Here is a 230,686-nt window from a genome sequence, read left to right as displayed (position 1 = left end):
GCGAGCCAGACGGAGTTGAACCTGGTCGCCGTCGGGTATTCGCTGGGTCTGGCCGCGTCGGTGCTGTACCTGGGGGCGCTCGGGGACCGCTACGGCCGCAAGCAGTTGCTCGTGCTCGGTGTCGCCCTGTCGATACCCACGTGTCTGCTGGCGGCCTTCGCGCCGAACATCGAGGTGCTGTTCGCGGCCCGGCTGGCCGGCGGTCTCGCCGCGGGACTGGCATATCCCACCACTCTGGCGCTGATCACCGCGTTGTGGTCGGGAGCCTCACGGACCCGCGCGATCGCGTTGTGGTCGGCGACCGGCGGGGCGGTCGCCGCGCTCGGACCGCTGTTGTCCGGTCTGCTCCTCGAGTACTTCTACTGGGGCTCGGCCTTCCTGATCACCCTGCCGCTCGCCGCCCTCGCCCTCGTGGCGGCCGCAGTGCTGATCCCCGCGCACGTCAACGAGACCACCGGTCCCGTCGACCATGTCGGCGGAGTCCTGTCGGTGCTGTTCGTGGCGGCGCTCGTGATGACGGTCAACCTCGCACCCGAGAGCGGCCGCGCCACGGCAGCCCTGGTCTGCGCGGCCGTCACCGCCGTCGCGGGCGCGGTGTTCGTGTGGCGGCAACGGCGGGTGCCCGAGCCGCTGTTCGACCTGAAGGTGGCCGCGCGGCCGACGTTCTGGGTGGCTGCGGTGGCAGGCATCATCGTGTTCGGAACCCTGATGGGCGCGATGTTCGTCGGGCAGCAGTTTCTGCAGAACGTGCTCGGTTACTCCACGCTCGCCGCCGGGTCGACGATCCTCCCCGCCGCCGCGTGCATGCTCGTCGTGGCTCCGTACTCGGCCCGCCTGGTCGAGAGCCGGGGTGCCCGCACCACATTGCTGCTCGGCTACGCGTTCATCCTCCTCGGGCTCACCGTCGCACTGACGATGTGGGACGAGACCTCCAGCTACTGGCAGATCGCCCTCGCGTACGCCTTCGTCGGGGCCGGGGTGGGTTTCGCCGGCACGCCCGCCTCGCGCTCGCTCACCGGCTCGGTGCCGGTGACCCGCGCCGGGATGGCGTCCGCGACGGCCGACCTGCAGCGGGACCTGGGCGGGGCCGTGATGCAGTCGGTCCTCGGGGCGTTGCTCACCGCCGGGTACGTGGCGTCGATCTCGGCGGCCGTCGCATCGTCGCCGGACGCGGACGAGATCAGCGACCAGACCCAGGCTGCGCTGACCAAGTCGTTCGCGAGTGCCGCCGATCTCGCGGAGCGGTACCCGCAGTACGCCGACGCCATCATGGCCGCGGCGCGCGCGGCATTCCTCGCCGGGGACACGAAGGCATATGCCGCCGCCCTTCTCGTCGTCGCCGCCGGAGCCGTCCTGGTGTTCTTCGCATTCCCGAAACGCGACGCCGAACGGCGGCTGCTCGCGTCGTACCGCGCTCGAGACGAACGCGCCGAGCCGGCGGTGGACGAACGCGCCGAGCCGGACGGCCGGTCGGAGGCCGCGCCCGGCGACGTGGACCGTTAGCGCGGTTCGCCGCCGCGGTGCCGGGTCAGCGCGGTTCGCTGCTGCCGTGCAGGGCGCCGACTCCGGCGACGATCACCAGCGCGATGCCTGCCGCCGCGGCGGGCTGGACCCATTGGCCGAGCACCAGCGCACCCGCCAGTGCCGCCGCCGCCGGTTCGAGGGCGATGAGGATCGCGAACACGTTTCTCGGCAGATCGCGCAGCGCCCGCATCTCCAGGCTGTAGGGGATCACGGAGGACAGCAGGGCCACCACCGCCCCGGCGCCGAGAATCGCAGGATCGGCCAGGCCGGCGCCGGCGGTTCCGAGACCGAAGGGCAGGACGAGCACCGCCGCGACGGTGGTGGCGACGGTCAGGCCCGCCGCGCCGGAGACGGTGGCGGCCACGTGCGAGCCCGCGACGATGTACCAGGCCCAGCCGGCCGCGGCGAGCAGCGCGAATCCGACCCCGGCCGGGTCGAGCGCGTCGCCGTCCCCACCGAGGCCGCGCGCCCCGAGGAGGGCCACCCCGGCCAGCGCGAGGGCCACCCACAGCGCGTCCCGCGGGCGGCGGGAGAGCACCGCGGCGAGGGTGAGCGGTCCGAGGAACTCGATCGTGACCGCTGCCGCGAGCGGGAGCCGGGCGATCGCCACGTAGAAGAAGCCGTTCATCGCGGCCAGGCTCACCCCGAGGGCGGCCGCGCCGCGCCACTGCGCCCGGCCCCAGTGCCGCACCGACGGCCGTACCGCCGCCCACAGGATCACCGCGGCGAGCGTCAGCCGCAGCGTGACCGTGCCGAGGGCGCCGACGTCGTCGAACAGGGTGCTGGCGAAGGCCGCACCGAACTGCAGGGAGAGCACCGAGCCGAGCACGGCCGCGACGGGCACGGTCCGGCTGCCGCCTCGTGGCGCCCGTGCCGTGCTGCTCATGCGTCCTCCGGAAGTCCCGGGATCCGTCGTCCCGCGTGTGACGAATGTTGCCGCACGGCAGCACGATCGGCAGCAGCGGCGACGCCGCGCAAAAAAACAATCACGAGAGCTTGCTTTTCCGTGCCGCGAGTGTGACTCTGGTCGCATGACGGAGCTGCAACCGCTTCTCGACGATCTGCGTGCCGAGGGCGAGGACCTCGATGCCCTCGTCGCCGACCTCCCGGACGAGCGCTGGGCGACTATGACGCCCGCCGAGGGCTGGACCATCGCCCACCAGGTCGGGCATCTGCTGTGGACCGATCGGGCCGCCCTCACCGCCGTCGAAGACCCGGAGGCGTTCGTCGCCGGGCTCGGCGAGATCACCGACCCGGACCGCTTCGTCGACGACGGGGCGCGGGAGCAGGCCCGCCGGCCGCCGGCCGAACTGCTCGCCGACTGGCGCGCGGCGCGACGCGCCCTCGCCGACGCCCTCGCGGCCGTTCCGGCCGGGACCAGGATCGTCTGGTACGGCCCGCCCATGAGCGCGGCTTCGATGGCCACGGCGCGGCTGATGGAGACCTGGGCGCACGGCGCCGACGTGGCCGACGCGCTGGGCGTCCCCCGGACCCCCACCCACCGGCTGCGCCACATTGCCCATCTCGGTGTCCGCACCCGCGACTTCGCGTTCACCGTGCACGGGCGCACCCCGCCGGCCGAGCCGTTCCGCGTCTGCCTCACCGCTCCCGACGGGCGGGAGTGGACGTGGGGTCCCGAGAGCGCCGCCCAGACCGTCACCGGATCCGCCGTCGACTTCTGCCGCCTGGTGACCCAGCGGGTCCACCGCACCGACACCGACCTCGTCGCCACCGGACCGGACGCGGATGCATGGCTCGAGCTCGCGCAGGCGTTCGCCGGTCCGCCCGGCGCCGGGCGCACCCCGGACGGAGCGACCGCGTGAACGCGCAGCCGGCGGGCCGTGCGGTGCGCATCGGGAACTGTTCCGGCTTCTACGGCGACCGGCTCGCAGCTATGCGGGAGATGCTCGAGGGCGGCGAACTCGACTACCTGACCGGCGACTATCTCGCCGAGCTGACCATGCTCATCCTCGGCCGGGATCGGATGAAGGACCCGGAACTCGGCTACGCCAAGACGTTCCTGCGGCAACTCGAGGACTGTCTCGGGCTCGCCGTCGACAAGGGCGTGAAGATCGTCGCCAATGCGGGGGGACTCAACCCCGCCGGGCTGGCGACGGCCGTGCGCGACCTCGCCGGCCGGCTCGGACTCGACGTCGCCGTCGCCCACGTCGAGGGCGACGATCTCATCGCCCGGGCCGCCGAACTCGGGCTGGCCGCCGATCCGCCGCCCCTGACCGCCAACGCCTACCTCGGCGCCTGGGGCATCGCCGAATGCCTGACCGCCGGCGCCGACCTCGTCGTCACCGGCCGGGTCACCGACGCGTCGGTGATCGTCGGTCCCGCGGCAGCCCACTTCGGTTGGGCCCGGGATGATTTCGACGCTCTCGCGGGCGCGGTGGCAGCCGGGCACGTGATCGAGTGCGGCGCCCAGGCCACCGGCGGCAACTACGCCTTCTTCACCGAGATCGCCGATCTCGACCGGCCGGGCTTCCCGATCGCCGAGATCGAGGCCGACGGAAGTTCCACGATCACCAAGCACCCGGGCACCGGCGGCGCCGTCACCGTCGGCACCGTGACCGCCCAGCTGCTGTACGAGGTGACCGGGGGCCGCTACGCCGGCCCCGACGTCACCACCCGCCTCGACACCGTCCGGCTCACCCCGGACGGCCCGGACCGGGTCCGCATCAGCGGCGTCCGCGGTGAGGCGCCGCCACCCACGCTCAAGGTCTCCCTCAACGCCCTCGCCGGCTTCCGGAACGAAGCGGTGTTCGTCCTCACCGGTCTGGACATCGAGGCCAAGGCCGCCCTGGTGCGGCGGCAGGTGGAGGCGAGCCTGACCACCCGGCCCGCCGAGCTCGAATGGACACTCGCCCGCACCGACCATCCGGACGCCGACACCGAGGAGGCGGCCAGCGCCCTGCTGCGCTGCACCGTCCGCGACCGCGACCCGAAGGTCGTCGGCCGCGCCTTCTCGTCGGTCGCCGTCGAGTACGCGCTGGCCAGCTACCCGGGCTTCGCGCTGACCGCCCCGCCCGGCAACGGACAACCGTACGCGGTGTTCACCCCCGGCTACGTCGGCGCCGCCGAGGTGCCGCACACCGCGGTGCTGCCCGACGGCAACCGGGTCCCGATTCCGTGCGTCACCCCGACGCGTGCACTCGAACCCGTCGGCGAACCCGAGCTCCCCGAGCCGCTACCGCCCGGGCCCGCACGACACGCACCGCTCGGACTCGTCGCCGGCGCCCGCAGCGGCGACAAGGGCGGCGACGCGAACGTGGGGGTGTGGGTGCGCACCGACGACCAGTGGCGGTGGCTGGTGCACACCCTCACCGTCGACACGTTGAAAACCCTCCTGCCCGAATCGAAGAACCTGACCGTGACACGTCACGTGCTGCCGAACCTGCGGGCGGTGAACTTCGTGATCGAGGGCATCCTCGGCCGCGGCGTCGCCTCGCAGGCCCGCTTCGACCCGCAGGCGAAGGGTCTCGGCGAGTGGCTGCGCAGCCGATACCTCTACATCCCCGAGGTCCTCCTGGAGGGCGGCGGGACAGCGAACCCCGAGAGGAAGTACACCGAGTGAGCATCTGGGACACCCCCGAACGCCGCGAGCTGCGCTCGACGGTCCACTCCTTCGTCCGGCGCGAGATCCTGCCGCATCTCGCCGCGTGGGAGCGCGACGGTGAACTGCCCCGCGAACTGCACAAGAAGGCCGCCGCTCTCGGGCTGCTCGGCGCCGGATTCCCCGAGGCCGTCGGCGGTTCCGGGGGCGACGCGGCGGACACCCTCACCGTGTGCGAGGCCTTCCACGAGGCCGGCGCCTCCGGCGGCGCCTTCGCCTCCCTGTTCACCTGCGGCATCGCCCTGCCACACCTCGTCGCCGCCGGCGACGAAGCGCAGATCGGCAAGTGGGTTGCCCCGACCCTCGCGGGTGAGCTCGTCGGCTCCCTCGCGATCACCGAACCCGGCGGCGGCTCCGACGTCGGGCACCTGACCACCACCGCCGTCCGCGACGGCGATCACTACATCGTCGACGGCGCCAAGACCTACATCACCTCCGGCTGCCGCGCCGATTTCGTCGTCACCGCTGTGCGCACCGGCGGCCCCGGTGCCGCCGGTGTCTCGCTGCTCGTGATCGAAAAGGGCACACCGGGTTTCACCGTCTCGCGCAAGCTGGACAAGATGGGCTGGCGTGCCTCCGACACTGCGGAACTGTCGTTCGCCGGTGTGCGCGTGCCGGTCTCGAATCTCGTCGGAGCCGAGAACAGCGGCTTCGCGCAGATCGCGCAGGCGTTCGTCGCCGAGCGGATCGCCCTCGCCGCCCAGGCCTACTCGAGCGCGCAGCGGTGCCTGGATCTGACCGTGTCCTGGTGCCGGGACCGCGAGACGTTCGGCCGGCCCCTGATCTCCCGGCAGTCGGTACAGCGCACCCTCGCCGAGATGGCACGGCGCATCGACGTCGCGCGGGTGTACGGCCGGCGGGTCGTCGAGCGATCCCTCGTCGGTGACGGCGACCTCGTCGCCGAGGTGTGCTTCGCCAAGAACACCGCCGTCGAGGCCGGGGAGTGGGTCGCACACCAGGCCGTGCAGCTCTTCGGCGGCCTCGGCTACATGGCCGAGTCCGAGGTCGAACGACAGTACCGCGACATGCGCATCCTCGGCATCGGCGGCGGCACCACCGAGATCCTCACCGAACTTGCCGCGAAACGATTGGGGTACACCGCGTGAGCATCCTGCAGACGACCGTCGACCCGTCCTCGGCGGAGTACGCCGCCGCGGCCGAGGCGATGGCCGCCCAGCTGGCAGAGCTCGAAGCCGAACACGCCAAGGCCCTCGCCGGCGGCGGGGAGAAGTACGTCCGACGGCACCACGAACGCGGCAAGCTGCTGCCACGCGAACGGATCGAACTGCTCCTCGACCCCGATTCGCCGTTCCTCGAGCTGTCCCCGCTCGCCGCCTGGGGCACCGAGTTCCCGGTCGGCGGCAGCACCGTCACCGGAATCGGCGTCGTCGAGGGCGTCGAATGCCTGATCGTCGCCAACGACCCCACCGTCCGCGGCGGCACGAGCAACCCGTGGACGCTGCGAAAGGGATTCCGCGCCAACGACATCGCGATGCAGAACCGGCTGCCGGTCATCTCCCTCGTCGAGTCGGGCGGCGCCGACCTCCCCACCCAGAAGGAGGTGTTCATCCCCGGCGGGCGCATGTTCCGCGACCTGACACAGCTGTCCGCCGCCGGGATCCCGACCATTGCCCTGGTGTTCGGCAATTCCACCGCGGGTGGCGCCTACATCCCGGGCATGTCGGACCACGTGGTGATGATCGAGAAGCGGTCGAAGGTGTTCCTCGCCGGGCCGCCCCTGGTGAAGATGGCCACGGGCGAGGAATCCGACGACGAATCCCTCGGCGGCGCGGAAATGCACGCCCGCACCTCCGGCCTGGCCGACTACTACGCGGTCGACGAACCCGACGCGATCCGGATCGGCCGGGGCATCGTCCGTCGTCTGAACTGGCGCAAGCAGGGCCCCGAACCCCACCCGGAGGTACGCGAGCCCCGCCACGATCCCGAGGAACTGCTCGGCATCGTGCCCGCCGACCTCAAGGTGCCGTTCGACCCGCGCGAGGTGATCGCCCGCATCGTCGACGACTCCGACTTCGACGAGTTCAAGCCGCTGTACGGGTCGTCGCTCGTCACCGGCTGGGCCCGTCTGCACGGCTACCCGGTGGGAATCCTCGCCAACGCCCGCGGCGTGCTGTTCAGCGAGGAATCCCAGAAGGCCACCCAGTTCATCCAGCTCGCCAACCGTGCGAACACGCCACTGCTGTTCCTGCACAACACCACCGGCTACATGGTCGGCCGCGAGTACGAGGAACGCGGCATGATCAAGCACGGTTCGATGATGATCAACGCCGTCTCCAATTCGACGGTGCCGCACATCTCGATCCTGCTCGGCGCCTCCTACGGGGCCGGCCACTACGGGATGTGCGGCCGCGCCTTCGACCCGCGGTTCCTGTTCGCCTGGCCCAGCGCCAAGTCCGCGGTGATGGGCGGCGCACAGCTCGCGGGCGTCATCTCCATCGTCGGACGGGCCGCTGCCGAGGCGCGCGGTCAGGCGTTCGACGAGGCCGCCGACGAGGCGATGCGCGCGGCGATCGAGAACCAGATCGAGGCGGAGTCGCTGCCGATGTTCCTGTCCGGCCGGCTCTACGACGACGGGGTCATCGACCCGCGCGACACCCGCACCGTGGTGGGGATGTGCCTGTCGGCCATCGCCAACGCGCCGATCGAGGGCACCGACAGCTTCGGTGTCTTCCGGATGTGAGGCAGCAGTGAACCGTTCCGACACCGTCACCACCGTGCTCGTCGCCAATCGCGGCGAGATCGCCCGCCGGGTGTTCGCCTCCTGCCGGCGGGCCGGCCTCGGCACCGTCGCCGTGTTCTCCGACGCGGACGCCGACAGCCCGCACGTCACCGAGGCCGACGTCGCGGTGCACCTGCCCGGCACTGCCCCCGCCGACACGTACCTCCGCGGCGAGGCGATCATCGCGGCTGCCCGCACGGCGGGGGCCGACGCGATCCACCCGGGGTACGGGTTTCTCTCGGAGAACGCCGAATTCGCGAGGGCGGTCCTCGACGCGGGACTGACCTGGATCGGGCCGGACCCGGACTCCATCGCCCGGATGGGTTCGAAGGTCGAGGCCAAGAAGATCATGGCCGACGCCGGCGTGCCGGTGCTGGCCGAGCTGGACCCGGCCGCGTTGACCGAGGCCGACCTGCCCGTGCTGATCAAGGCCTCCGCCGGGGGCGGCGGCCGCGGCATGCGGGTCGTCCGCGACCTGGCCGAACTGTCCGACCAGCTCGCCGCGGCCCGACGTGAGGCACAGTCCGCATTCGGCGACCCGACGGTGTTCTGCGAGCGCTACCTCGAAACGGGGCGGCACATCGAAGTGCAGGTCCTCGCGGACCGGCACGGGACCGTGTGGGCGGTGGGGGAGCGCGAATGCTCGATCCAGCGGCGGCATCAGAAGGTGGTCGAGGAGGCCCCGTCGCCGCTCGTCGACGCCACCCCCGGCATGCGGGAGCGGCTGTTCGAGGCGGCCCGGCGCGCCGCGCACGCCATCGACTACGAGGGCGCCGGGACGGTCGAGTTCCTCGCGACCGGGGCGAGCGAAGCGACGGGAAATGTCGCCGGGGCGAGCGAAGCGACGGGAAATGTCGCCGGGGCGAGCGAAGCGACGGGAAATGTCGCCGGGGCGAGCGAAGCGACGGGAAATGTCGCCGGGGCGAGCGAAGCGACGGGAAATGTCGCCGGGGCGAGCGAAGCGACGGGAAATGTCGCCGGGGCGAGCGAAGCGACGGGAAATGTCGCCGGGGCGAGCGAAGCGACGGGAAATGTCACTGCCGGAGGTGAGTTCTTCTTCCTCGAGATGAACACCCGGCTGCAGGTCGAGCACCCGGTCACCGAGTGCACCACCGGGCTCGACCTCGTCGACCTGCAGCTCCAGATCGCTGCCGGCGGCCGTCTCGATCCCGAACCCCCTCCGGCGAGCGGACATTCGATCGAGGTGCGGCTCTACGCGGAGGACCCCGCCGAGGACTGGCGGCCGCAGTCCGGCACGGTGCACCGCCTCGCCCTGCCCGGTCGCGTCTCCGAGTTCGAGGTGCTGCCCGGGCCCGGGCTGCGTCTGGACGCCGGCGTCGAGGACGGCTCGGTGGTGGGCGTGCACTACGACCCGATGCTCGCCAAGGTGATCGCCTACGCCCCGACCCGGGACCGCGCGGCCCGCATGCTCGCGACGTCGCTCACCCGTGCCGAGGTGCACGGCCTGCGCACCAACCGGGACCTGCTCGTGAACGTGCTCCGGCATCCCGAGTTCCTGGCCGGCAACACCGACACCGCCTTCTTCGACACACACGGGCTCGCCACGCTCGCCGCACCCCTCGCCGACGCCGCCGCCGAGTCGCTGTCCGCGCTCGCCGCGGCCCTGGCCGACGCCGCCGCTCGTCGTGCGACGGCGACGGTCGGCCGCGGCCTGCCGAGCGGCTGGCGCAACCTGCCGTCGCAGCCACAGGTCAAGCGGTACGACGGCGACCACGGTGAACACGAGGTGCGGTACCGGCTCACCCGGCACGGCCTGGTCGCCGACGGCCATCCGGGCATCGTCCTCGTCGCACACACCGAGCGCCGGGTGGTGCTCGCGATCGACGGCGCGCAGCGGCAGTTCCACGTCGCGCGCTACGGCGACACGGTGCACGTGGACTCCTCGCTCGGTCCGGTGCGGTTGCGAGCGATCCCGCGGTTCGTCGAACCCTCGGCCCATGTCGCCGCGGGGTCGCTGCTCGCGCCGATGCCCGGGTCGGTGATCCGGATCGGGGCAACGGTCGGCGACGCGGTCGACGCGGGGCAACCGGTCCTGTGGCTCGAGGCGATGAAGATGGAACACATCGTCAAGGCCCCCGCCGCGGGCGTGCTCACCGAACTGCCCGTGGCCGTCGGCACCCAGGTCGAACTGGGCGCCGTGCTGGCCGTCGTCACCCCCACCGAGTCCACCGACACCCAGGAGAAGTGATGAGCGTCATCGAAACCGACGAGCAGAAGCAGCTGCGGGCTGCGGTCGCGGGCCTGGCCAAGCGCTACAACTACACCGACTACGTGCTGCCGAAGGCCCGCAAGGGCGAACCGCTGACCGAGCTGTGGCGGGAGGCCGCCGGGCTCGGATTCCTGGGCGTGAACCTGCCGGAGGAATTCGGCGGCGGCGGGGCCGGCATCTACGAACTCGCCCTGGTGCAGGAGGAACTCGCCGCGCAGGGCTGCGGGCTGCTGCTGGTGGTCGTCTCGCCCGCCATCTGCGGCACCATCATCGCCAAGTTCGGCACCGACGAGCAGAAGCAGCGCTGGCTGCCCGGGCTCGCCGACGGCTCGAAGATCATGGCGTTCGGCATCACCGAGCCCGATGCCGGGTCCAATTCGCACCAGATCACCACCGTCGCGCGCCGCGACGGCGAGGACTGGATCCTCCACGGCAGCAAGATCTACATCTCCGGCGTGGACCAGGCCGACGCGGTGCTCGTCGTCGCCCGCACCGAGGACGCGAAGAGCGGGAAGCTGCGGCCGGCGCTGTTCATCGTCCCGACCGATGCCGAGAACTTCGTCAAGACGCCGATGGAGATGGACATCGTCGAGCCGGACCATCAGTTCACCCTGTTCCTCGACGACGTGCGACTGCCGGCGGACGCGCTGGTGGGGGAGCCGGACGCGGCGCTGATGCAGTTGTTCGCGGGCCTGAATCCGGAGCGGATCCTCGGCGCGGCGATGGCCGTCGGGATGGGCCGCTACGCCCTGGACGCCGCGGTGCGGTACGCCAACGAACGCACCGTGTGGAAGTCGCCGATCGGGGCTCACCAGGGCATCGCCCACCCGCTCGCCCAGTGCAAGATCGAGCTCGAGCTGGCGAAGCTGATGATGCAGAAGGCGGCGGTGCTGTACGACAGCGGCGACGACTTCGGTGCTGCCGAGGCCGCGAACATGGCCAAGTACGCCGCGGCCGAGGCCAGCATCAAGTCGCTCGACCAGGCGATCCAGACCCACGGCGGGGGCGGGCTCACCCGGGAGTACGGGCTGGCCGCGATGCTCGGCGCGGCGCGCATCGCACGGGTGGCGCCGGTGAGCCGGGAGATGATCCTCAACTTCGTGTCCCAGCATTCGCTGGGTCTGCCCCGGTCGTACTGAGGGGAGCGCCGGTGTCCGAGACGTTCGTCCGGTACGAGGTGAGCGAGGGATTCGCCACCCTCACTCTCGACTCGCCGCACAACCGCAATGCGATCTCCGCCAGGCTCGTCGCGCAGCTCCGGCAGGGACTTGCCGACGCGGCCGCCGACGACGGGGTCCGCGCCGTCGTGCTCACCCACGAGGGCGGCACCTTCTGCGCCGGGGCCGACCTGAGCGAGGCGAGCACCGCGGAGGGCGGCGTCGCCGCGGCGGCCGCCGCCCGGACCCGGGAGATGACGGCGGTGCTGCGTTCGATCCTGGAGCTGCCCAAACCGGTGATCGGGCGGATCGACGGGCACGTGCGCGCCGGCGGCATGGGGTTGGTCGGCGCGTGCGATCTCGCCGTCGCCGGGCCCCGGTCGACGTTCGCGCTGACCGAGGCCCGGCTGGGCCTGGCCGCGTCGATCATCTCGCTGACGGTGCTGCCGCGGCTCACCTCCCGCGCCGCGAGCCGCTACTTCCTCACCGGGGAGCGGTTCGGGCCGGAGGTCGCGGCGGCGATCGGCCTGGTCACCGTGGAGACCGACGATCCGCGGGCCGCGGTGGCGGAGATCCTCGCCCAGCTGCGGGAGTGTTCCCCGCAGGGGCTGGGCGAATCCAAGCGGCTGACCACGATGCGGATGCTCGCCGACTTCGATCGGTACGGCGACGCGCTGGCGGAGCAGTCGGCGCGGCTGTTCGGCTCGCCGGAGGCGGTCGAGGGGATGACCGCGTTCCTGCAGAAGCGGCCGCCGGCGTGGAGCCGTCCGTGAGGGACGGTCCGCCGCCCCGGCCGGGACGTGCCCGAGACCTGCCGGGCGCGCGCGTGCGGGCGGTCGTCGGCGGCACCCGTCCCGGGCACCTCACGTGGACGGTCACCCTCCGCGAGCCGGCGCGCCGGTCTGCCTAATCTGATCGCCATGAGCAGCCCGTCCCCGGACACCCGCCGTCGCGGCGAGCAGGAACGCAGCCGCGCCACCCGCAAGCGGATCCTCGACGCGGCGGTGGCCGTGCTGGTCGAGCACGGCTACTCCAACGCCACCACGGTGCGCATCCAGCAGGCTGCCGGCGTGTCCCGCGGACGGCTGCTGCACCACTACCCGTCGCGGGACGCCCTGCTCGTCGCCGCCGTGCACCACCTCGCCGCCCAGGGCGTCCAGGGCCTCGACGGCGACCATCCCTGGCCCGCCGACCCGGTCGAACGTATCGCCGTCGCGGTCGATCGGATGTGGTGGAACTTCCGGCAGCCGTACTTCTGGGCCTCGATGGAGCTGTGGCTCGCCGCGCGCGGTCACGAGGAACTCCGGGCCGAGCTGCTGCCGCTCGAACGAATCCTGGGCCGGATGATCAAGGAGCAGACGACCGCGAACTTCGGTCCGGAGATCGCCAACCGCCCCCGGTTCGTCGAGGTGCGCGACCTGATCTATCAGGCGATGCGCGGGGCGGCCCTCGGGTACGCCATCGACCCGCGCGACCCGCTGACCGAACCCCAGCTGGCGGTGTGGCGCCGCCAGATGGAACGGGTCCTGGTGGACGACGAACCCGGGGATTCCGCCGCCGGGGGTGCGCTGCGATGACCCGCCAGCCCAAACAGGATCGGAGCCGGGCCACACGCCGCCGGCTGCTCGAGGCGAGCATCGACTGCCTCGCGGAGCTGGGATGGGGCGCGACCACCGTGGGCGTCGTCGCCGAACGGGCGGGAGTCTCCCGCGGCGCCGCGCAGCACCACTTCCCGACCCGGGAGGACCTGATCACCGCGGCGCTCGAGTTCATGTTCGACAGCCGCATGGACCTCGCCCGCCGCGAGCCCGTCGACATGCCCGTCGGCGCGGCCCGCACCGAGGCGGTGGTGCGCCGGCTCGTCGACTACTACACCGGCAGCCTGTTCAAGGCGGCGCTGCAGGTGTGGACGGCCGCGGCGGCCGATCCGGAACTGCGGGCCCGCATCGTCCCCCTGGAGGAACGCTTCGGCCGCGTCGCCCACCGGGTCGCCGTCGAGCAGCTCGGCGTGGACGAGGTCGACCCGACGGTGCACCGCATGGTGCAGGCGACCCTCGACCTCGCGCGCGGGCTCGGCCTCGCCGACGTCCTCACCGACGACTCGCGGCGTCGGGCCGAGATCGTGCGGCACTGGGCCGCGCAGCTGGACACGGTGCTCGACGCGGCCCGGCAGCGTTCGGCGGCGCAGCACCCGGCCGGTTAGGTTGGTGTCATGCCTCCCAAGCTGGCCACGGTCGCGGTCCTCGGGCTCGCCGGTGCCGTCGTCGCCGGATGTGGTTCGGATGCGGCCGAGGCCCCGGCGCCGGGCGCGGCGCCCACGCCGCAGGTGACCGAGCCGGGCCCGTTCTTCGGTGCGTGCGGGTCGGTCACCGACGACGAGGTGGCCCGGGCCTTCGGGCTGGGGTCGTTCGCACAGGTCACCCGCAACTCGGTGGGGTGCGAATGGGAGCTGGTCGGGGCGGGCGGCCCGAGCGTGACGTTCTCCTGGTACCGCGGCAGTCCGATCGGCCGCGAACGGGCCGGCTCCGATCTGATCGGCCGGCCCGCGATCGACGTGGAGATCGACGGCAGACCCGGCTTCCAGGGCTCGGCGCAGAACGACGTCGGGCAGACCGTGCTGTGCGAGATCGGCGTGCAGTTCGGCGGTGACTTCGTGCACTGGTCCGTGACGTACGGACCCTTCACCCCGGCCGCGGACGCGTGCGTGGTGGCCCGCGACCTGGCCGAGCTCAGCGCGGAAAGGGCACAGGAGTGACGCGGACGAAGCGGGCAGCGGCGCTGCCGGTGGCGCTGGCCCTGGTTGCGGCGCTCGCCGGGTGCGGCAGCACGATCGAGGGGCAGGCGGTGCCGCAGGGGGCCGGATCGGGTGGTGCCTCCGCCGAGTTCACCCGCCTGCTCACCGAATGCGACGCCGTCACCGACGAGCAGATCGCGGAGGCGGTCGGCGTGGAGGCGATCGAGCGAGGCTTCTTCGGGGCGATCTGCCGGTGGGACACCGCGGGCTCGGCGAAGGTCACCTTCAACTGGTTCGAGACCGGTTCCCTGGACACCGAGCGGGGGACGGCGCAACGGCTGGGATACACGGTGGAGAACACGACCGTGGAGGGTCGGCGGGCGGTGCTGATGCGCCCGCCCGACGACCCGGCGTCCTGCGGGATCTCGGCGGGAGCGTCCACGACGGGGATCTTCGGCTGGTGGGTGCAGTACGCCCCCGGCTCGCAGTCCCCGGATCCGTGTGCGGCGGCCGTCACGCTGGCCCGACTGACCCTCGACCTCAGCAGTTGAGCGGCGGCGGACCCCCGCGGCTCGCTTTGACCTTGCGCCGCGCCGCCGGGTATCGTTGTGGGTCGTGTCCGGCATGCCCGGGCCGATCTGTGTGCCTATGCGAGGTAGTGCCGTGCGCGCGGTCTGTGGAATCTCCGCAGGAGCGAGCCCCCGGCTGCCTGTGTGGGGGTACGCGACACGCCCGACCTCGTGTGCACACGAGGGGTGGGTGCGGGGCAGCAGCTCTCTTGCCCCAACCGATGGATCCCTAATTTCAGAACAGCCAAGGTTGCTCGTGCGAGCAGTCTTCAGACAACGAGAAAGCCGGTAGATGCCAACCATCAATCAGCTGGTCCGCAAGGGCCGCCGCGACAAGGCCGCCAAGGTCAAGACCGCGGCCCTCAAGGGCAGCCCGCAGCGTCGCGGCGTGTGCACTCGCGTGTACACCACCACCCCGAAGAAGCCGAACTCGGCGCTCCGGAAGGTCGCCCGCGTGCGTCTGACCAGCTCCGTCGAGGTCACCGCCTACATCCCGGGTGAGGGTCACAACCTGCAGGAGCACTCGATGGTGCTCGTGCGCGGTGGTCGTGTGAAGGACCTCCCCGGTGTCCGCTACAAGATCATCCGCGGTTCTCTCGACACCCAGGGTGTCAAGAACCGCAAGCAGGCGCGCAGCCGCTACGGCGCGAAGAAGGAGAAGGGCTGATGCCACGTAAGGGTCCCGCTCCGAAGCGTCCCCTGATCGCCGACCCGGTCTACGGGTCGCCGCTGGTCACCCAGCTGGTCAACAAGATCCTGCTGGACGGCAAGAAGTCCACCGCCGAGCGCATCGTCTACGAGGCACTCGAGCGGGCGCGCGAGAAGACCGGCACCGATCCGGTCGTCACCCTCAAGCGCGCGCTGGACAACGTCAAGCCCGCTCTCGAGGTGCGCAGCCGCCGTGTCGGTGGCGCCACCTACCAGGTGCCGGTCGAGGTTCGTCCCGGCCGGTCGACCACCCTCGCGCTGCGGTGGCTGGTCACCTTCTCGCGTCAGCGTCGTGAGAAGACGATGGTCGAGCGTCTCGCGAACGAGCTCCTCGACGCCAGCAACGGCCTGGGTGCGTCCGTGAAGCGTCGCGAGGACACCCACAAGATGGCCGAGGCCAACAAGGCGTTCGCGCACTACCGCTGGTGAGTCGCCGCCGGCCGGGAGGATCCGGTGCTACCGACATCCTCCCGGCCGGCCGCTCGCACAACTGTGTCGGTCCCTCAAGGCCGGCTGAACATCCGAGAACACTGGTCCGCACCCTAGGACCGACACGAGCTACGAGCGGGGTTACCTGTGGCACAGGAAGTGCTGACCGACCTGAACAAGGTCCGCAACATCGGCATCATGGCGCACATCGATGCCGGCAAGACCACGACGACCGAGCGCATCCTCTTCTACACCGGTGTGAACTACAAGATCGGTGAGACCCACGACGGTGCGTCGACCACCGACTGGATGGAGCAGGAGAAGGAACGCGGCATCACCATCACCTCCGCCGCGGTGACCTGCTTCTGGAACAAGAACCAGATCAACATCATCGACACCCCCGGCCACGTCGACTTCACGGTCGAGGTCGAGCGGTCGCTGCGCGTCCTCGACGGCGCGGTCGCCGTGTTCGACGGCAAGGAGGGCGTCGAGCCGCAGTCCGAGCAGGTCTGGCGGCAGGCTGCCAAGTACGACGTTCCGCGCATCTGCTTCGTCAACAAGATGGACAAGATGGGCGCGGACTTCTACTTCACGGTCCAGACCATCATCGACCGCCTCGGCGCCAAGCCGCTCGTGCTGCAGCTGCCGATCGGTGCCGAGGACGCGTTCGACGGCGTCGTCGACCTGGTCGAGATGAAGGCCTACACGTGGCGTGGCACCGTCGAGATCGGTGCCGAGCCGACCGTCGAGGAGATCCCTGCGGACCTGGCCGACAAGGCCGCCGAGTACCGCGAGAAGCTGCTCGAGACCGTCGCCGAGAGCGACGAAGAGCTCATGGAGAAGTACTTCGGTGGCGAGGAACTGACCGTCGCCGAGATCAAGGGCGCCATCCGGAAGCTGACCGTCGCCTCCGAGCTGTACCCGGTGCTGTGCGGGTCCGCGTTCAAGAACAAGGGCATCCAGCCCATGCTCGACGCGGTCATCGACTACCTGCCGAACCCGCTCGACATCGGCGAGGTCGAGGGCCACAAGCTCGGTGACGAGGAGGAGGCCCTCACCCGCAAGCCGAGCAAGGACGAGCCCTTCTCCGCGCTGGCGTTCAAGATCGCCGCGCACCCGTTCTTCGGCAAGCTGACCTTCGTGCGCGTGTACTCCGGTCGCATCGAGCCGGGCGCCCAGGTGCTCAACGCCACCAAGGGCAAGAAGGAGCGCATCGGCAAGCTCTTCCAGATGCACGCCAACAAGGAGAACCCGGTCGACGAGGCGGTGGCCGGCCACATCTACGCGATGATCGGCCTCAAGGACACCACGACCGGCGACACCCTGTGCGCGCAGGACGCCCCGATCGTGCTCGAGTCCATGACCTTCCCGGATCCGGTCATCCAGGTCTCCATCGAGCCGAAGACCAAGTCCGACCAGGAGAAGCTGGGCACCGCGATCCAGAAGCTGGCCGAGGAGGATCCCACCTTCTCCGTCGAGCTGGACGAGGAGACCGGCCAGACCGTCATCGGCGGCATGGGCGAGCTCCACCTCGACATCCTCGTCGACCGGATGCGTCGCGAGTTCAAGGTCGAGGCCAACGTCGGCAAGCCGCAGGTGGCGTACCGCGAGACCATCACCAAGCGGGTCGAGAAGCTCGAGTTCACGCACAAGAAGCAGACCGGTGGTTCCGGCCAGTTCGCGAAGGTCATCATCGCCCTCGAGCCGTTCGTGGGCGAGGACGGCGCGACCTACGAGTTCGAGAACAAGGTCACCGGTGGCCGCGTGCCGCGCGAGTACATCCCCTCGGTGGACGCCGGCGCGCAGGACGCCATGCAGTACGGCGTGCTCGCCGGGTATCCGCTGGTGAACGTCAAGGTCACCCTGCTCGACGGCGCCTACCACGACGTGGACTCGTCGGAAATGGCGTTCAAGATCGCCGGTTCGCAGGCCCTGAAGGAGGCTGCGCGCAAGGCTGCGCCGGTCATCCTCGAGCCGCTCATGGCTGTCGAGGTCACCACCCCCGAGGACTACATGGGTGAAGTGATCGGCGACCTCAACTCCCGCCGTGGCCAGATCCAGGCCATGGAGGAACGCAGTGGTGCCCGTGTCGTGAAGGCGCTGGTTCCGCTCTCGGAGATGTTCGGTTACATCGGGGACCTGCGGTCGAAGACCCAGGGTCGCGCGAACTTCTCCATGGTGTTCGATTCCTACGCTGAGGTTCCGTCGAACGTCTCGAAGGAAATCATCGCCAAGGCGACCGGCGAGTAACCTCGGTTGCAGAACCGGTCGGCTGCACGACCAAGTAAGTAACAAAACCGCACTGCTGCATACTGCAAGCAACAACAGTCCAGGAGGACCCTCAAGTGGCGAAGGCGAAGTTCGAGCGGACCAAGCCGCACGTGAACATCGGCACCATCGGTCACGTCGACCACGGCAAGACCACCACCACGGCTGCCATCACCAAGGTGCTCGCCGACAAGTACCCGGACCTGAACGAGAGCTTCGCGTTCGACCAGATCGACAAGGCTCCGGAGGAGAAGGCTCGTGGTATCACGATCAACATCTCCCACGTCGAGTACCAGACCGAGAAGCGCCACTACGCGCACGTCGACGCCCCGGGTCACGCCGACTACATCAAGAACATGATCACCGGTGCGGCTCAGATGGACGGCGCGATCCTGGTCGTGGCCGCCACCGACGGCCCGATGCCGCAGACTCGCGAGCACGTGCTGCTCGCCCGTCAGGTCGGTGTGCCCTACATCCTGGTCGCCCTGAACAAGGCCGACATGGTCGACGACGAGGAGATCCTCGAGCTCGTCGAGATGGAGGTCCGCGAGCTGCTGGCCGCCCAGGAGTTCGACGAGAACGCCCCGGTCATCCCGATCTCGGCGCTCAAGGCGCTCGAGGGCGACGAGAAGTGGGTCAAGTCCATCGAGGACCTGATGGACGCCGTCGACGAGTCCATCCCGGACCCGGTCCGTGAGACCGACAAGCCGTTCCTCATGCCCGTCGAGGACGTCTTCACCATCACCGGTCGTGGCACGGTCGTCACCGGCCGCATCGAGCGCGGTGTCATCAACGTGAACGAGGAGGTCGAGATCGTCGGTATCCGCCCGACCTCGACCAAGACCACGGTCACCGGCATCGAGATGTTCCGCAAGCTGCTCGACCAGGGCCAGGCCGGCGACAACGTCGGTCTGCTGGTCCGCGGCATCAAGCGCGAGGACGTCGAGCGCGGCCAGGTCGTCGTGAAGCCGGGCACCACCACTCCGCACACGGAGTTCGAGGGCCAGGCGTACATCCTCAACAAGGAGGAGGGCGGCCGCCACACGCCGTTCTTCAACAACTACCGTCCGCAGTTCTACTTCCGTACCACGGACGTGACGGGCGTTGTGACCCTTCCCGAGGGCACCGAGATGGTCATGCCGGGCGACAACACCGAGATGTCGGTCGTCCTGATCCAGCCGGTCGCCATGGACGAGGGCCTGCGCTTCGCGATCCGCGAGGGTGGCCGCACCGTCGGCGCCGGTCGCGTCACGAAGATCATCAAGTAGGCACCGCCTACGCGATCATCAAGTAGGCACCGCCTACGCGATCATCAAGTAGGCACCGCCTACGCGATCATCAAGTGAGCTAGTTCTCGCTGACGTCGGACGGCGTCCATCCCTCGGGGTGGGCGCCGTTCGGCGTTTCCGGGATCGAGCGGAAGTATCGCCGAGTCCGACGAGGTGAGCGGCACATTCGCTCGGCTCGGTGGGCGGCCCGGGAGACGACCGACCGGGCTACGCGGCCGGTTCGGGGTGAGCCGGATCCAGGTGCAGCAGGACCTGCGTCGCCACCCGGGCCCCGCCCAGGGCGCGGGCGGCCCGCTCGGCGGTTTCCTCGGCACGGGCGGTGAAGTCGGCGACGTCGATGTTCGGGTCCGCGTACACCGTGATCGACAGGGTCGGCAAGTGGCGTTCGACGACGGCCCGGCTGCGGGTGGCCCGCACACCGGGCAGGGCCGCCAGTTCGCCGGCGACACCGTCGGCCACCGGTCCGAGTTCCACGGCCAGAGTGGCCTCGGTGACCTCGTCGTACAGCTGCACCCGCGACGTCCGGCGCCGGGAGAAGTTGACCGCCAGGAGCACGATCCCGATCGTCACGCCCACGGCCACGGCGGTCCACAGCGCCCCCTCCCACCAGGACTGGTCGGGGACGTCGATGATGCGGGGGCGGTCCAGGCGGGCCAGCCATTCGCGGGCGAAACGCACCTGCCAGACCCAGGCCAGGGCGAACGCCCCGGCGCCGAGCAGCGCGGCGCCCACGGCGAACGTGAGCAAGCGGTTGACCAGGACGGTGCGCAGCTTCATCGTGCCGTCCTCGGTCGGTGCACCTGCACCACGAGCGTGATCGGCTCGGCGAGCAGTGCCAGGTTCGGGGCCACCGCGCCCCGGACCGCGGCGACCAGATCGGCGGTCGACTCCTCACCCGACCCCACGATGCTGACCAGCGCGCGACGGCGATCGACGACGGTGCGGGCCGTGTGCACTCCGGGCAGTGTCGACGCGTGGGCGCTGCACATCCGGGCCAGGTCGGTTCGGCGCATCCACACCGTGGGGACCGGTCCGGAGACCTGCAGCGGCACGTGCGTGCGGCGACGCGGCTTGACGGCCACCACCACGAGCACGACCCCCAGCAGGACCAGGGTCGCGGCGACGGGTGCGATCCAGCTCTGCCAGTGCAGCCGGCCGAACCACTCGAAGGAGTTGCGCAGCCACGGTGCGCCCGCGTACGTGCCGCGGACGATGAGCAGTTCCCGGGCCGCGGCGAACGCGAGCGCGAGTGCCCCCACGGCGATGAGCGCGGCCGCCGGCGCCGCGGCCGGGTGGGCGAGGGGCGGCAACGGCGCGACGACCGGGACCGGAGCCCGGTACTCGGTCCGGGCGACGATGTCGGCCTCGGTGTACTCGACCGGCACCGACGGTTCGTTGCGCTCGGCCGGCTCCGCGACGGACGTCGCGGCGACGAGGACGTTGAGTTCGTGCACCGGCAGACCGGTCAGCTCGTGGAGTTGACGGTCGACGGCGTCGTGCACCCGCCGGGTGAGGGCGGCGGCGTCGTAGGGCCATTCGGCCGCGATGTACAGGTTGACCGCGACGGCGCCGCCGCCGGTGGTGACGTCGGCGCGGGGCAGGTCCCGCCCGGTGAACAGGCTGAGTCCGCCGCGCTGGCGGGTCACCCCGGGCACCTGGAGTGCGGCGGCCGCGGCGATCCGCTCGACGGCGCGGTCCTTGATCACCAGCTGTCCGCGGTGCCCGACGGGGTCGACCGTCTCGGGGGCGACGGCGTCGGCGCCGGCCCGGGACGGCAGGGTCTCCGGCTCGGTGGGCGTGGAGTCAGCCACGGCCCCGGCTCCGCAGCAGGGCGCCCAGGTCGAGGAGGCCGTCCCGGTGGGCGCCGATCACCATGCCGACGGCGCCGAGCAGGATGCCGAACAGCAGACCGCTGAAGCCGCCGAGGATGCCGGCGAGGGCGAGGAGCAGGCCCGCCAGGAGTCCGACGGCGGTGTTGCTGACAGGGGTGTGGTTCATGGGGTCACCTCACTGGTCGGGTGCTCACCGTCGGGCGACGGGATCCGCAGGTCTTCGATGGTCACGTCGACGGGGACGCCGACCAGCGGCCCGAGCCGGTCCCGGACCGCGGCCGCGACGGCGTACAGGTCGGCCGGGTACTCGACGACGATGTGGACCGCGCACGTGTCCGCACCGAGGCGGATCCCGGTGACACGCCGGCCCGGCAGATATGTCGCGACCTCGCCGAAGGCTCCGCCGTGCAGGTCGGCGACGCCGGGCACCTCGAGGGCGGCGGCCGCGGCCAGTTCTGCGGGCTCGGCGGGAGTGGTCACTGGACGCGGGGTTTCAGGTCGTCGGCGACGCCCGTGGCCTCGTCGAACAGCACGACGTCGAAGACGGTGATGTTGACTTCGGTGACCTCGAGGCCGGTCATCCGTTCGACGGCGGCGATCACGTTGTGGCGGATCGCGACCGCGAGTTCGTGCAGGGCCACGCCGTATTCGGCGACGATGCCGATGTCGATCGCGGCCTGTTTCTCCCCGACCTCCACGGCGACGCCCTGGCCGTGGTTGATCCGCGCGCCGGGGATGCGGTCCCGCAGCGCCCCGACCACTCGTGCGGTGCCGGCGCCGACGTCGTAGACACCGCTGATCTCGCGGGTCGCGATTCCGGCGATCTTCGCCACGACCGCGTCGGCGATGATGGTGCGCCCCTGGGTGTCGACCGGCCCCGGAGCGATTCCGCTGCCGAACTGCACGCGGCTGATGCCTGCGCCGCTGTCGCTGGTCATGGGGGCTCCTCGTCGGCCTGCCGGATGAAGTTCTGTCCCTTCCGACTCTAGTAACTCCCGGCGGGTACGGGGTGCGCGGCTCGCGCGAAGGACGCCCTGTCCGGGAATCCCCGGATTTGGTAAAACAGTTGCACGGATTGTGGTGGCGTGGGTCACTGCCGGAGGAGAGGGCGCAGCGGGTGGGTGTGACGGGAGTACAGCGGATCGTCGTGGTCGGGGCCGGACTGGCGGGGGTGCGCGCCGCCGAGGAACTGCGTCGCGGCGAATTCGACGGGGAGCTCGTCCTGATCGGCGACGAACCGCACCTGCCCTACGACCGGCCGCCGCTGTCGAAGGAGGTCGTCCGGGGCGGCACCGACGACACCACGCTGCGGCCCCGGGAGTTCTTCGACGAACAGCGCATCGAGCTGCGGCTGGGCGTGCGGGCGCGGGAGCTCGACCCCGCGACCCGCACCTTCGCCCTGTCCGACGGGCAGAGCGTCGGCTTCGACGAGCTGATCATCGCCACCGGACTGCGGCCGAGGCCGCTGCCCGGCACGGACGGGCTCGCCGGAGTGCACGTGCTGCGGTCGTTGGACGACAGCCGGGCCCTGCGCGCGGGGATCGTCCCGGGCGGGCGGGCGCTGATCGTCGGCGCGGGGTTCATCGGGTGCGAGGTCGCGGCGAGCCTGCGGGGGCGGGGCATGGACGTGGTGCTGGTCGAGCCGCAGGCCACCCCGCTCGCGTCCGTGCTCGGCGAGCGGGTGGGCGCGCTGGTCGCCCGGCTGCACACCGAGGAGGGCGTCGAGGTCCGCACGGGCGTCGGGGTGCGGGAAGTACGCGGCGACGGCCGGGTCACCGGGGCAGTCCTCGGTGACGGCACCGAACTCGACGTGGACGTGGTCGTCGTCGGTATCGGCTCGGTGCCGGTCACCGACTGGCTCGACGGTTCGGGCGTGCGCGTGGACGACGGGGTGGTGTGCGACGGCGTGGGCCGCACGTCCGTCCCGCACGTGTGGGCGGTCGGCGACGTCGCGGCATGGGAGGTCTCGGACGGCCGCCGCGCGCGGCTCGAGCACTGGACGAACGCCGGTGAGCAGGCGAAGGTGCTCGCCGGCGCTCTGCTCGGCTCCGGTGTCGATCCGGTCGCGCAGGTGCCGTACTTCTGGAGCGATCAGTACGACGTGAAGATCCAGGCGCTCGGAGCGATCCGGGCCGACGACACCGTGCACGTGGTGCGCGACGACGGCCGCAAGTTCCTCGCCTACTACGAACGCGACGGCCGTCTCACGGGGGTGGTCGGCGCGGGACTGCCCGGGCAGGTGATGAAGATGCGCGGGAAGATCGCCGCGGGCGCACCGATCACGGAGATCCTCGCGCCCACGTCGTAGCCGCCGCGTCGGCGAACGCTAGATTCGTAGGGTGATCGTTGCGCTCATCGACTCGGGTCTCGGCCTGCTGCCGACGTCTGCCTGGCTGCGCCGATTGCGTCCCGAGCTGGACCTGATGCTGTCGATGGACCCGGACGGCGCCCCGTGGGGCCCGAAGCCCGGGGACTGGGTGATCGACCGGGTCGTGCGCACCGCGGAGCGGGCCGTGACCCGGGGTGCCGAGGTGGTCGTCCTGCCGTGCAACACGGCCTCGGTGACCGCGCTCGAGCATGTGCGCGAGGCCCTCGGCGACGAGATCCCGGTGATCGGAACCGTGCCGGCGATCAAGCCGGCCGCCGCGGCGTGCGAGTCGGTGGCGATCTGGGCCACCGCCGCGACCACCGCCAGCCGATACCAGGCCGACCTCGTCGCCCGGTTCGCCGGCGACCGCACGGTGGTGGGGGTGGCCTGTCACGGGCTCGCCGACGCCATCGACCGCGGCGACACCACCGCCGCGGCCACGGCCATCGCGGCGGCGGCGCAGCGCACCCCGCCCGACGTGGGTGGTGTCGTCCTCGGCTGTACCCACTACCCCCTCGTCGCCGACGTCATCGCCGCGCACCTACCGCCCGGGGTACGGCTGTTCGACAGCGCCGAAGCGGTGGCGGCGCAGACGCTGCGGCGCATCGACGCCCTCGGCCGGCCGTGGGCGGGCAGCGGGCGGGTCGAGGTGTTCCTGAGCGGCAGGCCCGGCGAGCTGCCCCCCGGCGCCCTCGGCTACCCGGCGGGCCGGCGGCTCGTCGACGGCATCGGCGACCCGACCGCGGGGCTGCCCGGCGACGAGGCTCCACGCGCCGAGACGCGCTGACCGGCCGTCCCGCTCAGCCCATCCCGGTCATGCCCGCGGCGACGAGGCGCGCGACGCCCCAGAGCTCGTCGGGGGAGGTGCCGTCGAGACCGAACAGCCGGTCGACCGTGGCAGCGGAGAACATGGCCGACACCCACGTCGTCGCGCAGGCCCGCAGGGTGCCCGGTTGTATCGGGCCGGGCACGCTGGCCTGCAGGACCCGCATGGTGGCCTCCTGGAGGGAGGTCCGCAGCCGGCGCAGCGGGACGCGCAGTCCGGGGTGGCTCTCGGCCTCACGCCAGATCACCCGGAGCAGCGAGGAGTGGTGGGTACGCAGGTCGAGGGCGGCGTCGAGGTTGACGAGACTGGCCGCCGGGTCGCCGGGGGAGACGAGGCCGGTGACGTCCTGGATCGGTTCGGCGGGCAGCCGCTCGGCAACGAGTGTCTCGAGGATCGACTCCTTGGTGGGGAAGTAGTAGAAGATCAGTCCCTTGGGTACATCCGCGGCGACGGCGATCGCCGTCGTCGAGGTGGCGTCGAAGCCGTGGGCGGCGAAGAGGGTTTCGGCGGCGTCGAGGATGTGCACGCGCGCGGCGTTGTCCCGCCGGGCGCGACGGCGCGGCGGTTTCGAGCCCGGGGTGCTCATGGCGTTCACCTCCGGGGGCACGGGCGGGAATGTGACGGCGCCAGGGGCGTGGGCGGACGGCCGGCATGCCGGCCGTCCGCGGGGTGTGTGACGCGGGGTGTGTGATCAGTGGTGCGTGGCCAGTCCGCCGTGTCCGTGCATCCGGGCGTTCATCGCGGGCAGCGCTGCTACCGCGACGACCACGGTGAGCACGCCCACCACCCAGGCCGTCCAGGATGCACCGCTGTACTCGGTGTAGCCCATGACCCAGGGGGACAGGAACAACAGCACGCCGAGCACACCCATCGCGTAGTCGATCGCTGCCATCGTGGGCCGGACGATCTGCGCGAGTCCGGTCAGCGCGATCAGCACGCCGAGAACGACGAGGGTCCACGTCGTCGTGGTGTCGGTGGTGACCCACAGGGGGGACAGGGCGGTGAAGACGCCCAGGATCACGGCCACGTAGTCCTGTAGCCGGCTGTCGGAGAACATGTCGAGCCTCCTCGTGCGTATCGGGTCCTGCCTTCGGTATAGACCTGATCGACCGGTCGGTCAACGGCCGGGACGTTGCACTGCGATAACACTCGAGCGCAGGTGAGAGGCGGTTTTTACCGGGAAGTGACCGGGCGGGGAATGATCGCCGAGGGCGGCATGTTCCACTAGTTCGTTGCCTTGGTCAACGAACTGTCGACCGTTCCCACGAGTTCCGAGGAGGTCCGATGCCGGAGTCGACGCCGGGTCGCTCCCTGCCACGCCGTCACGGTTTCCTGGCGGTCGGCACGGCCAGCTTCCTGCTCACCGCGTCGTCGTCCGCTCCCTCCCCGCTCTACCCGCTGTACCAGCAGCAGTGGGGCTTCTCGCCGGGGATGCTGACCGCCGTCTTCGCCGTGTACGCCCTGGCCCTGCTCGCCACCCTGCTGACGATCGGCTCGATCTCCGATCACGTCGGCCGCCGGCCCGTGCTGATCGGGGCGCTGCTGCTGCTCGTGGTGAGCATGGGCGTGTTCGTCCTCGCCGACGACGTGGGCTGGCTCGTCCTGGCCCGGGTGCTGCAAGGCCTCGCGGTCGGGGCCGCCACCGGCGCCGTGAGCGCCGCCGTGATCGACCTGCAACCGAGCCCCCGGCTCGGATCCTTCGTCAACAGTGTCGCGCCGTCGCTCGGGCTCGCCCTCGGTGCGGCCGGGGCGGGGCTGCTCGTGCAGTTCGCGCCCTTTCCCACCGTGCTGGTCTACGTCCTCGTCGTCGTGATCGCGCTGTCGCTGGCCGTCGTGCTCGTCTTCGTCCCCGACCGGGTGCCCGCGCCGGGCTTCGCGTCCCGCGGGGCCGCGCTGCGCAGCCTGCTGCCGAGCGCGTCCGTGCCGGCCGGGGTGCGGGGCCCGTACCTGGTGATCCTGCCGGGCCTGCTGTCGGCGTGGTCGCTCGGCGGGCTCTACATGTCCCTCGGGCCGTCGATCGTGGGTACGGTCTTCGGGATCGGCAACCGCCTCGTCGCCGGTCTGGCGATCTGCACGCTCTTCGCCTCCGGTTCGGTGGCGGCGACGATGCTGCGCGGCTTCGATCCGCGGCGCGTCGTCGTCGCGGGGACCGTGATCCTGGCCGCCGGCGTGGGCGTCGTCGTGACCGCCGTGCTCGGCGGGTGGGCCGTCGCCTACTTCGCCGGTACCGCCGTCGCGGGCTTCGGCTGGGGCGCGGCGTTCCTGGGAGCGATGAACGTCATCGGCGCCCTTGCGGCGCCACACGAGCGCGGGCGCCTGTTCGCCACCACGTTCGTCGTCTGCTACCTCGCGTTCTCCGTGCCGGCGGTGATCGCGGGCCTCGCGGCCGGCGTGTACGGGCTCACCGCGACGACGCTGGGCTACGGCGGCGCCGTGATCGTGCTCGCGCTCGGCGCCGGGGCGGGTGTGGCGCTGCGCGGCCCACGAAAGCCGGGCGTCCACCGGGTGGAGACGCCGGTCCTCGTCCGCTGAGACGAGGACCGGCGACGTCTCAGAAGACGATCTTGACGGTGTCCGTCACCGGGCGGGCCTGGCAGCCGAGGACGTAGCCTGCCTCGATGTCCTCGGGGTCGAGGATCTCGCAGTGCTCCATCTCGACCTTGCCGTCGAGGACGGTGCACGCACACGAGCCGCACTCGCCTTCCTGGCAGGAGTAGGGCACGTCGAGTCCCTTGGAGAGCATGATGTCGACGAGGGTCTGCGAGCGCGGCCACGGAATCGTGTGGGTTTCCCCGTCCAGCTCGACCTCCACCGTCGCGGCGTCGGCCGCCTCCTCGTCGCTCACCTCGAGGGGCGTGTGGTCGGCGAACGGGTCTCCCGCGAGGGAGTTGAACACCTCCGCGTGCACCTGCGTGCGCGGCATGCCCGCGATCTGCAGCGCCCGGTGCACGGCATCCATGAACGGGCCGGGGCCGCACATGAACGCCTCGTGGCTGCTGAACGGAGCCGCCAGGGTGGCGAGCTGCTCGGCGGACGGCAGGCCCTGCACGGACTCGAGCCAGTGCACGACGGTCAGGCGGGTCGGGTACTTCTCGGCCAGGGCGCGCAGCTCCTCGGCGAAGATGACCGACGCCTCGTCGCGGTTGGCGTAGACCAGCACGACCTTCCCGGAGCCCTGGGTCAGGGCCGACTTGAGGATCGAGACGACCGGGGTGATGCCGCTGCCCGCGCCGAACAGCAGGAAGTCGTGGTCGAGCGACTTCGGGGTGAAGACGCCCGACGGCGGCAGGACCTCGATGCGGTCGCCGGCGGAGATCCGGTCGCACAGCCAGTTGGACCCGTAGCCGTCGACGGTCCGCTTGACCGTGACCTTGGGGGCGTCGTCGGTGTACGGGGAGCTGGCCAGCGAGTAGCAGCGGGCCACGGAGCCGGTCTGCTCGCTCGGAATGCGCAGGGTCAGGAACTGTCCGGGCTTGTACGCGAACTTGTCCTGGAGCTCGGCCGGCACGTCGAAGACGATCGAGCGCGAGTCCGGCGTCTCCTCGATGACTGCGGAGACGGTCAGGATCGCGGATCGCGAGCCGTGCGGCACCTCGACTGTCGTCATGGCCAGGTCGGTCCTTCCGTGGTGCGGGTGAAGCAATCTAGAACGCGTTCTAGTTCCAGGTTATCAGCAACACGACGCTACCGGGACGGGGCGCGTCGGCCTGCGGTCGGCTCCCGATCAGCGGGAACGGACCCCTGCCCGATCGGGCAGGCCGCCCCGCTCGACCGGACGGCTTCGGTGCCGCGACCGGACGGTTCGGGCCCGAAGGCCTTTCCGTGGGCGTGATCGAGACCGAAGGTGGAGAAGCGAAGAGACGCCGGTCACACCGGACGCCGCATTCGAACCACCACTTCCGGCCGACACATCAGGAGAGACGCGATGGCCATCGAACTCAACCAGATCTGGGACTTCCCCATCAAGGAGTTCCACCCCTTCCCGCGGGCACTGATGGGTGTCGGTGCCCACGACATCATCGGTGTCGAGGCGAAGAACCTGGGCTTCAAGCGCACCCTGCTGATGACGACCGGTCTGCGCGGTTCGGGCATCATCGAAGAGCTGATCGGCAAGATCGAGTACCAGGGTGTCGAGGTCGTCCTGTACGACAAGGTCGAGTCCAACCCCAAGGACTACAACGTCATGGAGGCCGCCGCCCTCTACCAGCAGGAGAAGTGCGACTCCATCATCTCCGTCGGCGGCGGCTCGAGCCACGACGCCGCCAAGGGCGCCCGCGTCGTCATCGCCCACGACGGCCGCAACATCAACGAGTTCGAGGGCTTCGCCAAGTCCACCAACAAGGAGAACCCGCCGCACATCGCCGTCTCCACCACCGCCGGCACCGGCTCGGAGACCTCCTGGGCCTACGTCATCACCGACACCTCCGACATGGACCACCCGCACAAGTGGGTCGGCTTCGACGAAGCCACGATCGTCACCCTCGCCATCGACGACCCGCTGCTGTACTACACCTGCCCGCAGCACTTCACCGCGTACTGCGGCTTCGACGTCCTCGCCCACGGTTCCGAGCCGTACGTCTCGCGGCTGGACTTCGCCCCGTCGCTCGGCAACGCCCTGTACTCGATCGAGCTCGTCGCCAAGCACCTGCGTGAGGCCACCTTCGAGCCGCGCAACCTCAAGGCACGCGAGGGCATGATGAACGCCCAGTACATCGCCGCGCAGGCCTTCAACTCGGGCGGCCTGGGCATCGTCCACTCCATCTCGCACGCCACGTCGGCCTTCTTCGACAGCCACCACGGCCTCAACAACGCGATCGCGCTGCCCCGTGTCTGGGAGTACAACCTCCCGTCGCGCTACGAGCACTACGCCCGCATCGCCACCGCGATGGGTGTCGACACCCGCAACATGACCACCGTCCAGGCCGCGGACGCCGCGGTCGAGGCCGCCATCCGGCTCGCCAAGGACGTCGGCATCCCCGACAACTTCGGCCAGGTGCGCGTCGACTCGTACGAGAAGAACCGGATGAACACCGGCAAGTACGCCGGCCGCGGCGACGTCATCAAGGGTGACGAGAAGACCGTGCGCGCCATCTCCGAGCACATCCAGGGCGACTGGTGCACGCCGGGCAACCCGCGCGAGGTGACGGTCGAGTCGATGATCCCCGTCGTCGACCACTGCATCAACCGGTCCTACTGACCCACCGCCCGACCGATCCGTGTCCGGGGCGGGGCCACCCGCCCCGGACACACCCACCTCGAGTGCCGACGACACAGGAGCACCGATGACCAGCTTCACCAGCGGACCGGAACTCGCCGACGCGCTGCGCCGCCACGACTACATCGCCGACGACGAGTTCGCGGTCGTCGTCCACCTCGCCACCGCGCTCGAGCGGCCGCTGCTGCTCGAGGGCCCGGCCGGCGTCGGCAAGACCGAACTGGCCAAGGCGCTCGCCGCCGTCGGCGGACGCAAGCTGGTACGGCTGCAGTGCTACGAGGGTCTCGACGACAGCCGGGCGCTGTACGAGTGGGACTACGCCAAGCAACTGCTGCACGTGCAGATGCTGCGGGACCGCATCGGCGAACAGCTCGCCGCCTACCCCGACGTCGCCGACGCGTCCCGCTTCCTCGCCGCGCAGGACTTCGGCCTGTACTCCGAGACGTTCCTGGCCGTGCGTCCCCTGCTCGAGGCGATCCTGTCTCCGGAGCCGGTGGTGCTCCTCGTCGACGAGGTGGACCGCACCGAGGAATCCATGGAGGCGTTGCTGCTCGAGGTCCTCGCCGAGCGGCAGGTCACCATTCCCGAGGTGGGTACCTTCACGGCCCGGTCCGCGCCGTGGGTGATCCTGACCTCCAACGACACCCGCGAACTCTCGCCCGCCCTCAAGCGCCGCTGCCTGCACTACCACGTCGGCTACCCCACCCCCGAGCGCGAACGCGAGATCGTCACCGCCCGGGCCCCCGAGGTCGACACCGTGACCGCCGGCGAGGTCGTGGACCTGGCCCGCACCCTGCGGGAGCTGCCGTTGCGCAAGAGCCCGTCCATCTCGGAGGTCATCGACGCCGCGCGCGCCGCGACCGTGCTGCGGCGCGGCGGCGGCGACCACACCTCCCTCCGGCAGATCCGGGACATCCTGCTCGCCGCGCTGCTCAAGTACACCGGCGACGCCGACCTGGTCCGCGCCCGGCTCGGCGGTGACGCCCCACCCCCCGCACCGACGACCACCGCACCGACGACCACCGCACCGACGACCGCCGAACCTGCGGGGGAGCGACCCGAGCGGGCCACGGTCGCCTCCCGGCCGGCCAACACCACCACCGCGGTGTTCCGCGGGCGCGGCGGCGGCGGTGTCGGCATCGGCGCGCGGCGGTGACCCGATGCCGGTGACACCGCTCGCGACGACGCCCGTGACACCGCTCGCGGCGATGCACCCCTCGTACCCTCTCGACGTGGTGGCCGCCGTCTTCGGCCGCCTGCTGCGGCGGCACGGGGTGTCCGCCTCGCCCGCCGAGACCATCGAGGTCCGCCGCGTGCTCGGGCTCGTCGGTGCCCGCGACCGCGACGTGCTGCGAGCCTGCCTGCGCGCGGTGTGCGCGAAGTACCCGCACGAGCAGGTCGGTTTCGACCGCGCCTTCGACGCGCTGTTCGCCGCGGCGGACGCGGCCGGCGTGACGGACGGGAAGTCCTCGCCGCGAGCGCAATTCGCCGAGTCCCTGCCGACCGCGCTCGAGCTCGACGACGATCCGCAGGTCGCGCGCTACGCCGAGTACAACGAGCGTGCCGCGGAGGTCGGCGACCACTTCGACACCCCGGAGGCGGACAAGGGCTTCAATCCCCACAAGGACGACGACGACGTCTCGATGACCTCGTCCGACGCGGCACTGTCGGTCGACACGGGCGCCGACTCGGGCCGGCGCGGGGTCACCTACACCGTCGACGTGGATCGGGCCGGGACCGCAGCGGTCGGCGAGCTGGCCGCGAACCCGGGTGCCGCCGTCGTCGGGTCGCTGTCGTGGGACGATCCCGAATCCATCCTCGCGTGGCTCGACGCCTACGACCCGCGCCGCGTCTACGGCGACGACCACGCAGACGAACCCCTCAGCGCGGCACAACTGAACCGGCTCGTCGAGGCCGTCGAGGCGTTCGTCGCGGCGCTGTCGCAGGCCGGGCTCGGTGGTCCGCTGCCGGACGGTGAGCCCGATGCCCCCGACACCGCCGGAGACGTCGCGTCCCGGGCCGAGATCGAGCTGGCGTGCCACGAGGTGCTGCGCCGCATGCGCGGCCCGGCGCGGCCGGTGCCGCGCGAGCTGACCCGCGGCCGGCTCGACATGCGTCGCACGGCGCGTGCCGGGATGCGCACCGAGGGGGTGCCGTTCCACCTGATCGTGCGTGCCCCGCGTCCCGACCGGGTCCGGTTGCTGATCCTCGCCGACGTGTCCCTGTCGGTGCGCCCGATCACCGCGTTCACCCTGCGCCTGGCGCAGGCCATGCACGGCCGGGCCCACCGCTGCCGCGTCCTGGCGTTCGTCGACCGGCCCGTCGATGTGACGCGGGAACTGCTGGCCGCCACGGGCGACGGCGCCCTCGCGGCCGTGCTGGCGCATCCCGGCCTCGACCTCGAGGCGAGCAGTGACTACGGCCGGGTGCTCGACGAACTGCTCACCGAGCACGCGGGCATCGTCGACTCGCGCACCAGTGTGCTCGTCGTCGGCGACGGGCGCTGCAACGGCCTGCCCGCCCGCGTCGACCGGCTCGCCGACCTGCGTCGTCGCGTGCACCGGCTCGCCTGGATCACCCCGGAGCCCCAGCGCTACTGGGCGCAGGCGACGTGCGCGATGCCCGAGTACGCCGAGGAGTGCGATCGCGTCGTCGTCGCCCGGGACGCCGCCCAGCTGCTGTCGCGGGCGGCGGAACTCGGGCACGCACTGCGTTGAGCGTGTGCACCCGTCCGGCTCCGGCGGGGCAACGGCCGGTGGTTACTATGGACCGGTAAATACCCCCCGGGGTGTGTGTGCGCCGTCCGCCCACGCCACCGCCGGCGGGCCGGCCGCCGTACGGGAGAGTGCTCCGGCACACGGGCATCCCGGGCGCAGTTGAGGAAGACGACGATGCAGTTCGCGAAGAAGCACTATTCGATCCGTGAGGCCTACTGGATCTTCTACCGGGGCGTTCGATCGATGAAGCACCTGATCGGCGCCAGGAAGCGCGCCGAGTTGAGCCCCGAGTTCGTCGAACGGATCATGCTGGCGGTGACCGAGGTGAACGGCTGCGGCGCCTGCTCCTACGCCCACACGAAGATCGCTCTCGGGGCCGGAATGAGCAGCGCCGAGATCCGGAACATCCTGGCCGGGGTCCTCGACGACGTTCCCGACTCCGAGGTCGCTGCGGTTCTTTTCGCCCAGCACTATGCCGACACCCGGGGCAACCCCACGGCCGAGGCGTGGGATCGCCTCGTGGACGTGTACGGGAAGTCCGCCGCCGAGGGGATCCTCGGAGCGATACGGGCCATCATGGTCGGCAACGTCCACGGAATCGCGTGGACCGCGCTGCGCGGCCGGTTGAACGGGAGCCCGGATCCGCGCAGCAGCGTGGCGTACGAGGTCGCCATGTTGCTGATCGTCCTGGCGTTCTTGCCGATGTCCGTCGTGCACGCTTCGATCTCCGGCGTGCGCGGTGCGCCGCTCGTGGAGTTCGACAGGTGGGCCGGCGACCGGGTCAGGGGTCGCGCTTCGTGAGCCGGACCCGGTCGGGGCGGAAGTGCTCGAGGGCCTCGTCGTAATTTGCGCGTGCGAGCCGTTCCGACGTCCATCCCTGCGAGATCCACCGGTCCACGCCGAGCGGGTACCGGATCTCGACCCGGTGGGTGCCGCGGATCGCCGTGCGGCCCTCCGCGTCTTCCCGCGCCCGGACGTATGCGGCGAACTCACTGCCCAGCACCAAGGTGCGGTTGGGGCGTTCGATGACCGGATCCCCGACCCGCCGGTCGGAGTGGAGCGCCCGGTACGCCGAGTCGAGCGCCGCGGCCCCGTTGTCGTGGACGTGCCACGTGACGCCGTCCACCTCGTGCCACCACACGATCCATCGGTCGTCGATGATGCTCTCCCAGGGTCGTTTCCGCCGGTGCGCAGCCTGCTTCCTGCGTATCCGGTCCACCCCTGCGACGTGCATCCTATATGTCCCGTTTTCGGGGAGGCCGCGGTGGTGGCATTCACTTCGTATTCACCCCGCGGCCGGCTCGCGGAGGCCCGGCCACACTCGGACCTACCTACCCGATCGGGCAGGTATCGCCCCTGCCGTTCGGTCCGGTGCCGACCCGTCGTGGAGGGGCTAGGCTCGGAAGCCACGTAAGCTGGATCACAGCAGTCGGGATCGTCAGGAGTGTGCAGTGGCCGTCGCATCGGAGCACACCGCGACGACGCTGGCCAAGTTCCACGCCCCGGAGATCGTGTTCGGGATCGGATCGCTGGTCGAAGCGGCGCACGCGGCGGTTCGGCTCGGCGCGGTCCGGCCCCTCCTGGTCACCGACCCGGGGCTGATCGAGGCCGGCTGGGTCGACGAGCTGCGCGGTCATCTCGTCGAGCAGGGCCTCACGCCGATCGTGTGGGGTGATCTCACCCCCAACCCCAAGGACCACGAGGTCACCGCCGGACACGAGACGTACCGCGTCCACGGCTGCGACGTGCTCGTCGCGCTCGGTGGCGGCTCGGTGATCGACGCCGCCAAGGGCATCGCGGTGCTCGCCGCCAACGGCGGCAGCATCCTCGACTACGAGGGTGTGGACCGGGCGGCCGCTCCGATCCCACCGATGGTGGTGGTGCCGTCGACGTCGGGGACGGGCGCCGACGTCTCCCAGTTCTGCGTCGTCACCGACACCGTCCGAGGCACCAAGATCACCATCATCGGTCGTTCACTCGTCCCGGACCTGACCGTGATCGACCCGCGGCTGCTGACCACCATGCCGGACGAACTGAACGCCGCGACCGGGCTGGACGCCCTGACCCACGGCGTGGAGGCGTTCGTCTCCCGCGCCCACAACCCGCTCACCGACCACCACGCCCTGCGTGCCGTCGGTCTCGTCACCGACACGCTGGTACGCACGATCGAAGACCCCCGGGAGATGGCGGCCCGATCGATCATGGCGCAGGCCAGCCTCGAGGCCGGCCTGGCGTTCACCAACGCGATCCTCGGTGCCGCGCACGCGATGAGCCACCAGGTCGGGGGTCTGCTCGACCTGCCGCACGGCGTCATCAACGGAGTGCTCCTCCCGCACGTCATCCGGTTCAACGCAGCCTCCGATCCCGAGCCGTTCGTCGCGATCGCCCGGGCGCTCGGGCTCGACGAGCACCGCGGTCCGGCCGTGGAGGCCGCACTCGCCGTCGCGGACCGGGTCGAACGGCTCGCCCGCGAGGTCGGGGTGCCGCGCGGACTGCGGGAACTCGGGGTGCAGGCGACCGACCTCGAACGTCTGGCCGCGGGCGCGCTGCGCGACGCGTGCATGTCCACCAACCCCCGCGAAGCGACGCACGAGCAGATGGTCGCGCTGTTCCGGGCGGCGTTGTGACCGCTCCCGACCTGTCGCGACTGACCGGACTGCGTTCCGGCAAACCCACGTTCTATCCCCAGTACCGCGGAGCCGCCGAACGTCTCGAGCGGGTTGTTCACGCGCTCGAGCTGATCTCGCGTGCCCTGGTACGCACCGTCGAGGGCCCCGAGACCCTGATCTGCGCCGTGGCGGAGGCCGCGCGTGCCCACCTGAGCGCCCGCTGGGTGGTCTTCGCCCTGACCGACAGGACCCTGCCCGACGCAGGGCCGCGCCGGCTGGTCCTCGGACCCGATGCCACCCCGTTCCTCGTCGACAACGTCGAAGGCCCACCCCTGCCCGACGACGTGGTGCGCTGCCTCGAGGACATCCGATCCGGCTCGATCGGCCGGGACGCCACCGTCGACACCCATCGGGCCTTCGTCCCCATCGTCCTCGACGGCGGGGTGGCGGGTGCGATCGCCGCGTGGACACCCGAACACCGCACCATCGACGGCACCGACCACGCCGTGCTGTCGATCCTCGCCAGCCAGACCGCCGTGGCCCTGCAGAATTCCGCGCTCTACCAGCGGGGCCAGCTGCTGCTCGGGCGGGCCGAGCAGGCCTACCAGGAGGCGAATCGCGCGGCGGCAGACCTGCAGGCCCGCAACGCCGAACTCGAGGCGACGTTGCGCCAGCTGGAATTGACCCAACGGCAACTCGGTGCTGCGCATCGGCACCAGGCGCTCGACGAGGAACGTCACCGCATCGCGCGGGAGCTGCACGACAGCGTCACCCAGGCCGTGCTGTCGGCCGGCATGCAGATCGAGGTGTGCCGCAGCGACATTCCCGACGCCGAGCGCGGCGAGCGTCTCGACCTGGCCAAGGAGCTCACCCGGCGCGCGGTCGAGCAGCTGCGCTCGGCGATCTACGCGCTCAACCACCCGTCCGACTCGGATCGCACGTCGCTGCCGGAGATGCTCGAACAGCTGTGCAGCGCGCACACGCCGGGCGAACTCGACATCACCGTCCGGGTGGGCGGCCCGCCGGTCGAATTGCCGGGCGAAGCCGAACATTCGCTGCTGCGCATCGCAGGGGAGGCGCTGTTCAACGCCGCGGTGCACGCCAACGCCCGGCGCGTGGTGCTGCGGCTGACCTACCGGCCGGACTCGGTGCTGTTGTCGGTCGCCGACGACGGGGACGGCGACCCGGCGCGGATGCGGCTGATGCTGCGCCTCGCCGCGGACAACGACTGGGACGGCCGCCATCGCGGGCTGGCGAACATGCAGGCCCGCGCGCACGAGCTCGGTGGCACTCTCGAGGTGCGTCGCGCCCGCCTCGGCGGGGTCCGGGTGGCGGTGCGCATCCCGGTGCCCGAACCGGCGGTCGACGCGGAGCGGGACGCCGACGAGACGACCGGAACCAGCGGGAACAGTGCGGCGCCGGCACCCGCGGCGCGGACAGGAGATCAGCGATGAACGTGGCAACCCCGGCCGGGACGGTGAATCGCACGGTCCGCATCGTCCTCGTCGACGACCACGCGATCCTGCGCCAGGGGCTGCGCTCGATACTCGAGCGGGAGCCGGACCTCGAGGTGGTCGGCGAGGCCTCGCACGAGGCCGAGGCGCTCACCCTCGTGGGCCGGGTCCGGCCCGACATCGTCCTGATGGACCTGAAGCTCTCCGCCGGGTCGGACTACGAGGGGCTGACGTTGTGCGGGCAGCTGTCGGCGGCCCACCCGGGGCTGGGTCTGCTGGTGCTCACCACGTTCCTCGACGAGCAGCTGGTCGTGCGTGCCGTGCACGCCGGGGCACGCGGGTACGTCGTGAAGGACGTCGACACGACCGAGCTGGTGCGTGCGATCCGCGCGGTGTCGCGCGGCGAGAGTGCCTTCGACTCGCGCAGCGCCGCGGCGGTGGTGCGTTCCCTCAACGGGCAGACCACGCCGCAGGAACAACTCACCGAGCGCGAACTCGAGGTGCTGCGGCTGCTCGCTGCGGGCCTGTCCAATTCCAAGATCGGTGAGCGCCTTTTCATCTCGGGCACCACGGTGAAGTTCCACGTGAGCAACATCATGCGCAAACTGAGCGTGAGCCGCCGCGCCGAGGCCGTGTACGCCGCCAGCAAGCGCGGCCTGATCTGACGCGCAGTGCGGTGACAGGCCAGACTCAGCAGGTTCCGGTGACCGGTGCTCCGTCGAACCGCTCGCCCAGGAACTCGAACGCGTCCGGCAGACCGAGCACCGCCGCCGACATGTGGTCGGGACTGGGGGTCTCGACGCGGCGCACCGGCGCGCCCGCGGCGCAGTAGCGGTCGAGCGTCGCGTCGATGGAGTCCACCGGGACGAGTGCGTCGGTGGGGCTGTGCCATTCGAACACGGGCACCGTCGGCACGCCCGGGTACAGCTCGAGGCTGTTCTCCTCCGCGACGGCGACCGCGTCGGCATCGTCGGCCAGGTGGGCATTGGTGCTCACCTGCCGCAGGCTGCCACCGGCACCGCGCGCGAGGATGTCGTTGGTGCAGGCGTCGGCCAGGGCGTCGCGCATCGCCACACCCGCAGGGGTCAGGTCGGCGCTGATCCGCATCCGTTCGGGGTACTCGCGTTCGAGACCCAGCGCGGCCGCGAACGCCAGACCGAAGGCGGGGTGCGGGTTCTCGCCGAGCGCCTCGGCCATCTTGCGGATGTTCATCGGCACCCCGCCCATCGCCGCACCCACCAGTTTCAGGTCGGGGGCGTAGGTCGGAGCCAGTGCCGCGGCCCACCCGGTGGCCATCCCGCCGCCGGAGTACCCCGCCAGCGCGACCGGGCTGTGGGCGAGCTGCAGCTCGGGTACCTGCTGCACCGCGCGGATGCCGTCGAGGGTGATCTGCCCGCCGAGGCGAGCCGCGCCGTAGGCGCTGTTCGGTCCGAGATGGTCCGGGATCGCGACCGTCCAGCCCCGCCGGAGCACCACGTTGAGGGCCGGAGCCTCCCGGACGGCGAGATCCGGGTCGCTCGTCCACAGCGTCTGCGACGGCGCGCAGTGCGTGCCGAGGGCGTTGATGACGTGCTGGAACGACAGCAGCGGACCGTCCGGAGCCTTGCCGACGGGGGCGAGGACCGTCGTCACCGCAGGGATCGGGTGGCCGGTCGAATCCGTCGACCGGAACCGCACCTGCCACGCCTCGACGTCGAGGATGCCGGGTGGTGCGGGCACGCGCCGCACCTCGAGCGCATCGCCGGCCGGTGCGTGGGTGATGTCGGCGGCCGCGCGGTAGAACGGATCGGCCGGCGGCACCGGATAGACGGGTGCGGCACCCGCGGTTCCGGTTCCGGCGACGATGGCGCACACCGCCGCCGCGCCGACCGACGCATTGCGGATTCCCCGACCGAACCGTGCGGCCACGTCCCCCACCTCTCCAGCGCACCGACCGGTGCCGTTCCTCGAAAATCAGCGATCCCGGCGAAGCCTAAACGACCGATTTGCGAGGGTTCACCCGACCCCGTGCGCTGTGCGGATCGTCGCCACACGGACCCCCGAATGGGCGTAGCCTCGGCAGCATGTCGACGGCGATCTCCGTGGAACAGCTCGTCAAGTCGTTCGGAACCACTCGGGCTCTCGACGGTCTCGACCTCGAGCTCCGCCGAGGCGAGGTGCACGGATTCCTCGGCCCGAACGGATCCGGCAAGTCCACCACGATCCGCATTCTGCTCGGGCTGCTGCGTGCGGATTCCGGCCGGGTCGAACTGCTCGGGGGCGACCCGTGGCGCAACGCGGTGGACCTGCACCGGCGGCTCGCGTACGTACCCGGCGAGGTCAACCTGTGGCCCAACCTCACCGGCGGGGAGGCGATCGACCTGCTCGCCGGCCTGCGCGGCGGCATCGACGAACGCCGCCGTGCCGAACTGCTCGAACGCTTCGAGCTCGATCCCACCAAGAAGGCCCGCACGTACTCCAAGGGCAACCGGCAGAAGGTCGCGATCGTCGCCGCGCTCGCCTCGGATGTGGAGTTGTTCCTGTTCGACGAGCCCACCTCGGGTCTGGACCCGCTCAAGGACGAGGTGTTCCGGGACTGCGTCCGCGAGGCCGTCGCCGACGGGTGCTCGGTGCTGCTGTCGAGCCACGTCCTCGCCGAGGTCGAGGCGCTGTGCGACCGGGTGACCATCATCCGGCAGGGCCGCACCGTCGAATCCGGCACGCTGACCGAACTGCGACACCTGACCCGCACGTCGGTGGTCGCCGACACCGTGCGCCCGGTGGCCGGGCTCGAAGCGGTCCCCGGGGTGCACGACCTGCAGGTCGACGGCCTGCGGGTGCGCTGCGAGGTCGACACGGCCCGGATGGACGCGGTGCTGCGCGAGCTGCTCGACTTCGGCATCACGTCGCTCACCAGTACCCCACCCACCCTCGAGGAACTGTTCCTGCGGCACTACGGGGACGACCTGCCCGGCGAGCACATCCACGTCCCCGGCGAGCACCTCGCACACGGCCGCCCGGCCGTCGGCGACGGGGACGGCGCATGAGTGCCGCATTCGTCGGCACCGGCCGGCTGGTGCGTCTGGCGGCCCGCCGCGACCGCGTGCAGCTGCCGGTGTGGCTGGTGACGATCACGATCGTGTACGCGATCTCGGTGTCGAGCTTGAAGGGGCTCTATCCGACCGAGGAGGACCTGCACCTCATCGCCGTCAGCTCCGCCGTGTCGCCGGTGGTGCTGGCCACCAACGGCCTGGTCTCCGGGGACAGCCTCGGCGCGGTCGTCGCGGCGCAGACCCTGCTGTTCCTGGCCCTGGGGGCGGGTCTGATGAGCACGATGGCCGTGGTCCGGCACACCCGGCAGAACGAGGAGACCGGCCGCGCGGAGCTCGTCGGCGCCAGTGTGGTCGGTCGGCGTGCCCTGCTCACGGCGGCCCTGATCGTGGCCACAGCGGCGAATGTCGCGCTCGCGCTGCTGCTCGCGATCGTCTCCCTGGGTTTCGGACTGCCGCTGTCCGGATCCGTCGCACTCGGGGCGGCGACGGCGGCGGCCGGGATCGCGTTCGCGGCCGTCGCGGCGGTGAGCGCGCAGGTCGTCGAGGGGGCCCGGGCCGCGAACGGACTGGCCGGTGCCGCGCTGGGGTTCGCATTCCTGCTCCGCGCCGTCGGTGACAGCGCCGGCACCGTCGATCCCGACGGGGTCAGCGTCACGAGCATGTGGCTGTCGTGGCTCTCGCCGATCGGGTGGGCGCAGCAGATCCGGCCGTTCGACGAGGACGCCTGGTGGATCCTGGTGTTGTTCGTGATGTTCACCGTCGCGGCGACGTGGTCCGCGTACGAGCTGACCGGACGGCGCGACCACGGTGCCGGGCTGGTGCAACCGCGCCCGGGACCGGACCGCGCGGCGGCATGGCTGCCCACCGCGTGGGGCTTCGCGTGGCGGGTGCAGCGCACGACCTTGATGTGGTGGGCGTTCGGCATCGTCGTTCTCGCCGCGACGTACGGCAGCGTCGCGAACGAGATGGACAACTTCCTCGACGAGGGCGGCGCCGTCGCCGACATGATGAAGCAGCTCGGCGGCGGGGCGCAGGCCCTCACCGACGCGTACTTCGCGATGATCTTCCTGATGATGGCGTTGTTCACCAGCGGGTACGCGGTGCAGGCCGTGCTGCGGACGCACAGCGAGGAGACATCCGGGCGGGTCGAGCCGCTGCTGTCGACGGCCCTGGGCCGGGTGCCGTGGATGCTCGCCCACATCGGCATGGTGACGATCGGGGTGATCGTGCTGCAGGTCGTCACGGGCGTCACGCTGGCGGTCTCGTACGGTCTGACGGTCGGCGACGTCACCGGATCGCTCGGCAACCTGCTGCCGGCGTCGTTGGCGTTCGTCCCGGCCGTTCTCCTGGTGGGGGCGATGGCGGTGCTGTGCGTGGGCGTGGTGCCGCGGCGCGCCTCGAGCGTCGCATGGGGTGTCTTCGCCGTGTGGTTGCTCCTCGGGCAGCTCGGCGTCCTGCTGGACCTGCCGCAGGCGGTGCTGGACCTGTCGCCGTTCGTCCACGTACCCCCGGTGCCGGCCGCGGAGATGCGGGTGCTGCCGTTGCTGGTCCTGCTGGGTCTCGCGGTGCTCACGGCGACGGCGGGGGTCGGCGCGCTGCGCCGTCGCGATCTCGTCGTCCAGTGACCCGCCCCGTGTGCGCGGCCGAATGTCACATCGCGTCGATGTGACCGACGCGATGTGACATTCGGTCACAAGGCGTTCGGTCACAAGGCGTTCGGCCACAAAGCGTTCGGCCACCGCGCCGTTCGGTCACCGCGCGTCGAGCACGAGCCAGCCGCCGTGGTGTTCGAAGGCCTCGAAGGCGCGGCCGGTCGATTCGCCGAGGGTGTGCAGGGCCGGCAGGTCGAACGTGCGTACGTGGCCGTGGCAGGCCGTGGCCTCGTCCTCGAACGGCACGGCGATCACCACGCGTTCCCGGGCGATCCGCAGCGCCTCGGCGACGACCGCCGCGCCGGTGGCCGCGTCGACGTGCTCGAGCAGGTGGATCGCGGTGACGGTATCGGCGCTGTCGTCGGGCACGGGCACGTGGGCCGCGTCGCACACGAGGGTGTCCACCGCGAGGCCGAGGCGGGGCGCGACCGCGTCGAGCAGGGTCATGGTGCCGGGCAGGATGTCGGTGGCGGTCACGGCGACCCCGGCGCGGGCCAGGCGCAGGGGGAGGAACCCGAAGCACGAGCCGAGATCGAGGACGCGGCCACGGACGAGTTCGGCGGCCTTGTCGTGGATCGGGGCGAACTCGGCCGTGCCGTCGAGCAGTTCGGTCAGCGAGTTGCGGTAGTAGGTGACCCACGAATCGAGGGCGCCCGGCACGGTGGAGCGCACCAGCCCGACCATCGTCAGCTCGAACTCCTCCCGGCCGAGGTCGCTGCCGGCGATCGAGGCGGTGACGTCGGCGACCAGGCGTTCGCTGAGGTCCTCCGGTCCGAGGGAATGCGTGACGTGCAGTCGTCCCGCGTCGCGCCGCAGCGAGATCGGGCCCGCAGGTACCCGTTCCACCGTGACGTGGGCGTGCGACCACCGGCCGGTCGGGCAGGGGGCGAGAGAGTCGAGCACAGTCATTGCAGCGCAGCCTTTTTCGATGAGGTGGGGACGTCGGGGCCGGTGATGGACGGCGCGGCCGCGTCGAGGCCACTGTAGAGGGCGCGCATGCCGGCCGACAAGAGATCGGGCAGGGCGAGGGAGTCGTCGGCGAGCCACTGCTCGTACGCCGCCATCGCGACGCCGAGGACGAGATAGCCCACGGTGCGCGGGTAGTGGTCCTCCGTGGCACCTCCGATGCGGTGCGCGACGTACTCCGCGATCACGCGGCGCCAGCCCTCGTACATCACCACCGAGTACGCCTGCAGCGCCGGGACCCGCAGGATCAGGCCCATGCGGTCGCGGTGCAACGTCGCCTCCGAGGCGGGAAAGGTGTTGAAGTCCAGCAGTGCCGAGGTCAGTGCCTCGGCGAGGGGCACCTCGGGCGGCAGGGCGTCGAGATGGGCGCGCATCTGCTCGAGGTGGGCGTCGAAGTCGCCCCAGGGCACGGCGTTCTTGGAGGGGAAGTACCGGAAGAAGGTGCGCCGGGCGATTCCCGCGGTCTCCGCGATCTGGTCGACGCTGGTCTCGTCGAACCCCTGGGTGCGGAACAGTTCGATGCCGATCGCACTGAGGCCCTCCCTCGAGGTGGAGGGGCGACGACCTATCCGAGCGGACGGTTTCCGGCGGCTACGCATGGTGTGAGCCTTCCATGGGTGACATTCTGCACTCGATGCCATTACAGTGGTGAACCGAGTCACAGCGCAACAGGCCTGTGACGACCGACTCCGACCGTGGAGTCCCCATCCGAGGAGGAATGCATGTCCGATCGTGACAACAGCGTCGTCGAGTCCGACCTGATCGAGGAGTCCCTCGTGGAAGAGGTCTCCATCGACGGCATGTGCGGCGTGTACTGATCGTGCCCGCCGACGCCGCCGCCACCGTGATCGACTCGACCGAGGACGACTCGGCAGGGTTCGATCCGGACACGACGTGGAGGCTGCACCCGCAGGTAGCGCTTCGCCCCGAGCCGTTCGGGGCGTTGCTCTACCACTTCGGGACCCGCAAGCTCTCGTTCCTGAAGAACACCACGATCGTCCGGGTCGTCGAAACCCTCGATCAGCATCCGTCCGTACGGGCCGCGCTCGCTGCCCACGGAATCGACGAGCCCGCGCAGCGTCCGTACCTGCGTGCGCTGGCCACGCTGGCCGACTCCCACATGATCGTGCCGGCCTAGACCCTGCCCGCACACCTCCCGCCCGCCACCGACGAGGACGCAGCCCATGACCTCAGTGCTCGAATCCGCCGCAGTACGAGACGCTTCCGCCCCACCGAAGGTCGGCCGCCTGGTCGACCAGTTCGAGAAGGGCCTCGACGCCCCCATCTGCCTGACGTGGGAGCTGACCTACGCCTGCAACCTGTCGTGCGTGCACTGCCTGTCCTCGTCCGGTCGGCGGGACCCGCGTGAGCTGACCACCGAACAGTGCAAGGCCATCATCGACGAGCTGCAGCGCATGCAGGTGTTCTACGTCAACATCGGCGGCGGCGAGCCGACCGTGCGCTCGGACTTCTGGGAGCTCGTCGACTACGCCACCGAACACCAGGTGGGCGTGAAGTTCTCCACCAACGGCGTCAAGATCGACAAGAAGGTCGCCGCGCGGCTGGCGGCCTCGGACTACGTCGACGTGCAGATCTCGCTCGACGGCGCCACCGCCGAGGTCAACGACGCCGTGCGCGGCCCCGGTTCGTTCGCGATGGCCGTACGGGCACTCGAGAATCTCGCCGAGGCGGGCTTCCGCGACGCGAAGATCTCCGTCGTCGTCACCCGCCACAACGTCGACCAGCTCGACGAGTTCAAGGCCCTGGCCGACAGGTACGGCGCCACCCTGCGCATCACCCGGCTGCGCCCGTCGGGCCGCGCCGTGGACGTGTGGGACGACCTGCACCCCACCCACGAGCAGCAACGCCAGCTCTACAACTGGCTCGTCGCCCACGGCGAGGGCGTGCTCACCGGCGACTCGTTCTTCCACCTGTCCGCGTTCGGCGGGGCCGACGGTGCCGGCGCGCTGCCGGGGCTGAACCTGTGCGGCGCGGGCCGGGTGGTGTGCCTGATCGACCCGGTCGGCGACGTCTATGCCTGCCCGTTCGCGATCCACGACAAGTTCCTCGCCGGAAACATCCTGTCCGACGGCGGATTCCAGCAGGTATGGCAGCATTCGGAACTGTTCACCGAGCTGCGCTCCCCGCAGACCGGCGGTGCGTGCAGCAAGTGCACGTTCTACGATTCGTGCCGCGGCGGCTGCATGGCCGCCAAGTTCTTCACCGGTCTGCCGATGGACGGACCGGACCCCGAATGTGTCCAGGGCTACGGCGAATCCGCGCTCAGCGCCGACCGCACCGTGCCCAAGTCCAGTGTCGACCATTCCCGCACCGGCGAGCGCCGCACCCCGCGCGCCCCCGTCCCCCTGAAGCTGATGGTGCGCCCGCCGTCGCGGGCGTGCGACGAGAACCCGCTCGCCGGAATGCAGTAGCCGGCGCCTTCCCCGCAGTACGAGAGGCAGATCCCCCATGGGCAACGACTGGTTCGAAACCGTTGCGGTCGCGCAGCAACGCGCGAAGAAGAAGCTCCCCAAGTCCGTCTACGGGGCCCTCGTGGCCGGCTCCGAGAAGGGCATCACCGTCGAGGACAACACGGCCGCGTTCGCCGAGCTCGGCTTCGCCCCGCACGTCGCGGGCCTGTCCGACAAGCGCGAGATGGGCACCCACGTCATGGGGCAGGACGTCGGCATGCCCGTGCTGATCTCCCCGACCGGAGTGCAGGCGGTGCACCCCGACGGCGAGGTCGCCGTCGCCCGTGCCGCCGCGGCCCGCGGCGTCGCGATGGGTCTGAGCTCGTTCGCGAGCAAGTCCATCGAAGAGGTCTCCGCCGCCAACGACAAGACCTTCTTCCAGATGTACTGGGTGGGCAGCCGGGACGTGCTCGTCCAGCGGATGGAGCGCGCCCGGGCGGCCGGCGCCAAGGGCCTGATCATGACCCTGGACTGGTCGTTCTCCAACGGCCGGGACTGGGGCAGCCCCGCGATCCCGGAGAAGATGGACCTCAAGGCGATGTTCCGGTTCGCACCCGAGGGCATCCTGCGGCCGAGCTGGCTGCTCGACTGGGCCAAGACCGGCAAGGTGCCGGACCTGACCACGCCGAACCTGACGCCGCCCGGTGGCAGCGCGCCGACGTTCTTCGGCGCCTACGGTGAATGGATGGGCACCCCGTTGCCCACGTGGGAGGACGTCGCGTGGCTGCGCGAGCAGTGGGGCGACGCGCCGTTCATGCTCAAGGGCGTGATGCGGGTCGACGACGCCAAGCGCGCAGTCGACGCCGGCGTCACCGCGATCTCGGTGTCCAACCACGGCGGCAACAACCTCGACGGCACCCCGGCCCCGATCCGCGCGCTCCCGGCGATCGCCGACGCGGTCGGCAAGGACGTGGAGGTGCTGCTCGACGGCGGCATCCGGCGCGGTAGCGACGTCGTCAAGGCCCTCGCGCTCGGCGCCAAGGCCGTCCTGATCGGCCGCGCGTACCTGTGGGGCCTCGCCGCCAACGGGCAGGCGGGCGTGGAGAACGTCCTCGACATCCTCGCCGGGGGCATCGGCTCGGCGCTCATCGGACTCGGCAAGACGTCGATCCACGAGCTGACCCCCGACGACATCGTCGTCCCACCGAACTTCCGGCGCGACCTCGGAATCTGAGCGGTCCCCTCTGCCGATGGGCACTCTCACCGAACCGATCACCCTGGCCGGCCGCGACGCGCCGGCCAGGGTGCTCTTCGGACCGCACGAAACCAACCTCGGTGTGGGGAGGGCCTTTTCGCCTGAACACGTGGCGTACTACGAGCGCCGCGCCCGCGGCGGAGCCGGGTTGCTCGTCACCGAGGTCGCCTCCGTGCACCCGCACGACCAGCCGTACGAGCGGGCACCCCTGGCCGCGGAGGGCGGCCCCGGATGGGCGTCGATCGTCGCCGCGTGCCGGCCCCACGGCACCCTCGTGCTGGCCGGGCTCGGCCATGCCGGTCTGCAGGGGTCGAGTGCGTGGACGCAGGCTCCGCTGTGGGCACCGTCGCGGGTGGCCGATCCGGCCGGGCGCGAACTGCCGATGGAGGTCGGCGACGACGAGATCGGGGAGCTGGTCGAGGGGTTCGCCGCCGCCGCCGCCGTCGCGGTCGCGGCAGACGTCGACGGAATCGAGCTGGACGCGGGGCCGACCTCGCTGCTGCGCCAGTTCCTCTCGGGACTGACCAACCGGCGCACCGACCGCTACGGTGCCGACCGGTCGTTGCTGCTGCGACAGGTGATCGCGGCCGTGCGCGCCGAACTCGGTCCCGGCCGGATCCTGGCGCTGCGCCTGAGCTGCGACGAGGAGGCGCCCTGGGCCGGCATCACACCGGAGCAGGCCGCCGGTCACGCGTCCGTGCTCGCCCCGCACCTGGATCTGCTCACCGTCGTGCGCGGCGGACTCTACGCCCCCGGCGTGTACCGGCCCGACGCCCACACCCCGGCCGGGTTCAACACCGGGCTGTGCCGCGCCGTCCGCGATGCCGTGGCCGGCGCCGTGCCCGTCGTCCTGCAGGGCAGCATCGTCGAGCCCGTCGCCGCACAGCGCGCCCTCGACGACGAAGTGTGCGACCTGGTGGAGATGACCCGCGCGCAGATCGCCGATCCGGACCTCGTCGCCGCCGTGCGCGACGGGCACACCCCCCGGCCGTGCGTGCGATGCAATCAGGCCTGCCTGGTGCGCGACTTCCGCAATCCCCGGGTCGGCTGCATCGGCAACGCGGAGGCCGGGCACGAGACCCGCACTCCGCAGCCCCCGGCGGCCGTGACGCGCGATGTCCTCGTCGTCGGTGGGGGGCCTGCCGGGCTCGAGGCCGCCCGCGTGCTGGCCGAACGCGGTCACCGGGTCCGTCTCGTCGAACGCGCCGGGCGCGTGGGCGGGATGCTGCGCACCGCGGCGGTGGGCACGGGACGCGACACGCTCTCCGCACTCGTCGACTGGCTCGAGGTCCGCTGCCGCGCGCTCGGCGTGCGGATCGACACCCGCAGCGCCGTCGCCGCCGCGGACCTCGACGCGGCCGCCGCCCAGGGGACGGTCGTCGTGCTCGCGACCGGCAGCCGCGACCGGCCCCCCGAGTACCCGGCGGAGGACGGGCACGTCGTGACCGCCGCGGGGCTGCTCGCCGGCGGCCCGATCCCCGTGCGGCCGGTGGTGGTGTGGGATCCGGTCGGCGGGCCCGTCGCCGTGGGCATCGCGGAACAACTCGCCGCCCAGGGGTACGACGTCTCGTATGCGACGACGGACCCGATCGCCGGTGCCCGGCTCGCGCCGACGGGCGACCTGGTCGCGGCCAACGCCCGGCTCCAGCGAGCGGGAGTCACCCGGCATCTGGGGGTCACCGTGCGCCGGGTCGGCGCCGACGCCGTCGAACTCGAGCACCGGCTGACCGGGCAGCGCACCGACGTCGCGGGCGCGCTGCTCGTCGACTGCGCCCCGGGTCTGCCGGAGGACAGCCTCTACCGCACCGGGCTCGTGCGGATCGGGGACTGCCTCGCGCCGCGCAGTGTCCACCACGCGGTACGCGAGGGCCACGCACTCGGATCCGAACTGTAACCTGTTCCAAAACGCTGGGATCGGAAGGATCGGCACATGGGCGAGTTCGACGGCAGGGTCGTGTTCATCACGGGTATCGCGCGCGGCCAGGGCCGCAACCACGCGATCCGGTTCGCGCGGGAGGGCGCCTCGATCATCGGCGTCGACATCGCCGGACCCGTCTCGGCGTACAACACGTACGCGCCGGTCACCGAAGCCGACTTCCACGAAACCGTCCAGCTCGTCGAGGCCGAAGGCGCGAAGATCCACGCCCGCATCGCCGACGTCCGCGACAGCGCCACCCTGCAGGCCGTCGTCGACGAGGGCGTCGCCCAGTTCGGCCGTCTCGACGTCGTCGTCGCCAACGCGGGCATCTGCAACTGGAACCGCTTCTGGGAGATGCCCGACGAGCAGTTCGAGGAACTGATCGACATCAACCTCACCGGCGTCTTCAAGACCCTCAAGGCCGCCACGCCCGCCATGATCGAGGCCGGCAACGGCGGGTCGATCGTCGTCGTCAGCTCCGTCGCGGGTCTGAAGGCCATGCCCGGCCAGGCCAACTATGCCGCTGCGAAGTTCGGCCTCGTCGGCCTGACCCAGACCGCCGCCAAGGAGCTCGGTGAGTACCGCATCCGGGTCAACTCCATCCACCCCTACGGCGTGAACACGCCGATGGGCACCGACCAGGGTGCGCTGAAGATGTTCGAGAAGTACCCGCACTGGTTGCCGAGCTTCGCGCCGATCCTCACCGAGAAGCCGATCGCCGACGTCGACGACATCGCCGAGGCCGTGCTGTTCCTCGCGAGCGACCGGGCCAGGACGATCACCGGCAGCCAGATGGCCCTCGACCAGGGGAACTCGAAGGTGTGAGCGAGCCCCGCTCCGCCCGACCGTACCCGCGGCTGGCCGCCCCGCTGCGGCTCGGCCCGGTCACGCTGCGCAACCGGGTGGTGTTCTCCGCGCACCTGACCAACTTCGCCGTCGACGGCCTGCCGACCGCACAGCACGCCGCCTACTACGCCGCGCGGGCCCGCGGCGGGGCCGGTCTGATCGTCTCCGAGGAACACACCGTGCATCCGACGGACCGGCCCTACGAGAAGCTCATCCGCGGCTACGACCCCGCCGTGGTGCCCGGCTACCGGCGCATCACCGAGGCCGTGCACGGCCACGGGGGGCGAATCCTCGCGCAGCTCAACCACAACGGCGCCCAGGGCTCCGGCATGTACACCGGCCTGCCGCTGTGGGCCCCGAGCGCCGTGCCCGACCCGCTGTTCCGGGAGGTGCCCAAGGCCGTCGAGGAGCACGAGATCCGCGAGCTCGTCGACGGGTATGCCCGCGTCGCCGCACACTGCCGTGCCGGCGGGTTCGACGGTGTCGAACTGCAGTGCTCGCAGGCGTCGATCGTGCGGCAGTTCCTGTCGCCCGGCACCAACCGCCGCACCGACCGGTACGGCGGCCCGCTCCGGAACCGGGCACGGTTCCTGCTCGAGGTCGTCGCGGCGCTGCGCGCGGCCGTCGGGCCCGGCCTGGTCGTGGGGGTCCGGCTCAGCGGGCACGACGGCACCGACGGCGGGATCACCCTCGACGACGCAGTCGCGCTCGCCGCCCTGGTCGAGGACAGCGGGCACGTCGACTACGTCAACACCTCGATCGGCGTGGCCACCGAGACGCTGCACCTGATCGAGGCGTCCATGGCGACGCCGCACGGCTACGCGCTCTTCGTGCCCGACGCGATCCGGCGGCGGGTGCGCCTGCCGGTGGTCGGCGTCGGTCGCTTCACGACCCCGGCGCAGGCCGAGGCGGCGCTCGCCGCCGGGCGCTGCGACCTCGTCGGCGTCGTGCGCGGCCAGATCGCCGATCCCGACTTCGCCGCCGAAGCCCTCGCCGGCGACGACGAGGCGGTGCGCCCGTGCCTGGCCTGCAACCAGGAGTGCATCGGGCGGGTCGGCCTCGGGCGGTGGATCGGCTGCGTGGCCAACCCTCGCGCCGGACGCGAGGCGCAGCCGCTGCCCGATCCTCGCCGGCCCGGCCGGCGGATCCTCGTCGTCGGTGGCGGCCCGGCCGGGCTGCGCGCCGCCGCGACCGCCGCGCAGCGCGGGCACCGGGTCACCCTCTGTGAGAGCGCGGATGTGCTGGGCGGGCAGATCCGCACGGCCGCAACCGCGCCGGGCCGCGGCGAGCTCGGCGGTCTGGTCCGCAGTCTCGAGATCGAGTGCCGGCGCGCGGGCGTGGAGATCCGCACCGGCGTGCACGTCGACGCCGCGGTCGTGCGCGACGCGCATCCCGACGCGGTCGTCGTCGCGACCGGTGCGCGACCGCGGCGCCCGGACTGGGCCGGCGACACCGACCTCGTCGTCGACGTCCGCGACGTCCTCGACGACCGGGTGTCACCGCACGGCGACGTCCTCGTCGTCGACGACCTGGGCTTCCACCACGCGACGTCCGTGGCGGAGTTGCTCGCCGGCCGCGGCGCCGCGGTCACCGTCTGCACGGCCGGGATGATCGTCGGCCAGGACCTCGGGCTGACCCTCGACATGGAGGGCTGGACCCGCCGGGCGTACACCCTCGGCATCGAACAGCTGACCGACACGCTCGTCACCGCCGTCGCCGAACGCGACGGCAGGCTCGACGTGGCGCTGCGGCACCACCCGACCGCCGTCGCGCACCAGCGCACGGTCGACCGGGTGGTGGTGGCCACCCATCAGGATCCGGTGGACGAACTCTGGACAGCCTTGCGCGACAGCGCCTTCCACGTCGTGCGGATCGGTGATGCGCTCACCCCGCGGCGCGCGGACGCCGCGATCCTCGAGGGCGAGCGCGCCGCGATCCACTTCTAGCCGTGCGCGTTTCCGGTAGCCACCGCTACCGGAAACGCGCACGGGCCGCGCAGCGGCCTATCGGCTCGCGCGCTTGGTGGCCTCGGCCCAGGACTCGACCGCCGCGTACCCGTCGCCCACGCCCTGGGTGAACGCGACCAGGGCCCCGTACATCCGGGTGCCTTCCACGGCGAGTTCCGTCTTCGCCACCCAGTCCGCGGCACGGGCCATCACGTGGGCGGAGATGTCGGCACCGTCCTGGGTGCCGCGGGAGGCGTGCAGGAACGACTCGTCGGCGATCTGGAAGGTCTGCACCACGGCGCGCCAGTAGTACTCCGCGTCCATCGCCGCGCGGACCTCGTAGTAGTCCGTGGCGTTCTGCCGCGCCACCGCCTCCTGCAGCGTCGTCGCCGCTCCGGAGATGCTGCGCAGCGGCACGTACACGGGATCGTCGGACGCCCCCCGTGTGGTTCGTCTACTCGTCACCGGCACGATGCTTTCAGACAATGGCACCCCCTCGATGGTCCACAAGATCATCGCACGCGCAAGTGCCGGCGCGGGTCAGCAGGTGAGCGCATCGCCCGGGCACGCCGGCGCGTGCCGCTGCGGATCGAACGGTTCGAACCACGCGTCGACGGTCGCGAACAGGGCGCGCTGGGGAATCCGGAAATCGCCGAGCCGCTCCTGTTCGGGCAGCGGCCCGTCGTCGCCGAGGTCGACGCCGCCCACCGTCGCGGCGACGGTGCGGACGGACCACAACCGGCGCGGTGCGGCACGGAACCACTGTCCGTTCGGTACGTCCCCGGTGAGGCGGATCCGGCCGGCGCCCAGGACCGGCCCGGCGAGGCGCGCCACCGCGGCCAGGACCGCGGGGTGGTGCCGTATGCGGTCGGGTAGGAGCCGACCGGTCAGGGTCGCCAGGGCGGTGGACGGCGACGAGGTCACCTCTACGTCCCAGACGACGTCGTCGCCGGCCGTGATGTGCAGCCGGGACGGGCCGGTCCATGCGGCGGCGACGTCGGTGCGCACCGTCCGGTTGAGGGCGGCGCCGAGGTAGCGGGGGCATCCGTGCTCCGGCGCGGCATCGCTGTAGACGGTCCACCGGCCGTGCGGGTCGCGATGCCAGACCGAGGTGAAGGCCGGGCCCACCGATCCGGCGGTGAACCGGCGCAGTGCCAGACAGTGCCCACTGGCGAACGGTGCACCGATCACCGCGTATCCGGTGAACCGTTCCCCGGCGACCCCGGCCAGGACGCGGGGCTCCTCGGCGGCTGCTTGCGGCGTGGTCTTCATGTCGTCCTCCTGCGGTGTTTCGGTTGTTCCGATCGTGCGCCGTGTCGTGTCCGGAAGGCATGGGGCCGATGCCTCATCTTTTGCCCGGGCGGGCCCCCGATTCCCGCGGCGGAGGACAATGGAGCCGTGCAGCGCAGGAGCGGGTCGTCTCCGGCGCCGCGGGACGGGCCGCGGCGCGCCGAGTTGCTCGCAGCGCTGTCCCTGGCGATCGACCTGGGCCTGGGGCAGCCCATGGAGCACATGCTGCGCTCCGCCGTACTGGCCGGACGGATCGCCGAGCGCATGGGGCTGGACGCCCGGCAGCAGGCCGTCGTCTACTACGCGAACCTCGTCGCCTGGATCGGATGCCACGCCGACTCGCACGAACTGGCGCAGGTGTTCGGCGACGACATCGCACTCCGCGCCGACACCTACGGGGTCGACATGACGGGGTTGCCGTTCCTGCGGATGCTGACGGGTCACGTCGGGCGCGGGCTCGACGGCCCGCGTCGCGGACTCGAGGTCGCCGCGTTCCTGCTGACCGCCCGCCGTCGCATGGCCGAACTGATCGGTTCGCACTGCGCGTCGGCGGGAGCGCTGTCCGACCGGGTGGGCCTCGACCGGCAGGTGGGTGCGGCCCTGGCCTATGCGTTCGAACGATGGGACGGGGCCGGGCTACCCGCGGGGGTACGCGGCGACGACATCCCGCTCGAGATGCACATCGTGCACCTGGCGGAGGTCTGCGAGGTCCATCTGCGAACCGGCGGGCCGTGGCGGGCCGTCGAGGTCGCCCGAGCGCGCAGCGGGACCCAGTTCTGTCCGCGGGTGGCACGGGTGTTCCGGGAGGGTGCGGACGAGTTCACCCACGATCTGCTCGAACGGGACGCATGGGCGGCGGCACTGGATCGGGCACCCGACCGTGAGTGCGTCCTCGCCGACGGCGAACTCGACGCGCTGCTGCGCGCGACGGCGGACTTTGTCGACCTGAAAGTCCCTTTCCTGCTGGGCCATTCGCGGTCCGTCGCCGAACTCGCGGCGGCGGCGGGTCGCCTGCGCGGCCTGCTGGAGACGGACACCGCGGTGCTCTACCGGGCCGGTCTCGTCCACGGTCTCGGGCGAATGGGGGTGTCCAACCGGATCTGGGAGAAGCCCGGTCCGCTCACCGCCACCGAATGGGAGCGGGTCCGGCTGTATCCGTACCTGACCGGGCGGATCCTCAGCCGTGTCACCGGCATGGAGGACGTCGTCGCCGTCGCGACCACGCACCGCGAACGCCTCGACGGCTCCGGATATCCCAACGGCGTCCGCGGCCGCGACCTGAGTGTCGCCGATCGGCTGCTCGCCGCGGCGGAGACGTACCAGCGCTTCGGGGAACCCCGGCCGCATCGTGATGCGCTCACCCCCGATCACGCGGCGGAGCGCCTGCGGCGAGAGGCCCGCGGCGGCCGGGCACCGGCAGGTGCGACGCGCGCCCTGGCCGGCCGGACTGACCGCCCGGGAGGTGGCGGTGTTGCGGCTCGTCGCCCGGGGCCGCTCCAACCGGCAGATCGCCGCAGAGTTGTGCATCGCGGAGAAGACGGCGCGCAACCACGTCGAGCGCGTCTACGTCAAGCTCGGGGTGGACAACCGCACGCGGGCCGGCCTGGCCGCCGTCGACCTCGGGCTGGCGTGGTGAACCACGGGCGGACGACGGCCACGAACGGTGCACGGCCGGGTGTCGCGGTGCTCCCGCCCGGCCGGGTTCAGCGGCTCGGGTCGGTCCTGGCGCCGCCCCTCCGCTCCACGAGACTGTTGACGAGTCCGGCGGCGGTCGCGGCGTCGTCGACCACGACCAGGGTGCGCGCGCCGTCGCGCCGGTGCAGCACCAGGGCAGGGCCACCGCGCAGGACGAACCCCCGTGCACCGCGCAGCGGGCCGAACACTGCCATGCGGTATCCGTAGCCACCGAAGTGCCGCAGCGGTGCCACGTCGGTGACGGAGGCGGAGGCGATGTCACCGAGCCGAGTGTGCAGGTGCGGCCACCCGAACATTCCCGCGACGGTGACCCCGCGGGCGTCGACGGTGACGCGGATCGAGCAGGTCGCAGCCACCAGCACCGCGAGCAGCACGGCCAGGCCCAGCAGGATCCACAGCCGGGTCAGCACGCCCATCGCGGCGACGAGGCCGATCGCCGCGACCAGCGCGCTCGTCGTGACGTTGCCGGTGGCCACCGAGCGGGTCCACACCACGAGTTCGTCTGTGCCGACCGGAATTCGTGGTGCCTCCGCGGCCGGGGGAGTGGCGGGTCCCCGCGACCACCGTGGTATCGCCGCGGCGGCGGCCCCGAGGGCGAGGCCGACGCCGAGTGCGGCGAGGAGCGACGTCCCCGGCGGTGCGGCTGCGGTGGCGTCGGCGAGACCCCGTTGCGAGCCGGTCGCCAGCACGATCAGGGTGGTCACGAACGCGACGGTGCCGGTGACGGTCGCGGCGACCGCGCGGGTGAGGGCGGGGTCGGCGGCGGCAGCCCGGGCGAGACCGAAACCGAGGGCGGCGAACAGCGCACCGAATCCCAGCACCAGCGCGATGGTTGCGGGGAGTCCGGCGAATCCGTCCGCGGTGCCGTCGAGGTTCCAGTGCGTCGCGATCGGATCCGGCAGTTGCGCACGCCAGTTCCGGAGCACGAGCGCGCCGGCGGCGGCGACCCCCAGCGGGGCGACCGTGGAACCGAGGAGGATACGGCCGGCGGGGCGCCCGCCGGTGCCGGGATCGTCTGTCATCTGTACTCCGCTCTGATCAGGTCGACGAGGCCGTCGGCGCTCAGCCCGACGCGCTTGGCGTGCGCGACGACCTCAGCGACGGCGGAATGAACGGCGGCATAGCCGGTTTCGGCGCGATCGGTGACGACCGCACCGCGTCCGCGACGCAGCTCCACCAGGCCTTCGTCGCGCAGCTGCTGATAGCCCCGCAGCACGGTGTGGACGTTGAGGCCGAGCGAGGCGGCCAGGTCGCGTGCACCGGGGAGGCGCTCGCCCGCCCGGACCTCGCCGCGGGCCACCGCGCCGCGCACGGCCGCAGCCAGCTGCACGAACAGCGGGTCCGGCGAGTTCGGATCCAGTCTGATGAGCACGACACCAGCATATTGTTCTATTTGAGATAGAACAAGTCGGCTATTTGCAGCGGCTGGTGCGTCCGGTCGCTGCCGAGCCGGGCGGGGGACTCAGTCGCGGGCCTGCCATCCGCGATGGAGCATGTCGAGTGCCTCGTGCAGCAGCGCGTCCCTGTCGGCGGGGACCGAGGCCGGGATCTGGTGCAGTGCGGCCAACCGGGCGATGCCGTAGACGGTGCCCCACGCGGCCGCGCACCGTCGCAGAACGTCGGCTTCGTCGATGCCTGCGGGTTGGCAGGCCGCGACGGTGTCGTGCAGCAGCTCCCAGTAGTCGGCCGCGGCCTGCTGCAGGCGTGGGTGGTCGGCCTTGTCGACCGTGGGCCCGTAGGCCAGGTCGTGCACGTGCGGGTTGTCCCGCACGAAGCGCACGTAGGCGCCGGCGAGGGCGTGGAGCCGGTGCAGGGGGTCGGGGCCTGCGGCTTCGACGGCGGCGGCGGCCGTCGCCGCGGCCCGCCGGAGTCCGGTCCCGGCCACCGCCGCGAGGAACCGGCGCTTGGTGCCGAAGTGCACGTAGGGCGCCTGGTGGCTCACGTCCAGTTGTTGTGCCACCCGGCGCAGGCTGAGCCGTTCCGCGGGCTCCTCGCGCAACTGCTCGAGTGCGGTCTGGAGCAGGCGTTCGTCGAGGCTCGGGCTCGTCCGCCCGGCTCCCGGGCCCCCATTGACACTGTCAACCATGCGGAGGACCATAGCACTTGACAATGTCAACCGGGAACCGGAGGCGGTGAGGGCGATGACCCGGAAGATCTCGACCGGAGTGGGCTCGCTGGCCGTGCGAGTGCGGGGCCAGGGTCCGACCGCCGTGCTGTGGCACAGCCTGTTCGTCGACGAAAGATCCTGGGGCCGAGTCGAAGACGAGCTGGCAACCGAACGGCGGGTCGTGTCCGTCACCGGCCCGGGGCACGGGGCGAGCGATGATCCCGGCCGGCGCTACACCCTCGCCGAATGCGCCGCGGCGGCCGGAACGATCCTCGACGAACTCGGCGTCGACGAACCCGTCGACTGGATCGGCAACGCCTGGGGCGGCCACATCGGCATCGTCTTCGCGACCGACGCGGCGCCGCGCTGCCGGACGCTGGTGACGCTGGGGACGCCCGTCCAGGCGCTGAACCGGACGGAGCGCGCACGCACGGTATTCCTCCTCGCCGCCCACCGGATGCTCGGCCCCGTCGGCTTCATCCGCTCGGGGGTGACGAACGTATTGCTCTCCGCCGCAACGAGGAAACGCGATCCGGAGGCGGTCGCCCTCGTCGGGGACTGCCTCGTCCGCGCCGACCGGGCGGCACTGCGCAACGCGGTCGTCTCCATCTCGCTGCACCGCCCCGATCTGACCGACCGTCTGCCCGGGCTGTCCGTGCCGACCCTCTTCGTCACCGGCAGCGACCACAAGGGGTGGACGCCGGAGCAGGCGCGCGCGGCGAGCCGCCTGGTGCCGCAGGGCTCGTGCGCCGTCGTGGACGGCGCCGCGTACCTCGTCCCGCTCGAGGCGCCCGCCGAGACGACGGATCTGGTGCGGCGATTCTGGTCGGCGTCGGTGCCGGAGTACCCGTGACGGCGTTCGACGCCGTTCACAGTCCGCGTCGCATCACCGCCCGCGGCCACCGATCCAGACCGCGGGCGGCCTCCTCACGACGGATCCGGCGCAGGCCCGGACCGAGGTCGTCGTCGCGCACGAACTCGAAGCCGAGCCGCCGGTAGTAGGGCCCGTTCCAGGGGACGTCGACGAAGGTGGTCAGCGTCAGCGCGGGCAGCGCCCGAACGCGTGCCCAGGTCGCGAGGTGATCGATCAGGACCCGGCCGAGCCCGCGGCGCGCGTGCTCGGGATGCACCGACACCTGCGCGACGTGGGCGGTGCCGTCGACGATCTCGGCGAGTAGGTAGGCCACCGGGCGGTCGTCACCGTCGGTACCCACCCACACGCGCCCGGCGGTCACGTACTCGCGCAGCTCCGCGAGCGTGGGCGGCGCGTCGTCGGCGACGGCGTCCATGCCGAGCTCGGTGAACGCCCGTCCGGCCGCACGTTCGATGTCCTGCAGCAGCGGCAGGTCCGCCGCGGTGGCCGGGCGGATGCGGTGCGCGGCGTCCTGCGGCGGCAGGTCCTTGGCGAAGTACAGCGACGAGTCCGAACAGGCGTACTCACCGAACCGCTCGGCCAGCGGAACGTACCCGGCCGCCGCGTACATCGCGAGCGCCTCGGGCTGCTCGGTGCCGGTCTCGAGCACCATGCGGCGCCGGCCCGCCTCGGCGGCGGTGCGCTCGAGCTCGGCCAGGATCCGCCGCGCCACGCCTCGTCGGCGCAGACCCGCGCGCACGTACATGCGCTTGATCTCGGCGTCGCCGTCGCGCAGTCCGGGGTGCGCCGAGTTCCGCGCCCGCCATCCGCCGATGCCGGCCGGGACGTCGTCCAGCGACGCGAGCAGGAAGATGCCGTGGGGTGGATCGAACTCCTGCGGGTGCAGCAGCGTGTGGTCGGGACCGCCGTACCGGCGGACGTATTCGAGTTGCACCTCGTCGACGAGCGAGTGCACCGCGGCGTCGTCGAGGGAACGCGGTTCGATGTGCACGCCCGCAGGCTAGCGCGCGGAATACTGGGAGCATGAGTACCGTCGCCGACGGAGTGGACTTCGTGGCCGCTCCGTGGCTCTACCCCGGACCCGCCGCGCCGGGGACGGGCCTGCTCACCCGCGACGGCTACCACCGCGCACGTGCTCGCGCCGACTTCGGTGCGAGCACCCTGCGGCTCGCCGGTACCAGCCGGACCGTCGACGGCGCGCTCCGGGCGGCCGGCGTCGACGGCGTCCGGGACCGGCGTCTCGTCGTCGCCGTGGGGTCCAACGCCTGTCCCGCGGTGGTGGCGCGCAAGTTGACGGCCGGGCACGTCGACCCCACCGTGCCGTTCCTGCGCGCGACGGTGACGGGCATGGCGGTCGGGCACAGCGCCCACGTCAGCGTGGCCGGTTACGTCGCGGCGACCGCGTTCCGCCGGCCGGGGGCCCGCACCGCGGTGTTCGCGTCGCTGCTGGACCGGGACCAGCTCGCGTGCCTCGACGCGACGGAGCCGAACTACACGCGCCGCGCCGTGACCGCGGACGAGTGCATTCTCGCGATCGACGGGGGAGCGCGGCCGGTGGGCTTCGACGTGTACGTCTCGAAGTGGGGCACCCTCGCGCCGCCCGGTGGGTCGCCGATACCGCTGCAGACCCAGGAGGCGCTGTTCGGCACACTGCTGCGCGAGTGCGCCGGCTTCGCGGCACTCGTGGGCCGCCGACCGCACGAATATCGGTCCGTGATGACGGAACTCGCCGGAGCGGCAGACCTGCGCGCCGCCCTGCGACGGTCGTTCGCCGCGTCGGGCTGGGCCTCCCGCAGCGGCTTCGGCGACTGATCCGGGTGCCGAAAGACGGGTGCGGCCGCTCGGCCGATGCGGCGACGACACCCCGAATCGATCCCGGTCACGACCGGCCCGTCTCCTCCAGACGACGGCGCAGGTGCGCGCGTTCGGGTTCGGTTCCGGCCAGCTCGAGTGCCCGCCGGTAGGCGACGGCGGCCTCGTCGTCGCGGCCGAGCCGGCGCAGCAGCTCCCCGCGGGCCGTGAGATACGGGTGGTAGCCGCGCAGCCGGGGCTCGTCCGCGAGGGCGTCGAGCAGCACCAGACCGGCCTCCGGACCGTCCCGCATCGCCACCGCCGCGGCGCGGTTGACCGCGACGACCGGCGAGGGCGCCAGGGTGGTCAGGACGTCGTAGAGCGCGACGATCTGCGGCCAGTCGGTGGAGGCGACGTCGGCGGCCTCGTCGTGCAGCGCGGCGATCGCGGCCTGCACGCCGTACGGGCCCGGCGGGCCACCGGTCAGCGCCACGGGCACGAGAGCGGTGCCCTCGGCGACGAGAGCGCCGTCCCAGCGTGCACGGTCCTGGTCCGCGAGCAGAACCACCGCGCCCTCCGGCCCGGTCCGGGCGTCGCGGCGCGCGTGGGTCAGCAGCATCAGGGCGAGCAGCCCGGTCACCTCCCGCTCACCGGGCAGCAACCGGTGCAGGATCCGGGCCAGCCGGAGAGCCTCGTCGGCGAGGTCCGGACGCTGCAGGTCCGGCCCGGAACTCGCGGCGTATCCCTCGGTGAAGATCGAGTACAGCACCTGCAGTACACCCGGCAACCGCTCCGGCAGTTCGTCCCGCTCGGGCATCCGGAACGGAATGCGGGCCTGCCGGATCTTCTTCTTCGCCCGCACGATCCGCTGCGCCATCGTCGCGGTGGGGACCAGGAAGGCCCGCGCCACCTCGGGCGTCCCGAGCCCGGCCAGGCACCGCAGGGTCAGCGCCACCCGGTCCTCGGTCGCCAGCGCCGGGTGAGCGCAGGTGAAGTACAGCTGCAGGCGCTCGTCGGGCACGTCGCTGCCGGCCACGGGGGTGGGAGAGTGGTCCGCCCGATCCGAATCCACCTGCAGGACGGCCAGCCGGGCGGCGTAGGCCTGATCCCGCCGGAGCCGGTCGACGGCCTTGCGCCGCGCCGTCGTCAGCAACCAGGCCCCCGGCTTGACCGGCACGCCCCGGACGGGCCAGTGCACCAGCGCCGCTTCGATCGCCTCGCCGGCCACGTCCTCGGCCAGGTCGAGGTCGCCGAAGCGGTGCACGAGGGCGGCGAGCAACCGCCCCCGCTCCTCCCGGAACACCGCTTCGACGGCTGCGTCGACCCGCGCGCCGGCGCCCGGCCCGTCCGTCGCGGTCACTGCCCGAAGTCGGCGATCGGCCGCACCACCACGGATCCACCGCCGCGCGCTCCGGGGCAGCGGGCCGCCCAGTCCAGCGCGACGTCGAGGTCGGGCACGTCGACGACGTAGAAGCCGCCGAGAACCTCGCGCGTCTCGGCGAACGGCCCGTCCGTGGTGACGGATCGCGCCCCGTCGGGACCGACCCGCACGGTCGTGGCGGTGGTCAGGTCGGCGAGCGATTCCGAGGCGACGACGACTCCCGCCTCCTGGATCTCCTTGTCGAAGACCATCCACTCCTCGACGGTGCACTGGTCGCCGGCCTCGGCCGATGCGGCGTTGATCAGCATCATGTACTTCATATCGAGCCCTTCTCGTAGGGTGGGTGTCCTGCCCGGCAGGGTTGCCGTACGACATGACGACGAACGGAACCGGGTCGGATCGACAGGAGCCGCCGGTTCGTTCCGGACTACGGCCGCGCCGGGTGTCGCGCGGAGGCATGCAGCCGGGGTGAGGAGGCATTCATGAGCGTGCCGCGACGGCTCGCCGCCCTCGTCTCGATCGCCGCGACGGTGCTCGGGCTCACCGCGCTGGTGGCCTCCGCGACGGACGTGGCGAGCAACGCCGTGATCGCCTGGGCGTCGCTCGGCCCGTACCTGCTGCTCGGGACGGTGGCGGGTGCGGTCGTTGCCGCCCTCGCCCGGCGCCCGGTTCTGCTGGCCTCGGCGCTCGCGGTCGTCGCCGCCGGAGCCTGGACCCTGGGACCGTTGTACGTACCGGGTGTCCGGGACGACCGGCCGGCCTCGACTTCCGGTCCCACGATCCACGTGATGCAGGCCAATCTGATGGTCGGGCAGGCCGACCCGGATGCGCTGGTCCGGACGGTGCGCGAGCGGCGGGTCGACGTCCTGACCGTGCAGGAACTGACCGAGGACGCGGTGGCCGCGCTGCGGGTCGCGGGACTCGACGACCTGCTTCCGCACCGCTTCCTGGCCCCGACGCCGACCGGCGGTGCGGGCGCCGGGATCTACAGCCGGTTCCCCGTCTCGGCCGGCCGCACGCTCGACGGGTTCGGGCCGACGAACCTGGCCGCGACCCTGGACACCGGCCCCGGGCGGCCGCTGATCCTGTACGCCGTGCATCCCGCGCCCCCGTACCTGACACCGGCTCCGGCGTGGGCGGCCGAGCTCGAACGCCTGGACGAGGAACTCGAGTCGGTGACCGGCCCGGCCCCGGTCGTGGTCAGCGGGGACTTCAACGCGACGTACTCGCACACCCGCTTCCGCGACCTCCTCGACTCCGGGTACGTGCACGCCGCGGACCGGGTCGGCGGCGGGCTCGTGCCGACGTATCCGGCGGACCGCCGCTATCCGGCCGTCGTCGGGATCGATCACATCCTCACCCGGGGCGCCACGGCGATCTCCCTCGACCGGATCGAGCTCCCCGGCTCCGATCATCACGGCCTCGTCGCCGTCGTCCGGCTCCCGCCGCCGGCCGGGGACGAGAGTTCCGGCGACGGCGAATAGCAATCTCACCGCACGACCCGCAGCCGGATGTCCGTCGCCACGGGGCCCTGGGTGGTGCCGAGACGTTCCAGCGCGAGCGGGTCGCCGACGAACGTCACCCCCGGAACCGGCTCGGCCGGCGGGCGGTGGGTGAGCACGAACTGCGGTCCGCTCCAGCCGCCACCGAACGCCTCGCCCTCGGTGGGTGTGCCCTTGTGCGGGTCGTCGCCGCGGAAGGTGCGGTTGCCGACGAGGAGCGCACCGATCTCGCCGACGAGTTCGTCGATCGCCGGATCCGGCCCCAGGTACGGCACCAGCCACGACATGTCGTCGCCGGGGCCGGCGATGAATCCGTCGATCGACATCGTGGCCGAGTACAGCAGCTTGCTCATGGCTCACCTTCCGCTCGCGGCGTCTCGATTCTGTCCGTACCGACCGCCGAACGGGCGAGAACTCGTCGCGGCACCGTGCTCCGCGTCCACGGGGACCGTCGCGCCGGCCGGACGAACGCGCTGCTCAGCGCGTCCACCGGCAGCGGGTGCCGGCTCGGGTCGAGCATGCACTCGCCACTGCCGACGGCGACCCGAAGGGCACACCCCTACCATCGGACCGGTGACCCGCGACCTCGCCACCGCCTACTGGCCCGACATCGAACCGGGCCGCGCGACGGTCGCGGTTCCCGTCGGCGCGCTCGAACAGCACGGGCCGCATCTTCCGCTCGACACCGACACCCGGATCGCCCGGGCGCTGACGGCAGCCCTGCCGGGTGTGCTCGTCGCGCCGGCCCTCGAGTACGGGGCCAGCGGCGAGCACGAGGGCTTCCCCGGCACCGTCTCGCTCGGCGCCGACGCGATGGAGACCGTCTTCGTCGAATACGGACGTTCGGTGTGCCGGTGGGCCGCGCGCCTGCTGTTCGTCAACTGGCACGGCGGCAACGTGCCCGCACTGACCAGAGCGGTGTCCCGGCTCCGGTACGAGGGCCGCGACGCGGCGTGGCTGCCGTTCGCCGTGCCCGGCGGCGACGCCCATGCCGGCGTCACCGAAACCAGCCTGCTGCTGCATCTGGATCCGCACGTGGTGGACACCGCCCGCGCCGAGAAGGGAAACACCGGCACCCTCGCCGACCTGATGCCACGAATGCGCACGGGCGGTATCGTCGCCGTGTCCGCGAACGGCGTGCTGGGGGATCCGACGCCCGCGAGCGCAGCGCAGGGGGCACGATGGTTCGCCGACATCGTCGATCGAGCGGCGGCACAGACGACCCGGTGGGAGCCGGATGCGAAAGGAAGACTCCGTTGACGAGCACGGCCCGACTGCCCGACGGATTCGGCGTCCGTATCGATCCGCGGGTGCGCGCCTACTCCGACGGTCGCGTGCTCATCGGCGGTTCACCCACGCGCATGCTCAAGCTCGCCCCCGCGGCCGCGGCGATGATCGGTGACGGCTACGTGAAGGTCGTCGACTCGCAGACCGCCGTCGTGGCGCGACGCCTGCTCGACTCCGGCGTCGGAAACCCCCGTCCCACCGCGTTGCCCGCCACCTCCGACGTCACCGTCGTGATTCCCGTGAAGAACAACCCGGCCGGGCTCGAGCGCCTGCTGGCCGCCGTCGAGGGCCTGACGGTGATCGTCGTCGACGACGGCTCGGACGTTCCGTTGTCCGCCCCGGCCAGGGACTCGCTCCGGGTGCTGCGGCACGAGCGGTCCCGCGGCCCGGCCGCGGCCCGCAACACCGGCCTGCGCGCCGCCACGACGCCGTTCGTCGCCTTCCTCGACTCGGACGTGGTGCCGCGCAAGGGCTGGCTCGAGGTGATGCTCGGGCACTTCTCCGACCCGGCGGTGGCGCTCGTCGCGCCGCGCGTCGTCGCGCTCGAACCCGACAGGGGCGCCCTGGGACGCTACGAACACGCGCGCTCGTCGCTCGATCTCGGCCGCCGCGAGGCCGCCGTCAAGTCCGGCAGCCCGGTCGCGTACGTGCCGAGCGCCGCGATCATCGTCCGTCGCGACGTGCTCACCGCGACCGGCGGATTCGACGAGACCATGCACGTCGCCGAGGACGTCGACCTGTGCTGGCGGCTGCAGGAGGCCGGCTGGCGGCTGCGCTACGAACCCGTCGCGCACGTGGCGCACGATCACCGCGTGGGGTTCCGGAAGTGGTTCACCCGCAAGGCCTTCTACGGCACCGGTGCGGCACCGCTCGCGAGCCGCCACCGCGGTTCGGTACCGACGATGTCGATGTCCGGGTCGATGCTGTTCGCGTGCGTGGCCGCCGCGAGCCGCACCCGCCTCGGGGCGGTCGGCGCGGTCGCGTCGCTGTCGGTGACGATGCTCCGGCTGCGCCGGATGTTCGCCGAACTCGACCAGCCGACCCGGATCGCGGCGGTGCTCACCGCGCAGAGCTTCGCCGGCGGACTGTGGCAGGTCGCCTCCGCGCTGTGCCGGCACTACTGGCCGATCACGTTCGTCGCCGCCGTGGTCTCGCCGAGAGTGCGTCGCGCGGTCCTCGGCTTCGCCGTCGCCGAGGGGCTGTGGGACTGGTACGGCCACCGCGAGGACGGCGGCCTCGACCCCCTGCGCTACGTGTTCTACAAGCGTCTCGACGACATCGCCTACGGCGCCGGACTGTGGTGGGGTGCGGTCGTCGCCCGGGATGCGGCGGCGCTCGCGCCCCGCATCCAGGGTTGAGCGGGGTAGTCGCGCCCGTGGCCGCGCCGGCGCACGCCGACGTCGTCGTCGTGGGGGGTGGCAGTTGCGGCTGCGTGCTGGCCGCCCGGCTCAGCGAGGATCCCGACCGGACGGTCCTGCTGCTCGAGGCCGGCCCCGGCTACCGCTCCATCGCGGACACCCCGTCCGCGGTGCTCGACGCGACCGTCCTGCCGGTCGGTCCGGACAGCCCGTGGACCTGCGCCTACCCGGTCCGGCTGACCCGACGTCGCCCGTCCGTCGTCGCCCGCGGCCGGCTGCTGGGCGGCTCCGGCGCGGTCAACGGGGCGTACTTCGTGCGGGCCCGCCCGGACGACTTCGAGGCCTGGCCGCCGTCCTGGTCGTTCGATCGGGTGCTGCCGCATTTCCGCGCCACCGAGACCGATGCCGACGCCGGGACGGGTGTGCACCGTCGCTGGCACGGGACGTCCGGTCCCGTGCCCGTCGCCCGTACGCCGTGGGAGCGGCTGCACCCGGTCGGTGCCGCATTCCACGACGCGGCCCTCGCCGCCGGACATCGCCGGATCGCCGACCTCAACGCGCCCGGACCGGACGGGGTGGGCCCCGTCCCGCTCAACATCCGCGACGGGATGCGCGTCGGTCCGGCCCACGCGTACCTGCTGCCCGCACTGACCCGGCCGAACCTGACCGTGCGCACGGGAACCCGCGTGCGCCGGGTCGTGCTCTCGGGGTCGCGCGCGGTCGGCGTCGAGACCGAGGACGGCGAGACCGTCGGCGCCGGCCACGTCGTGCTCGCCGCCGGTGCGATCGGCTCCCCGCAGCTGCTCATGCTCTCCGGCATCGGCGCCGGCGCCGAGCTGACCCGCCTGGGCGTCACCCCGCGGATCGAGCTCCCCGGGGTCGGGACGGGCTTCACCGACCACCCGGAGATCGCCGTCCCCTACCGGTACCGCGCCCCGCAACCCGGACCGGCCCCGGTCCTGCAGGTCGTCCTGCACACCGGCAATCTCGAGATGCGCCCCTACACCGCACCGTTCGCCGCGTCCGTCCCCGGAAGCGGCGTCGCGGACCCCGTTCTGGGTGTGGTGCTCACCCGTCCCCGCAGCCGCGGCACGATCCGCCTCGACCCGGCCGATCCGACGCGGCCGCCGCTGCTGGACTACCGCTACCTCGAGGACCCGGGCGACCGTGCCGACCTGCGCGACGGGGTCGCGCGCGCCGCGCATCTGCTCGCGGCGATGCCGGACGTCGTGGACCGGACCGGGGTCGATCCCGACGCGTTCGACCCCGGCGACGCCTGGCTCGAACAACACCTCGGGACGTCGCTGCACCTGTCCGGGAGCTGCCGGATGGGCACCGACGAGGCGGCGGTCGTCGACGACCGGTGCCGGGTGCACGCCACCGAGGGACTGAGCGTCGTGGACACGTCCGTGTTCCCGCAGGTGCCCGGCCGCGGCCCGCACGCGACGGCGGTGATGCTGGCGGAGCGGGTGGGCACGGGGGCGGGCTTGTGACTCGGGTTACAGTTGTCCGGAGGAGGAACCGGCAGATGAGCAGCACCGCATGACCGACGAACGATCCGGCTCGGCCAACCCGTGGGTGGCGCTGCGGCCCGGTGACGATCCGTCGCAGCTGGCGCAACGGGTGTCGTCGGCGCACAGTTCGTTCCTCGACGCGGCCGACACGTCGGTCGTGCCGGCCTCCGTGCGGTCGGTGGTCCGCGAATCCTGGCTGCGCAGCCGCCGCAACGGGATCAGTCCCGACGCCGTCGAACAGCCGAGCCTGCTCACCGGCCTGGACCTCGAGCGGTACCGGGCCGGGCATCCGATGGCGCTGATCCGTCCCGTCGTGCGCAAGCTGCTGGTGGAGGACGCCGCCGACAGCGGGCTGCTCGTCGCGATCAGCGACGAACAGGGCCGGTTGCTGTGGGTCGAAGGCGACCATGCGGCCCGGGACCGGGCGCTGTCGATGAGCTTCGTCGAGGGCGCCGACTGGAGTGAGGAGCGGGTGGGCACCAACGCGCCCGGCACCGCTCTCGCCGTCGACCACTCGGTCCAGATCGTCGCCGCCGAGCACTTCAACCGCACCGTGCACGAGTGGAGTTGCTCGGCCGCGCCGGTGCACGACCCGAGCACCGGCCGGATCCTCGGCGCCATCGACATCACCGGCGGTCTGCGCGTCGCCGCGCCGGAGGTGCTGCAACTCGTGCGGGCCACGGTCGCCGCCGCCGAGTCGGAACTGCGGCTGCACCTGCTCAGCTCGCCGCGGCTGTTGTCGTCCGCTCGCACGAGCCTCGACACGTTCGGTTCCGGACGGCCCACGTTGCACCGCGACGGCGAGCGGATCCCGCTGTCGCAGCGGCACGCCGAGATCCTGCTGCTGCTCGCCGAGCATCCCGAGGGTCTGAGCTCGGACCGGCTTGCGGTGCTGCTCGACGAGTCCGAGCTCGACTCCGTCACCATTCGTGCCGAGATGTCGCGGCTGCGAAAGGTTTTCGGATCCGAGGGGCTCGGTTCTCGCCCGTACCGGCTCCTCGGCGAACTCGTCACCGACGTCGCGGAGGTCCGCGGTGCGCTCGACCGCGGTGACGTGGCGACGGCGGTGCGCCTGTACGCCGGGCCGGTGCTGCCCGGATCGGTCGCGCCCGGCGTCGAGGAGATCCGGGACGAACTGCGCGCCCGGGTGCAGGCGGCGCTCCTCCGCGCCGGCGACGCCCAGTTGCTCGCGCGGTGGACGGCATCGGTGCACGGGCGCGACGACATCGCCGCCTGGGAGGCGTACCTGACCACCCTCGATCCGCACTCGACGCTGTTCGCCCAGGTCAGGGCCCGGATCGAGCTGCTGGACCGCCAGCTCGGCATCTGAGGTTGCAGCTACGCAACGTAGTTGCAACCCACCGGCTCGTAGTGTTCCGGATCACACGCCCCGCATGGGGTGTGTCAGACCATCCGAGGAGTGAACACCGATGACCGTGTACGCCCGTCCCGGCTCGCCCGACGCCCTGATGTCCTTCCAGTCCCGCTACGACAACTGGATCGGCGGCCAGTGGGTACCGCCTGTGAAGGGTCAGTACTTCGAGAACGTCACCCCGGTCACGGGACAGCCGTTCACCGAGGTGGCCCGGTCCACCGAGGAGGACATCGAGCTGGCCCTCGACGCCGCCCACGCCGCGGCGCCGGCCTGGGGCAAGACCTCCGTCGCCGAGCGGTCCATCCTGCTCAACAAGATCGCCGACCGTATCGAGGAGAACCTCGAGTCGATCGCCCTCGCCGAGACCTGGGACAACGGCAAGCCGATCCGCGAGACCCTCAACGCCGACATTCCGCTCGCGATCGACCACTTCCGCTACTTCGCGGGCGCGATCCGTGCGCAGGAGGGCTCGATCTCCGAGATCGACTCCGAGACCGTCGCCTACCACTTCCACGAGCCGCTCGGCGTCGTCGGCCAGATCATTCCGTGGAACTTCCCGATCCTGATGGCGGTGTGGAAGCTTGCCCCCGCCCTGGCCGCCGGCAACGCCGTCGTCCTCAAGCCGGCCGAGCAGACGCCCGCCTCGATCCTGCACCTCATCTCCGTGATCGGCGACCTGCTGCCTCCGGGCGTGGTCAACATCGTCAACGGCTTCGGCGTCGAGGCCGGCAAGCCGCTGGCGTCGAGCCCGCGGATCCGCAAGATCGCGTTCACCGGCGAGACCACCACCGGCCGCCTGATCATGCAGTACGCCTCGCAGAACCTGATCCCGGTCACCCTCGAGCTCGGCGGCAAGAGCCCGAACATCTTCTTCTCCGACGTGCTCTCGGCCAACGACGACTACCAGGACAAGGCGCTCGAGGGCTTCACGATGTTCGCCCTCAACCAGGGCGAGGTGTGCACCTGCCCCTCGCGCTCGCTGATCCAGCAGGACATCTTCGACGACTTCCTGTCGCTGGCCGCGGTGCGCACGAAGGCCGTGCGCCAGGGTAATCCGCTCGACACCGACACGATGATCGGTGCGCAGGCGTCGAACGACCAGCTCGAGAAGATCCTGTCCTACATCGAGATCGGCAAGAGCGAAGGCGCCCAGGTGATCACCGGTGGCGAGCGCGCCGACCTCGGCGGCGACCTGTCCGGCGGCTTCTACGTCCAGCCGACGGTGTTCAGCGGCCACAACAAGATGCGCATCTTCCAGGAGGAGATCTTCGGACCGGTGGTCTCGGTGACCTCCTTCCGGGACTTCGACGACGCCATCTCCATCGCCAACGACACCCTCTACGGCCTCGGCGCCGGCGTCTGGTCCCGCGACGGCGGGGTCGCCTACCGGGCCGGTCGCGCGATCCAGGCCGGCCGGGTGTGGACCAACACCTACCACCAGTACCCGGCGCACGCGGCGTTCGGCGGCTACAAGCAGTCCGGCATCGGGCGCGAGAACCACCACATGATGCTCGATCACTACCAGCAGACGAAGAACCTCCTGGTGTCCTACGCCCCGAAGGCCCAGGGCTTCTTCTGATCAGACCCGGCGCCTGTCACGTCACCCCCCTGCGACGTGGCAGGCGCCGTTCCCATTCCGCCCTACCCCCGCCGACAATCGGAAGGCACCGTATGTCCGTCCCGCTCCGCCTCGTCGCCACCGCCGACGCGGTCACGCTCCTGCGCCGCCTCGCCGAGCGCCACGGGCCGCTGATGATGCACCAGTCCGGCGGCTGCTGCGACGGGTCGGCGCCGATGTGCTATCCGGACGGCGACTTCATCGTCGGCGACCTGGACGTGCTGCTGGGGGTGCTGGACCTGCGTCTCGAGGTGGGGCGGACGGCAGACGACCTGCCCGGCGGCGCCGACGCCGTCCCGGTGTGGATCTCGGGATCCCAGTTCGAGGCGTGGAAGCACACCCGGCTCGTCCTCGACGTGGTGCCGGGCCGCGGCTCCGGGTTCAGCCTCGAATCCCCCGAGGGGCTCCGGTTCCTCAGTCGCGGCCGTGCCTTCACCGCTCAGGAGAACGACGCTCTCGCCCGCGACACCCCCGTGCTCGGCAAGCAGTGGGCCGCCGGCGCCCGCCCGGATCCGGCCACGGAGCCGACCGTCGTGGCCGAGGCCGCCGATGCGTGCCCGGTGCCGACGACCCCGGGTCGCTCCTCGTAACACTTCCGTGACCGCGTACTGACGCGGTGTGTACATACCGCTCGTACCGTGAGTACGCGCGGTGTCCTCGGCGTGCCTGCTCGACACGTCGCCATCCTCCGTCGAGAAGAGGAATCATGTCGTTGACCGACCCGCCCCGGACCGGAACCGCGGCTCACCACGACGGCGCGGACTTCCACGCCGAGAGTCGTGCCTATCTCGAAAAGCGAAGTCTGAGAAAGGGTTCGGCAGGCTGGATTCTGCTCGCGGGGCTGGGGGTCAGCTACGTCATCTCGGGTGACTACGCCGGCTGGAACAACGGCCTGGCCGAAGGCGGGTTCGGTGGACTGCTCGTCGCCTCGGTGATCATCGCGGCCATGTACTTCGCGATGGTGCTCGGCATGGCGGAGTTGTCCTCCGCGCTGCCGGCCGCCGGCGGCGGCTACACCTTCGCCCGTCGCGCACTCGGACCCTGGGGTGGATTCGCCACCGGCACAGCAATTCTCATCGAGTACTCGATCGCCCCGGCGGCGATCGCCACGTTCATCGGCGGGTACGTCGAGTCGCTGAACCTGTTCGGCATCACCGACGGGTGGTGGATCTACCTCGCCGTGTACGCGGTGTTCATCGGCATCCACCTCACCGGCGCGGGCGAAGCCCTCAAGGCGATGTTCGTGATCACCGCGATCGCACTCGTCGGGCTCGTGGTGTTCGCGGTCTCGGCCGTCGGGCTGTTCGACACCGCCAATCTGACCGACATCGCCGTCGACGAGACCGCCGCCGGTGCGTCGTCGTTCCTGCCCTTCGGTCTGTTCGGCATCTGGGCGGCCGTGCCGTTCGCGATCTGGTTCTTCCTCGCCGTCGAGGGGGTGCCGCTCGCCGCGGAGGAGGCGACCGAACCGGAGAAGAACGTGCCCAAGGGCATCATCGTGTCCATGCTGGTACTGCTCGTCACCGGTGCGACCGTGCTGTTCCTGGCCACCGGCGCGCTCGGCGCCGAGGCCCTGTCCACCTCCGGCAACCCGCTCGTCGAGGCCCTCGGCGACAGCGGCGCCGCGAAGGTGGTCAACTACATCGGCCTCGCCGGTCTGATCGCGAGCTTCTTCTCGATCATGTACGCGTACTCGCGGCAGACGTTCGCGCTCTCGCGCGCCGGTTACCTCCCGACGAGCCTGTCGCTGACCAACAAGCGCAAGGCGCCGGTGCTGGCGCTGATCGTCCCCGGTGTGATCGGGTTCGCGCTGTCGCTCACGGGGGAGGGCGCGATGCTGCTGAACATGGCCGTCTTCGGTGCCGCGGTGAGCTACGTGCTGATGATGGTCAGCCACATCGTGCTGCGGCGGCGCGAGCCGAACATGCCGCGGCCCTACCGCACCCCCGGCGGTGTCGTCACCACCTCCTTCGCGCTGGTCGTCGCGGCCGCTGCCGTCGTGGCCACCTTCCTGGTCGACCCGATCGCCGCCCTGTGGACCCTCGGCGCCTTCGCCGCGTTCATGGCCTACTTCGGGCTCTACAGCCGGCACCGGCTGGTGGCGAACTCGCCCGACGAGGAGTTCGCCGCGCTCGCCGAGGCGGAGGCCGAGCTGAAGTGAGCGTCTACACCCAGCACCTCGCCGGCACCACCTACACCTTCGACGGCCTCGTGGACCTGCTCGCCAAGGCCACCCCGCGCCGCTCCGGCGACGAACTCGCCGGCTGCGCGGCCGAATCCGACGCCGAGCGCGCGGCCGCGCAGTGGGTGCTCGCCGACGTCCCGCTCGACGTGTTCCTCGCCGAGCCGGTGGTGCCCTACGAGACCGACGAGGTCACCCGGCTGATCCTCGACGACCACGACCGCGACGCCTACCGCGCCGTGCAGCACCTGACGGTCGGGGGACTGCGCGACCTGCTCCTCGACACCGTCACGAAGGCCGATGCGGCCGCGACGTTCGCCGCCCTGTCACCCGGCCTGACGCCCGAGATGGTCGCCGCCGTCAGCAAGCTCATGCGCAACCAGGACCTGATCGCGGTGGCCCGCGCGATCGAGGTCACGTCGGCGTTCCGCACCACCGTGGGACTTCCCGGCCGGCTCGGCACCCGGCTGCAGCCCAACCATCCCACCGACGACCCGCGCGGCATCGCCGCCGCGACCCTCGACGGGCTGCTGATGGGGTGCGGCGACGCCGTCATCGGCATCAACCCGGCGACGGATTCGCCCCGGGCCACCGCCGACCTGCTGCACCTGCTCGACGAGATGCGGCTGCGCTTCGACATCCCGGTGCAGTCCTGCGTGCTCTCCCACGTGACGACCACCCTCGGCCTCATCGAGGCCGGCGCCCCGGTGGACCTGGTGTTCCAGTCCATCGCCGGCACCGAGGGCGCCAACGCCGGCTTCGGGGTGAACCTCGCGCTGCTGCGCGAGGCGAACGAGGCCGGTCGCGCCCTGGGGCGCGGCACCGTCGGGGACAACATCATGTACCTCGAGACGGGACAGGGTTCGGCGCTGTCGGCCGGCGCGCATCTCGGCACGGGCGGACGTCCGGTGGATCAGCAGACCCTCGAGACCCGGGCGTACGCCGTCGCCCGCGCGCTCGACCCGCTGCTGATCAACACGGTGGTCGGTTTCATCGGCCCGGAGTACCTCTACGACGGCAAGCAGATCGTCCGGGCGGGCCTCGAGGACCACTTCTGCGGCAAGTTGCTGGGCCTGCCCATGGGTGTGGACGTGTGCTACACCAACCACGCCGAGGCCGACCAGGACGACATGGACACCCTCCTGACGCTGCTCGGGGTTGCCGGCGCCGCGTTCGTCATCGCCGTGCCCGGGGCCGACGACGTCATGCTCGGCTACCAGAGCCTGTCGTTCCACGACGCGCTGTACGTGCGGCGCGCGCTCGGCCTGCGTCCCGCTCCCGAGTTCGAGCGGTGGCTCGCCGGCCTCGGCATGGTCGACGGAGCCGGGCACATCCTGCCGGTGGACGCGGCCGCCTCCCCGCTGCGCGCCCTCGCGGGAGGTGCGGCATGAGCGAGTCCGTCGACCGTGACTTCTGGGCGCCGCTGCGGTCGTCGACGCAGGCCCGCATCGGGCTCGGCCGCGCCGGCGACGGCCTCCCGACCGCGCGGGTGCTCGAGTTCCGGGCCGCGCACGCCGCGGCCCGCGATGCGGTGCACCAGCCCCTCGACGTGCCGGCCCTGGCCGCCGACGTCGAACGTCTCGGACTCGGCGCGCCCGTCGTCGTCGAGAGCCGCGTGCGCGATCGGGGCGAGTACCTGCGCCGCCCGGATCTCGGCCGCGTGCCCGCGGACCTGTCCGCGGTCCCGGCCGTCGGCGCCGACGTCGGGGTGGTCCTCGCCGACGGGCTCTCGCCGCGGGCCCTGACCGAGCACGGCGTCGCCCTGCTCGAGGCGATCGTGGCGGCCCTGCCGCGGCACCTGTCCGTGGCGACGCCGGTGATCGCGACGTCGGCGCGGGTCGCGCTCGGCGACCACATCGGCGCCGCCCTGGGGGTGCGCACCCTGCTGGTCCTGATCGGGGAGCGGCCCGGGCTGTCGGTCGCCGACAGCCTCGGGGTGTACCTGACCCACGAGCCGCGGCCCGGTCGTGCCGACGCCGAACGGAACTGCGTGTCCAACATCCACCCACCCGAAGGGCTGGGGTATGCGGCGGCCGCGTGCGTCGTCGCGGGGCTGGTCGACGGGGCGCGCCGGCTCGGGCGGTCCGGGGTGGACCTGAAGGACACCACGCGGGGCGACCGGCTCGATTCCGCGACGGTGGGGGAGTTGTAGCGGCGAGAACGTGACGCATCCGCGTGGCCGGTTGACATTGCCGCCGCATCCGCCAAATCATGTACTCCGCCCGACCGGGTGACACGTACGGCCCGCGACCGGGCGACGAGGAGAGGACACGATGGCTTTCGCTGGCAATGTCGACGAGCTGGCTCTGCTGCAGACGGTGCGGCTGAAGCAGACCGTCACCGCGGAGGTGATCGCGGCGCATCTCGGGGTGTCCGTCGCGTCCGGCCGGGCGGCGTTCGACGCACTCGTCGCCCAGGGCAAGGCGAAGGAGAGCGGCGACGGTATCTCCCTGACCGACGCGGGTGCTGCGGAGCTGACCGATCAGCTCGACGCGGAGCGCGTCTCGATCGACGAGGATTCCCTCGCGGAGCTGTTCGAACAGTTCGGGCCGCTCGACGACGAGCTCACCGCGCTGCTCGCCGACCCGGAATCCGCCAACTTCCTCGACGAACTGATCGAGCTGGATCGCAAGGCGCAGAATCTCTTCGACGACGTGTCGGCCTTCGTTCCGCGCCTGTCGCGGTACCAGGACCTGTTCGCCGAGGCGCTCGGGAAGATCAAGTCCGGCGCGCTGGCATGGGCCACGGCACCGAACATCGACTCGTACGCGACCGTGTGGCGCGAGATGCGCGCCGAACTCGCCGGCGCCGCCGGTCGCTGACGCGCCGGTCACCGGAACGCGGCGACGAAGCGCCGTTGCCCGGGCGTGTCCACCGCTCGGCGCGAATAGTGCTCGCGCACATAGGCAACCGCGTCGGCGGGCGGCACGCCGTCGAGGATCGCCAGGCAGGCCGGCGCGGTGCCCGTGCGGCCGTGTCCCCCGCCGCAGGCGACTTCGACGCGTTCGGCCACACACCGCTCCCATGCCTCGTGCAGTATCCGGCGCGCGGCCCGGGGATCGGCTGGGAGCCGGAAGTCGGGCCAGCGGATCCATCGGGCCTGCCACGGGACCGTCGGCGGTTTCCGGCCCGAGCGGTAGATCCCGAGTGTGGGGTGCGGGCCGGTCGGCAGGGGCCGGCGGACGCCCCGGCCCCGGACGGTCCGGCCCGACGGGAGGGCCAGAACCCCCGGGTGCCCGGTTCCCAGGTCGTCGTCATGGACGGAGCGTAGGCGGCGCGGGCGCGGCCGGTCCGCCCCGGTGGCCGCGCCGGGATGCCCGACGCGCTCCGGTCATTCGTTCGCCGAACTACGTGATACGGCTCACAGCCACCCCCCTTTCGGGGGTAGTGGGGGAGTGAGGCGGATCACTACCTTTCCTTCCATCCCGCGGCGCAGGTCCGCCGCGGCTCGGACGGAAATACGGAGGACAGACGTGACCACAGTGTCGACACCGGGGGCCGAACCCCCCGTGGTACCGGCGGGGCACAAGCCCGCCGCGCCGACCGCTCCTGCCCCGGGCGGCCCCGGCATCCGACGCGTCGCCATCGCCAGCTGCATCGGCACCACCATCGAGTTCTACGACTTCTTCATCTACGGAACCGCCGCAGCCCTGGTCTTCCCGACGGTGTTCTTCCCGGCGCTCGGCGCCACCGCCGGCACGGTCGCCTCGTTCGCGACCTTCGCCGTCGCCTTCATCGCGCGCCCGGTCGGCGCCATGCTGTTCGGGCACTTCGGCGACCGCATCGGCCGCAAGAAGACCCTCGTCTCCACCCTGCTGCTGATGGGCATCTCGACCCTGCTCATCGGGTTGCTTCCGGGCGCCGAGACGATCGGCGTCGCCGCCCCGATCATCCTCGTGCTGCTGCGCTTCGCCCAGGGCTTCGCCGTCGGCGGTGAATGGGCCGGCGCGACGCTGCTCACCGCCGAGTACGCGCCACCGGGCAAACGCGGCCTGTATGCGATGTTCCCCCAGCTGGGCCCGGCCATCGCCTTCGCCCTGTCGAGCGGCACCTTCCTGTTCACCGGCCTGGCCCTCGGCGACACCAACGAGGCCTTCCTCGACTACGGTTGGCGAATCCCGTTCCTGCTCAGCATCGTTCTCGTGGCCGTCGGTCTGTACATGCGCCTCGCCATCCAGGAGACCCCGGTGTTCCGGGCCGAGAGCGAAGCCCGCGCCGCCGCCCCGGCCGAGAAGCGCACCCTGCCGTTCCTCGACGCCCTGCGCTACCAGACCAAGGAGATCCTCCTCTCGGCCGGCGCCCTGGCGATCATGTTCGCCTTCTTCTACATGGGCACCGCGTACCTGACCAGCTACGCGACCAAGACCCTCGGCTTCTCCCGGCCGTTCGTCCTGACCGTCGGCATCGTCTCGTCGCTCGTGTTCGGCGCCGCGATCGTGCTCTCCGCGCTCTACTCCGACCGGGTCGGACGCCGTCGCGTCATCATGATCTCGTGCGGCTTCTCCGTCGTGTGGGCGCTGGCGCTGTTCCCGCTGCTCGACACCGGATCGCCGGTCGCGTTCGTCGTCGGCATGATGGTCACCCTGGCCATCTTCGGCATCGCCTACGGCCCGTGCGGCGCACTGCTGCCGGAGATGTTCCACACCCGGTACCGGTACACCGGCGCCGGACTCGGCTACAACCTCGCCGGCGTCCTCGGCGGTGCGATCCCGCCCATGCTGGCCGCGCCCCTGGCCGCGTCCTACGGCGGCATCGCCATCGGCGTCATGCTCTCCGTGCTCGGCGTCCTGAGCTTCGTGTGCACGAAGGCCCTCGTCGAGACCCGGGACCGAGCGCTCTGATCCCGCCGGCGCCCTCCCCGACACCCCGGGGAGGGCGCCTCGTGCTGTCACCACCCCCTCAACTGTCCAGAATCCGAACACCTGCGGCCCCGGATCGGCGAGCATGGTGGACGAGTCCTCGAGACCCCGTCGCTCGTCCCGGGCCGCGCACACTGCAGGAGCACCAATGACCGGTTTCACCACACCCGAACTGCCCAGCTACACCTCGGGGGCGTGGAACACCCCGCTGCTCGGGGACACGATCGGCGACAACTTCGACCGCACCGTCGCCCGGCACGGTGAGCGGGACGCGCTCGTCGACCGCGCCGCCGGCCGGCGCTGGACCTACACCGAGCTCGCCGGCGAGGTCGACGCTCTCGCGTTCGGGCTGCTGCGGGCCGGCATCGGCAAGGGCGACCGGGTGGGCATCTGGGCGCCCAACTGCGCCGAGTGGGTGTTCGTCCAGTACGCCACCGCGAAGATCGGCGCGATCCTGGTCAACATCAACCCGGCCTACCGCTCGCACGAACTGCAGTACGTGCTCACCCAGGCCGGAATCCGCATGCTGGTCGCGGCCCCGAGGTTCAAGACGTCCGACTACGCGGCGATGATCGACGAGGTGCGGGGCAACTGCCCGGATCTCGAACAGGTGGTGCTGCTCGGCTCTCCCGACTGGGACGAGCTCGGCGAGTCCGGCCGCGCCGCACTCGCCGACGACCGCACCCGGCTCGACGCCGCGCAGCGCGACCTGTCGGCCGACGATCCGATCAACATCCAGTACACGTCCGGCACGACCGGATTCCCCAAGGGCGCCACCCTCAGCCACCACAACATCCTCAACAACGGGTTCTTCGTGGGCGAGCTGTGCCACTACACCGAGCAGGACAAGGTGTGCATCCCGGTGCCCTTCTACCACTGCTTCGGCATGGTGATGGGCAATCTGGCCTGCACCAGCCACGGTGCGACGATGGTGATCCCGGGACCGGCCTTCGACCCGGCCCAGACGCTGGCCGCCGTCGCCGAGGAGCGCTGCACCTCCCTCTACGGTGTGCCGACGATGTTCATCGCCGAACTCGCCGACCCCGGCTTCGACGGCTTCGACCTGTCGAGCCTGCGCACCGGCATCATGGCGGGCTCGCCGTGCCCGGTCGAGGTGATGAAGCAGGTCATCGAACGGATGGGCATGGCCGAGGTCTCCATCTGCTACGGCATGACCGAGACCTCCCCGGTGTCGCTGCAGACCCGCAGCGACGACACCATCGACCAGCGGGTGTCCACCGTCGGCCGCGTCGGCCCGCACCTCGAGGTCAAGATCGTCGATCCGGCCACGGGCCTGACCGTCCCGCGCGGCGAGCCGGGCGAACTGTGCACCCGCGGCTACTCGGTGATGCTCGGCTACTGGAACCAGCCCGACAAGACCGCCGACGCCATCGACGCCGCCCGGTGGATGCACACCGGCGACATCGGCGTCATGGACGCCGACGGGTACGTCTCGGTCACCGGCCGCATCAAGGACATGGTCATCCGTGGCGGCGAGAACATCTACCCGCGGGAGATCGAGGAGTTCCTCTACACCCACCCGGACATCCTCGACGCCCAGGTCGTCGGGGTGCCCGACCAGAAGTACGGGGAGGAGCTCATGGTGTGGATCCGGATGCGAGAGGGTGCGGCACCGCTCGACGCGCAGTCGCTGCGCGAGTACTGCACGGGCAAGCTCGCGCACTACAAGATCCCCCGCTACGTGCACGTCGTCGACGAGTTCCCGATGACGGTCACCGGCAAGATCCGCAAGGTCGAGATGCGTGAGATCTCGACGGCCCTGCTCGGGGAGGCCGGACAGGGGTGAACGGTCTGCGGCCGGAGATCGCGCTGTCCTGGAAGCGCTCACAGCTGAGCGGGATAGACCCGGGACGGCTTCCCGAACCGACCCTGCTGGGCCCCTCGGACGCGGCCGGGCGGCTGCTCGACGCCGCCCGGCCGGTACTCGACGAGCTGCGCACCCAGCTCGCCGGCACGGGCTGCTGCATCCTCCTCGTGGACCGCGACTGCCGGATCGTGGCCCGGTTGTTCGACTCGGCACCCATGCAACGGGCCATGGAGGAGATCGGCGTGGTCCCCGGCGCCGCCCTGAGCGAGGACACCTACGGCACCAATGCACTCGGCACCCCGTTCGAGGTGCGGCAGAGCCTCGTGGTGCACGGCGAAGAGCACTACCTCGAGTCCCTCAAGGACTTCAGCTGCTACGGGCATCCCCTCGTGCATCCGGTCACCCGTCGCATCGAAGGCATCCTCGACATCACCGCCGCCGGCAAGACCGCCAATCCGCTGTTCGCGCCGTTCCTCGCCCGGGCGGCCCGCGACATCGAGGCACGGCTGCTCGAGGGCGCCCGCGAGTCCGACCGGCGGGTCGTCGACGCGTTCCAGCGGGCCGCGCAGCAGCGCGGCGTCGCGGTCGCGGCCATGGGCGAGGACATCATGCTCACCAACAAGGCCGCCGTCGAACTGCTCCTGCCCGCCGATCACGCTGCCCTGCGCGCGATCGCGGTCGATCTGCCGGCGGGGGAGTCCCGCACCATGGACTTCGCGCTGTCCGCCGGCGGCAGCACCCGATTGCGGATCGACCGCATCCCGGGCATCGGCAGCGGTGCGTTGTTCCTGCTCGACGCCTCCGGGGCACGCGAACCCGTGCCCCGGAGCGACGTCGCGCAGGATGCGACGACGCGGCTACGGCGGCGGCTCGGGCGGCTGCGCGACGGTGCCGGTGGCGTGGCGATCGTCGGCGAGCCCGGCAGTGGGCGAACCTGGGCGGCAAGGGAACTCGTCCGTGAGGCGGGCACGTTCCTGGATGCCGCCCGGATCGTCGGTGAGGGTGAACGCGAATGGTCGGCCCGGTTGCTCACGGTCGCGGCCGCCGCGACGGACCGCGGCTTCGTGGTCGTCGAACACGTGCACCTGGCGCCGGACCCGGTGCCGGCGCTGCTCTCGTCGATGCTCTCCGACCCGGCCGCACCGCGGCTCGTGCTCACGGCCGACCCCGTCGACGGCATCCGGCCGCCGGTGCGGGAGCTGTTGGCACGCTGCCCCGGTCAGGTCCGGGTCCCGGCCCTGCGGCAACGGATCCGGGAACTCGGTGACCTGGCCGCCGCGCTCGCGCAGGAACTCGGCCGACCGGATCTGCGCCTGGGCCCGAGTGCCCTGACGGCCTTGTCGGAACGTTCGTGGCCCGGCAACCTCGCCGAACTGCGGGCGGTGCTCGCCGCCGTCCCGGTGCGGGAGTCCCCGCTGCCGGTGCGACGGGAGGATCTGCCGGTCGACTACCGGGCGACGAGCCGGGTCTCCCGCCTGGGAGGGCGCGAGCGCGCCGAGCGGGAGGCCATCATCGAGGCGCTGCGTGAGAGCGGCGGCAACAAGGTGCACGCCGCGGCGCAGCTCGGTATCAGCCGCACCACGCTCTACAGCCGGATCCGCGCGCTCGGCATCGCGGGCTGACCGTACCCGCGCGGGTCTCGTCGCTCGTATGCGCATGTGCGCACTGTCCAATCCTTGAACAGTTCCCACAGCCCTGCCCGAAGCAGTATGACCCGTGTCACACTACTTCAGGAGGTTGGGCATGACAGCTGTTGCCGAGCACATCGTCGCTCCGCGGATCCGAGAGTTCCTCTCCGGGACCAGACAGCTCTACATCGGCGGCGAATGGCTCGACGCCGCCTCGGGCCGCGTCTTCGCGACCTACGATCCCGCGACCGGGGACAAGCTCACCGACGTCGCCCACGGCGGCGCCGAGGACGTCGACCGGGCCGTGCGGGCCGCCCGCAAGGCATTCGACGAGGGCCCGTGGCCGACGATGAAGGCCGCCGAGCGGGAGCGCATGATCTGGCGGGTCGGTGATCTGCTCACCGAGCGCGCCGAGGAGTTCGGCCAGCTCGAGGCGCTCGACAACGGCAAGTCCGCCGTGATCGCCGCGGCCGTGGACACGGCGTGGTCGGCGGACATCTTCCGCTATTACGCCGGGTGGGCCACCAAGATCGAGGGCAGCACGGTGAACGTCACGATGCCGTTCGTGCCCGGCGGCGAGTTCCACGCCTACACGCTGCGCGAACCGGTGGGCGTGTGCGGGCTCATCGTGCCCTGGAACTTCCCGCTGCTGATGGCCGCGTTCAAGCTCGCGCCCGCCCTCGCCGCCGGCAATACCGTCATTCTCAAGCCCGCGGAGCAGACGCCGCTCACCGCGCTGCTGCTCGCCGAGATCTTCGAAGAGGCCGGGTTCCCGCCCGGGGTGGTGAACATCGTGCCCGGCTTCGGCGACGCCGGCGCCGCCCTCGCCGCGCACGACGACGTCGACAAGATCGCCTTCACCGGGTCCACCGAGGTGGGCAAGAAGGTCGTCGACGCCGCCAAGGGAAACCTGAAGAAGGTCTCGCTCGAACTCGGCGGCAAGAGCCCGAACATCGTCTTCGCCGACGCCGACTTCGATGCGGCCGTGCAGGGTTCTCTCGATGCGTGGCTGTTCAACCACGGCCAGTGCTGCGTGGCCGGCACCCGGTTGTTCGTCGAGCGTCCCATCTTCGAGAGGTTCACCGAGGCCGTCGCCGAGGCGGCGAGCAAGGTGAAGATCGGACCCGGTCTCGACCCGGCCACCCAGCTCGGCCCGCTGGTCTCCCAGGAGCAGCTGGATCGGGTCACCGGGTACCTGCGCGAGGGTCTGATCGACGGGGCGCGCGCCCTCACCGGTGGAAAGCGCTGGGGCGACAAGGGCTTCTTCGTCGAACCGACCGTGCTGGTGGACGTGCAGCCCGACTTCAGCGTGGTGCGCGAGGAGATCTTCGGTCCGGTCGTCGCCGCCATGCCGTTCGACGCCGACGACGGCATCTCCGCCGCCGCCAACGACTCGATCTACGGACTGGCCGCGGGCATCTGGACGCGAGACCTGTCGAAGGCGCACCGCACCGCGCGGCGGCTCAAGGCCGGTTCGGTGTGGATCAACCAGTACAACGGCTTCGACACCGCCATGCCGTTCGGTGGGTTCAAGCAGTCCGGATGGGGACGTGAGCTCGGTGCGGGAGCGCTGGACCTCTACACCCAGACCAAAGCCGTGAACATCGCCCTCTGACCCGACACACCCGAGGAGAACAACGATGAAGACCAAAGCTGCAGTCCTGCTCGAGACCGGCAAGCCGTTCGAGATCATGGAACTCGACCTCGACGGCCCGGGCCCCGGTGAGGTGCTGATCAAGTACACCGCGGCGGGGCTGTGCCACTCGGACCTGCACCTGACCGACGGGGACCTGCCCCCGCGCTTCCCGATCGTCGGCGGCCACGAGGGCTCCGGCATCATCGAGGAGGTCGGCCCCGGCGTCACCAAGGTCAAGCCCGGGGACCACGTCGTGTGCAGCTTCATCCCGAACTGCGGGACCTGCCGGTACTGCTCGACGGGCCGGCAGAACCTGTGCGACATGGGGGCCACCATCCTCGAGGGCTGCATGCCGGACGGCTCGTTCCGGTTCCACTCCGGCAGCACCGACTTCGGCGCGATGTGCATGCTCGGCACGTTCGCCGAGCGCGCCACCATCTCGCAGCACTCGGTGGTCAAGGTCGACGACTGGCTCCCGCTCGAGACCGCCGTGCTCGTCGGCTGCGGTGTGCCGTCCGGCTGGGGCACCGCGGTGTACGCCGGGGACGTCCGCGCCGGCGACATCGTCGTGATCTACGGCATCGGCGGTCTCGGCATCAACGCCGTCCAGGGTGCCGTGCACGCGGGCGCCAAGTACGTCGTGGTCGTCGACCCGGTGGAGTTCAAGCGCGACACCGCCCTGAAGTTCGGTGCCACGCACGCCTTCGCCACTGCCGCCGAGGCGGCCGAGAAGGTCAACGAGCTGAGCTGGGGCCAGGGCGCCGACGCTGCCCTGATCCTCGTCGGCACCGTCGACGAGGAGGTCGTCTCGGCGGCCACCTCGATCGTCGGCAAGGGCGGCACCGTCGTCATCACCGGCCTGGCCAACCCGGAGAAGCTCACGGTGCACGTGTCCGGAACGGAACTGACCCTGTTCCAGAAGACCATCAAGGGCTCGCTGTTCGGCTCGGCCAACCCGCAGTACGACATCGTGCGGCTGCTGCGCCTGTACGACGCGGGCCAGCTGAAGCTCGACGAGCTGGTCACCCATCGCTACAGCCTGGAGGAGGTCAACCAGGGCTACCAGGACCTGCGCGACGGCAAGAACATCCGCGGGGTCATCCTCCACGACGCCTGATCGCGGGATGCGCCCCGGCGGCCGGCCGGGGCGCATCTGCGGGCCCGCGCAACATTTTGCAGAAGATTTACCGGAATTCTCCCGAAGCGCGCATATTCCGCGCACTCTGTGGCATACCGTCCCCACGGTTCGATGTTCCGAGAGAGGAGCCCGTGATGGGAGAGATCATCGGCACGATCATCTTCGGTGCGGTCATCGGTGTGCTCGCACGGCTGGTGATTCCCGGAAAGCAGGCGATGGGGTGGCTCATCACCATCGTCATCGGCATCGTCGGCGCCCTGATCGGCTACTGGATCTGGGGCATGATCAGCGATCAGGGTGATACGCCCGGCATCGACTGGTGGCGCTGGATCATCAGTATCGCCGTCGCCGCGGTGCTGACCCTGGCCTACACCTCGATGACGAGGGACAAGGTCCGGTAGCAGCAGTGCAGTGCCGGTAACGGCAGCACGATGGGAGCCCCGTCCGGTGATCCGGGCGGGGCTCCGTGCCTGTTCAGGCGTCGGATTCGGGGTCCCCGGCCCGCTCGGCGCCCAGTGCGGCCAGGGTCATGTGGCGCAACACCGCCCGGGTCGCGGCGGGGGAGGACCGGTCGGCGCTGTGCGGGGTCGAGTTGATGAGCCCGAAGGCGGCATGCGCCATGGTCCGTGCGTCGGACTCTCCCAGGGTGGGGTCGAGGCGGCGCAGGGCGCCCACCCACAGTTCGACGTAGCGCCGCTGGGTCTGGCGCACCTCCCGGCGGGCGTCCGCCGGGAGGGATTGCAGCTCCCGGTCCTGCACCCGGATCAGGTCCGGTTCCCCGAGCGCGAAGTCGAGGTGGAAGTCCACCAGGCGGTCGAGCGTGCGCCGGGGATCGTCGGTGTGGTCGACCACGTCGGTGCCGCCGGCCAGCAGGCGACGGCTGATGTCGACCAGCAGCTCGACGAGCAGCGCGTCCTTGTTGGGGAAGTGCCGGTAGACGGCGGGGCCGCTGATGCCCACCGCTGCCCCGAGGTCCTCGAGTCGTACGCCGTTGAACCCGCGCTCGGCGACGAGGCGCGCGGCGGCCTGGAGCAGCTGCCGTCGCCGGTCGGCCTTGGCCCGGCCGCGTGCGGTGAGCAGCTGTTCGTCGGTGTCCGGCTTCAGCTCGGTCATCGGCCGCACCGTTCCTTCCTGACGGGGTCTGGACAACTCAGTTAATCACAGCTAACCTCATTTTCAGTTATCGAGTATTAACTCAGGCGCCCACCCCAAGGCGAGGACTGTACTGTGACAACCCCCCTGACAACCGCTGCGCGGACCTACCGCGAGCAGCACGTCCAGCTGGTCACCGAGCTGCGCGACAAGCTCGCGACCGCCGCTCTCGGCGGCAGCGAGAAGGCCCGGGAACGGCACGTCGCCCGCGGGAAGCTGCTGCCCCGCGAGCGCGTCGACGCCCTGCTCGATCCCGGCAGCGCATTCCTCGAGATCGCGCCGCTGGCCGCGAACGGCATGTACGACGACGAGTGCCCCGGTGCCGGGATGATCGCCGGCATCGGACGGGTGTCCGGCCGCGAATGCGTCATCGTCGCCAACGACGCCACCGTCAAGGGCGGCACCTACTACCCGGTGACGGTGAAGAAGCATCTGCGGGCCCAGGAGATCGCGCTGCAGAACCAGCTGCCGTGCCTGTACCTGGTCGACTCCGGCGGGGCGTTCCTGCCGCGGCAGGACGAGGTGTTCCCCGACCGCGAGCACTTCGGCCGCATCTTCTACAACCAGGCCACCATGAGCGCCAAGGGCATCCCGCAGATCGCCGCGGTCCTCGGCTCGTGCACCGCGGGCGGCGCCTACGTGCCCGCGATGAGCGACGAGGCCGTCATCGTCCGCAACCAGGGCACCATCTTCCTCGGCGGTCCGCCGCTGGTGAAGGCCGCCACCGGCGAGGTCGTCACCGCGGAGGAACTCGGCGGCGGCGACCTGCACTCGAAGGTCTCCGGCGTCACCGACCACCTCGCCGAGGACGACCGCGACGCCCTGAACAAGGTGCGCGCCATCGTCGCCACGTTCGGGCCCCGCACCCCCCGGCCGTGGGACGTCGCGCCGACCTTCGCGCCCGCCGCGGATCCGGCCGAGCTCTACGACGTGGTGCCCACCGACCCGCGCACCCCCTACGACGTGCACGAGGTCATCGAGCGCCTCGTCGACGGCGACCCGACCGGACCCGGTTCGAGCTTCTCCGAATTCAAGGCCGAGTACGGCAAGACCCTGGTCACCGGGTTCGCCCGCATCCACGGCCACCCGGTCGGCATCATCGCCAACAACGGCGTGCTGTTCGGCGAATCCGCCCAGAAGGGCGCCCACTTCATCGAGCTGTGCGACAAGCGCTCGATCCCGCTGCTGTTCCTGCAGAACATCTCCGGCTTCATGGTCGGCCGGGACTACGAGGCCGGCGGCATCGCCAAGCACGGCGCCAAGATGGTCACCGCGGTCGCGTGCGCGCGTGTCCCCAAACTGACCGTCGTCGTCGGCGGCTCCTACGGCGCCGGCAACTACTCGATGTGCGGGCGGGCGTACTCGCCCCGGTTCCTGTGGATGTGGCCCAACGCGCGCATCTCGGTGATGGGCGGCGAGCAGGCCGCCTCCGTGCTGGCGACGGTGCGTTCGGACCAGCTCGACGCGTCCGGCACGCCCTGGACCGCCGAGCAGGAGGAGGCGTTCAAGGCCCCGATCCGCGAACAGTACGAGCACCAGGGCAACCCCTACTACTCGACCGCGCGGCTGTGGGACGACGGCATCATCGATCCCGCCGACACGCGGGAAGTTCTCGGCCTGGCCCTGTCGGCGTGTGCGAACGCGCCCCTCGAGCCGGTTTCCTACGGCGTCTTCCGGATGTGAGGCAGTTGAACATGTTCGATACCACCGGCCCAGCCGGGATGTTCCATACCGTTCTGGTCGCCAACCGCGGGGAGATCGCGGTGCGGGTGATCCGCACGCTGCGGCAGATGGGGATCCGCTCCGTCGCCGTGTACAGCGACGCCGACGCAGGCGCCCGGCACGTGCGGGAGGCCGACACCGCGGTGCGCCTCGGCCCCGCCGCCGCCCGGGAGAGCTACCTCGACATCGCCAAGGTGATCGATGCCGCGCGGCGCACCGGCGCACAGGCGATCCACCCCGGTTACGGCTTCCTGTCCGAGAACTCGGGATTCGCCCAGGCCTGCGCCGACGCCGGGATCGTGTTCCTCGGCCCGCCCGCCAAGGCCATCGAGGTCATGGGCGACAAGATCACCGCCAAGAACGCCGTCGCCGCGTTCGACGTCCCCGTCGTGCCGGGCATCTCCCGGCCCGGCCTGACCGACGACGAACTGATCGCGGCGGCGGGCGACATCGGATACCCGGTGCTGATCAAGCCGTCCGCCGGCGGCGGCGGCAAGGGCATGCGCCTGGTCACCGAATCCGGGCAGCTCGCCGAGGCGCTCGCCTCGGCGCGACGCGAGGCCGCCTCCGCGTTCGGCGACGACACCCTCTTCCTGGAGCGCTTCGTGCAGCGCCCGCGGCACATCGAGGTACAGATCCTCGCCGACACCCACGGCAACGTCGTCCATCTCGGCGAGCGTGAGTGCAGCCTGCAGCGCCGCCACCAGAAGGTGATCGAGGAGGCCCCGTCGCCGCTGCTCGACGAGGCCACCCGCGCCCGGATCGGCGAAGCGGCGTGCAACACCGCCCGCAGCGTCGACTACACCGGCGCCGGCACGGTCGAGTTCATCGTCTCCGCGGACGCGCCGGACGAGTTCTTCTTCATGGAGATGAACACCCGCCTCCAGGTCGAGCACCCCGTCACCGAGATGGTCACCGGACTGGACCTGGTGGAGTGGCAGGTGCGCGTCGCCGCGGGTGAGGCGCTCGGTTTCGCGCAGGACGAGATCACCCTGACCGGGCATGCGATCGAGGCCCGCGTCTACGCCGAAGACCCCGCCCGCGGGTTCCTGCCCACCGGCGGCACCGTGGTCGACGTCGTCGAGCCGGAAGGGTCCGGCGTACGCGTCGACTCCGGTCTCGAGGTGGGCACGGTCGTCGGCAGTGATTACGACCCGATGCTGTCGAAGGTGATCGCGCACGGACCCGACCGGGCCGCCGCGCTGCGCCGTCTCGACCGGGCCCTGGCCGACACCGCGGTCCTCGGGGTGGTCACCAACATCGACTTCGCCCGCTTCCTGCTCGCCGACCCCGACGTGCAGGCCGGGAACCTCGACACCGGACTGCTCGACCGCCGCCTCGGCGACTACGCCGCCCCGGACACCCCCGATGCGGTGCTCGTCGCCGCGGCCGCGCACCGGTGGCTGCGACGCTGGCCCGCCGCGTCGAGCCACGCCCCCGTCGATCCGTGGGACCGGCCCACCGGCTGGCGCGTCGGCGGATCCGCGCCGACCACCGTGCGGCTGCACACCCCCACCCGCACCGACCACGTGCACCTGAACGGCACCCCGGGGGCCGCCACCGCGCGGATCGAGGACGGCCCGGAGCGCGTGCTCACCGCTCGATTCGAAGGGGACCGCCTCGCGGTCACGCTCGACGGGGTGCGCTCGGAGTTCCGCGTCGCCGAGGGCGACGGGCAGCTGTGGCTCGCCGGCGACGGCGGCACCTGGCCGGTGCGTGAGGCGCGCGAGGCGAGCATCCGCGGCGCCGACGCCCACGCCGGTGAGGCCGAGCTGACCAGCCCGATGCCCGGCACCGTCATCGCCGTGCCCGTCGAGGCGGGGGCCGCCGTCACCGCCGGCACGACCGTCGTCGTCGTCGAGGCGATGAAGATGGAGCACGCCCTGACCACGCCGGTCGACGGCACCGTCGAACTTCTCGTCGCCCCCGGGGACCAGGTCAAGGTCGACCAGCTCCTCGCCCGCGTCGTTCCCACCGACACCACCGAAAGCTAGGACACAGCAGATGACCGACTACCTCTCCACCGGACAGCTTCCCGACGACTACCGGGACCTGAAGGACACCGTCGCCGACTTCGCGCGGAGCGTCGTCGCGCCCGTCGCCGCCGAGCACGACGCCAACCACACCTTTCCGTACGAGGTCGTCAAGGGCATGGCCGATCTCGGCCTGTTCGGGTTGCCGTTCCCCGAGGAGTACGGCGGACAGGGCGGCGACTACTTCGCGCTGTGCCTCGCCCTCGAGGAACTCGGCAAGGTCGACCAGTCCGTGGCCATCACCCTCGAGGCCGGCGTCTCGCTCGGCGCCATGCCGATCTACCGCTTCGGCACCGAGGAGCAGAAGCGCAAGTGGCTGCCGCAGCTCGCGGCCGGCCGGGCCCTGGGCGCGTTCGGGCTGACCGAGCCCGGCGCGGGCAGCGACGCCGGCGGCACCAAGACCACCGCCAAACTCGACGGTGATCAGTGGATCATCAACGGCAGCAAGCAGTTCATCACCAACTCCGGCACCGACATCACCGAGATCGTCACCGTCACCGCCGTCACCGGCGAGCGGGACGGCAAGAAGGAGATCTCCACGATCGTCGTGCCCACCGACACCCCGGGCTTCGTGGCCGAGCCCGCCTACAACAAGGTCGGCTGGAACGCCTCGGACACCCACCCGCTGAGCTTCACCGATGTGCGGGTCCCGGCGGAGAACCTGCTCGGGGAGCGGGGCCGTGGCTACGCGAACTTCCTGCGCATCCTCGACGAGGGCCGCATCGCGATCGCCGCCCTGTCCACCGGTGCCGCACAGGGCTGCGTCGACGAGTCGGTCAAGTACGCGAAGGAGCGCGAGGCCTTCGGCCGTCCCATCGGCCGGAACCAGGCGATCGCCTTCAAGATCGCCCGGATGGAGGCACGGGCCCACGCCGCCCGCGCCGCCTACTACGACGCCGCGGCCCTCATGCTGGCCGGCAAGCCGTTCAAGAAGCAGGCTGCCATCGCCAAGCTGGTCGCGTCGGAGGCGGCGATGGACAACGCGCGCGATGCGACGCAGATCCACGGCGGCTACGGCTTCATGAACGAGTACGCCGTCGCGCGGCACTACCGGGACAGCAAGATCCTCGAGATCGGCGAGGGCACGACCGAGGTCCAGCTCATGCTGGTGGCGCGGGAGCTCGGCCTGTGAGCACCCGGGTCACCCAGCGCGGACTGTGGTTCGAGGAGTTCGAGGTCGGCACCGTCTACGAGCACCGCCCCGGCCGCACCGTCACCGAGGCCGACAACGTCGCGTTCACCACGATGACGATGAACACGCAGGCGCTGCACCTCGACGCCGCCTACAGCGAGGGCACCGAATTCGGTGAGCGCCTGGTGAATTCGATGTTCACCCTGTCCACTCTCGTCGGGTTGTCGGTGGCGCAGCTGACGCAGGGCACGATCGTCGCCAACCTCGGGTTCTCGGAGATCAAGTTCCCCGCGCCGGTCCGCCACGGCGACACCCTCTACGCCGAGACACTGGTCACCGACAAGCGTGCGTCCAAGTCCCGTCCCGGGCAGGGGATCGTCACGCTCGAGCACACGGCGCGCAACCAGCGCGGCGACGTCGTCGCGGTCGCGGTGCGCCAGACGCTGGTCCAGTGCCGGCCGGCCGGGGAGGAGCAGGCATGAGGTCCGTGCCCGCCGTCGGCGGCCCGGCGTGGTTGTTCTGTCCGGCGGATCGGCCGGAGCGGTTCGGTAAGGCGGCTGCGACGGCGGACGTGGTGATCCTCGATCTCGAGGACGGGGTGGCGCCGGGGGACAAGGACTATGCCCGCAAGTGCCTGCAGGACACCGCGCTCGATCCCGCTCGCACGGTGGTGCGGGTGAACCCGGCCGGCACCGACGAGCACGACGCCGATCTGAAGGCGCTGGCGGTCACGAGCTACACCCGGGTGATGCTGGCGAAGTGCGAGTCGGCGCAGCAGGTGACGTCGTTGGCGCCGCGGGAGGTGGTGGCGTTGATCGAGTCGCCGTTGGGGGCGTTGAAGGTCGACGAGATCGCGCTGGCCGCGGGCACGGTGGGGTTGATGTGGGGGGCGGAGGATCTCGTGGTGGGGCTGGGTGGGCAGTCCTCGCGCCGGGCCGACGGGACGTATCGGGACGTGGCGCGGCACGTGCGGTCGCAGGCGTTGCTGGCGGCGAAGGCATACGGGCGGTTCGCCCTGGATTCGGTGTTTCTCGACATCCGGGATCACGACGGGTTGCGGGCGGAGGCGCTCGATGCGGTGGCGGTGGGGTTCGATGCGAAGGTGGCGATCCATCCGGGTCAGGTGGGGGTGATCCGGTCGGCGTATGCGCCCAGTGAGCAGGATGTGGCGTGGGCGCGGCGGGTGCTGGCGGCGGTGCCGGAGGAGCGGGGGGTGTTCCAGTTCGAGGGCCGGATGGTCGATGCGCCGGTGCTGCGGCACGCCGAGCAGATCCTGCACCGCGCCGAGGAGTCCGCCGCGGCCGCCGACCGCTGACCGCGTCCGCGGCACCGACAGATCCGCCCGCCGCCCAGTCGTACACACCTGACATTTCCCGCGCGTACGACTATCCGGCGCGCGGATCCTGGGCAAATGCCCTGACAGGGGGCCCTGCGGACAGCATCATCGAAGAGATCACCGATGGAGGAGGTCTCTATGTACGGCGTCGGCGGCCCGGCGTGGTTGTTCTGTCCGGCCGATCGGCCGGAGCGGTTCGGTAAGGCGGCTGCGACGGCGGACGTGGTGATCCTCGATCTCGAGGACGGGGTGGCGCCGGGGGACAAGGACTATGCCCGCAAGTGCCTGCAGGACACCGCGCTCGATCCCACTCGCACGGTGGTGCGGGTGAACCCGGCCGGCACCGACGAGCACGACGCCGATCTGAAGGCGCTGGCGGTCACGAACTACACCCGGGTGATGCTGGCGAAGTGCGAGTCGGCGCAGCAGGTGACGTCGTTGGCGCCGCGGGAGGTGGTGGCGTTGATCGAGTCGCCGTTGGGGGCGTTGAAGGTCGACGAGATCGCGCTGGCCGCGGGCACGGTGGGGTTGATGTGGGGGGCGGAGGATCTCGTGGTGGGGCTGGGTGGGCAGTCCTCGCGCCGGGCCGACGGGACGTATCGGGACGTGGCGCGGCACGTGCGGTCGCAGGCGTTGCTGGCGGCGAAGGCGTACGGGCGGTTCGCCCTGGATTCGGTGTTCCTGGACATCCGGGATCACGACGGGTTGCGGGCGGAGGCGCTCGATGCGGTGGCGGTGGGGTTCGATGCGAAGGTGGCGATCCATCCGGGTCAGGTGGGGGTGATCCGGTCGGCGTATGCGCCGAGCGAGCAGGATGTGGCGTGGGCGCGGCGGGTGCTGGCGGCGGTGCCGGAGGAGCGGGGGGTGTTCCAGTTCGAGGGCCGGATGGTCGATGCGCCGGTGCTGCGGCACGCCGAGCAGATCCTGCACCGCGCCGTCGAGGCCCGCTCGGGTGATCACCGAGGGAGCGCGACGGCATGACCGACACGCAGATCCCGCCCCAGTGGACCCCCACCGAACAGGACGTCGCGAGCGCCCGCCTCACCGCCTTCGCCCGATGGGTCGAACGGCGCCACGGCGTCTCCCTCCCCGACTACCACGCCCTGTGGCGGTGGTCCGTCGACAATCTCGGACCGTTCTGGCAGGACGTGTGGGACTGGTTCGACGTACGGTCGCGCACCGACCCGGGACCCGCGCTGGACGACGCCACGATGCCCGGGGCCGTCTGGTTCCCGGGGGCGCGCCTGAACTATGCGGAGCACGCCCTGCGGCACGCGCGCGACGACCGCCCCGCGATCGTGCACGTCGGTGAGGACGGGAAACGCACCGAGCTGAGCTGGGCCGAACTCGCCAGGCAGACGGCCGCGCTGGCCGCCACCCTGCGCGAGCACGGCGTCGGTGTCGGCGACCGCGTCGTCGGCTACCTGCCGAACATTCCCGAGGCCGTGGTCGCGCTGCTCGCCACCGCAAGCATCGGCGCCGTGTGGGCGGCCTGCGGTCAGGACTACTCGGCGCCCGCGGCCCTGGACCGGCTCGGGCAACTCGACCCCACCGCCCTGATCACCGCCGACGGTTACCGGTTCGCCGGCCGCACCCACCCCCGCGCCGAGGCGGTCGCCCGGTTGCGGGAGCAGCTGCCCTCGCTGGCGCTGACCGTCGTGGTGCCCCGGCTCGCAGACCCGCATCAGGACCTCGAAGGTGCGCTCACCTGGGAGGCGGCCACCGTCGGGGAACACCCGCTGAGCCCCGAGCCGGTGCCGTTCGACCATCCGCTGTGGGTCGTGTTCTCGTCCGGGACCACCGGTCTGCCGAAGGGCATCGTGCACGGGCACGGCGGTGTCCTGCTCGAGCATCTGAAGGCGGTGTCGCTGCACACGGACCTCGGATCCGACGACACCTTCTTCTGGTACACGAGCCCGAGCTGGATGATGTGGAACTTCCAGGCGGCCGGGCTGCTCGTCGGGGCGACGATCGTCTGCTACGACGGCAGCCCGTCGCACCCGCGGGTCGACCGGTTGTGGGAGATCGCCGCACAGGAACGGGTCACCGTCCTGGGCACCAGCCCGGGGTACGTGCTGGCCTGCATCAAGGCGGGCGTCGTGCCCCGGCGGGACCACGACCTGTCCGCGCTGCGCGCGATCGGCGTCACCGGGTCGACGCTGCCGGCGCCGTCGTCGCGGTGGCTGGCCGACAACGTCGGCGAGCACGTGCCCGTCATGTCCATCACCGGCGGCACGGATGTCGTCTCCGCGTTCGTCGGCGCCGTGCGCACCGTGCCGGTGTGGCCGGGTGAGCTGTCGGTGCCGTATCTCGGCGTCGCGCTCGATGCGTTCGACAAGCAGGGCCGCCCGGTCCGCGGCGACGTGGGGGAACTCGTGGTGACCGCCCCGATGCCGTCGATGCCGGTCCGCTTCTGGAACGACCCGGACGGGCACCGCTACCGCGAGGCGTACTTCTCGGTCTATCCCGGGGTGTGGCGGCACGGCGACTGGATCACGATCACCGGGCGCGGGACGGTCGTGATGCACGGACGTTCCGACTCGACGCTCAACCGGCACGGTGTCCGGATGGGCAGCGCCGACATCTACCAGGCCGTCGAGAAGCTCCCCGAGGTCCTCGAAGCGCTCGTCATCGGAGCCGAGCAGCCCGACGGCGGCTACTGGATGCCGCTGTTCGTGGTGCTCGCCGACGGCGTCACCCTCGACGACGCGCTGCGCGAGAAGATCCGCACCGTGATCCGCGAACAGGCCTCACCGCGACATGTGCCCGACGACATCGTCGCCGCACCCGGTGTCCCGCACACCCGCACCGGCAAGAAGCTCGAGGTGCCGATCAAGCGGCTGTTCCAGGGGGCCGACGCGGCCCGCACCGTCGACCGCAGCGCGGTCGACGCACCGGAGTTGCTCGACTGGTATGCGCAGCAGCGGCAGGCGCGGTGACCCGCGCCACCGCCGCCCGGGAGCGATGAGGATCACCTGACTGGACATTTGTCCTGTTCGGGTGGTCCGATGGCCGCATGACGCTCGCCATCGACATCTTCCTCATCCTGCACTTCATCGGCCTCGCCGGCATCATCGGCTCCTGGCTCGCCGTGATCAAGGAACCGCGCGTGGTGGCCGGCATGCTGCACGGCGCGATCCTGCAGGTGGTGACCGGACTCGCGCTGGTCGGGCTCAACGAGGCGGACGGCGCCGACCTGAACCACATGAAGATCGGTGTCAAGCTCGTCGTCGCCGTCGTCATCCTCGTACTCGCGATCGTCGGTCTGAAGAAGGAGCGGCAGAACCCGGGCTCGACCGCAGCCCTGGCACACGCGGCCGGTGCGCTCGGTGTCCTCAACGTCGTCATCGCCGTGCTCTGGTGACCGCTCCGACACCGCGGCGGCAAAGATGAAGCCGACCTTACCGACCCTGTAGATTGGTCCGGTGCGCAAGTCAGGCGGCCGGAAGGCGACCGGCGAGTAACCTGCTCGGGCAGCTCCGCGCCGACAGGCGGGGTGATCGTTGTCCCGGCGGGTCTCGCGGCGTTCGCGCCGTTGTCCGCCGTGTAACGCTCCTCCCCTGAACAGCAGATATACCTGAGCACGGTGCTCGCCCGGGTCACCGGGCGCGACGGTCGGGCCTGCGTCCGACGGTGAGAGAGAGGTTGGGGTTTGGACTCGCTGGGTGTCGGCGGATCGGGTGCGACGAACACGAACGCGGCGAACGTGCCGGACGGTGCCTTCCCCCTCTCTCCGGCACAGCTCGGGATGTGGTTCGCGCAACACGTCGACCCGTCGGTGCCCGCGAACATCGCCCAGTACGTCGAGCTCGTCGGCGACCTCGACCGTGGCCTCCTGCTCGAGGCCAGCGCGCGTGCCGCGCTCGAGATGGGCTCCGGTTTCCTCCGGTTCCTCGAGGTCGACGCGCAGCCGTACCAGCTCGTCGATCCGACCCTCGACGCCTCCATCGGATACGTGGACCTGCGGGACGCGGACGATCCGCGCGAGGCCGCGATGGAGTGGATGCGCGCCGACCGCAGCACCCCGGTCGACGTGCTCAAGGACCGGCTGATCTCGGCCACCGTCCTGCAGATCGGCGAGCGCCGCTACTTCTGGTACAACCGCGTCCACCACCTCGCGCTCGACGGTTTCGGCGCCGCGACCTTCATGACCCGGATCGCGGAGCTCTACACCGCCGCCGTGGAGGGCGCCGAACCCAGCCCCAACAAGGCGTCGGACGTGCGCACCGTGTACGAGGCCGAGATCGCGTACCGGAACTCACCGCGGTTCGACACCGACCGCGAGTACTGGTCGACGATCGTCGACGGCATCGACGAACCCACCAGCCTGGCCGGCCGCCCCGCACCGCCGGCCCCCGTCAGCCGGATCGACAGCGCCGCGCTCGGCGCCCGCGTCGAGGAGCTCGTCGACCATTTCACCGAACGCGAGAACACCAGCCTCGCCACCGCGGTGATCGCCGCCTTCGCCGCCTACATGGCCCAGATGACCGGCCGCACCGACGTCGTGCTCAGCCTGCCCGTCGCCGCGCGGACCACCGCGGTACTGCGCCGGTCCGGCAGCATGGTCTCCAACGTGGTGCCGTTGCGCCTCGAGGTGGCCGCCGGCACCACCGTGCGACAGCTCGTCGCGTCGGCCACCGCCGCCGTCTCGGGAGCGCTGCGGCACCAGCGGTACCGCCACGAGGACATCGTCCGCGACGCCGGGAGTGCGGCCGGCGGCCGCTCCACGTTCTTCGGCCCGTGGGTCAACATCATGCTGTTCGACAACGAGGTCCGCCTCGGCGACATGGTCGGACGGATCAACATCCTGTCCACCGGTCTCATCGAGGACCTCGGGGTCAACGTCTACAAGAGCGGTGGCACGCGCACCCACATCGACTTCGAGTCCAACCCCAACCTGTACGGCGTGCAGGAGTCCCGGGCGCACCACGCCCGGTTCGTGGAGTTCTTCGACCGATTCGTCGCGGCCGATCCCGATCGGCGGGTATGGGACCTGCCCCTCGGAACCGGCGCCGAGACCGCCCGGGTGCTCACCGAGTGGAATCGCACCGAGCACCCCGTCGACCACCGCACGCTGCTCGCGGAGTTCGAGGAGCAGGTGGCACGCACACCCGACGCCACGGCCCTCGTGTACGAGGGCGAAAGCCTGACGTACGCGGAATTCGACGCCCGCGTGAACGCGCTCGCGCGGCTGCTCGTCGCGCGCGGCGTCGGACCGGAGTCCCTGGTCGGACTGTCGGTGCGGCGTTCGCTCGAACTGCTCGTCGGCATGTACGCGATCCTCGAGGCCGGCGGCGCCTGGGTGCCGATCGACCCGGATCACCCCGCGGACCGGACCGCCTACATTCTCGACACCGCCCGGCCCGTCTGCGTGGTCACGACCGCGCGTGACCGGGTGGATCTGCCCGCCGGCCTCGATGTGGTCGAGATCGACCGCATCGATCTCACCGGACTGGACACGCGCCCGCTCACCGACGCCGACCGGCTCGGGCCGGTACGCCTCGACAGCACCGCCTACGTCATCTTCACCTCGGGCTCCACCGGGCGTCCCAAGGGTGTCGCGGTCACGCACCGGGCGATCGACAACCAGATCCGGTGGATGAACGACCAGTACGCGCTGTCGGCGTCCGACGTGTACCTGCAGAAGACCGCGACGACGTTCGACGTGTCGCTGTGGGGCTTCTTCATGCCACTGCGTGTGGGGGCGACCCTGGTGATCGCCACCCCCGACGGCCACCGCGACCCGATGTACGTGGCCGACCGGATCGCCGAACACGGGGTCACCGTCACCGACTTCGTGCCGTCGATGCTCACGGTGTTCGTCGCCAATGCCCGGCCCGGCTCGTGCGACACGCTGCGTCACGTGTTCGTGATCGGTGAGGCGCTGCCGGCCGAGACGGCGGCCGCGTTCGCCCAGCTGTGCCCCGCGCAGCTGCACAACCTCTACGGACCCACCGAGGCCGCGGTCTCGATCACCTACCATCGCGCCACGGCCGAGGACGTGACCACCGTCCCGATCGGCGTCCCCCAGTGGAACAGCCGCGTCTACGTCCTCGACCACCGGCTGCGGCCCGTGCCGCCCGGCAGGCCCGGCGAACTGTACCTCGCCGGGGTCCAGCTCGCGCGCGGCTACCTGCGCCGCCCCGACCTCACCGCCGACCGGTTCCTCGCCGATCCGTTCGGTGCCCCGGGCGACCGGATGTACCGCACCGGCGACCTCGTGTTGTGGTGCCTCGGCGCGGACGGTGCCGGATACCTCGACTACATCGGCCGGACCGACTTCCAGGTCAAGTTCCGGGGTCAGCGCATCGAGCTGGGCGAGATCGAGGCGGTCCTGCTCGCCGCCCCGGAGGTCTCGCAGGCCGTCGTGCTCGTGGTGCCGACGGCGACCGGCGACCAGCTCGTCGGCTACCTCGTCGCCGCCCCCGGCCACGCGATCGACACCGAGGCGCTGACCGAGGCGCTGGGCCGGGCGCTGCCGTCGTACATGGTTCCGGCGTCGCTGATGGTGCTCGACGCGTTCCCGCTCAACACCAGCGGCAAGCTCGACCGCAAGGCCCTGCCCGAGCCGGTGTTCAACAGCGCCCGCATATTCCGGGCGCCGCGCACCGCCGCCGAACGGGTCGTGGCCGAGACGTTCTCCGAGGTCCTGGGAGTCGCCGAGGTCGGCCTCGACGACGATTTCTTCGAACTCGGCGGCAACTCGCTCGTCGCCACCCAGCTCGTGTCCCGGATCGGCTCCGCCATGGACACCCAGGTTCCGGTGCGGGTGCTGTTCGAGTCGTCCACCGTCGTGGGCCTCGCGGCCCGGGTGGCACGACAGTCCGGATCGGGTGCCCGCCGGCCGCTCGTCGCGGGCCCGCGGCCGGACGTGCTGCCCCTCTCGACGGCGCAGCAGCGGATCTGGTTTCTCAACCGATTCGACGCCGGCACCGCCGCCTACAACCTGCCCTTCACGGTGCGGCTGACCGGTCCGCTCGATCCGGCCGCCCTCGACGCCGCCTTCGGCGACGTCGTCTCCCGGCACGAGACGCTGCGGACCGTCTACCCGGCCGTCGACGGGGAACCGCAACAGGTGATCCTGCCGGTCGAACACGTCGACAGCCGGGTCCCCGTGCTCGACATCACCGCGTCCGAGCTGCACGACCGGGTCGTGGCCCTGGCACAGCGCGGGTTCGACGTCGCCGTCGACGTGCCGTTCCGGATCGCGCTGTACCGGCTGGCGGACGACGAGTTCGTCCTGGCGATGGTGTTGCACCACATCGCCGCCGACGGGTCGTCCTTCGAGCCGCTCGTGCGCGACATCGTTGCCGCATACGCGGCGCGGGCGGCCGGCTCCGAACCCGGCTGGTCCGCGCTCCCGGTGCAGTACGCCGACTACGCGCTGTGGCAGCGCGACGTGCTCGGTCTCGAATCCGACCCGAACTCGATCTCCGCGCAGCAGATCGCCTACTGGACTCGGGAACTCGACGGCATCCCGGATCAGCTCGACCTGCCCGCGGATCGTCCCCGCCCGGCGGTCGCCACCTACCGCGGCGACAAGCGCCGGTTCGTGATCTCGGCCGAGACCCACCGTGGTCTCGTCGAGGTCGCCCGCTCGCACCACGCGTCGCTGTTCATGGTGATGCACTCCGCGTACGCCGTCCTCCTGTCGAGACTGAGCGGATCCGACGACATCGCCGTCGGCAGTGTCGTCGCCGGCCGTGGTGATCGTCTGCTCGACGACCTGATCGGCATGTTCGTCAACACGCTGGTGCTGCGTACCCGGGTCGATCCGGGTGCGCGCTTCGAGGAACTCCTCGACCGGGTCCGCGACTCCGATCTGAGCGCCTTCTCCAATGCGGACGTCCCGTTCGAGCGGCTCGTGGAGGTCCTCAAGCCGCCCCGGTCCACGGCTCGGCACCCGTTGTTCCAGGCTGCGCTGGCGGTGGAATCTCCTGGAACGCGCGACATTTCGTTCTCCGGGGTGCGCGCCACCGCGGCCGAGTTCGACGTGCCGATCGCGAAGTTCGACCTGCAGCTGTGGCTCGTCGAGCGGACCGACGACGAGGGGCGCCCGGCCGGCGTCAATGCCGTGTTCGAGTACGCGACCGACCTGTTCGACACCGACACCGTCGACGTCTTCGGGCAGCGTTTCGTGCGGATCCTCGAAGCGATCGTCGCCGATGCGGCCACGCCCGTCGGTGACATCGACCTCCTCGCGCCCGAGGAGGAGGCCCGGCTCGTCTCGGTCCGCGGCCCCGAACTCCATCGTGCGGAGCGACCGCTCGTCGAACTGCTCACGGCTGGAGTGGATCTCGCGCCCGATACGATCGCCGTCCGATGCGGCGAGTCGGCCCTGACGTACCGGGAGCTCGACGAGTGGTCCAACCGCCTCGCCCGCGTCCTCGTCGACAGCGGTGTCGGACCCGAGACGATTGTGGCCCTGGCCTTCCCGCGCTCCGCGGAGATGGTGCACTGCGTGTGGGCCGTCGCCAAGACCGGCGCCGCGTACGTGCCGATCGATCCCGCCCACCCGGTCGAACGCATCCGGCACATCGTCCGGGACTCCGGCGCCGTCCTCGGTCTGACCACCGCCGCGCACCTGCCGGAGCTGCCGGCGGATTTCGACTGGAACGCCCTCGACGCCGACGAGACCCGCGCGGCGATCGAACGGGCCTCGGCCGCGCCGCTCGGCGACGCCGACCGGCTCGCGCCGCTGCGCCTCGACCACGTCGCGTACATGATCTACACCTCGGGGTCGACGGGCCTGCCGAAGGGCGTCGCCGTGACCCACCACGGGCTCGCCGCGCTCGTGCAGGAGAGCGTCGAACTGTACGGCGTCACCGAGCGGTCACGGGTGTTGCACGTGTGCGCGCCCAGCTTCGACCCGTCGGTGCTCGAGTGGCTGATGGCCGGCTCCTCCGGCGCCGAACTCGTCGTGACACCCGCGAACGTGCTGGGTGGCACCGAACTGCACGACCTGATCGAGACGTACGGGGTGACCCATGCCGTCATCACCCCCGCCGTGCTCGGATCGGTCGACCCCCGCGATCTCGACACGCTGCGCGTCCTCAACGTCGGCGGCGACGTCTCCACCGCCGATCTGGTCGCCCGCTGGTCGCCCGGCCGCCGCTACTTCAACGCGTACGGCCCGACCGAAACCACGATCGTCACCACCCGCGGCGAACTGCACCCGGGCGAGCCCATCACCATCGGCACCCCCGTGGCCGGGGTCGGTGCCCTCGTGCTCGACGCGCGGCTGCACCCCGTTCCGGTCGGCGTGTCCGGGGAGCTGTACCTGACCGGGGACGCGCTCGCGCGTGGCTACCACCGGCGGCCCGCACTGACGGCGGACCGTTTCGTCGCCTCCCCGTTCGGCGCGCCGGGCGAGCGCATGTACCGCACCGGCGACGTCGTACGGTGGGACGACGAGGGCCGGCTGGTGTACGCCGGGCGGACCGACTTCCAGGTCAAGGTCCGCGGCTACCGTATCGAACTGGGGGAGATCGACGCCGCCTACCTCTCGCACCCCGCCGTCGACTTCGCCACCACGATCGGGCACGAAATGCCCTCGGGGCAGACCACTCTGGTCACCTACGTCCACGGCGAGGCGGGACTCGACAGCGAGGAGCTCACCGGGTACGTCGCCGGATTCCTGCCGTCCTACATGGTTCCCTCGGTCTGCGTCGTCCTCGACGCCGTCCCCCTCACCCCGAACGGCAAGGTGGACCGCAAGGCACTGCCCGAGCCGGTGTTCGAGGCGCGGGCCTTCCGCGCCCCCACCACGCCGATCGAGGAGATCGTCGCGGGCACATTCGAGAGCGTCCTCGGCATCGACCGGGTCGGGCTGGACGACGACTTCTTCGAGCTCGGTGGCAACTCGCTCGTCGCGACCCAGCTCGTGTCCAGGCTCGGTGCGGCCCTCGACACCCAGGTGCCCGTGCGTCTGCTGTTCGAGGCGTCGACCGTCGTCGCGCTGGCCGCGCGGGTCGAACACCGTGCCGGCGCCGGCCGCCGCATCCCGCTCGTGGCCCAGCCGCGCCCCGACCGGATCCCGCTGTCCCTGGCCCAACAGCGCATGTGGTTCCTGAACCGGTTCGAGCCCGAATCGGCCACCTACAACCTGCCCTTCGCGCTGCGACTGTCCGGTGAACTCGACATCACCGCGCTGCAGGTCGCCATCATGGACGTCATCGACCGGCACGAGTCGCTCCGAACCGTCTACCCCGAGGGGCCCGACGGGCCGATGCAGGTCGTCACGGACGCTGCCACGGCGGTGCCCAACCTGACGCCGACGTCGATCACGGAAGAGAACCTGCAGCAGGAGATCTCGGCGCTCGCGTCCACCGGGTTCGACGTGACCCGCGAGGTGCCCGTGCGGGCCCACCTGTTCGAGATCGACCCGACCGAGCACGTGCTGGCGATCGTCATGCACCACATCTCCGCCGACGGCTGGTCGATGGGACCGGTCGCACGCGACGTCATGGCCGCCTACGCCGCGCGCATCGAGTGGGAGCGTCCCGCGTGGCCGCCGCTGCCGGTGCAGTACGCGGACTACACACTGTGGCAGCACGAACTTCTCGGCTCCGAGAGCGACCCGGAGTCGCTGATCGCCGACCAGCTCGCCTACTGGCGCACCACCCTCGCCGGGCTGCCCGACCAGCTCGACCTGCCGTCGGACCGGCCGCGGCCGGCACGGCAGTCGTTCCGCGGCGGCACCGAGCGGTTCGTCGTGTCCGCCGAGGTCCATTCCGCGCTCGACGACGTCGCGCGCCGGCACGGCACCACGCTGTTCATGGTGGTGCACGCGGCGCTGTCGGTGCTGCTGGCGCGGTTGTCGGGGACCGACGACATCGCCGTCGGCACCCCGGTGGCCGGTCGCGGCGAGCAGGAACTCGACAACGTGGTCGGCATGTTCGTCAACACCCTGGTGCTGCGGACCCAGGTGGACCCGGACCAGCCGTTCACCGAGCAGCTCGCCCGCGCCCGGGAGGCCGCGCTCGGTGCGTTCGCGCACGCGGACGTGCCGTTCGAGCGGCTGGTGGAGGTGCTCAATCCCGCCCGGTCGACGGCGCGGCACCCGCTGTTCCAGGTCATGCTGGCCTTCCAGAATCTCGGGTCGACCCACGTGGAGCTGCCCCGGCTCGTCCTGGAGACACAAGCCATCGACACCTCGGTGGCCAAGTTCGACCTGCAGCTGACGCTGTCCGAGTCCACGGACGACGACGGCGGAGCCGACGGGCTCGTCGCCGAGATCACCTATGCGACGGATCTGTTCGATGCGTCGACGGTGGCGGGGTTCGCGGCGCGGTTCGTGCGGGTGCTCGAGGAGGTGGTGGCCGATCCGTCGGTGGCGGTGGGGGATCTGGAGATCCTCGAGCCGGGGGAGCGGTCGCGGGTGCTCGAGGTGTGGAACGACACGGGGCATGCGGTGCCGGCGGTGACGTTGGTGGGGTTGTTCGAGGAGCAGGTGCGGCGGTCGCCGCAGGCGCCGGCGGTGACGTTCGACGGTGTGTCGCTGACGTACGGGGAGTTCGCCGGGCGGGTGCGGCGGTTGGCGCGGCATCTGGTGTCGGTGGGGGTGGGGCCGGAGTCGCTGGTGGGGTTGGCGATGCGCCGGTCGATCGATCTGCTGGTGGGGATGTATGCGGTGGTGGAGGCCGGGGGCGGGTATGTGCCGCTGGATCCGGATCAGCCGGCCGAGCGCAACGGGTACATCCTCGAGGTGGCGGCGCCGGTGGTGGTGTTGACCACGACGCGGGACGGGTTCGTGGTGCCGGGGGAGAGCTCTGTCCGCACTCTGGTGCTCGACGAGTTGGATGTGTCGGGGTACTCGGGTGCGCCGGTGTCCGATGCGGAGCGGCGGGCGCCGTTGCGGGGGTCGAACACGGCGTATGTGATCTTCACGTCGGGGTCGACGGGGCGGCCGAAGGGGGTGGCGGTCTCGCATGCGGCGATCGTCAATCGTCTGGTGTGGATGCAGGGGCGGTACGGGCTGACCGGCGCGGATGTGGTGTTGCAGAAGACGCCGTTCACGTTCGATGTGTCGGTGTGGGAGTTCTTCTGGCCGTTGCAGGTGGGGGCGCGGTTGGTGGTCGCGGCCCCGGACGGGCACCGCGACCCGGGGTATCTCGCGGCGGTCATGCGCGCCGAGTCGGTGACCGTCGCGCACTTCGTGCCGTCGATGCTCGCCGTGTTCGTCGCCGAGTCCGCGGTCGGCGGGATCTCGTCGCTGCGGTACGTGTTCGCGTCCGGTGAGGCCCTCGCCGCCGCGGTCGCCGCCCGGGTGCGGTCGGTGCTGCCGGCGGTGGTTGTGCACAACCTGTACGGGCCGACCGAGGCCGCGGTGGATGTGACGTTCCACGAGGTGACCGACGCGGATGTGGTGTCGGTGCCGATCGGTGCGCCGGTGTGGAACACGGGTGTGTTCGTGCTCGACGGGCGGTTGCATCCGGTGCCGGTGGGGGTGCCGGGTGAGTTGTATCTGGCGGGTGTGCAGCTCGCGCGCGGGTACGTCGGCCGGTCGGATCTGACCGCGGATCGGTTCGTGGCGAACCCGTTCGGGGCGGCGGGGGAGCGGTTGTACCGCACCGGTGATCTGGTGACGTGGACCGCCGGTGGGGAGCTCGAGTACCTGGGCCGCACGGACTTCCAGGTCAAGCTGCGTGGTCTGCGCATCGAACTCGGCGAGATCGAGGCGGCGCTGCTGGAGGTTCCTGCGGTGGCGCAGGCGGTCGTGCTGGTCCGCGCCGAGCAGCTGGTGGCGTACGTGGTCACGACCGCCGGTGCCGTGTTCGACGAGGACGAGGCCCGGTCGGCGGTGGGGCACGTGCTGCCGTCGTACATGGTGCCGTCGGCGTTCGTGGTGCTCGCGGAGTTGCCGCTGAACGCGTCGGGCAAGCTGGACCGGAAGGCGTTGCCGGAGCCGGTGTTCGAGGTCAAGGCGTTTCGTGCCGCGACGACTCCGGTGGAGGAGATCGTGGCGAGTGTGTTCGCCGAGGTGCTCGGTCTCGAGCGGGTCGGTCTCGACGACGACTTCTTCGCGCTCGGCGGCAACTCGCTGATCGCCACGCAGGTGGTCTCGCGGATCGGGGCGGCGCTCGACGCGTCGGTGCCGCTGCGGGTGCTGTTCGAGAATTCGACCGTCGAGGCGTTGGCCGCCCGGATCGACGGTCACGACGGTCCGGCGCGACGTGCCCCGCTGGTTCCGCAACCCCGGCCCGAGCGGGTGCCGCTGTCGCTCGCCCAGCAGCGCATGTGGTTCCTCAACCGGTTCGATCCCGATTCGACGGCGAACAACATTCCCGTGGCCGTCCGCATGTCCGGCCGGCTCGACGTCCCGGCGCTCGAGGAAGCGGTGTGCGACGTCCTCGCCCGCCACGAATCCCTGCGCACCGTCTACCCCGACCTCGACGGGTACGGCTACCAGAAGGTGCTCGCGCCCTCCGAGGCCCGCGTCCCGCTCGAGGCCGTGCGCATCGACCCGGCGCAGCTGCCCGACGAACTGCGGACGCTGGCGGCCACGCACTTCGACGTGTCCACCGACGTCCCGATCGTCGTGCGGTTGCTGTGCCTGAGCCCCGAGGAGCACGTGCTCGTCGCGGTCATGCACCACATCGCCGGCGACGGCTTCTCGATGGGTCCCCTCACCCGCGACATCATGGTCGCCTACGCGGCCCGGTCGCTCGGCAACGAACCCGCCTGGGAGCCGCTCGAGATCCAGTACGCCGACTACACCCTGTGGCAGCGCGACGTGCTCGGCTCCGAGGACGATCCGGACTCGCTCGTCACCCGTCAGCTCGAATACTGGAAGCAGACGCTCGACGGCCTGCCGGACGGCCTCGACCTGCCGACCGACCGTCCACGGCCCGCGGTGGCGACGAATCGTGGTGCGACACACAGGCTCACACTCGACGAGTCGCTGCACGCTGCGCTCGGCCGGCTCGCCGGCGAACAGCGCGCGACGGTGTTCATGGTGGTTCACGCCGCCCTGGCGCTGCTGCTGGCCCGTCTCGGCACCTCCCGGGACATCGCCGTCGGCACCCCGGTGGCCGGCCGGGGGGAACGCTCGCTCGACAACCTGATCGGCATGTTCGTCAACACCCTGGTGCTGCGCACCGAGGTGGACACTGCCGACACCTTCGCCGAACTGCTCGCCCGGGTGCGCGAAGTCGACCTCGGGGCGTTCGCGCACGCCGAGGTGCCGTTCGAGCGCCTGGTGGACGTGCTCGCGCCGGAACGCACTCAGGCCCGGACCCCGTTGTTCCAGGTCATGCTGGCGTTCCAGAACATCGGCGACGTGGCCCTGGAACTACCGGGACTGTCGGTGGCGCAACTGCCGCTCGACGGCGGCGTGGCGAAGTTCGACCTCATGGTCACGATCCTCGAGGGTCAGGCGGCCGGCACCGACGCGGGTGCTCTCGCCGTCGAGATCTCCTACGCCACCGACCTGTTCGACGCCTCGACGATCGCCGCCGTGGGCGACCGGTTCGTCCGTCTGCTACGGCTGGTGACCGAACGACCCGACGTGCCGGTCGGCGACCTGCCGATGCTGCCGGGGGCGGAACTCGGTGCGGTCGAGCAGCTTTCGCACGGCCCCCGTCGAGCGCTCGATTCCGACGCCACCCTGGTCGATCTCCTCGCCCGGCAGGCGGCCTGCACGCCCGACGCCGTGGCTGTGGAGTCGGCCGAGTCGACGTGGACGTACCGCGGGTTCGGCTCCCGTGTCAACGCCCTGGCGCGGTATCTCGTCGCGCACGGCGCGGGACCGGACACCGTCGTCGCGGTGGCCGCGAGCCGCTCCACGGAGATGCTCGTGGCGATCCACGCCGTCCTGGCTGCGGGGGCCGCCTACGTCCCGCTCGACCCGGACCAGCCGGCCGACCGGATCGCGTATGTCCTCGAATCCGCCTCGCCCGTAATGGTTCTCACCCGTACCGGACGTGAGCGCCTGCCGGGTGCCGACGCGGTGCCGATCGTGGCGCTCGACGAGGCCGACACCACCCCGTACGGCGATGCGCCCCTGACCGACGCCGACCGGCTCGCGCCGCTGCGCCCGGATCATCTCGCGTACGTGCTCTACACGTCCGGTTCCACCGGCCGGCCGAAGGGCGTGGCCGTGCCGCACGCCGCCGTGGTCCACCAACTGCTGTGGATGCAGGACCAGTTCGGCCCGGGCGCCGGCGACGTCCTGCTGCTCAAGACCCCCGCCACCTTCGACGCCTCGGTCTGGGAGATCTTCCTGCCGCCGCTCGTGGGCGCCCGGATCGTGGTCGGCGCACCCGACCTGCACCGCGACCCCGCCGCGATGGCGGCAGCGATCGCCCGGCACGCCGTCACCCTGGCCCAGTTCGTGCCCGCCGTCCTCGACGCCGTGCTCGAACACCTCGACCGGGCGACCGCCGCGTCCCTGACCCAGGTCTTCTGCGGCGGCGAGAGCCTCCCGGCCGACACCGTCGCCCGGCTGCACGCACTGAGCGATGCACCCGTCCACAACCTGTACGGCCCGACCGAGACGACGATCCAGACCGTCCACCGGACGGCCGGACCCGGCGACACCGCAACGGTTCCGATCGGTACCCCGGTCTGGAACACCGGCGCGCTCGTGCTCGACGAACGGCTGCACCCCGTGCCGCTCGGCGTCGCCGGCGAGCTCTACCTCACCGGTCCCCAGCTGGCGCGGGGCTATCACGGCCGCCCGGATCTGACGGCCGAGCGATTCGTCGCCGACCCCTGGTCCAGCGGCGAGCGGATGTACCGCACCGGCGACCTGGTGCGGTGGACCGCCGCGGGCGAGCTCGACTACCTGGGCCGCACGGACCTGCAGGTCAAGTTGCGCGGCCTGCGTATCGAACTCGGCGAGGTCGAGTCGCAGCTGACCGCCCTCGACGAGGTGCGCCAGGCCGTCGCCGTGGTGCGCGAGGACCCGCGCTTCGGATCGCAACTGGTCGGCTACGTCGTTCCCGAGCCGGGCGTCGCGTTCGACCCCGCCCGGGCGAAGGACGCGCTGGCCACCACGCTGCCGTCCTACATGGTGCCGTCGGCCTTCGTCGCCCTGGAGGCGTTCCCGCTGAACGCCAGCGGCAAGATCGACCGGCGCGCTCTGCCGGCCCCGACCTTCGAAGCACGCACCTTCACCGCGCCGCGGACCCCGGTCGAGGAGATCGTCGCGGGCGTCTTCGCCCAGGTACTGGGTGTGCCGCGGGTCGGCCGCGACGACGACTTCTTCGATCTCGGCGGCAACTCCCTCGTCGCGACGCAGGTCGCGGCCCGCCTCAGCGACGCGCTCGACGCGTCGATCCCGGTGCGGGCACTGTTCGACGCCCCGACCGTCGAGGCTCTCGCGGTGCGGGCCGAGCAGGAGGCCGGCGCGGGTCGCCGCACCCCGCTGGCCCCGTACGAGCGGCCCGAGCGCATCCCACTGTCGCCGGCGCAGCAGCGCATGTGGTTCCTCAACCGATTCGACCCCGGGTCGGCGGTGAACAACGTCCCGATCGGCGTGCGTTTCACCGGCGCCCTCGACGTGCCCGCCCTGCGCGGGGCGATCCGGGACCTGACCGAGCGCCACGAGGTGCTGCGCACCATCTACCCCGACGTGGACGGCACCGGCTACCAGCAGATCCTGCCGGAATCCCCGGTGCGGCTCGAGGTCGAGCAGATCGACGCGCAGGCTCTGCCGGACCGTGCCCGCGAACTCGTCACGCGCGGGTTCGACGTCACCACCGAGGTGCCCTTCCGTGCGGTGGTCTTCGAGCTGAGCCGAACCGAGCACGTGCTGCTGTTCGTCGCCCATCACATCGCCACGGACGGGTTCTCCCTGCGTCCGCTCGCCCGCGACGTGATGGTCGCCTACGCGGCCCGCACCCGCGGCGAGCTGCCCGGCTGGGCACCGCTCGAGATCCAGTACGCGGACTACGCCCTGTGGCAGCGCGACGTGCTCGGCTCCGAGGACGAGCCGGGATCCGTGGCCGCCGAACAGGTGCAATTCTGGAAGCGCACGCTCGCCGGGCTGCCCGACCAGCTGGACCTGCCGTCCGATCGGGCCCGTCCCGAGCGGGCCTCCGGACACGGCCGCACCAGCCGCTTCCACGTCGACGAGGCGCTCCACGACCGTCTGCAGAACCTTGCGCACGAGAAGAACACGTCGCTGTTCATGGTCGTGCACGCGGCGCTCGCGGTGCTGCTGGCCCGGTTGTCCGCCACCGAGGACATCGCGATCGGCACCCCGGTCGCCGGCCGCGGCGAGGCCGCCCTCGACGACCTGGTCGGCATGTTCGTCAACACCCTCGTCCTGCGCACGGACGTGCAGGGCGGGCAGTCCTTCGCGGAACTGCTCAGCGCGGTGCGCGAGAGCGACCTCGACGCGTTCGCCCACGCGGACGTGCCGTTCGAACGGCTGGTGGAGATCCTCGACCCGGAGCGCTCCCAGGCCCGGCACCCGCTGTTCCAGGTGGTGCTGACCTTCCAGAACATCGGACAGGCCGAGTTCGAACTCGACGGTCTCGCGCTCGAGGCTCTCGACTACGACCCGCCCACGGCGAAATTCGACCTGCAGTTCACCTTCTCGGAGCAGGTGGCCGAGGACGGTTCGGCGGCCGGCATCGCCGCCGCCGTCACCTACGCCACCGACCTGTTCGACGAGCTGCGCGTCGCCGCCTTCGCCGAGCAGCTGCTGCGGATCCTGCGGGCCGTGGCGGCGGATCCGTCGGTGGCGGTCGGCGACATCGAGATCGTCGACGAGTTCGAACGTGAACTCGTGGTCTCCCGGTGGAACTCGCTCGGCGACGACGTCGCCCCGGCGGACGTGACGCTGGTGGACATGTTCGAGGCGCGGGTCGCCGCCGCACCCGGCGACACCGCGGTGCGGTTCGGCGACGAGGCACTGACCTACGCGGAGTTCGCGTCCCGGGCGCGGCGACTGGCCCGGCATCTGATCTCGGTGGGCGTGGGCCCCGAGTCGCTCGTGGCGGTCGCGCTGCCGCGGTCGCCGGATCTGGTGGTCGCCCTCGTCGCGGTGCTCGAGGCCGGCGGCGGGTATCTGCCGGTGGACCCGAACTACCCGGCCGACCGGATCGAGTTCATGCTCACCGACGCCGCACCGGCCGCGGTGCTCACCGCCTCCGGCACCGGGATCGAGGTGCCCACCGCGGTGCCGGTGGTCGAGCTCGACACCGTCGACCTCTCGGGGACGGACGACGCGCCGATCCGCGACGAGGAGCGCACCGCGCCGCTGGGCGCCGCGAACCTCGCGTACGTCATCTACACTTCGGGGTCCACGGGCCGGCCGAAGGGCGTGCTGATCCCGCACCGGAACGTGGTGCGGCTCATGGTGAACACCGAGTCGGTCTACGGGTTCGGCCCGTCGGATGTGTGGACGATGTTCCACTCGTACGCGTTCGACTTCTCGGTGTGGGAACTGTGGGGCCCCCTGCTGTACGGCGGCACCCTGGTGGTCGTGGACTGGTTCACCTCGCGCTCGCCCGAGGCGTTCCGCGAGTTGCTCGTGCGCGAACGGGTGACGGTGCTCAATCAGACACCGTCGGCGTTCTACCAGCTCGCCGAGGCCGACCGCACGGCCGGTGGCACGGAGGGCGACCTCGCTCTGCGGTACGTGATCTTCGGCGGTGAGGCCCTCGAGCCGCGCCGGCTGGCGGGCTGGTTCACCCGGCACGGGGACACCTCCCCGCGGCTGGTGAACATGTACGGCATCACCGAGACCACGGTGCACGTGTCGTACCGGGAGATCGGTGCGGAGCTGGCCGAGGCCGGTTCCGCGAGCATCGTGGGCGTGCCGATCGCGGGCCTGCGGGTCTACGTCCTCGACACCCGCCTCAACCCGGTTCCGGTGGGCGTGGCCGGTGAGATGTACGTCGGCGGCGGCCAGCTGGCCCGCGGCTACCTGGGCCGCCCGGACCTGTCCGCGGCCCGGTTCGTGGCCGACCCGTTCTCCGCCGACGGTGGATTGCTGTATCGCACCGGCGATGTCGCGCGCTGGGCGGTCTCGGGGGACCTCGAGTACCTCGGCCGCGCGGACGACCAGGTCAAGATCCGCGGCTTCCGGATCGAGCTCGGCGAGGTCGAGTCGGCCGTGCTGGCCCAGCCGACGGTCGGGCAGGCCGCGGTGATCGTGCGCGAGGACGCCCCCGGCGCGGCGCGCATCGTCGCGTACGTGGTGCCCGCCGACGGCGCGACCGTCGACGTCGAGGAACTGCGCGCCGGGGCGGGTGCGCTGGTGCCGGAGTACATGGTGCCGTCGGCGTTCGTGGTGATCGACGCGATCCCGTTGACCGTCAACGGCAAGCTCGACCGCCGGGCGCTGCCGGAACCGGTGTTCGAGACCCGGGTCTTCCGGGCGCCGTCGACGCCGGTCGAGGAGATCGTCGCGGGCACGTTCGCCGAGGTGCTCGGCGTCGAGCGGGTGGGCGCGGACGACGACTTCTTCGAGCTCGGCGGCAACTCGCTGATCGCGACGCAGGTCGTGTCACGGCTCGGGGCGGCGCTCGACACGCAGGTCCCGGTGCGGACGCTGTTCGAGGCCTCGACCGTCGCCGCGCTCGCGGCGCGGGTCGAGCAGGACGCCACCGGCGGCGCCCGGGTGCCGCTGACCGCGCGCACGCGTCCCGAACGCATCCCACTGTCGCCGGCGCAGCAGCGCATGTGGTTCCTCAACCGCTTCGACCCCGAGTCGACGGCGTACAACATCCCGATGGCCCTGCGCCTGACCGGCGACCTCGACGTCGACGCGCTGCGCGCCGCCGTCGCCGACCTGGTGGCCCGCCACGAGACCCTGCGGACCGTGTACCCGGAGACGAATTCCGGTCCGGTACAGGATATCCGGCCCGCCACCGCGGTCCCGGTCGACCTCGACCCGATCGACGTCCCGGCGGCCGAGCTGGAACCGCGCCTGCGCGAACTCGCCTCGACCGGCTTCGACGTCACCCGCGAGATCCCGCTGCGGATCGCGCTGCTGCGTCTCGCACCCACCGAGTACGTCCTGGTCACCGTGGTGCATCACATCGCCGCGGACGGCTCGTCGATGGTGCCGATGGTGCGCGACGTGATGACCGCGTACGCCGCCCGTTCCGCCGGCACCGAGCCGGCGTGGGCACCGCTCGAGCTGCAGTACGCGGACTACGCGCTGTGGCAGCGGGAGCTGCTCGGATCCGAGGACGATCCCGAGTCGCTCGCCGCCCGCCAGCTCGACCACTGGCGGACCGCGCTGGCCGATCTGCCGGATCAGCTGGACCTGCCCACGGACCGGCCGCGGCCCGTGCAGCAGTCGTTCCGCGGCGACCGGGTCGAGTTCGTCGTGGACGCGGACGTGCACGCCGCGTTGCGCGACCTCGCGCGCGCCCGCAACGCGACCGTGTTCATGGCGATGCATGCCGCGTTCGCGGCACTGCTCGCGCGCCTGTCCGGATCCGACGACATCGCGGTGGGCACGCCCATCGCGGGCCGCGGCGAGGCCGCCGTCGAGAACCTGATCGGCATGTTCGTCAACACGCTGGTCTTCCGCCTCTCCGTCGACGGAAACCGGTCGTTCGACGAACTGCTCGGGGCGGCACGGGAAACCGACCTGCAGGCGTTCGCACACGCGGACGTGCCCTTCGAGCGGCTCGTGGAGGTGCTCAACCCGGCCCGCTCCACCGCGCGGCACCCGCTGTTCCAGGTGGGCTTCTCGTTCCAGAACCAGCAGCGCACCGAACTGGAACTGGCGGGCCTGACCGTCGCCCCGATCGACCTCGAGGGCGGCACGTCGCAGTTCGACCTGCACCTGATCGTCAGCGACCGGTACGACGAGCAGGGCGCCCCGGCCGGGATGGACGCGATCCTGACCTTCGCCACCGACCTGTTCGACGAGTGCACCGCGCGTGCTGTGGCCGAGCGTTTCCGGCAGTTGCTCCGTGCACTGGTGCAGGCGCCGGACGTGCCGGTGGGCGAGCACCCCGTGCTCCTCGCGCGCGAAGAGCACGACGTCCTGGCGGCGTGGAACGACACCGCCCACGAGACCGGCGCGGCCGCAACGCTCGTCGACCTGTTCGACGAGCAGGTACGCCGGGACCCCGGCGCGGTCGCACTGGTGTACGAGGGTGCCGCCGTCACGTACGGCGAGTTCGACGCCCGCGTCAACCGTCTCGCCCGGCACCTGATCGCCCAGGGCGTGGGGCCGGAGGACCGGGTCGCGCTGATCGTGCGGCGTTCGCCGGAACTCGTCGTCGGCATGTACGCGATCGCCAAGGCCGGCGGTGCGTACGTGCCCCTCGACCCGGACCAGCCGGCCGAGCGCAACGCCTACATCCTCGACACCGCGGCGCCCACGTGCGTGGTCACGGTCGCGGCGGATCGGATCGACGTGCCCGGCGTGCCGGTCGTCGAACTCGACCGCGTGGACCTCTCCGGTCTGCCGGACGCGCCGGTGACCGCGGCCGAACGTCGCGCGCCGCTGCGTGCGGCGAACACCGCGTACGTGATCTTCACGTCCGGATCGACCGGCCGGCCCAAGGGTGTGGCGGTTCCGCACGCCGCCGTGGTCAACCAGATGGTCTGGAAGCGGGACGCGTTCGATCTCGGACCGGACGACGCGGTGCTGCTCAAGACCGTCGCCACGTTCGACCTGTCGGTGTGGGAGTTCTGGTCGGCGCTCACCTCCGGCTCGCGTCTGGTGATCGCGACCGCCGACGGGCACCGCGATCCCGACTACCTGCTGCGGTTGCTGCGCGACGAGCGCGTCACCACTCTGCATGTGGTGCCGTCGATGCTGTCGATGCTCACGACCGCCGCGGGTGGGGAGGTCGCGTCGTCGCTGCGGCGCGTGCTCGCCATCGGCGAGGCGCTGCCGGCGGCCACCGCGCGGCAGTTCCGGGCGGACAACGCGGCGGCCCTGTTCAACCTGTACGGGCCGACCGAGGCCGCGGTGTCCGTCACCGTGCACGAGACGAGCGACGCCGACACCACGGTCGTGCCGATCGGTGTGCCCGAGTGGAACAGCCGCGTGTACGTGCTCGACGCGCGCCTGCGCCCGGTGCCGATCGGGGTGGCCGGCGAGCTGTACCTGGCCGGCGCGCAGCTGGCGCGCGGCTACCACGGTCGTCCCGACCTGACCGCCGACCGGTTCGTCGCCGACCCGTTCGGCGGCGGCCGGATGTACCGCACCGGCGACATCGTGCACTGGAACCGTGACGGCGAGCTGGTCTACCGCGACCGCGCCGACTTCCAGGTCAAGGTGCGCGGCTACCGCATCGAACTCGGGGAGATCGAATCGGTGCTGCGCGCCCGCGACGGGGTGCGCGACGTCGCCGTCCTCGTGCGCACCGACCCGCACGTCGGCGACCGGCTGGTGGCCTACGTGGTCCCGGCCGTCGGAGCCGACGCTGCCGGAGCGGACGCTGCCGGATTCGATGCGGCCGAGACGAAGACGGCACTGGCGCAGGCCCTTCCGTCGTACATGGTGCCGTCGGCGTTCGTCGTCCTCGAGGCGCTCCCGCTGAACACCAACGGCAAGCTCGACCGCCGGGCGCTGCCCGAGCCGGAGTTCGAGACCGGGCAGTTCCGGGCCCCCACCACCCCGGTGGAGGAGATCGTCGCCCGGATCCTCGCCGAGGTTCTCGGCATCGAACGCGCCGGCCTCGACGACGACTTCTTCGAACTCGGCGGCAACTCCCTGCTCGCGACGCAGCTGGCCTCCCGGCTCGGTGTCGCGCTCGACACCCGGGTGTCGGTGCGGACCGTGTTCGAGGCGTCGACCGTCGCGGCGCTGGCCGGCCGGATCCAGCCGTCCGTCGGCCGCGGTGCCCGGCCACCGCTGGTACCGCAGCCGAGGCCCGACCGGATTCCGCTGTCGCTCGCGCAGCAACGGATGTGGACCCTCAACCAGGTGGATCCCGGGTCCGGGGTCTACAACATCCCCGTCGCGGTGCGGCTGCGCGGCTCCCTCGACACCGAGGCCCTGCGCTCGGCGGTCGCCGACGTGATCGCCCGGCACGAGGTGCTGCGCACGGTGTACCCGGACACGGAGGACGGCCCGGTCCAGGTGGTGCTCCCGACGGCGCAGGCGCTGCCGGACCTGGCCCCGGTGCCGGTGTCGGAGAACGAGATCGTCGACCGGCTCACCGACGTCCTCGGTGCGGGCTTCGACGTGACGGCACCGACCCCGCCGGTGCGGGCACGGTTGTTCCGCGTCGCCGACGACGAGCACGTGCTCGCTCTGGTGGCGCACCACATCAGCGCCGACGGCTACTCGATGCGGCCCCTCGTGCGCGACGTGATGGTCGCCTACGCCGCCCGCGCCGAGGCGCAGATGCCCGGCTGGGCGGAGCTGCCGGTCCAGTACGCCGACTACACGCTGTGGCAGCAGCGGGTGCTCGGCAGCCCGGACGACCCCGACAGCGAGCTGTCCCGCCAGCTCGGGTACTGGACCGACGAGCTGACCGGCAGTCCCGAGCTGCTCGCGCTGCCGACGGATCGGCCGCGGCCGGCGCGGCAGTCCACCGAGGGCGACTCGGTGACGTTCACCATCGGGGAGGCGCTCGCGCAGCGCATCGAGAAGACCGCCCGCGAGCACAACGCGACGGTGTTCATGGTCGTGCACGCCGCCCTCGCGGTGCTCCTGTCGCGTCTGGCGTCCGCCGAGGACGTCGCGGTCGGAACTCCGACCGCCGGCCGCGCCGAGGAAGTGCTCGACGACCTGGTGGGCATGTTCGTCAACACGCTGGTGCTGCGCACCCGCGTGGCCGGCGGGGACACCTTCGCCGATCTGCTCGCCCAGGCGAAGGAGAAGGACCTCGCGGCGTTCGGCAACGCCGACGTGCCGTTCGAGCGGCTCGTCGACGCCGTCGGCCGCAGGCGGTCGAGCTCGTACACGCCGCTGTTCCAGGTGATGCTCACGTTCCAGAACATCGAGACCGGCACGCTGGAACTGCCCGGAATGGCGGTCACCCCGCTCGAGGCGGGCACCCACCAGGCGAAGTTCGACCTGCAGTGCACCTTCGTCGAGCAGTTCGCGCCCGGCGGCGGCCTCGGCGGCCTCGAGGTGATCTTCACCTACGCGACCGCGCTGTTCGACCGGGAGACGGTCGAGCTGTTCGCCGAGCGGTTCACCCGCATCCTCGAGGCGGTGACGTCGGATCCGCAGATCCGGTTGCGGGCGATCGACATCCTCACCGAGGCCGAACGGGCCCGGCTGGCCGCGCCGCGCAAGCCGCGGACGGTGGCGGACCTGCCGGATCTGGTCGCCGCCGCCGCCGAGGCCGCCCCCGACGCGGTGGCGCTCAGCCACGAGGGCCGGGACGTCACCTTCGGGGAGTTCGCGCAGAAGCTGGCCGCGACGGCCACCGCGACGGGCGGGGCGCTGACCGCGGAGGCGCTCGTGCCTGTGGTGTTGAACACCCTCATCCCCGGCGTCCTGCCCGCGCTGGGTGCCGACGGGTTCGCCGAACTGGTCCGATCCGTGCTCGCCGCGGCCGACGAGATCACCGGTGGGGGGCTCTGACCTGGGCGCTTCGTTTGCTGTCGGTCCGACCGGGATAATCGAACATCGACTGTCGTCCGACCCCGTGGGCACCGGGTGCCACGGGGTCGGACGGAGCGCGCACGACAGTGCGCGACACGCAGAGGTATCGGAGGATGAAGTAGATGGCTGAAGGCACGTCGGGCAAGCAGGCGCTGACGATCGCAGACCTGCCCCGGTTGCTGGCCGGAGTCGTGGACCGCGAGCCCGACCGCGTCGCCCTCGCCCACGGTGACACGCAGCTGACCTACAGCCGGCTCCAGCAGGAGATCGCCACCCTCGACGCCGCGATGGGAGGCGTGCTCGGGATCGAGGCGCTGGTCCCCGTCGTGCTGTCCAACCTCGCGCCCGGGCTCCTCGCCGACGGTGGGCTGCCCGCCGTGCTCGACGGTCTCCTCGCCGACGCCGCCGCCGTCCTCGGTGACGCCGCCGTGGCCCCCGCCGGACCCGACCTCGGCACCCTCGTGGGCCGGTTCGACGCGCAGGTCGCGGCGACCCCCGACGCGGTCGCCCTCGAATTCGACGGCGAGACCCTGACCTACGCGGAGTTCGACGCCCGCGTCAACCGGCTCGCGCGGCACCTGATCGGGCTCGGCGTGGGCCCGGACACCCGCGTCGGCCTGTCGATGCGGCGATCCTTCGACCTGCTCGTCGGCATGTACGCCGTCGTCAAGGCCGGCGGCGCCTACGTGCCGCTGGATCCGGACCACCCCGCGGACCGCATCGCCTACGTCCTCGACATCGCCGAACCGGTCGCGGTGGTCACCACCGCCCGGGACCGCGTGGACCTGCCGGCCTCGGTACCCGTGGTCCTCGTCGACACCCTCGACCTCGCGGCCGTGTCCGCGGACCCGGTGCGCGACGACGAACGGCTCGGCTCCCTGACCGCGGACGATCTCGCGTACGTCATCTTCACCTCGGGCTCCACCGGCCGTCCGAAGGGCGTCGCCGTCGAGCACCGGGCCATCGTCGCCAACATCGCCTGGCGGCAGGCCGAGTACGGGCTGCGCGGCGACGACGTCGTGCTGCAGAAGACGCCCTTCACGTTCGACGTGTCGGTGTGGGAGTTCTTCTGGCCGCTGCAGGTGGGCGCGCGACTGTCGATCGCGCTGCCCGACGGTCACCGCGACCCCGCCTACCTGGCGCAGACCATGATCGAGCGCCGGGTCACCGTCGCCCACTTCGTCCCCTCCATGCTCGCGGTCTACCTCGCCGAGCCGACCGCCGCGGCCGTCACCTCGCTGCGGTACGTCTTCGCCTCGGGTGAGGCGCTGCCCGCGCAGACCGTCGCCCGGTTCCACGCGATCTCCACGGCCGGGCTGCACAACCTGTACGGCCCGACCGAGGCCGCGGTCGACGTCACCTACTACGAGACCCACGGCGACGACACCGTCGTCCCCATCGGTGCGGCCGTGGCCGACACCGATCTCTACGTGCTCGACGAGGGATTGCGGCCCGTTCCGCAGGGGGTCGAGGGAGAGCTGTACCTCGCGGGCATCCAGCTCGCACGCGGCTACCTGCGCCGGCCCGACCTGACGGCGGACCGCTTCGTCGCCGATCCGTTCGGTGCGCCGGGCGATCGCATGTACCGCACCGGTGACCTGGTCAAATGGAACACCGACGGTCTGATCGAGTACGTCGGGCGCACCGACTTCCAGGTCAAGCTGCGCGGCCTGCGCATCGAGCTCGGCGAGATCGAATCCGCCCTGCTCGACCACCCCGGGGTCCGGCAGGCGGTCGTCGTCGTGCACTCCGACGAGACGCTCGGCGATCACCTCGTCGGTTACCTCGTCACCGACGGTGAACCGGTCGACCGCACCGAGCTGGCTGCGGCCGTGCGCCGGCGGTTGCCGGACTACATGGTGCCGTCGCTGTTCGTGGAACTGACGGAGTTTCCCCTCAACGCGTCGGGCAAGCTCGACCGCGGAGCGCTGCCCGAGCCCGACTTCAGCGTTCTGGCAACCGAATACCGCGCACCGAGCACCCCCACCGAGGAAACGGTCGTCGCGGCGTTCGAGAGTGTGCTCGGCGTCGAGCGGCTCGGCGTCGACGACGACTTCTTCGCCCTGGGCGGCAACTCACTGAGCGCCACGCGCGTGGTGGCGCGGATCAACGCCGACCACAAGGTCCGCATCGACGTACGGGAGTTCTTCGACGCCCCGACCGCCGCGCAGCTCGCCACGCTCGTCGACGCGGCGATGGCCGCCGGCGACTCCCACCGGCCCCCGCTGGTGCCGCAGGTGCGGCCGGAACGGGTGCCGTTGTCGCTGGCGCAGCGGCGGATGTGGTTCCTCAACCGCCTCGATCCCGGCTCGGCGGTCAACAACATCACGGTCGTCCTGAGACTGTCCGGGGCGCTCGACGTCGACGCGCTCGGGGCGGCCGTGGCGGACGTGGTGACCCGGCACGAGGTGCTGCGCACCGTCTACCCCGAGACGGAGGGCGTCGGCTACCAGCAGGTGCTGCCCACCTCTGACGTGAACCCGGCGCTCACGCCGTCGGCGGTGAGCGAGTCCGAGATCGTGCCGACGGTCGCGGAGATCGTCTCGGCCGGATTCGACGTCACCACCGAGGTGCCCGTTCGCGTACGTCTGCTGCGGGTGTCGGACACCGAGCACGTGCTGGTGCTCGTGGTGCACCACATCGCCGCGGACGGATTCTCGATGGGTCCGCTCACGCGGGACGTCATGGTCGCCTACGACGCCCGGACCCGGCACGAGGCACCGGCGTGGGAGCCGTTGACCGTCCAGTACGCCGACTACGCCATCTGGCAGCGACAGGCCCTCGGCTCGGAGGACGACCCGCAGTCGGTCGTCACCCAGCAGATCGAGTACTGGACACGTCGGCTCGACGGCGTACCCGAGCGACTGGACCTGCCCACGGATCGGCCGCGGCCGGCGGTCGCCGGCAACCGTGCCGCGGTGCATGCCTTCACCGTCGGCGAATCGGTGCACCGGGGTCTCGTCCGGCTGGCACACGAGACCCGGACGACGCCGTTCATGGTGGTGCACGCCGCCCTGGCGGCGGTCCTCAGCCGCCTGTCGGGCTCGGCGGACGTCACCATCGGCACTCCGATCGCCGGTCGCGGCGAGCAGGAACTCGACGACCTGATCGGCATGTTCGTCAACACCCTCGTGCTGCGCACCGAGGTCGAGCCGGGGGAGCCCTTCACCCGGTTGCTGGCGCGCGTGCGCGAGTCCGACCTCGCCGCCTTCGGTCACGCGGACGTCCCGTTCGAACGGCTCGTGGAGGTACTCGATCCGGTCCGGTCGCAGTCCCATCACCCGCTGTTCCAGGTGATGCTCGCCTTCCAGAATCTCGAACAGACCAGCCTCGAACTGGGTGAGCTCGCGATCAGTCCCGTGACCGCGAACCGCGAACAGTCGCAGTACGATCTGTCGTTCATCTTCGCCGACACCGTGGACGAGAACGGCGAACCCGGTGGTCTCGCCTGCGACCTGCTCTACGCCACCGACCTGTTCGACGAGCCGACCGTCGCGACCCTCGTGCGCCGGTTGCTGCGGGTGCTCGAGACCGTCGCCACCGACCCGGCACGGGCCGTGGGCGACATGGCCCTCCTTTCGGCACCGGAGCGACAGGCACTGACGTCCGTGCACGGTGCCGCCGCGGAGGCCGGCGGCACCCTCGCCGAGATCCTCGCCCTCGCCGCGCGTCGCGACCCGGCGGCCGTGGCCCTGCGGTTCGACGGCCGGTCGGTGTCGTACGGGGATCTGGACGCGACGTCGTCGCGTCTGGCCCGGATGCTGATCTCCCGTGGTGTGGGACCGGAAGACCGCGTGGCCGTGGCCGTGCCCCGGTCGATCGAGTCCGTCACGGCGTTGTGGGCGGTGGTCAAGGCCGGTGCCGCGTTCGTCCCCGTGGACCCGACGTACCCGACCGAGCGGATCGCCTACATGCTCTCCGATTCCGGCGCGGTGCTCGGGATCGCCACAGCCGGAACCTTCGCTACGCTACCGGATTCCGTTCCGTGGCTCGTGCTCGAGGAAGCGATCGAGGCCGGCGCGGGACTGCCGGCGGGACCGGTGGCCGACGCCGAACGCGTGCGCTCCCTGCTTCCCGCACACCCGGCGTACGTCATCTACACCTCCGGCACGACGGGCACGCCGAAGGGCGTCGTGGTCGCGCATGCCGGAGTGGTGAACTTCTGCGCCGAACAGGTGGAGCGGTACGCGGTCACCGCCGACTCCCGCACGTTGCACTTCGCGTCGCCGAGCTTCGACGCCTCGGTGCTCGAACTGCTGCTGGCGTTCGGTGCGGGCGCGACGATGGTCGTCGCGCCGACCTCGGTGTACGGCGGCGCCGAACTCGCCGGTCTGCTGGCCGGGGAGGCGGTCACCCATGCCTTCGTGACCCCCGCGGCCCTCGGCTCGGTGGATCCCGAGGGCCTCGACTGCGTCCGCGTGGTGATCACGGGCGGCGAGGCGTGCTCCCCGGGCCTGGTGGCACGCTGGGCGACGATCCTGCCCGACGGATCGCGCCGCGCGTTCTTCAACGCCTACGGTCCCACCGAGTCGACGGTGGCCTCGAACATCAGTGACGCCCTGCTACCCGGCGAACCGGTGGTGATGGGCGGCCCCGTCCGCGGAATGCGGGTACTCGTTCTCGACGACCGGTTGCAGCCGGTGCCCGTGGGTGTTCCGGGCGAGCTGTACCTGGCGGGAATTCAGGTGGCCCGTGGGTATCTGGGCCGGGCCGGGCTGACCGCCGAGCGATTCGTGGCCGATCCGTACGCCACCGACGGCAGCCGGATGTACCGGACCGGTGACGTGGTGCGGTGGTCCGGTTCCCCCGGGGACGAGACGACCGGGGTGGTCGAGTACGTCGGCCGGGCCGACGACCAGGTGAAGATCCGCGGTTTCCGGATCGAACTCGGTGAGGTCGAAGCGGCTCTCGCGCGGTGCGCCGGCGTCGCCCAAGCGGTTGCGACGGTGCGCCGGGACGGGCAGCGGGGTGAGCAGCTCGTCGGCTACGTCGTTCCCGAGCCTGGCACCGAACTCGACGGCGCCGCCGTGAGGGACTCCGTGGCACAGTTCCTGACGAGCTACATGGTGCCGCACGCGGTCGTGGTCCTGAACTCGATCCCGCTGACGCCCGGCGGCAAGCTCGACCGGCGTGCACTGCCGGAACCGGAGCAGGAAGCCCGGGTCTTCCGGGCTCCGACGACCCCGGTCGAGGAGATCGTCGCGCGGGTCTTCGCCGACGTCCTCGGCGTGGAACGGGTCGGTCTGGACGACGACTTCTTCGAACTGGGCGGCAACTCGCTGGTCGCCACGCAGGTGATCTCCCGGCTCGCCGCCGCGCTCGGCACGGCGGTTCCGGTGCGGACCCTGTTCGAGGCTTCGGCGGTCGCCTCGCTCGCGGCCCGTCTCGAGCAGGCCGACTCCGCCGGCAGCCGGGTGCCGTTGGTGGCACGCCCGCGGCCCGAGCGGGTTCCGCTCTCGTTGGCGCAGCGCCGCATGTGGTTCCTGAACCGATTCGAACCGGACTCCGCGGTGAACAACATCCCGCTGGCCATCCGGTTGTCCGGGTTGCTGGACCGGCACGCCCTGCAGGTGGCGGTCGCCGATGTGCTCGCCCGGCACGAATCCCTGCGGACGGTGTATCCGGACGCCGACGGCGTGGCGTACCAGCAGGTGTTGCCGACCTCGCGGGTGATTCCGGATCTGTCGCCGATTCCGGCCTCGGAGAACGAACTGATCGCCGAGGTCCTGACGATGGCTTCGGCCGGGTTCGACGTGTCGACGCAGGTGCCGTTCCGGGCGCGGTTGTTCGAGGTGTCCGCAACCGAGCATGTTCTCGTCCTCGTCGTGCACCACATCGCGGCCGACGGCTTCTCCATGGGGCCGCTCACCCGTGACGTGGTGGTGGCGTACTCGGCACGGGCCACCGGCGGTGAACCGGAGTGGGAGCCCCTGCCGGTGCAGTACGCCGACTACGCGTTGTGGCAGCGGGAGATCCTCGGCTCGGAGGACGACCCGGACTCGGTCATCGCGAGTCAGGAAGCGTACTGGAGCGGCGCGCTCGCCGGACTGCCCGATCAGCTCGACCTGCCGTCCGACCGTCCCCGGCCGGCGTCTGCTTCCAACGCGGGTGCGGTGCACGAGTTCTCGCTCGGACCGGAACTCCATGCCGCGATCGGACGGGTCGCACGTGAGCGCAACGCCACCCCGTTCATGGTGGTGCACGCGGCGCTGTCGGTGCTGCTGGCGCGGTTGTCGGGGACCGACGACATCGCCGTCGGCACCCCGGTGGCCGGTCGCGGCGAGCAGGAACTCGACGACCTCGTCGGCATGTTCGTCAACACCCTGGTGCTGCGGACCCGGGTCGAGGGTGGGGAGTCCTTCGAGGACCTGCTCGCGCGGGTGCGCGGCACCGACCTCGACGCGTTCGCGCACGCGGACGTGCCGTTCGAGCGGCTGGTGGAGGTGCTCAATCCCGCCCGGTCGACGGCGCGGCACCCGCTGTTCCAGGTCATGTTGTCCTTCCAGAACCAGGCGACGGGAGCCCTCGAGCTGCCGGGCCTGACCGTCTCGGGCCTCGACTTCGACGCCGCGACCGCCCGGTTCGACCTGCAGTTCTCTCTCGCCGAAACGGCCTCCGAGACAGCCGATTCCGTCGGGTACGCGGTCGGGATCACCTATGCGACGGATCTGTTCGATGCGTCGACGGTGGCGGGGTTCGCGGCGCGGTTCGTGCGGGTGCTCGAGGAGGTGGTGGCCGATCCGTCGGTGGCGGTGGGGGATCTGGAGATCCTCGAGCCGGGGGAGCGGTCGCGGGTGCTCGAGGTGTGGAACGACACGGGGCATGCGGTGCCGGCGGTGACGTTGGTGGGGTTGTTCGAGGAGCAGGTGCGGCGGTCGCCGGAGGCGCCGGCGGTGACGTTCGACGGTGTGTCGCTGACGTACGGGGAGTTCGCCGGGCGGGTGCGGCGGTTGGCGCGGCATCTGGTGTCGGTGGGGGTGGGGCCGGAGTCGCTGGTGGGGTTGGCGATGCGCCGGTCGGTGGATCTGCTGGTGGGGATGTATGCGGTGGTGGAGGCCGGGGGCGGGTATGTGCCGCTGGATCCGGATCAGCCGGCCGAGCGCAACGGGTACATCCTCGAGGTGGCGGCGCCGGTGGTGGTGTTGACCACGACGCGGGACGGGTTCGTGGTGCCGGGGGAGAGCTCTGTCCGCACTCTGGTGCTCGACGAGTTGGATGTGTCGGGGTACTCGGGTGCGCCGGTGTCCGATGCGGAGCGGCGGGCGCCGCTGCGGGGGTCGAACACGGCGTATGTGATCTTCACGTCGGGGTCGACGGGGCGGCCGAAGGGGGTGGCGGTCTCGCATGCGGCGATCGTCAATCGTCTGGTGTGGATGCAGGGGCGGTACGGGCTGACCGGCGCGGATGTGGTGTTGCAGAAGACGCCGTTCACGTTCGATGTGTCGGTGTGGGAGTTCTTCTGGCCGTTGCAGGTGGGGGCGCGGTTGGTGGTCGCGGCCCCGGACGGGCACCGCGACCCCGCCTACCTTGCTGCGCTGATGGCCGAGCAGTCCGTCTCGGTGGTCCACTTCGTGCCCTCCATGCTCGCCGTGTTCGTCGCCGAGCCGACCGTGGCCGACCTGCCTTCGCTCCGCTACGTCTTCGCCTCGGGTGAGGCACTGCCGGGCGCCGTCGCGGCGCGCCTGCGGACGCTGGTCCCGGGGGCGGCGGTGCACAACCTGTACGGGCCGACCGAGGCCGCGGTGGATGTGACGTTCCACGAGGTGACCGACGCGGATGTGGTGTCGGTGCCGATCGGTGCGCCGGTGTGGAACACGGGTGTGTTCGTGCTCGACGGGCGGTTGCATCCGGTGCCGGTGGGGGTGCCGGGTGAGTTGTATCTGGCGGGTGTGCAGCTCGCGCGCGGGTACGTCGGCCGGTCGGATCTGACCGCGGATCGGTTCGTGGCGAACCCGTTCGGGGCGGCGGGGGAGCGGTTGTACCGCACCGGTGATCTGGTGACGTGGACCGCCGGCGGGGAGCTCGAGTACCTGGGCCGCACGGACTTCCAGGTCAAGCTGCGTGGTCTGCGCATCGAACTCGGCGAGATCGAAGCCGCCCTCGTCGAACACACCGAGGCGGCCCAGGCGGTCGCGCTGGTCCGTGCCGAGCAGCTGGTGGCGTACGTCGTCCCGGCGGCCGGAGCGTTCGACGACGCCTTCGCTCGTCGCACCCTCGAGGCGCACCTCCCGTCGTACATGGTGCCGTCGGCGTTCGTGGTGCTCGCGGAGTTGCCGCTCAACGCGTCGGGCAAGCTGGACCGGAAGGCGTTGCCGGAGCCGGTGTTCGAGGTCAAGGCGTTTCGTGCCGCGACGACTCCGGTGGAGGAGATCGTGGCGAGTGTGTTCGCCGAGGTGCTCGGTCTCGAGCGGGTCGGTCTCGACGACGACTTCTTCGCGCTCGGCGGCAACTCGCTGATCGCCACGCAGGTGGTCTCGCGGATCGGGGCGGCGCTCGACGCGTCGGTGCCGCTGCGGGTGCTGTTCGAGACCTCCACCGTCGAGGCGTTCGCCGCGGAGGTCGGCCGCCAGATCGGTACCGGTGCCCGGCGCCCGCTCGAGGCGGCACCGCGTCCCGAGCGGGTGCCGCTGTCGCTCGCCCAGCAGAGGTACTGGTTCCTCAACCAGTTCGACACCTCCTCCGCGGTGGACAACATTCCCTTCGCGGTGCGACTCCAGGGCGAGCTGGATCTCGCCGCGATGCAGGCGGCGGTGCGCGACGTGATCGGCCGGCACGAGATGCTGCGCACCTACTACCCGGATCCCGACGGCGGACCGCACCAGATCGTGCTCCCCGTGGACGATGCGCTGCCCGATCTGACGCCGTACGACGTCACCGAGGACAACCTCACCGAGGAAATCGTCGCGTTCATGTCCACGACCTTCGACGTGACACGTCAGGTGCCGGTGGCCTCGCGGATCTTCCGGATCACCGACACCGATTACGTCCTGGCGTTCGTCGTGCATCACGTCTCCGCGGACGGCGCCTCGATGGCACCCCTCGCCCGCGACGCCACCATCGCCTACGAGGCCCGGTCCCGCGGGGAGACCCCGGGGTGGGAGCCGCTGCCCGTCCAGTACGCGGACTACGCGTTGTGGCAGCGCGACGTCATCGGTTCGGAGGACGATCCCGACTCCGTCGCCGCGCAGCAGATCGAGTACTGGAAGCGGACCCTGGCCGGTCTGCCCGACCAGATCGATCTCCCCGCCGACCGCCCACGACCTCCGCGTCAGAGCTTCCGTGGCGACTCGCTGCACTTCACCGTCGACGCCGAGTTGCACCGGGGTCTGCAGGATCTGGCACGCCGCCACAACGCCACGCTGTTCATGGTGGTGCACGCCGCCCTGGCGACCCTGATGGGACGGCTGTCGGGTACCGAGGACGTCGCGATCGGTACGCCGATCGCGGGCCGCGGCGAGCGGGTGCTCGACGACCTGATCGGCATGTTCGTCAACACGCTGGTCTTCCGCACCCGCGTGCAGTCCGATGTCGCATTCGACGAGTTCCTGGCTCAGGTCCGGGAGACGGACCTCGGTGCGTTCGCGCACGCCGACGTGCCGTTCGAGCGCCTCGTGGAGGTGCTCAATCCCGTGCGGTCGACGGCCCGGAACCCGCTGTTCCAGGTGGGCCTGTCCTTCCAGAACCTCGCACAGACGAAGTTGGAACTGCCGGGGCTGACCGTCTCCCCGACCAACTTCGAGCTCGAGCTCGCCAAGACCGACCTGCAGCTGACCGTCTTCGACCGCTACGACGAGGACGGGACGCCGGCTCGTATCGACGCGACGTTCACGTGTGCGACGGATCTGTTCGACAAGGGCACCGTGGCCGGTTTCGCGGAGCGGTTCGTGCGGGTGCTCGAGGCGGTCGTGGCGGATCCGTCGGTGGCGCTGGGGGATATCGAGATTCTCGACGGGGCCGAGCGGGTGCGGGTGCTCGAGGCGTGGAACGAGACCGGTCACGAGGTGGATGCGTCGGCGACGTTGGTGGATCTGTTCGACGAGCAGGTGCGGCGGGCCCCGCAGGCGCCGGCGTTGGTGTTCGAGGGGCAGGCGCTGAGTTACGGCGAGTTCGATGCGCGGGTCAATCGCCTTGCCCGGCACCTGATTTCTGTCGGGGTGGGGCCGGAGTCGACGGTGGCGCTGGCGATGCGCCGGTCGGTGGAGTTGCTGGTGGGGATGTACGCGGTGGCCAAGGCCGGTGGTGCGTATGTGCCGCTGGATCCGGATCAGCCGGCCGAGCGGACCGGGTACGTCCTCGAGGTGGCGGCGCCGGTGGTGGTGCTGACCACCGGGCGCGACGGGTTCGAGGTGCCGGGGGAGGGGTCTGTCCGCACTCTGGCGATCGATACCGCGGATCTGTCGGCGTTGTCGGGTGCTCCGGTGGCCGATGCGGAGCGGCGGGCGCCGTTGCGGGCGTCGAACACGGCGTATGTGATCTTCACGTCGGGGTCGACGGGTCGGCCGAAGGGTGTGGCGGTGCCGCACGGGGCGGTCGTGAACCAGTTGGTGTGGAAGCGGGCGGAGTATGCGCTCGGTGCCGACGATGCGGTGCTGCTGAAGACGGCGGCGACGTTCGATCTGTCGGTGTGGGAGTTCTGGTCGGCGCTGGTCTGTGGTGGCCGGGTGGTGATCGCGGCGCCGGACGGGCACCGCGACCCGGGTTATCTGAACACCCTGATGGCCGAGCAGTCCGTGACGACGCTGCACGTGGTGCCCTCGATGCTCGAGGCGCTGCTCGTCGAGACCGGCGGAAGCCTGGCGAACTCGCTGCGGCAGGTGCTCGCGATCGGTGAGGCGTTGCCGGCGGCGACGGCGGGTCGGTTCCTGGCGCACAACGCGGCCCGGTTGGACAATCTGTACGGTCCGACGGAGGCGGCGGTGTCGGTGACCTTCCACGAGGTCGACGACGCCGCGGGTGTGTCGGTGCCGATCGGTGTGCCGGAATGGAACTCGCGGGTGTTCGTGCTCGACGGGCGGCTGCGGCCGGTGCCGGTGGGGGTGCCGGGTGAGTTGTACCTGGCGGGTGCGCAGCTGGCCCGCGGTTATCACGGGCGGGCGGATCTGACGGCGGAGCGGTTCGTCGCGTCCCCGTTCGGTGCCGGTGAGCGGCTCTACCGCACCGGTGACCTGGTGCGGTGGGATGCGGCGGGCCGGCTGGAGTACGTGGGCCGCACGGACTTCCAGGTCAAGGTGCGTGGTTTCCGGATCGAGCTCGGCGAGATCGAGGCCGCGCTGCGCGGACTCGGCAGCATCCGGGACGTGGCGGTGATCGCGCGCGACGACGACCGCGGCGGCGCGCAGCTCGTGGCCTACGTCGTTCCGGCCGGAAGTGCGGAAATCGATGCGGCACAACTCAAGTCGTCCCTGGCGCAGCAGTTGCCGTCGTACATGGTGCCGGCGGCGTTCGTGGTGCTCGAGGCGCTGCCGCTGAACGTCAACGGCAAGCTCGACCGCAAGGCTCTGCCCGCGCCGGTGTTCGAGGCGCGGGAGTTCCGGGCTCCGACCACCGTCACGGAGGAGGCGGTGGCGCGGGTGTTCGCCGAGGTCCTCGGTCTCGAGCAGGTCGGTCTCGACGACGACTTCTTCGCCCTCGGCGGCAACTCGCTGCTCGCCACCCAGGTCGCCTCCCGGCTCGGTGCCGCTCTCGACGTCCGGGTGCCGATCCGCGCGCTGTTCGAGTCGCCCACCGTCGAAGCCCTCGCGGTGTCCGTCCAGCATCAGAGTGCCGACGCACGGCGCCCGCTCGAGGCGCGGCCGCGTCCCGAGCGCATCCCGCTCTCGCTCGCGCAGCAGCGCATGTGGTTCCTCAACCGCTTCGACACGGACACCGCCGCGTACAACGTGCCGATGGCGATCCGGCTGACCGGGACGCTCGACGTCGCGGCGCTGCAGGCGGCGGTCGGAGACCTCGTCGCCCGGCACGAGATCCTGCGCACCTACTACCCGGAGACGGCCGACGGCCCGATCCAGGTCGTCGTGCCCGCCGCCCAGGCCGAACAGGACCTCACCCCGGTCCCCGTCGCCGAAAACGAGATCCTTGCGGCCGTCCACGAACTCGGGTCCACCACCTTCGACGTCACCACCGAGGTGCCGTTGCGGTTGCGGATGTTCCGGCTTGCCGACAACGACCACGTGCTCGCGCTGGTCGTCCACCACATCTCGGCCGACGGTTCGTCGGCGGGTCCGCTCACCCGGGATCTGATGCAGGCCTACATCGCGCGCTCGCAGGGCGAGTTCCCGGCGTGGGCACCGCTGCCGGTGCAGTACGCGGACTACGCGCTGTGGCAGCGGGAGGTCCTCGGCTCCGAGGACGATCCCGAGTCGATCGCGGCGAAGCAGGTGGCGTACTGGAAGAAGGCCCTGGCCGGTCTGCCCGACCAGCTGGACCTGCCCACCGACCGGCCGCGTCCGGCCGTGCAGTCCTTCGCCGGCGCCCGGACCGGGTTCGCCGTCGACCCCGAACTGCACGCCCGCCTGATCGAGCTCGCGCGTCGCAGCAACACGACGCTGTTCATGGTGATGCACACCGCCCTCGCGGTGTTCCTCGCACGGATGTCCGACACCGACGACATCGCGATCGGCACGCCCATCGCGGGCCGTGACGAGCGGGCCCTCGACGACCTCATCGGCATGTTCGTCAACACCCTGGTCTTCCGGACGCAGGTTCGTCCGGATGCGGCGTTCGAGGAACTGCTGGCGCAGGCGCGCGAGGCCGACCTGGGCGCATTCGCCAATGCCGACGTGCCGTTCGAGCGGCTCGTGGAGGTCCTCAACCCCGTCCGCTCGACCGCGCGGCACCCGCTGTTCCAGGTGGGCCTGTCGTTCCAGAACGTCGCTCAGTCCCGCCTCGAGCTGCCCGGTCTGACCATCGCGAACGTCGATGCGGACATGGAGATCTCGCAGTTCGATCTGCATCTGATCGTCACCGACCGGCACGCCGAGGACGGCGCCGCGGCCGGCGTGACCGGCTTCTTCACCTACGCCACGGACCTGTTCGACGAGTCCACGGTGGCCGGATTCGCCCGGCGCTTCCTGTGGTTGCTCGAGTCCGTGGTGGCGGACCCGGCGCTGCCGGTGGGCGACGTGCCGCTGCTCGACGACACCGAGCGGCTCCGGGTGCTCGAGGGCTGGAACGACACCGGTCACGCCGTCGACACCTCGGCGACCCTCGCCGACCTGTTCGACGCGCAGGTGCACCGCACCCCCGACGCCCCCGCCCTGTTCTTCGCGGGCGAGACGCTCACCTACGGCGAGTTCGACGCCCGCGTCAACCGGCTCGCCCGGCACCTGATCTCGACGGGGGTCGGTCCCGAATCGACGGTCGCCCTGGCGATGCGCCGATCGACCGAGCTGCTCGTCGGCATGTATGCCGTCACCAAGGCCGGTGGCGTGTACGTGCCGCTCGACCCGGACCAGCCGGCCGAGCGGACCGGATACATCCTCGATGCCGCGGCACCGGTGGTGGTACTGACCACCGAGCGGGACGCGTTCGAGCTACCGGGGGACAGCTCTGTCCCGCACCTGGCGATCGACACGGCCGACCTGGCGCACTACACCGGTAACCCGGTCACCGACGCCGAGCGGCGGGCGCCGCTGCGGGCGTCGAACACCGCGTACGTGATCTTCACCTCGGGGTCGACGGGCCGGCCGAAGGGGGTGGCGGTCCCGCACGCGGCGATCGTGAACCAGTTGCTGTGGAAGCGCGAGCACTTCGGGCTCGGGTCGCAGGACGCGGCGCTGCTCAAGACCGCGGCGACGTTCGACCTGTCGGTGTGGGAATTCTGGTCGGCGCTGGTCTCCGGTGGCCGCCTGGTGATCGCCACGCCGGACGGCCACCGCGATCCCGGCTACCTGAACACCCTGATGGCCGAGCAGGCGGTCACCACCCTGCACGTGGTGCCGTCGATGCTCGAGGCGCTGCTCGTCGACTCCGACGGGGTGCTGCCCAGGTCTCTGCGCCGGGTGCTCGCGATCGGTGAGGCGCTGCCGGCGGCGACGGCGCAGCGATTCCTGCAGCACAACACCGCGCAGCTGGTCAATCTCTACGGCCCGACCGAGGCCGCGGTGTCGATCACCGCGGGCGAGGTGGCCGATGTCTCCGGGGCCTCGGTGTCGATCGGCGTGCCGGAATGGAACTCGCGGGTCTACGTGCTCGACGGGCGTCTGCACCCGGTGCCGGTCGGGGTGTCCGGCGAGCTGTATCTCGCCGGTGCGCAGTTGGCACGCGGCTACCACGGCCGTGCGGATCTGACGGCGGAACGGTTCGTCGCCTCGCCGTTCGGCGACGGCGACCGGCTCTACCGCACCGGCGACCTCGTCCGATGGGACTCGGCCGGGCGCCTGGAGTACCTCGGCCGCAGCGACTTCCAGGTCAAGGTGCGCGGATTCCGGATCGAGCTCGGCGAGATCGAAGCCGCGCTGCGCGGTGCCGACGACGTGCGCGACGTCGCGGTGATCGCCCGGGAGGACGATCGGACGGGCACGCAGCTCGTGGCGTACCTGGTGCCGGAGGCGGGCGCGGTGCTCGACCTCGCGCACGTGAAGTCCGGGCTCGCCGGGGCGTTGCCGTCGTACATGGTGCCGGCGGCGTTCGTGGTGCTCGAGGCGCTGCCGCTGAACGTCAACGGCAAGCTCGATCGCCGGGCGCTGCCGGAGCCGGTGTTCGAAGCGCGCGAGTTCCGCGCTCCGAGCACCCCCGTCGAGGAGATCGTCGCGGGCGTGTTCGCCGACGTGCTCGGTCTCACCCGGGTCGGTGTCGACGACGACTTCTTCGAGCTCGGCGGCAACTCGCTGCTCGCCACGCAGGTCGTCTCCCGCATCGGCGCCGCGCTCGACGCGAAGATCCCGGTCCGGGCCGTCTTCGAGGCGACCACGGCCGGGGCGCTCGCCGTCGCGGTCGAGCAGCACGCCGGCGGTGGCGGGCGTCCGCCGCTGGTGCCGCAGCCGCGGCCGGGCCGGGTGCCGCTGTCGCTGGCCCAGCAGCGCATGTGGTTCCTCAACCGGTTCGACACCGAATCGGCGGCGAACAACATCCCGGTCGCCGTCCGGCTGACCGGCATGCTCGACGTGGACGCCATGCGGGCCGCGGTGCGCGACGTCGTCGCCCGGCACGAGGTGCTGCGCACCGTCTACCCGGAGTCCGACGGGCACGCCTACCAGGTGGTCCTGCCGGTCGCCGAGGCGGCACCCGACCTCACACCCGAACCGGTGTCCGAGGCCGACCTCGTCGCCCGGGTCACCGAGGTGGTCTCCGCGGGCTTCGACGTCACCGACGAGATCCCCTTGCGGGCCAGGCTCTTCCGCGTCGCCGACGACGATCATGTGCTGGTGTTCGTCGCGCACCACATCAGCGCCGACGGCTGGTCCATGGCACCGCTGACGCGCGATGTGATGATCGCGTACGTCGCGCGCGCGGCCGGGCACGAACCGAACCGGGCGCCGCTGCCGGTGCAGTACGCGGACTTCGCGCTGTGGCAGCGTCAGGTGCTGGGCGCGGAGGACGATCCGGACAGCCTCGTCTCCGCGCAGGCCGACTACTGGAAGCGGACGCTCGCCGGCCTGCCCGACGAGCTGAACCTGCCCACCGACCGGCCGCGACCGTCGGTGCAGGCCTTCGAGGGCGGCAAGATCGAGTTCCGCATCGATGCGGGCACCCATCGGCAGGCCGCCGACCTCGCCCGGCGCAGCGGCACGACGCTGTTCATGGTCATGCACACCGCCCTCGCGGTGTTCCTGGCGCGCATGTCCGCCGCCGACGACATCGCGATCGGCACGCCGATCGCCGGCCGCGGTGAGGCCGAACTCGACGAGATGGTCGGCATGTTCGTCAACACCCTGGTGTTGCGCAGCCACATCGACGCCGACGCCGGGTTCGCCGAGCATCTCGGGCGCATCCGCGAGAGCGATCTCGAGGCGTTCGCCCACGCGGACCTTCCGTTCGAACGGCTCGTCGAGATCCTCAACCCCGAGCGGTCCACGGCCCGGCACCCGCTGTTCCAGGTCGCCATGTCGTTCGAGAACCTGCCCGAGACCGGCCTCGAACTGCCCGACCTGAGCGTGTCCACGGTCCCGTTCGACGTCGACAGCGCCAAGTTCGACCTCGCGCTGACCCTGCGGGAGCACACCGCGGCGGACGGCGGGCCGGACGGGATCTCTGCCGAGTTCACCTACGCGCGGTCCCTGTTCGACGCCGACACCGTCGAGGGCTTCGCCGCTCGATTCGCGCACCTCCTCGACGCGGCCGTCGCCGACCCGGCACTGCCGGTCGGTGACCTGCCGCTGCTCGAGCCGCACGAACTCGAGCGGCTGACCCACGTGCGCGGTACCGACGTCGTCAGCGGCGGAACCCTCGCCGACCTCCTGACGGCCGGCGCGTCGCTCGACCCGGACGCGACCGCCGTGCGGTACGAGGGACGGTCGATCACCTACCGCGAGCTCGACGAGGACTCGTCCCGGCTCGCGCGGCTGCTGGTCGAGCGCGGCGTCGGCCCCGAGAACATCGTGGCCGTGGCGTTCCCGCGCTCCTACGACATGGTCCGGTCGGTGTGGGCGGTGGCCAAGGCCGGTGCCGCACACGTGCCGGTCGACCCGTCGTACCCGCCGGAGCGCGTGCGTTACATGCTCTCCGATTCCCGTGCCGCCCTGGGCATCACGAGAACCGCTCACCGGCCCGGCCTGCCCGACGACGCGGAGTGGCTGGTCGTCGACGAACCCGGCCTCGCCTCCGACGTCGCGACCCGGTCGGCGGCCCCGGTCACCGACGCCGACCGTGTCCGGCCGCTGCGCCCGCAGCACCCCGCCTACCTGATCTACACCTCGGGGTCGACGGGCCGGCCCAAGGGCGTCGTGGTCACCCACACCGGTCTCGGCGGCCTGCTGGACACGATCATCGACCTGTACGGCCTGACGTCCCGCTCCCGGTTCCTGCACATCATGTCGCCGAGCTTCGACCCATCGGTGATGGAGTGGATCGCGGCGTTCTCGCAGGGCGCGACGCTGGTCGTCGTGCCGTCGACGATCATCGGCGGCCCCGACCTCGCGGACCTGTTCCGCACCGAACGCCCCACCCACACCATCATCACCCCCGCGGTGATCGGCACCGTCGACCCCGACGGCCTCGACAGCCTCGAGGTGGTCGTCGTCGGCGGTGAGGCACTGCCGCCGGAGCTGGTGAACCGGTGGGCGCCCGGCCGCACGCTGCTCAACGGCTACGGCCCGACCGAGGCGACCGTCATCTCGACCTATGCGCACGTTCTGCCGGGAGACCCGATCACGATCGGCGGGCCCGTGCGCGGCACGACCGCCCTCGTCCTCGATTCCCGGCTGCGCCCCGTCCCCGTCGGCGTCGCGGGTGAGCTGTATCTGTCGGGTGCCGCCCTCGCCCGCGGCTACCACCGGCGTTCGGTGCTCACCTCGGAGCGGTTCGTCGCCGATCCGTTCGCGGCGGACGGTGCGCGGATGTACCGCACCGGCGACATGGTGCGCTGGCGTGTCATGGACGACGACCGGCTCGAGCTCGAGTTCGTCGGGCGCAGCGACTTCCAGGTCAAGGTGCGTGGATTCCGCATCGAGCTCGGCGAGATCGACTCGGCGCTGACGTCCCACGAAAGTGTGGAGTTCGCGGCCACGCTCGGCCGCACGACACCCTCCGGCGGCACCGTGCTCGTCTCGTACGTGCTGCCCAAGGCGGGCGCGACGGTCGACACCGCCGCGCTGACCGAGTTCGTCGGCCGGTCGCTGCCGGCGCACATGGTGCCGTCCGCGATCGTGGTGCTCGACAAGATCCCGCTGACCCCGGTCGGCAAGCTCGATCGCGACGCGCTGCCCGAGCCGGAGCTCGAGGAACGCGAATTCCGTTCCGCGAGTACCGACCTCGAGGAGATCATCGCCGAGGTGTTCGCCGAGGTGCTGCGCCTCGACCGGGTCGGCGTCGACGAGTCGTTCTTCGCGCTCGGCGGCGACAGCATCGTGTCGATCCAGCTGGTCTCGCGCGCCAAGGCCCGCGGTGTCGTGTTCACCCCCCGGGACGTGTTCGAGCGGCGATCCGTCGCCGGGCTCGCCGAGGTCGCGACCCGCACCACCGCGGGGGAGGGCCCGGGCGGTCTGAAGGAACTGCCCGGCGGCGGCGTCGGGGAGGTCCCGCTCACCCCGATCATGCGTGAGGTGCTCGGCTGGGGTGGCGGCTTCGACCGCTTCTCCCAGTCGGTGGCGGTGACGTTGCCGAAGGACATCGACCGGGACGTGCTGGTGCGCACCGTCGGCGCCGTCGTCGACCACCACGACGCGCTGCGGTCGATCCTCGAGCACGACGCCGACGGCGCCCCCGCGCTGCGGGTGCGGGCCGCCGGCACGGTCGACGCCGACGAACTCGTCACCCGCGTCGAGGTGCCCGCCGACATCGACGCCGCCGCGCTCACCGCGGTCGCGTCACGCGAGCTCGACGCCGCGCTCGACCGGCTCGCGCCCACCGAGGGACGCGTTCTGCGGTTCGTGTGGTTCGACTTCGGACCCGGCGACCGCGCCGGCGTGCTGCTCGTCGTCGCGCACCATCTCGTGGTCGACGGCGTCTCCTGGCGGATCCTGCTGCCCGACCTCGCCGTCGCGTGGGGTCAGACGGCCGCGGGACAGGACGTCGCGTTGCCGGCCGTGGGCACCTCGCTGCGCCGCTGGGCCCACGGTCTGGCGGACGCGGCGCGCGCGCCGGAACGCCGGGCGGAGCTCGAGCTGTGGCGGTCGGTGCTCGACGGACCCGATCCGCTGCTCGGCGCTCGTGCGTTCGACCCGGCGGTCGACGTCGCGTCGACCGTGCAACGGCTGGAGGTGACCGTCCCCGCGGCCGACACCGAGTCCCTGCTGACCTCGGTGCCCGCGCTGTTCCACGGCAGCGTCAACGACGGGCTCATCGCCGCTCTCGGCCTGGCCCTGATCCGGTGGCGACGCGACCGCGGCATCGACGCGACGTCCGCGCTGCTGAAGTTCGAGGGCCACGGCCGCGAGGAGACGGTGGTGCCGGGCGCGGACCTGTCGCGCACCGTCGGCTGGTTCACCAGCGCCCATCCGGTGCGGGTGGACCTGACCGGTATCGACGTCGACGACGCCTTCGCCGGTGGCACCGCCATGGGATCCGCCGTCAAGGCGGTCAAGGAACAGCTCCTGGCGATCCCGGACAGGGGCATGGGCTACGGCCTGCTGCGCCACCTCGACCCGGTCGGCTCGCAGGTCCTGTCCGGCTACACCACCCAGCCGCAGGTGAGCTTCAACTACCTCGGCCGGGTGTCGGCGGCGGACGTGCCCGAGGAACTCGCCGCGATCGGCTGGGTTCCGACGGACGCGCTCGGTGGGGTCGACGCCGCCCTCGACGCGGACATGCCCGCCAACGCCGTCGTCGACATCAACGCGATCGTGTCCGACGGTGCGGACGGACCGCAGCTCGCGGCCGGATTCGCCTACCCGACCGGACTTCTCGGCCCGGACGACGTCGAGTCCCTCGCCGCCTACTGGGTGGACGCGCTCGCGGCACTGGCCCGGTACGCGAGCGAGCCCGGCGCCGGCGGACTGACCCCGTCGGACGTGCCGCTCGTGTCGGTGACCCAGCAGGACCTCGAGGCGTGGGAGGCGCGCTTCCCGTCGGCGACCGACGTGTGGCCGCTGTCGCCGCTGCAGTCGGGCCTGCTCTTCCACGCCCTCATGGACGAATCCAGCGTGGACGTCTACACGATCCAGGCCGTGCTCGACCTCGACGGCGTGGTCGATCCGCAGCGGCTGCGCGGCGCGGCGCAGGCGCTGCTCGACCGGTACCCGAACCTGCGGACGGTGTTCGTCAACGACGCCGCCGGTGCCGCGGTGCAGGTGGTGCTGTCGGATGTGCGGGTGCCGTGGCGCGAGGCCGACCTGTCGCAGCTCGTCGCCGACGAGGGCGTGCGCGCGACGGTGCCGTTCTGGCGGGAGGAGCAGGCGCGCCGGTTCGCGATGGACGAGGCGCCGCTGATCCGGTTCGTCCTCGCGTCGCTCGGCGGGGGCCGCTACCAGCTCGGCGTGACCGTGCATCACATCCTCGTCGACGGCTGGTCGATGCCGCTGCTGATGCAGGACATGATGATGCTGTACGCCACCCGCGGGGACGAGTCGCCGCTGCCCCGGGCCCGCTCCTACCGGTCGTTCCTGGCGTGGGTCGCCGAGCGTGACCTCGACGCCTCCCGCGCCACGTGGGCGCGGGTGCTCGACGGGTTCGAGGAGCCGACGCTGCTCGCCCCGGCGACCGACCGGCACCCCGGTGCCGAGGGCGCCGACCGCGTACGGCTGCTGCTCGACGACGACCGCACGGCCGAGATCGCCTCGGCCGCAGCCCGGCTCGGGGTCACCGTCAACACCCTCGTCCAGGCGGCCTGGGGTGTGCTGCTCGGCCGGTCGACCGGACGCGACGACGTCGTCTTCGGCGCCACCGTGTCGGGCCGGCCGGCAGACCTGCCCGGTGTGGAGTCGATGGTGGGCCTGTTCATCAACACCCTGCCGGTGCGGGTGACGTTCGATCCGCAGGAGCCGATCGAGCGGTTCCTGCATCGTCTGCAGCGGGAACAGGCGGAGCTGCTCGAGCATCATCATCTGGGACTCACCGAGATCCAGCGGGTCGCCGGGCCGGCCGTCGCGTTCGACACCCTCACGGTGTTCGAGTCCTACCCGCTCGACGAGAAGGGGCTGGCCGAACAGGCGGCGTCGATCGACGGCATGTCGGTCACCGGTGTCGGCACGAACGACGCCACCCACTACCCGCTGAGCCTGTTCGTCCACGTCGGATCCGGCATGGAACTCGACCTGCGTTACCAGCGCCGGCTGTTCGACGCACGGCAGGTCGAGACGCTGCTGTCGCGGTTCGTGCGCGTCCTCGAGACGATCGCCGGGCAGCCGGCGCTGCCGGTCGGCGACGTCGAGCTGCTCGACCCGGCCGAACTCGAGCAGATCCTGCACGGGTGGAACGCCTCGGACCATGCTCTCGACGGCACCGAGTTGTTGCTGTCCCGGTTCGGGGCGCAGGTCCGGCGCACCCCGGATGCGGTGGCGCTGGCCTACGAGGGGGCCGAGCTGACGTACGCCGAGTTCGGCGCCCGTGTCAATCGGCTCGCGCGGCACCTGATCTCGCAGGGTGTGGGACCGGAGTCCCTGGTGGGCCTGGCGATCCGGCGGTCGTTCGACCTGCTGGTGGGCATGTACGCGATCGTCGAGGCCGGCGGCGCGTGGGTGCCGATCGATCCGGATCACCCGGTCGACCGCGTCCGGCACATCCTCGACACGGCCGATCCGGTGTGCATCGTCACGACCGCCCGCGACGAGTTCACCGTCCCCGACGGACTCACCGTCGACGCCGTCCTGGTCGACGAGCTGGACCTGTCGGCGATCTCGGATGCGCCCGTCACCGATCGGGACCGGCGGGCGCCGCTGCGCCCGGACAACACGGCCTACGCCATCTTCACGTCCGGCTCGACCGGCCGGCCCAAGGGCGTCGCCGTCACCCACCGCGCCATCGTCAACCAGACGGCGTGGATGCTCGACGAGTTCGAGATGACGGCGCGGGACGTCTACCTGCAGAAGACGGCCACGACGTTCGACGTGTCGCTGTGGGGCTTCTTCATGCCGCTGAGCGTGGGGGCGAAGCTGGTCGTGGCGACACCCGACGGGCATCGTGACCCCGTCTACGTGGCGGACGTCATCGCCCGCGAGAAGGTGACGATCACCGACTTCGTGCCGTCGATGCTCACGGTGTTCGCCGCCCACGTCGACCGCGAGTCGTGCACCACGCTGCGCCGCATCTTCGTGATCGGCGAGGCATTGCCGCCGGAGACGATCGAGGGCGTGCGGCGCATCAGCACCGCCGCGATCGACAACCTCTACGGCCCGACCGAAGCGGCGGTGTCGGCGACGTTCTGGCAGGCACCGGCCGACGGACCGGTCGACGTGGTGCCGATCGGCGTCCCGGAGTGGAACGTGCGGGTGCTGGTCCTCGACGGCCGGCTGCGGCCGGTGCCGGTCGGTGTCCCGGGTGAGCTGTATCTGGCGGGCGTGCAGCTGGCACGCGGCTACGTCCGTCGCCCGGACCTGACCTCCGACAGGTTCGTCGCGAACCCGTTCGGGGCGCCGGGGGAGCGGATGTACCGCACCGGCGACCTGGTCACGTGGAACGAGGCGGGGGAGCTCGAGTACATCGGCCGCACCGATTTCCAGGTCAAGTTCCGCGGTCAGCGCATCGAGCTCGGCGAGATCGAGACGGCGTTGCTGGCGCACGAGTCGGTGAACCAGGCCGCGGTGCTGGTCGTGCCGACCCCGACCGGCGACCAGCTCGCCGGGTATGTGGTTCCCGCCCCGGGCCGCGAGGTGGATGCCGGCGAGGTGATCGAGTTCGTGTCGCGGACGCTGCCGTCGTACATGGTGCCGGCGGCGATCGTGGTGCTCGCGGAGTTCCCGCTGAACACCTCGGGCAAGCTCGATCGCAGGGCGCTGCCGGCACCGACGTTCGCCGCGCGTGAGTTCCGGGCACCGACGACCCCGATCGAGGAGATCGTCGCGGGCATCTTCGCCGAGGTGCTCGGCGTGGAACGGGTCGGTCTCGACGACGACTTCTTCGCGCTCGGCGGCAACTCCCTGATCGCCACCCAGTTGGTGGCGCGTCTGGGTGCGGCGCTGGATTCGCGGGTGCCGGTGCGGGTGCTGTTCGACGCCTCCACGGTCGAGGCGCTCGCGGCGCACGTCGAGCAGCACGCCGGCTCCGGCGGGTCGGTGCCGCTGGTGGCCGGGCCGCGGCCGGATCGGGTCCCGCTCTCGCTCGCGCAGCAGCGCATGTGGTTCCTCAACCGCTTCGACCCGGAGTCGGCGGCCTACAACCTGCCGGTGGCGCTGCGGCTGTCGGGCCGGTTGAACGTCGCCGCGCTGCAGGATGCGATCCGGGACGTGTTCACCCGGCACGAGGTGCTGCGCACGGCGTACCCGGAGACCGAGGACGGCGCGGTCCAGGTCGTGCTGCCGGTGACGGCGGTGGTCCCGGACCTCACGCCGGTGGCCACCAGCTGGGACGAGGTGGCCGACCGGATCCGCGAGCTGGCCTACACGGGGTTCGACGTGACGTCGGAGGCCCCGATCCGGGTGCGGTTGTTCACCGTCGGCGAGGACGAGACGATCGTCGCGTTCGTCGTGCACCACATCTCGGCGGACGGCTCCTCGATGGGGCCGCTCACCCGCGATCTGGTGACGGCGTACGTGGCCCGGTCGACCGGCAACGCCCCGGACTGGATGCCGCTGCCCGTGCAGTTCGCCGACTACGCCCTGTGGCAGCGACGGGTGCTCGGCGACGAGAACGACCCGGCGTCGGTGGCCGCGAAGCAGGTGACGTACTGGAAGCAGGCCCTGGCGGATCTGCCGGACCAGCTGGATCTGCCGACCGACCGGCCGCGGCCGGCCGTGCAGTCCTTCGCGGGCGGCAAGATCGACTTCACGATCGATGCCGATCTGCACCGGAAGCTGGTCGAGCTGGCCCGCGGCCGGGGCGCGACGTTGTTCATGGCCGTGCATGCCGCGTTCGCGGTGCTGCTTGCGCGGCTGTCGGGCACCGAGGACATCGCGATCGGTACGCCGATCGCGGGTCGCGGTCAGCGTGAACTCGACGATCTGATCGGCATGTTCGTCAACACGCTGGTCTTCCGTACCCGGGTCGAGTCCGGTGGGTCCTTCGCGGACCTGCTCGATCAGGCGCGGGAGCGGGACCTGCAGGCCTTCGCACACGCCGACGTGCCGTTCGAGCGCCTGGTGGAGGTGCTCAACCCGGAGCGGTCGACGGCCCGGCACCCGCTGTTCCAGGTGGGCCTGTCGTTCCAGAACCTCGCGACGACGAGTCTCGAGTTGCCGGGACTGACCGTGTCCGGTGTGGACGCGGATCTGCAGACCTCGCAGTTCGACCTGCACCTGGTGGTCACCGACCGGTACGCCGACGACGGTGCTCCCGAGGGGATCACGAGCGTGCTCACGTACGCCACGGATCTGTTCGACGAGCCGACCGTCGTGGTGTTCGCCGAGCGGTTCGTGCGGGTGCTCGAGGCGGTCGTGGCGGATCCGTCGGTGGCGCTGGGGGATATCGAGATTCTCGAGGCGGCCGAGCGGGTGCGGGTGCTCGAGGCGTGGAACGAGACCGGTCACGAGGTGGATGCGTCGGCGACGTTGGTGGATCTGTTCGACGAGCAGGTGCGGCGGGCCCCGCAGGCGCCGGCGTTGGTGTTCGAGGGGCAGGCGCTGAGTTACGGCGAGTTCGATGCGCGGGTCAATCGCCTTGCCCGGCACCTGATTTCTGTCGGGGTGGGGCCGGAGTCGACGGTGGCGCTGGCGATGCGCCGGTCGGTGGAGTTGCTGGTGGGGATGTACGCGGTGGCCAAGGCCGGCGGTGCGTATGTGCCGCTGGATCCGGATCAGCCGGCCGAGCGGACCGGGTACGTCCTCGAGGTGGCGGCGCCGGTGGTGGTGCTGACCACCGGGCGCGACGGGTTCGAGGTGCCGGGACAGACGATCCCGATGCTCAGCCTCGACACCCTCGACCTCGGTGAGCTGTCGGGTGCTCCGGTGGCCGATGCGGAGCGGCGGGCGCCGTTGCGGGCGTCGAACACGGCGTATGTGATCTTCACGTCGGGGTCGACGGGTCGGCCGAAGGGTGTGGCGGTGCCGCACGGGGCGGTCGTGAACCAGTTGGTGTGGAAGCGGGCGGAGTATGCGCTCGGTGCCGACGATGCGGTGCTGCTGAAGACGGCGGCGACGTTCGATCTGTCGGTGTGGGAGTTCTGGTCGGCGCTGGTCTGTGGTGGCCGGGTGGTGATCGCGGCGCCGGACGGGCACCGCGACCCGGGTTATCTGAACACCCTGATGGCCGAGCAGTCCGTGACGACGCTGCACGTGGTGCCCTCGATGCTCGAGACGCTCCTCGTCGACGGCGAGGACCGTCTCCCCGCGTCGGTGCGACGGGTCCTCGCGATCGGTGAGGCGTTGCCGGCGGCGACGGCGGGTCGGTTCCTGGCGCACAACGCGGCCCGGTTGGACAATCTGTACGGTCCGACGGAGGCGGCGGTGTCGGTGACCTTCCACGAGGTCGACGACGCCGCGGGTGTGTCGGTGCCGATCGGTGTGCCGGAATGGAACTCGCGGGTGTTCGTGCTCGACGGGCGGCTGCGGCCGGTGCCGGTCGGGGTGCCGGGTGAGTTGTATCTGGCGGGTGCGCAGCTGGCCCGCGGTTATCACGGGCGGGCGGATCTGACGGCGGAGCGGTTCGTCGCGTCCCCGTTCGGTGCCGGTGAGCGGCTCTACCGCACCGGTGACCTGGTGCGGTGGGATGCGGCGGGCCGGCTGGAGTACGTGGGCCGCACGGATTTCCAGGTCAAGGTGCGTGGTTTCCGGATCGAGCTCGGCGAGATCGAGGCCGCGCTGCGCGGACTCGACGACGTGCGGGACGTGGCCGTCGTCGTCCGCGACGACGACCGGGTCGGACCCCAGGTGATCGCCTATGTCGTGCCGCAGCCCGGCGTCGTGCTCGACGTCGCCGACGTGAGCACCCGCCTCGGACGGGACCTGCCGTCGTACATGGTGCCGGCGGCGTTCGTGGTGCTCGAGGCGCTGCCGCTGAACGTCAACGGCAAGCTCGACCGCAAGGCGTTGCCCGCGCCGGTGTTCGAGGCGCGGGAGTTCCGGGCCCCGACCACCGTCACGGAGGAGGCCGTGGCGCGGGTGTTCGCCGAGGTCCTCGGTCTCGAGCAGGTCGGTCTCGACGACGACTTCTTCGCCCTCGGCGGCGACAGCATCGTCTCGATCCAGTTGGTCTCGCGCGCGAAGGCCCGCGGCGTGGTGTTCACCCCGCGGGACGTGTTCGAACGCAAGACCGTCGCGGGGCTGGCGGAGATCGCCACCCTCACCGGCGGTGCCGAGCGCACACTGACCGAACTGCCCGGCGGCGGCATCGGGGACGTCCCGTTGACTCCGGTGATGCGTGCAGCCCTCGAGGCTTCCGGCGACGTCGATCGGCTCGCCGTGTCGACGGCGGTGACCCTGCCCGCCGGCGTCGACGCCGACGCGCTGGCCGGTGCGGTCGGCGCGGTCGTCGATCACCACGACGCGCTACGCGCGATCGTCGAACGTGACGCCGACGGTGCCGTCACCCTGCGGGTGCGGGCCCCCGGCACCGTCGACCCGGAAACCCTGCTGGCACAGGGGGAACCGGCGCCCGGCGTGCCCGACGACCTGCAAACCCGCGCCGAGCGGGCCCTCGCGGCGGCGGTCGAGCGACTCGACCCCGCCGCGGGCCGGATGGTGCAGTTCGTCCGCATCGACGACGGGCGCGGCGAGACGTTGCTGATCGTCGCCCACCGTTTCGTCGCCGACGACACGTCCCGGCGCATCCTGATCGCCGATCTGGCCGCCGCGTACGACGCTCTCGCGGCCGGGCAGCCCGTGGTGCTGCCGCCGGTCGGGACCTCCCTGCGCCGCTGGGCGCACGGGCTGGTCGAGGCGGCCGGCCGCACCGAGCGCCGAACGGAACTCGACCGGTGGCGGTCGATCCTGGACACGCCGGACTTCCCGATCGGGGACCGTCCGCTCGATCCCGCCGTCGATGTCGGCACCACGGTCGAGCACGTGCACACCACGGTGCCGGCTGCGGACGCGGAGGCACTGCTCGTCGCGGTGCCCGAGCGGTTCCACGGCACCGTCCGCGACGGTCTGGTCACCGCGCTGGGTCTGGCCCTGGTGCGGTGGCGCCGGGACCGGGGCATCGACGAGACGGCCACGCTGCTCGAGCTGGACGGGGACGGACGCGACTCCACGGTGGTCCCCGGAGCCGACCTGTCTCGGACCGTCGGATGCCTCACCATCTCCTTCCCGTTCCGTGCGGGATTCGGAGGGATCGACGTCGACGACGCGTTCTCCGGGGGACCGGCGATGGGCGCCGCCGTCAAGGCGGTCAAGGAACAGCTGCGGGCCCTGCCCGACGACGGTGCCGGCTTCGGTCTGCTGCGGTACCTCGACCCCGACTCCGCCGGGGATCTGAGCGCTCCGCGGCCGCAGGTCGCCCTCCACTTCGGCGAGCCGGTCGCGTCCGTCGAGGGCGGCGCGTGGTCCCCGACGGCGGCACCCGGCGACCGGACCGTCCGTCCCGCCGGGACGCCGGTCACCACGACCGTCGACGTCACCGCGACCGTCTCGTACGGACCGGACGGCAGGCGGCTCGAGGCGCACTTCGGCTTCCCCGCCGGGGTGGTCGAGCGCTCGGAGATCGAGGAGCTGGCCCAGCACTGGCACGAGGCGCTCTCGGCGCTGGCCCGCCACGTCCGCGGGCCGGGCGCCGGCGGCCTGACCCCGTCGGACGTGCCGCTCGTCCCGGTCGCCCAGCACGACCTCGACGTGTGGCAGTCGCGGTACCCCTCGGTGACCGACGTGTGGCCGCTGTCGCCGTTGCAGGCGGGACTGCACTTCCACGCGCTCATGACCGAGGCGAGCGTGGACGTCTACACGATGCAGGCGGTGCTCGAGCTCGGCGGGGCGGTGGATCCGCAGCGGCTGCGCGCCGCGGCGCAGGCACTGCTGGACCGGTACCCGAACCTGCGGACGGTGTTCGTCACCGACAGCGGCGACCCGGTGCAGCTGGTGCTGGGCGACGTCGAGGTGCAGTGGCGGCACGAGCACCTCGGCGACCTCGCCGAGGACGCCCGCGACGCCGAGCTGGCCCGCGTCCTGCGCGACGAGCAGGTCCGGCGCTTCGACCTCGGCCAGGCTCCGCTGATCCGGTTCCTGTTCGTCGACGTGGCCGAGGGTCGTTCGCTGCTCGCGGTGACGGTCCATCACATCCTGCTCGACGGCTGGTCCATGCCGGTCCTCATGCAGGACCTCATGGCGCTGTACGTCACACGCGGGGATGTCACCGCGCTTCCCGCCGCCCACTCCTACCGGGAGTTCCTCGAGTGGCTCACCGAACAGGACCGGGAGGCGTCGCTCGAGGTGTGGGCGAAGGCACTCGCCGGTGTCGAGGAACCGACGGTCCTCGCCCCGTCGGTGCGCCGACCGGACGCGGACGCCATCTCCTCGGTGCACGTGGTGTTCGACGAGGAACGTGCCGCGGCGGTGTCGGCCCTGGCCTCGAGCCTCGGCATCACCGTGAACACCCTGGTGCAGGCGGCCTGGGCGGTGCTCCTCGGCCGGATCGTGGGTCGTTCCGATGTGACCTTCGGTGCCACCGTCTCCGGCCGCCCGGCCGAGCTGCCCGGCGTCGAGTCGATGGTCGGTCTGTTCATCAACACCCTGCCGGTGCGGGTGGACACGGACGACGACGAGACGATCGCGCAGCTGCTGCGTCGCGTGCAGGCACAGCAGGCGGACCTGCTCGGCCACCACTACCTGGGTCTCACCGAGATCCAGCAGCGGGCCGGCGGCCGGATCGGCTTCGACACCCTGCTCGTGTTCGAGTCGTACCCGATCGACCGGGCTGCCCTGTCGGCGGCCGCGACGGACCTCGACGGGATGACCGTCAGGGACGTCCGGCTCGACGACGCGACGCACTACCCGCTGACCCTGCTCACCCTCGCGCAGTCGGAGATCGTGTTCACCTTCAAGTACCTCGAGCGGTACTTCGACGAGTCCGAGGTGAACGTGCTCTCGCAGCGGTTCGTGCGGGTCCTCGAGGCATTCGTGGCCGATCCGCAGGCCGTGGTGGGAGACATCGACCTCATGGACGCGGCGGAGCGGGCGCACCTCGTCGCCGAGGCCGAGCCCGCGGCGGCTCCGGTCACGAGCACCGGCCGCACGCTCGCCGCGGTGCTGGCGAACGTGGTCGAGGAGGATCCGGAGGCCCCGGCCGTCGCCGTCGACGGCACCGAGGTGCCGTACCGCGAACTGGACGCGCGGTCCTCGCGGCTGGCGCGGGTGCTCGTCGCGCGGGGTGTCGGTGCCGGCGACGTGGTCGCCGTCGCCGTCCCTCGGTCGGTCCGGTCCGTGGTGGCGCAGTGGGCGGTCGCCAAGACCGGGGCGGCCCTGCTGATGGTCGATCCCGCCGACCCGGCAGCCACGATGCCGGACCCGGCCCGGGTGACGCTGGGTCTGACGGTGACGGGCGTCACCGGCCTGCCCGCCGTCCCGTGGCTGCAGCTCGACGACGAGGAGCTGCGTGCCGAGCAGGCGGCGCAGGCCGCGCACCCGGTCTCCTACGCCGACCGGCTGCGCCCGGTCGAGCCCGAGAGCCCGGCCCTGGTGACCGCGACGCGCACGCTCACCCAGGCGGAGGTGATCGACCGGATCGGTGAGCTGCGCGAGCGGTACGGCCTGACGTACGAGTCGCGCAGCGCCGCGGTCGGCTCGCCGGCGGCGGAGGGCGGGGTCCTCGAGCCGCTGCTGGTCACGGCGACCGGCGCGACCGTCGTCGTGGTGCCGGAGGGCGCCGACTCGGGGGAGGCCCTCGACGCGGCCCTGTACGACGAGTGGGTCACCCACGCCCACCTGACCGCCGACGCGCTCGACACCCTCGAACCCGGGGGACTCGAGGATCTGGCGGTGGTGGTCGTCGTCGACCGCGCACCGGACGAGTTGCTCGAGCGGTGGCGCGCGGCACATCGGGTCGTCGTCGTCTGACGCCGTGCCGGCGTGGTGGGGCTCCCTTCGGTCGAGGGGAGCCCCACCACGTTCGGGCAGGTGGGGCCCGTAAAGGTAACGTCGCGGGCGTCTCGGTGGATGAACGGGTGGCGGCTACCGGCCGGTACGGTCCCGCCGAGGACGCCGGGCGCAGTGACTATGCTTGATCGTTCGCGCGTGCTGGCAACGGAATCGAAGCGAAGGATGTGGGCACCTACATGCGGTCTTCTCGACACGACGGCAGTCCGGGCGAGAGCGATCCGGCGATCGCTCCGGAGCCGTCCGCCGGGAGGCACCGCGAACGCCCTGCCCGCAGCCGCCGACCGGCGCCGGCCCGCCCCCAGCGCGGCGCGCGTGCCCGCACCCAGGTGGCACTGCTGCCCCAGCTGCTGGCGTCGACCGTGGAGGAACGCGGCGACCATCCGGCGGTCGTCACGCCCGGCGGAACGGGCCTCACGTACCGGGAGTTGGACGCGAGGTCGTCGCAGCTGGCGCGAGTGCTGATCGCCCGGGGCATCGGGCCCGGCGACGTGGTGGCCGTTGCCGTGCCGCGCTCGGTGGAGTCCGTCCTGTCCGTCTGGGCGGTCGCCAAGTCGGGCGCGACCTTCCTGCCCGTGGATCCGAAGTACCCCGCCGAGCGGGTTCAGCACATGGTGTCCGACTCGGGTGCGGCCGTCGGACTGACCCTGGCCGCCTTCGCCGGCGCTCTCCCGGGATCGACGCAGTGGACCGCGCTCGACGATCCCGCCGTGGCCGCCGACATCGCGTCCCGCCCCAGCCACCCGGTGTCGTACGCCGACCGGCTCCGCCCCCTGTCGGAGCTGCATCCGGCGTGGATGATCTACACCTCCGGGTCGACGGGCCTGCCCAAGGGCGTCTCCGTCCCGCACAGCGGCATCGGCTCGCTGATCACCGCGGAGCGTGAGCACTACCGGGTCACCGCGGACGCCCGGGTGCTGCACATCTGCTCGCCCAGCTTCGACGTGTCGATGCTCGAGCTGCTGGCCACCTTCGGCGCGGGCGCGACCCTCGTGGTCTCGCCGCCGACGATCGTCGGCGGCGCGGACCTCTCGGAGCTGCTCGCGGCCGAGCGCGTCACCCACACGTTCATCACCCCCGCCGCCCTCGGGTCGGTGGACCCTCGGGGACTCGACGACCTGCGCGTGGTCGTGGTGGCGGGGGAGAGCTTCGGACCCGATCTCGTCGAACGGTGGGCCGCACCCCACCGCGACTTCTTCAACGGCTACGGCCCGACCGAGGCGACCATCCTCGCGGTCAGCAGCGCCGCCCTGCACCCGGGTGAGCCGATCCGCATCGGCACCCCGATCCCCGGCGTGGGCGCCTACGTGCTCGACACCCACCTGCGGCCGGTCCCCGCCGGTGTCACCGGCGAGCTGTACCTGGCGGGCGCACAGCTCGCGCTCGGATACCACGCCCGGCCGGGTCTGACCGCCGACCGGTTCGTCGCCAACCCGTTCGCCGACGGCGGGGCGCGCATGTACCGCACCGGCGACCTCGTGCGCCGCGACGAGGGCGGTGCGATCGAGTACCTCGGCCGCTCCGACTTCCAGGTCAAGATCCGCGGCTACCGCATCGAACTCACCGAGATCGACGCGGTCCTCGTCCGGCACCCGGACGTCGAGTTCGCCACCACCGTGGGCCGCCCGCTGCCGTCCGGGGAGACCGCGCTCGTCTCCTACGTCGTACCGGCAGGTGCGGCCGCGGACCTCGACACCGGTGCGCTCGTCGAATTCGCGGCCGGCTTCCTGCCCGACTACATGCTGCCGGCGGCAGTCGTCCCCATCCCCGAGGTGCCGCTCAACCCCGTCGGCAAGCTCGACCGCGCGGCCCTTCCCGACCCCGTCTTCGCGGTCCGCGAGTACCGGGCGCCGCAGACCCCGACCGAGCAGGCCGTCGCCGACGTCTTCGCCGACGTCCTCGGCGTCGAGCGAGTCGGCCTCGACGATTCCTTCCTCGACCTCGGTGGCAACTCGCTCGTCGCCACCCGGCTCGTCGCCCGGCTCGGCGCCGTCCTCGACACCCGGGTGCCGGTGCCGCTGGTGTTCGAGGCCCCGACGGTGCAGGCCCTCGCCGACCGGCTCGAGGCGCAGGCCGGTTCCGGGGCCCTGCCGCTCGTCGCCCGCGACCGCCCCGAGCAGGTCCCGTTGTCGCTCGCCCAGCAGCGGATGTGGTTCCTGAACCGCTTCGCGCCCGAGTCGGCGGTCGACAACATCCCCGTCGCGATCCGGCTCGCGGGACACCTCGACGTCGATGCCCTGCAGGGGGCGGTCGCCGACCTCGTCGCCCGGCACGAGTCGCTGCGGACCGTGTATCCGGAGATCGACGGCGACGGCTACCAGGTGGTGCTGCCGGCGGCCGAGGCCGTCCCGGATCTCACGCCCGTCGACGTCGAGATCGAGGACGTTCCCGCCCGGGTCCTCGAACTGGTCGGCACCGGGTTCGACGTCACCGCCGCCGTGCCGTGGCGCGTCGCCCTGCTGCGGATCTCGGCCGAGGAGCACGTACTCGTCTTCGTCGTGCACCACATCTCCGGCGACGGCTTCTCCATGACGCCGCTGACCCGTGACATCGTCGCCTCCTATCGGGCGCGTACCCGCAACGAGCCGAACCCGTTGCCGCCGTTGTCGGTTCAGTACGCCGACTATGCACTCTGGCAGCGGGAGGTGCTCGGTGACGAGGACGATCCCGAGTCGGTGCTGTCCCGGCAGCTCGCCTACTGGCGCGCGCAGCTCGCGGACCTGCCGGAGGAGCTCGGCCTCCCGGCCGATCGTCCCCGCCCCGCCGTCGCCTCCAATCGCGGTGCCGCCCTTCGCTTCCCGATCGACGAGGAAGTGCACGCCGCGCTCGCCGAGCTGGCCCGCACCCACAACGCGAGTGTGTTCATGGTGGTGCACACCGCGCTGGCCGTGCTGCTGGCCCGCCTGTCCGGCACCGACGACATCGCCGTCGGCACCCCCGTCGCGGGCCGCGGCGAGGCTGCTCTGGACGACGTGATCGGCATGTTCGTCAACACCCTGGTGCTGCGCACCGCCGTCGTGTCCGGTGAGTCGTTCGCCGACCTGCTCGCCCGGGTGCGGGGCACCGACCTCGAGGCATTCGCGAACGCAGACGTGCCGTTCGAACGCCTCGTCGAGGTGCTCGACCCGCCCCGCTCGCAGGCCCGGCACCCGCTGTTCCAGGTGATGCTCACGTTCCAGAACCTGCCGCAGTCCACCCTCGAGCTGCCGGATCTGCGCATCTCCGGCGTCGAATTCGACACGGCGATCGCGAAGTTCGACCTTCAGGTCACCGTCGCCGAGCAGGTCTCGGACCGCGGCGCGCCGGGCGGGATGACGGTCGAACTCACCTACGCCACCGACCTTTTCGACGCCCCCACGATGACGTCCTTCGCCGACCGATTCACCCGGATCCTGCGGGGCGTCGCCACGTCCGCCGCCACCCCGATCGGCACGCTGCCGTTCCTCGGCGACGCCGAGGCCGAGCGGATCCTCACCGAGTGGAGCAGCCTCGGACCCGGCGCCCCGGTGCCTGCCGAGGCGACCCTCGTCGACCGCTTCGAGTCCGTCGTCCGCCGCAGCCCCGACGCCCCGGCCGTCACGTTCGCCGGACGCACCCTCACGTTCGCCGAGCTCGACGCGCGGGCCAACCGCCTGGCCCGGCGGCTCGTCGCGGCCGGAGCGGGCCCGGACGAGCTCGTGGCCGTCGCGCTGCCCCGGTCGGCCGACCTGATCGTGGCACTGCTGGCGGTACTCAAGTCGGGTGCCGCGTATCTGCCCATCGACACCACCTATCCCGCCGAGCGGCTGCGGTACATGCTCGAGGACTCCCGGCCGCGCTGCCTCCTCACCGACGCAGGCGGTGTCCTGCCGGACCTCGGCCTGCCACGGGTGCACGTCGAGGACGACGACCCGCACGCGCCGAGCGGGCCGGTCACCGACGCCGAGCGGATCGCGCCGCTGCGCGCGGACAACCGTGCGTACGTCATCTACACCTCCGGCTCGACGGGCCGCCCGAAAGGCGTCGCGGTCACCCACCGCAACGTGCTGACCCTGTTCGCCAACGCCGAACCGCTGTTCGGGTTCGGCTCCGACGACGTGTGGACGCTGTTCCACTCCTACGCGTTCGACTTCACGGTGTGGGAGCTGTGGGGACCGCTCCTGTACGGCGGCCGGCTCGTCGTCGTCGACTACCTCACGTCGCGCTCCCCCGAGCAGTTCCTCGAGCTGCTGCGGGCCGAGCGGGTCACCGTGCTGAACCAGACCCCCTCGGCGTTCCTCCAGCTCGACGAGGCCGACCGGGTGGCGTCGGTGGAGCGCCCCGACGCCGGTCCGCTCGCCCTGCGCTACGTCGTGTTCGGCGGCGAGGCCCTCGACCTCGGCAGGCTCGAGGGCTGGTACGGGCGCCGGCCCGTGGCCCCGACCCTGGTCAACATGTACGGCATCACCGAGACCACGGTCCACGTGTCGTTCCGGGCCCTCGACCGCGGCGACGCCCGCGCCGGTGCCGCCAGCCGGATCGGCCGCTCGCTGCCGGGTCTGCGGCTGCGGGTGCTCGACCGGCTGCTGCAGCCCGTCCCGGTGGGCGTGCCGGGCGAGGTGTACGTCTCGGGCGATCAGCTCTCGCGTGGCTACCTCGGTCGTCCGGGGCTGACCGCCGCCCGGTTCGTCGCCGACCCGTTCGGGTCGGGCCGGCTCTACCGCACCGGCGACGTCGCCCGGTGGAACGCCGACGGTGAGCTCGAGTACGCGGGGCGCAGCGACGCGCAGGTGCAGTTGCGGGGATTCCGCATCGAACTCGGCGAGGTCGAGGCGGCGCTGGTGCGTGCCGACGGGGTGGCCCAGGCGGTCGCGGTGGTCCGCGACGACGGTCTCGGCGATCGGCTGGTCGCATACGTGGTGCCCCGCGCCGGGGAGGACCTCGACGTGGCCCGCGTGCGCGAGCAGCTCGGCGCCTTCCTCACCGGCTACATGGTTCCGGACGTCGTGGTCGTTCTCGACGAGCTGCCCCTCACCGTCAACGGCAAGCTCGACCGGCGCGCCCTGCCGGTGCCCAGGGCGACCACCACCGCGGGCACGCGCCGCGAGCCGGTCACCGACGCCGAACATGTCGTGGCACAGGTCTTCGCCGACGTGCTCGGCGTCGAGGGAGTCGGGGCGGACGACTCGTTCTTCGACCTCGGCGGCAACTCGCTCATCGCGACGCGGGTGATCGCGCGGGTCAACGAGTCGCTGGGAACCGCCCTGGCGATCCGTGAGCTGTTCGAGGCGCCGACGGTGGCCGAACTCGCCGCCCGGGCCGACGCACACGCGGAGTCGGTGGCCCGGCCCGCGCTGACCGCCGGGTCCCGGCCCGACCGGGTGCCGCTCTCCCTCGCCCAGCAGCGCATGTGGGTGCTCAACCAGCTCGACCCCGCCTCCGCGAGCTACAACATCCCGCTCGCGATCCGGCTGCGCGGCCGCCTCGACACCGCGGCGCTCACCGCGGCCGTGCGCGACGTGATCGACCGGCACGAGTCGCTGCGCACCCTGTACCCGCAGGACGAGACGGGGCCCTACCAGCGCATCCTCGACGCCGACGCCGTCGTGCCCGCGGTGGTGCCGGTCGAGGCCGCATCCGAGCAGGAGGCGCTCGCCGAGGTCGTCGCCCTCGCTGCCGAAGGGTTCGACGTCTCGTCGCAGGTGCCGGTGCGCGGCCGGATCGTCTCGGTCGGCGCCGACGACCACGTGCTCGCTCTCGTCGTCCACCACATCTCCGCCGACGGTGCGTCGCTGGCGCCGCTGGCGCGGGACCTGATGACCGCGTACGCGGCGCGGTTGTCCGGAGATGCTCCCGCCTGGGCGCCGCTCGAGGTGCAGTACGCCGACTATGCGCTCTGGCAACGCCGGGTCCTCGGCGACGCCGACGACGCGCAGTCCCCGGCCGGTGCCCAGCTCGCCTACTGGCGTTCCCGCCTGACGGGCGTGCCCGAGCTCCTCGATCTGCCCACGGACCGGCCGCGGCCGCCGCAGCCGTCGCTGCGCGGCGGCACGGTGGCCGTGCAGGTCGACGAGCAGATCCGGCAGCGGCTCGACGCGCTTGCGCTCGCGCACCGGGCGTCGCTGTTCATGGTGGTCCACGCGGCCCTCGCGGTGCTGCTGGCCCGCCTCAGCGGCACTCACGACATCGTCGTCGGCACGCCGGTCGCGGGCCGCGGCGACCGGCGCCTCGACGACCTGGTCGGGATGTTCGTCAACACCCTTGCGCTGCGTACGGACGTGGACCCGGCGGCGTCCTTCGCCGAGTTGCTCGACCGGGCCCGCGCGGTCGACCTCGAGGCGTTCGGTCACGCCGACGTGCCGTTCGAGCGGGTGGTCGACGACGTGGTCGCCGCGCGCTCCCCGGCCCGGCATCCGGTCTTCCAGACGGTGCTGTCGTTCCAGAACACCGAGGCAGCGCGGCTCGAACTGCCGGATCTCACCGTCGAGGCGCTCGACGGCGGCGAACTCGCCGCCAAGTTCGACCTGCAGGTGACGGTCGATCCGCGCGAGCACCCGGGCGGGACGGCCGCCGGCATGCACGTCGGGTTCACCTATGCCGTGGACCTGTTCGACGCCGGCACCGTCGCCACCTTCGCCGAACGTTTCCTGACCGTCCTGCGCGCCGTCGCGGAGAGCCCTCGGGCCGTGGTCGGAGACATCGACATCCGGACCGAGACCGAGCGCTCGGCGCCCGCCGACATCGAGCCCGAGCCGGTGGCGGCCCCCGACCGGGTCGAGCGGACCGTGCCGCAGGAGTGGCAGGTCGCGGTGGAGTCCGACCCGGAGGCCCCGGCGTTCGTCGCGGACGGTGCCGAGGTCACCTATCTCGAGCTCGAGCGCCGGTCGTCGCAGTGGGCCCGGTATCTCATCGCCCAGGGTGTCGGGCCCGGCGACGGTGTCGCGGTCGCCGCGCCGGCCGGGCCGGAACTGGTCATCGCGCTCTGGGCGATCACCAAGGCGGGCGCCGCGATCGTGCCTGCTGTCTCCGGCTCCACGGCCGCGCAGACACCCGGGCTCGGGTTGGCGACGCACGGGGCGGACGTCCGGCCCTCCGCCGCTGCGCGCTGGCTGTACCTCGACGAGCCGGCGACGGTGGCCACCGTGGCGGCGCTGTCCGCCCGTCCGGTCGACTACTCGGAGCGGGTCCGGGTCCTGCAGCCGCAGCACCCCGCGCTGTGGGTGGCCGGCCGTGTGGTCGACCACGGCGAACTGGTCGCCCTCGCCCGCGGCGGAGGGGCGGCGGGGAAGCTGGACTACGAGTCACGGTTGCTGGTGTGCGACGGTACGGCGGAGCAGTGGCGCGTCTTCGCGATCCTGGCGGCCGGGATCGCCGGTGCGGTGGTGGTGGTGCCAGAGCCGGACGCCGACCTCGCCGCCGTGGTGACCGACGAGTGGGTGACCCACGCGTTCGTCGCGTCGTCGCAGGTAGAAGCATTGAACGACGCGCCGGCCGAGGACCTTCGGGTCGTGGTCGTCACCGACCGCGACGAGGTTCCCGCGGGGTCCGCCGCAGCGGGTGACGAGTGGGCGACAGTGGCCGCCGTCGACCCGTGGAGTATGCGGAACTGAATACCGGCCGGTAGATTGCCTGCGGGCGGGACGAGTTCTCCATTCTCTTCCCGCGCGTGGAAGGAGCTGTTCCGTAGTGCAACGCAGGAGCCCGGTCCGGGCAGAGCGAGGTCCGGGCGCGTGAGGCGGGAGTCGGGGGTGCGGCGCCGGGAACCAGGCCGTTCGCGTAGCCGGGCCGCGCGCGTGGCACCGCTGCCGACTCTGCTGACGTCTGCGGTGGAACAGCGCGGCGACCACCCGGCGGTGGTGTGCGCCGCCGGGGGCGGCTCCCTGTCGTACCGGGAACTGGACGAGACGTCGTCGCGGTGGGCACGGTGGCTGATCGGTCGCGGCGTCGGGCCGGGGGATGCGGTCGCGGTGGCGATACCTCGTTCCCTGGAGTCGGTGCTCGCGCTGTGGGCGGTGGCGAAGTCGGGGGCGACGTTCGTCCCCGTCGATCCGCGCTACCCGTTCGAGCGGGTGGAGTTCATGCTGGCCGACTCCGGCGCGGCCCTGTGCCTGACGGTGAACGACTTCTCCGCCGCCGTGCCCGCCGGGGTCGAACAGGTGCGGCTCGACGACGCGGCGACGGCCGGGCAGGTCCGACAGTTGCCCGGGCATCCGATCTCGTACGCCGACCGGACACGCGCGCTCGAGGGCCTCGACATCGCGTGGATGATCTACACGTCCGGCTCCACGGGCCGCCCCAAGGGGGTGGCGGTCACGCACGCCGGCATCGCCGGCGTGATCTCCGCCGAGCGCGGGCACTACGAGGTCGATGCGGACGCGCGGGTGCTGCACGTGTGCTCGCCGAGCTTCGACGTCTCCCTGCTCGAGTTGCTGACCGGATTCTCCGCGGGTGCGACGGTCGTGGTGGCGCCGGCATCGGTGGGCGGCGGCGCCGACCTGGCCGACGTCCTGGCTGCCGCTGCGGTGACGCACGTGTTCATCACCCCGGCGGCGCTGAGCTCGGTGAATCCCGCGGGGCTGACGGACCTGCGGGTCGTGGTGGCAGCCGGGGAGGCGTTCGGACCGGAACTGGTGAACCGCTGGTCGGCTCCCGGCCGGCGGTTCTTCAACGCGTACGGGCCTACGGAGGCGACGATCCTGGCCACCAGCAGCGCGCCGCTGGTGACCGGCGAGCCGATCACGATCGGCACCCCGATCCCGGGTGTGGGAGCGTACGTCCTCGACGGCCGGTTGCGGCCGGTGCCGCCGGGGGTGGTCGGTGAGCTGTATCTGGCCGGCGCTCAGGTCGCGCGCGGCTACCACCGTCGACCGGGGCTGACGGCGGAGCGGTTCGTGGCCGATCCGTTCGGGTCGGATCCGGGAACCCGGATGTACCGGACGGGGGACCTGGTCCGCCGCGCGGCCGACGGTCCGATCGAGTACCTCGGGCGCAGCGATTTCCAGGTCAAGATCCGCGGGTTCCGGGTGGAACTGGGAGAGATCGACGCCGCGCTGACGGCGCGGCCCGACATCGAGTTCGCGGCGACCCTCGGGAAGGTGCTGCCGTCCGGGGAGGCGGCACTGGTCTCGTACGTGCTGCCGGCGGCCGGAACCCGGCTGGAGGTGCCGGCGGTGCTCGCCGGGCTGGCCGAGACGTTGCCCGCCCACATGGTGCCTGCCCTGGTGACGGTGCTCGACGCGGTGCCGCTCACGCCGGTGGGCAAGCTCGATCGGGCGGCGCTGCCCGAACCGGTGTTCGCCCAACGGGAATACCGGGCGCCGCGCACCCCGGTCGAGGAGACCGTCGCGTCGGTGTTCGCCGAGGTGCTCGGCCGCGAGCGCGTCGGACTGGACGATTCCTTCCTCGAGCTGGGTGGGAATTCCCTGCTGGCGACCCGGTTGGTGGCGCGCCTGGGCGCCGCCCTGGAGACCCGGGTGCCGGTGCCGGTGGTGTTCGCGGCGCCGACCGTGGCCGCGTTGGCGGCGCACCTGGAGTCGGGTAGCCTTGCGGCCCAGTCGGTTCCGTTGACGCCGCGGGAGCGTCCGGACCACGTGCCGCTGTCGTTCGCGCAGCAGCGGATGTGGTTCCTCAATCGGTTCGATCCGACCTCCGCGGCCGACAACATCCCGGTGGCGATCCGGCTGACGGGCCGACTCGACGTCGGTGCCCTGCGAGAGTCCGTGTACGACATCGCAACCCGGCACGAGGTCCTGCGGACCCGGTATCCGGAGCGGGACGGGCTGCCGTACCAGGCGATCGTTCCCGTCGCCGGGTACACGCCCGACTGGGTGTCGGAGTCGGTGCGGCCGACGGATCTGGCGGACCGGATCGCCGACGCGGTGGCCACCGGTTTCGACGTGACCGCCGAAGTGCCGTTCCGGGTGCGGCTGTTCCGCGTCGCGGACGACGAGCACGTGCTCGTGTTCGTGGCACACCACATCAGCGCCGACGGTTGGTCGATGGCGCCGCTGACCCGAGATCTGATGACCGCGTATGCCGCGCGTGCCGCCGGCGGGGAACCCGGATGGGAGCCGCTGCCGCTGCAGTACGCGGACTTCGCGCTGTGGCAGCGCGAGGCGCTCGGATCGGAGGGGGACGCCGGCAGTCCACTCGCGGCGCAGGCGCGGTACTGGCAGCGGGTCCTCGCGGATCTGCCCGAGGAGTTGCACCTGCCGACCGACCGCGCCCGCCCCCCGGTGCAGTCCTTCGCCGGCGGCCGGATCGCCTTCGCCATCGATGCTCCGACGCATCGGCGGGCCGCGGAACTGGCGCGGCAGAACGGGTCGACCCTGTTCATGGTCCTGCACACCGCACTCGCGGTGTTCCTCGCCCGGATGTCGTCGTCGCACGACATCGCCGTGGGTACCGCGGTCGCCGGCCGCGGTGACGCCGCGCTGGACGAGATGGTCGGCATGTTCGTCAACACCCTGGTGTTGCGGACCCGGATCGATCCCGGTTCCGGGTTCGCGGACCACCTCGCACGAGTCCGCGACAGCGACCTCGAGGCGTTCGCCCACGCGGAGATCCCCTTCGAGCGGGTGGTGGAACTGCTCGCGCCGGAGCGTTCGACCGCGCGGCACCCGCTGTTCCAGGTGGCCCTCGCACTCGAGAACCTGCCCCCGGCGGGGCTCGAGCTGCCGGGCCTGAGCCTGGCGGCGGTGCCGTTCGAGGTGACCACCGCGAAGTTCGACCTGTCGCTGACCCTGCGCGAGCACACGGACCTCGACGGGGAACCGGCGGGAATGTCGGCGAAGCTCGTCTTCGCCCGGGATCTGTTCGACGACGAGACGGTGGCCGGATTCGCGCGACGGTTCGTGCGGTTGCTGGCCGGCGCCGTGGCGGAGCCGGCCGTGCCGGTCGGCGACCTCGCGCTCCTCACCGGCGACGAGGCCGCCCGGCTCACGCGGGTCCCGGACGCCGCGCCGGGCGGTGCCCGCACGCTTGCCGAGATCCTGACGGCGGCGGTCTCTCGCAACCCCGAGGCGCCGGCCGTCCGGTACCGGGACCGGACGATCACCTACCGCGAACTCGACGAGTCGTCGTCGCGGCTCGCGCGGGAGCTGGCCGCACGCGGCATCGGCCCCGACGACGTCGTGGCCCTGGCGTTCCCGCGTTCGTACGAGATGGTGCTCGGGGTGTGGGCGGTCGCGAAGGCCGGCGCCGCGCACCTTCCGGTGGACCCGTCCTATCCGGTGGACCGGGTCCGGTACATGCTCGCCGATTCCGGTGCGGCGGTGTGCCTCACCTCCACCGAATACGCCTCCGCGCTGCCCGGATCCGCGGTCCGGCTGGAACTGGACGATCCCGAGTTCGCGCGGGCCGTCGCGGCACGATCCGCCGCCGGGGTGCCCGAGCGCGTACGGCCGCTGTCGGCGCAGCACGCGGCATACGTCATCTACACGTCGGGGTCGACCGGGCAGCCCAAGGGAGTGGTGGTCACCCACGCCGGCCTCGACCCGCTCCTCGAGACCGCCGTGACCCTGTACGGCGTGACGTCGCGGGCGCGCTTCCTGCACGTGTGCTCGCCGAGTTTCGACCCGTCGGTGCTCGAATGGATGGTCGCGTTCTCCCAGGGTGCGACGCTGGTCGTGGTGCCGTCCACGATCGTCGGCGGGCCGGAACTGGCGGAACTGATCCGGGCCGAACGGGTCAGCCACACCATCATCACCCCGGCCGTCCTCGGGACGGTCGATCCGTCGGGCCTCGAGAGCCTCGAGGCCGTATCGGTCGGCGGGGACGTGACCTCGCCGCACCTGCTGGCACGGTGGGCGCCGGGGCGGAAGTACTTCAACGGCTACGGGCCGACCGAGACGACGATCATCTCCTCGTTCGCGCGGCTGCAGCCCGGGCGTCCGGTGACCGTCGGCCGGCCCGTCCCGGGAGTGTCCGCACTGGTGCTCGACTCCCGGCTGCGGCCGGTGCCGACCGGCGTCGTGGGCGAGCTGTACCTGGCCGGGACTGCTCTCGCTCGGGGATACCACCGGCGCAGCGGCCTGTCGGCCGCGCGGTTCGTGGCGAATCCGTTCGGGACGCCGGGCACCCGGATGTACCGAACCGGTGACCTGGTGCGATGGCGCGGCACCGGTGCGGTCGCCGAGCTGGAATACCTCGGGCGCGGCGACTCCCAGGTCAAGCTGCGTGGATTCCGGGTCGAACTCGGCGAGATCGACGCCGCGCTCGAGCGGCATCCGTCGGTCGCGCAGGCGGCGACGGTGCTGCACCCCGATCCGCACGGCGGGGACAGGCTGGTCGGTTACGTCGTCGGCGCCGCCGGCGCCGTGCCCGACCCTGCACACCTGCGCGAGTTCCTCGCCGGGAAGCTGCCGCACCACATGGTGCCCGGCCGTGTCGTCGTGCTCGACGCCCTGCCCCTCACCGGCGGAGGCAAGCTGGACAAGCGGGCACTGCCGGTGCCGCAGCCCGAGTCGACCGAGTACTGCGCCCCGGCGACGGACGACGAGCAGGCGGTCGCAGACGTGTACGGCGCCGTGCTCGGGCTCGAGCGGGTCGGCCGCGCCGACGACTTCTTCGCGCTCGGCGGCAACTCGCTGCTCGCGATGCAGGTCGTCGCGCGGCTCGATGCCGCCCTCGGCGTCCGGGTGCCGGTGCGGACGTTGTTCGAGGCGCCCACGGTGTCGGCCCTGGCGGCGCGGATGGGGGACCCCATCGCCGTCCCGTCCCGGACGCCCCTGCGGCGCCGGCAGCGCCCCGAGCGGATTCCGCTGTCGCTCGCGCAGCGGCGGATGTGGTTCTTCAACCGGTTCGACCCGGACTCCGCCGCCTTCAACATCCCGCTCGTGCTGCGACTGACCGGCGAGCTGGACGTGCCCGCCCTGCAGGCGGCACTGCGCGACCTGCTCGCCCGGCACGAGGCGCTGCGCACCGTCTTCCCCGACTCCGATGCCGGACCGTTCCAGGTGATCGTGCCGGTCGAGGACGTACCGGTCGATCCGGCGCCGCAGGACGTGACCGAGGACGAGCTGCCCTCGCGGATCGCCGCACTCGTCTCCCGCGGCTTCGACGTCACCGCCGCGGTACCCGTCCGGGCGGCCCTGCTGCGCCTCACCGACCGGGACCACGTGCTGGTCGTCGTCGTCCACCACATCGCCGGCGACGGCGGATCCCGGGCCCCGATGGCCCGGGACCTGGCCACCGCGTACCTGGCCCGGAGAGCGGGCGACGAGCCGGCGTGGGAACCCCTGCCCGTCCAGTACGCCGACTACGCACTGTGGCAACAGGATGTGCTGGGATCCGAGGACGACCCCGACTCGCTGCTCTCGCGTCAGATGCACTACTGGACCACGGCGCTGGCGGGCCTGCCGGACCTGCTGGAGCTGCCGACCGACCGCCCGCGGCCCGCCGTGCAGACCGGACGCGGCGCGAGCGTCGACTTCACACTGGACGAGTCGTCGGCCGCCCGGCTCGATCGGCTCTCGCGGGACCACGGGGTGACGTTCTTCATGCTCGTGCACGCCGCGCTCGCGGTCCTGCTGGCCCGCCTGTCCGGTACCGACGACATCCCCGTCGGGGCACAGGTCGCCGGCCGCGGCGAGGAGGCACTGGACGATCTCGTGGGGATGTTCGGCAACACCCTCGTGCTGCGTACCCGGATCGACCCGGACGCCACCTTCGCCGAGATCCTCGCCGCCGTGCGAGAGGTCGACCTCGCCGCGTTCGGCAACCCCGACGTTCCGCTCGAACGTCTCGTGGAGGTCCTCGATCCCGTCCGGTCCACCGCGCATTCGGCGCTGTTCCAGGTGCTGCTCGTGGTGCACAACTTCGCCCGCTCCGAGATCGCACTGCCGGACCTGCAGATCGCGCCGGTCGGAACGCCCCCGGGCGGCGCCAAACTCGACCTCGAGCTCCACCTGACCGAGATGCGCGACGAGCAGGGTCGCCGCGAGGGGATAGCCGGGTCCGTCGTCTACGCCTGTGACCTGTTCGACGAGGGCACCGTGCGGACGTTCGCTGCGAGGCTCGTGTCGATCCTGGAGGTGGCGGCGGCCGATCCGGGCGTTGCGGTCGGCGGCATCGACCTGCGCACGGCGGAGGAACGCGCCCGGCTCGACGAGCTGAACCGGACGGCTGCGCCGCTCGGCGACCGGTCGGTCCTGGACGCGTTCACCCGGCAGGCGCGGCGCACCCCGGACGCGACGGCAGTCGTCTTCGAGGACACCGCGCTGACCTACGCGCAGTTCGCCTCCCGGGTGGACCGGCTCGCACGGCGTCTCGTCGCGTGCGGCGTCGGTCCCGAGCGCCTGGTCGGTGTCCACATGAGCCGATCGGTCGAGATGATGGTCGGCATCTATGCGGTGCTCCGGGCCGGTGGCGGGTACGTGCCGCTCGACCCGGAGCATCCCGCCGAGCGAACGGCGTACGTCCTCGACACCGCCGAGCCGGTGCTGGTACTGACCACGACGCACGACCGGGGCACGCTCCCCGGATCCGTCCCGGTGCTCGTGGTCGACGAATCGGACGTCGCACCGACGCCGGTCACCGAGTTCGCCGACCACGAGCGGCTGGCGCCGCCGCACGAGGCGCACATCGCCTACGTGCTCTACACCTCCGGGTCGACGGGCCGGCCCAAGGGGGTAGCCGTCACCCACGGCGCCGTCGTCAACCAGATGACCTGGATGCGCGAACGCTACGACTTCGGCGTCGGGGACACGGCTCTGCAGAAGACCCCTGTCACGTTCGACGCGTCGGTGTGGGAGCTGTTCTTCCCGTTGCAGGTCGGTGCACGCCTCGTGATCGCGGCACCGGGAGGCCATCGCGACCCGGACTACCTGGCCCGTCTCTCGCAGCAGTGGGCCGTCGGCATCCTCGAGTTCGTCCCGACGATGCTCGCCCTGTTCCTCGCGGATCCCGACCTCGAACTTCCGGCGACGCTCAGGTATCTGTCCGTCGGTGGCGAGGCGCTGCCCGCCGAGCTCGCGGCACGATTCGCGGAACGCTCGGATGCGCTGCTGGACAACACGTACGGTCCGACCGAGGCGACCGTCACCGCGACCGTGCTGCGGTGCGACGGACGTCGCGGCGATGCCGGCACCGTTCCGATCGGCCACCCGATCCGCAACACCACCGCCTACGTTCTCGACGGGCGGCTGAACCCGGTGCCGATCGGGGTGCCGGGGGAGCTGTATCTCGGTGGGGTGCAACTTGCCCGTGGCTACCACGGCCGACCGGATCTGTCCGCGGAACGGTTCGTCGCGCACCCCGGCGGGGCGCGGATGTACCGCACCGGCGACCGGGTCCGATGGTTGCCGGACGGAACCCTCGAATTCCTGGGCCGCAACGACTTCCAGGTGAAGGTGCGCGGCCTGCGAATCGAGCTGGGGGAGATCGAGGCGGCACTCCTGGCGCAGCCGGAGATCGCGCAGGCCGCCGTGACCGTCCACGACGGGACCCACGGTGCGCAGCTCACCGCGTACGTCGTGCCGGCGGACGGTGCCGCGGTCGACGGTGCCACCGTTCGTGCGGCCGTGGGACGCGTGCTGCCGCGGTACATGGTGCCCGACGTGGTGACCGTGCTCGGGACGCTCCCGCTCACCACCTCCGGGAAGGTGGATCGCCGAGCCCTGCCCGAACCCGTCCCGGCCGTCCGGGAGTTCCGCCCGCCCGCCACCGCGGTCGAAAGGACCGTCGCCTCGGTGATCGGGGAGGTGCTCGGCGCGGAGCGACTCGGTCTCGACGACGACTTCTTCGCGCTCGGCGGGAATTCGCTGATCGCCACGCGCGTCGTCGCCCGGCTCGGGGCGGCGCTGCACGCGTCGGTCCCCGTGCGCGTGATCTTCGAGGCGTCGACGATCGAGTCGCTGGCGGCAGCCGTGGAACGCCGCATCGGGTCCGGCGGCTCGCCCGCCCTGGCCGCCCGGCCGCGTCCGGAACGGATTCCGCTGTCGCCCGCCCAGCAGCGGATGTGGTTCCTCAGCCGGTTCGAGGCGACCGCCGCGGCCTACAACATTCCGATGGCAGTGCGGCTGACCGGGCGACTCGATCGGGCGGCGCTGCAGTCGGCGATCGCCGACGTCGTCGCCCGCCACGAGGTCCTCCGGACCTTCTACCCCGAGGTCGACGGGGTGCCGGTCCAGCAGATACTGCCCGCCGGCGCCGGTGCGCCCGCCCTGGACCCGACGGACGTCGACGAACCGGCACTCCGCGCCGCCGTCCGGTCGGCGGCGGCGACCCGGTTCGATGTCACCGGGTCCGTGCCGGTCCTCGTGCGGCTGTTCCGGTTGTCCCCGGCCGAACACGTCCTGCTCGTCGTGGTGCACCACATCGCAGCGGACGGATACTCCGTGGCGCCGCTCGTCCGTGATCTGGCCCACGCGTACAGCGCGCGCCAGGCGGGCCGCGAACCTGCGTGGCAGCCACTTCCCGTGCAGTACGCGGACTACACCCTGTGGCAGCGGGACCTGTTGGGCAGCGAAACCGACCCGGCGTCGCGTGTCTCCCGCCAGCTCGCCTTCTGGGCCGACGAACTGGCCGGTCTGCCCGACCAGTTGCCGGTGCCCACGACCCGGCCGCGGCCCCCGGTTCAGTCCTACCGGGGCGACCGGGTTCCCGTCACGATCGATGCGGACCTGCACGGCAGGGTGGCGGCACTCGCGGCGGCAACGAGGACGACGCCGTTCACCGTCGTGCACGCCGCCTTCGCGGTGCTGCTGGCCCGGCTGTCCGGCACCGAGGACGTCGCCGTGGGCACCCCGGTGGCCGGCCGAGGCGAGGCAGCCCTCGACGACCTGATCGGGATGTTCGTGAACACCCTCGTGTTCCGGACGCGGGTCGACCCGGCCGCCTCCTTCACTTCGCTGCTCGCGCAGGCCCGGGAGAAGAACCTCCAGGCCCTGGCCCACGCGGACGTCCCGTTCGAACAGCTCGTCGAGGCGCTGGCGCCGGCCCGGTCCATGGCGCGGCATCCGCTGTTCCAGGTGGGCCTGTCGTTCCAGAACCTCGGAGCGGTCGATTTCGAACTCCCCGGCCTGACGGCGGCCCGGGTCGACGTCACAGGGGAGATCGCCCAGTTCGACCTGCACCTGATCGTCGGTGACAGCTACGCGGCGGACGGGACGCCGGCGGGGATCGGCGGGCATCTGTCGTACGCCACCGATCTCTTCGACGGCCACGCGGCGGCGTCCGTCGCGGACCGGTTCGTCCGGATCCTGGGCGAACTGGTCTCGGCTCCCGACCGCGCGGTCGGCGACGCCGATCTCCTCGTCGACGGGGAACGACAGGCGCTGCTCGAGGCCGCGAACGACACCCGCGTCGACAGTCCGGGCGGCGACCGTGCGGGCGGCGACTGTGCGGTCGGCGACTGCTTGCCCGATCTGCTCCGGCGCCAGGTACGCGAACGCCCGGACGAGGTCGCGCTCGTCGGGGACAGGGTGCAGTTGACGTACGGTGAACTCGGCGACCGCGTCGCCCGGCTGGCCCGCGCGCTGGTGGCGGTGGGTGTCGGGCCGGAGGTCCGGGTCGGTCTGCTGATTCCCGGATCGGTGGAGCTCGTCGTCGCGATGTACGCGGTGTCCGCCGCCGGGGGCGCGTACGTTCCGCTCGATCCGTCGCTTCCGGCCGCACGGCTGGTGCGCATGGTCGCGGCGGCGCGGCCGGCGACGGTGCTCGTGTCCGCGGCATCCGCCGGCGTCGCGAGCGAGGTGGTGCCGGAGCCGGTCCGGGTTCTCGATGTCTCGAGGGTGGATCTGTCGCAGCACTCGGCGGCCCCGGTGACCGACGCGGACAGGACTGCGCCGCTGCATCCCGCGAACCTCGCCTACATCTTGTTCACGTCGGGATCGACGGGTGTGCCCAAGGGCGTGGCGGTGGACCACGGCGCGGTGGTCAACCAGTTGCGTTGGCTGCATGCGGAGTTCGAGTTCGGTCCGGGGGAGGTGACGGTACAGCGGACCGTGGCCACGTTCGACCTGTCGGTGTGGGAGTTCTGGGGCGCCACGACATGCGGCGGCCGGCTGGTGGTTGCCGATCCCGAGTCCCGCCGCGATCCGGACCGCCTGCTCGCGCTCGTCGAACGCGAAGCCGTCACGACGCTGTACCTGGTTCCCTCACTGCTGAGCGCCCTGATCTCTGGTGCAGGCGGAGAGCTGCCCACCTCGGTGCGACGGGTGCTCTCGATCGGGGAGACGCTCCCGGGGGCTGTCGCCGGGGCGTGCCGCCGGTCGAGCCGGGCGGAACTCGTCAATCTTTACGGACCCACCGAGGCGGCCGTGTCGGTCACGGCACACCGGGTCACGGCGGCGGACGCCGACCAGGTGCCGATCGGGTTGCCCGAGTGGAACACCCGCGTCTATGTACTCGACCGGCGCCTGCGCCCCGTGCCCACCGGAGTGACCGGTGAGCTCTATCTGGCGGGCCGGCAGCTCGCGCGGGGATACAGCGGAAGCCCCGGGGTGACCGCGGACCGGTTCGTTGCCGACCCCTTCGGGGCCGGGGGACGGCTGTACCGCACCGGCGATCTGGCCCGGTGGACCGCTGAGGGAGTCCTCGAGCACGTCGGGCGTGGCGACTCCCAGGTCAAGCTTCGCGGATTCCGGATCGAGCTCGGCGACATCGAGGCCGCGCTGCTGCGCCTGCCCATCGTGTCGGCCGCGGTCGCGACGGTGCATCAGGACGCGGCGACCGGCGCGCGGATCGTCGCGTATGTCGTTGCTGCACAGAACGAATCGGACTTCGATGCGACGTCCCTACGCAGCGAGCTCGCGGACGAACTGCCGAACTACATGGTGCCGGCTTCGATCGTGCGCCTGGACCGGCTCCCCGTCGGGGCGACGGGCAAGGTCGATCGTGGCGCGCTGCCCGTGCCGATGCCCGCGCGGGCGTCCTACCGGGCTGCGGCGACGCCGGTCGAGCGCGCGGTTGCGCAGGTGTTCGCGGACGTCCTCGCCGCGGACCGGGTCGGATCCGACGACGACTTCTTCGTTCTCGGCGGGTCGTCCCTCGTGGCCGTGCGGGTGACCCGTGAGCTCACCCGCCGACTCGATCGTCCGATCCCGCTCGAATGGGTGTTCGCTCATCCGGCGGTGGCCGACCTGGCGGCCCGGATCGAGCGGTCGGCGGACGAGGAGCCGGCGGCAAGCGGAGGCTCCGACTCGGCCCTGGCCGTGCTGCTGCCGCTGCGCGAGGGCGACGAGGGGCGCGATCCGGTGTTCTTCGTGCACCCGGTGATCGGGCTCGCCTGGAGTTTCGCATCGCTCGCCCGGTACGTCGAGCCGGGCCGCCCGGTCTACGGATTGCAGTCCCCGGCACTGTCGGGCGAGTCGGATCTCCCCGATTCGATCGCGTCCTGGGCGGGCCGGTACGTCTCGGAGGTCCGGCGGGTCCACCCGGACGGTCCCTTCCATCTGGTGGGGTGGTCCCTCGGCGGAGTGATCGCGCACGAGATGGCGGTCCAGCTCCAGCGGGCCGGACTCGAGGTCGGTTCGCTCGTGCTCCTCGACTCCTCCCTGCCCGACGCCGTGCGCTCCTCGGTCGATCCGGTCTCGGTGGCGGCAGTGGCCCTGAATGCGAGCCACGGTGGCGGACCCGGTGGGGTCGAGGACGGTCTCGAGGTGCTCGCCGACGACATCGACCCGGATCTGTCGGCGTCCGTCCTGACGAGCATCGAGCGCTCGTTCGATGCGCTCGAGGGGCATGTTCCGGGCCGGTACGAGGGGCGCATGCTGTTCGTCGGCGCCGCGTCGCAGGCCGGGCCGGACGCGGACTCGGGCCGGGACTGGGCGCCCTACGTCGCGGACGAGGTGCATCGGCACGACCTTTCCGTCTCGCACTGGGAGATGACCGGGCCGAGGGCGTGTACTCGTCTCGGACCGCTGTTGGCAGGCTGGACGTCGGACGGTTCCTGCCCGGAATGCGGGTGTGCCGCGCGCTGACTCGTGGGGGTGCGGCATTCCGCGGGCGTGGCCTGCGCGCGCCCGCTGTGTCCGAGGTCACGTCGGACGCCGAAAGTGAATTGTCCAATCGGTGGACGAACCGGGGACGGTGTCGGCACCGGCCGGGTGGCGACCGAGACTGCCGGATCGAATTGCCGGATCGACACGGGCGTCTCCCGCCGTGCGTTCCGCGTCTCTTTCCGAAACCACAGGTGACGGGTCTGCCCCGGCGGGGAGGCGGAGGCTTGCGGGCGCCGCTCACGCGTGGGGCGACTCCGGAACGGCGCTGCGGCGTGCGACGAATCGGGCATCCGCACGGGCCGCGCGGGCACGGCCGGGCGCTGTCCGGAATGCCGGTCTACCTGCCGGTAACTTAGTTACTGGACGTACGAACAGGTGGCACGGTTTGTTTTCGTGTGGAATGGTGGCGAAGTGCTCTCGAGCCGGGAATCGTCGGGGTTCCGGTGCGCGAGACGACAGCGAAGCGGTGTCCGTCGGGGAGGGCGGGTGTCGCCGCAGTTCGTGACACCCCGACCGTGATCGGAACCGGTATGCGCACGCGCACAACGGATCCGGAATTCGGAGGGGACAGCCGATGAAGGTGATCGACCGAACCGCCCGTGGGAAGCTCCGCGCTTCGCGGCGCCGGCCGCCCACGACGATGCTGCCGCACCTGCTGTCGGCCGCCGTCGAACGCGACCCCGGCGCCCCGGCCCTCACAGCCGGGGAACACATCCTCACCTATCGGGAGGCCGACGCCGAATCGTCCCGGCTCGCGCGCCTGCTCATTGCCCGGGGCCTCGGCCCCGAGGACCGCGTCGCGGTGCTCCTCACCCGCTCGATCCGGTCCGTTCTCGCCGTCTGGGCGGTGGCCAAAGCCGGCGCCGCGTTCGTCCCGGTGGACCCGCTCTACCCGGCCGATCGCGTCCGGTACATGCTGTCGGACTCCGACGCCCGTCTCGCCCTCACGGTGGGCGCACACCGAGGGGTCGTTCCCGACGGGTTCGACACCGTCGTCCTGGACGAGCCCGAGGTCCGGAGGGAACTCGACGCCTGCCCGGCAGACCCGCTCACCTTCGTCGACCGCGTACGCCCGCTGCGCGCCGAGCATCCCGCATACATCATCTACACCTCGGGCTCGACGGGACACCCGAAAGGGGTGGTGGTCACCCACACCGGACTCGCGGCCTTCTGCGCCGAACAGGTCGAGCGCTACCAGCTCACCCCCGCCGCCCGCACCCTGCATTTCGCGTCCCCCAGCTTCGACGCGTCGGTGCTCGAACTGTTGCTCGCCGTCGGATCCGGATCGACGATGGTCGTCGCGCCGCCGTCCGTGTACGGCGGCGACGAACTGGCCGAGCTGCTGCGGAGGGAACGGGTCACCCACGCGTTCGTGACGCCGGCCGCCCTCGCGTCGGTGGATCCCACCGGACTGGACGACCTGGAGACGGTGGTGGTCGGCGGCGAGGCGTGCCCTCCGGATCTGGTGGCGCGCTGGGCGCCCGGCCGCCGGTTCCACAACGGGTACGGGCCCACCGAGACCACGATCATGACCAACATCTCCGGGCCGCTCGAGCCCGGGGAACCCGTCACCATCGGCAGGCCCGTTCGTGAAGCCGCTGCCCAGATCCTCGACACCCGCCTGCGGCCCGTGCCGGCAGGCACGGCCGGCGAGCTGTACCTGACCGGATCCGGCCTCGCCCGCGGGTATCACGATCGCCCCGGACTGACGGCCACCCGCTTCGTCGCCGCCCCCGGCGGCGCCCGGCGGTACCGCACCGGCGACCTGGTGCGGTCCCCGCGTTCGGCGCGAGAAGGCATCACGTACCTGGGCCGCAACGACTTCCAGGTCAAGGTGCGTGGCTTCCGCATCGAGCTCGGCGAGATCGACGCGGCATTCGCCGCGCATCCCACCGTCGACTTCGCCGCCACCGTCGGTCGCCGGGGCGCGACGGGGGACACCCGCCTCGTCACGTACGTGCACGCCACCGCCGGTTCCGCGATCGACGTCGCCGTGCTCACCGCGTTCGTCGCCGAGCGGTTGCCGGCCCACATGATCCCGTCGTCGGTGATCGCGCTGGAGACCATCCCGCTCACGCCCGTGGGCAAGCTCGACCGGGCGGCTCTGCCCGAGCCCGAGATCGCGTCGGCTCCGTACCGAGCGCCGGCCTCCGCCGCGGAGGTGGCCGTCGCGGAGGCGTTCGGCGACGTGCTCGGGGTGCAGCGGGTCTCGGTCCACGACGACTTCTTCGACCTCGGCGGCAACTCGCTGCTCGCCACGCGCGTGATCGGCCGGATCAGGGCAGCGCTCGGCGTCACCGTCTCGGCCGCCGACCTGTTCGACGCCACCACGGTCGAGGCGCTCGCAGCCCGGGTGGCGGCCGCGCCGACGGCCGCCCGCGCCCTGCAGCCGCGCCGCCCGCGACCCGATCGGATCCCGCTCTCTCCCGCGCAGCAGCGCATGTGGTTCCTCAACCGCCTCGACCCGGACTCGGCGGTGTTCAACATCCCGCTCGCCGTCCGGTTGTCCGGCGGGCTCGACGTCGACGCGATGCGAACGGCGGTGCGGGACGTCGTCGCGCGGCACGAGACGCTCCGGACGGTGTACCCCGAGGTCGACGGCGTCGGCGAGCAGCGCATCCTCGACGTCGGCGACGTCCCGCTCGACCTCGGGCCCGAGGACGCGACCGACTCCGACGCCCCGGCCCGGCTCGCCGGTTTCGTGGGAAGGCGGTTCGACGTCACCGGAGAGGTTCCCGTACGAGCCCGGCTCTTCCGCCTCGCCGACCACGAGCACGTGCTTGCCGTGGCCCTCCACCACATCGCCGGGGACGGCTCGTCGCTGGGTCCGCTCGTCCGGGACCTCGTCACCGCCTACACTGCACGCTCGACGGGCCGGGAACCGGCGTGGGAACCGCTGCCCGTCCAGTACGCCGACTACACCCTGTGGCAGCTCGACGCCCTCGGCGATGAGGACGATCCCCGCTCGGGGACGGCTCGGCAGCTGGCCTACTGGCGGCGCGCCCTCGACGGCATCCCCGAACACCTCGAACTCGCCACGGACCGGCCCCGGCCCGCCGTCGTCGGTCATGCGGGGGACCGGGTCTCGGCGCACGTCGACGAGGCCACCTACGACGCGATCAGCGCGCTCGCCCGCGAGCGCGGCGTGACACCCTTCATGGTGCTGCACGCCGTCCTCGCGGCGCTGCTGGCGCGAGTGTCGAACACGCACGACGTCGTCGTCGGCACGCCCGTCGCGGGGCGCACGGCCCCCGAACTCGACGGGCTGATCGGCATGTTCGTCAACATGCTCGCCCTGCGGACCGACGTCGACGCCGCCGACTCGTTCGCGACACTGCTCGAGCAGGTCCGCGACACCGACCTGCACGCGTTCGCGCACGCCGACGTCCCCTTCGAACGCCTCGTGGAGGTGCTCGATCCGGTCCGGTCCACCGCACGCCACCCGATCTTCCAGGTCGGGTTCTCCTACCAGAACTTCGCCCGGGAAGCCCTCGAGCTGCCGGGCCTGCGGATCACTCCGGTCGAGAGCGATTCGTACGCAGCGCGTTTCGATCTGCACGTCACGGTGGTCGATCACGCCGTGGGCGGCGGCCCGGGCGGTTTCGACATCGAATTCGGTTACGCCACCGACCTGTTCGACGCACCGTCGGTCCGGCGTCTGCTCGCGCGGTATCTGCGGATACTCCGGGCGGTCGTCGACGACCCCGCTGCCGTCGTCGGCGACATCGACCTGCACGACTCTGCGGAACTGGCCGAGATGATGCGGGCATGGGAAGCCGAACAGGCCGACCTCTCCGCGGGCCGGACCCTCGTCGACCTGTTCGACGAGCAGGTCGCGGCCACCCCGGACGCCCCCGCCCTCGTGTTCCGCGGCGGCACCCTCACGTATCGGGACTTCGACGCGCGCGTCAACCGGCTCGCCCGTCACCTCGTGACCCAGGGTGTGGGGCCCGAATCCACAGTGGCTCTCTGTATCCGGCGTTCGGTCGACCTCGTGGTGGCGATGTACGCCGTCGCCAAGGCCGGCGGCGCCTACCTGCCGCTGGACCCCGACCACCCCGCGGCCCGCAACCGGTACATCCTCGACGCGGCGGCCCCGCAGTGCGTGCTGTCGACCACCGCCGACCGGGTCGACGCCCTGGCGGGCCGGAGGGTGCTCGACGTCGACCGCCTCGACGTGGGCGACCTCGATCCCGCGCCGCTCGCCGACACCGACCGGCGTGCGCCGCTGCGCGCCGCGAACACGGCGTACGTCATCTACACCTCCGGATCGACCGGACGCCCGAAGGGCGTGGCCGTGCCGCACGAGGCGATCGTCAACCAGATCGCCTGGAAGCGGGCGCACTACGATCTCGGTCCCGACGACGCGGTCCTGCTCAAGACGGCCGCGACCTTCGACCTGTCGGTGTGGGAGTTCTGGTCCGCACTCACGTGCGGCGCCCGGCTGGTGATCGCCGCCCACGACGGGCACCGCGACCCGTCCTACCTCAACGACCTGATCCGCCGCGAGAAGGTCACGATCCTGCACGTGGTGCCGTCGATGCTCGAGGCGCTGCTCGAGGACTCGGCCGGCACGCTGCCCGGCACCCTGCGCCGCGTCCTCGCCATCGGCGAGGTACTGCCCGCCCCGACGGCGCGACGCACGCTCGGCGCCTCGAAGGCGGACCTGGTGAACCTGTACGGCCCGACGGAAGCCGCGGTCTCGGTGACCGCGCACGCGGTCACCGCCCCGACGCACACCTCCGTGCCCATCGGCGATCCCGTCCCCAACACCCAGACGTTCGTCCTCGACGAACGGATGCATCCCGTGCCGCCGGGCGTGGCCGGTGAGCTGTACCTCGCCGGCGTGCAGCTCGCCCGCGGATACCTGGGCCGTCCCGGCCTGACCGCCGAGCGGTTCGTCGCCAACCCCTTCGGTGCGCCCGGCACCCGCCTCTACCGCACCGGGGACGTGGTGCGCTGGCGCATCGACGGCGACGACCCCGGCCGCGGCACCCTGGAGTATCTCGAGCGCGCCGACTTCCAGGTCAAGGTGCACGGGTTCCGGATCGAGCTCGGCGAGATCGAGGCCGCGCTGCGCGCCCAGCCGTCGGTCCGCGACGCCGCGGTCGCCGTCCACGGCGGGGACCGGCTGGTGGCCTTCGTGGTTCCGGCCGCCGGGCGGATCGACGTGGCCCGCCTCCGCGCGGCGCTCGCCGAGACCCTGCCCTCCTACATGGTGCCCGCCGGCGTCGTCACCCTCGATGCGCTACCGCTGAACCCGCACGGCAAGCTCGACCGTGCGGCGCTCCCCGAGCCGGTGATCGCCCCGCGGCACCACCGCCCGCCGCGCACTCCGCTCGAGACGGAGGTCGCCGCCGCCTACCGCGAGGTTCTCGGGCCGGCGGGGGACGCCGGCGGGTTCCGAGTCGGTCTCGACGACGACTTCTTCGACCTCGGCGGCACGTCGCTGAGCGCGGTGCGGGTGATCGCCCGGCTGCGCGAACGCACGAACCTGCCGGTGTCGTTGCAGTGGATGTTCCTCACCCCGACCGTCGCAGCCCTCGCCGCCCGGATCGAGGGATCCGCCGGCGACCCGGGTGATCACACCGCCGGGTTCGACGCGGTGCTGACGTTGCGCCCGGGCGGTGCCGCCGAGCCGGTGTTCTGCATCCATCCGGTGATCGGTCTGTCGTGGAGCTTCGCGGGCCTGGCCCGCCACCTCGACCCCGAGCGGCCCCTCTACGGTCTGCAGTCGCCGGCCCTGAGCGACGACGAACCGCTGCCCGAGAGCATCGACGCGTGGGCCGCGGGGTACGTGGAGCGGATCCGGCGGATCCAGCCCGCCGGCCCCTATCATCTGGTCGGCTGGTCGCTCGGCGGCATCATCGCCCACGCCGCCGCGGTCCGGCTGCGGGCGGACGGCCACGAGGTCGCCACCCTCGCCCTGCTCGACGCGCACCCACCGGGTGCCCCCACCGAGACGGTCCCGTCCGCGGTCACCGTCGCCGACCTGCTCGGCGCGATCGGAACCGACGTCGGGGCCGGCCTCGACTCGGCGCAGTTCACTCCCGAGCAGGCACTGGAACTGGTCGCCGACCTGCCGGCCCCGTTCGACGCGCTGACCCTGCCCCGCCTCGAGCGCATCTTCGAAGGCGTGCGCCGGTCCTACCGGCTGCTCGCGGAGCACCGGCCCGCCCGCTTCGACGGGGACCTGCTGTTCTTCGCCGCGGGCGAGGACGGAACCTCGGCTGCCCGCGCCCCGCAGTGGCGGACGCATGTCGCCGGCACGCTGGCGGTCGAATCGGTCCAGGCCACCCACTGGAAGATGACGTCGCAGGAGGCCCTCGCCCGGATCGGTCCCGTGCTCGACCGCTGGATCGAGGGTGCCCGCTGACCCGTACCGCTCGTCGTCCTCCCGGTGGACGCGGAGTGTGATCCGCGCCCGACCCCCCGGTTTCGACCGTAACAAAGCCCCGGACACCCCGATGGTCTAATGGGGCTGGCGCGTGCCGCCCTGCACTGTCGTGTGCAGGGGGTGACGGCCGGGACGAAGAGGGATACGCGAGGTGGATGATGCTGGGTGTGCACGCGCAGGACGACCGGCGACGGAGCACGCGGGGATGAGTGTCGACGGTTCGGGGGACCGACGACCGGACGACTCACGAGGCCGCCGGCCGGCCCGGCAGCGACCCAGCCGCAGGCGCGGACCCCGCGCCGCCCTTCTGCCCCAGCTCCTGGCAGCAGCAGTCGAGCGTGATCCCGCCGCGGCCGCGGTGGTGTTCGAGGACCGCACCCTGAGCTACGGCGAGCTCGACTCGGCCTCCTCCCGCCTGGCGCGACTGCTCATCCGGCGCGGGATCGGACCGGAGGACGTGGTCGCCGTCGCGTCGACCCGGTCGATCGAGTCGGTGCTGTCGGTGTGGGCCGTCGCCAAGGCCGGCGCCGCGTTCGTGCCCGTCGATCCCAACTACCCGGAGGACCGGGTCCGGCACATGATCGACGACTCGGGAGCCCGCGCCGGACTGACCCTCACCGCCTCGGTACCGGACCTGCCCGGCTCGGTGCCCTGGATCGCCCTCGATTCCACCGAGACCCGCGCCGCCCTCGCCGAACAGTCCGCGGCACCCGTCGCGCTCGACGACCGGGTCCGGACGCTGCGGGCGGAGCACCCCGCGTACGTGATCTACACCTCCGGTTCCACGGGCCGGCCCAAGGGCGTGGTCGTCACCCACACCGGACTGGAGGGCTTCTGCGCCGAACAGGTCGAGCGCTACGCGCTGACCCCGGCCTCGCGCACCCTGCACTTCGCGTCCCCCAGCTTCGACGCGTCCGTCCTCGAGTTGCTGCTCGCCGTCGGTGCGGGCTCCACCATGGTCATCGCCCCACCGTCCGTGTACGGCGGCGAGGACCTCGCGGAGCTGCTGCGCAGCCGGCAGGTCACCCACGCCTTCGTCACGCCCGCGGCGCTGGCGTCCGTCGACCCGGCCGGGCTGGACACCCTCGCGATGGTGGTCGTGGGCGGCGAGGCGTGCCCGCCGGACCTGGTCGCGCGATGGGCACCCGGCCGCCGATTCTTCAACGGCTACGGACCCACCGAGACCACCATCATGACCAACATCTCGCACGCGCTGCAGCCCGGCGAGCAGGTCACGATCGGCCGGGCAATCCGCGGAATGACCGCGCACGTGCTGGACGAGCGACTCAACCCGGTCCCGGCCGGAGTCGTGGGGGAGCTGTATCTCGAAGGCCCCGGCCTCGCCCGCGGCTACCATCGACGCGCCGCGCTGACCGCCGAGCGGTTCGTCGCCGGAGTCGGCGGCACCCGCCTGTACCGGACCGGTGACCTCGTCCGATCGGGCGAGGCCGGGCTGATCTACATGGGGCGCAACGACTTCCAGGTCAAGATCCGCGGATTCCGGATCGAGCTCGGGGAGATCGACGCCGCGCTGGCCGCGCACCCCGATGCCGACTTCGCGGTGACGGTGGGACGGGAGGCCCCCTCCGGGGAGGCCCGGCTGGTGTCGTACGTCCATCCCGTCCCGGGTGCGGACGTCGACCCCGACGCCCTGACCGAGTTCGTCTCCCACCGGCTGCCGGCCCACATGGTGCCGGCCGTGATCGTGCCGCTCGACCGGATCCCGCTGACCCCGGTCGGCAAGCTCGACCGGTCGGCCCTGCCCGAACCGGAATTGCCCACGCACGAATACCGCGCACCCCGTTCCGCCACGGAACAGGCCGTGGCAGAGGTGTTCACCGAGCTGCTCGGCGCCGAACGAGCCGGCCTCGACGACGACTTCTTCGAACTCGGCGGCAACTCCCTCGTCGCCACCCGCGCGGCCGCCCGCCTCGGGGAACGCCTCGCCACCCGGGTCCCCGCGCGGCTGTTGTTCGAGGCGTCCACCGTCGAAGGCCTCGCCGCACTCGTCGAACCCTCCGTCGGGGCGGGCGCGCAGCAACCGCTCGTCGCCGGGCCGCGCCCCGATCCGATCCCGCTGTCGCTGGCTCAGCAGCGGATGTGGTTCCTCAACCGGTTCGATCCGGCGTCGGCCGCGAACAACATCCCCGTCGCGCTGCGCGTCCGCGGGGCACTCGACGTCGATGCCCTGCGGCGGGCCCTCGCCGACGTCGTGGCACGGCACGAGGTGCTGCGCACCGTCTATCCCGAGCACGACGGCATCGGATCGCAACTGATCCTGCCGCCGGAGGAGGCGGCGCACCCGCTCGACCCGGTGCCGACGGCGCCCGACGAGATCGCCGCCGCGGTCGCCCGGCTCGCGACGGCCGGCTTCGACGTCACGTCCGAGGTGCCGCTGCGGGTCGAACTACTGCGGTCGGCCGACGACGAGCACGTCCTCGTCGTGGTCGTCCACCACATCGCCGCCGACGGCGCCTCCATCGCCCCCTTCGTGCGGGACCTGGTCACCGCGTACGTCGCACGCAGCGGCGGGGCGGCCCCCGCGTGGGAACCGCTCGCGGTGCAGTACGCCGACTACGCCCTCTGGCAGCGCGCCGTGCTCGGTGACGAGTCCGACCCCGCATCACCGGCGGCGCGGGAGATCGAGTTCTGGCGGGGCGCCCTCGCCGACCTCCCCGACCGTCTCGACCTGCCGACCGACCGGCCTCGGCCGGTGGAGGCCTCGGGCCGCGGCGCCACCGTCGACTTCGAGGTCGACGCCGCCCTGCACGAGGCGGTCGAAGCCGCCGCCCAGGCGACCGGCACGTCCGCGTTCATGGTCGTCCACGCCGCGCTGGCGGTACTGCTGTCGCGCCTGTCGGGCACCGCGGACATCGCGATCGGCACACCCGTCGCCGGCCGCGGCGAGCGCGCACTCGACGATCTCGTCGGCATGTTCGTCAACACCCTCGTGCTGCGCACCCGGGTGGAGCCCGACGCCACGTTCGCCGAACTGCTCGGCCGGGTCAGGGACGTCGACCTCGCGGCATTCGACAACGCGGAGCTGCCGTTCGAGCGGCTCGTGGAGGTGCTCGATCCGGTGCGATCGGCCGGGCACCACCCGCTGTTCCAGGTGGCGCTGTTCTTCCAGAACCTCGACCGCGCCGAGGTGACCCTGCCGGACGTCGAGATCGAATCCGTCGACCTCGGTGGGGCCGTCGCCAAGTTCGATCTGCAGCTGACCGTCTCGCCCCGCGAGGAAGCCGGGAAGCCCGCCGGAATGTCGGCGCAGTTCACCTACGCGACCGACCTTTTCGACGAGTCCACGGTGCAGAGTTTCGCCGGGCGCCTGATCCGTCTGCTCGCAGCCCTCGCCGCGGGCACCGACCGCGTGGTGGGCGACCTCGACCTCCTCGACACCGCCGAGCACCGCGCCCTCGCCGCGGGCAACGACCGTGCCGTGCATCCGGTCCGGGCGGCCGGGTTGCTGGCCGCGTACCGGGACGCCGCTGCCCGTCGCCCGGACGCGGCGGCCGTCGTCTTCGGCGACGAGACGCTCACCTACGCACAGTTCGACGCGCGCGTCAACCGGCTCGCCCGGTATCTCGTCGGTCTCGGTGTCGGACCCGAAACCCTTGTGGCACTGGCTATCCGGCGTTCAATCGACCTCCCGGTCGCGATCTACGCGGTCGTCGCGGCGGGCGGCGCCTACGTCCCGCTCGATCCCGACCACCCGGCCGACCGCATCGGGCACATCCTGTCCACTGCGCAACCGGTGTGCGTCCTGAGCACCCGCGCGGACGCGGCGGACCTGCCCGGCACGGTCGCCCCCGTCCTGGTCGACGACCTCGACCTGCGGGGCTACGCGCCCGACCCGATCCGGGGCGACGAGCTGGCCGGCCCGATCCGTCCCGGCACCCCCGCCTACGTGATCTTCACGTCCGGCTCCACGGGACGCCCCAAGGGTGTGTGCGTCTCACACGAGGCCATCGTCAACCAGCTCGAGTGGATGGCCCACGAGTACGAGATCGCCGCCGGCGACGTCTATCTGCAGAAGACCGCCACCACCTTCGACGTGTCGCTGTGGGGCTGGTTCCTGCCCCTGCGCGCCGGCGCCGCCCTCGTCGTCGCCACCCACGACGGTCACCGCGACCCCGTGTACGTCGCCGAGACGATCGCGCGGCACGGAGTGACGCTGACGGACTTCGTGCCGTCGATGCTGAGCGTGTTCGCCGCGCATGCGCCAGCCGGTACCTGCTCGACGCTGCGGCACGTGTTCGTGATCGGCGAAGCCCTCCCGCCCGAGACCGTCGACGCCTTCCGTCGCGTCTGCGCTGCCGCGGTGCACAATCTGTACGGCCCCACCGAGGCCGCGGTCTCGGTGACGTACTGGCCCGCCGGCGACGAGCAGCAGAGCGTGCCCATCGGCGTGCCCGAGTGGAACGTGCGCGTCTACGTCCTCGACGGCCGGCTGCATCCGGTGCCGGTCGGTGTGCCCGGCGAGCTGTACCTCGCCGGAGTGCAACTCGCGCGCGGCTACGTGGGCCGGCCGGACCTCACCGCGGATCGCTTCGTCGCCGACCCGCTCGGTGCCCCCGGCGCTCGCATGTACCGCACCGGTGACCTCGTCCGGTGGCGCCGCACCGCGAGCGGTGAGCAGGTTCTCGACTACATCGGTCGTACCGATTTCCAGGTCAAGTTCCGTGGTCAGCGGATCGAGCTGGGGGAGATCGAGTCGGCGTTGCTCGCCCAGCCCACGGTCGGCCAGGCGGTCGCACTCGTCGTCCCCACCGTCACCGGTGAGCAGTTGGTCGGGTATGTGGTTGCTGCGCCGGGTGCGACGGTCGAGGGTGCGCGGGTTCTCGACGGGGTCCGGGTGGTGCTGCCGTCGTATATGGTGCCGTCGGCGCTGGTGGTGCTCGATGCCTTCCCGCTCAATGCGAGTGGCAAGCTCGATCGTAAGGCGTTGCCGGAGCCGGTGTTCGAGTCGCGGGGGTTCCGGGCGCCGACGACTCCGGCCGAGGAGATCGTGGCGGGAGTGTTCGCTGAGGTCCTGGGTGTGGAACGGGTCGGGTTGGACGACGACTTCTTCGCTCTGGGGGGCAACTCGCTCAACGCCACCCAAGTGGTGGCGCGGTTGGGTGCGGCGTTGGATGCGCAGGTGCCGGTGCGGGTGTTGTTCGAGTCGTCGACGGTGCAGGCGTTGGCGGTGGCGGTCGAGCGGCATGCGGGTTCGGGTGCGGTGGTGCCGTTGGTGCGGCAGGTGCGGCCGGAGCGGGTGCCGTTGTCGTTTGCGCAGCAGCGGATGTGGTTCATCAACCAGTTCGATCCGTCGTCACCGGTTTACAACGTGCCGTTGGTGATTCGGTTGTCGGGTCGGTTGGACGTGGAGGCGTTGCAGGCGGCCGTGGCTGATGTGCTCGAGCGGCACGAGTCGTTGCGGACGGTGTATCCGTCGGATGCGGACGGGCCGGTGCAGGTGGTGTTGCCGGTGTCGGGGGTGGTGCTCGATCTCGAGCCGGTGCGGGTGCCGGAGTCGGAGGTGTTCGCTGCGGTCGGTGGAGTGATCGGTGCGGGGTTCGATGTCGCTGCCGAGGTGCCGGTGCGGGCGCGGTTGTTCCAGGTCGCCGATGCGGAGTTCGTGTTGGTGGTGGTGGTGCATCACATCGCCGGTGACGGTTCGTCGATGGCGCCGTTGGGTCGGGATGTGATGGTGGCGTACGAGTCTCGGCATCGTGGTGAGGTGCCGGGGTGGGTGCCGTTGCCGGTGCAGTACGCCGATTTCGCGTTGTGGCAGCGGCGGATGCTCGGGTCGGTGGACGATCCGGAGTCGGTGTTCTCACGGCAGATGCAGTATTGGCTCGGGCAGCTCGAGGATCTGCCGGAGGTGTTGCCGTTGCAGACCGATCGTCCGCGGCCGGCGGTGCAGTCGTTCCGTGGGGCGACGGTGTCGTTCGAGGTGCCGGCGTCGGTGCATGCCGGTCTGTCCCGGGTGGGGCGTGAGCACGCGTCGACGGTGTTCATGGTGGTGCATGCGGCGCTGGCGGTGTTGTTGTCGCGTCTGTCGGGCACCGCGGACATTGCAGTGGGCACGCCCGTCGCCGGGCGGGGGGCGCGTGAACTCGACGACTTGATCGGCATGTTCGTCAACACGTTGGTGTTGCGGACTCGTGTCGAGTCGGGGGTGTCGTTCGAGCAGGTGCTGTCGCAGGCGCGGGCGGTGGATGTGGCGGCGTTCGGGCACGCGGATGTGCCGTTCGAGGCGTTGGTCGACGAGTTTGCGCCGGTGCGGTCGACGGCCCATTCGCCGTTGTTCCAGGTGTTGCTGGTGTTCCAGAATTTTGCGCGTACCCGGTTCGAGCTGCCGGAGTTGGTGGTGTCCGGGGTCGAGGCGGAACTGGACTCTGCGAAGTTCGATCTGCAGTTCACGTTCGTCGAGCAGTTCGACGAGTCGGGGGCGCCGGCGGGGATGGTCGGTGCTGTGACCTATGCGTCGGATTTGTTCGACGAGTCGACGGTGGTCGGGTTCGGGCAGCGGTTCGTGCGGGTGCTCGAGTCGGTGGTGGTCGATCCGTCGGTGCCGGTGGGCGAGATCGAGATTCTCGAGGCGGCCGAGCGGGTGCGGGTGCTCGAGACGTGGAATGCGACCTCCGTCGACCTCGACGGGTCGGTGACGTTGGTGGATCTGTTCGACGAGCAGGTGCGTCGATCCCCGGCGGTGCCGGCGGTCGTCTCGGTCGAGGAGGAATGGAGCTACGCGGAGTTCGCCTCGCGGGTGCGTCGGCTGGCGCGGCATCTGATCGGCTTGGGGGTGGGGCCGGAGACGGTGGTGGCGGTGGCGATGCGCCGCAGTGTGGATCTAGTGGTGGCGGTGCATGCGGTGCTCGCCGCTGGTGGGGCGTATGTGCCGATCGATCCGGATCATCCGGGCGAGCGGACGCAGTACGTGCTGGCGTCGGCGGCTCCGCTGGTGGTGTTGACCACCGTTCGGGACGGGTTCGAGGCGCCGGGTTCGCCGGTGCTCGAGGTGGACGTCGTCGATGTGTCGGGGTACTCCGACGAGCCCATCGCCGACGAGGAGCGGATTGCCGGTCTGCAGGCGTCGAACACCGCGTACGTGATCTACACGTCCGGGTCGACCGGTCGCCCGAAGGGAGTGGCGTTGACCCATGCCGCGACGGTGAACCAGTTGCGGTGGGCGCAGGCACGATATCCGCTCGATTCGTCGGATGTGGTGCTGCACAAGACGCCGTTCACGTTCGACGTGTCGGTGTGGGAGCTGTTCTGGACGTTGCAGACCGGTGCCCGGCTGGTGGTGGCGGCGCCGGACGGGCACCGCGATCCGTTCTATCTGGCCGAGGTGATCGCCGATTATGGGGTGACCACCGTGCATTTCGTGCCGTCGATGCTGGCGGCGTTCGTGGCGGTCGTGCCCGAGGGTGTCGGTGCCGGGGTGCGCCGGGTGTTCGTCGCCGGTGAGGCGTTGCCGATCGAGGTGGTGCGACGCGTGGTGCGGGACGGCAACGGCACGCCGGAGGTGCACAACTGGTACGGGCCGGCCGAGGCTGAAGTCGTCACCGCGTGGGTGGGTGATCCGTCGGCGCCGTCGGCTCTGATCGGGGCGCCGGTGTGGAACACCGAGGTCTACGTCCTCGACGGCCGGCTGCAGCCGGTGCCGGTCGGGGTGGCAGGTGAGTTGTATCTGGCCGGGGCGCAGTTGGCCCGCGGCTACCACGGTCGGGCGGAGTTGACGGCGGACCGATTCGTGGCGAACCCGTTCGGTGGGGCCGGCCAGCGGATGTATCGCACCGGTGATCTGGTGCGATGGACCGCCGGCGGCGAACTCGAGTATCTCGGTCGTACCGATTTCCAGGTCAAGCTCCGTGGTCAGCGGATCGAGCTGGGGGAGATCGAGGCGGCGCTGCTCACCCAACCGGGCGTCGAACAATCGGTGGTGGTCTTGCACAACGATCCGCATACCGGTGAGCAGTTGGTCGGGTATGTGGTTGCTGCGCCGGGTGCGACGGTCGAGGGTGCGCGGGTTCTCGACGGGGTCCGGGTGGTGCTGCCGTCGTATATGGTGCCGTCGGCGCTGGTGGTGCTCGATGCCTTCCCGCTCAATGCGAGTGGCAAGCTCGATCGTAAGGCGTTGCCGGAGCCGGTGTTCGAGTCGCGGGGTTCCGGGCGCCGACGACTCCGGCCGAGGAGATCGTGGCGGGAGTGTTCGCTGAGGTCCTGGGTGTGGAACGGGTCGGGTTGGACGACGACTTCTTCGCTCTGGGGGCAACTCGCTCAACGCCACCCAAGTGGTGGCGCGGTTGGGTGCGGCGTTGGATGCGCAGGTGCCGGTGCGGGTGTTGTTCGAGTCGTCGACGGTGCAGGCGTTGGCGGTGGCGGTCGAGCGGCATGCGGGTTCGGGTGCGGTGGTGCCGTTGGTGCGGCAGGTGCGGCCGGAGCGGGTGCCGTTGTCGTTTGCGCAGCAGCGGATGTGGTTCATCAACCAGTTCGATCCGTCGTCACCGGTTTACAACGTGCCGTTGGTGATTCGGTTGTCGGGTCGGTTGGACGTGGAGGCGTTGCAGGCGGCCGTGGCTGATGTGCTCGAGCGGCACGAGTCGTTGCGGACGGTGTATCCGTCGGATGCGGACGGGCCGGTGCAGGTGGTGTTGCCGGTGTCGGGGTGGTGCTCGATCTCGAGCCGGTGCGGGTGCCGGAGTCGGAGGTGTTCGCTGCGGTCGGTGGAGTGATCGGTGCGGGGTTCGATGTCGCTGCCGAGGTGCCGGTGCGGGCGCGGTTGTTCCAGGTCGCCGATGCGGAGTTCGTGTTGGTGGTGGTGGTGCATCACATCGCCGGTGACGGTTCGTCGATGGCGCCGTTGGGTCGGGATGTGATGGTGGCGTACGAGTCTCGGCATCGTGGTGAGGTGCCGGGGTGGGTGCCGTTGCCGGTGCAGTACGCCGATTTCGCGTTGTGGCAGCGGCGGATGCTCGGGTCGGTGGACGATCCGGAGTCGGTGTTCTCACGGCAGATGCAGTATTGGCTCGGGCAGCTCGAGGATCTGCCGGAGGTGTTGCCGTTGCAGACCGATCGTCCGCGGCCGGCGGTGCAGTCGTTCCGTGGGGCGACGGTGTCGTTCGAGGTGCCGGCGTCGGTGCATGCCGGTCTGTCCCGGGTGGGGCGTGAGCACGCGTCGACGGTGTTCATGGTGGTGCATGCGGCGCTGGCGGTGTTGTTGTCGCGTCTGTCGGGCACCGCGGACATTGCAGTGGGCACGCCCGTCGCCGGGCGGGGGGCGCGTGAACTCGACGACTTGATCGGCATGTTCGTCAACACGTTGGTGTTGCGGACTCGTGTCGAGTCGGGGGTGTCGTTCGAGCAGGTGCTGTCGCAGGCGCGGGCGGTGGATGTGGCGGCGTTCGGGCACGCGGATGTGCCGTTCGAGGCGTTGGTCGACGAGTTTGCGCCGGTGCGGTCGACGGCCCATTCGCCGTTGTTCCAGGTGTTGCTGGTGTTCCAGAATTTTGCGCGTACCCGGTTCGAGCTGCCGGAGTTGGTGGTGTCCGGGGTCGAGGCGGAACTGGACTCTGCGAAGTTCGATCTGCAGTTCACGTTCGTCGAGCAGTTCGACGAGTCGGGGGCGCCGGCGGGGATGGTCGGTGCTGTGACCTATGCGTCGGATTTGTTCGACGAGTCGACGGTGGTCGGGTTCGGGCAGCGGTTCGTGCGGGTGCTCGAGTCGGTGGTGGTCGATCCGTCGGTGCCGGTGGGCGAGATCGAGATTCTCGAGGCGGCCGAGCGGGTGCGGGTGCTCGAGACGTGGAATGCGACCTCCGTCGACCTCGACGGGTCGGTGACGTTGGTGGATCTGTTCGACGAGCAGGTGCGTCGATCCCCGGCGGTGCCGGCGGTCGTCTCGGTCGAGGAGGAATGGAGCTACGCGGAGTTCGCCTCGCGGGTGCGTCGGCTGGCGCGGCATCTGATCGGCTTGGGGTGGGGCCGGAGACGGTGGTGGCGGTGGCGATGCGCCGCAGTGTGGATCTAGTGGTGGCGGTGCATGCGGTGCTCGCCGCTGGTGGGGCGTATGTGCCGATCGATCCGGATCATCCGGGCGAGCGGACGCAGTACGTGCTGGCGTCGGCGGCTCCGCTGGTGGTGTTGACCACCGTTCGGGACGGGTTCGAGGCGCCGGGTTCGCCGGTGCTCGAGGTGGACGTCGTCGATGTGTCGGGGTACTCCGACGAGCCCATCGCCGACGAGGAGCGGATTGCCGGTCTGCAGGCGTCGAACACCGCGTACGTGATCTACACGTCCGGGTCGACCGGTCGCCCGAAGGGAGTGGCGTTGACCCATGCCGCGACGGTGAACCAGTTGCGGTGGGCGCAGGCACGATATCCGCTCGATTCGTCGGATGTGGTGCTGCACAAGACGCCGTTCACGTTCGACGTGTCGGTGTGGGAGCTGTTCTGGACGTTGCAGACCGGTGCCCGGCTGGTGGTGGCGGCGCCGGACGGGCACCGCGATCCGTTCTATCTGGCCGAGGTGATCGCCGATTATGGGGTGACCACCGTGCATTTCGTGCCGTCGATGCTGGCGGCGTTCGTGGCGGTCGTGCCCGAGGGTGTCGGTGCCGGGGTGCGCCGGGTGTTCGTCGCCGGTGAGGCGTTGCCGATCGAGGTGGTGCGACGCGTGGTGCGGGACGGCAACGGCACGCCGGAGGTGCACAACTGGTACGGGCCGGCCGAGGCTGAAGTCGTCACCGCGTGGGTGGGTGATCCGTCGGCGCCGTCGGCTCTGATCGGGGCGCCGGTGTGGAACACCGAGGTCTACGTCCTCGACGGCCGGCTGCAGCCGGTGCCGGTCGGGGTGGCAGGTGAGTTGTATCTGGCCGGGGCGCAGTTGGCCCGCGGCTACCACGGTCGGGCGGAGTTGACGGCGGACCGATTCGTGGCGAACCCGTTCGGTGGGGCCGGCCAGCGGATGTATCGCACCGGTGATCTGGTGCGATGGACCGCCGGCGGCGAACTCGAGTATCTCGGTCGTACCGATTTCCAGGTCAAGCTCCGTGGTCAGCGGATCGAGCTGGGGGAGATCGAGGCGGCGCTGCTCACCCAACCGGGCGTCGAACAATCGGTGGTGGTCTTGCACAACGATCCGCATACCGGTGAGCAGTTGGTCGGGTATGTGGTTGCTGCGCCGGGTGCGACGGTCGAGGGTGCGCGGGTTCTCGACGGGGTCCGGGTGGTGCTGCCGTCGTATATGGTGCCGTCGGCGCTGGTGGTGCTCGATGCCTTCCCGCTCAATGCGAGTGGCAAGCTCGATCGTAAGGCGTTGCCGGAGCCGGTGTTCGAGTCGCGGGGGTTCCGGGCGCCGACGACTCCGGCCGAGGAGATCGTGGCGGGAGTGTTCGCTGAGGTCCTGGGTGTGGAACGGGTCGGGTTGGACGACGACTTCTTCGCTCTGGGGGGCAACTCGCTCAACGCCACCCAAGTGGCGAACCGACTGCGTACGAAGACGGGTATCGACGTACGCATCCAGTGGTTCTTCGCCGACCCTACGGTCGAGGGACTGGCTGGGCGCCTCCTCGAGGCGGCGACCTCCGAACTCGACTACGACGTGACACAGGATGTCGCCATGGCCGTCGTGCTGCCCATCCGGAGGAAGGGAGCTCGCGAACCGCTCTTCTGTGTGCACCCGATGTACGGGCTGTCGTGGTGCTACTCCGGTCTGACGCGATTCGCAGAAGACCGTCCCGTCTATGGGTTGCAGTCCCCGGCACTGTCGGAGGACGAGGCGCTTCCGGGCTCTCTGGAGGACATGGCGCTCCGGTACGTCGACGAGATCAGACGGATCCAGCCGCACGGTCCCTACCACCTGCTCGGTTGGTCCCTCGGCGGTGTGCTGTCGCACATCATCGCAGTCGAACTGCAGTCCGCGGGGGAAGAGGTAGCCACCCTGGCAATGTTGGACAGCCACCACAATCTGGAAGTATCCGAATTCCACGATGCGGTGCGGGAAGCCCTGGAGGAAGTGGGGATCGACTTGGGCGACGCCGACATCTCGAATATGTCGACCGAGAATGCAGAGCAATTGTTCGAGACCATGGTGGTCGGTGGGCCCGCGTTGGATCTGGAGCGAGTGCGGCGGATCTACGCCAGCGCGATCAGGTCCGCGGAGCTCATTGCTTCGCACACGCCTGGCATGTACCGGGGCAACCTGCTGTACTTCAGCGCCACGGAGCATCTGCCCGGTGTGGACGATCCGGCGCAGCGCTGGTCGGAGTTCGTCGAGGGAGAGATCGTCGACGTGTCCGTTCCAGGCACGCACGCCGACATGACCACCCCGGAGTCTCTTGCGATCATCGGTCCTGTCCTTGCTCGGCACCTCGACGACAAGAAGTGCCGGGACGAGGGACGGACCGAACCCGTCCAAGGCTCCGAAAGATCGTGATGCGATCGATGTGACGGATGTGACCAGTGAGGTTTATGGGCGTGCCGTCCGCAAGGTAACGTTCGACCTCGTGCTGTCGATTCAGTACATGCTGCGCCGCAGGGCGCACCCCGGTCCGCCGGGGCTGGGGATGCCCGCCTGTCGGGCCTGAGGAGGTTGACGGAATGAGTGTTGTCGAGTCGCGGAGCCGCGCTCGGAGGATGGGAGCAGCCGCGATCTCGGCGGCGGTACTTGCGCTGCCGCTGTTCACGGGCGCCTCGTTCGCCTCGGCCGACCCGGTGGCCGACACGCTGCAGCCCATCACGGCCGTCACGTCCGAGAACGGGTCGTACATCACCAAGATCGAGAACTACGGTGAGCAGCAGCTGCTCGTCTGGGTGTACTCGGCGTCGATGGACGAGGAGATCCTGCTGGACGTGTGGCGCCCGGCCGACACCAGCAAGCCCGCGCCGACGCTGTACCTGCTCAACGGCGCCGGCGGCGGCGAGGACATGGCCACGTGGCGGGGCCGTACCGACGCGATCGAGTTCTTCAAGGACAAGCACGTCAACGTCGTCTCGCCCGTCGGCGGCATGTTCAGCTACTACACCGACTGGAAGAACCCCGATCCGCAGCTCGGTGTGAACAAGTGGGAGACCTTCCTGACCAAGGAGATTCCGCCGCTGGTCGACGGGGCCCTCGGTACCACCGGAGTCAACGCCGTCGCCGGCATCTCCACCTCGGGCACCTCGGTGTTCCAGCTGCCCATGGCCGCGCCGGGGCTGTACCGGGGTGTCGCTGCCTACAGCGGATGCGCACAGACGTCCGACCCGATCGGCCAGCAGTTCGTCAAGATCACGGTCGAGACGTGGGGCAGCGGCGACACCGAGAACATGTGGGGACCGACGAACGACCCGATGTGGGCGGAGAAGGACCCGTACGTCAACGCCGAGAAGTTGCGCGGGCTCGAGATGTACATTTCCAACGGCAGCGGCCTGCCCGGTCCGCACGACACGCTGACCGGCCCGGAGATCGACGGTGACGCGGGAGTGCTGGCCAACCAGATCGTGGTCGGCGGCGTGATCGAGGCCGCAACCAACTACTGCACCCACAACCTGAAGAACCGGCTCGACAGCCTGGGCATCCCCGCGACCTACAACTTCCGCGAGTCCGGAACCCACTCGTGGGGCTACTGGCAGGACGACCTGAAGGACTCGTGGCCGGTGCTGCAGCGAGCCCTCGGCATCTGATCTCCGGTCCTCGGATCACTCGTACACGCGAACGGCCCCTCCCGGCGGGAGGGGCCGTTCGCGTGCCGCGACTGTCGAGTGTCTAGCCGGTGGGAGGCGCCGTGCACGGGGCCGGCACGGTCTCGGCGTACTGCGGATCGAGAGCCGACTTCACCAGGTGCAGCGACTCGGGCAGTTCGAGCAGGGCGAGGTGATCGGCCGGGCTGGTCGGACACGCGTCCTCGAGCCACACGTTGTGCACCACGCTGTTCTCGCTGGGCTGCAGGAAGGCATTCTCCGGTGGCGTGGCGACCGTGTCCTGACGGGTGGCGATCGAGGTGTACTCGATTCCCGGCAAGGTCTCGGCCCCGGAGTTGAGCCGGGCCAACACGCGCGATCCGATCAGCTGCTGACGTCCCGCGATACCGAAGACCATCTGCGCGAGGCGTTCGGTGGCCCATTCCTCGTTCCCCAGCCCGAGACGGGCGAACAGGGAGTACAGCTGCTGCATGCCATTGAACGTGGTTCCGTGGTTGGTGGCGCCGAGCATCACCAGTTTGTCGACCTTGTTGCGGTCCGGGTCCACCGGGTCCGCGCCACCCTCGAACCGCAGGTACTGGCGGGAGACCGGTCCACCCTGCGAGTGCCCCACGAGGTCGACCTGGTCCGCTCCGGTGTGAGTGAGCACCGCATCGACGAACTCGCCGACCTGCTTCGCGGAGTCCTCGATGCTCCCGACCCCCCAGACCATCAGCTCCGGGTCGACCAGCGAGCGGATGCCGCCGTAGTTCAGGGCGTAGACGCAGTAGCCGAGATCGGCGAGCTGCGGGGCTGCAACGGCCCACGTGCCGGTCATGTCCATCCTCGTCCCGTGGACGAGAACAACCGGCCGGGGATGCTCGGGGGAGGGCACACAGTCGAGGTCGTTCGCTCCGGCGGGACTCGGCCCCATCGAGTCGAGCAGCGCCGGCAAGGACGTGGGCTCCGCGGCAGTCGTGGGCTCCGCGGCAGCCGTGGGCAGTGCCGGCCCGGCGGCGGCCAGGGCGGCCGCCATCACGGCGACGGTGATCCGGCGGGCATACTTCATCGGCATTCCTCCGTGGGCCGCACTGGGTGACAGTGCCTCGGCTGCTTGCTGCAGCCGTTGTGCGGCCGCGGTCGGCGGACAGGATAACAGCCGGGGGTGGCCGCTCGGGGTCGCCGCGATCAGCCCTCCTCGGCCGCGCGCCGATAGCCCCGGATGGCCGGCACCGTGAACAAGGCGACGGCGAGGAAGAACCACAGCAGTGTCTTGACGAGCGGTTCGGCGAGCGGACCGCCCATCGCCAGCGCCTTCATCGCGTCGATCGCACACGACATCGGCTGGTTCTCCACGATCGGTTGCAGCCACCTCGGGTAGGCCATCACCGGGACGAACCCGGAGTTGAAGAACATCAGCAGGGTGCACCCGATCGACACCAGTTCCACGAGAGGCAGCTTGCTCGACATGGTGGCGAGGACGGTGACCATGAGGGCGAACCCGATCCCGAAGAGGATCGGGATCACCAGAATCCCGAGCACGGCGAGGTATCCCTGCGTGAACCGGAACCCCAGAGCCACCCCGGCCGCCAGGATGACGATGGTGGTGGCCAGCACCCGGACCGCCTCGGCGAACATCCGGCCCAACAGCCCGGCCGCCCGGTGGATCGGCAGGGTGTAGAAGCGGCCGAGCAGTCCCGTCTGCCGCTCCGTACGCAGACCCACGGCGCTGACCACCGAGCCGAACATGGCACCGACGAGGATGATCATCGGGACCGTGCCGTAGATCGCGGGCTGACCGGTCGCGGCGGTCACGGTGTTGCCGAGCACGACCCGGAACATCAGCAGGGTCAGCGCGGGGTAGAGCAGAGCCTGGATCATCGTCGCGGGATCGCGCGCCCAGCGCAGCAGCAGGCGCCCGCACTGGATTCGGCTGTGCTCCCACAGCGCCGCCGACGATCGCTCCGGGTGGGCGCGCGTGGGGTCCAGGAAGGCGAATGCGGCGCCGTCGGCGTCGACGGGCCGGGCGTCGGGCGTTCCGGTCATCTGCGGATCACCCCCGCCTCGTGCTGGCCCACACGGCGAGCGGCGCGAACACGAGCGCGAGACCCGTGCACCAGGCCACGGTGGGGAAGAGGACCTGCCAGGTGACGCCGCCCTCCGCCATGTCCTGCATGGCGAACGAGAACTGCGAGATGGGCTGGTTGCGGACGAACGGCCGGATCCACTCGGGGAAGCCCTCCTCCGGGACGAAGCCGCACGAGAGCATGCCGAGGATCAGCTGCGGCAGCGTCAGGGCCTGCGCGGTGGCCTCGGGACTCTTCGACAGCGTGCCGATCGCGTCGGCGCCCAGCGCCAGGACGAGACTGATCGCCAGGGCGGTGGCACAGAACAGCATCGCCTGGGCGAATCCCGCCGAGAACCGGAACCCGATCGCGTACCCGAACAGCAGCGCCCCCGCCAGGGACACGACGGACCGCAACATCGCGCTCGACATCCGGGAGAGCAGCGGGACCGCGCTGAACACGGGCATGGTCTGCAACCGGCTCGTCAGGCCCGTCATCGCCTCGCCCGAGGACAGCTGCGCCGCCGAGATGGCGGTGAACGCCATCGCCTGCAGGACGATGATCGGCATCAGGTACTGCGCGTAGTCGATGCCCTGCAGCGACATGACGAACTTCAGCGGCAGGTAGAAACCGAGGCCGAAGACGACCGGGGTGATCGCGGCGACGACGAGCTCGCCGTACCGCGCCATGGTGCGAACGGTGCGCATCGTGAGCGCACTCCACTGGTTGAGCACCGTCGGGTCGGCCCGCCGGTGCGAACCGACCCGCTTCTCCGGGAGGGTGATCTTCGCGTCGTGCCGCACCCGCTGGGCGCTGATGCTCTTGGTGTGCACGGTCACGCCGGCTCTCCCGTCGTCGGTTCCTGGGCATCGGCGCCGGCCGTGTGGCCGGTGAGGCTGAGGAACACGTCGTCGAGCGACGGCCGGCGCAGACCGATGTCGGCCAGCTCGATCCGGGTGGGTGCCAGCCGGCGCAGGGCCTCGGCGAGGGTCGCCGGACCGTGCGGCGCCGGGATGGAGACCCGGTCGTTGGAGTCGGACGCGGCCAGTTCCGCCCGGACGTCGCCCGGGACGAGGTTGCCGAGTGCGTGCACCACCCACGGCAGGGCCTTCGGATCGGCCGGGACGATCTCGCAGTAGCTGCCTCCGGTCGAGGCCTTGAGCTGGTTGGCCGTGCCCTCGGCGACGACGGTGCCCCGGTCGATGACGATGATGTTGTCGCTGAGCAGGTCGGCCTCTTCGAGGTACTGCGTCGTCAGCAGCACCGTGATGCCCTGCTTCTTGAGCGCGCCGACCAGGGACCAGACGCCCTGCCGGCTGCGGGGATCGAGACCGGTGGTCGGCTCGTCGAGGAAGACCACCTCGGGGCGCACGACGAGACCGCACGCGATGTCGACGCGGCGGCGCATGCCGCCGGAGTAGTGCCGCACCGCCCGTTTGCCGGCGTCGACCAGGTCGAATTCGCGGAGCAGATCGTCGGCGCGCTGGCGGGCGGCCGCGCGGTCGAGACCCATCAGACGGCCGAAGAGGATCAGATTCTCCCGGCCCGACAGCGTCTCGTCGAGGGCGGCGTACTGCCCGGTCATCATGATCGAGCGGCGCACGGCGGCCGGGTCGGCGACCACGTCGTGTCCCGCGATCACCGCGCGCCCGCTCGTCGGGCGCAGCAGTGTGGACAGGATCTTCACCGTCGTGGTCTTGCCGGCGCCGTTGGGACCGAGAATGCCGAGGACCGAGCCGCGCGGGGCGGAGAACGTGATGCCCTTGAGGGCATGGACGTCGCCGAACGACTTGTGCAGGTCGTCGACGAGGACCGCTTCGTCGTGGTATCTCAGCATCACTCTCCGCCGTGGAACTCTCGGTCGGCCGCTCGCGGACCCGTCGACGAGTAGATCCCGCCGTCACGCCGCGATGTTACCGGCCGCCCCGTGCGGTCCGGGTGGCCTGCGAGTGCCGCGCGGCGGCCGCGTCAGCTCCAGACGCCGATCTCGTCGAGGTGCCGGACCAGGCGCCGGGCCCCGTCGGTGAAGTGCCGGCGGGTCTCCTCACCTGCGGAATCGGTGTCCGCGCGGCCGAGCGCGTCGATCAGGCGGCGGTGCGACGCGACGGCGGCGGCGCCCCAGGCGGGGTCGGACGAATAGAAGTGCACCGGGGTGTAGCGGGTGGCGTTGAGTAGGAACCACGACAGTTTCCGCGCGCCGGTCACGCGGTTGAGGGTGCGGTGGAACGCGAATTCGAGGTCCTCGATCCGCGCCCCGTCACCGCCGCGCACCGCCTCGGCGAGACGTTCGTTGAGGTCGGAGAGTTCCGCGACGGTCTCCGGGGTGATCGCCGCCGCCGCCCGGCGCGCGAGCTCCTCCGCGATCTGTCCCTGCAGCCAGAACAGGTCGTCGATGTCGCCCCGGCTCAACGGCGCGACGACGTAACCGCGGTGTGGAACGAGCTCCACGAGTCCCTCGCCGCGCAGTGTGAGCAATGCCTCACGCACGGGGGTGACGCTCACGCCGAGTTCGGCGGCGGTCTCGTCCAGCCGGATGAAGTCACCGGGCCGGACCCCGCCGGACATGATGAGGTTGCGGACGTGCACCGCCACGTCGTCCGACAGCTGTGGCCTGCGGCGCAGCGGCCGGCCCCCGGACGCCCGGGACTGGGCAGAAGACGTCATCGGCACTCCCTACAGTCCTGCGTTCCGGTATACCGGTCGGTTCCGTCCGACGGATTATCGCGCACCGGTCACCCGCCGTGGGGGAGGGTGGCTCGGTGTGCTCGCCCTGCGGGTATGCGAAGCCGGCACTAACGTCGAGCCGGTGAGTCACCGAACGTCTCGGCGCCGATTCCTCGGCACCGCTGCCGGCGGCGTCGTCGGACTCGGATTGCTCCCCGGCGTACGTGCCGAGGCCCGGCCGGTGTCTCGTCTTCCCGACCCGGCGACCGTCCCGGCCACCGATCCGGCCATGTTGAGCGCGGTCGAGGCGGCCAGTCTGCTGCAGTCCGGACAGCTGCATCCGCGCGAACTCCTCGATGCGTACCTGCGCCGTACCCGGGACCACGACGGCGGCGTCGGCGCGTGGATCCACCTCTATCCGGACCTCGCCTATGCCGCCGCCGACGCGGCGGCCACCCGGCTCACCGCCGCCCGGACGACGGGCGAGCCCGTCTCGCCGGTGTGCGGGCTGCCGATCGCGCTCAAGGATCTGTTCGCGGTGGGCGGGCTTCCGCTCACGGCGTCGAGCAACGTGCTCCGGGACAACGTCGCCGCCGGGGATTCCGGCGTGTGGCGCCGGCTGCGGGACGCCGGGGCGGTCCTGCTCGGTCACGTGCACACCGACGAGTTCGCGATCGGTGTCGTGACCCCACAGGTGGCGAACCCGTGGAACCCGCGGTACTCCCCGGGCGGCTCGTCGGGCGGCAGCGCGGCCGCGGTGGCGGCCCGCTTCGCCCCCTTGTCCGTCGGGAGCGACACCGGCGGTTCGCTGCGGCTGCCGGCGAGCGCGTGCGGCGTCTCGACGATCAAGCCGACGTACGGGCGGGTCACCTCGCACGGGATGATCCCGCTCACCTGGACCAGGGACCATCCCGGCCCCATCGGGCACAGCCTCGCGGACGCCTCGCTGCTGCTCGGTGTCCTCGCGGGCGAGGAGACGGACGACCCGGTGACGGCCGGCGGCCCCGGCGTGCCCGAGGGGGGCTACCCGCTGACACCGCCCGCCGGGGCGACCCCGCTCGCGGGCGTCCGTATCGGCCTCCCGCACGGCGCGACCGACCGGTTGGCACCGGAGCTGCGGCGGCTGTTCGACGAGTTCCTCGCGACGGCGCGCGCACTGGGTGCCGAGCTCGTTCCGGTGTCGATGCCCCACCCGCCGGAGTCGCTCCTGGCCGGTGACACCGCGGAGATGGGCGCCTACCACCGGCAGTTCGCCGACCGGATCGGCGAGTACCGCATCGACCTCGCGCCGCTCGTCAGTGCCGCAGTGGCCTCTCTGGCGCTGCCCGTCGCCGACTACTTCTCGCTGGAGCAGGACCGGCTGCGTTATCAGCACCAGTACAACGCCATGTTCCGCGACCACGAGCTCGACGTGATCGCCCTGCCGGGCGCGCTCGACGACGGCTGTCCCCGCGATGCGTTCGCGGGTCTGAGCGTGCTGTCCGGGGTGGCCGGCGACGTCCAGTGGGCCAATTACACCGGCGCCCCGGCTGTTTCGTTCCCCGTCGGCCGCTCGGCGGTGACCGGGCTGCCGTTCGGCGTCCAGCTGGGTGCGCTGCCGTGGCAGGAATCCGGGTTGATCTCGGTGGGGCTAGCCCTGCAGGAGGCGCTGCCGGTGTGGCGCGAGGTGCCGACGGTCGCGCCGGCGGCGCGGGAACTGCCGGTGGTCACGCCGACGGTTCCGGGCCCGGGTCCCGATCCGACCAATACGCTCGGGGCGGCGGCGCCGGTGCGGACGCCGGCGACCCTGTCGACCGGAGGATTGTGACGGCCGTCCTGCCGACGCGAAGTTGAGAATGCCGGGGCGGTCCTGCATACTGGTCGGGTTGCCTTGACCGGGTCACGGTTTTCCGCGGCTCGGAACGAGATCGAGTGACAGTCGCGGATCGAGCCTGACGGCCTGGTCGCGGCCACATGCAAGACGGAAGCAGTACCTCCCTGTACCCGTACGGGTACATCCGGCAGGTCGGTCCGTGGTGTCGAGCATCGGTTCGACGCTGCGGAGCGAGCAGTAGGGCGACACGCCCGACCGCGTGTGCCGGAGAACAATGACAGATGAACAGCGGCATGCGGATCGGGTGCGCCCGGTCACGAGGTGTGGAGAGTGCTGTTCGCCGTCGCCGTTCGGGCGGAACTGTGCAGACGAGGTGGTTCCCGATTCGCTCGGGTGCTACGAAACGCGGCAAGAAAAGGACACATAAGCGTGGCGGGACAAAAGATCCGCATCAGGCTCAAGGCCTATGACCATGAGGCGATCGACGCATCTGCGCGCAAGATCGTCGAGACGGTGACCCGTACGGGCGCTCGCGTGGTCGGCCCGGTGCCGTTGCCCACCGAAAAGAACGTGTACTGCGTCATCCGCTCGCCGCACAAGTACAAGGACTCGCGCGAGCACTTCGAGATGCGGACTCACAAGCGGCTGATCGACATCCTCGACCCGACGCCCAAGACCGTCGACGCGCTCATGCGCATCGACCTCCCGGCGAGCGTCGACGTCAACATTCAGTGACTTTCGAGACCAGCGAGCTTGTAGAAGACGCAGCGGAGACAACACATGACTAACCAGATCAAGGGAATCCTGGGCACCAAGCTCGGCATGACCCAGGTCTTCGACGAGAACAACCGGGTCGTTCCGGTCACCGTCGTCAAGGCCGGACCGAACGTGGTCACCCAGATCCGTACCGAGGAGCGCGACGGCTACAGCGCCGTGCAGCTCGCCTACGGTGCGATCGACCCGCGCAAGGTCACCAAGCCGGTCGCCGGCCAGTTCGCGAAGGCGGGCGTCACTCCTCGGCGCCACATCGTCGAGCTGCGTGTCGACGACACCGACGGCATCGAGATCGGCCAGGAGCTCACCGCCGAGGTCTTCGAGGACGGCGCATTCGTCGACGTCACCGGCACCTCCAAGGGCAAGGGCTTCGCCGGCACCATGAAGCGTCACGGCTTCGCCGGTCAGGGCGCCTCGCACGGTGCGCAGGCTGTGCACCGTCGTCCGGGCTCCATCGGTGGCTGCGCCACGCCGGGCCGCGTGTTCAAGGGAACCCGCATGTCCGGGCGTATGGGTAGCGACCGCGTCACGACGCAGAACCTCTCGGTCCACAAGGTGGACGCCGAGAACGGCCTGCTGCTGATCAAGGGTGCGATCCCGGGCCGCAAGGGCGGCGTCGTGATCGTCAAGACCGCAGTGAAGGGTGGTGCACGGGCATGACCAGCACCGAGACCGCAACCAAGCTGACGCTCGACGTCAAGGCCCCCGGCGGCCAGACCAACGGCACCGTCGATCTCCCCGCCGAGATCTTCGACGCCCCCGCGAACATCGCGCTGCTCCACCAGGTGGTCGTCGCGCAGCTCGCCGCGGCTCGCCAGGGCACGCACGCCACCAAGACCCGCGGCGAGGTCCGCGGCGGTGGCAGGAAGCCGTACCGCCAGAAGGGCACCGGCCGCGCCCGCCAGGGCTCGACCCGCGCGCCGCAGTTCGCCGGCGGTGGCACCGTCCACGGCCCGCAGCCGCGCGACTACAGCCAGCGCACGCCCAAGAAGATGAAGGCTGCCGCCCTCCGCGGCGCCCTCTCCGACCGGGCTCGCAACGAGCGCATCCACGTGATCACCGAGCTCGTCGCCGGGCAGGCGCCGTCCACCAAGGGCGCGCGTACCTTCCTCGCGGAGCTGACCGATCGCAAGAACCTGCTCCTCGTCGTCGGCCGTGAGGATCTCGCGGCGTGGAAGAGCGTGCAGAACCTGCAGAACGTGCACGCGATCGCTCCGGACCAGCTGAACACCTACGACGTGCTCTACAGCGACGACGTCGTGTTCAGCGTCGAGGCGCTCAACGCGTTCATCCACGGGCCGGCCGAGTCCGCCCAGGCAGAGAAGGAGGAGAGCAAGTGAGCACGATCGCGGATCCGCGCGACATCCTGCTGGCTCCGGTCATCTCCGAGAAGTCCTACGGGCTGATGGAGGAGGGCACCTACACCTTCCTGGTGCACCCGGACTCGAACAAGACGCAGATCAAGATTGCCGTCGAGAAGGTCTTCGGCGTCAAGGTGACCAGCGTCAACACCGCCAACCGTCAGGGCAAGCGCAAGCGGACCCGGTTCGGTTACGGCAAGCGCAAGGACACCAAGCGCGCGCTCGTGACCCTGTCGGCCGACAGCAAGCCCATCGAGATCTTCGGAGGGCCGGTCGCCTAGGCGGCCGGGACTCGAGAGATAGAGGACGAGAAGACTCATGGCAATTCGTAAGTACAAGCCGACAACCCCGGGTCGGCGCGGCGCGAGTGTCTCGGACTTCGCCGAGATCACCCGCTCGACGCCCGAGAAGTCGCTGGTTCGCCCGCTGCACGGCCGCGGTGGCCGCAACGCGCACGGCCGCATCACCACCCGGCACAAGGGTGGCGGACACAAGCGTGCCTACCGCCTGATCGACTTCCGCCGCAACGACAAGGACGGCATCCCGGCCAAGGTCGCTCACATCGAGTACGACCCCAACCGCACCGCCCGCATCGCCCTGCTGCACTACGTGGACGGCGAGAAGCGCTACATCATCGCCCCCAAGGGCCTGGTGCAGGGTGCTCCGGTCGAGTCCGGCCCGCAGGCCGACATCAAGCCCGGCAACAACCTGCCGCTGCGCAACATCCCGACCGGTACCACCATCCACGCGGTGGAACTGCGTCCGGGCGGCGGCGCCAAGATGGCCCGCTCCGCCGGCGCCAGCATCCAGCTGCTCGGTAAGGAAGGCACCTACGCCACCCTGCGTATGCCCTCCGGCGAGATCCGTCGCGTCGACGTGCGCTGCCGCGCCACCGTCGGCGAGGTCGGCAACGCCGAGCAGTCGAACATCAACTGGGGCAAGGCCGGCCGCATGCGCTGGAAGGGCAAGCGCCCGACCGTCCGTGGTGTGGTCATGAACCCGGTCGACCACCCGCACGGCGGTGGTGAGGGCAAGACCTCCGGTGGTCGCCACCCGGTCAGCCCGTGGGGCAAGCCCGAGGGCCGCACCCGCAAGAACAAGGCGTCCGACAAGCTCATCGTCCGTCGTCGCCGTACCGGCAAGAAGCGCTAGTCAAGGAGGGAGTTAGAGAATGCCACGCAGCCTCAAGAAGGGCCCGTTCGTCGACGACCACCTCCTGGCGAAGGTCGATACGCAGAACGAAAAGGGCACCAAGCAGGTCATCAAGACCTGGTCGCGCCGTTCCACCATTCTGCCCGACTTCATCGGTCACACATTCGCCGTCCACGACGGTCGCAAGCACGTGCCGGTGTTCGTCTCGGAGTCGATGGTCGGCCACAAGCTCGGCGAGTTCGCGCCGACCCGTACGTTCAAGGGCCACATCAAGGACGACCGGAAGAGCAAGCGTCGATGAGCACTGAAACCACAAACAAGAGCGCTCGGGCTGTTGCGCGCCACGTGCGTGTGACCCCGATGAAGGCGCGTCGCGTCGTCGACATCGTCCGGGGCAAGACCGTGGACGAGGCTCTGTCGATCCTGAAGTTCGCGCCGCAGTCCGCGGCCGAGCCGGTCGCCAAGGTGATCGCGAGCGCCGCCGCGAACGCGCAGAACAACCTGGACCTCGACCCGAGCACGCTCGTCGTCGCCACGGCGTACGTCGACGAGGGCGCGACCCTCAAGCGGTTCCAGCCGCGTGCCCAGGGCCGTGCATTCCGCATCCGCAAGCGGACGAGCCACATCACCGTGATCGTCGAGAGCAAGGCGCCTGCGTCTGCTGGAAACCGTAACCGCCGGAAGGGAGCTCAGTAGTGGGCCAGAAGATCAACCCGCACGGCTTCCGTCTGGGCATCACCACCGACTGGAAGTCGCGCTGGTACGCCGACAAGCAGTACGCGGAGTACGTGAAGGAAGACGTCGCGATCCGCAAGTTCCTGGCCACCGGCCTCGAACGCGCCGGCATCGCCAAGGTCGAGATCGAGCGCACCCGTGACCGTGTGCGTGTGGACATCCACACCGCGCGTCCGGGCATCGTCATCGGCCGCCGCGGCGCCGAGGCCGATCGCATCCGCGCCGAGCTCGAGAAGCTGACCGGCAAGCAGGTTCAGCTGAACATCCTCGAGGTCAAGAACGCCGAGTCCGAGGCCCAGCTGGTGGCGCAGGGCGTCGCCGAGCAGCTCTCGAACCGTGTCGCGTTCCGTCGCGCGATGCGCAAGGCCATCCAGTCGGCCATGCGTCAGCCCAACGTCAAGGGCATCCGGGTGCAGTGCTCGGGCCGCCTCGGCGGCGCCGAGATGTCCCGCTCGGAGTTCTACCGCGAAGGCCGCGTCCCGCTGCACACGCTGCGTGCGGACATCGACTACGGCCTGTACGAGGCGAAGACCACCTTCGGCCGCATCGGCGTGAAGGTCTGGATCTACAAGGGCGACATCGTCGGTGGCCGTCGTGAGCTGGCCGCTGCCGCCGCCGCCCCGGCCGACCGCCCCCGTCGCGAGCGTCCGAGCCGTCCCCGTCGTTCCGGTGCCTCGGGCACCACCGCGACGAGCACCGACGCCGGCCGCGCCGCCTCCGCCGATGCACCCGCTCCGACCGAGAATCAGGAGGGCTGACGCATGTTGATCCCACGGCGGGTCAAGCACCGCAAGCAGCACCACCCGAGCCGCTCGGGTGCCGCCAAGGGTGGGACCCAGGTGACCTTCGGTGACTACGGCATCCAGGCTCTCGAGCCGGCCTACATCACCAACCGGCAGATCGAGTCCGCTCGTATCGCCATGACCCGGCACATCAAGCGTGGCGGCAAGATCTGGATCAACATCTTCCCGGATCGCCCCCTCACCAAGAAGCCCGCCGAGACCCGCATGGGTTCCGGTAAGGGTTCGCCCGAGTGGTGGGTCGCGAACGTCAAGCCCGGACGGGTGATGTTCGAGATGAGCTACCCGAACGAGGAGATTGCCCGCGAAGCCCTCCGGCGCGCGATGCACAAGCTCCCGTGCAAGTGCAGGATCGTGACGAGGGAGGAGCAGTTCTGATGGCTACCGGAACCCCCGCCACAGAGCTCCGCGAGCTGACCGAGGAAGAGCTGGTCACCAAGCTCCGCGAGGCGAAGGAAGAGCTGTTCAACCTTCGTTTCCAGATGGCCACCGGCCAGCTGGACAACAACCGCCGGCTGCGCGTCGTGCGCAACGAGATCGCCCGCATCTACACGGTGCTGCGTGAGCGCGAGCTCGGCCTGGCCTCCGGCCCGGATGCGGGTGACGCGGCATGAGTGAGGAAAAGGCAGTGACCCAGAAGGAAGAGCGCGCCAGCCGCAAGGTCCGCATCGGCTACGTCGTCTCCGACAAGATGGAGAAGACGATCGTGGTCGAGCTCGAGGACCGGGTGAAGCACCCGCTGTACGGCAAGATCATCCGCCGTACCACCAAGGTGAAGGCGCACGACGAGAACGGCGTGGCCGGCATCGGCGACCGCGTGCAGCTGATGGAGACCCGTCCGCTGTCCGCGACCAAGCGGTGGCGTCTGGTCGAGGTGCTCGAGAAGGCCAAGTAGGTCCTCCTCGCATCGTCGACGACGATCGAGTACGGCACCCACACCGTTCGCCTCGTGCGCCGGTGCGGGTGCCGTCGGTCGTTCCGGGACGATCCCGGGAACGACACGCCCGGGTCCGGGGTAGGGAGCGACCTCACGGTTCGCGGATTTGCCCTGCATGAGGTATATCGCCTACCCTGGACGGGTTGCCTCACGGGACCCGTGTGTCTTGCGCGCGTGCGCCGTGGGCGACCGACGACCGCGTGCGTCCAGGTCGGAAATCTGACGCACACACCAATCCAGGTCAAGGAGAAGTAAGTGATCCAGCAGGAGTCGCGACTGCGCGTCGCCGACAACACGGGTGCCAAGGAGATCCTCTGCATCCGCGTTCTCGGTGGCTCGTCCCGTCGCTACGCCGGTATCGGTGACATCATCGTCGCCACCGTGAAGGACGCGATCCCCGGTGGCAACGTCAAGCGCGGTGACGTCGTCAAGGCCGTGATCGTGCGCACCGCCAAGGAGCGCCGCCGGCCGGACGGCTCGTACATCAAGTTCGACGAGAACGCCGCCGTCATCATCAAGGGTGACAACGACCCGCGCGGCACCCGCATCTTCGGCCCCGTCGGCCGCGAGCTGCGCGACAAGCGGTTCATGAAGATCGTCTCGCTCGCTCCGGAGGTGCTGTGATGAAGGTGCACAAGGGCGACACCGTGCTCGTCATCTCGGGCAAGGACAAGGGTGCCAAGGGCAAGGTCATCGCGGCCTACCCGAAGGAGAACCGGGTCCTCGTCGAGGGCGTGAACCGGATCAAGAAGCACACGGCGGTCTCGGCCAACGAGCGCGGCGCCTCCTCCGGGGGCATCGTGACGCAGGAGGCCCCGATCCACGTTTCCAACGTCGCTGTCATCGACTCGGACGGCAACCCCACCCGCGTGGGCTACCGGTCCGACGAGGAAACCGGCAAGCGCGTTCGGATTTCCCGGAAGAACGGGAAGGACATCTGACATGACCACCACCGAGAACAAGACCACACCGCGTCTGAAGACCCGGTACCGCGAGGAGATCCGCGACGCGCTGAACGCGGAGTTCGACTACGCGAACGTCATGCAGATCCCCGGCGTCGTGAAGGTCGTCGTCAACATGGGTGTCGGTGACGCCGCCCGCGACGCGAAGCTGATCAACGGCGCCGTCGCCGACCTCGCTCTGATCACCGGTCAGAAGCCGGAGATCCGCAAGGCCCGCAAGTCGATCGCCCAGTTCAAGCTGCGTGAGGGCATGCCGATCGGCGCGCGCGTCACGCTGCGCGGCGACCGCATGTGGGAGTTCCTGGACCGCCTGGTCTCCATCGCGCTGCCCCGTATCCGGGACTTCCGCGGCCTCAACGGCAACCAGTTCGACGGCAACGGCAACTACACGTTCGGCCTGAACGAGCAGTCGATGTTCCACGAGATCGACGTGGACAAGATCGACCGTCCGCGCGGCATGGACATCACCGTCGTCACGACCGCCACCAACAACGAAGAAGGCCGTGCCCTGCTCAAGCACCTCGGCTTCCCGTTCAAGGAGAACTGAGCCCATGGCTAAGAAGGCACTGGTCAACAAGGCCAACAAGAAGCCGAAGTTCGCGGTGCGCGCCTACACCCGCTGCCAGCGCTGCGGGCGCCCCCACTCGGTCTTCCGCAAGTTCGGACTCTGCCGCATCTGCCTGCGTGACATGGCACACCGCGGTCAGCTTCCGGGAGTTCACAAGAGCTCCTGGTGACGTGAACGGTGGGCGACCCACGGTCGTCCACCGTCACTCCTGTCAGGGGCCGGTCGCAACCGCGTCCGGTCCGCATGAAACCAAGTTCGTCGTAGGCCCACGGCCGGTCCGCGCCGGCGACACGTTCGTCGCCGCTGCCGGTGTTGCATGGGAACCGCAACGAGAAAGGTGAACAGGTCAGCCATGACCATGACCGACCCCATCGCAGACTTCTTGACGCGTCTGCGTAACGCCAACACGGCGTACCACGACGAGGTGAAGCTTCCCCACTCGAAGATCAAGGCGAACATCGCCGAGATCCTCAAGCGTGAGGGCTACATCGCCGACTTCCGCACCGAGGATGCCGAGGTGGGCAAGACCCTCGTCGTCAACCTCAAGTACGGCCCGTCCCGTGAGCGCAGCCTCGCCGGTGTGCGCCGCGTGTCGAAGCCCGGCCTGCGCGTGTACGCGAAATCCACCAACCTGCCCAAGGTCCTGGGCGGCCTCGGCGTGGCGATCATCTCCACGTCCTCCGGCCTGCTCACCGATCGCCAGGCGGCCAAGCAGGGAGTGGGCGGGGAAGTCCTCGCCTACGTCTGGTAAGGGAGGCCACCACAATGTCGCGTATTGGAAAGCTTCCGGTCACCGTCCCCTCGGGCGTCGAGGTGACCATCGACGGCCAGGACGTCGCAGTGAAGGGCCCCAAGGGCAACCTCTCGCTGACCATCGCCGAGCCGATCACCATCGCCAAGGGTGAGGACGGCGCGCTCAACGTGAGCCGTCCGAACGACGAGCGCCGCAGCCGCGCGCTGCACGGTCTGTCGCGCACCCTCGTGCAGAACCTCATCGTGGGTGTCACCGAGGGGTACACCACGAAGATGGAGATCCACGGCGTCGGCTACCGCGTCGCGCTCAAGGGCAAGGACCTCGAGTTCTCGCTCGGCTACAGCCACCCGGTCCCGATCGAGGCCCCCGAGGGCATCACGTTCGCGGTCGAGTCGCCGACGAAGTTCTCGATCTCGGGCATCGACAAGCAGAAGGTCGGCCAGATCGCGGCCAACATTCGCCGGCTGCGCAAGTCCGACCCGTACAAGGGCAAGGGCATCCGCTACGAGGGCGAGCAGGTGCGCCGCAAGGTCGGAAAGACGGGTAAGTGATCATGAGCCAGACCGAGAACCAGAAGGCCAAGCGGATTCCGCTCGGCAAGGACGCGTCCACCCGGCGTCGGCTGTCGAAGCAGCGTCGGCACTTCCGTCTGCGCAAGAAGGTCGCCGGCACCGCCGAGCGTCCCCGTCTCGTCGTGAACCGGTCCTCGCGCCACATTCACGCCCAGCTGGTCGACGACCTGACGGGCACCACGCTGGCGGCGGCCTCGACCGTCGAGCCGGACGTGCGTGCGCTCGAGGGCGACAAGAAGGCGCGCGGCGCCAAGGTCGGCCAGCTGCTCGCCGAGCGCGCCAAGGCCGCCGGCGTGGAGGCTGTGGTCTTCGACCGTGGCGGCCACACCTACAGCGGCCGGATCGCGGCCCTCGCAGACGCGGCTCGCGAAAGCGGGTTGAAGTTCTGATGACCATCTCTTCGAACGGAAGGAACGCCTGATGCCGGGACGTCAGCGGCGTGACGGCGGCAACGGCCCCGCCGGACAGAATGGCCCCAACACCGGGGACCAGCGTGGTGGTCGCGACCGCCGCGATCGCGACTCGCGCGGCGGCGGTGCCGCCGAGAAGTCGAACTACATCGAGCGTGTCGTCTCGATCAACCGTGTGTCGAAGGTCGTCAAGGGCGGCCGTCGCTTCAGCTTCACCGCACTGGTGATCGTGGGCGACGGCAACGGCCTGGTCGGCGTCGGCTACGGCAAGGCCAAGGAAGTTCCCGCGGCCATCCAGAAGGGTGTCGAGGAGGCTCGCAAGGGCTTCTTCCGCGTCCCGCTCATCGGCTCCACGATCACGCACCCGGTGCAGGGTGAGGCCGCGGCCGGCGTCGTCATGCTGCGCCCCGCCTCGCCGGGTACCGGTGTGATCGCCGGTGGTGCGGTGCGTGCCGTGCTCGAATGCGCGGGCATCCACGACATCCTGTCGAAGTCGCTCGGCAGCGACAACGCCATCAACGTCGTGCACGCCACCGTGGCCGCCCTCAAGCAGCTGCAGCGCCCCGAGGAAGTCGCGGCTCGCCGCGGTCTGGCCCTCGAGGACGTCGCACCTGCGGGCATGCTGCGCGCCCGGGCACAGGCCGCTGGGAGCGTGAAGTAATGGCAGAGCTGAAGATCACTCAGGTCAAGAGCACCATCGGCGCCAAGTCGAACCAGCGCGACAGCCTGCGCACCCTCGGTCTGCGGAAGATCCGCCAGTCCGTGGTCCGCGAGGACAACGCGCAGAACCGCGGCTTGATCAACGTGGTGCGTCACCTCGTCGTTGTCGAGGAAGTCACTGCTGAGGAGGCCTCCAAGTGACAATCAAGCTGCATCACCTCCGCCCGGCTCCGGGCGCGAAGACGGACAAGACCCGCGTCGGTCGCGGTGAGGGTTCGAAGGGCAAGACCGCCGGTCGCGGTACGAAGGGCACCAAGGCGCGCAAGAACGTCTCGGCGGCCTTCGAGGGTGGCCAGATGCCGCTGCACATGCGGCTGCCGAAGCTCAAGGGCTTCAAGAACGCCTTCCGCACCGAGTACCAGGTCGTCAACGTCGGCGACATCGCCCGTCTCTTCCCCGAGGGGGGGCAGGTCGGCGTCGACGAGCTCGTCGCCAAGGGCGCGGTTCGCAAGAACCAGCTCGTGAAGGTCCTCGGCGAGGGCGAGCTCACGGTGGCCGTGCAGGTGACCGCGAACAAGTTCTCCGGCTCCGCCAAGGAGAAGATCACCGCTGCCGGCGGCACCGCGACCGAACTGGCCTGACCGGTTCGCTCGTGCGTGACGCACAGCACACGAACGGCCGCACTGCAGCACGTGCTGCAGTGCGGCCGTTCGGCGTTCCCGCCCTGCCGGACACCGCGCAGTGGCATCCGGCTGCCGCGTGGACGGCCGGCCCCGACCCGGCGCCACGGCACCGGTTCCGGGCGCGCTGCTAGAGTTCAAGAGTTGTCGACCGTCGGACCCCGCGCGTCGATCCACAGTCTCCCGTTTCGCCCTGCCAGGAGGATCTTTGCTTTCCGCCTTCGTCTCGGCCCTCAGGACCCCGGACCTGAGGCGGAAGATCCTCGTCGCGCTCGGGTTGGTGGCCCTGTACCGCCTCGGCGCGACGCTGCCGTCTCCGGGCGTCGACTACGGCAACGTGCGTGCCTGCATCGATCAGCTCAGCGGCGGGGACTCCGCCGGGATCTACTCGCTGATCAACCTGTTCTCCGGTGGCGCCCTGCTGCAGCTGTCGGTGTTCGCGATCGGCATCATGCCGTTCATCACCGCGAGCATCATCGTCCAGCTGCTGACGGTGGTCATTCCGCGCTTCGAGGAGTTGCGCAAGGAAGGCCAGTCGGGGCAGGCCAAGATGACGCAGTACACGCGGTACCTCGCGGTGGCGCTCGCCGTGCTGCAGTCCACCGGCATCGTCGCCCTCGCGGCCCGCGGTCAGCTGTTGCAGGGCTGTTCCGAACCGATCCTGGCCGACGACAGCATCTTCGGCATGGTCGTGATCGTGCTGGTCATGACGGCCGGCGCGGCCCTCGTCATGTGGTTCGGTGAGCTCATCACCGAGCGCGGCGTCGGCAACGGCATGTCGATCCTGATCTTCGCCGGCATCGCCTCGCGGCTGCCGTCCGAGGGTCGCACCATTCTCGAGTCCCGCGGCGGGCTGGTCTTCACGATCGTGCTCGTCGTCGCGCTGGTCGTCATCACCGGCGTGGTGTTCGTCGAGCAGGGCCAGCGCCGGATCCCGGTGCAGTACGCCAAGCGGATGGTGGGCCGGCGCATGTACGGCGGGTCCTCGACGTACCTGCCGTTGAAGGTGAACCAGGCCGGCATCATCCCGGTGATCTTCGCGTCGTCGCTGCTGTACCTGCCGAACCTCATCGCGCAGCTGACCGGGGCCACCTCGGCCACCGACCCGAGCTGGTGGCAGCGGATCATCAACGAGTACCTGGTGAATCCGAACAACCCGGTCTACATCGCGATCTACTTCGGGCTGATCGTCTTCTTCGTCTTCTTCTACGTCGCCATCACCTTCAATCCGGAGGAACGGGCCGACGAGATGAAGAAGTACGGCGGCTTCATCCCGGGTATCCGACCGGGACGCCCCACCGCCGAGTACCTCAGCTACGTCCTCAACCGCATCACGGTGCCAGGTTCGCTGTACCTGGGTCTCATCGCGACGCTGCCCAACTTCTTCCTCTCCGGCAGCCAGACCGCCACCAGCATCTTCGGTGGCGCCGCGGTGCTCATTCTCGTCAGTGTCGCGCTGGACACTGTCAAGCAGATCGAAAGTCAACTCATGCAGCGCAACTACGAAGGGTTCCTCAAGTGAGACTTGTACTCCTCGGTCCGCCCGGTGCCGGCAAGGGCACGCAGGCCGCCATCCTGTCGGAGAAGCTCGGCGTCCCCGCGATCTCCACCGGGGATCTGTTCCGGGCCAACATCGGGCAGGGCACCCCGCTCGGTGTCGAAGCCAAGAAGTACATCGACGCCGGCGAGCTCGTACCCGCCGAGATCACCAACAACATGGTGCGCGCCCGTCTCGCCGAGCCCGACGCCGCCGACGGCTTCCTGCTCGACGGTTTCCCCCGCAGCGTGGAACAGGCCCGCGAACTCGAGTCCATCCTGAAGGACCTGGACACGAAGCTCGACGGCGTCCTCTCCTTCGACATCGACGAGGACGTCGTGGTCGAGCGGATGCTCGCCCGCGGCCGTGCCGACGACACCGAGGACGTCATCCGCAACCGGCTCCGGGTGTACCGCGAGGAGACGGCGCCGCTGCTCGACTACTACGCCGATGTGCTCGTCACGGTCGATGCCGTCGGCGAGGTCGACGAGATCAACGCCCGCGCCCTCGCGGCTCTCGGCAAGTAAGGACGCAGGAGCAAGACAATGGGTTTCGGGCGCAAGCGCAAGGTGGTTCCGTTCCGCACCGCCGGTGAACTGGATGCGATGGCGGCGGCGGGCGCTGTCGTCGGCGCCGCACTCGTGGCGGTGCGCAAGGCGGCGAAGCCGGGCGTGAGCACCCTGGAACTGGACCAGGTGGCGGAGGCGGTCATCCGTGACGCGGGGGCCGTCCCCTCCTTCCTGGGCTATCACGGGTTCACCGGCTCGATCTGCTCGTCGGTGAACGACCGCGTGGTGCACGGAATCCCCTCGGCGACGGAGATCCTCGCCGAGGGCGATCTCGTGTCGATCGACTGCGGCGCGATCCTCGACGGCTGGCACGGCGACTCGGCGTGGACCTTCGGCGTCGGGGAACTCGCCGCCGCCGACGTCGATCTCAGCGATGCGACACGGCTGTCGATGGAGGCGGGCATCGCGGCGATGCTGCCGGACAACCGGCTCACCGACGTCTCGCACGCCATCGAGACCGGCACCCGCGAGGCGGAGCGGGTGCACGGCCGGCACTACGGCATCGTCGACGGATACGGCGGGCACGCCATCGGCCGCGAAATGCACATGGACCCGTTCCTGCCGAACGAGGGCGAGCCCGGGAAGGGCCCCCGCCTCGTGGTGGGATCGGTGCTCGCCATCGAACCGATGCTGACGCTCGGCACCTACGAGACCGAGGTGCTCGACGACAAGTGGACCGTCGTCACGACCGACGGCAGCCGCGCCGCGCACTGGGAGCACACCGTCGCGGTGACCGAGGACGGCCCGCGCATCCTCACCCCGCGCCCGGAGTAGCGCGGCGGTGGCGGCGAGCGAATGCACCGCTCGCTGCCCGAGGAGCCGAACGGGATCGTCGCCCGGGCCAGCCGACTCCGGTTCACACCTCGACCAGGAGGGTGACCGGACCGTCGTTCACGAGGCTCACCTCCATGTGCTCCCCGAAGACTCCGGTCTGCACGTCGGCGCCCAGCTCCCGCAGAGCCGCCGCGAACTCGTCCACCAGCGGTTCGGCGACGGCGCGGGGCGCGGCCGCCGACCACGACGGCCGCCGGCTCTTGCGCGTGTCGGCCATGAGCGTGAACTGGCTGACCACGAGGATCGGGGCCGCCAGATCGGACGCCGACTTCTCGTCCTCGAGGATCCGCATCGTCCACACCTTCCGGGCCAGCGTCGCGGCCTTGGCCGCGTCGTCGTCGTGGGTCACCCCGACGAGCACGAGCAGCCCGTGGCCGCCGACCGGGGGTGAGATCCGGGCGACCTCGCGGCCGTCGACCGCGACCGCGGCACCCGTCACCCGCTGAACCAACGCCCGCACGGTTGTCCTCCTGTATGTCGGCATTTGGCCCTGGTGGGAAAGTTCCCGTAACATAGATCGATGGTGCGCCCTGCGCGCCGGTCTGCGGGTGTCCGCAGTCCGGTCACGCCGAGCGTCACGGTAACGGACACCGATGCAACCACACGCCGAACAACACGGATCGCGGAGGATATGGCCAAGAAAGACGGAGCCATCGAGGTCGAGGGTCGCGTGATCGAGCCGCTGCCCAATGCGATGTTTCGCATTGAGCTCGAGAACGGTCACAAGGTCCTGGCTCACATCAGCGGCAAGATGCGTCAGCACTACATTCGCATCCTGCCCGAGGACCGGGTTGTCGTAGAGCTCTCGCCCTACGACCTGTCGCGTGGGCGCATCGTCTACCGCTACAAGTAAGAGCTTCCCCGGCCGCACGGTCGGGGAGAACCATGTCTGCAGCATGCCTCGTGCTCTGCCGCAGGCGTACACACAGGAGATCAGACGCACCGTGAAGGTTCAGCCGAGCGTCAAGAAGATCTGCGAGAAGTGCAAGGTGATCCGGCGTAACGGCCGGGTCATGGTGATCTGCGAGAACCTGCGCCACAAGCAGCGCCAGGGCTAGACCACCCGCTCTTCGAAGGATCGGCTTGGCAACAAGCTAGAGAAGACCTTCCAGTACCAGTCGTTCGGTCACGATTCCCGATTCGTCGGGGAGCCGCGCGATACACCCCCGGTTCGGAGGCCGGGGCCCCACTGTGTTTCGGACTACCGGCGTTCCGGCTTCGGCCGGGCCGCGGGACCACACAGTTTCACGACGCAGGGGACGGGCTGGGAGCAGACCTCCGCACACCGAATAGGAATGCCACATGGCACGTCTCGCAGGTGTCGATCTTCCCCGCGAAAAGCGGATGGAGATCGCACTGACCTACATCTACGGCATCGGCCGTACCCGCTCGAAGGAGATCCTCGAGGCCACCGGCGTGAGCCCGGATCTGCGCAGCAAGGACCTCTCCGACGAGGATCTCGCCAAGCTGCGCGAGTTCATCGAGGAGACCTACAAGGTCGAGGGTGACCTCCGCCGCGAGGTCCAGGCGGACATCCGTCGCAAGATCGAGATCGGCTGCTACCAGGGCCTGCGACACCGTCGTGGTCTGCCCGTGCGTGGACAGCGCACCAAGACCAACGCCCGCACCCGTAAGGGTCCGAAGCGCACCGTCGCAGGAAAGAAGAAGTAATGCCTCCCAAGTCACGCAGCACCGGTCCCAAGAAGACCCAGAAGGCGCGCCGCAGGGACAAGAAGAACGTCCCGCACGGTGCCGCTCACATCAAGAGCACCTTCAACAACACGATCGTGTCCATCACGGACCCGAACGGCAACGTCATCTCCTGGGCGTCCTCCGGCCACGTCGGCTTCAAGGGTTCGCGCAAGTCGACCCCGTTCGCCGCGCAGCTCGCCGCCGAGAACGCTGCCCGCAAGGCGCAGGAGCACGGTGTCAAGAAGGTCGACGTCTTCGTGAAGGGCCCGGGCTCGGGCCGCGAGACGGCGATCCGTTCCCTCCAGGCCGCGGGCCTCGAGGTCGGCACCATCTCCGACGTCACCCCCCAGCCGCACAACGGCTGCCGTCCGCCCAAGCGGCGTCGCGTCTAACGGGAAAGGAAGGTTTGAATCATGGCTCGCTATACCGGTCCCGTTACCCGTAAGTCGCGTCGTCTGCGTGTCGACCTCGTCGGAGGCGACCAGGCGTTCGAGCGTCGCCCCTACCCGCCCGGCCAGCACGGCCGCGCGCGGATCAAGGAGAGCGAATACCTGCTCCAGCTGCAGGAGAAGCAGAAGGCCCGCTTCTCCTACGGCGTGATGGAGAAGCAGTTCCGTCGCTACTACGAGGAGGCCGCCGGCCGGCCCGGCAAGACCGGCGAGGTCCTGCTGACCATCCTCGAGTCGCGTCTGGACAACGTCGTCTACCGTGCCGGTCTCGCCCGGACCCGCCGTCAGGCCCGCCAGCTGGTGAGCCACGGTCACTTCCTGGTGAACGGCAAGAAGGTCGACATCCCCAGCTACCGCGTCTCGCAGTACGACATCATCGACGTCCGCGAGAAGTCGCTGGGCACGCTGCCCTTCCAGGTGGCCCGTGAGACCCAGGGCGATCGTCCGATCCCGGGTTGGCTGCAGGTCGTCGGCCCGCGTCTGCGGGTGCTGGTCCACCAGCTCCCCGAGCGCGCGCAGATCGACATCCCGCTGCAGGAACAGCTGATCGTCGAGTACTACTCGAAGTAAGGCGCTTCGCGCCGTGGTGTCCTTCCGGTCCTCCCGAGGTCCGGGGGGACACCACATCCCGACCAGGGCGTCATATGGCGGACGCCCACAAGGAGGCACTCCATGCTCATCTCGCAGCGACCCACCCTCAGCGAAGAGGTCATCGCCGACGACCGCTCGAAGTTCGTCATCGAACCCCTCGAGCCGGGCTTCGGGTACACCCTCGGCAACTCGCTTCGTCGCACCCTGCTGTCCTCGATTCCGGGCGCGGCCGTCACCAGCATTCGCATCGACGGCGTGCTCCACGAGTTCACCACGGTTCCCGGGGTCAAGGAGGATGTCACCGACATCATCCTGAACCTCAAGGGCCTCGTGGTCAGCTCGGAAGAGGACGAGCCGGTCACCATGTACGTCCGCAAGCAGGGCCCCGGCACCGTGACCGCGGGCGACATCGTGCCCCCGGCCGGTGTCACCGTCCACAACCCGGACCTGCACATCGCCACCCTGAACGACAAGGGCAAGCTGGAGATCGAGCTCGTCGTCGAGCGCGGCCGCGGCTACGTCCCTGCCGTCCAGAACAAGGCGTCCGGCGCCGAGATCGGCCGTATTCCGGTCGACTCGATCTACTCGCCGGTGCTCAAGGTGACCTACAAGGTGGAGGCGACCCGCGTCGAGCAGCGCACCGACTTCGATCGGTTGATTCTCGACGTGGAGACCAAGAACTCGATCACCGCGCGGGACGCGCTCGCTTCGGCGGGCAAGACCCTGGTGGAGCTCTTCGGTCTGGCTCGTGAGCTGAACGTCGAAGCAGAAGGCATCGAGATCGGTCCCTCGCCCGCCGAGGCCGACCACATCGCCTCCTTCGGACTCCCCATCGAGGATCTCGACCTCACGGTCCGGTCCTACAACTGCCTCAAGCGCGAGGGTGTGCACACCGTCGGTGAGCTCGTGGCACGCACGGAGTCCGACCTGCTCGACATCCGCAACTTCGGTCAGAAGTCCATCGACGAGGTGAAGGTCAAGCTGCACTCGCTCGGCCTCTCCCTCAAGGACAGCCCCGCGTCCTTCGACCCGAGCACCGTCGCCGGCTACGACGCCGCGACCGGTACCTGGAGCGACACGGACGCCGGTTCCTTCGGCGACGCCGAGGGGAACGAGGACTACGCCGAGACCGAGCAGCTGTAGCAGCTCACGGTCCGTTACTAGGAGATTCATCATGCCCAAGCCCAAGAAGGGTGCCCGCTTCGGCGGGTCGGCCTCGCACCAGAAGGCGCTGCTGGCCAACCTGGCCACCGCGCTCTTCGAGCACGGCCGCATCACCACCACCGAGGCCAAGGCCAAGGCCCTGCGGCCCTACGCCGAGAAGCTCGTCACGCACGCGAAGGCCGGCACGCTGGCCAACCGTCGTGAGGTGCTGAAGGTCATCCGCAACAAGGACGTCGTCCACACGCTGTTCGCGGAGATCGGCCCGTTCTACGAGGACCGCAACGGCGGCTACACGCGCATCGTCAAGACGATGCCGCGCAAGGGTGACAACGCTCCCATGGCGATCATCGAGCTCGTCAAGGAGAAGACCGTCACCTCCGAGGCCGACCGCGCCCGTCGCGTCGCCGCCTCGCAGAGCGCGCCGGCCACCGAGGCCCCGGCCGAGGAGAACGTCGTCGAGGCCGTCGAGGCCGACGCCTCCGACGCGCAGGTCGAGAACGCGGACGCCGTCGTCGACGCGATCGAGGACGAGACCGCCACCGCGGCCGACGCCAAGGACGCCGACGAGGCCAAGAAGGACTAGTCCACTTGGTTTCGGCATCCGCTGAAGCGAACGAGCCCGTCGCCCCCCACCGGGGCGGCGGGCCCGTTGCTTTCGAGAACCCGTCCGCCGCCGGTGAGGACAGCACCCGGCTGCGGCTCGACATCGCCTACGACGGCACCGACTTCTCCGGCTGGGCACGGCAGCCCGGACGACGGACGGTGTGCGGGGAGATCGAAGAGAAGCTCGGGGCGGTCGTACGCACTCCGGTCCAGCTCACGGTCGCCGGGCGGACCGACGCCGGGGTGCACGCGTCCGGTCAGGTCGCGCACGTCGACGTCCCCACCGCTACCCTTCCGGACGACCTCGCCCGCCTGGTGCGACGGCTCGCGCGGTTCCTGCCGCGCGACGTCCGCGTCACCGGCATCTCCGTCGCCCCGCCCCACTTCGACGCCCGTTTCTCGGCGGTCCGCCGGCACTACGAGTACCGGCTCACCACCGCCGTCTACGGCGCCGAGCCGCTGCGGGCCCGCGACACCGTCGCCTGGCCCAAACCGGTGGACGTCGACGCCATGCGTGCCGCCTCGCGGTCGCTGCTGGGCCTGCACGACTTCGCCGCCTTCTGCAAGCGGCGCGACGGTGCGACGACGGTCCGCGAACTGCAACGCTTCGACTGGACGCGCACAGGGGACATCCTCACCGCGCACGTGAGCGCGGACGCGTTCTGCTGGTCGATGGTGCGCAGCCTCGTCGGGGCGGTCCTCGCGGTAGGGGAGGGGCGGCGCAGTGTCGAGTGGACGACCGCGCTGCTCGACGAACGGCAGCGCGCCGCGGCCGTGGCCGTGGCTCCGGCGCACGGACTCAGCCTCGTCGGCGTCGACTATCCCCCCGACGACGAACTCGCGGCACGCAACGCGGCCACCCGCGAGGTACGTGGGCCCGTCGGTCCCGGCTGCTGCTGACCCGCGGCCGAACCCGCCGGTGATATGTTCCGACGAGCACGTCCCCCGGCCGGCCCGGCCGGGGGATCGGCATGTGAGAGGGAGGCACAGTGCTCGACCTGCCCGCGATCCGGCGGCGAGGCGCGACGGTCGCGGCGGCCCTGCTCGCCGCGGCGTCCCTGCTGACGGCACCGGCGGCCGCCGAGCCGGCTCCGGCCGGGGCCTACGTCGATCACGTGGAGGAGCGAACCGCGCGCGACTGGGTGTTGCACGTGTACTCGCCGTCCATGGACCGGGTGATCCCGGTCGAGGTGATCCGGCCCGCCGACACTTCCGCTGCCCGGCCGACCTTCTACCTGCTCAACGGAGCGGGTGGGGGCGAGGACGCCGCGAACTGGCGGGAGCAGACGGACGTCCGCGAGTTCTTCGACGGCAAGAACGTCAACGTCGTCACCCCGGTGGGCGGGGCCTTCTCGTACTACACGGACTGGGTCCGTGACGACCCGAAGCTCGGCCGGCACCGGTGGGCGACGTTCCTGACGTCGGAACTGCCGCCGGTCGTGGACGCGGCACTGGGCGCCGACGGTCGCAACGCCGTGGCGGGGATGTCGATGTCGGGCAGTTCGGTGCTGGCCCTCGCGCAGCAGTCGCCGGGACTGTACGAGGCGGTGGCGTCCTACAGCGGGTGCGCGCAGACGAGCAGCGATCCTGGGCGCAGCTACGTCGAAGCCGTCGTCACGATCGGGGGCGGCGAGGTCGAGAACATGTGGGGCCCGATCGGCGGGCCGGGGTGGATCGCCAACGACGCGGCGCTGAACGCGGAGAAGTTGCGCGGGACGACGCTGTACATCTCCTCCGGCGGTGGCCTGCCGGGTCCGCACGAGGCGGCCCTGGGCGGGCAGGTGGATCCGGTCGACCTACTCGTCCTCGGATCCATCGAGGCGGCCACGGCACAGTGCACCGAGCGGCTGCGACGGACCTTCGACGAACTCGGGATCGAGGCGACCTTCAGCACAGCGGCAGAGGGCACGCACTCGTGGGGATACTGGCAGGATGCGCTGCACGAGTCCTGGCCGATTCTCGCCGAGGCGATCGGCGCGTAGCGCGGTCCGGCACGAGCGACGGAAACGGCAAGGGGCGAGGTCGGGTGACCTCGCCCCTTTCGCTACGCGCGTCGAGGCTTCTCTCAGATCAGCCAGCTGAGGAAGGAGAGCACGTGGTCGACCAGGGAGCCGAGCGAGCCGAGCAGCATGGGGATTACCTCCGATGTCGATGGACAAATCCTGGACGTACGTCCAACCAAGATCTAAGTACAGGATGTCCGCTTTGCCCAGAAAATGTGACGCAGGATACCGGGGCACGGCGAGGGTTCCGAGGTCAGTCCGCGATCATCCGGAGCAGCGCCGCGAGCGCGCGGAACGGCAGCGTCAGGACCCGCAGGAACAGGACGCCGAGCTCGGCGAGTGTCGCCACCGTCTCCGCGGCGTCGGCCGCCCTCTCCACTCGGTCCACGGCTCTGCGACCCCGTCGACGATGTCTGTCCACCGGCGCACGGTAGCAGGCGGTTCGCGAAATCTGACAGGAGGATGTTTCAGATTCCGCGGCACGAGTTATCCCGGCAGTGCCGGGGTGCGCGTGCCGCCGGGGAGGACGGCCGCGCGCCCCGGCACCGCTGCGGGCCCGCGCCCCGGCTCGACCGGGCCTTCGACACCCGACGCGGCCGGGAGTTCACACCCCGGCGCGGCCGGGAGTTCACACCCCGGCGCGGCCGGGAGTTCACACCCCGGCGCGGCCGGGAGTTCACACCGTCAGCCCGCCAGGTGCCGCGCGATGACCAGCCGCTGGATCTGGTTCGTCCCCTCGAAGATCTGGGTGATCTTCGCGTCCCGCATGAAGCGCTCGACGGGAAAGTCCCGGGTGTAGCCGTAGCCGCCGAGCACCTGCACGGCGTCGGTGGTCACCTTCATCGCCGCGTCGGTCGCGACGAGCTTGGCGACCGACGCCTGCCGCGAGTAGGGCAGACCGGCGTCCTTGCGGCGCGCGGCGTCGATGTAGGTGGCGCGGGCCGAGTCCACCGCCGCGGCCATGTCGGCCAGGACGAATCCGAGGCCCTGATGGTCGATGATCTTCTTGCCGAACGCCTTGCGCTCCTTGGCGTAGGCGGTGGCCTCGTCGAGCGCGGCCTGCGCGAGACCCACCGCGACGGCCGCGATCCCGAGGCGACCCGAATCGAGGGCGCTGAACGCGATCGGCAGGCCCTGCCCCTCGGCCCCGATGCGGCGCTCCTCGGGGACGAACGCATCGTCGTAGTGGGCGGTCGTGGTGGGGATGGCATGCAAGCCCATCTTCTCCTCGGGCTTGCCGAAGCTCAGGCCCTCGGTTCCGGCGGGCACGAGGAAGCAGGAGATGCCCTTCGAGCCGGCGTCGGAGGTCCGGGCGAACAGCGTGTAGAAGTCCGCCTTGCCGCCGTTGGTGATCCACGCCTTCGATCCGGAGATCCGGTAGCCGCCGTCCACGGCTGTCGCGCGGCAGGTCAGGGCCGCGGCATCGGACCCGGCCTGCGGCTCGGACAGGCTGTAGGCGCCGATCGTCTCGCCGCCGAGCATGGCGGGCAACCACCGGGCCTTCTGCTCCTCGGTGCCGTGGGTGGCCAGCGCGAAGCACGACAGGCCGTGCACACTCACCGCGACCGCGACGGCCGCCCAGCGGGCGCCGAGCTCCTCGAGCACCTGCAGGTACACCTCGTACGGCTGATTCCCGCCGCCGAACTCCTCCGGGTACGGCAGGCTCAGCAGTCCCGCCGCGCCGAGGGCGGGGAACACGCCCTCGGGGAACGTCTCGTTGCGCTCGTGTTCGACGACCCGCGGCGCGAGAACCTTGTCCGCGACGTCGCGGGTCAGCTCGATGAGGTCGTAGGCCTCGGGGGTGGGCAGCAGGCGCTCGACGGGCACGGTGACTCCTCGCTCGGAAAATAGTACTGAGAACGATACTGCAGTACTATCTGCAGTATGACAAGAGCGGGAACCCGGCGCGGCACGGCGCGGCAGGCGCAACTGTTCGACCAGCTCGTCGCGCTGTTTCTCGCCGAGGGCTTCGCCCGCTTCACCCTCGACGACATCGCCGCCCGCCTGCACTGCTCCAAGTCGACCCTGTACGCCCTCGCCGAGAGCAAGGACCGCCTCGTCCGCGCCGCCACCGTGCACTTCTTCCGCGGCGCGACCGAGCGCGTCGAAGCCGAGCTCGACGGCCGCAGCGGCGCCGTCGACCGCATCCGCGGCTACCTCGAGGCCGTCGGCCGGCAACTCGAACCCGCCTCGGCGCAGTTCATGGAGGACATGGCTGCCGCCCCCGCCGCCCGTGAGGTCTACGAGCGCAACACCCGGCTCGCCGCCGAACGCGTCCGCGACCTCATCGCCGCCGGAGTCGCCACCGGGGAACTGCGCGACGTGCACGCCGCGTTCGTCGCCGACGTCGTCGCCGCCGTCATGGTCCGCATCCAGCAGCGCCACGTCGCCGAGGCCACCGGCCTGCCGGACGCCCAGGCCTACCGCGAACTCGCCGCCCTGCTCACCCACGGCCTCACCGCCTGACCCGCCTACCATCGGCCCATGGACGCCGAAGCCCCGATTCGTCTCGAGATCGTCGTCGCCAGCGTGCGGGCCGGGCGGATCGCGCCCGTCGTCGCCGACTGGTTCGCCGCCGCCGCGCGGCAACGCCGCGAGTTCGACGTCGGCGTGCTCGACCTCGCCGACACCCCGCTGCCGCAGGATCTGTCCGGCGGCCGGGAGGCCGAGGCGTTCACCCGGCGCATCGGTGCGGCCGACGCGTTCGCGGTCGTCACCTCCGAGTACAACCACGGATATCCGGCCGCACTGAAGACCGCCCTCGACACCGTCAAACACGAATGGCGCACCAAGCCGGTCGGATTCGTCTCCTACGGCGGGCTCTCCGGCGGTCTGCGCGCCGTCGAACAACTCCGGCAGGTCGTCGTCGAGGTGCACATGGTTCCCGTGCGCGAATCGGTCAGCTTCCACCGCGTCAAGCACGCCTTCGCCGCCGACGGCACCACCACCGACGGCGCCGCCGCCGATGCGGCCCAGCGGATGCTGACCCAGCTCGCCTGGTGGGCACGGACCGTGCGCGCCGGACAGAGCGCCGAACCCTACCCGGGCTGAGGAACCCGGCTGCGCCCACCCGCGCGCGGACGACCGAGGAACGCGGCTTCGGCGCCGACACTCACCAGCGACAACGACACCCGGCGGCCCCCAGCCGTGAGCACCACCCGATCCCCGGCCGCTCCGGGCTGCAGGATCGACACGTCCGGGCGCTCACGCGGCCACCGATCCGGATCCACGTGCACGTGGATCGCGGTCGCCCCGGCGGGAACCGCCGCCGGGCGCACACCGTCGTACACGATCGTGTCGAAACCCCGCTCGTCGCCACCGAGGCGCAACCGGTCCGGTCCCGCGGCGGCGAGCAGGGGGCGCCAGGCCGAGGCGCGATCGGTGTGGATCGCCACCCGCGCGCCGATCGCGACCGACCGGAACACCAGCTGCTGCGCCAGGTACAGCTCCCCGGCGACGTAGACGGTGCGCACGCCCCGGCCGGTCACGCGAGCTGACACGGCCGCTCCGGACTCGTCCGCCCCGACCACCTGCCCGCATCCTGTCACCGGCAGGGTCAGGGCGTCGGCGTCGCCGAGCTGCACGGTGCGCAGGGGGACCAGATCCTCGAGCCCCGCCGCGGCCGTCGGCGTCGACGCCAGCAACCCGTCCAGTTCGCGACTCCACAACCGCCGAGTGCCCGGCGTCCGGCGGCTCGGCTCGGGGGACCGGCTCGTTCCGCGCAGCACCGCCCCCACCCGCACGGTTCCGGGCTCGGTGCCGGGTCGCAGGCGCACCGTGATCGTCGCCGACGACAGCGGCTCCGACCAGACGCGGGTCAAGGTCGCCCGGTCGAGGTGACCCGGTTCGACGACCGAGGCCCGGCTGAGACCGCCGGGAAGCCGTACCGCGTCGCGATCCTCCTCGAGCAGCAGCGGATCCGCGCATCCGGTGACGGACTCCACCGCCCGGGTGATCTCTCCCGCGTCGAGGATCCGCGCGGCGTGGTGCTGTTCCGCCAACGCCCGCACGACCCGGCGCGCCGCGATGCTCACGGCGCGTGCCGCGCCCTCGGCCCCGCCGCCCCGGCGCGCCACCGCGGCCGGGCAGGCGAGGGCGTCGAACCGCAGCGCGAGCCACACCGTGCGGGTCGCGGCGGCGGGCAGCGGACCGACCAGGCTCCCGTATGCCTCGCCGGCCACGGTCTCGTCGCACGCCCGGCGGCCGTGCGCGACGACGTCGATCCCGTCGAGTTCGACGTCGTGCCGCGAGAGGCACGCGGCGATCGCCGCCAGCGGAAGCCGGCGCAGTGGATCTGCCCGGTCGCGTGTCAGCCGGGTGAGGTCGCCGCCCGTCGGCACCAGCTCCACGACCGCGACGACGGCCGAGCCGTCCCAGCACACCCCGACCGGTCCGTCGCCGGCCGCGGCGACGTCGACGATCACCGGGGCAGTACGGATCGGACGGTTCCGGAATCGCCACCATTCCCGCGACCAGTCGACGGCGTCGCGCCCCCGGACCGGGACCACCACCGACACCGCGGCCAGCGCCGCCACGACCACCGAAGCGGGAAGCGGGGCGCCGGCGGCCGCCGCGATCGTCCACCCGATCAGCGCTGCACACTGCGCCCGCACGACCCCGGCCGCGGAGCGGCGCCGTGGCCGCCGGAAAACCCCATGCTGCACGACGATTCCCCCGTTCCCCCCCGAGCGACGGCCCGGTCCCCCCGATGTTCCCCGCCGGAACTGTACTGTGTTGCGGCGGAGGGGGCGTCGTACGGGGGAGGATCGATGGGAGCGCAGCCGACCACGCGCTGGCAGGTCAACGGCTACCGGTTTCTGGTGCGCCGCATGGAGCATGCACTGGTGCGGCGGGACGTGCGGATGATCCACGACCCGATGCGGTCGCAGTCACGCGCGCTGGCGGTGGGTGCCGTCCTCGCCTGTGTCGGACTCGCGGGCTGCGCCGCACTCGCCCTGTTCCGCCCGCAGGACAAGATCGGCGATGCCACCATCGTGGTGGGTCGCGAATCCGGCGCGATGCTGGTCGCGATCGACGGCACCTTCCATCCGGTGCTCAACCTGGCCTCCGCCCGCCTGGTGCTCGGGCGGCCCGACGAGCCCACCGTCGTCGCCGACGAGGAATTCGAGACGCGCCCACGGGGTTCCCTCGTCGGCATCCCCGGTGCGCCGTCGGCGCTGGCACACGTCGCGGAACCGCTGTCGTGGACGGTGTGCGACACCGTGGCCTCCGACGGAAGCCGCTCGGTCACCACAATTGTCGCCGCCGGGGAGCCCGCCTACGGCGACCGCGCACGACCGCTCACCGACGACGAGGCCCTGCTCGTCGCGGCCGACGGCAGGCACCATCTGGTGTACCGCGGATCGCGCGCCGAAGTCGACCTGTCGGACCGCGCGCTCACCCGCGTTCTCGGCCTCGATGCCGGCATGGCGCGTCCCGTCGGTCCGGCCCTGCTCGCCGCCATCCCGGAGGTGCCGCGGCTCGAGGCTCCGCGGATCCCCGGCGCCGGCGACGAGCCCCGCTATCCGATCGGCTCGCTGACCGTCGGTTCGGTGGTCCGCGTCGCAGTGCCGGACGGGAAGAAGTTCTACGTCGTGCTGCGCGACGGTGTGCAGGAGGTGTCCGAGGCGACGGCACAGATCGTCCACTTCACCGATTCGCAGGGCGCCGCGGAGATCCCTGCCGTCCCGCCGGATCTGCTACGGGACGCGCCGGCCGTGCGGGGTCTCGACGTGGACACCTTCCCCACGACCGTGCCCACGGTCGTCGATGCCGGCGACCGCCCCGTCGGATGCCTGACGTGGACCCCGGAGGCCGCCGCGGACGGACAGTCGCGGTCCGTCGTCGAGGTGTCGGCAGGCTCGGCACTGCCGCTACCCGAGGGGGCGGTGCCGGTGTCCCTGGCTCAGGCGGACGGTGGCGGGCCCGAGGCCGACAGCGCGTACCTCGCGCCCGGCCGCGGCGCGTTCGTGCAGACCACCTCCGTCGCGCCGGACAGTGCGCGGCGCGGCGCCCTCTTCTACGTCGCCGACACCGGCGTGCGGTACGGCATCGTCGACGCGGACGCCGCGACCGCCCTGGGATTCTCCGAACCCGTGCCCGCGCCGTGGCAGATCGTCGAATTGTTCGCGCCGGGACCGGCGCTCGGGCGGGCGGAGGCGCTCGTCGCTCACGACGGCGTCGCACCCGATCCGGACCCGGCGCCGGTCGGCGCCGGCAGCTGACGCCGGCGTCGCAGCGACGCTGTCGCTCCCACGATCACGAGCACCACAGTCGCCGCGACGACCGCGACGTTCCGGGGCCGTTGATCCGTCGGCGCCGGTGGTGCCGGGGATGCGACGGCCACCGAACGGGGCACCTGCGGACGCTCTTCCGTCCACGGGGCGGTCACCGCCGCGAACGGGTCGATGACGCCGTGTCCCACCCGCGGATTCCAGCCCTCGGCCGGCGCGTGCGCCGTGGCCTCGATCCGCAGCGCGACGGCGCGGGCATCGAGATGCGGAAATCGTGCCCGTACCAGCGCGACGGTCGCGGATACGAGTGGCGCCGCGAAACTGGTGCCCGACAACGGAATCGGGCCCTGTGCTCCCCGATAGGCGTCGACGAGGCCGTCCGCGGTGGGATGCAGGGAGACCACACCGCTGCCGGGTGCGGCGACATCCACCCACGGTCCCGGCAGGCTGAAGCTCGACGGTGAGCCGTCGGGCTCGACCGAACCGACCGTCAGTACGTAGTCGTCGTACCAGGCCGGCGAGGCCACGGTCGTGACCGCACGCCAGGGATCCTCGCCCGGGCGGAGCGGATCGAGTCCGTGCGGATTCGACCCCCGGCAGCGCTCCTCCACATTCCCGGCGGCGGCGACGACGACGGCGTCCTTCACCTCCGTCGCGTACCGCACCGCCGCCCCGAGTTCGGGGTCGTCGATCCCTTCTGCGGCCGGAGCGCAGGCGACCTCGGAGATGTTGATGACGGTGGCGCCGCGATCCGCGGCGTGGCGCACCGCCATCGCCATCGTGCGCACGTTGCCGTAGCCGGGTGACGTGCGCGCATCCTGGTCGTCGGCGTCCGGCCGGTGCGCCGAGAAGTGGCGGCTGGACTGGCGCACGGTGAGGATCCGCGCGTCCGGGGCGTCGCCGGCGAATCCCGACCCGGCGACCGGGCGGGCCGCGACGAGTCCCGCCACCAGGGTCCCGTGGGCGTCGCAGTCCTGCGTCCCGTCGCCCGAGGAGACGTAGTCCCCACCGGGGACCAGCCCGGGCAGCCTGGCGTTCCGGCCCACTCCGGTGTCGATCACCGCCACGAGCTGGCCCGCGCCGCGTGTCAACGGCCACACGGCCGGAAAATCCAGGAGGCGTTGCGGTTCCGGGATCGAGGCGGTGTCGTCGACGGTGGCGACGGTGGTGCACGGCGAACGTTGCGCGGTGTCGTCGACGGGGCCGGGCGCCGCGGGGGGAGGCAGGCTCCCGGCATCGGCGGGCGGGGGCTGCGCCCCGGCGAACGGGGCCGTGCCGAAGGACGAGGTCGTCAGCACCAGAGCGACGAGGAAGAGACGTGCCCCGCGGGCCACGTCAGATCCCGCGGACGGCGGCGTAGAGCCCCGTGACCCAGCAGGCCAGCGGCAGGACCGTCGCGATCGTCGCGTACTCGACGAGCTCGGCGGCGCGCCGCTGCACCGGAGTGAACGAGCGACGCGGGGCGGCCACGCCGAACACCAGCGCTGCGGCCGCGACGCCCGCGGCGAGGGCGAAGACCGCGACGGGCGGCACGGATCCGCTGATCGCGGCCGCGGCGAGCAGGGCTACCGGCACGGATGCGCCGCCTGCCACCAGCAGCGTCGCCTGGCGCGCGTCGGTATAAGTGCGGCCCCGCAGCATGATCACCGCCGCAGCGGCGAGCGCCAGGGCGGTGCCCGGTCCGACGGGGTCGTCCCCGGACAGCGGGGCTGCCGCGCACCACGCACCGGCGACGGTCAGAACGGCTCCCGCACCGACGAGACCGGTGAGGTGGTCGCGTGCCCGCGCGGCGGCCGCCGCGAGCTCGCCCCGATCGGGCAGGGACCGGTCCTCGCCGTCCGGGCCGTCCTCTCCGTCCTCGATCCGGGGTGCTCCCGCGCCGGGGCCGGGTACCGGGGGCAGCGGCAGGTCGGCGAGCTTCATGGCGAGCCGGGGAGCGAACGTCACGGTCAGCATCGCCGTGACGACGACTCCGGCTCCGACCGCGGACGCGGGGATTCCCGAGGTGGCGACGAGGAAGGCGGCCGCCGCCACCGCGGCGACGGCGGCAACCGCGGTGAAGGGCACCCGTCCGACGTCGGCCGAGACCAGGACCAGGGTTGCCGCGGCCCCCGACAGGACCGCACCGAGCATCGAGTGTGCCGGTCCGAAGGCCCCCGGCACCACGAGGATTCCGGTGACGAAGGCGGCCGGCACCGCGCAGGCGCACAGCAGCGCCACGGGGCGACGGTCGTCGCGGGCCCGGCCGAGCAGGATCCCGGCGAGCAGGAGCAGGACGGCGAGTGCGCCGCAGCCGGCCCCGGCGGCAAGCCGTCCCTCCGGCGCGGAAAGGCGCAGCAGAGCCCCCGCACCGACCGCCGTCGCGGACAGGGTGACCGCTGCCGCGACCGTCGCCGCCGCGCCCGGCGACCAGCGGCCCGTCCCGGCCTCGTCGGCGGTCGCGACGCTGTGGGTCACGTCGTCGAACAGCGGGGGTGGCGCCGGTGTCGACGCGTCCTCGAGCACGAGCAGATCGCCGTCGCGGACGCCCTGCTCGTGCAGACTCAGTGCCGCCGCGAGCCGCGACGAACCGAGGCGGGCCAGCGCCCATGCTTCGGGCTCGACCCGCTCGACGGAGGGGTCGAAGTCGTTGACGGCGCGGTGACTCGCGACGAGGTCGACGACGCCGGGCACGATCAAGGCGACGGGCACGTCGCCGGGCAGGGCGAGATCGACCTGTGTGTGCCGTGCCAGCACGGTCACCCGGCAGAGTTCGGGTGGGTCGATCCGCCCCGGTTCGGTATGCGCAGCCGTCATCGTCCATCCCCCCGTCGTCCCCCGACCGTGCTTCGGTCCGGACGGGCTCGCTCGCCCGCCCGGACCTCGCGGAGACGATACGACATCGCCTCGCGCAGACGCCGTCGCGTCCGCCTGCATGCCGATCCATCCGGTGTGCGTTACCCTTCGTCGACCGTGGGGGGACGGCCGTCGCGAGGACGGCTGCCGTGGTGGGGCGGTGGGGGTGGGTTCGTGAGCACAGTGCGGTTCGTGGGGACAGTGCGGTTCGTGCGCAGGCCGCGGCGCGAGGTGCCGCGCGTACCGGTGGGCGAGGTGGGAATGCAGGCCCCGCCGGAGATTCCGCGCTCGACGCCGGGCAATCTCCTGGCGAAGTTGCTGCCGGTCGTGATGGTCGCGGCGATGATCGGCATGGTGGCGCTGATGTTCGGTTCCGGGGCGGCGCGGAGCCCGATGTCGCTCGTCTTCCCGCTCATGATGGTCGTCTCGATGGTCGGCATGTTCGCGGGCAGCCGCGGAGGCGGAGCGAAAGCGGCGGAGGCGGACGAGGATCGAAAGGACTACCTGCGGTATCTCGACGGTCTCCGGCGGGAGGTCCACGACACCGCGGACCGGCAGCGGCGCGCCCTCGAATGGACGCATCCCGACCCGGCCGTGCTGTGGACGCTCGCGGGGACGGTACGCATGTGGGAACGTGGCGGCACCGACGCCGACTTCTGCCACGTCCGGGTCGGGCTCAGCGGCCAACGTCTCGCGACCCGGCTGATCGCTCCCGACACCGGTCCCGTCGAGGACCTCGAACCGGTGGCAGCCGTGTCGCTGCGGCGGTTCGTGCGCGCGCACTCGGTCGTGCCGGCTCTGCCGACCGCGGTGTCGCTGCGCGGGTTCGCGGCCGTGTCGTTCGGCGGCGACCGCCGCACGGCACGCGATCTGGTACGCGCGATGCTCCTGCAACTGTGCACCTTCCACAGCACGGAGGTCCTGCGAATCGCCGTCGTGTGCGGGCCGGACACGGCTGACGAGTGGGACTGGGTCAAGTGGCTGCCGCACGTGCAGAACCACGAGATCGTCGACGGGGCGGGTAGCGCCCGCGCCGTGTTCGGGTCGGTCCGCGATCTCGAGGCCGCATTCGCCGACCGCCTGACGGGGCGCGGGCGATTCGCCCGCAACGCGGCCCCGGTCGACGGTGTGCCCCAACTGGTGATCGTGATCGACGGGGGCGTACACGGCTCGGGTTCGGGGATCCTCGACGACGGACTCGACTCCGTCACGATCCTGGACCTGTGCGCGTCGATGCCCGTCGCGGCGGCCTCCCGCGGACTCGAACTCGTCGTCGGTCCGGGACGCCTGGGTGCCCGCGCCGGCGAGCGGGTGGAGACCTTCGCGGTGCCGGACGGAGCAAGCGTGGCGCAGGCACAGACGGCGGCGCGGCGACTGGCGCCGTACCGAGCCACCCACCGGGCCGCCGAGTCCGGTGCCGGTGAGAATCGGCCGGACCGGTGGGAGGAGCTGCTCGGGCTCGGCGACGTCGCACAGTTCGACCCCGGCCGGGCATGGTCGCCGCGGCGGGGGCGCAACCGGTTGCGGGTCCCGATCGGAATCGGAACCGACGGCACACCGGTCGAACTGGACCTGAAGGAGGCCGCCGAGGGTGGCATGGGCCCGCACGGATTGTGCATCGGCGCCACCGGCTCGGGAAAATCGGAGCTGTTGCGAACCCTGGTACTGGGTCTGATCGCGACGCACGCCCCCGAGTCGCTGAATCTCGTTCTCGTCGACTTCAAGGGCGGCGCAACCTTTCTCGGACTCGAGTCGGCGCCGCACGTCGCGGCGGTGATCACCAATCTCGCCGACGAGCTGGCCATGGTCGATCGGATGAAGGATGCCCTCGAGGGCGAGATGAACCGCAGGCAGGAGCTTCTGCGTGCGGCAGGTAACTTCGCGAACGTGGGCGACTACGAACGCGCCCGCGCCGGCGGTGCAGCGCTGGCACCGTTGCCGGCGCTGGTCGTCGTCGTGGACGAGTTCTCGGAGTTGCTCACGCAGCAGCCGGACTTCGCGGACCTGTTCGCCGCGATCGGCCGGCTGGGGCGGTCCCTGCACATGCATCTGCTGCTCGCCAGTCAGCGAATCGACGAGGGCCGGTTACGCGGACTCGACAGTCATCTGTCGTACCGCATTGGACTGAAAACCTTCTCGGCCAACGAATCCCGAAGTGTTCTCGGCGTCCCCGACGCCTACCACCTGCCGCCCTCGCCGGGAGCCGGATACCTCAAGTGCGACTCGGCGGAGATCGTGCGGTTCGCTGCCGCCTACGTGTCGGGGCCCTACGAGCGTCGCCGCTCGGACCGGTCGGTGACCCGGCACGGCACTGCAGCCGCCCGGCCGCGGCTGTTCACCACCGCGGAAGTGCCCCTGGCGCAGCCCGAACCCGTTCCCGAGCCGGTCGAGCCCGGCGACGATCCCCTCCCTGCCGAGGAAAGCCGCTCCGTGCTCGATGTCCTCGTCGCGCAGGTCCGCGGCCACGGCGCACCCGCGCACGAGGTCTGGCTGCCGCCTCTCGATGCGGCGCCGAGCCTGGACCGGCTCCTTCCCCGGTCGTTGCTGACCGGTGACGTGCTGCCGCGGAGCATCCTGCGCACGCCGATCGGCATCGTGGACCGCCCCTTCGAGCAACGGCGGGATCCGCTGGTGGTGGACCTCTCCGGCTCGGCCGGCAACGTGGTCGTCGTCGGAGGACCGCGCTCCGGCAAGTCGACGATGCTCCGCAGCCTCGTCCTGTCGATGGCGATGACGCACACGTCCGAACAGGTGCAGTTCTACTGTCTGGACTTCGGCGGCGGGGCGCTGGCCGGCCTCGCCGGCCTCCCGCACGTCGGCTCGGTCGCCAACCGGCTGGACGCCGACCGCGTCCGCCGGACGATCGCCGAGCTGACCGCCCTGCTGCGGCGCCGGGAGGGCCGATTCGGCGAACTCGGCCTCGAATCGATGGCCGAGTTGCGCCGTCGCCGGGCCGGCGGCGGGCCGGGTGCGGACGTGGACGCCTTCGGCGACGTGTTCCTCGTGATCGACGGCTGGCCCAGCATCCGGCAGGACTTCGAGGCCCTGGAGCCGCAGGTCGCGGTGCTGGCCGCCCAGGGGCTGTCCTTCGGCATCCACGTGGTGCTCACCGCGCCGCGCTGGGGTGACGTGCGACCGGCGATGCGGGACCACCTCGGGACCCGTCTCGAGCTGCGCCTCGGTGATCCCGCCGACTCCGAGTACGGCCGTAAGAAGGCGGCGGCGGTACCCGAGGGCCGGCCGGGCCGGGGCATCGACCGTGACGGGCTGCACGTACTGGCCGCGCTGCCGCGGGTCGACGGCAGCTCCGAGACCGTCGATCTCGCCGCGGGACTGGCGGACGCCGTGGCCGCCGTCGCCGCGGCCGCACCGGGTCGCCCCGCCCCGGTCGTCCGGATGCTGCCCGACCTCGTCGATCGCGCCGACGTCCTGGCCGCCCTCGGCGACCGGTGGGCCGCCGGCGGCGGCGCGGCCGGGGAACGGCGGCTGTTCGTGCCGCTCGGCATCGACGAGGCCGAACTGGCCCCCGTGGGGATCGACTTCGCCGAACAGCCTCACCTGCTCGTCTTCGGCGATTCGGGCTGCGGGAAGACGACGGTGCTCCGCGGCATCTGCCGCAGCCTCATGGAGTCCCGCACGGGGGCGCAGGCCCGCATCATCGTCGGGGACTACCGGCGCACCCTGCTCGGCGTCGTGGAGGGGGACCACCTCGGCGGATACGCACCGTCCGCCGTGACGTTGTCGGCGATGTCCCGCGACCTAGCGGCGGTGTTCGAGCGGCGGATGCCCGGTCCCGACGTCACCCAGCAGCAGCTGCGGGAACGCTCCTGGTGGTCGGGACCCGAGGTCTTCGTCGTCGTCGACGACTACGACCTCGTCTCCGCCGCGAGCCAGTCGCCGCTGACGCCCCTGCTCGAATACCTGCCCCAGGCCAAGGACGTCGGGCTGCACCTGGTCCTGGCACGCCGCTCCGGAGGGGCCGGGCGGGCACTCTTCGAACCGGTCATCGCGCGGCTGCGGGAACTGTCGTCGGCCGGTCTCGTGATGAGCGGCAACCGCGAGGAGGGTGCACTCGTGGGTACCGCGCGTCCGCGTCCGATGCCGCCCGGGCGGGGCACCCTCGTGCAGCGCGACGGGGAGACGCTCGTGCAGACGGCCTGGCTGCCCCCGCAATGAGCGACGTCCGCACGCTGCATATGCAGGTCGTCCCGGGACGGATCCACGCACGGTGGGCCGATCGGACCGTGACGATTCCCGCCGCGGCGCCCGAGCCCCGTTCGGACGACGATGCGCACCCGGCCGCCCTGCTCGGGTACGCGGCGGCGACGGCAGGGGCACCGGACGATCTCGACACCGTGACGGTGGTGCATCCCACCGAGTGGGGCGAACGTCGTCGAGCGCAGCTGCACACGGCCGCGCGGCAGGTCGCGCGGCACGCCGTCCTCGTGACCGCCGCGGTCGCCGCGCGCCGCACCGCGCCGCCGGGCGACGGCGAGCGGTACGCGGTCGTGGAGGTCGACGGCGCCGGTGTGACGACGACGGCGCTGACCACCCCCGACGGCGAGGTCGACCGGCTCGCCCGGGATTCCGACCTGGACGAGGGGCTGCTGGACTCTCCGGCCGGGGCCCGCCGGCTCGACGAGCTGATACGGAACGTGTGTGGGTCCGTCGATCCGGACGTCGTCCTCGTGACGGGCAGTCCGGGCGAGCCACCCGGAATGCCGCTGTGCGAGCGCATCGCCGAGCGGCTCGGCCGTGGCATTCGGGTGCTACCGGTCGCAGCGTCCGAGATGCTGGCCGCGGTGCCGGATCCCGGCCCCGAGCCGCCGGCGGACGCGGCGGCGGCACCGCGCTGGCTGCACACCGAGCCGGCGTCCCGGCCGGTCGGCCGGATGCGTCGGGGCGTTGCCGTCGTCGCAGTCGTCGCAGTCGTGGCCGCCGTGGCAGCCGTGGCAGCTGTCGGCCTGGTGTGGACTTCCGGGCACCGTGCGGACCTGCACGAGGAAATCGTGAACGATCCCGCCGCGGGCGACGCGGGCGGCGTGACCCCGGGGACGAGATCTCCCACGCCGAGGGCTCCTTCGGTGCGGCACGTGCTCGGGCCCGTCCGGCTGGAGCTGCCGGAGGGGTGGGCGCTTCGTGGCCCGGCCCGTGCCGACCGTGCCGAACTCGTCCCGGTGGGCGGGAGTGATCGCCGAATAGTGCTGGTGCACAGCATTCTTCGTCGTCATCTGGACTTGGCCGGCGTGGGGGAGGTGCTGGCCCGCCGCGCGGCCGAACGAGGCGAGGTGATCCGCGACCTCGACGCCGACACCACCTTCGCGGACCGTCCGGTGATCGCCTATGTGGAGGCGCCGGACGACTTCTCGCTCGTGCGCTGGTTCGTCGTGGTCGAGTCCGGCATCCAGGTCGCGGTCGGATGCCAATTCCTCACCGGCGAATGGTCGGGCATCAAGAACGAATGCGAGCAGGCCGTGCACACGGTGACGGTCGCGTAGCGGATCGCCTCGTTCGCCGAGAAGGGAACCTGACGGCCCGGCACTGCGTCCAATCGGTGTAGGCGCGAACCGCTTCGGCCACGGGGGTCCGAAGGGACACGGAACGCGGAACTGCAGAGGAGACAGGCGTGACGCAACCAGGGCAGGGCAGTTCGAATCGGGTGGCGACCGACGTCGCGACCATGGAGACGGCGGCGCGGCAGATCGAGGACTCCCACGGAGAGCTCGAACAACTGCTCGGGGCGCTGCGTACCACGGTCTCGTCGTCGCCGGACGTGTGGCAGGGCCGGTCGGGAATGGCGTTCACCGACGTGATGTCGCGATGGGACCGCAGTGCCCTTCAGCTCAACGAGGCGCTGGCCGCGATCGTCGCCGGCATCCGCACCAACGGCCGGGCGTACGAGGGCACCGTCGAGGCCCAGGCGCAGTCGCTGAACGTCCTCGGCGACAGCCTCCACGGCACCTACTGACCCCGAAGGTCCGGCACCGACCGGACCCGATTCCGTCCGCACGACCCGACCCGAGGAGAACGAATGAGTGGACCCGATGTGATCCGGCAGGACTTCGGTGGCATCGACGACCTGCATGCGCGCGTCGTCGGGCTGCAGCGCGGCATGAACGACACGCTCGACCGGATCAGATCCCAGGTCGAACCGCTGGTGCAGACCTGGGACGGGCAGGCCCGGTCCGAGTACCACGTCACCCAGCAGAAGTGGGATCGGGCGTCCGCCGACCTGAACCTGCTGCTCGACCAGATCGCCGTCGCCGTGGCGCGGGGCAACGACGAGATGCGCAGCGTCGAATCCGAGCTGGCACGGAGGTGGCAGGCCTGAGACGACCCGGGTGACGAGCGACGTCCCGGTGGTGGAGAGGCCGCCGGGACGTCGTGCTGTGTCGAACGGGCCGGGTGCTGTGTCGAACGGGCCGGGTGCTGTGTCGAACGGGCCGGGTGCTGTGTCGAACGGGCTGGATGCTGTGTCGAACGGGTCGAGTGCTGTTTTGACCGGGCGGACACGTCCCCGGTATCGTGTCCCGTTGGCGTGTCGTACGTCGTCGTTGCTTCGTGCGCGGCGAACGTCGCTTCTCGGGTCCCAACTGGCCGCCGAGGGTGATCATCGACGACGCGCGGGCCAGCAGCGACACGATAGACGAGGAAGATCTGTGTCTACGTACACACCGAAGGCCGGCGACGTGACCCACCAGTGGCACGTCATCGACGCCACCGACGTGGTGCTCGGCCGCCTCGCGGTGCAGGCGGCGAACCTGCTCCGCGGCAAGCACAAGCCCACTTTTGCCCCCCACGTGGACGGTGGCGACTTCGTCGTCATCATCAACGCGGACAAGGTTGCCGTCTCCGGCAACAAGAAGCAGGACAAGCTCCTGTACAACCACTCCGGCTACCCGGGCGGCCTCCGTTCCCGCACCGTCGGTGAGGTTCTGGAGAAGAACCCGGACCGTCTGGTGGAGAAGGCCGTAACCGGCATGCTCCCGAAGAACAAGCTCGGTCGCGCGATCGCGAAGAAGCTGAAGGTCTACGCGGGCCCGAACCACCCGCACACCGCGCAGCAGCCGGTGCCGTTCGAAATCAAGCAGGTGGCGCAGTGACCGAGAACGTGAACGAGAACTACAGCGACGAGTACACCGACACCGAGAACGTCGAGGTCGCCGCGGACGAGTACGTGGCCGAGGAGGCCGCTGTCGCTCCTGCGCCGATCGTGTTCGACCGCCCGGTGCAGACCGTCGGCCGCCGTAAGGAGGCCGTCGTCCGCGTCCGCCTCGTGCCCGGCACCGGCAAGTTCGTGCTCAACGGCCGCACCATCGAGGACTACTTCCCGAACAAGGTGCACCAGCAGCTCGTCAAGTCGCCGCTGGTCACGGTCGAGCGCACCGAGCAGTTCGACGTGCACGCCCGCCTGCACGGCGGCGGCCCGTCGGGTCAGGCAGGCGCCCTGCGCCTGGCGATCGCCCGCGCGCTGATCGAGGTCACCGCCGAGGACCGTCCCGCGCTCAAGCGTGCCGGCTTCCTCACGCGTGACCCGCGTGCCACCGAGCGCAAGAAGTACGGCCTGAAGAAGGCCCGTAAGGCACCGCAGTACTCCAAGCGCTGATGTGCCGCCGACGCTGACCTCGTCAGCCTCGGCACCTGTTCGACCACGAGAGCAGGCGCCGGTAGAGAATTCGCTACCGGACGCCTGCTCTCGTGCATTGACGTACTTTTTGCGACAGCAGGCGGCGCAGGCCGCATTTCTCGACGTGGAGGACTTTGCTCGATGGGTCGGATGTTCGGTACCGATGGCGTGCGAGGCTTGGCGAACGCCGAGCTCACGGTCGAACTGGCGATGCGACTCGCCGGAGCGGCCGCGACCGTGCTGGCGAACGGTGCCGAGGGGCGGCGCCCCGTCGCGGTGGTGGGCCGCGACCCCCGCGCGAGCGGGGAGATGCTCGAAGCCGCGGTGACCGCGGGTCTCGCGGCGGCCGGCGTCGACGTGTTGTCGGTCGGGGTGCTGCCCACTCCGGCGGTCGCGTTCCTGACCGACGCCTACGACGCCGACCTCGGCGTGATGATCTCCGCGTCGCACAACCCCATGCCGGACAACGGCATCAAGATCTTCGCGGCCGGCGGCCACAAGCTCGACGACACCGTCGAGGACCGCATCGAGGCGATGCTGCACGGTGAGGGCGTCGTCGCACGTCCCACCGGTGCGGGTGTCGGCCGGGTGCGGACCGCCGCCGACGCGGCCGATCGCTATCTCGCACACCTCGCGTCGGCGCTGCGTACGCCGCTGACCGGACTGACGGTGGTCGTGGACTGCGCCAACGGCGCGGCGTCGCACGTCGGACCGGCCGCGTACGCCGCGGCCGGGGCCACCGTCGTCGCGCTGCATGCGGAACCGGACGGGCTCGACATCAACGACGGGTGCGGTTCGACCCACCTGGAGGGTCTGCGGGCCGCGGTCGTCGAGCACGGCGCCGACCTCGGTCTCGCCCACGACGGCGATGCCGACCGGTGCCTCGCGGTCGATGCGACGGGCGCCGTCGTCGACGGCGACGCGATCATGGCGATCCTCGCCCTCGGGATGCGGGAGGCCGGCGAACTGCACGACGACACGCTCGTCGCCACCGTGATGAGCAATCTGGGCCTGCACCTGGCGATGCGCGAAGCCGGGATTACCGTCGTCACCGCCGGGGTCGGTGACCGCTACGTGCTCGAGGAGCTGCGGCGCGGTTCCTTCAGCCTCGGCGGCGAACAGTCCGGTCACATCGTGCTGCCGGCGCTGGGCACAACGGGTGACGGGGTGCTCACCGGTCTGCGTCTCATGGAGCGGATGGTGGCGACGGGATCGTCCCTCGCGGACCTGGCCGCCGTCATGCGCACTCTGCCGCAGGTGCTGGTGAACGTCCCTGTGTCCGACAAGTCCGCGGTTGCCGAGGCACCGGCCGTCGCCGACGCGGTAGCCGCCGCGGAACGGGAACTGGGTGAGTCCGGCCGGGTGCTGCTGCGCCCGTCCGGCACCGAACAGCTGGTGCGGGTCATGGTGGAGGCCGCCGACGACGCACTGGCCCGCGCGCTCGCCGATCGCCTCGCGGGAGCTGTCGCCGCCGTCTGAGGCGCTTCTCCGCCCGGGAACCGAACCGCCGCCCGCTGCGTCCAATCCTCCGGGGGACGAGGGAGGGGGCGCGGTGCGTGACGGAATGGGACTCGACGGCGCGGTGGTCCGGTCGGTCGCCGACGGACTGGCGGACTCGGCCACCGACGCGGACTGCCGTGCGCGTGCGTTCCACACCGTCGGCTTCGGCCCGGACGCGGTCGACGACCGCTACCGGTCCGAGGCCGAAGCGGTGCGGGCGTGCTACGACCGACTGCATCGCGCGGTGGTGGAGTGGTCGGCAGCGACGGCCGCACACGCGTCGGCGCTGCGCCGCGCGGCCGGGGGGTACGCGTGGCTGGACCAGGAGACCGACTCCGTCCTGCGGGGCGTCGACATGCCGCCGACGGCATCCCGGTGACCGGGGGCGAGCGGCGGCTCGACCTGGTGCTCGACGGGGGACGGGTCGGGTTGCGCTTCTTCGCCGAGCATCTTCCGCGCGCCGAGCGGTACGCTCCCGGCCTGCCGCCCTGTTCGCACCTGGAGGAACGCTACGACGAGCAGCGCGGCACGGACCCGGCCGTCCTGCTCGTGGACGCCGACGTCTTCGCCCGGCTCGAGACCGGCCTGGATGCCGAGGTCGCGCGGCAGCGTTCCGGTGTCGACGCCCTGGCGACGGCGTGGACGGGAGGGGGAGCGGCGGGTTCGGTCGACGCGCTCGTCCGCCATGTGCGAGCGGGGGAGGACCTGCGGGCAGGGCTGGGCACCGCCCACCGTGCGCTGACCGACGCCGCGGCCGCGGTGCTCGCCGTCGTCGAGGAGAAGGCCCGCGCGGCCGCCGAATTCGCGGACACGACCGTCGGCGGACGCACCGTCGAGGAGATCGACGCCATCCTGGCCGGCGCCGCGGACGGCGACGGTCCGACGGCACGCCAGCTCGCCGCGTGGGGTCCGGATCTCGACCGCGCCGCCGTCACGCACTGGTGCGCGCGGTGGCGTGACGAGGTGTACCGGCCCGGCGTGGAGGCGGCGGTCGAGTCCTTCCTCGCCCTGTGCGACGACACCGACCGCGCGGTGCGGGCGGTGTTCGCCGAACTCGTCACGATGCTCGCGCCACCGGATCCGGCGGTGCGGGACGTGGGTCCGGTGACCGACCCGTGGGCGCCGCCGGGCGCATCCACGGATCTGGTCGCGGCGGGGCTACGACTTGTGACCGCTGTGGGCGGTCTCACCGGCGCGGTCCTCGATCTGGCCGCGACGGTGGTGGAGGAGGTGACCGAGGCCGTCGAGACGGCCATACCGGCGCCGCCGGATCCCGCACGGGCGCCGTCGCACGCATCCGACTCACAGGCCGGGACCACAGCCACGGAACCGGAACCGCCCACACCCGTTGCCGATTCGGGACACCTCGTTCCGGGGCAGGGCACGGCGGGAGAGGGTGCTGCGGGAGACGGCGCTGCGGAACACGGCGATGCGGGAGTCGGCACGTCGACGGCACCGCTGCCGCCCGATCCCCAGCGGGCGGGTGCGTCGGGTGACGGTGCGCCCCCTGCGCCGGCCGGGATACCCGGACCCCGGGCGGACACCGCCCGCCGGACCGGGACGGCCGGGGCCGAGGGCGCCGACCCGAACCCCGAGCAGGAGGCCGGCGACGGGGTGGTCCTGGCCGAGGCGGGGCCACTGTGATCGGACGGCTGCAGTGACGGGACGGCCGCTGTGACCGGCCGCTTCGAGCGCATCGTCGCCGAGCACCGGGAGGCGGTCGCGTGCCGCCTCGAGACCCTACGGCGCGTCCGGGATCCGCACGAGCTCCCGGTCGGGACGATGCGCGCGCCGGAGCCGGCCGACGAGGAGTTCTACCGTCCGAGAAGCTGGTTGATCTGAGTGCCGAGTTCACGGTCGATCGCGTCGGGCTCGGTGAGCACCTCGGAGCCGGGAAGCTCCGCCTCGGGATCGGCTAACGGCGCGTAGGTCTTGTCACCGGCGAGCCGGTACAGCAGGTATCCGGTGAGCAGCGCGCGGGTGACCTTCTGGGTGTTCCGCTGCGCGCCCCCGACGCCGAGGAAGGCGAGCAGGCGTCGGCCCTCGATCATGCCGTCGTCGGTGGCCTTGTGAACGACCCGCATCAGCACCTCGCCGCCCCAGGCCTGGGCGACGGCGACGGCGTCGCTGCCCATCGAGCCGAGGTCCTTCTCCGCGGCGAGCACGAGACCGGGCGCGTGCACCCGGGCGGCCAGGGCCGAGGCCGGGGGCGACGTCGGAGCCGGGTAGAGCGCCGCGACGGCCGCCACCTCGCGCCGGGACGCGGCAAGCACCGCGGCTCCCGCGCCCATGCCGTGGCCGACCAGGCCGAGCCGATCGGGGTGCACACTGATCCGGCCGGTCCCCAGGCGCACGCCCACACAGATGTCGAGGGTGGTGCCGAGATCGGCGGCGAGCCCGAGGTGCGACGGGATCGGTCCGCGTTCGGTACTCGGAGCAGCGACCACGATGCCCCACGAGGCCAGGTGCTCGAACAGCTTCGAGTACTTGTCGAGGCCGGTCATCCAGCCGTGGCCGAACGCGACGGCGGGCAGGCCGAACCCCTCGGCGGGTGTGTAGACGGTGCCCGGCTGACCTGCGAGAGCGAGGTTGCCGCGCAATACCGTGTGCGGTCCGCGTTTCGAGAGCCGCTGGGCCAGGGATTTCGGTTTCGCCGCCACGGCGTGAACGTTAGCCGATGATCAGCTTCGCGCGTGCCACCCGTCGGGGACACGGACGAGTTGTTACCGGCGGGTCGCGGACCAGTACCCTGCTAACCATGTGCGGAATCGTGGGGTACGTCGGGCACCGCCCGGCTCTCGATGTCGTGGTGGAGGCACTGCGGCGGATGGAGTACCGGGGCTACGACTCGGCCGGGGTGGCGGTCCTGGACGGCGCGGGTGGTCTGGCGGTGGAGCGCAAGGCCGGTCGGCTGGCGAATCTGGAGGCCGAGCTCGACGAGGTCGGGGCCGAGCACTTCGCCGGGACCACCGGCATGGGCCACACCCGGTGGGCCACGCACGGTCGCCCGACCGATCGGAACGCGCACCCGCACCGGGACGCGACGGGGAAGGTGGCGGTGGTGCACAACGGCATCATCGAGAACTTCGCGCCGTTGCGGGTGGAGCTCGAGAAGGCCGGGGTGGAGTTCGCCAGCGACACCGACACCGAGGTGGCGGTGCATCTGGTGGCCCGGGCGTATGCCGAGGGGCCGACCGCGGGGGATTTCGAGGCCAGTGCGCTGTCGGTGCTGCGCCGGCTC

Annotated in this window: 151 protein-coding genes and 3 pseudogenes (2 of these 154 running past the window's edge); 118 read left to right on the top strand and 36 right to left on the bottom strand. The window is 71.2% G+C overall.

Annotated elements, in window-relative coordinates; genetic code table 11:
• Positions 1 to 1,503: the 3' portion of an MFS transporter gene (locus tag F1734_RS19620; RefSeq protein ID WP_017680004.1), read on the top strand. Its footprint begins 138 nt before the window's first position; only the last 1,503 of its 1,641 coding nucleotides appear in the window; its start codon lies off the left edge, out of view; its stop codon occupies positions 1,501 to 1,503.
• A gap of 25 nt (positions 1,504 to 1,528) precedes the next feature.
• Here the strand turns inward: F1734_RS19620 and F1734_RS19615 are convergent, their stop codons facing one another.
• Positions 1,529 to 2,410: an EamA family transporter gene (locus F1734_RS19615; RefSeq protein WP_026137587.1), complete on the bottom strand. Its 882-nt coding sequence runs from the start codon at positions 2,408 to 2,410 to the stop codon at positions 1,529 to 1,531.
• 145 nt (positions 2,411 to 2,555) lie between these two features.
• Between F1734_RS19615 and F1734_RS19610 the strand changes: the two genes are divergently transcribed.
• The 15 genes from F1734_RS19610 to tuf all read left to right on the top strand — a co-directional run bounded on the left by F1734_RS19610 (position 2,556) and on the right by tuf (position 19,246).
• The gene (locus F1734_RS19610) at positions 2,556 to 3,347 is read left to right on the top strand and encodes a TIGR03084 family metal-binding protein (RefSeq protein ID WP_010591990.1); all 792 of its coding nucleotides are present in this window, start codon (positions 2,556 to 2,558) and stop codon (positions 3,345 to 3,347) included.
• Positions 3,344 to 5,104: an acyclic terpene utilization AtuA family protein gene (locus F1734_RS19605; RefSeq protein ID WP_010591989.1), complete on the top strand. Its 1,761-nt coding sequence runs from the start codon at positions 3,344 to 3,346 to the stop codon at positions 5,102 to 5,104. The genes F1734_RS19610 and F1734_RS19605 overlap by 4 nt, the downstream gene beginning before the upstream one ends.
• Positions 5,101 to 6,249, top strand: a complete 1,149-nt coding sequence (locus tag F1734_RS19600; protein WP_010591988.1) for an acyl-CoA dehydrogenase family protein — start codon at positions 5,101 to 5,103, stop codon at positions 6,247 to 6,249. The genes F1734_RS19605 and F1734_RS19600 overlap by 4 nt, the downstream gene beginning before the upstream one ends.
• The gene (locus F1734_RS19595) at positions 6,246 to 7,844 is read left to right on the top strand and encodes an acyl-CoA carboxylase subunit beta (protein ID WP_010591987.1); all 1,599 of its coding nucleotides are present in this window, start codon (positions 6,246 to 6,248) and stop codon (positions 7,842 to 7,844) included. Before F1734_RS19600 ends, F1734_RS19595 begins: the two co-directional genes overlap by 4 nt.
• Positions 7,845 to 7,851: 7 nt before the next feature.
• On the top strand, positions 7,852 to 10,092 hold the full coding sequence (locus F1734_RS19590) for an acetyl/propionyl/methylcrotonyl-CoA carboxylase subunit alpha (protein ID WP_203010955.1): 2,241 nt from the start codon (positions 7,852 to 7,854) through the stop codon (positions 10,090 to 10,092).
• Positions 10,092 to 11,252 carry an acyl-CoA dehydrogenase family protein gene (locus tag F1734_RS19585; protein WP_010591984.1) on the top strand — a complete coding sequence of 387 codons (1,161 nt, stop codon included), beginning with the start codon at positions 10,092 to 10,094 and terminating at the stop codon, positions 11,250 to 11,252. The genes F1734_RS19590 and F1734_RS19585 overlap by 1 nt, the downstream gene beginning before the upstream one ends.
• 11 nt (positions 11,253 to 11,263) lie before the next feature.
• Positions 11,264 to 12,043: an enoyl-CoA hydratase family protein gene (locus tag F1734_RS19580; RefSeq protein ID WP_010591983.1), complete on the top strand. Its 780-nt coding sequence runs from the start codon at positions 11,264 to 11,266 to the stop codon at positions 12,041 to 12,043.
• Between the two features lie 147 nt (positions 12,044 to 12,190).
• Positions 12,191 to 12,847, top strand: a complete 657-nt coding sequence (locus F1734_RS19575) for a TetR/AcrR family transcriptional regulator (RefSeq protein WP_010591982.1) — start codon at positions 12,191 to 12,193, stop codon at positions 12,845 to 12,847.
• Positions 12,844 to 13,473: a TetR/AcrR family transcriptional regulator gene (locus tag F1734_RS19570; protein WP_010591981.1), complete on the top strand. Its 630-nt coding sequence runs from the start codon at positions 12,844 to 12,846 to the stop codon at positions 13,471 to 13,473. Before F1734_RS19575 ends, F1734_RS19570 begins: the two co-directional genes overlap by 4 nt.
• Before the next feature lie 9 nt (positions 13,474 to 13,482).
• The gene (locus F1734_RS19565) at positions 13,483 to 14,025 is read left to right on the top strand and encodes a DUF3558 domain-containing protein (protein ID WP_048773952.1); all 543 of its coding nucleotides are present in this window, start codon (positions 13,483 to 13,485) and stop codon (positions 14,023 to 14,025) included.
• A complete protein-coding gene (locus F1734_RS19560; protein ID WP_010591979.1) occupies positions 14,022 to 14,555 on the top strand; it encodes a DUF3558 domain-containing protein in 534 nt (177 codons plus the stop codon). The genes F1734_RS19565 and F1734_RS19560 overlap by 4 nt, the downstream gene beginning before the upstream one ends.
• A gap of 310 nt (positions 14,556 to 14,865) precedes the next feature.
• A complete protein-coding gene (gene rpsL, locus F1734_RS19555) occupies positions 14,866 to 15,240 on the top strand; it encodes a 30S ribosomal protein S12 (RefSeq protein WP_003937662.1) in 375 nt (124 codons plus the stop codon).
• Complete coding sequence (gene rpsG, locus F1734_RS19550; protein ID WP_003937663.1) at positions 15,240 to 15,710, top strand: 30S ribosomal protein S7; 471 nt, start codon at positions 15,240 to 15,242, stop codon at positions 15,708 to 15,710. The genes rpsL and rpsG overlap by 1 nt, the downstream gene beginning before the upstream one ends.
• A gap of 147 nt (positions 15,711 to 15,857) precedes the next feature.
• Positions 15,858 to 17,960, top strand: coding sequence for an elongation factor G (fusA, locus tag F1734_RS19545; RefSeq protein WP_010591978.1), 2,103 nt, complete (start codon positions 15,858 to 15,860; stop codon positions 17,958 to 17,960).
• 95 nt (positions 17,961 to 18,055) lie between these two features.
• Positions 18,056 to 19,246, top strand: a complete 1,191-nt coding sequence (gene tuf, locus F1734_RS19540; protein ID WP_003937665.1) for an elongation factor Tu — start codon at positions 18,056 to 18,058, stop codon at positions 19,244 to 19,246.
• Positions 19,247 to 19,474: 228 nt separating this feature from the next.
• Here the strand turns inward: tuf and F1734_RS19535 are convergent, their stop codons facing one another.
• From F1734_RS19535 to F1734_RS19515, 5 genes are read right to left on the bottom strand one after another with little or no spacing between them, the layout of a single operon-like run.
• Entirely contained in the window at positions 19,475 to 20,044 is a 570-nt protein-coding gene (locus F1734_RS19535) for an Asp23/Gls24 family envelope stress response protein (protein ID WP_010591977.1), read from the bottom strand.
• Positions 20,041 to 21,078 carry a DUF6286 domain-containing Asp23/Gls24 family envelope stress response protein gene (locus F1734_RS19530; RefSeq protein ID WP_010591976.1) on the bottom strand — a complete coding sequence of 346 codons (1,038 nt, stop codon included), beginning with the start codon at positions 21,076 to 21,078 and terminating at the stop codon, positions 20,041 to 20,043. The genes F1734_RS19535 and F1734_RS19530 overlap by 4 nt, the downstream gene beginning before the upstream one ends.
• Positions 21,071 to 21,265, bottom strand: coding sequence for a hypothetical protein (locus tag F1734_RS19525; protein WP_010591975.1), 195 nt, complete (start codon positions 21,263 to 21,265; stop codon positions 21,071 to 21,073). Before F1734_RS19525 ends, F1734_RS19530 begins: the two co-directional genes overlap by 8 nt.
• Positions 21,262 to 21,579, bottom strand: coding sequence for an Asp23/Gls24 family envelope stress response protein (locus F1734_RS19520; protein WP_010591974.1), 318 nt, complete (start codon positions 21,577 to 21,579; stop codon positions 21,262 to 21,264). The genes F1734_RS19525 and F1734_RS19520 overlap by 4 nt, the downstream gene beginning before the upstream one ends.
• Positions 21,576 to 22,037, bottom strand: coding sequence for an Asp23/Gls24 family envelope stress response protein (locus tag F1734_RS19515; RefSeq protein ID WP_010591973.1), 462 nt, complete (start codon positions 22,035 to 22,037; stop codon positions 21,576 to 21,578). The genes F1734_RS19520 and F1734_RS19515 overlap by 4 nt, the downstream gene beginning before the upstream one ends.
• Positions 22,038 to 22,216: 179 nt before the next feature.
• Here F1734_RS19515 and F1734_RS19510 point away from each other — a divergent pair, with 179 nt between their 5' ends.
• The gene (locus tag F1734_RS19510) at positions 22,217 to 23,407 is read left to right on the top strand and encodes an NAD(P)/FAD-dependent oxidoreductase (RefSeq protein WP_203010953.1); all 1,191 of its coding nucleotides are present in this window, start codon (positions 22,217 to 22,219) and stop codon (positions 23,405 to 23,407) included.
• 31 nt (positions 23,408 to 23,438) lie between these two features.
• A complete protein-coding gene (locus tag F1734_RS19505; RefSeq protein ID WP_010591971.1) occupies positions 23,439 to 24,254 on the top strand; it encodes a glutamate racemase in 816 nt (271 codons plus the stop codon).
• A gap of 13 nt (positions 24,255 to 24,267) precedes the next feature.
• On the opposite strand, the gene F1734_RS19500 is transcribed toward F1734_RS19505, so the two are convergent.
• Positions 24,268 to 24,879, bottom strand: coding sequence for a TetR/AcrR family transcriptional regulator (locus F1734_RS19500; protein WP_010591970.1), 612 nt, complete (start codon positions 24,877 to 24,879; stop codon positions 24,268 to 24,270).
• Between the two features lie 105 nt (positions 24,880 to 24,984).
• Positions 24,985 to 25,350: an SPW repeat domain-containing protein gene (locus tag F1734_RS19495; protein WP_010591969.1), complete on the bottom strand. Its 366-nt coding sequence runs from the start codon at positions 25,348 to 25,350 to the stop codon at positions 24,985 to 24,987.
• Positions 25,351 to 25,577: 227 nt separating this feature from the next.
• Between F1734_RS19495 and F1734_RS19490 the strand changes: the two genes are divergently transcribed.
• Positions 25,578 to 26,825 (top strand): MFS transporter, encoded by a 1,248-nt coding sequence (locus tag F1734_RS19490; protein WP_017679998.1) that lies wholly within the window; start codon positions 25,578 to 25,580, stop codon positions 26,823 to 26,825.
• Positions 26,826 to 26,844: 19 nt separating this feature from the next.
• Here the strand turns inward: F1734_RS19490 and F1734_RS19485 are convergent, their stop codons facing one another.
• Positions 26,845 to 27,900: a ferredoxin--NADP reductase gene (locus tag F1734_RS19485; RefSeq protein WP_010591967.1), complete on the bottom strand. Its 1,056-nt coding sequence runs from the start codon at positions 27,898 to 27,900 to the stop codon at positions 26,845 to 26,847.
• A 318-nt stretch (positions 27,901 to 28,218) separates the two neighbouring features.
• Here F1734_RS19485 and mdo point away from each other — a divergent pair, with 318 nt between their 5' ends.
• The 4 genes from mdo to F1734_RS19465 all read left to right on the top strand — a co-directional run bounded on the left by mdo (position 28,219) and on the right by F1734_RS19465 (position 33,026).
• Positions 28,219 to 29,490 (top strand): NDMA-dependent methanol dehydrogenase, encoded by a 1,272-nt coding sequence (gene mdo / locus F1734_RS19480; RefSeq protein WP_010591966.1) that lies wholly within the window; start codon positions 28,219 to 28,221, stop codon positions 29,488 to 29,490.
• An 85-nt stretch (positions 29,491 to 29,575) separates the two neighbouring features.
• Complete coding sequence (locus F1734_RS19475) at positions 29,576 to 30,664, top strand: MadB family AAA-type ATPase (RefSeq protein WP_099528012.1); 1,089 nt, start codon at positions 29,576 to 29,578, stop codon at positions 30,662 to 30,664.
• Positions 30,665 to 30,668: 4 nt separating this feature from the next.
• Positions 30,669 to 32,225: a MadC family VWA domain-containing protein gene (gene madC, locus F1734_RS19470; protein ID WP_048773962.1), complete on the top strand. Its 1,557-nt coding sequence runs from the start codon at positions 30,669 to 30,671 to the stop codon at positions 32,223 to 32,225.
• A gap of 174 nt (positions 32,226 to 32,399) precedes the next feature.
• Complete coding sequence (locus F1734_RS19465; RefSeq protein ID WP_017679995.1) at positions 32,400 to 33,026, top strand: carboxymuconolactone decarboxylase family protein; 627 nt, start codon at positions 32,400 to 32,402, stop codon at positions 33,024 to 33,026.
• Here the strand turns inward: F1734_RS19465 and F1734_RS19460 are convergent.
• The gene (locus F1734_RS19460; protein WP_238423988.1) at positions 33,007 to 33,459 is read right to left on the bottom strand and encodes a hypothetical protein; all 453 of its coding nucleotides are present in this window, start codon (positions 33,457 to 33,459) and stop codon (positions 33,007 to 33,009) included. The genes F1734_RS19465 and F1734_RS19460 overlap by 20 nt on opposite strands.
• Positions 33,460 to 33,676: 217 nt before the next feature.
• On the opposite strand from F1734_RS19460, the gene F1734_RS19455 reads away from it, so the two are divergent.
• From F1734_RS19455 to F1734_RS19445, 3 genes are read left to right on the top strand one after another with little or no spacing between them, the layout of a single operon-like run.
• Positions 33,677 to 34,852 carry an iron-containing alcohol dehydrogenase gene (locus F1734_RS19455; RefSeq protein ID WP_010591962.1) on the top strand — a complete coding sequence of 392 codons (1,176 nt, stop codon included), beginning with the start codon at positions 33,677 to 33,679 and terminating at the stop codon, positions 34,850 to 34,852.
• On the top strand, positions 34,849 to 36,288 hold the full coding sequence (locus tag F1734_RS19450) for a MadS family sensor histidine kinase (RefSeq protein WP_010591961.1): 1,440 nt from the start codon (positions 34,849 to 34,851) through the stop codon (positions 36,286 to 36,288). The genes F1734_RS19455 and F1734_RS19450 overlap by 4 nt, the downstream gene beginning before the upstream one ends.
• Positions 36,285 to 36,953, top strand: a complete 669-nt coding sequence (locus tag F1734_RS19445; RefSeq protein ID WP_010591960.1) for a MadR family response regulator transcription factor — start codon at positions 36,285 to 36,287, stop codon at positions 36,951 to 36,953. Before F1734_RS19450 ends, F1734_RS19445 begins: the two co-directional genes overlap by 4 nt.
• Positions 36,954 to 36,978: 25 nt before the next feature.
• Here F1734_RS19445 and F1734_RS19440 read toward each other — a convergent pair whose 3' ends face one another.
• Positions 36,979 to 38,196 carry a lipase family protein gene (locus tag F1734_RS19440; protein WP_043804041.1) on the bottom strand — a complete coding sequence of 406 codons (1,218 nt, stop codon included), beginning with the start codon at positions 38,194 to 38,196 and terminating at the stop codon, positions 36,979 to 36,981.
• Positions 38,197 to 38,351: 155 nt separating this feature from the next.
• Between F1734_RS19440 and F1734_RS19435 the strand changes: the two genes are divergently transcribed.
• Together F1734_RS19435 and F1734_RS19430 are read left to right on the top strand one after the other, a co-directional pair.
• Positions 38,352 to 39,314: an ABC transporter ATP-binding protein gene (locus F1734_RS19435; RefSeq protein ID WP_010591957.1), complete on the top strand. Its 963-nt coding sequence runs from the start codon at positions 38,352 to 38,354 to the stop codon at positions 39,312 to 39,314.
• The gene (locus F1734_RS19430; protein ID WP_017679993.1) at positions 39,311 to 40,945 is read left to right on the top strand and encodes an ABC transporter permease; all 1,635 of its coding nucleotides are present in this window, start codon (positions 39,311 to 39,313) and stop codon (positions 40,943 to 40,945) included. Before F1734_RS19435 ends, F1734_RS19430 begins: the two co-directional genes overlap by 4 nt.
• A gap of 126 nt (positions 40,946 to 41,071) precedes the next feature.
• Here the strand turns inward: F1734_RS19430 and mftM are convergent, their stop codons facing one another.
• Both mftM and mftR read right to left on the bottom strand, forming a co-directional pair.
• Positions 41,072 to 41,881: a mycofactocin oligosaccharide methyltransferase MftM gene (gene mftM / locus F1734_RS19425; protein ID WP_010591955.1), complete on the bottom strand. Its 810-nt coding sequence runs from the start codon at positions 41,879 to 41,881 to the stop codon at positions 41,072 to 41,074.
• Positions 41,878 to 42,537 (bottom strand): mycofactocin system transcriptional regulator, encoded by a 660-nt coding sequence (mftR, locus tag F1734_RS19420; protein ID WP_010591954.1) that lies wholly within the window; start codon positions 42,535 to 42,537, stop codon positions 41,878 to 41,880. The genes mftM and mftR overlap by 4 nt, the downstream gene beginning before the upstream one ends.
• 123 nt (positions 42,538 to 42,660) lie before the next feature.
• On the opposite strand from mftR, the gene mftA reads away from it, so the two are divergent.
• Genes mftA through F1734_RS19385 form a run of 7 tightly spaced genes read left to right on the top strand, consistent with a single transcriptional unit; the run spans position 42,661 to position 50,314 of the window.
• The gene (mftA, locus tag F1734_RS19415) at positions 42,661 to 42,756 is read left to right on the top strand and encodes a mycofactocin precursor MftA (RefSeq protein WP_010591953.1); all 96 of its coding nucleotides are present in this window, start codon (positions 42,661 to 42,663) and stop codon (positions 42,754 to 42,756) included.
• Complete coding sequence (gene mftB, locus F1734_RS19410) at positions 42,741 to 43,076, top strand: mycofactocin biosynthesis chaperone MftB (RefSeq protein WP_010591952.1); 336 nt, start codon at positions 42,741 to 42,743, stop codon at positions 43,074 to 43,076. Before mftA ends, mftB begins: the two co-directional genes overlap by 16 nt.
• Positions 43,077 to 43,122: 46 nt before the next feature.
• Positions 43,123 to 44,370: a mycofactocin radical SAM maturase gene (mftC, locus tag F1734_RS19405; protein WP_010591951.1), complete on the top strand. Its 1,248-nt coding sequence runs from the start codon at positions 43,123 to 43,125 to the stop codon at positions 44,368 to 44,370.
• A gap of 37 nt (positions 44,371 to 44,407) precedes the next feature.
• On the top strand, positions 44,408 to 45,583 hold the full coding sequence (gene mftD, locus F1734_RS19400; protein ID WP_010591950.1) for a pre-mycofactocin synthase MftD: 1,176 nt from the start codon (positions 44,408 to 44,410) through the stop codon (positions 45,581 to 45,583).
• 16 nt (positions 45,584 to 45,599) lie between these two features.
• The gene (locus F1734_RS19395) at positions 45,600 to 47,498 is read left to right on the top strand and encodes a mycofactocin system FadH/OYE family oxidoreductase 1 (RefSeq protein WP_203010947.1); all 1,899 of its coding nucleotides are present in this window, start codon (positions 45,600 to 45,602) and stop codon (positions 47,496 to 47,498) included.
• A gap of 36 nt (positions 47,499 to 47,534) precedes the next feature.
• Positions 47,535 to 48,347 carry a mycofactocin-coupled SDR family oxidoreductase gene (locus F1734_RS19390; RefSeq protein WP_203010935.1) on the top strand — a complete coding sequence of 271 codons (813 nt, stop codon included), beginning with the start codon at positions 47,535 to 47,537 and terminating at the stop codon, positions 48,345 to 48,347.
• On the top strand, positions 48,344 to 50,314 hold the full coding sequence (locus tag F1734_RS19385; protein WP_203010933.1) for a mycofactocin system FadH/OYE family oxidoreductase 2: 1,971 nt from the start codon (positions 48,344 to 48,346) through the stop codon (positions 50,312 to 50,314). Before F1734_RS19390 ends, F1734_RS19385 begins: the two co-directional genes overlap by 4 nt.
• Positions 50,315 to 50,371: 57 nt before the next feature.
• Here the strand turns inward: F1734_RS19385 and F1734_RS19380 are convergent, their stop codons facing one another.
• Together F1734_RS19380 and F1734_RS19375 are read right to left on the bottom strand one after the other, a co-directional pair.
• Entirely contained in the window at positions 50,372 to 50,779 is a 408-nt protein-coding gene (locus F1734_RS19380; protein ID WP_228287072.1) for a hypothetical protein, read from the bottom strand.
• Between the two features lie 75 nt (positions 50,780 to 50,854).
• The gene (locus F1734_RS19375; RefSeq protein ID WP_010591944.1) at positions 50,855 to 51,586 is read right to left on the bottom strand and encodes a hypothetical protein; all 732 of its coding nucleotides are present in this window, start codon (positions 51,584 to 51,586) and stop codon (positions 50,855 to 50,857) included.
• A 126-nt stretch (positions 51,587 to 51,712) separates the two neighbouring features.
• Between F1734_RS19375 and F1734_RS19370 the strand changes: the two are divergent.
• Positions 51,713 to 53,240, top strand: a pseudogene (locus tag F1734_RS19370) (HD domain-containing phosphohydrolase).
• Positions 53,241 to 53,307: 67 nt separating this feature from the next.
• On the opposite strand, the gene F1734_RS19365 reads toward F1734_RS19370, so the two are convergent.
• From F1734_RS19365 to F1734_RS19355, 3 genes are all read right to left on the bottom strand, one after another.
• Positions 53,308 to 54,321: a DUF1648 domain-containing protein gene (locus F1734_RS19365; protein ID WP_010591942.1), complete on the bottom strand. Its 1,014-nt coding sequence runs from the start codon at positions 54,319 to 54,321 to the stop codon at positions 53,308 to 53,310.
• Positions 54,318 to 54,671 carry a GntR family transcriptional regulator gene (locus F1734_RS19360; RefSeq protein WP_010591941.1) on the bottom strand — a complete coding sequence of 118 codons (354 nt, stop codon included), beginning with the start codon at positions 54,669 to 54,671 and terminating at the stop codon, positions 54,318 to 54,320. The genes F1734_RS19365 and F1734_RS19360 overlap by 4 nt, the downstream gene beginning before the upstream one ends.
• A 90-nt stretch (positions 54,672 to 54,761) precedes the next feature.
• Positions 54,762 to 55,385, bottom strand: a complete 624-nt coding sequence (locus F1734_RS19355; RefSeq protein WP_225222521.1) for a TetR/AcrR family transcriptional regulator — start codon at positions 55,383 to 55,385, stop codon at positions 54,762 to 54,764.
• 55 nt (positions 55,386 to 55,440) lie between these two features.
• Here F1734_RS19355 and F1734_RS19350 point away from each other — a divergent pair, with 55 nt between their 5' ends.
• Positions 55,441 to 56,259 carry an alpha/beta fold hydrolase gene (locus F1734_RS19350; protein WP_010591939.1) on the top strand — a complete coding sequence of 273 codons (819 nt, stop codon included), beginning with the start codon at positions 55,441 to 55,443 and terminating at the stop codon, positions 56,257 to 56,259.
• A gap of 16 nt (positions 56,260 to 56,275) precedes the next feature.
• On the opposite strand, the gene F1734_RS19345 is transcribed toward F1734_RS19350, so the two are convergent.
• The gene (locus F1734_RS19345; protein WP_017679985.1) at positions 56,276 to 57,271 is read right to left on the bottom strand and encodes a GNAT family N-acetyltransferase; all 996 of its coding nucleotides are present in this window, start codon (positions 57,269 to 57,271) and stop codon (positions 56,276 to 56,278) included.
• Between the two features lie 32 nt (positions 57,272 to 57,303).
• On the opposite strand from F1734_RS19345, the gene F1734_RS19340 reads away from it, so the two are divergent.
• Entirely contained in the window at positions 57,304 to 58,092 is a 789-nt protein-coding gene (locus tag F1734_RS19340; protein ID WP_040272202.1) for a hypothetical protein, read from the top strand.
• A gap of 67 nt (positions 58,093 to 58,159) precedes the next feature.
• Here F1734_RS19340 and F1734_RS19335 read toward each other — a convergent pair whose 3' ends face one another.
• Both F1734_RS19335 and F1734_RS19330 read right to left on the bottom strand, forming a co-directional pair.
• Positions 58,160 to 59,431 (bottom strand): RNA polymerase sigma factor, encoded by a 1,272-nt coding sequence (locus tag F1734_RS19335; protein ID WP_010591936.1) that lies wholly within the window; start codon positions 59,429 to 59,431, stop codon positions 58,160 to 58,162.
• On the bottom strand, positions 59,428 to 59,772 hold the full coding sequence (locus tag F1734_RS19330) for a YciI family protein (RefSeq protein WP_010591935.1): 345 nt from the start codon (positions 59,770 to 59,772) through the stop codon (positions 59,428 to 59,430). Before F1734_RS19330 ends, F1734_RS19335 begins: the two co-directional genes overlap by 4 nt.
• A gap of 162 nt (positions 59,773 to 59,934) precedes the next feature.
• On the opposite strand from F1734_RS19330, the gene F1734_RS19325 reads away from it, so the two are divergent.
• A complete protein-coding gene (locus F1734_RS19325) occupies positions 59,935 to 60,936 on the top strand; it encodes an endonuclease/exonuclease/phosphatase family protein (RefSeq protein WP_010591934.1) in 1,002 nt (333 codons plus the stop codon).
• A gap of 5 nt (positions 60,937 to 60,941) precedes the next feature.
• On the opposite strand, the gene F1734_RS19320 is transcribed toward F1734_RS19325, so the two are convergent.
• Positions 60,942 to 61,307: a dihydrofolate reductase family protein gene (locus F1734_RS19320; RefSeq protein ID WP_010591933.1), complete on the bottom strand. Its 366-nt coding sequence runs from the start codon at positions 61,305 to 61,307 to the stop codon at positions 60,942 to 60,944.
• A 220-nt stretch (positions 61,308 to 61,527) separates the two neighbouring features.
• Between F1734_RS19320 and mftE the strand changes: the two genes are divergently transcribed.
• From mftE to F1734_RS19270, 10 genes are all read left to right on the top strand, one after another.
• Positions 61,528 to 62,214, top strand: a complete 687-nt coding sequence (mftE, locus tag F1734_RS19315) for a mycofactocin biosynthesis peptidyl-dipeptidase MftE (protein ID WP_010591932.1) — start codon at positions 61,528 to 61,530, stop codon at positions 62,212 to 62,214.
• The gene (gene mftF / locus F1734_RS19310; RefSeq protein WP_010591931.1) at positions 62,211 to 63,599 is read left to right on the top strand and encodes a mycofactocin biosynthesis glycosyltransferase MftF; all 1,389 of its coding nucleotides are present in this window, start codon (positions 62,211 to 62,213) and stop codon (positions 63,597 to 63,599) included. Before mftE ends, mftF begins: the two co-directional genes overlap by 4 nt.
• A gap of 17 nt (positions 63,600 to 63,616) precedes the next feature.
• Complete coding sequence (gene mftG, locus F1734_RS19305; RefSeq protein WP_102031331.1) at positions 63,617 to 65,092, top strand: mycofactocin dehydrogenase MftG; 1,476 nt, start codon at positions 63,617 to 63,619, stop codon at positions 65,090 to 65,092.
• A gap of 49 nt (positions 65,093 to 65,141) precedes the next feature.
• Complete coding sequence (locus tag F1734_RS19300) at positions 65,142 to 66,443, top strand: helix-turn-helix domain-containing protein (RefSeq protein ID WP_010591929.1); 1,302 nt, start codon at positions 65,142 to 65,144, stop codon at positions 66,441 to 66,443.
• A 100-nt stretch (positions 66,444 to 66,543) separates the two neighbouring features.
• Positions 66,544 to 68,067, top strand: a complete 1,524-nt coding sequence (gene exaC, locus F1734_RS19295; RefSeq protein WP_040272206.1) for an acetaldehyde dehydrogenase ExaC — start codon at positions 66,544 to 66,546, stop codon at positions 68,065 to 68,067.
• A gap of 92 nt (positions 68,068 to 68,159) precedes the next feature.
• Positions 68,160 to 68,696 (top strand): DUF779 domain-containing protein, encoded by a 537-nt coding sequence (locus tag F1734_RS19290; RefSeq protein ID WP_040272208.1) that lies wholly within the window; start codon positions 68,160 to 68,162, stop codon positions 68,694 to 68,696.
• Positions 68,697 to 68,812: 116 nt separating this feature from the next.
• A complete protein-coding gene (eat, locus tag F1734_RS19285) occupies positions 68,813 to 70,267 on the top strand; it encodes an ethanolamine permease (protein ID WP_017679980.1) in 1,455 nt (484 codons plus the stop codon).
• Positions 70,264 to 71,679 (top strand): ethanolamine ammonia-lyase subunit EutB, encoded by a 1,416-nt coding sequence (locus F1734_RS19280; protein ID WP_017679979.1) that lies wholly within the window; start codon positions 70,264 to 70,266, stop codon positions 71,677 to 71,679. The genes eat and F1734_RS19280 overlap by 4 nt, the downstream gene beginning before the upstream one ends.
• Positions 71,676 to 72,440: an ethanolamine ammonia-lyase subunit EutC gene (gene eutC, locus F1734_RS19275; protein WP_010591923.1), complete on the top strand. Its 765-nt coding sequence runs from the start codon at positions 71,676 to 71,678 to the stop codon at positions 72,438 to 72,440. Before F1734_RS19280 ends, eutC begins: the two co-directional genes overlap by 4 nt.
• A gap of 121 nt (positions 72,441 to 72,561) precedes the next feature.
• Positions 72,562 to 73,110, top strand: coding sequence for a hypothetical protein (locus tag F1734_RS19270; RefSeq protein WP_010591922.1), 549 nt, complete (start codon positions 72,562 to 72,564; stop codon positions 73,108 to 73,110).
• Between the two features lie 8 nt (positions 73,111 to 73,118).
• Here F1734_RS19270 and F1734_RS19265 read toward each other — a convergent pair.
• Positions 73,119 to 73,546 (bottom strand): annotated as a pseudogene (locus tag F1734_RS19265) (protein-tyrosine phosphatase family protein).
• Positions 73,547 to 73,761: 215 nt separating this feature from the next.
• Here F1734_RS19265 and F1734_RS19260 point away from each other — a divergent pair.
• From F1734_RS19260 to F1734_RS19235, 6 genes are all read left to right on the top strand, one after another.
• A complete protein-coding gene (locus F1734_RS19260) occupies positions 73,762 to 75,129 on the top strand; it encodes an MFS transporter (protein WP_371851035.1) in 1,368 nt (455 codons plus the stop codon).
• 166 nt (positions 75,130 to 75,295) lie between these two features.
• Entirely contained in the window at positions 75,296 to 76,954 is a 1,659-nt protein-coding gene (locus tag F1734_RS19255) for an AMP-binding protein (protein WP_040272215.1), read from the top strand.
• Complete coding sequence (locus tag F1734_RS19250; protein ID WP_010591918.1) at positions 76,951 to 78,597, top strand: sigma-54-dependent Fis family transcriptional regulator; 1,647 nt, start codon at positions 76,951 to 76,953, stop codon at positions 78,595 to 78,597. The genes F1734_RS19255 and F1734_RS19250 overlap by 4 nt, the downstream gene beginning before the upstream one ends.
• A gap of 121 nt (positions 78,598 to 78,718) precedes the next feature.
• Positions 78,719 to 80,218 (top strand): aldehyde dehydrogenase family protein, encoded by a 1,500-nt coding sequence (locus tag F1734_RS19245; protein ID WP_040272217.1) that lies wholly within the window; start codon positions 78,719 to 78,721, stop codon positions 80,216 to 80,218.
• Between the two features lie 25 nt (positions 80,219 to 80,243).
• Complete coding sequence (locus F1734_RS19240) at positions 80,244 to 81,356, top strand: NDMA-dependent alcohol dehydrogenase (protein WP_040272221.1); 1,113 nt, start codon at positions 80,244 to 80,246, stop codon at positions 81,354 to 81,356.
• 155 nt (positions 81,357 to 81,511) lie between these two features.
• Positions 81,512 to 81,778, top strand: a complete 267-nt coding sequence (locus F1734_RS19235) for a GlsB/YeaQ/YmgE family stress response membrane protein (RefSeq protein ID WP_010591915.1) — start codon at positions 81,512 to 81,514, stop codon at positions 81,776 to 81,778.
• Positions 81,779 to 81,851: 73 nt separating this feature from the next.
• Here F1734_RS19235 and F1734_RS19230 read toward each other — a convergent pair whose 3' ends face one another.
• On the bottom strand, positions 81,852 to 82,490 hold the full coding sequence (locus tag F1734_RS19230; protein WP_010591914.1) for an SACE_7040 family transcriptional regulator: 639 nt from the start codon (positions 82,488 to 82,490) through the stop codon (positions 81,852 to 81,854).
• 114 nt (positions 82,491 to 82,604) lie between these two features.
• On the opposite strand from F1734_RS19230, the gene F1734_RS19225 reads away from it, so the two are divergent.
• The 15 genes and pseudogenes from F1734_RS19225 to F1734_RS19145 all read left to right on the top strand — a co-directional run bounded on the left by F1734_RS19225 (position 82,605) and on the right by F1734_RS19145 (position 182,903).
• Positions 82,605 to 84,212: a carboxyl transferase domain-containing protein gene (locus tag F1734_RS19225; protein WP_010591913.1), complete on the top strand. Its 1,608-nt coding sequence runs from the start codon at positions 82,605 to 82,607 to the stop codon at positions 84,210 to 84,212.
• Positions 84,213 to 84,223: 11 nt separating this feature from the next.
• On the top strand, positions 84,224 to 86,245 hold the full coding sequence (locus F1734_RS19220; RefSeq protein ID WP_010591912.1) for an acetyl/propionyl/methylcrotonyl-CoA carboxylase subunit alpha: 2,022 nt from the start codon (positions 84,224 to 84,226) through the stop codon (positions 86,243 to 86,245).
• A 10-nt stretch (positions 86,246 to 86,255) separates the two neighbouring features.
• Positions 86,256 to 87,416 (top strand): acyl-CoA dehydrogenase family protein, encoded by a 1,161-nt coding sequence (locus tag F1734_RS19215; RefSeq protein WP_010591911.1) that lies wholly within the window; start codon positions 86,256 to 86,258, stop codon positions 87,414 to 87,416.
• A complete protein-coding gene (locus tag F1734_RS19210; protein WP_040272224.1) occupies positions 87,413 to 87,898 on the top strand; it encodes a MaoC family dehydratase in 486 nt (161 codons plus the stop codon). Before F1734_RS19215 ends, F1734_RS19210 begins: the two co-directional genes overlap by 4 nt.
• Positions 87,895 to 88,731: an HpcH/HpaI aldolase/citrate lyase family protein gene (locus F1734_RS19205; protein ID WP_203010931.1), complete on the top strand. Its 837-nt coding sequence runs from the start codon at positions 87,895 to 87,897 to the stop codon at positions 88,729 to 88,731. The genes F1734_RS19210 and F1734_RS19205 overlap by 4 nt, the downstream gene beginning before the upstream one ends.
• Positions 88,732 to 88,875: 144 nt before the next feature.
• Positions 88,876 to 89,733, top strand: coding sequence for an HpcH/HpaI aldolase/citrate lyase family protein (locus F1734_RS19200; RefSeq protein ID WP_274382433.1), 858 nt, complete (start codon positions 88,876 to 88,878; stop codon positions 89,731 to 89,733).
• Positions 89,730 to 91,691 carry an acetoacetate--CoA ligase gene (locus F1734_RS19195; RefSeq protein ID WP_203010929.1) on the top strand — a complete coding sequence of 654 codons (1,962 nt, stop codon included), beginning with the start codon at positions 89,730 to 89,732 and terminating at the stop codon, positions 91,689 to 91,691. The genes F1734_RS19200 and F1734_RS19195 overlap by 4 nt, the downstream gene beginning before the upstream one ends.
• A gap of 77 nt (positions 91,692 to 91,768) precedes the next feature.
• On the top strand, positions 91,769 to 92,116 hold the full coding sequence (locus tag F1734_RS19190; RefSeq protein ID WP_017682323.1) for a hypothetical protein: 348 nt from the start codon (positions 91,769 to 91,771) through the stop codon (positions 92,114 to 92,116).
• 288 nt (positions 92,117 to 92,404) lie between these two features.
• Entirely contained in the window at positions 92,405 to 113,221 is a 20,817-nt protein-coding gene (locus F1734_RS19185) for a non-ribosomal peptide synthase/polyketide synthase (protein ID WP_203010928.1), read from the top strand.
• A gap of 143 nt (positions 113,222 to 113,364) precedes the next feature.
• Positions 113,365 to 142,911: a non-ribosomal peptide synthase/polyketide synthase gene (locus F1734_RS19180; RefSeq protein ID WP_203010921.1), complete on the top strand. Its 29,547-nt coding sequence runs from the start codon at positions 113,365 to 113,367 to the stop codon at positions 142,909 to 142,911.
• A gap of 218 nt (positions 142,912 to 143,129) precedes the next feature.
• Complete coding sequence (locus F1734_RS19175; protein WP_238423985.1) at positions 143,130 to 150,518, top strand: non-ribosomal peptide synthetase; 7,389 nt, start codon at positions 143,130 to 143,132, stop codon at positions 150,516 to 150,518.
• Positions 150,519 to 150,701: 183 nt separating this feature from the next.
• Positions 150,702 to 162,830, top strand: a complete 12,129-nt coding sequence (locus tag F1734_RS19170; protein ID WP_238423982.1) for a non-ribosomal peptide synthetase — start codon at positions 150,702 to 150,704, stop codon at positions 162,828 to 162,830.
• A 595-nt stretch (positions 162,831 to 163,425) separates the two neighbouring features.
• Entirely contained in the window at positions 163,426 to 169,227 is a 5,802-nt protein-coding gene (locus F1734_RS19165; RefSeq protein ID WP_203010912.1) for an amino acid adenylation domain-containing protein, read from the top strand.
• Positions 169,228 to 169,606: 379 nt separating this feature from the next.
• Positions 169,607 to 181,674, top strand: a pseudogene (locus F1734_RS19160) (non-ribosomal peptide synthetase).
• Positions 181,675 to 181,874: 200 nt separating this feature from the next.
• On the top strand, positions 181,875 to 182,903 hold the full coding sequence (locus F1734_RS19145; protein WP_010595609.1) for an alpha/beta hydrolase: 1,029 nt from the start codon (positions 181,875 to 181,877) through the stop codon (positions 182,901 to 182,903).
• Between the two features lie 82 nt (positions 182,904 to 182,985).
• On the opposite strand, the gene F1734_RS19140 is transcribed toward F1734_RS19145, so the two are convergent.
• The 5 genes from F1734_RS19140 to F1734_RS19120 all read right to left on the bottom strand — a co-directional run bounded on the left by F1734_RS19140 (position 182,986) and on the right by F1734_RS19120 (position 187,630).
• Positions 182,986 to 183,969 (bottom strand): lipase family alpha/beta hydrolase, encoded by a 984-nt coding sequence (locus F1734_RS19140; RefSeq protein ID WP_017681446.1) that lies wholly within the window; start codon positions 183,967 to 183,969, stop codon positions 182,986 to 182,988.
• A 119-nt stretch (positions 183,970 to 184,088) separates the two neighbouring features.
• On the bottom strand, positions 184,089 to 184,946 hold the full coding sequence (locus F1734_RS19135; RefSeq protein ID WP_017681445.1) for an ABC transporter permease: 858 nt from the start codon (positions 184,944 to 184,946) through the stop codon (positions 184,089 to 184,091).
• A gap of 7 nt (positions 184,947 to 184,953) precedes the next feature.
• Positions 184,954 to 185,805: an ABC transporter permease gene (locus tag F1734_RS19130; RefSeq protein WP_017681444.1), complete on the bottom strand. Its 852-nt coding sequence runs from the start codon at positions 185,803 to 185,805 to the stop codon at positions 184,954 to 184,956.
• A complete protein-coding gene (locus F1734_RS19125) occupies positions 185,802 to 186,803 on the bottom strand; it encodes a daunorubicin resistance protein DrrA family ABC transporter ATP-binding protein (protein ID WP_010595606.1) in 1,002 nt (333 codons plus the stop codon). Before F1734_RS19125 ends, F1734_RS19130 begins: the two co-directional genes overlap by 4 nt.
• A gap of 131 nt (positions 186,804 to 186,934) precedes the next feature.
• Positions 186,935 to 187,630, bottom strand: coding sequence for a GntR family transcriptional regulator (locus F1734_RS19120; RefSeq protein ID WP_026137935.1), 696 nt, complete (start codon positions 187,628 to 187,630; stop codon positions 186,935 to 186,937).
• A 142-nt stretch (positions 187,631 to 187,772) separates the two neighbouring features.
• Here F1734_RS19120 and F1734_RS19115 point away from each other — a divergent pair, with 142 nt between their 5' ends.
• The 25 genes from F1734_RS19115 to map all read left to right on the top strand — a co-directional run bounded on the left by F1734_RS19115 (position 187,773) and on the right by map (position 202,688).
• A complete protein-coding gene (locus F1734_RS19115; protein ID WP_040272334.1) occupies positions 187,773 to 189,437 on the top strand; it encodes an amidase in 1,665 nt (554 codons plus the stop codon).
• A 435-nt stretch (positions 189,438 to 189,872) separates the two neighbouring features.
• Positions 189,873 to 190,178: a 30S ribosomal protein S10 gene (rpsJ, locus tag F1734_RS19110; protein ID WP_003938093.1), complete on the top strand. Its 306-nt coding sequence runs from the start codon at positions 189,873 to 189,875 to the stop codon at positions 190,176 to 190,178.
• 45 nt (positions 190,179 to 190,223) lie between these two features.
• Positions 190,224 to 190,877, top strand: a complete 654-nt coding sequence (gene rplC, locus F1734_RS19105; RefSeq protein ID WP_003938092.1) for a 50S ribosomal protein L3 — start codon at positions 190,224 to 190,226, stop codon at positions 190,875 to 190,877.
• Positions 190,874 to 191,557, top strand: a complete 684-nt coding sequence (gene rplD, locus F1734_RS19100) for a 50S ribosomal protein L4 (protein ID WP_003938091.1) — start codon at positions 190,874 to 190,876, stop codon at positions 191,555 to 191,557. Before rplC ends, rplD begins: the two co-directional genes overlap by 4 nt.
• Complete coding sequence (rplW, locus tag F1734_RS19095; RefSeq protein ID WP_003938090.1) at positions 191,554 to 191,859, top strand: 50S ribosomal protein L23; 306 nt, start codon at positions 191,554 to 191,556, stop codon at positions 191,857 to 191,859. The genes rplD and rplW overlap by 4 nt, the downstream gene beginning before the upstream one ends.
• 37 nt (positions 191,860 to 191,896) lie before the next feature.
• Positions 191,897 to 192,730, top strand: a complete 834-nt coding sequence (gene rplB / locus F1734_RS19090) for a 50S ribosomal protein L2 (protein ID WP_003938089.1) — start codon at positions 191,897 to 191,899, stop codon at positions 192,728 to 192,730.
• A gap of 19 nt (positions 192,731 to 192,749) precedes the next feature.
• On the top strand, positions 192,750 to 193,031 hold the full coding sequence (gene rpsS / locus F1734_RS19085; protein ID WP_003938088.1) for a 30S ribosomal protein S19: 282 nt from the start codon (positions 192,750 to 192,752) through the stop codon (positions 193,029 to 193,031).
• Entirely contained in the window at positions 193,028 to 193,426 is a 399-nt protein-coding gene (gene rplV, locus F1734_RS19080; protein ID WP_026137933.1) for a 50S ribosomal protein L22, read from the top strand. The genes rpsS and rplV overlap by 4 nt, the downstream gene beginning before the upstream one ends.
• A complete protein-coding gene (gene rpsC, locus F1734_RS19075; protein WP_003938086.1) occupies positions 193,426 to 194,223 on the top strand; it encodes a 30S ribosomal protein S3 in 798 nt (265 codons plus the stop codon). The genes rplV and rpsC overlap by 1 nt, the downstream gene beginning before the upstream one ends.
• Before the next feature lie 3 nt (positions 194,224 to 194,226).
• Positions 194,227 to 194,643, top strand: coding sequence for a 50S ribosomal protein L16 (rplP, locus tag F1734_RS19070; protein WP_006947154.1), 417 nt, complete (start codon positions 194,227 to 194,229; stop codon positions 194,641 to 194,643).
• Entirely contained in the window at positions 194,643 to 194,879 is a 237-nt protein-coding gene (rpmC, locus tag F1734_RS19065) for a 50S ribosomal protein L29 (protein ID WP_003938084.1), read from the top strand. Before rplP ends, rpmC begins: the two co-directional genes overlap by 1 nt.
• Complete coding sequence (rpsQ, locus tag F1734_RS19060; protein WP_026137932.1) at positions 194,876 to 195,160, top strand: 30S ribosomal protein S17; 285 nt, start codon at positions 194,876 to 194,878, stop codon at positions 195,158 to 195,160. The genes rpmC and rpsQ overlap by 4 nt, the downstream gene beginning before the upstream one ends.
• 297 nt (positions 195,161 to 195,457) lie before the next feature.
• Positions 195,458 to 195,826: a 50S ribosomal protein L14 gene (gene rplN, locus F1734_RS19055; RefSeq protein WP_003938082.1), complete on the top strand. Its 369-nt coding sequence runs from the start codon at positions 195,458 to 195,460 to the stop codon at positions 195,824 to 195,826.
• Complete coding sequence (rplX, locus tag F1734_RS19050; protein WP_010595602.1) at positions 195,826 to 196,143, top strand: 50S ribosomal protein L24; 318 nt, start codon at positions 195,826 to 195,828, stop codon at positions 196,141 to 196,143. Before rplN ends, rplX begins: the two co-directional genes overlap by 1 nt.
• Position 196,144: 1 nt before the next feature.
• Entirely contained in the window at positions 196,145 to 196,711 is a 567-nt protein-coding gene (gene rplE, locus F1734_RS19045; RefSeq protein WP_003938080.1) for a 50S ribosomal protein L5, read from the top strand.
• Positions 196,712 to 196,715: 4 nt separating this feature from the next.
• A complete protein-coding gene (locus F1734_RS19040) occupies positions 196,716 to 196,901 on the top strand; it encodes a type Z 30S ribosomal protein S14 (RefSeq protein WP_003938079.1) in 186 nt (61 codons plus the stop codon).
• 183 nt (positions 196,902 to 197,084) lie between these two features.
• A complete protein-coding gene (gene rpsH / locus F1734_RS19035; protein WP_003938078.1) occupies positions 197,085 to 197,483 on the top strand; it encodes a 30S ribosomal protein S8 in 399 nt (132 codons plus the stop codon).
• Between the two features lie 14 nt (positions 197,484 to 197,497).
• Positions 197,498 to 198,037 (top strand): 50S ribosomal protein L6, encoded by a 540-nt coding sequence (gene rplF, locus F1734_RS19030; RefSeq protein ID WP_010595601.1) that lies wholly within the window; start codon positions 197,498 to 197,500, stop codon positions 198,035 to 198,037.
• 2 nt (positions 198,038 to 198,039) lie between these two features.
• The gene (rplR, locus tag F1734_RS19025) at positions 198,040 to 198,447 is read left to right on the top strand and encodes a 50S ribosomal protein L18 (protein ID WP_010595600.1); all 408 of its coding nucleotides are present in this window, start codon (positions 198,040 to 198,042) and stop codon (positions 198,445 to 198,447) included.
• Positions 198,448 to 198,478: 31 nt separating this feature from the next.
• Positions 198,479 to 199,129, top strand: a complete 651-nt coding sequence (rpsE, locus tag F1734_RS19020) for a 30S ribosomal protein S5 (protein ID WP_003938075.1) — start codon at positions 198,479 to 198,481, stop codon at positions 199,127 to 199,129.
• Entirely contained in the window at positions 199,129 to 199,329 is a 201-nt protein-coding gene (gene rpmD, locus F1734_RS19015; protein ID WP_006947165.1) for a 50S ribosomal protein L30, read from the top strand. Before rpsE ends, rpmD begins: the two co-directional genes overlap by 1 nt.
• Entirely contained in the window at positions 199,326 to 199,769 is a 444-nt protein-coding gene (gene rplO / locus F1734_RS19010; protein ID WP_003938073.1) for a 50S ribosomal protein L15, read from the top strand. Before rpmD ends, rplO begins: the two co-directional genes overlap by 4 nt.
• Before the next feature lie 247 nt (positions 199,770 to 200,016).
• Positions 200,017 to 201,330: a preprotein translocase subunit SecY gene (gene secY / locus F1734_RS19005; RefSeq protein WP_010595599.1), complete on the top strand. Its 1,314-nt coding sequence runs from the start codon at positions 200,017 to 200,019 to the stop codon at positions 201,328 to 201,330.
• Positions 201,327 to 201,872: an adenylate kinase gene (locus tag F1734_RS19000; protein ID WP_010595598.1), complete on the top strand. Its 546-nt coding sequence runs from the start codon at positions 201,327 to 201,329 to the stop codon at positions 201,870 to 201,872. Before secY ends, F1734_RS19000 begins: the two co-directional genes overlap by 4 nt.
• Positions 201,873 to 201,890: 18 nt before the next feature.
• Positions 201,891 to 202,688, top strand: coding sequence for a type I methionyl aminopeptidase (gene map / locus F1734_RS18995; RefSeq protein WP_010595597.1), 798 nt, complete (start codon positions 201,891 to 201,893; stop codon positions 202,686 to 202,688).
• A gap of 82 nt (positions 202,689 to 202,770) precedes the next feature.
• Here the strand turns inward: map and dtd are convergent, their stop codons facing one another.
• Positions 202,771 to 203,208 (bottom strand): D-aminoacyl-tRNA deacylase, encoded by a 438-nt coding sequence (dtd, locus tag F1734_RS18990; RefSeq protein WP_010595596.1) that lies wholly within the window; start codon positions 203,206 to 203,208, stop codon positions 202,771 to 202,773.
• 171 nt (positions 203,209 to 203,379) lie between these two features.
• Here dtd and infA point away from each other — a divergent pair, with 171 nt between their 5' ends.
• From infA to F1734_RS18945, 9 genes are all read left to right on the top strand, one after another.
• Positions 203,380 to 203,601, top strand: a complete 222-nt coding sequence (gene infA / locus F1734_RS18985) for a translation initiation factor IF-1 (RefSeq protein WP_003886926.1) — start codon at positions 203,380 to 203,382, stop codon at positions 203,599 to 203,601.
• A 91-nt stretch (positions 203,602 to 203,692) separates the two neighbouring features.
• Positions 203,693 to 203,806 (top strand): 50S ribosomal protein L36, encoded by a 114-nt coding sequence (rpmJ, locus tag F1734_RS18980; RefSeq protein ID WP_003938068.1) that lies wholly within the window; start codon positions 203,693 to 203,695, stop codon positions 203,804 to 203,806.
• Positions 203,807 to 204,050: 244 nt separating this feature from the next.
• A complete protein-coding gene (rpsM, locus tag F1734_RS18975; protein WP_003938067.1) occupies positions 204,051 to 204,419 on the top strand; it encodes a 30S ribosomal protein S13 in 369 nt (122 codons plus the stop codon).
• Entirely contained in the window at positions 204,419 to 204,832 is a 414-nt protein-coding gene (gene rpsK, locus F1734_RS18970; RefSeq protein WP_003938066.1) for a 30S ribosomal protein S11, read from the top strand. The genes rpsM and rpsK overlap by 1 nt, the downstream gene beginning before the upstream one ends.
• A gap of 21 nt (positions 204,833 to 204,853) precedes the next feature.
• Complete coding sequence (gene rpsD, locus F1734_RS18965; protein WP_003938065.1) at positions 204,854 to 205,459, top strand: 30S ribosomal protein S4; 606 nt, start codon at positions 204,854 to 204,856, stop codon at positions 205,457 to 205,459.
• Positions 205,460 to 205,561: 102 nt separating this feature from the next.
• Positions 205,562 to 206,623, top strand: a complete 1,062-nt coding sequence (locus tag F1734_RS18960) for a DNA-directed RNA polymerase subunit alpha (RefSeq protein WP_006947180.1) — start codon at positions 205,562 to 205,564, stop codon at positions 206,621 to 206,623.
• Positions 206,624 to 206,654: 31 nt separating this feature from the next.
• Positions 206,655 to 207,227, top strand: a complete 573-nt coding sequence (rplQ, locus tag F1734_RS18955; RefSeq protein ID WP_003938063.1) for a 50S ribosomal protein L17 — start codon at positions 206,655 to 206,657, stop codon at positions 207,225 to 207,227.
• 5 nt (positions 207,228 to 207,232) lie between these two features.
• Positions 207,233 to 208,147, top strand: a complete 915-nt coding sequence (gene truA / locus F1734_RS18950; RefSeq protein ID WP_010595595.1) for a tRNA pseudouridine(38-40) synthase TruA — start codon at positions 207,233 to 207,235, stop codon at positions 208,145 to 208,147.
• A gap of 89 nt (positions 208,148 to 208,236) precedes the next feature.
• A complete protein-coding gene (locus tag F1734_RS18945) occupies positions 208,237 to 209,229 on the top strand; it encodes an alpha/beta hydrolase (protein ID WP_017679667.1) in 993 nt (330 codons plus the stop codon).
• Between the two features lie 274 nt (positions 209,230 to 209,503).
• Here the strand turns inward: F1734_RS18945 and F1734_RS26460 are convergent, their stop codons facing one another.
• Both F1734_RS26460 and F1734_RS18940 read right to left on the bottom strand, forming a co-directional pair.
• On the bottom strand, positions 209,504 to 209,638 hold the full coding sequence (locus tag F1734_RS26460; RefSeq protein WP_263623492.1) for a hypothetical protein: 135 nt from the start codon (positions 209,636 to 209,638) through the stop codon (positions 209,504 to 209,506).
• Positions 209,639 to 209,934: 296 nt separating this feature from the next.
• Positions 209,935 to 211,077 (bottom strand): acyl-CoA dehydrogenase family protein, encoded by a 1,143-nt coding sequence (locus F1734_RS18940; RefSeq protein WP_048773479.1) that lies wholly within the window; start codon positions 211,075 to 211,077, stop codon positions 209,935 to 209,937.
• Between the two features lie 57 nt (positions 211,078 to 211,134).
• On the opposite strand from F1734_RS18940, the gene F1734_RS18935 reads away from it, so the two are divergent.
• Positions 211,135 to 211,716: a TetR/AcrR family transcriptional regulator gene (locus F1734_RS18935; protein WP_010595592.1), complete on the top strand. Its 582-nt coding sequence runs from the start codon at positions 211,135 to 211,137 to the stop codon at positions 211,714 to 211,716.
• An 18-nt stretch (positions 211,717 to 211,734) separates the two neighbouring features.
• Positions 211,735 to 212,301: an NADPH-dependent FMN reductase gene (locus F1734_RS18930; protein ID WP_040272351.1), complete on the top strand. Its 567-nt coding sequence runs from the start codon at positions 211,735 to 211,737 to the stop codon at positions 212,299 to 212,301.
• Here F1734_RS18930 and eccE read toward each other — a convergent pair.
• The gene (gene eccE, locus F1734_RS18925) at positions 212,289 to 213,914 is read right to left on the bottom strand and encodes a type VII secretion protein EccE (RefSeq protein ID WP_040272353.1); all 1,626 of its coding nucleotides are present in this window, start codon (positions 213,912 to 213,914) and stop codon (positions 212,289 to 212,291) included. The two genes, F1734_RS18930 and eccE, sit on opposite strands and share 13 nt — an antisense overlap.
• A 105-nt stretch (positions 213,915 to 214,019) precedes the next feature.
• On the opposite strand from eccE, the gene eccB reads away from it, so the two are divergent.
• A complete protein-coding gene (gene eccB / locus F1734_RS18920) occupies positions 214,020 to 215,474 on the top strand; it encodes a type VII secretion protein EccB (protein WP_064066058.1) in 1,455 nt (484 codons plus the stop codon).
• Here the strand turns inward: eccB and mycP are convergent.
• Positions 215,420 to 216,817: a type VII secretion-associated serine protease mycosin gene (gene mycP / locus F1734_RS18915; RefSeq protein ID WP_203010895.1), complete on the bottom strand. Its 1,398-nt coding sequence runs from the start codon at positions 216,815 to 216,817 to the stop codon at positions 215,420 to 215,422. The two genes, eccB and mycP, sit on opposite strands and share 55 nt — an antisense overlap.
• A gap of 1 nt (position 216,818) precedes the next feature.
• Positions 216,819 to 218,279, bottom strand: coding sequence for a type VII secretion integral membrane protein EccD (gene eccD / locus F1734_RS18910; protein WP_048773474.1), 1,461 nt, complete (start codon positions 218,277 to 218,279; stop codon positions 216,819 to 216,821).
• 231 nt (positions 218,280 to 218,510) lie between these two features.
• Here eccD and eccCa point away from each other — a divergent pair, with 231 nt between their 5' ends.
• The 10 genes from eccCa to F1734_RS18860 all read left to right on the top strand — a co-directional run bounded on the left by eccCa (position 218,511) and on the right by F1734_RS18860 (position 229,287).
• Positions 218,511 to 222,494 carry a type VII secretion protein EccCa gene (gene eccCa / locus F1734_RS18905; RefSeq protein WP_124259049.1) on the top strand — a complete coding sequence of 1,328 codons (3,984 nt, stop codon included), beginning with the start codon at positions 218,511 to 218,513 and terminating at the stop codon, positions 222,492 to 222,494.
• Positions 222,491 to 223,816, top strand: a complete 1,326-nt coding sequence (locus tag F1734_RS18900) for a type VII secretion-associated protein (RefSeq protein WP_010595584.1) — start codon at positions 222,491 to 222,493, stop codon at positions 223,814 to 223,816. Before eccCa ends, F1734_RS18900 begins: the two co-directional genes overlap by 4 nt.
• Before the next feature lie 128 nt (positions 223,817 to 223,944).
• Complete coding sequence (locus F1734_RS18895) at positions 223,945 to 224,286, top strand: WXG100 family type VII secretion target (RefSeq protein WP_228287068.1); 342 nt, start codon at positions 223,945 to 223,947, stop codon at positions 224,284 to 224,286.
• Positions 224,287 to 224,349: 63 nt separating this feature from the next.
• Positions 224,350 to 224,649, top strand: coding sequence for a WXG100 family type VII secretion target (locus tag F1734_RS18890; RefSeq protein WP_225223062.1), 300 nt, complete (start codon positions 224,350 to 224,352; stop codon positions 224,647 to 224,649).
• Between the two features lie 328 nt (positions 224,650 to 224,977).
• Positions 224,978 to 225,421, top strand: coding sequence for a 50S ribosomal protein L13 (gene rplM, locus F1734_RS18885; RefSeq protein WP_010595582.1), 444 nt, complete (start codon positions 224,978 to 224,980; stop codon positions 225,419 to 225,421).
• Positions 225,418 to 225,924 carry a 30S ribosomal protein S9 gene (gene rpsI, locus F1734_RS18880; RefSeq protein ID WP_003938048.1) on the top strand — a complete coding sequence of 169 codons (507 nt, stop codon included), beginning with the start codon at positions 225,418 to 225,420 and terminating at the stop codon, positions 225,922 to 225,924. The genes rplM and rpsI overlap by 4 nt, the downstream gene beginning before the upstream one ends.
• 162 nt (positions 225,925 to 226,086) lie before the next feature.
• Positions 226,087 to 227,424, top strand: coding sequence for a phosphoglucosamine mutase (gene glmM, locus F1734_RS18875; RefSeq protein WP_010595581.1), 1,338 nt, complete (start codon positions 226,087 to 226,089; stop codon positions 227,422 to 227,424).
• Positions 227,425 to 227,497: 73 nt separating this feature from the next.
• The gene (locus F1734_RS18870; RefSeq protein ID WP_228287067.1) at positions 227,498 to 227,824 is read left to right on the top strand and encodes a hypothetical protein; all 327 of its coding nucleotides are present in this window, start codon (positions 227,498 to 227,500) and stop codon (positions 227,822 to 227,824) included.
• The gene (locus tag F1734_RS18865; RefSeq protein WP_203010888.1) at positions 227,821 to 229,089 is read left to right on the top strand and encodes a hypothetical protein; all 1,269 of its coding nucleotides are present in this window, start codon (positions 227,821 to 227,823) and stop codon (positions 229,087 to 229,089) included. Before F1734_RS18870 ends, F1734_RS18865 begins: the two co-directional genes overlap by 4 nt.
• Before the next feature lie 30 nt (positions 229,090 to 229,119).
• Positions 229,120 to 229,287, top strand: coding sequence for a hypothetical protein (locus F1734_RS18860; RefSeq protein WP_162919327.1), 168 nt, complete (start codon positions 229,120 to 229,122; stop codon positions 229,285 to 229,287).
• Here F1734_RS18860 and F1734_RS18855 read toward each other — a convergent pair.
• Entirely contained in the window at positions 229,260 to 230,105 is an 846-nt protein-coding gene (locus tag F1734_RS18855) for a dienelactone hydrolase family protein (RefSeq protein WP_040272368.1), read from the bottom strand. The two genes, F1734_RS18860 and F1734_RS18855, sit on opposite strands and share 28 nt — an antisense overlap.
• 98 nt (positions 230,106 to 230,203) lie before the next feature.
• Here F1734_RS18855 and glmS point away from each other — a divergent pair, with 98 nt between their 5' ends.
• On the top strand, positions 230,204 to 230,686 hold the start of the coding sequence (glmS, locus tag F1734_RS18850; RefSeq protein WP_017679652.1) for a glutamine--fructose-6-phosphate transaminase (isomerizing). Its footprint extends 1,383 nt past the window's final position; only the first 483 of its 1,866 coding nucleotides appear in the window; the start codon lies at positions 230,204 to 230,206; its stop codon lies beyond the right edge, outside the window.

The sequence above is a fragment of the Rhodococcus ruber genome (assembly GCF_016804345.1).
GTDB lineage: Bacteria > Actinomycetota > Actinomycetes > Mycobacteriales > Mycobacteriaceae > Rhodococcus > Rhodococcus ruber.
This window is presented reverse-complemented; position numbering and strand designations above follow the sequence as displayed.

Bases quoted from the DNA above. Each gene is read 5' to 3' on its own strand.
- eutC (WP_010591923.1), top strand. From the start codon at position 71,676: ATGAGCGAGTCCGTCGACCGTGACTTCTGGGCGCCGCTGCGGTCGTCG.
- F1734_RS19240 (WP_040272221.1), top strand. From the start codon at position 80,244: ATGAAGACCAAAGCTGCAGTCCTGCTCGAGACCGGCAAGCCGTTCGAG.
- F1734_RS19375 (WP_010591944.1), bottom strand. From the start codon at position 51,586: ATGAAGACCACGCCGCAAGCAGCCGCCGAGGAGCCCCGCGTCCTGGCC.
- rplR (WP_010595600.1), top strand. From the start codon at position 198,040: ATGAGCCAGACCGAGAACCAGAAGGCCAAGCGGATTCCGCTCGGCAAG.
- F1734_RS19445 (WP_010591960.1), top strand. From the start codon at position 36,285: ATGAACGTGGCAACCCCGGCCGGGACGGTGAATCGCACGGTCCGCATC.
- F1734_RS18900 (WP_010595584.1), top strand. From the start codon at position 222,491: ATGAGCGACGTCCGCACGCTGCATATGCAGGTCGTCCCGGGACGGATC.
- rplV (WP_026137933.1), top strand. From the start codon at position 193,028: ATGAGCACTGAAACCACAAACAAGAGCGCTCGGGCTGTTGCGCGCCAC.
- rplB (WP_003938089.1), top strand. From the start codon at position 191,897: ATGGCAATTCGTAAGTACAAGCCGACAACCCCGGGTCGGCGCGGCGCG.
- madC (WP_048773962.1), top strand. From the start codon at position 30,669: ATGCCGGTGACACCGCTCGCGACGACGCCCGTGACACCGCTCGCGGCG.
- rpmC (WP_003938084.1), top strand. From the start codon at position 194,643: ATGGCTACCGGAACCCCCGCCACAGAGCTCCGCGAGCTGACCGAGGAA.
- F1734_RS19290 (WP_040272208.1), top strand. From the start codon at position 68,160: ATGTCCGTCCCGCTCCGCCTCGTCGCCACCGCCGACGCGGTCACGCTC.
- F1734_RS18960 (WP_006947180.1), top strand. From the start codon at position 205,562: ATGCTCATCTCGCAGCGACCCACCCTCAGCGAAGAGGTCATCGCCGAC.
- mftA (WP_010591953.1), top strand. From the start codon at position 42,661: ATGTCCGATCGTGACAACAGCGTCGTCGAGTCCGACCTGATCGAGGAG.
- F1734_RS19165 (WP_203010912.1), top strand. From the start codon at position 163,426: ATGAAGGTGATCGACCGAACCGCCCGTGGGAAGCTCCGCGCTTCGCGG.
- F1734_RS19180 (WP_203010921.1), top strand. From the start codon at position 113,365: ATGGCTGAAGGCACGTCGGGCAAGCAGGCGCTGACGATCGCAGACCTG.
- F1734_RS19390 (WP_203010935.1), top strand. From the start codon at position 47,535: ATGGGCGAGTTCGACGGCAGGGTCGTGTTCATCACGGGTATCGCGCGC.
- rpsE (WP_003938075.1), top strand. From the start codon at position 198,479: ATGCCGGGACGTCAGCGGCGTGACGGCGGCAACGGCCCCGCCGGACAG.
- rpmD (WP_006947165.1), top strand. From the start codon at position 199,129: ATGGCAGAGCTGAAGATCACTCAGGTCAAGAGCACCATCGGCGCCAAG.
- rplX (WP_010595602.1), top strand. From the start codon at position 195,826: ATGAAGGTGCACAAGGGCGACACCGTGCTCGTCATCTCGGGCAAGGAC.
- F1734_RS19325 (WP_010591934.1), top strand. From the start codon at position 59,935: ATGAGCGTGCCGCGACGGCTCGCCGCCCTCGTCTCGATCGCCGCGACG.
- F1734_RS19610 (WP_010591990.1), top strand. From the start codon at position 2,556: ATGACGGAGCTGCAACCGCTTCTCGACGATCTGCGTGCCGAGGGCGAG.
- F1734_RS19565 (WP_048773952.1), top strand. From the start codon at position 13,483: ATGCCTCCCAAGCTGGCCACGGTCGCGGTCCTCGGGCTCGCCGGTGCC.
- F1734_RS19320 (WP_010591933.1), bottom strand. From the start codon at position 61,307: ATGAGCAAGCTGCTGTACTCGGCCACGATGTCGATCGACGGATTCATC.
- rplD (WP_003938091.1), top strand. From the start codon at position 190,874: ATGACCAGCACCGAGACCGCAACCAAGCTGACGCTCGACGTCAAGGCC.
- F1734_RS19135 (WP_017681445.1), bottom strand. From the start codon at position 184,946: ATGACCGGAACGCCCGACGCCCGGCCCGTCGACGCCGACGGCGCCGCA.
- F1734_RS19475 (WP_099528012.1), top strand. From the start codon at position 29,576: ATGACCAGCTTCACCAGCGGACCGGAACTCGCCGACGCGCTGCGCCGC.
- rpsK (WP_003938066.1), top strand. From the start codon at position 204,419: ATGCCTCCCAAGTCACGCAGCACCGGTCCCAAGAAGACCCAGAAGGCG.
- eat (WP_017679980.1), top strand. From the start codon at position 68,813: ATGTCGTTGACCGACCCGCCCCGGACCGGAACCGCGGCTCACCACGAC.
- rpsG (WP_003937663.1), top strand. From the start codon at position 15,240: ATGCCACGTAAGGGTCCCGCTCCGAAGCGTCCCCTGATCGCCGACCCG.
- exaC (WP_040272206.1), top strand. From the start codon at position 66,544: ATGACCGTGTACGCCCGTCCCGGCTCGCCCGACGCCCTGATGTCCTTC.
- rpsM (WP_003938067.1), top strand. From the start codon at position 204,051: ATGGCACGTCTCGCAGGTGTCGATCTTCCCCGCGAAAAGCGGATGGAG.
- F1734_RS19205 (WP_203010931.1), top strand. From the start codon at position 87,895: ATGAGGTCCGTGCCCGCCGTCGGCGGCCCGGCGTGGTTGTTCTGTCCG.
- rpsQ (WP_026137932.1), top strand. From the start codon at position 194,876: ATGAGTGAGGAAAAGGCAGTGACCCAGAAGGAAGAGCGCGCCAGCCGC.
- eccB (WP_064066058.1), top strand. From the start codon at position 214,020: ATGGGAGCGCAGCCGACCACGCGCTGGCAGGTCAACGGCTACCGGTTT.
- F1734_RS19535 (WP_010591977.1), bottom strand. From the start codon at position 20,044: ATGAAGCTGCGCACCGTCCTGGTCAACCGCTTGCTCACGTTCGCCGTG.
- eccD (WP_048773474.1), bottom strand. From the start codon at position 218,279: ATGACGGCTGCGCATACCGAACCGGGGCGGATCGACCCACCCGAACTC.
- F1734_RS18890 (WP_225223062.1), top strand. From the start codon at position 224,350: ATGAGTGGACCCGATGTGATCCGGCAGGACTTCGGTGGCATCGACGAC.
- F1734_RS19525 (WP_010591975.1), bottom strand. From the start codon at position 21,265: ATGAACCACACCCCTGTCAGCAACACCGCCGTCGGACTCCTGGCGGGC.
- rplC (WP_003938092.1), top strand. From the start codon at position 190,224: ATGACTAACCAGATCAAGGGAATCCTGGGCACCAAGCTCGGCATGACC.
- F1734_RS19570 (WP_010591981.1), top strand. From the start codon at position 12,844: ATGACCCGCCAGCCCAAACAGGATCGGAGCCGGGCCACACGCCGCCGG.
- F1734_RS19300 (WP_010591929.1), top strand. From the start codon at position 65,142: ATGACCGACGAACGATCCGGCTCGGCCAACCCGTGGGTGGCGCTGCGG.
- F1734_RS19615 (WP_026137587.1), bottom strand. From the start codon at position 2,410: ATGAGCAGCACGGCACGGGCGCCACGAGGCGGCAGCCGGACCGTGCCC.
- F1734_RS19430 (WP_017679993.1), top strand. From the start codon at position 39,311: ATGAGTGCCGCATTCGTCGGCACCGGCCGGCTGGTGCGTCTGGCGGCC.
- rpsL (WP_003937662.1), top strand. From the start codon at position 14,866: ATGCCAACCATCAATCAGCTGGTCCGCAAGGGCCGCCGCGACAAGGCC.
- F1734_RS19585 (WP_010591984.1), top strand. From the start codon at position 10,092: ATGAGCGTCATCGAAACCGACGAGCAGAAGCAGCTGCGGGCTGCGGTC.
- map (WP_010595597.1), top strand. From the start codon at position 201,891: ATGGGTTTCGGGCGCAAGCGCAAGGTGGTTCCGTTCCGCACCGCCGGT.
- F1734_RS19230 (WP_010591914.1), bottom strand. From the start codon at position 82,490: ATGACCGAGCTGAAGCCGGACACCGACGAACAGCTGCTCACCGCACGC.
- F1734_RS19395 (WP_203010947.1), top strand. From the start codon at position 45,600: ATGGGCACTCTCACCGAACCGATCACCCTGGCCGGCCGCGACGCGCCG.
- F1734_RS19435 (WP_010591957.1), top strand. From the start codon at position 38,352: ATGTCGACGGCGATCTCCGTGGAACAGCTCGTCAAGTCGTTCGGAACC.
- F1734_RS19175 (WP_238423985.1), top strand. From the start codon at position 143,130: ATGCGGTCTTCTCGACACGACGGCAGTCCGGGCGAGAGCGATCCGGCG.
- F1734_RS19145 (WP_010595609.1), top strand. From the start codon at position 181,875: ATGGGAGCAGCCGCGATCTCGGCGGCGGTACTTGCGCTGCCGCTGTTC.
- rplP (WP_006947154.1), top strand. From the start codon at position 194,227: ATGTTGATCCCACGGCGGGTCAAGCACCGCAAGCAGCACCACCCGAGC.
- mftC (WP_010591951.1), top strand. From the start codon at position 43,123: ATGACCTCAGTGCTCGAATCCGCCGCAGTACGAGACGCTTCCGCCCCA.
- F1734_RS19270 (WP_010591922.1), top strand. From the start codon at position 72,562: ATGGCTTTCGCTGGCAATGTCGACGAGCTGGCTCTGCTGCAGACGGTG.
- F1734_RS19350 (WP_010591939.1), top strand. From the start codon at position 55,441: ATGACCCGGAAGATCTCGACCGGAGTGGGCTCGCTGGCCGTGCGAGTG.
- mftM (WP_010591955.1), bottom strand. From the start codon at position 41,881: ATGACTGTGCTCGACTCTCTCGCCCCCTGCCCGACCGGCCGGTGGTCG.
- rpsD (WP_003938065.1), top strand. From the start codon at position 204,854: ATGGCTCGCTATACCGGTCCCGTTACCCGTAAGTCGCGTCGTCTGCGT.
- F1734_RS19340 (WP_040272202.1), top strand. From the start codon at position 57,304: ATGAGTACCGTCGCCGACGGAGTGGACTTCGTGGCCGCTCCGTGGCTC.
- F1734_RS19220 (WP_010591912.1), top strand. From the start codon at position 84,224: ATGTTCGATACCACCGGCCCAGCCGGGATGTTCCATACCGTTCTGGTC.
- F1734_RS19490 (WP_017679998.1), top strand. From the start codon at position 25,578: ATGCCGGAGTCGACGCCGGGTCGCTCCCTGCCACGCCGTCACGGTTTC.
- F1734_RS19500 (WP_010591970.1), bottom strand. From the start codon at position 24,879: ATGAGCACCCCGGGCTCGAAACCGCCGCGCCGTCGCGCCCGGCGGGAC.
- rplE (WP_003938080.1), top strand. From the start codon at position 196,145: ATGACCACCACCGAGAACAAGACCACACCGCGTCTGAAGACCCGGTAC.
- F1734_RS19120 (WP_026137935.1), bottom strand. From the start codon at position 187,630: ATGACGTCTTCTGCCCAGTCCCGGGCGTCCGGGGGCCGGCCGCTGCGC.
- F1734_RS19495 (WP_010591969.1), bottom strand. From the start codon at position 25,350: ATGTTCTCCGACAGCCGGCTACAGGACTACGTGGCCGTGATCCTGGGC.
- F1734_RS19235 (WP_010591915.1), top strand. From the start codon at position 81,512: ATGGGAGAGATCATCGGCACGATCATCTTCGGTGCGGTCATCGGTGTG.
- rplQ (WP_003938063.1), top strand. From the start codon at position 206,655: ATGCCCAAGCCCAAGAAGGGTGCCCGCTTCGGCGGGTCGGCCTCGCAC.
- infA (WP_003886926.1), top strand. From the start codon at position 203,380: ATGGCCAAGAAAGACGGAGCCATCGAGGTCGAGGGTCGCGTGATCGAG.
- F1734_RS19040 (WP_003938079.1), top strand. From the start codon at position 196,716: ATGGCTAAGAAGGCACTGGTCAACAAGGCCAACAAGAAGCCGAAGTTC.
- F1734_RS19215 (WP_010591911.1), top strand. From the start codon at position 86,256: ATGACCGACTACCTCTCCACCGGACAGCTTCCCGACGACTACCGGGAC.
- F1734_RS19460 (WP_238423988.1), bottom strand. From the start codon at position 33,459: ATGCACGTCGCAGGGGTGGACCGGATACGCAGGAAGCAGGCTGCGCAC.
- F1734_RS19355 (WP_225222521.1), bottom strand. From the start codon at position 55,385: ATGGTTGACAGTGTCAATGGGGGCCCGGGAGCCGGGCGGACGAGCCCG.
- F1734_RS19515 (WP_010591973.1), bottom strand. From the start codon at position 22,037: ATGACCAGCGACAGCGGCGCAGGCATCAGCCGCGTGCAGTTCGGCAGC.
- F1734_RS19485 (WP_010591967.1), bottom strand. From the start codon at position 27,900: ATGACGACAGTCGAGGTGCCGCACGGCTCGCGATCCGCGATCCTGACC.
- F1734_RS19195 (WP_203010929.1), top strand. From the start codon at position 89,730: ATGACCGACACGCAGATCCCGCCCCAGTGGACCCCCACCGAACAGGAC.
- F1734_RS19245 (WP_040272217.1), top strand. From the start codon at position 78,719: ATGACAGCTGTTGCCGAGCACATCGTCGCTCCGCGGATCCGAGAGTTC.
- F1734_RS19200 (WP_274382433.1), top strand. From the start codon at position 88,876: ATGGAGGAGGTCTCTATGTACGGCGTCGGCGGCCCGGCGTGGTTGTTC.
- F1734_RS19575 (WP_010591982.1), top strand. From the start codon at position 12,191: ATGAGCAGCCCGTCCCCGGACACCCGCCGTCGCGGCGAGCAGGAACGC.
- F1734_RS19125 (WP_010595606.1), bottom strand. From the start codon at position 186,803: ATGCTGAGATACCACGACGAAGCGGTCCTCGTCGACGACCTGCACAAG.
- mdo (WP_010591966.1), top strand. From the start codon at position 28,219: ATGGCCATCGAACTCAACCAGATCTGGGACTTCCCCATCAAGGAGTTC.
- mftR (WP_010591954.1), bottom strand. From the start codon at position 42,537: ATGCGTAGCCGCCGGAAACCGTCCGCTCGGATAGGTCGTCGCCCCTCC.
- F1734_RS19140 (WP_017681446.1), bottom strand. From the start codon at position 183,969: ATGAAGTATGCCCGCCGGATCACCGTCGCCGTGATGGCGGCCGCCCTG.
- F1734_RS19365 (WP_010591942.1), bottom strand. From the start codon at position 54,321: ATGACAGACGATCCCGGCACCGGCGGGCGCCCCGCCGGCCGTATCCTC.
- F1734_RS18930 (WP_040272351.1), top strand. From the start codon at position 211,735: ATGGACGCCGAAGCCCCGATTCGTCTCGAGATCGTCGTCGCCAGCGTG.
- glmM (WP_010595581.1), top strand. From the start codon at position 226,087: ATGGGTCGGATGTTCGGTACCGATGGCGTGCGAGGCTTGGCGAACGCC.
- rpsS (WP_003938088.1), top strand. From the start codon at position 192,750: ATGCCACGCAGCCTCAAGAAGGGCCCGTTCGTCGACGACCACCTCCTG.
- F1734_RS19465 (WP_017679995.1), top strand. From the start codon at position 32,400: ATGCAGTTCGCGAAGAAGCACTATTCGATCCGTGAGGCCTACTGGATC.
- F1734_RS19255 (WP_040272215.1), top strand. From the start codon at position 75,296: ATGACCGGTTTCACCACACCCGAACTGCCCAGCTACACCTCGGGGGCG.
- F1734_RS19330 (WP_010591935.1), bottom strand. From the start codon at position 59,772: ATGAAGTACATGATGCTGATCAACGCCGCATCGGCCGAGGCCGGCGAC.
- F1734_RS18935 (WP_010595592.1), top strand. From the start codon at position 211,135: ATGACAAGAGCGGGAACCCGGCGCGGCACGGCGCGGCAGGCGCAACTG.
- rpsH (WP_003938078.1), top strand. From the start codon at position 197,085: ATGACCATGACCGACCCCATCGCAGACTTCTTGACGCGTCTGCGTAAC.
- mftD (WP_010591950.1), top strand. From the start codon at position 44,408: ATGGGCAACGACTGGTTCGAAACCGTTGCGGTCGCGCAGCAACGCGCG.
- rplF (WP_010595601.1), top strand. From the start codon at position 197,498: ATGTCGCGTATTGGAAAGCTTCCGGTCACCGTCCCCTCGGGCGTCGAG.
- F1734_RS19190 (WP_017682323.1), top strand. From the start codon at position 91,769: ATGACGCTCGCCATCGACATCTTCCTCATCCTGCACTTCATCGGCCTC.